213 protein-coding genes, 10 tRNA genes, 1 pseudogene, 5 riboswitches and 2 other annotated features (2 of these 231 running past the window's edge) are annotated in these 230686 nt (G+C 28.3%); of the genes and pseudogenes, 169 read left to right on the top strand and 55 right to left on the bottom strand.

What is annotated here, in order from left to right:
* From ARA19_RS16345 to proC, 9 genes and pseudogenes are all read left to right on the top strand, one after another.
* Positions 1-165, top strand: the 3' portion of a protein-coding gene (locus tag ARA19_RS16345) for a single-stranded DNA-binding protein (RefSeq protein WP_055071979.1). It extends 282 nt beyond the left edge of the window; the window shows 165 of its 447 coding nt (coding positions 283-447); the start codon falls outside the window, past its left edge; the stop codon is at positions 163-165.
* A gap of 26 nt (positions 166-191) precedes the next feature.
* Positions 192-434 (top strand): 30S ribosomal protein S18, encoded by a 243-nt coding sequence (rpsR, locus tag ARA19_RS16340; RefSeq protein ID WP_055071978.1) that lies wholly within the window; start codon positions 192-194, stop codon positions 432-434.
* Between the two features lie 124 nt (positions 435-558).
* Complete coding sequence (locus ARA19_RS16335) at positions 559-876, top strand: MazG-like family protein (protein ID WP_055071977.1); 318 nt, start codon at positions 559-561, stop codon at positions 874-876.
* A gap of 25 nt (positions 877-901) precedes the next feature.
* Positions 902-1893: pseudogene (locus ARA19_RS18335) on the top strand (DUF2232 domain-containing protein).
* Between the two features lie 38 nt (positions 1894-1931).
* Entirely contained in the window at positions 1932-3893 is a 1962-nt protein-coding gene (locus ARA19_RS16320; protein ID WP_055071974.1) for a DHH family phosphoesterase, read from the top strand.
* Between the two features lie 2 nt (positions 3894-3895).
* On the top strand, positions 3896-4342 hold the full coding sequence (gene rplI, locus ARA19_RS16315; RefSeq protein ID WP_055071973.1) for a 50S ribosomal protein L9: 447 nt from the start codon (positions 3896-3898) through the stop codon (positions 4340-4342).
* Positions 4343-4356: 14 nt separating this feature from the next.
* Positions 4357-6255 (top strand): Lon family ATP-dependent protease, encoded by a 1899-nt coding sequence (lonC, locus tag ARA19_RS16310; RefSeq protein ID WP_055071972.1) that lies wholly within the window; start codon positions 4357-4359, stop codon positions 6253-6255.
* Between the two features lie 222 nt (positions 6256-6477).
* Positions 6478-7812, top strand: a complete 1335-nt coding sequence (locus ARA19_RS16305) for a replicative DNA helicase (protein ID WP_055071971.1) — start codon at positions 6478-6480, stop codon at positions 7810-7812.
* A 105-nt stretch (positions 7813-7917) separates the two neighbouring features.
* Positions 7918-8727 (top strand): pyrroline-5-carboxylate reductase, encoded by an 810-nt coding sequence (gene proC, locus ARA19_RS16300; protein ID WP_055071970.1) that lies wholly within the window; start codon positions 7918-7920, stop codon positions 8725-8727.
* Between the two features lie 170 nt (positions 8728-8897).
* On the opposite strand, the gene sdaAA is transcribed toward proC, so the two are convergent.
* From sdaAA to ARA19_RS16285, 3 genes are all read right to left on the bottom strand, one after another.
* A complete protein-coding gene (gene sdaAA / locus ARA19_RS16295) occupies positions 8898-9773 on the bottom strand; it encodes an L-serine ammonia-lyase, iron-sulfur-dependent, subunit alpha (protein WP_055071969.1) in 876 nt (291 codons plus the stop codon).
* 2 nt (positions 9774-9775) lie between these two features.
* Positions 9776-10459, bottom strand: coding sequence for an L-serine ammonia-lyase, iron-sulfur-dependent subunit beta (sdaAB, locus tag ARA19_RS16290; RefSeq protein ID WP_055071968.1), 684 nt, complete (start codon positions 10457-10459; stop codon positions 9776-9778).
* Between the two features lie 170 nt (positions 10460-10629).
* Entirely contained in the window at positions 10630-12111 is a 1482-nt protein-coding gene (locus tag ARA19_RS16285; RefSeq protein ID WP_055071967.1) for an APC family permease, read from the bottom strand.
* A gap of 807 nt (positions 12112-12918) precedes the next feature.
* Between ARA19_RS16285 and ARA19_RS16280 the strand changes: the two genes are divergently transcribed.
* Together ARA19_RS16280 and ARA19_RS16275 are read left to right on the top strand one after the other, a co-directional pair.
* Positions 12919-14784 (top strand): pyridoxal-dependent decarboxylase, encoded by a 1866-nt coding sequence (locus ARA19_RS16280; RefSeq protein ID WP_055071966.1) that lies wholly within the window; start codon positions 12919-12921, stop codon positions 14782-14784.
* Positions 14785-14970: 186 nt separating this feature from the next.
* Positions 14971-15567, top strand: a complete 597-nt coding sequence (locus tag ARA19_RS16275; RefSeq protein ID WP_055071965.1) for a hypothetical protein — start codon at positions 14971-14973, stop codon at positions 15565-15567.
* Positions 15568-15773: 206 nt separating this feature from the next.
* Here ARA19_RS16275 and ARA19_RS16270 read toward each other — a convergent pair whose 3' ends face one another.
* Positions 15774-16373, bottom strand: a complete 600-nt coding sequence (locus ARA19_RS16270; RefSeq protein WP_055071964.1) for a superoxide dismutase — start codon at positions 16371-16373, stop codon at positions 15774-15776.
* A 128-nt stretch (positions 16374-16501) separates the two neighbouring features.
* Between ARA19_RS16270 and ARA19_RS16265 the strand changes: the two genes are divergently transcribed.
* From ARA19_RS16265 to ARA19_RS16210, 12 genes are all read left to right on the top strand, one after another.
* Positions 16502-17785, top strand: a complete 1284-nt coding sequence (locus tag ARA19_RS16265) for an adenylosuccinate synthase (RefSeq protein ID WP_055071963.1) — start codon at positions 16502-16504, stop codon at positions 17783-17785.
* A 574-nt stretch (positions 17786-18359) separates the two neighbouring features.
* Positions 18360-18662, top strand: coding sequence for an urease subunit gamma (locus ARA19_RS16260; protein WP_055071962.1), 303 nt, complete (start codon positions 18360-18362; stop codon positions 18660-18662).
* A 16-nt stretch (positions 18663-18678) separates the two neighbouring features.
* The gene (gene ureB / locus ARA19_RS16255; protein WP_055071961.1) at positions 18679-19002 is read left to right on the top strand and encodes an urease subunit beta; all 324 of its coding nucleotides are present in this window, start codon (positions 18679-18681) and stop codon (positions 19000-19002) included.
* Entirely contained in the window at positions 19002-20717 is a 1716-nt protein-coding gene (gene ureC, locus ARA19_RS16250) for an urease subunit alpha (RefSeq protein ID WP_055071960.1), read from the top strand. The genes ureB and ureC (ARA19_RS16250) overlap by 1 nt, the downstream gene beginning before the upstream one ends.
* 25 nt (positions 20718-20742) lie before the next feature.
* The gene (locus tag ARA19_RS16245; RefSeq protein ID WP_055071959.1) at positions 20743-21237 is read left to right on the top strand and encodes an urease accessory protein UreE; all 495 of its coding nucleotides are present in this window, start codon (positions 20743-20745) and stop codon (positions 21235-21237) included.
* A gap of 119 nt (positions 21238-21356) precedes the next feature.
* The gene (ureG, locus tag ARA19_RS16240) at positions 21357-21968 is read left to right on the top strand and encodes an urease accessory protein UreG (RefSeq protein WP_055071958.1); all 612 of its coding nucleotides are present in this window, start codon (positions 21357-21359) and stop codon (positions 21966-21968) included.
* Positions 21969-21981: 13 nt separating this feature from the next.
* On the top strand, positions 21982-22815 hold the full coding sequence (locus ARA19_RS16235; protein ID WP_055072136.1) for an urease accessory protein UreD: 834 nt from the start codon (positions 21982-21984) through the stop codon (positions 22813-22815).
* Between the two features lie 304 nt (positions 22816-23119).
* Entirely contained in the window at positions 23120-23632 is a 513-nt protein-coding gene (locus ARA19_RS16230) for an AmiS/UreI family transporter (RefSeq protein WP_055071957.1), read from the top strand.
* A 220-nt stretch (positions 23633-23852) separates the two neighbouring features.
* Positions 23853-24320, top strand: coding sequence for an NUDIX hydrolase (locus ARA19_RS16225; RefSeq protein WP_055071956.1), 468 nt, complete (start codon positions 23853-23855; stop codon positions 24318-24320).
* Positions 24321-24428: 108 nt separating this feature from the next.
* Positions 24429-24611 carry a DUF1858 domain-containing protein gene (locus tag ARA19_RS16220; protein ID WP_055071955.1) on the top strand — a complete coding sequence of 61 codons (183 nt, stop codon included), beginning with the start codon at positions 24429-24431 and terminating at the stop codon, positions 24609-24611.
* Positions 24612-24821: 210 nt separating this feature from the next.
* Complete coding sequence (locus tag ARA19_RS16215) at positions 24822-25364, top strand: ferritin family protein (protein WP_055071954.1); 543 nt, start codon at positions 24822-24824, stop codon at positions 25362-25364.
* Between the two features lie 165 nt (positions 25365-25529).
* Positions 25530-26291, top strand: coding sequence for an acyl-[acyl-carrier-protein] thioesterase (locus tag ARA19_RS16210; protein ID WP_055071953.1), 762 nt, complete (start codon positions 25530-25532; stop codon positions 26289-26291).
* Between the two features lie 69 nt (positions 26292-26360).
* On the opposite strand, the gene ARA19_RS16205 is transcribed toward ARA19_RS16210, so the two are convergent.
* Complete coding sequence (locus tag ARA19_RS16205) at positions 26361-27608, bottom strand: BaiN/RdsA family NAD(P)/FAD-dependent oxidoreductase (protein ID WP_055071952.1); 1248 nt, start codon at positions 27606-27608, stop codon at positions 26361-26363.
* Between the two features lie 215 nt (positions 27609-27823).
* Here ARA19_RS16205 and ARA19_RS16200 point away from each other — a divergent pair, with 215 nt between their 5' ends.
* From ARA19_RS16200 to ARA19_RS16150, 11 genes are all read left to right on the top strand, one after another.
* On the top strand, positions 27824-28399 hold the full coding sequence (locus tag ARA19_RS16200) for a hypothetical protein (RefSeq protein ID WP_147574415.1): 576 nt from the start codon (positions 27824-27826) through the stop codon (positions 28397-28399).
* 188 nt (positions 28400-28587) lie between these two features.
* Positions 28588-28662, top strand: a tRNA-Glu gene (locus tag ARA19_RS16195).
* A gap of 4 nt (positions 28663-28666) precedes the next feature.
* Positions 28667-28742: transfer RNA gene (locus ARA19_RS16190), tRNA-Val, on the top strand.
* A gap of 6 nt (positions 28743-28748) precedes the next feature.
* A tRNA-Asp gene (locus ARA19_RS16185) sits at positions 28749-28826 on the top strand.
* Between the two features lie 5 nt (positions 28827-28831).
* A tRNA-Glu gene (locus ARA19_RS16180) sits at positions 28832-28906 on the top strand.
* Between the two features lie 17 nt (positions 28907-28923).
* Positions 28924-28999: transfer RNA gene (locus tag ARA19_RS16175), tRNA-Val, on the top strand.
* A 7-nt stretch (positions 29000-29006) separates the two neighbouring features.
* Positions 29007-29084, top strand: a tRNA-Asp gene (locus tag ARA19_RS16170).
* Positions 29085-29090: 6 nt separating this feature from the next.
* Positions 29091-29166: transfer RNA gene (locus ARA19_RS16165), tRNA-Thr, on the top strand.
* 29 nt (positions 29167-29195) lie between these two features.
* Positions 29196-29270 (top strand) — tRNA-Glu (locus tag ARA19_RS16160).
* Between the two features lie 5 nt (positions 29271-29275).
* Positions 29276-29351: transfer RNA gene (locus ARA19_RS16155), tRNA-Val, on the top strand.
* 5 nt (positions 29352-29356) lie between these two features.
* Positions 29357-29434 (top strand) — tRNA-Asp (locus ARA19_RS16150).
* Positions 29435-29538: 104 nt separating this feature from the next.
* Here ARA19_RS16150 and ARA19_RS16145 read toward each other — a convergent pair.
* The 5 genes from ARA19_RS16145 to ARA19_RS16125 form a co-directional block, all read right to left on the bottom strand.
* On the bottom strand, positions 29539-30540 hold the full coding sequence (locus tag ARA19_RS16145; RefSeq protein WP_055071950.1) for an ATP-binding protein: 1002 nt from the start codon (positions 30538-30540) through the stop codon (positions 29539-29541).
* Positions 30540-31535, bottom strand: a complete 996-nt coding sequence (locus tag ARA19_RS16140) for a DnaD domain protein (RefSeq protein WP_055071949.1) — start codon at positions 31533-31535, stop codon at positions 30540-30542. Before ARA19_RS16140 ends, ARA19_RS16145 begins: the two co-directional genes overlap by 1 nt.
* Positions 31536-31706: 171 nt before the next feature.
* Positions 31707-32903 carry a S8 family serine peptidase gene (locus ARA19_RS16135; RefSeq protein WP_055071948.1) on the bottom strand — a complete coding sequence of 399 codons (1197 nt, stop codon included), beginning with the start codon at positions 32901-32903 and terminating at the stop codon, positions 31707-31709.
* Positions 32904-33054: 151 nt separating this feature from the next.
* Positions 33055-33534 carry a dUTP diphosphatase gene (locus ARA19_RS16130; RefSeq protein WP_055071947.1) on the bottom strand — a complete coding sequence of 160 codons (480 nt, stop codon included), beginning with the start codon at positions 33532-33534 and terminating at the stop codon, positions 33055-33057.
* A 170-nt stretch (positions 33535-33704) separates the two neighbouring features.
* A complete protein-coding gene (locus ARA19_RS16125; protein WP_055071946.1) occupies positions 33705-34238 on the bottom strand; it encodes a hypothetical protein in 534 nt (177 codons plus the stop codon).
* 362 nt (positions 34239-34600) lie between these two features.
* On the opposite strand from ARA19_RS16125, the gene ARA19_RS16120 reads away from it, so the two are divergent.
* From ARA19_RS16120 to ARA19_RS16110, 4 genes are all read left to right on the top strand, one after another.
* Positions 34601-35857 carry a UDP-N-acetylglucosamine 1-carboxyvinyltransferase gene (locus ARA19_RS16120; protein ID WP_055071945.1) on the top strand — a complete coding sequence of 419 codons (1257 nt, stop codon included), beginning with the start codon at positions 34601-34603 and terminating at the stop codon, positions 35855-35857.
* Between the two features lie 24 nt (positions 35858-35881).
* The gene (locus ARA19_RS16115) at positions 35882-36673 is read left to right on the top strand and encodes an MBL fold metallo-hydrolase (protein ID WP_055071944.1); all 792 of its coding nucleotides are present in this window, start codon (positions 35882-35884) and stop codon (positions 36671-36673) included.
* Positions 36674-36715: 42 nt separating this feature from the next.
* Entirely contained in the window at positions 36716-36871 is a 156-nt protein-coding gene (locus tag ARA19_RS17230) for a CxxH/CxxC protein (protein ID WP_084764544.1), read from the top strand.
* A 76-nt stretch (positions 36872-36947) separates the two neighbouring features.
* The gene (locus ARA19_RS16110; RefSeq protein WP_055071943.1) at positions 36948-37442 is read left to right on the top strand and encodes an SEC-C metal-binding domain-containing protein; all 495 of its coding nucleotides are present in this window, start codon (positions 36948-36950) and stop codon (positions 37440-37442) included.
* Positions 37443-37554: 112 nt separating this feature from the next.
* Here ARA19_RS16110 and ARA19_RS16105 read toward each other — a convergent pair whose 3' ends face one another.
* The 5 genes from ARA19_RS16105 to ARA19_RS16080 all read right to left on the bottom strand — a co-directional run bounded on the left by ARA19_RS16105 (position 37555) and on the right by ARA19_RS16080 (position 41284).
* Positions 37555-38046 carry an urease accessory protein UreE gene (locus tag ARA19_RS16105; protein WP_084764541.1) on the bottom strand — a complete coding sequence of 164 codons (492 nt, stop codon included), beginning with the start codon at positions 38044-38046 and terminating at the stop codon, positions 37555-37557.
* A 19-nt stretch (positions 38047-38065) separates the two neighbouring features.
* Positions 38066-39781: an urease subunit alpha gene (gene ureC / locus ARA19_RS16100; RefSeq protein ID WP_055071942.1), complete on the bottom strand. Its 1716-nt coding sequence runs from the start codon at positions 39779-39781 to the stop codon at positions 38066-38068.
* Positions 39781-40104, bottom strand: coding sequence for an urease subunit beta (locus ARA19_RS16095; protein WP_055071941.1), 324 nt, complete (start codon positions 40102-40104; stop codon positions 39781-39783). Before ARA19_RS16095 ends, ureC (ARA19_RS16100) begins: the two co-directional genes overlap by 1 nt.
* A 17-nt stretch (positions 40105-40121) precedes the next feature.
* Entirely contained in the window at positions 40122-40424 is a 303-nt protein-coding gene (locus ARA19_RS16090; protein WP_055071940.1) for an urease subunit gamma, read from the bottom strand.
* A gap of 494 nt (positions 40425-40918) precedes the next feature.
* Positions 40919-41284, bottom strand: a complete 366-nt coding sequence (locus tag ARA19_RS16080; protein WP_055071938.1) for a hypothetical protein — start codon at positions 41282-41284, stop codon at positions 40919-40921.
* Between the two features lie 492 nt (positions 41285-41776).
* Here ARA19_RS16080 and ARA19_RS16075 point away from each other — a divergent pair, with 492 nt between their 5' ends.
* The 11 genes from ARA19_RS16075 (at position 41777) to ARA19_RS16030 (ending at position 52865) form a co-directional block, all read left to right on the top strand.
* Entirely contained in the window at positions 41777-42283 is a 507-nt protein-coding gene (locus tag ARA19_RS16075; protein ID WP_055071937.1) for a hypothetical protein, read from the top strand.
* Positions 42284-42432: 149 nt separating this feature from the next.
* On the top strand, positions 42433-42912 hold the full coding sequence (gene rlmH, locus ARA19_RS16070) for a 23S rRNA (pseudouridine(1915)-N(3))-methyltransferase RlmH (protein WP_055071936.1): 480 nt from the start codon (positions 42433-42435) through the stop codon (positions 42910-42912).
* 727 nt (positions 42913-43639) lie between these two features.
* On the top strand, positions 43640-44020 hold the full coding sequence (locus tag ARA19_RS18215; protein WP_341382729.1) for an ATP-binding cassette domain-containing protein: 381 nt from the start codon (positions 43640-43642) through the stop codon (positions 44018-44020).
* A 29-nt stretch (positions 44021-44049) separates the two neighbouring features.
* Complete coding sequence (locus tag ARA19_RS18210) at positions 44050-44358, top strand: AAA family ATPase (protein WP_341382728.1); 309 nt, start codon at positions 44050-44052, stop codon at positions 44356-44358.
* Positions 44348-45946, top strand: a complete 1599-nt coding sequence (locus ARA19_RS16060) for a hypothetical protein (RefSeq protein WP_055071935.1) — start codon at positions 44348-44350, stop codon at positions 45944-45946. The genes ARA19_RS18210 and ARA19_RS16060 overlap by 11 nt, the downstream gene beginning before the upstream one ends.
* Before the next feature lie 528 nt (positions 45947-46474).
* On the top strand, positions 46475-47227 hold the full coding sequence (locus ARA19_RS16055; protein ID WP_055071934.1) for a creatininase: 753 nt from the start codon (positions 46475-46477) through the stop codon (positions 47225-47227).
* 260 nt (positions 47228-47487) lie between these two features.
* Positions 47488-48918: a potassium/proton antiporter gene (locus ARA19_RS16050; RefSeq protein WP_055071933.1), complete on the top strand. Its 1431-nt coding sequence runs from the start codon at positions 47488-47490 to the stop codon at positions 48916-48918.
* 362 nt (positions 48919-49280) lie between these two features.
* Positions 49281-49910 carry a class I SAM-dependent methyltransferase gene (locus ARA19_RS16045; RefSeq protein ID WP_055071932.1) on the top strand — a complete coding sequence of 210 codons (630 nt, stop codon included), beginning with the start codon at positions 49281-49283 and terminating at the stop codon, positions 49908-49910.
* A 318-nt stretch (positions 49911-50228) separates the two neighbouring features.
* Entirely contained in the window at positions 50229-51101 is an 873-nt protein-coding gene (locus ARA19_RS16040) for a cation diffusion facilitator family transporter (protein ID WP_055071931.1), read from the top strand.
* A gap of 69 nt (positions 51102-51170) precedes the next feature.
* Complete coding sequence (locus ARA19_RS16035) at positions 51171-51473, top strand: hypothetical protein (RefSeq protein WP_055071930.1); 303 nt, start codon at positions 51171-51173, stop codon at positions 51471-51473.
* 423 nt (positions 51474-51896) lie between these two features.
* Positions 51897-52865: a BRO-N domain-containing protein gene (locus ARA19_RS16030; RefSeq protein ID WP_055071929.1), complete on the top strand. Its 969-nt coding sequence runs from the start codon at positions 51897-51899 to the stop codon at positions 52863-52865.
* Positions 52866-52999: 134 nt separating this feature from the next.
* On the opposite strand, the gene ARA19_RS16025 is transcribed toward ARA19_RS16030, so the two are convergent.
* From ARA19_RS16025 to ARA19_RS16005, 5 genes are all read right to left on the bottom strand, one after another.
* Positions 53000-54112, bottom strand: coding sequence for a hypothetical protein (locus ARA19_RS16025; protein WP_055071928.1), 1113 nt, complete (start codon positions 54110-54112; stop codon positions 53000-53002).
* A gap of 113 nt (positions 54113-54225) precedes the next feature.
* Positions 54226-55608 carry an ArsB/NhaD family transporter gene (locus tag ARA19_RS16020; protein ID WP_207643346.1) on the bottom strand — a complete coding sequence of 461 codons (1383 nt, stop codon included), beginning with the start codon at positions 55606-55608 and terminating at the stop codon, positions 54226-54228.
* Positions 55609-55825: 217 nt separating this feature from the next.
* Positions 55826-56005: a hypothetical protein gene (locus ARA19_RS16015; protein WP_055071926.1), complete on the bottom strand. Its 180-nt coding sequence runs from the start codon at positions 56003-56005 to the stop codon at positions 55826-55828.
* A gap of 17 nt (positions 56006-56022) precedes the next feature.
* On the bottom strand, positions 56023-56487 hold the full coding sequence (locus ARA19_RS16010; RefSeq protein WP_055071925.1) for a hypothetical protein: 465 nt from the start codon (positions 56485-56487) through the stop codon (positions 56023-56025).
* Positions 56488-56950: 463 nt separating this feature from the next.
* Positions 56951-57130, bottom strand: coding sequence for a hypothetical protein (locus ARA19_RS16005; protein WP_055071924.1), 180 nt, complete (start codon positions 57128-57130; stop codon positions 56951-56953).
* A gap of 310 nt (positions 57131-57440) precedes the next feature.
* On the opposite strand from ARA19_RS16005, the gene ARA19_RS16000 reads away from it, so the two are divergent.
* Together ARA19_RS16000 and ARA19_RS15995 are read left to right on the top strand one after the other, a co-directional pair.
* Positions 57441-58073: a cysteine hydrolase family protein gene (locus ARA19_RS16000; protein ID WP_055071923.1), complete on the top strand. Its 633-nt coding sequence runs from the start codon at positions 57441-57443 to the stop codon at positions 58071-58073.
* A gap of 502 nt (positions 58074-58575) precedes the next feature.
* The gene (locus tag ARA19_RS15995) at positions 58576-59631 is read left to right on the top strand and encodes a hypothetical protein (RefSeq protein ID WP_055071922.1); all 1056 of its coding nucleotides are present in this window, start codon (positions 58576-58578) and stop codon (positions 59629-59631) included.
* 308 nt (positions 59632-59939) lie between these two features.
* Here ARA19_RS15995 and ARA19_RS15990 read toward each other — a convergent pair whose 3' ends face one another.
* Positions 59940-60356, bottom strand: coding sequence for a MarR family winged helix-turn-helix transcriptional regulator (locus ARA19_RS15990; RefSeq protein ID WP_055071921.1), 417 nt, complete (start codon positions 60354-60356; stop codon positions 59940-59942).
* A gap of 21 nt (positions 60357-60377) precedes the next feature.
* On the bottom strand, positions 60378-61547 hold the full coding sequence (locus tag ARA19_RS15985) for an MFS transporter (RefSeq protein WP_055071920.1): 1170 nt from the start codon (positions 61545-61547) through the stop codon (positions 60378-60380).
* A 176-nt stretch (positions 61548-61723) separates the two neighbouring features.
* On the opposite strand from ARA19_RS15985, the gene ARA19_RS15980 reads away from it, so the two are divergent.
* The 7 genes from ARA19_RS15980 to ARA19_RS15955 all read left to right on the top strand — a co-directional run bounded on the left by ARA19_RS15980 (position 61724) and on the right by ARA19_RS15955 (position 67893).
* Positions 61724-62059: a hypothetical protein gene (locus ARA19_RS15980; protein ID WP_055071919.1), complete on the top strand. Its 336-nt coding sequence runs from the start codon at positions 61724-61726 to the stop codon at positions 62057-62059.
* Between the two features lie 121 nt (positions 62060-62180).
* Positions 62181-62396, top strand: coding sequence for a sigma factor (locus ARA19_RS18030; RefSeq protein WP_242862437.1), 216 nt, complete (start codon positions 62181-62183; stop codon positions 62394-62396).
* Positions 62397-62399: 3 nt separating this feature from the next.
* Positions 62400-62723: a sigma-70 family RNA polymerase sigma factor gene (locus ARA19_RS18025; RefSeq protein ID WP_242862436.1), complete on the top strand. Its 324-nt coding sequence runs from the start codon at positions 62400-62402 to the stop codon at positions 62721-62723.
* Positions 62724-62729: 6 nt separating this feature from the next.
* Complete coding sequence (locus ARA19_RS15970; protein ID WP_055071918.1) at positions 62730-64049, top strand: DUF4179 domain-containing protein; 1320 nt, start codon at positions 62730-62732, stop codon at positions 64047-64049.
* 166 nt (positions 64050-64215) lie between these two features.
* Positions 64216-64328: riboswitch (SAM riboswitch) on the top strand.
* Positions 64329-64484: 156 nt separating this feature from the next.
* Positions 64485-65936: an amino acid permease gene (locus ARA19_RS15965; protein WP_242862435.1), complete on the top strand. Its 1452-nt coding sequence runs from the start codon at positions 64485-64487 to the stop codon at positions 65934-65936.
* 173 nt (positions 65937-66109) lie between these two features.
* Complete coding sequence (locus ARA19_RS15960; protein ID WP_055071917.1) at positions 66110-66832, top strand: MBL fold metallo-hydrolase; 723 nt, start codon at positions 66110-66112, stop codon at positions 66830-66832.
* A 209-nt stretch (positions 66833-67041) separates the two neighbouring features.
* On the top strand, positions 67042-67893 hold the full coding sequence (locus ARA19_RS15955; RefSeq protein WP_242862434.1) for a leucine-rich repeat domain-containing protein: 852 nt from the start codon (positions 67042-67044) through the stop codon (positions 67891-67893).
* Between the two features lie 32 nt (positions 67894-67925).
* Here ARA19_RS15955 and ARA19_RS15950 read toward each other — a convergent pair whose 3' ends face one another.
* Positions 67926-68768: a YitT family protein gene (locus ARA19_RS15950; RefSeq protein WP_055071916.1), complete on the bottom strand. Its 843-nt coding sequence runs from the start codon at positions 68766-68768 to the stop codon at positions 67926-67928.
* Positions 68769-69047: 279 nt separating this feature from the next.
* Between ARA19_RS15950 and ARA19_RS15945 the strand changes: the two genes are divergently transcribed.
* The 16 genes from ARA19_RS15945 to ARA19_RS15875 all read left to right on the top strand — a co-directional run bounded on the left by ARA19_RS15945 (position 69048) and on the right by ARA19_RS15875 (position 81532).
* Positions 69048-69464, top strand: a complete 417-nt coding sequence (locus ARA19_RS15945; protein ID WP_055071915.1) for a sigma factor-like helix-turn-helix DNA-binding protein — start codon at positions 69048-69050, stop codon at positions 69462-69464.
* 157 nt (positions 69465-69621) lie between these two features.
* Positions 69622-70239 (top strand): hypothetical protein, encoded by a 618-nt coding sequence (locus tag ARA19_RS15940; protein WP_242862433.1) that lies wholly within the window; start codon positions 69622-69624, stop codon positions 70237-70239.
* Positions 70240-70306: 67 nt separating this feature from the next.
* Positions 70307-70594 carry a hypothetical protein gene (locus ARA19_RS15935; RefSeq protein ID WP_055071914.1) on the top strand — a complete coding sequence of 96 codons (288 nt, stop codon included), beginning with the start codon at positions 70307-70309 and terminating at the stop codon, positions 70592-70594.
* Between the two features lie 38 nt (positions 70595-70632).
* The gene (locus ARA19_RS15930) at positions 70633-70914 is read left to right on the top strand and encodes a hypothetical protein (RefSeq protein ID WP_242862432.1); all 282 of its coding nucleotides are present in this window, start codon (positions 70633-70635) and stop codon (positions 70912-70914) included.
* A gap of 50 nt (positions 70915-70964) precedes the next feature.
* The gene (locus tag ARA19_RS15925) at positions 70965-71165 is read left to right on the top strand and encodes a BhlA/UviB family holin-like peptide (RefSeq protein WP_055071912.1); all 201 of its coding nucleotides are present in this window, start codon (positions 70965-70967) and stop codon (positions 71163-71165) included.
* A gap of 230 nt (positions 71166-71395) precedes the next feature.
* The gene (locus ARA19_RS15920; RefSeq protein WP_055071911.1) at positions 71396-72001 is read left to right on the top strand and encodes a hypothetical protein; all 606 of its coding nucleotides are present in this window, start codon (positions 71396-71398) and stop codon (positions 71999-72001) included.
* Between the two features lie 65 nt (positions 72002-72066).
* Positions 72067-74145, top strand: coding sequence for a hypothetical protein (locus ARA19_RS15915; protein WP_055071910.1), 2079 nt, complete (start codon positions 72067-72069; stop codon positions 74143-74145).
* 13 nt (positions 74146-74158) lie between these two features.
* A complete protein-coding gene (locus tag ARA19_RS15910; protein WP_055071909.1) occupies positions 74159-75025 on the top strand; it encodes a phage distal tail protein in 867 nt (288 codons plus the stop codon).
* Positions 75022-76197, top strand: a complete 1176-nt coding sequence (locus ARA19_RS15905; protein WP_055071908.1) for a siphovirus ReqiPepy6 Gp37-like family protein — start codon at positions 75022-75024, stop codon at positions 76195-76197. Before ARA19_RS15910 ends, ARA19_RS15905 begins: the two co-directional genes overlap by 4 nt.
* A 2-nt stretch (positions 76198-76199) precedes the next feature.
* Positions 76200-77999, top strand: coding sequence for a hypothetical protein (locus ARA19_RS15900; protein ID WP_055071907.1), 1800 nt, complete (start codon positions 76200-76202; stop codon positions 77997-77999).
* A 20-nt stretch (positions 78000-78019) separates the two neighbouring features.
* Positions 78020-78472: a hypothetical protein gene (locus ARA19_RS15895; RefSeq protein ID WP_055071906.1), complete on the top strand. Its 453-nt coding sequence runs from the start codon at positions 78020-78022 to the stop codon at positions 78470-78472.
* Between the two features lie 27 nt (positions 78473-78499).
* Positions 78500-78661: an XkdX family protein gene (locus ARA19_RS17225; protein WP_084764535.1), complete on the top strand. Its 162-nt coding sequence runs from the start codon at positions 78500-78502 to the stop codon at positions 78659-78661.
* Positions 78662-78732: 71 nt separating this feature from the next.
* Positions 78733-79614, top strand: coding sequence for a glycoside hydrolase family protein (locus ARA19_RS15890; RefSeq protein ID WP_055071905.1), 882 nt, complete (start codon positions 78733-78735; stop codon positions 79612-79614).
* Positions 79615-79637: 23 nt separating this feature from the next.
* Positions 79638-80024 (top strand): hypothetical protein, encoded by a 387-nt coding sequence (locus ARA19_RS15885; protein WP_055071904.1) that lies wholly within the window; start codon positions 79638-79640, stop codon positions 80022-80024.
* A 106-nt stretch (positions 80025-80130) separates the two neighbouring features.
* Entirely contained in the window at positions 80131-80610 is a 480-nt protein-coding gene (locus ARA19_RS15880; RefSeq protein ID WP_055071903.1) for a sigma-70 family RNA polymerase sigma factor, read from the top strand.
* A 298-nt stretch (positions 80611-80908) separates the two neighbouring features.
* Positions 80909-81532, top strand: coding sequence for a DUF975 family protein (locus ARA19_RS15875; protein ID WP_055071902.1), 624 nt, complete (start codon positions 80909-80911; stop codon positions 81530-81532).
* 65 nt (positions 81533-81597) lie between these two features.
* Here the strand turns inward: ARA19_RS15875 and ARA19_RS15870 are convergent, their stop codons facing one another.
* A complete protein-coding gene (locus tag ARA19_RS15870) occupies positions 81598-82788 on the bottom strand; it encodes a coenzyme F420-0:L-glutamate ligase (RefSeq protein WP_055071901.1) in 1191 nt (396 codons plus the stop codon).
* Positions 82789-82895: 107 nt separating this feature from the next.
* Between ARA19_RS15870 and ARA19_RS15865 the strand changes: the two genes are divergently transcribed.
* Together ARA19_RS15865 and ARA19_RS15860 are read left to right on the top strand one after the other, a co-directional pair.
* The gene (locus ARA19_RS15865; protein ID WP_055071900.1) at positions 82896-83780 is read left to right on the top strand and encodes a LysR family transcriptional regulator; all 885 of its coding nucleotides are present in this window, start codon (positions 82896-82898) and stop codon (positions 83778-83780) included.
* A gap of 153 nt (positions 83781-83933) precedes the next feature.
* Positions 83934-84911, top strand: coding sequence for a diaminopimelate dehydrogenase (locus tag ARA19_RS15860; protein ID WP_055071899.1), 978 nt, complete (start codon positions 83934-83936; stop codon positions 84909-84911).
* Positions 84912-85034: 123 nt separating this feature from the next.
* On the opposite strand, the gene ARA19_RS15855 is transcribed toward ARA19_RS15860, so the two are convergent.
* The gene (locus tag ARA19_RS15855) at positions 85035-85877 is read right to left on the bottom strand and encodes a patatin-like phospholipase family protein (protein WP_055071898.1); all 843 of its coding nucleotides are present in this window, start codon (positions 85875-85877) and stop codon (positions 85035-85037) included.
* A 386-nt stretch (positions 85878-86263) separates the two neighbouring features.
* On the opposite strand from ARA19_RS15855, the gene ARA19_RS15850 reads away from it, so the two are divergent.
* The 4 genes from ARA19_RS15850 to ARA19_RS15835 all read left to right on the top strand — a co-directional run bounded on the left by ARA19_RS15850 (position 86264) and on the right by ARA19_RS15835 (position 93791).
* Positions 86264-87454 (top strand): cation:proton antiporter, encoded by a 1191-nt coding sequence (locus tag ARA19_RS15850; protein WP_055071897.1) that lies wholly within the window; start codon positions 86264-86266, stop codon positions 87452-87454.
* Positions 87455-87963: 509 nt separating this feature from the next.
* Positions 87964-89142, top strand: a complete 1179-nt coding sequence (locus tag ARA19_RS15845; protein WP_055071896.1) for a cation:proton antiporter — start codon at positions 87964-87966, stop codon at positions 89140-89142.
* Positions 89143-89499: 357 nt separating this feature from the next.
* On the top strand, positions 89500-91608 hold the full coding sequence (locus ARA19_RS15840; RefSeq protein ID WP_207643345.1) for a YhgE/Pip domain-containing protein: 2109 nt from the start codon (positions 89500-89502) through the stop codon (positions 91606-91608).
* A 26-nt stretch (positions 91609-91634) separates the two neighbouring features.
* Positions 91635-93791, top strand: coding sequence for a YhgE/Pip domain-containing protein (locus ARA19_RS15835; RefSeq protein WP_055071894.1), 2157 nt, complete (start codon positions 91635-91637; stop codon positions 93789-93791).
* Positions 93792-93853: 62 nt separating this feature from the next.
* Here the strand turns inward: ARA19_RS15835 and ARA19_RS15830 are convergent, their stop codons facing one another.
* Together ARA19_RS15830 and ARA19_RS15825 are read right to left on the bottom strand one after the other, a co-directional pair.
* Positions 93854-95263 (bottom strand): DHA2 family efflux MFS transporter permease subunit, encoded by a 1410-nt coding sequence (locus tag ARA19_RS15830; protein WP_055071893.1) that lies wholly within the window; start codon positions 95261-95263, stop codon positions 93854-93856.
* Between the two features lie 293 nt (positions 95264-95556).
* Positions 95557-96234, bottom strand: coding sequence for a hypothetical protein (locus ARA19_RS15825; RefSeq protein ID WP_055071892.1), 678 nt, complete (start codon positions 96232-96234; stop codon positions 95557-95559).
* 251 nt (positions 96235-96485) lie between these two features.
* Positions 96486-96584, top strand: a riboswitch (SAM riboswitch).
* Between the two features lie 153 nt (positions 96585-96737).
* Between ARA19_RS15825 and metF the strand changes: the two genes are divergently transcribed.
* The 10 genes from metF (at position 96738) to ARA19_RS15775 (ending at position 108058) form a co-directional block, all read left to right on the top strand.
* Positions 96738-97625, top strand: coding sequence for a methylenetetrahydrofolate reductase [NAD(P)H] (gene metF, locus ARA19_RS15820; RefSeq protein ID WP_055071891.1), 888 nt, complete (start codon positions 96738-96740; stop codon positions 97623-97625).
* A gap of 12 nt (positions 97626-97637) precedes the next feature.
* Positions 97638-98084: an S-ribosylhomocysteine lyase gene (locus ARA19_RS15815; protein ID WP_055071890.1), complete on the top strand. Its 447-nt coding sequence runs from the start codon at positions 97638-97640 to the stop codon at positions 98082-98084.
* A 103-nt stretch (positions 98085-98187) separates the two neighbouring features.
* A complete protein-coding gene (locus tag ARA19_RS15810; RefSeq protein WP_055071889.1) occupies positions 98188-98862 on the top strand; it encodes a hypothetical protein in 675 nt (224 codons plus the stop codon).
* Complete coding sequence (locus ARA19_RS15805) at positions 98852-101224, top strand: homocysteine S-methyltransferase family protein (RefSeq protein ID WP_055071888.1); 2373 nt, start codon at positions 98852-98854, stop codon at positions 101222-101224. Before ARA19_RS15810 ends, ARA19_RS15805 begins: the two co-directional genes overlap by 11 nt.
* Before the next feature lie 67 nt (positions 101225-101291).
* Complete coding sequence (locus ARA19_RS15800) at positions 101292-102548, top strand: hypothetical protein (protein ID WP_055071887.1); 1257 nt, start codon at positions 101292-101294, stop codon at positions 102546-102548.
* A 465-nt stretch (positions 102549-103013) separates the two neighbouring features.
* Complete coding sequence (locus ARA19_RS15795; protein WP_055071886.1) at positions 103014-104093, top strand: hypothetical protein; 1080 nt, start codon at positions 103014-103016, stop codon at positions 104091-104093.
* A gap of 143 nt (positions 104094-104236) precedes the next feature.
* Positions 104237-105589, top strand: a complete 1353-nt coding sequence (locus ARA19_RS15790; RefSeq protein WP_147574414.1) for a sodium-dependent transporter — start codon at positions 104237-104239, stop codon at positions 105587-105589.
* A gap of 198 nt (positions 105590-105787) precedes the next feature.
* Positions 105788-107083, top strand: a complete 1296-nt coding sequence (locus ARA19_RS15785) for a homoserine dehydrogenase (protein ID WP_055071884.1) — start codon at positions 105788-105790, stop codon at positions 107081-107083.
* 179 nt (positions 107084-107262) lie between these two features.
* On the top strand, positions 107263-107682 hold the full coding sequence (locus tag ARA19_RS15780; RefSeq protein WP_055071883.1) for a hypothetical protein: 420 nt from the start codon (positions 107263-107265) through the stop codon (positions 107680-107682).
* Positions 107683-107797: 115 nt separating this feature from the next.
* Entirely contained in the window at positions 107798-108058 is a 261-nt protein-coding gene (locus ARA19_RS15775) for a hypothetical protein (RefSeq protein WP_055071882.1), read from the top strand.
* A 158-nt stretch (positions 108059-108216) separates the two neighbouring features.
* Here ARA19_RS15775 and ARA19_RS15770 read toward each other — a convergent pair whose 3' ends face one another.
* On the bottom strand, positions 108217-109584 hold the full coding sequence (locus ARA19_RS15770; protein ID WP_055071881.1) for a YjiH family protein: 1368 nt from the start codon (positions 109582-109584) through the stop codon (positions 108217-108219).
* Positions 109585-110011: 427 nt separating this feature from the next.
* Between ARA19_RS15770 and hcp the strand changes: the two genes are divergently transcribed.
* A complete protein-coding gene (gene hcp / locus ARA19_RS15765; protein ID WP_197276614.1) occupies positions 110012-111646 on the top strand; it encodes a hydroxylamine reductase in 1635 nt (544 codons plus the stop codon).
* 330 nt (positions 111647-111976) lie between these two features.
* Here the strand turns inward: hcp and ARA19_RS15760 are convergent, their stop codons facing one another.
* Complete coding sequence (locus ARA19_RS15760) at positions 111977-113269, bottom strand: NCS2 family permease (RefSeq protein ID WP_055071879.1); 1293 nt, start codon at positions 113267-113269, stop codon at positions 111977-111979.
* Between the two features lie 161 nt (positions 113270-113430).
* On the opposite strand from ARA19_RS15760, the gene ARA19_RS15755 reads away from it, so the two are divergent.
* The 4 genes from ARA19_RS15755 to ARA19_RS15740 all read left to right on the top strand — a co-directional run bounded on the left by ARA19_RS15755 (position 113431) and on the right by ARA19_RS15740 (position 117465).
* Positions 113431-114207, top strand: coding sequence for an SDR family NAD(P)-dependent oxidoreductase (locus ARA19_RS15755; RefSeq protein WP_055071878.1), 777 nt, complete (start codon positions 113431-113433; stop codon positions 114205-114207).
* Between the two features lie 80 nt (positions 114208-114287).
* Complete coding sequence (locus ARA19_RS15750) at positions 114288-115160, top strand: SDR family oxidoreductase (protein ID WP_055071877.1); 873 nt, start codon at positions 114288-114290, stop codon at positions 115158-115160.
* A 245-nt stretch (positions 115161-115405) separates the two neighbouring features.
* Complete coding sequence (gene proB / locus ARA19_RS15745; RefSeq protein WP_055071876.1) at positions 115406-116221, top strand: glutamate 5-kinase; 816 nt, start codon at positions 115406-115408, stop codon at positions 116219-116221.
* Positions 116221-117465 carry a glutamate-5-semialdehyde dehydrogenase gene (locus ARA19_RS15740; protein WP_055071875.1) on the top strand — a complete coding sequence of 415 codons (1245 nt, stop codon included), beginning with the start codon at positions 116221-116223 and terminating at the stop codon, positions 117463-117465. The genes proB and ARA19_RS15740 overlap by 1 nt, the downstream gene beginning before the upstream one ends.
* A gap of 374 nt (positions 117466-117839) precedes the next feature.
* On the opposite strand, the gene ARA19_RS15735 is transcribed toward ARA19_RS15740, so the two are convergent.
* A complete protein-coding gene (locus ARA19_RS15735; protein WP_055071874.1) occupies positions 117840-118037 on the bottom strand; it encodes a hypothetical protein in 198 nt (65 codons plus the stop codon).
* Positions 118038-118342: 305 nt separating this feature from the next.
* On the opposite strand from ARA19_RS15735, the gene ARA19_RS15730 reads away from it, so the two are divergent.
* From ARA19_RS15730 to ARA19_RS15680, 11 genes are all read left to right on the top strand, one after another.
* Entirely contained in the window at positions 118343-119077 is a 735-nt protein-coding gene (locus ARA19_RS15730; protein ID WP_055071873.1) for an ABC transporter ATP-binding protein, read from the top strand.
* On the top strand, positions 119070-120260 hold the full coding sequence (locus ARA19_RS15725; RefSeq protein ID WP_055071872.1) for an ABC transporter permease: 1191 nt from the start codon (positions 119070-119072) through the stop codon (positions 120258-120260). Before ARA19_RS15730 ends, ARA19_RS15725 begins: the two co-directional genes overlap by 8 nt.
* 192 nt (positions 120261-120452) lie before the next feature.
* The gene (locus tag ARA19_RS15720) at positions 120453-121160 is read left to right on the top strand and encodes a DUF3784 domain-containing protein (RefSeq protein WP_055071871.1); all 708 of its coding nucleotides are present in this window, start codon (positions 120453-120455) and stop codon (positions 121158-121160) included.
* 179 nt (positions 121161-121339) lie between these two features.
* On the top strand, positions 121340-124084 hold the full coding sequence (locus ARA19_RS15715; RefSeq protein ID WP_055071870.1) for a sigma-54-dependent transcriptional regulator: 2745 nt from the start codon (positions 121340-121342) through the stop codon (positions 124082-124084).
* A gap of 218 nt (positions 124085-124302) precedes the next feature.
* The gene (locus tag ARA19_RS15710) at positions 124303-124608 is read left to right on the top strand and encodes a PTS sugar transporter subunit IIB (protein WP_055071869.1); all 306 of its coding nucleotides are present in this window, start codon (positions 124303-124305) and stop codon (positions 124606-124608) included.
* Positions 124609-124735: 127 nt separating this feature from the next.
* Complete coding sequence (locus ARA19_RS15705) at positions 124736-125041, top strand: PTS lactose/cellobiose transporter subunit IIA (protein WP_055071868.1); 306 nt, start codon at positions 124736-124738, stop codon at positions 125039-125041.
* Between the two features lie 115 nt (positions 125042-125156).
* Positions 125157-126047, top strand: coding sequence for an N-acetylglucosamine kinase (locus tag ARA19_RS15700; RefSeq protein ID WP_055071867.1), 891 nt, complete (start codon positions 125157-125159; stop codon positions 126045-126047).
* A gap of 21 nt (positions 126048-126068) precedes the next feature.
* Positions 126069-127157: a DUF871 domain-containing protein gene (locus ARA19_RS15695; protein WP_055071866.1), complete on the top strand. Its 1089-nt coding sequence runs from the start codon at positions 126069-126071 to the stop codon at positions 127155-127157.
* Positions 127158-127721: 564 nt separating this feature from the next.
* On the top strand, positions 127722-129056 hold the full coding sequence (locus ARA19_RS15690; protein ID WP_055071865.1) for a 6-phospho-beta-glucosidase: 1335 nt from the start codon (positions 127722-127724) through the stop codon (positions 129054-129056).
* A gap of 107 nt (positions 129057-129163) precedes the next feature.
* Positions 129164-130453 carry a PTS sugar transporter subunit IIC gene (locus ARA19_RS15685; RefSeq protein WP_055071864.1) on the top strand — a complete coding sequence of 430 codons (1290 nt, stop codon included), beginning with the start codon at positions 129164-129166 and terminating at the stop codon, positions 130451-130453.
* A 340-nt stretch (positions 130454-130793) separates the two neighbouring features.
* Positions 130794-131171: a DUF5412 family protein gene (locus ARA19_RS15680; protein WP_197276613.1), complete on the top strand. Its 378-nt coding sequence runs from the start codon at positions 130794-130796 to the stop codon at positions 131169-131171.
* Between the two features lie 86 nt (positions 131172-131257).
* Here ARA19_RS15680 and ARA19_RS17900 read toward each other — a convergent pair whose 3' ends face one another.
* Positions 131258-131575 (bottom strand): hypothetical protein, encoded by a 318-nt coding sequence (locus ARA19_RS17900; RefSeq protein WP_147574412.1) that lies wholly within the window; start codon positions 131573-131575, stop codon positions 131258-131260.
* Between the two features lie 911 nt (positions 131576-132486).
* On the opposite strand from ARA19_RS17900, the gene ARA19_RS18160 reads away from it, so the two are divergent.
* From ARA19_RS18160 to ARA19_RS15630, 10 genes are all read left to right on the top strand, one after another.
* Positions 132487-132612 (top strand): hypothetical protein, encoded by a 126-nt coding sequence (locus tag ARA19_RS18160; protein ID WP_278321704.1) that lies wholly within the window; start codon positions 132487-132489, stop codon positions 132610-132612.
* A gap of 1364 nt (positions 132613-133976) precedes the next feature.
* Complete coding sequence (locus ARA19_RS15665; RefSeq protein ID WP_055071860.1) at positions 133977-135278, top strand: PTS sugar transporter subunit IIC; 1302 nt, start codon at positions 133977-133979, stop codon at positions 135276-135278.
* Positions 135279-135419: 141 nt separating this feature from the next.
* Positions 135420-136031: a DNA-3-methyladenine glycosylase gene (locus ARA19_RS15660; protein WP_055071859.1), complete on the top strand. Its 612-nt coding sequence runs from the start codon at positions 135420-135422 to the stop codon at positions 136029-136031.
* 95 nt (positions 136032-136126) lie between these two features.
* The gene (locus ARA19_RS17675) at positions 136127-136285 is read left to right on the top strand and encodes a hypothetical protein (RefSeq protein WP_157452258.1); all 159 of its coding nucleotides are present in this window, start codon (positions 136127-136129) and stop codon (positions 136283-136285) included.
* A 178-nt stretch (positions 136286-136463) separates the two neighbouring features.
* Entirely contained in the window at positions 136464-136913 is a 450-nt protein-coding gene (locus ARA19_RS15655; RefSeq protein ID WP_055071858.1) for a C-GCAxxG-C-C family protein, read from the top strand.
* Positions 136914-137487: 574 nt separating this feature from the next.
* Positions 137488-138537 (top strand): glutamine-hydrolyzing carbamoyl-phosphate synthase small subunit, encoded by a 1050-nt coding sequence (gene carA, locus ARA19_RS15650; RefSeq protein WP_055071857.1) that lies wholly within the window; start codon positions 137488-137490, stop codon positions 138535-138537.
* A 12-nt stretch (positions 138538-138549) separates the two neighbouring features.
* The gene (carB, locus tag ARA19_RS15645; RefSeq protein ID WP_055071856.1) at positions 138550-141759 is read left to right on the top strand and encodes a carbamoyl-phosphate synthase large subunit; all 3210 of its coding nucleotides are present in this window, start codon (positions 138550-138552) and stop codon (positions 141757-141759) included.
* Between the two features lie 201 nt (positions 141760-141960).
* Positions 141961-142944, top strand: coding sequence for an ornithine carbamoyltransferase (gene argF, locus ARA19_RS15640; RefSeq protein WP_055071855.1), 984 nt, complete (start codon positions 141961-141963; stop codon positions 142942-142944).
* Between the two features lie 262 nt (positions 142945-143206).
* The gene (locus tag ARA19_RS15635; protein ID WP_055071854.1) at positions 143207-143818 is read left to right on the top strand and encodes a VanZ family protein; all 612 of its coding nucleotides are present in this window, start codon (positions 143207-143209) and stop codon (positions 143816-143818) included.
* 84 nt (positions 143819-143902) lie between these two features.
* Positions 143903-144169 (top strand): hypothetical protein, encoded by a 267-nt coding sequence (locus ARA19_RS15630; RefSeq protein WP_055071853.1) that lies wholly within the window; start codon positions 143903-143905, stop codon positions 144167-144169.
* A 298-nt stretch (positions 144170-144467) separates the two neighbouring features.
* Here ARA19_RS15630 and ARA19_RS15625 read toward each other — a convergent pair whose 3' ends face one another.
* Both ARA19_RS15625 and ARA19_RS15620 read right to left on the bottom strand, forming a co-directional pair.
* Positions 144468-145580, bottom strand: a complete 1113-nt coding sequence (locus ARA19_RS15625; RefSeq protein ID WP_055071852.1) for an HD-GYP domain-containing protein — start codon at positions 145578-145580, stop codon at positions 144468-144470.
* Between the two features lie 99 nt (positions 145581-145679).
* Positions 145680-147581, bottom strand: a complete 1902-nt coding sequence (locus tag ARA19_RS15620) for a type I glutamate--ammonia ligase (protein ID WP_055071851.1) — start codon at positions 147579-147581, stop codon at positions 145680-145682.
* 410 nt (positions 147582-147991) lie between these two features.
* Here ARA19_RS15620 and murI point away from each other — a divergent pair, with 410 nt between their 5' ends.
* The 7 genes from murI (at position 147992) to ARA19_RS15585 (ending at position 154519) form a co-directional block, all read left to right on the top strand.
* Positions 147992-148780 carry a glutamate racemase gene (murI, locus tag ARA19_RS15615; RefSeq protein ID WP_055071850.1) on the top strand — a complete coding sequence of 263 codons (789 nt, stop codon included), beginning with the start codon at positions 147992-147994 and terminating at the stop codon, positions 148778-148780.
* Positions 148781-148976: 196 nt separating this feature from the next.
* Complete coding sequence (locus ARA19_RS15610; RefSeq protein ID WP_055071849.1) at positions 148977-149243, top strand: STAS-like domain-containing protein; 267 nt, start codon at positions 148977-148979, stop codon at positions 149241-149243.
* 225 nt (positions 149244-149468) lie between these two features.
* Complete coding sequence (locus tag ARA19_RS15605) at positions 149469-149981, top strand: peptidylprolyl isomerase (RefSeq protein WP_055071848.1); 513 nt, start codon at positions 149469-149471, stop codon at positions 149979-149981.
* Between the two features lie 157 nt (positions 149982-150138).
* Positions 150139-150525 (top strand): DUF3783 domain-containing protein, encoded by a 387-nt coding sequence (locus tag ARA19_RS15600; protein ID WP_055071847.1) that lies wholly within the window; start codon positions 150139-150141, stop codon positions 150523-150525.
* Positions 150512-151201 (top strand): helix-turn-helix domain-containing protein, encoded by a 690-nt coding sequence (locus tag ARA19_RS15595; protein ID WP_055071846.1) that lies wholly within the window; start codon positions 150512-150514, stop codon positions 151199-151201. The genes ARA19_RS15600 and ARA19_RS15595 overlap by 14 nt, the downstream gene beginning before the upstream one ends.
* 229 nt (positions 151202-151430) lie before the next feature.
* Positions 151431-153101 carry a S8 family serine peptidase gene (locus ARA19_RS15590; protein ID WP_055071845.1) on the top strand — a complete coding sequence of 557 codons (1671 nt, stop codon included), beginning with the start codon at positions 151431-151433 and terminating at the stop codon, positions 153099-153101.
* A gap of 95 nt (positions 153102-153196) precedes the next feature.
* Positions 153197-154519 carry a peptidoglycan-binding domain-containing protein gene (locus tag ARA19_RS15585; RefSeq protein ID WP_055071844.1) on the top strand — a complete coding sequence of 441 codons (1323 nt, stop codon included), beginning with the start codon at positions 153197-153199 and terminating at the stop codon, positions 154517-154519.
* Positions 154520-154884: 365 nt separating this feature from the next.
* Here the strand turns inward: ARA19_RS15585 and ARA19_RS15580 are convergent, their stop codons facing one another.
* The gene (locus ARA19_RS15580; protein WP_055071843.1) at positions 154885-155931 is read right to left on the bottom strand and encodes a YkvI family membrane protein; all 1047 of its coding nucleotides are present in this window, start codon (positions 155929-155931) and stop codon (positions 154885-154887) included.
* Between the two features lie 427 nt (positions 155932-156358).
* On the opposite strand from ARA19_RS15580, the gene mnmL reads away from it, so the two are divergent.
* The 5 genes from mnmL (at position 156359) to ARA19_RS15555 (ending at position 161261) form a co-directional block, all read left to right on the top strand.
* The gene (gene mnmL / locus ARA19_RS15575) at positions 156359-157294 is read left to right on the top strand and encodes a tRNA modification radical SAM protein MnmL/YtqA (RefSeq protein WP_055071842.1); all 936 of its coding nucleotides are present in this window, start codon (positions 156359-156361) and stop codon (positions 157292-157294) included.
* Positions 157295-157321: 27 nt separating this feature from the next.
* Positions 157322-158047, top strand: coding sequence for a 2-phosphosulfolactate phosphatase (locus tag ARA19_RS15570; RefSeq protein ID WP_055071841.1), 726 nt, complete (start codon positions 157322-157324; stop codon positions 158045-158047).
* 146 nt (positions 158048-158193) lie between these two features.
* Positions 158194-158607 (top strand): hypothetical protein, encoded by a 414-nt coding sequence (locus ARA19_RS15565; protein WP_055071840.1) that lies wholly within the window; start codon positions 158194-158196, stop codon positions 158605-158607.
* Between the two features lie 152 nt (positions 158608-158759).
* Complete coding sequence (locus ARA19_RS15560) at positions 158760-160517, top strand: helicase-related protein (protein WP_055071839.1); 1758 nt, start codon at positions 158760-158762, stop codon at positions 160515-160517.
* Between the two features lie 216 nt (positions 160518-160733).
* Positions 160734-161261 carry a hypothetical protein gene (locus ARA19_RS15555; RefSeq protein ID WP_055071838.1) on the top strand — a complete coding sequence of 176 codons (528 nt, stop codon included), beginning with the start codon at positions 160734-160736 and terminating at the stop codon, positions 161259-161261.
* A 70-nt stretch (positions 161262-161331) separates the two neighbouring features.
* Here the strand turns inward: ARA19_RS15555 and ARA19_RS15550 are convergent, their stop codons facing one another.
* Positions 161332-162507 (bottom strand): class I SAM-dependent rRNA methyltransferase, encoded by a 1176-nt coding sequence (locus ARA19_RS15550; protein ID WP_055071837.1) that lies wholly within the window; start codon positions 162505-162507, stop codon positions 161332-161334.
* Positions 162508-162681: 174 nt separating this feature from the next.
* On the bottom strand, positions 162682-163377 hold the full coding sequence (locus ARA19_RS15545) for a TrkA C-terminal domain-containing protein (protein WP_055071836.1): 696 nt from the start codon (positions 163375-163377) through the stop codon (positions 162682-162684).
* A gap of 189 nt (positions 163378-163566) precedes the next feature.
* On the opposite strand from ARA19_RS15545, the gene ARA19_RS15540 reads away from it, so the two are divergent.
* The 4 genes from ARA19_RS15540 (at position 163567) to thiT (ending at position 167548) form a co-directional block, all read left to right on the top strand.
* On the top strand, positions 163567-165495 hold the full coding sequence (locus ARA19_RS15540; protein WP_055071835.1) for an ABC-F family ATP-binding cassette domain-containing protein: 1929 nt from the start codon (positions 163567-163569) through the stop codon (positions 165493-165495).
* 418 nt (positions 165496-165913) lie between these two features.
* Positions 165914-166240 carry a hypothetical protein gene (locus ARA19_RS15535; protein WP_055071834.1) on the top strand — a complete coding sequence of 109 codons (327 nt, stop codon included), beginning with the start codon at positions 165914-165916 and terminating at the stop codon, positions 166238-166240.
* Positions 166192-166533, top strand: coding sequence for a DUF1643 domain-containing protein (locus ARA19_RS15530; RefSeq protein ID WP_055071833.1), 342 nt, complete (start codon positions 166192-166194; stop codon positions 166531-166533). The genes ARA19_RS15535 and ARA19_RS15530 overlap by 49 nt, the downstream gene beginning before the upstream one ends.
* 191 nt (positions 166534-166724) lie before the next feature.
* Positions 166725-166831, top strand: a riboswitch (TPP riboswitch).
* A gap of 123 nt (positions 166832-166954) precedes the next feature.
* Positions 166955-167548: an energy-coupled thiamine transporter ThiT gene (gene thiT / locus ARA19_RS15525; RefSeq protein WP_055071832.1), complete on the top strand. Its 594-nt coding sequence runs from the start codon at positions 166955-166957 to the stop codon at positions 167546-167548.
* 137 nt (positions 167549-167685) lie between these two features.
* Here thiT and ARA19_RS15520 read toward each other — a convergent pair whose 3' ends face one another.
* The 4 genes from ARA19_RS15520 to ARA19_RS15505 form a co-directional block, all read right to left on the bottom strand.
* Positions 167686-168018, bottom strand: a complete 333-nt coding sequence (locus ARA19_RS15520) for a hypothetical protein (RefSeq protein WP_055071831.1) — start codon at positions 168016-168018, stop codon at positions 167686-167688.
* 12 nt (positions 168019-168030) lie between these two features.
* Positions 168031-168456, bottom strand: a complete 426-nt coding sequence (locus tag ARA19_RS15515) for a hypothetical protein (RefSeq protein ID WP_055071830.1) — start codon at positions 168454-168456, stop codon at positions 168031-168033.
* A gap of 277 nt (positions 168457-168733) precedes the next feature.
* The gene (locus ARA19_RS15510; RefSeq protein WP_055071829.1) at positions 168734-168952 is read right to left on the bottom strand and encodes a (2Fe-2S)-binding protein; all 219 of its coding nucleotides are present in this window, start codon (positions 168950-168952) and stop codon (positions 168734-168736) included.
* Positions 168953-169191: 239 nt separating this feature from the next.
* A complete protein-coding gene (locus ARA19_RS15505) occupies positions 169192-170169 on the bottom strand; it encodes a TDT family transporter (RefSeq protein WP_055071828.1) in 978 nt (325 codons plus the stop codon).
* A 315-nt stretch (positions 170170-170484) separates the two neighbouring features.
* Positions 170485-170729 (top strand) — a binding site (T-box leader).
* 116 nt (positions 170730-170845) lie between these two features.
* Between ARA19_RS15505 and ileS the strand changes: the two genes are divergently transcribed.
* Positions 170846-173956, top strand: a complete 3111-nt coding sequence (gene ileS, locus ARA19_RS15500) for an isoleucine--tRNA ligase (protein WP_055071827.1) — start codon at positions 170846-170848, stop codon at positions 173954-173956.
* A 74-nt stretch (positions 173957-174030) separates the two neighbouring features.
* On the opposite strand, the gene ARA19_RS15495 is transcribed toward ileS, so the two are convergent.
* Positions 174031-174357 (bottom strand): rhodanese-like domain-containing protein, encoded by a 327-nt coding sequence (locus ARA19_RS15495; protein WP_423230612.1) that lies wholly within the window; start codon positions 174355-174357, stop codon positions 174031-174033.
* A gap of 658 nt (positions 174358-175015) precedes the next feature.
* Between ARA19_RS15495 and ARA19_RS15490 the strand changes: the two genes are divergently transcribed.
* From ARA19_RS15490 to ARA19_RS15480, 3 genes are all read left to right on the top strand, one after another.
* On the top strand, positions 175016-176011 hold the full coding sequence (locus tag ARA19_RS15490; RefSeq protein WP_055071825.1) for a LacI family DNA-binding transcriptional regulator: 996 nt from the start codon (positions 175016-175018) through the stop codon (positions 176009-176011).
* Between the two features lie 200 nt (positions 176012-176211).
* Entirely contained in the window at positions 176212-176925 is a 714-nt protein-coding gene (locus ARA19_RS15485; protein WP_055071824.1) for a hypothetical protein, read from the top strand.
* A gap of 115 nt (positions 176926-177040) precedes the next feature.
* Complete coding sequence (locus ARA19_RS15480; protein ID WP_055071823.1) at positions 177041-178405, top strand: MATE family efflux transporter; 1365 nt, start codon at positions 177041-177043, stop codon at positions 178403-178405.
* A gap of 105 nt (positions 178406-178510) precedes the next feature.
* Here the strand turns inward: ARA19_RS15480 and ARA19_RS15475 are convergent, their stop codons facing one another.
* On the bottom strand, positions 178511-178696 hold the full coding sequence (locus ARA19_RS15475) for a hypothetical protein (protein WP_055071822.1): 186 nt from the start codon (positions 178694-178696) through the stop codon (positions 178511-178513).
* A gap of 123 nt (positions 178697-178819) precedes the next feature.
* On the opposite strand from ARA19_RS15475, the gene ARA19_RS15470 reads away from it, so the two are divergent.
* Both ARA19_RS15470 and ARA19_RS15465 read left to right on the top strand, forming a co-directional pair.
* The gene (locus tag ARA19_RS15470; RefSeq protein WP_055071821.1) at positions 178820-179395 is read left to right on the top strand and encodes a nucleoside recognition domain-containing protein; all 576 of its coding nucleotides are present in this window, start codon (positions 178820-178822) and stop codon (positions 179393-179395) included.
* Positions 179396-179405: 10 nt separating this feature from the next.
* Positions 179406-179930, top strand: a complete 525-nt coding sequence (locus ARA19_RS15465; RefSeq protein WP_055071820.1) for a spore maturation protein — start codon at positions 179406-179408, stop codon at positions 179928-179930.
* Positions 179931-179985: 55 nt separating this feature from the next.
* On the opposite strand, the gene gad is transcribed toward ARA19_RS15465, so the two are convergent.
* Complete coding sequence (gene gad, locus ARA19_RS15460; protein WP_055071819.1) at positions 179986-181374, bottom strand: glutamate decarboxylase; 1389 nt, start codon at positions 181372-181374, stop codon at positions 179986-179988.
* A 727-nt stretch (positions 181375-182101) separates the two neighbouring features.
* Here gad and adhE point away from each other — a divergent pair.
* Positions 182102-184708: a bifunctional acetaldehyde-CoA/alcohol dehydrogenase gene (gene adhE / locus ARA19_RS15455; protein WP_055071818.1), complete on the top strand. Its 2607-nt coding sequence runs from the start codon at positions 182102-182104 to the stop codon at positions 184706-184708.
* A 167-nt stretch (positions 184709-184875) separates the two neighbouring features.
* Positions 184876-186117, top strand: coding sequence for an aminopeptidase P family protein (locus ARA19_RS15450; RefSeq protein ID WP_055071817.1), 1242 nt, complete (start codon positions 184876-184878; stop codon positions 186115-186117).
* Positions 186118-186172: 55 nt separating this feature from the next.
* Here the strand turns inward: ARA19_RS15450 and ARA19_RS15445 are convergent, their stop codons facing one another.
* Positions 186173-186430: a hypothetical protein gene (locus ARA19_RS15445; RefSeq protein WP_147574409.1), complete on the bottom strand. Its 258-nt coding sequence runs from the start codon at positions 186428-186430 to the stop codon at positions 186173-186175.
* A gap of 220 nt (positions 186431-186650) precedes the next feature.
* Here ARA19_RS15445 and ARA19_RS15440 point away from each other — a divergent pair, with 220 nt between their 5' ends.
* From ARA19_RS15440 to ARA19_RS15425, 4 genes are all read left to right on the top strand, one after another.
* Positions 186651-187712 (top strand): ABC transporter permease, encoded by a 1062-nt coding sequence (locus tag ARA19_RS15440; RefSeq protein ID WP_055071815.1) that lies wholly within the window; start codon positions 186651-186653, stop codon positions 187710-187712.
* Positions 187713-187714: 2 nt separating this feature from the next.
* On the top strand, positions 187715-189007 hold the full coding sequence (locus tag ARA19_RS15435) for an FtsX-like permease family protein (protein WP_055071814.1): 1293 nt from the start codon (positions 187715-187717) through the stop codon (positions 189005-189007).
* 13 nt (positions 189008-189020) lie between these two features.
* Positions 189021-189725, top strand: coding sequence for an ABC transporter ATP-binding protein (locus tag ARA19_RS15430; RefSeq protein ID WP_055071813.1), 705 nt, complete (start codon positions 189021-189023; stop codon positions 189723-189725).
* 100 nt (positions 189726-189825) lie between these two features.
* A riboswitch (Lysine riboswitch) is annotated at positions 189826-189999 on the top strand.
* A 119-nt stretch (positions 190000-190118) separates the two neighbouring features.
* Positions 190119-191882, top strand: a complete 1764-nt coding sequence (locus tag ARA19_RS15425; RefSeq protein ID WP_055071812.1) for a Na+/H+ antiporter NhaC family protein — start codon at positions 190119-190121, stop codon at positions 191880-191882.
* 69 nt (positions 191883-191951) lie between these two features.
* Here ARA19_RS15425 and ARA19_RS18205 read toward each other — a convergent pair whose 3' ends face one another.
* The 4 genes from ARA19_RS18205 to ARA19_RS15400 form a co-directional block, all read right to left on the bottom strand.
* Positions 191952-192131: a P-loop NTPase family protein gene (locus ARA19_RS18205; RefSeq protein WP_341382714.1), complete on the bottom strand. Its 180-nt coding sequence runs from the start codon at positions 192129-192131 to the stop codon at positions 191952-191954.
* 4 nt (positions 192132-192135) lie between these two features.
* Entirely contained in the window at positions 192136-192603 is a 468-nt protein-coding gene (locus ARA19_RS15420) for an ATP-binding cassette domain-containing protein (protein WP_341382713.1), read from the bottom strand.
* Between the two features lie 785 nt (positions 192604-193388).
* Positions 193389-194102, bottom strand: a complete 714-nt coding sequence (locus ARA19_RS15410) for a hypothetical protein (protein ID WP_055071810.1) — start codon at positions 194100-194102, stop codon at positions 193389-193391.
* Positions 194103-195121: 1019 nt separating this feature from the next.
* Positions 195122-195619 carry an FUSC family protein gene (locus ARA19_RS15400; protein ID WP_055071808.1) on the bottom strand — a complete coding sequence of 166 codons (498 nt, stop codon included), beginning with the start codon at positions 195617-195619 and terminating at the stop codon, positions 195122-195124.
* Positions 195620-196018: 399 nt separating this feature from the next.
* Here ARA19_RS15400 and ARA19_RS15395 point away from each other — a divergent pair, with 399 nt between their 5' ends.
* The 3 genes from ARA19_RS15395 (at position 196019) to metG (ARA19_RS15385) (ending at position 201206) form a co-directional block, all read left to right on the top strand.
* Positions 196019-197149, top strand: a complete 1131-nt coding sequence (locus ARA19_RS15395) for a hypothetical protein (RefSeq protein ID WP_055071807.1) — start codon at positions 196019-196021, stop codon at positions 197147-197149.
* A 27-nt stretch (positions 197150-197176) separates the two neighbouring features.
* Positions 197177-197445, top strand: a binding site (T-box leader).
* Between the two features lie 61 nt (positions 197446-197506).
* Positions 197507-199441, top strand: coding sequence for a methionine--tRNA ligase (metG, locus tag ARA19_RS15390; RefSeq protein ID WP_055071806.1), 1935 nt, complete (start codon positions 197507-197509; stop codon positions 199439-199441).
* 139 nt (positions 199442-199580) lie between these two features.
* Positions 199581-201206, top strand: a complete 1626-nt coding sequence (gene metG, locus ARA19_RS15385) for a methionine--tRNA ligase (protein WP_055071805.1) — start codon at positions 199581-199583, stop codon at positions 201204-201206.
* 451 nt (positions 201207-201657) lie between these two features.
* Here the strand turns inward: metG (ARA19_RS15385) and ARA19_RS15380 are convergent, their stop codons facing one another.
* Positions 201658-202332, bottom strand: coding sequence for a Crp/Fnr family transcriptional regulator (locus ARA19_RS15380; RefSeq protein ID WP_242862431.1), 675 nt, complete (start codon positions 202330-202332; stop codon positions 201658-201660).
* Positions 202333-202527: 195 nt separating this feature from the next.
* Between ARA19_RS15380 and ARA19_RS15375 the strand changes: the two genes are divergently transcribed.
* The 12 genes from ARA19_RS15375 to ARA19_RS15320 all read left to right on the top strand — a co-directional run bounded on the left by ARA19_RS15375 (position 202528) and on the right by ARA19_RS15320 (position 214037).
* Positions 202528-204039 (top strand): DUF445 family protein, encoded by a 1512-nt coding sequence (locus ARA19_RS15375; RefSeq protein ID WP_055071804.1) that lies wholly within the window; start codon positions 202528-202530, stop codon positions 204037-204039.
* A gap of 23 nt (positions 204040-204062) precedes the next feature.
* On the top strand, positions 204063-204839 hold the full coding sequence (locus ARA19_RS15370) for a TatD family hydrolase (protein ID WP_055071803.1): 777 nt from the start codon (positions 204063-204065) through the stop codon (positions 204837-204839).
* 569 nt (positions 204840-205408) lie between these two features.
* A complete protein-coding gene (locus ARA19_RS15365) occupies positions 205409-206491 on the top strand; it encodes a 3D domain-containing protein (protein WP_084764530.1) in 1083 nt (360 codons plus the stop codon).
* Between the two features lie 187 nt (positions 206492-206678).
* A complete protein-coding gene (gene rnmV, locus ARA19_RS15360; RefSeq protein WP_055071802.1) occupies positions 206679-207230 on the top strand; it encodes a ribonuclease M5 in 552 nt (183 codons plus the stop codon).
* A 10-nt stretch (positions 207231-207240) separates the two neighbouring features.
* Positions 207241-208092, top strand: coding sequence for a 16S rRNA (adenine(1518)-N(6)/adenine(1519)-N(6))-dimethyltransferase RsmA (gene rsmA, locus ARA19_RS15355; protein WP_055071801.1), 852 nt, complete (start codon positions 207241-207243; stop codon positions 208090-208092).
* Between the two features lie 294 nt (positions 208093-208386).
* The gene (locus ARA19_RS15350) at positions 208387-209895 is read left to right on the top strand and encodes a hypothetical protein (RefSeq protein WP_055071800.1); all 1509 of its coding nucleotides are present in this window, start codon (positions 208387-208389) and stop codon (positions 209893-209895) included.
* Between the two features lie 200 nt (positions 209896-210095).
* The gene (locus tag ARA19_RS15345; RefSeq protein ID WP_055071799.1) at positions 210096-210626 is read left to right on the top strand and encodes a hypothetical protein; all 531 of its coding nucleotides are present in this window, start codon (positions 210096-210098) and stop codon (positions 210624-210626) included.
* Between the two features lie 110 nt (positions 210627-210736).
* The gene (locus ARA19_RS15340; protein WP_055071798.1) at positions 210737-211495 is read left to right on the top strand and encodes a prolipoprotein diacylglyceryl transferase; all 759 of its coding nucleotides are present in this window, start codon (positions 210737-210739) and stop codon (positions 211493-211495) included.
* Between the two features lie 3 nt (positions 211496-211498).
* Entirely contained in the window at positions 211499-212323 is an 825-nt protein-coding gene (locus ARA19_RS15335) for a YhfM domain-containing protein (protein ID WP_055071797.1), read from the top strand.
* Positions 212324-212335: 12 nt separating this feature from the next.
* Positions 212336-213193, top strand: a complete 858-nt coding sequence (locus tag ARA19_RS15330; protein WP_055071796.1) for an Mrp/NBP35 family ATP-binding protein — start codon at positions 212336-212338, stop codon at positions 213191-213193.
* Between the two features lie 246 nt (positions 213194-213439).
* Positions 213440-213628: a ferredoxin gene (locus tag ARA19_RS15325; protein ID WP_055071795.1), complete on the top strand. Its 189-nt coding sequence runs from the start codon at positions 213440-213442 to the stop codon at positions 213626-213628.
* A gap of 217 nt (positions 213629-213845) precedes the next feature.
* On the top strand, positions 213846-214037 hold the full coding sequence (locus ARA19_RS15320; protein WP_055071794.1) for a ferredoxin: 192 nt from the start codon (positions 213846-213848) through the stop codon (positions 214035-214037).
* Between the two features lie 64 nt (positions 214038-214101).
* Here the strand turns inward: ARA19_RS15320 and ARA19_RS15315 are convergent, their stop codons facing one another.
* The 3 genes from ARA19_RS15315 to ARA19_RS15305 form a co-directional block, all read right to left on the bottom strand.
* A complete protein-coding gene (locus tag ARA19_RS15315) occupies positions 214102-214530 on the bottom strand; it encodes a PadR family transcriptional regulator (protein ID WP_055071793.1) in 429 nt (142 codons plus the stop codon).
* Between the two features lie 17 nt (positions 214531-214547).
* Positions 214548-215393 carry a DegV family protein gene (locus ARA19_RS15310; protein WP_055071792.1) on the bottom strand — a complete coding sequence of 282 codons (846 nt, stop codon included), beginning with the start codon at positions 215391-215393 and terminating at the stop codon, positions 214548-214550.
* A 184-nt stretch (positions 215394-215577) separates the two neighbouring features.
* Positions 215578-216312, bottom strand: a complete 735-nt coding sequence (locus tag ARA19_RS15305; protein WP_055071791.1) for a sulfite exporter TauE/SafE family protein — start codon at positions 216310-216312, stop codon at positions 215578-215580.
* Positions 216313-216613: 301 nt separating this feature from the next.
* On the opposite strand from ARA19_RS15305, the gene nrdD reads away from it, so the two are divergent.
* From nrdD to ARA19_RS17660, 8 genes are all read left to right on the top strand, one after another.
* Complete coding sequence (nrdD, locus tag ARA19_RS15300) at positions 216614-218731, top strand: anaerobic ribonucleoside-triphosphate reductase (RefSeq protein WP_055071790.1); 2118 nt, start codon at positions 216614-216616, stop codon at positions 218729-218731.
* Positions 218732-218928: 197 nt separating this feature from the next.
* Positions 218929-219028, top strand: a riboswitch (purine riboswitch).
* 95 nt (positions 219029-219123) lie between these two features.
* Positions 219124-220116, top strand: a complete 993-nt coding sequence (gene add / locus ARA19_RS15295) for an adenosine deaminase (protein WP_055071789.1) — start codon at positions 219124-219126, stop codon at positions 220114-220116.
* Positions 220117-220231: 115 nt separating this feature from the next.
* Positions 220232-221605: a methyl-accepting chemotaxis protein gene (locus ARA19_RS15290; RefSeq protein ID WP_055071788.1), complete on the top strand. Its 1374-nt coding sequence runs from the start codon at positions 220232-220234 to the stop codon at positions 221603-221605.
* Positions 221606-221920: 315 nt separating this feature from the next.
* Complete coding sequence (gene nifV, locus ARA19_RS15285; RefSeq protein ID WP_423230611.1) at positions 221921-223060, top strand: homocitrate synthase; 1140 nt, start codon at positions 221921-221923, stop codon at positions 223058-223060.
* A gap of 59 nt (positions 223061-223119) precedes the next feature.
* Positions 223120-225039: an aconitate hydratase gene (locus ARA19_RS15280; protein ID WP_055071786.1), complete on the top strand. Its 1920-nt coding sequence runs from the start codon at positions 223120-223122 to the stop codon at positions 225037-225039.
* Between the two features lie 638 nt (positions 225040-225677).
* Complete coding sequence (locus ARA19_RS17670) at positions 225678-225845, top strand: hypothetical protein (RefSeq protein WP_157452257.1); 168 nt, start codon at positions 225678-225680, stop codon at positions 225843-225845.
* Positions 225846-225921: 76 nt separating this feature from the next.
* Positions 225922-226095 carry a hypothetical protein gene (locus ARA19_RS17665; protein ID WP_157452256.1) on the top strand — a complete coding sequence of 58 codons (174 nt, stop codon included), beginning with the start codon at positions 225922-225924 and terminating at the stop codon, positions 226093-226095.
* 76 nt (positions 226096-226171) lie between these two features.
* On the top strand, positions 226172-226336 hold the full coding sequence (locus ARA19_RS17660; RefSeq protein WP_157452255.1) for a hypothetical protein: 165 nt from the start codon (positions 226172-226174) through the stop codon (positions 226334-226336).
* Between the two features lie 37 nt (positions 226337-226373).
* On the opposite strand, the gene ARA19_RS15275 is transcribed toward ARA19_RS17660, so the two are convergent.
* From ARA19_RS15275 to ARA19_RS15265, 3 genes are read right to left on the bottom strand one after another with little or no spacing between them, the layout of a single operon-like run.
* Positions 226374-227024, bottom strand: a complete 651-nt coding sequence (locus ARA19_RS15275; protein WP_055071785.1) for an ABC-2 transporter permease — start codon at positions 227022-227024, stop codon at positions 226374-226376.
* Positions 227024-227881 carry an ABC transporter ATP-binding protein gene (locus tag ARA19_RS15270; protein ID WP_055071784.1) on the bottom strand — a complete coding sequence of 286 codons (858 nt, stop codon included), beginning with the start codon at positions 227879-227881 and terminating at the stop codon, positions 227024-227026. The genes ARA19_RS15275 and ARA19_RS15270 overlap by 1 nt, the downstream gene beginning before the upstream one ends.
* Before the next feature lie 2 nt (positions 227882-227883).
* Positions 227884-228258: a GntR family transcriptional regulator gene (locus ARA19_RS15265; protein WP_055071783.1), complete on the bottom strand. Its 375-nt coding sequence runs from the start codon at positions 228256-228258 to the stop codon at positions 227884-227886.
* A gap of 353 nt (positions 228259-228611) precedes the next feature.
* On the opposite strand from ARA19_RS15265, the gene nrdG reads away from it, so the two are divergent.
* Together nrdG and ARA19_RS15255 are read left to right on the top strand one after the other, a co-directional pair.
* Entirely contained in the window at positions 228612-229118 is a 507-nt protein-coding gene (nrdG, locus tag ARA19_RS15260; RefSeq protein WP_055071782.1) for an anaerobic ribonucleoside-triphosphate reductase activating protein, read from the top strand.
* A gap of 216 nt (positions 229119-229334) precedes the next feature.
* Positions 229335-230686, top strand: the 5' portion of a protein-coding gene (locus ARA19_RS15255) for a leucyl aminopeptidase (protein WP_055071781.1). The gene runs 121 nt beyond the window's last position; 1352 of the gene's 1473 nt are visible here — the first part of the coding sequence; its start codon is at positions 229335-229337; its stop codon lies beyond the right edge, outside the window.

Here is a 230686-nt window from a genome sequence, read left to right as displayed (position 1 = left end):
AATTTTGAATTCATTTCTGGTGATGGAGGAGCTTCTAGAGGTGCAAATTCATTCGGTATGGATAACAACATGGGTGGAAATGCTTTTGATACACCAGATAGTTCATTTAGCCACAATTCAAACGATGATATGATGCCAATAGATGATGGAGACATTCCGTTCTAATTCAAAAAAGTAAGGAGGTAGGAAAAATGAGCAGAGAAATGAGAAGAGGAAAACCAAGAAGAGCAAGAAGAAAAGTTTGTTCTTTCTGTGTAGAAAAATCTACTAACATAGATTACAAAGATGTACCAAAATTAAAGAAGTACATCACTGAAAGAGGTAAAATATTACCAAGAAGAATTTCAGGAACTTGTGCTAAGCACCAAAGAGAGTTAACTGAAGCTATAAAGAGATCAAGAAACATAGCATTATTACCATTTACAACTGAGTAAAATGCTTTTTAGAGCCCCTAACATTAGTTAGGGGTTTTTTATTTAAATAAAAAGCTTTTTGTTGCATAAATATATGAAAAAAACTAAAATTAATATATAGAGAATGGGGAGATAGGGGGATTTTATGAGAAAAGATGATTTTAATATAATGGGTAATATTAAGGCTATAGAAGAATTAAAGGCACAACTACTTTGTATAATAGGAGAATTATTTAGCATATTAACTAAAGGGGCATCAGCAACAAAGGATGCTATAGTAGATTGTATTGGGTCAATAATAATAGTTTTATATGTATTAGCTGAGAAACTTGGCTATAGTTCTATGGAAGTTGATGAGAGTGTTAAAAAAAGTTTGAAAATGGCCATAATAGAAGATGATGTTTTAGAAAAAGACGGGGGAAGCCTTAGTAAGTTATTAAGACACTTTAAAAATAGATATTAAAATATAAATAAACATAGGAGGAACAATGAAAGATAGCACAGGAGCAAGGGCTATAACTGATTCAGCAGTATTAATAGCATTAACATTTGTAATTATGTTAATAGGTAATTTCTTGGGTTTTACTATATTAATGGTAGCTATAGCATTTATCCCGTTGGCATTAATTTATGTTAAGCATAATTTAAAGTTGTGGGCTGTTGGAAGTATAGCCTCAGCAATATTACTTAGTTTATTTACGGGTATAATTAATGGAGTTGTTTCGGCGATTCCTGTTGTGATATTAAGTTTTGCTTATGGTCATTCTATTAAAAAAAATAGAAGTAGTGGAAGTACATTTTGTATGTTAATAATAGGGAGTTTAATATCCTTGATTATAAGTATAAGTATATATATATGATTCTTAATATAAGTCTAACAACTTTTATACAAAAATATATTATAGATTTATATAAACCGATGATGGCAGAATCAGCAAAATTATTAGGTGATAAAGCTAATAATATTAATCAATTGAGTAGTTTTTTTACTATGAAAAATATTTTAATAATAATGCCAACAGTACTTATTATATATGCATTTATAATGGCTTTAGTAAGTATTATTATAGCTAATAATATTTTAAAAAGATTAAATTTTAAAGTAAATCAAATAGAGTCTTTTAGTAGATGGTATATACATCCCATAGTTGCATTAATATTAGTAATAGTAAGTATATTTGGAATAATATTAGCTCAGAATGGGTTAAATATAGGAAATAGCATTATTTTTTCTTCCATGATGTTACTTTTTGTTATTTATTCTATGGAAGGGTTAAGTCTGATTTATTTCTTAATAGAAAAAAATTCTCCACTTGGGAATTTAAGAGCTATACCAGTTATGCTGGTTATAATCATGATGTTTACTGGGGCAATAGGAGTATTATTTATGGGGATATTAGGACTGATTGACTTGATAATGGATACAAGAGGCATAAATAAGAATAGTTTAATGAAAATAATAATGGAAAAGGTTGAATAACTATTGTTATTAAAAGTGGAGTTTTAGAGGAGAAATTTATGTTTTCAAAAATTAAAAGTAAATCGCCAATATATATAATTACTTCCATAGTGATTTTAATACTTATTCTTTTAGGATATAAGAATGATTGGATATTATTTGTTATAGTATCAGTGGCGTACATTATCCTTTTGACTTTAATAGTATGTTATACCAATTGTAATTTTAAGGACTTTAAAAGAGATACAATTTCTATGTCTAAAAACTTAGAAGAAGGTATTAAGGATAATGTTTTAAATTTTGTTTATCCTGCTTGTATTATAAGTGATACTGGAGAAATTAGATGGGTTAATGAAAGGTTTAAACAGGAATTTGCTAATAGTGATATAATAGGTGAAAATCTAAAGTATATTTTAAAAGAGATTAACTTAGAGACTATAATAAAGGGAAAAAAAAATACAAGTCAAAATTTAAAAATAAAAAAATCTATATATGAGGTTTATGGTAAAAAAATTTATTGTAGTGATAAAGACCAAAAAATCTATATATTAGTGAATTTTAATAAAATAATACCAGCTAATAAAGTAACTAAACAAAGCGTTGTTTTAATAGAAGTAGATAATTTAGAGGAAGTTATAATAGATATAGAGCAGGAAAATAGACCTATGTTTTTAGCTGAAATTGAAAAAAATATAAACAAATATGCTGATTCATTAGGTGCAATGATAGCAAAGTATGATGATAATAAATACGTATTATCAGTATTAGATTCTGTAATAGATAAAGAAATAAGTAGAAAGTTTGATATATTAGATAAATTCAGGGAAATTGATTTTTACAATAAGGTATCAGTCACATTAAGTGTTGGAGTTGGTAGGTATGGTGGAAATCCACAAGAAAACCAAATGTATGCATTTAAAGCCTTAGAATTGGCTCTTGGGCGAGGTGGTGACCAAGTTGTTATAAAAACAGACAAGGAATTTCAAATCTTTGGAGGGAATGCAAGAGAAAAAGAAAAACGTACAAGAGTTAAAGCAAGGGTAATAGCTCATGCTTTAAAGGATTTAATATATGAAAGTGATTCTGTATTTATAGTTGGTCATAAAAAAACAGATATGGATTGTTTTGGAGCTGCTCTAGGATTATCAGCTACTGTAAGAGCTTTAGGAAAAGATTGCAAAATAGTTCTTGAAGATAATACCAAAACAGTAGATAATTTTATTAAAGACTTAACTGAATTGCAAGATTATAATGATATTATAAGTGATTTTAAAGAAGCTAAGAAAGTTATAACAAATAAATCTCTTATAATAGTAGTTGATGTTCATAACGAAAGTTATATCTCAAATTTTGAATTTTTGAGGAATTGTGATAGAGTAGTTATAATAGATCATCACAGAATATCCACTGATTATATTAAAGGTGCATTATTAAACTATATAGAGGTTTATGCATCATCTACATCAGAACTAATAACAGAAATGATACAGTATATGCTTGAAAAACCTATGCTTAAAAGGATTGAAGCAGAAGCTTTACTTGCTGGAATTTGTTTAGATACAAAGAATTTTACTTATAAAACCGGAGTTAGAACTTTTGAAGCAGCAGCTTTTCTAAGAAAATTAGGTGCTGATACTGTAGAAGTAAAAAAAATATTTGATAATGATTTGGGAAGCTATTTGATGAAGGCAGAAGTAATTAAATCTGCAAAAGTTGTTAATGGAATAGCTATAGCTAAGTGCCCAGAAGAAATTACTGATACGGCTTTAGCTGCTCAAGGAGCAGATGAGTTGTTAACTATAAGCGGAATAAGTTGTTCTTTTGTTTTTGTAAAATCAGGAGAAGATATATATTTGAGTTCTAGATCTCTCGGAGAAATAAATGTTCAAGTGATAATGGAGAGATTAGGCGGCGGTGGTCATATGACCATGGCTGGAACTAGATTTCATAATATTTCAATGGATAAAGCTATTGAAATGTTGGAAGATGTTTTAAAGGAATATTTAAAGGAAGGTGAATAATAATGAAGGTTATATTATTAAAAGATGTTAAAGGATTAGGTAAAAAAGGAGATATTGTTAATCCATCAGATGGATATGCAAGAAACTTTTTATTCCCTAAAAAGTTAGCTCAGGAAGCTACAGATAACAACGTTCACGTTTTAAATGTTAAAAAAGAAAATGAAAGAAGACAAAAATTAGCTGAAATAGAGGCTGCTCAAAAATTAGCAGCAGAATTAAAAGATAAAGTCATAAAAATAGAAGGTAAAGCTGGAGAAAATGGAAAGTTATTCGGAGCTATAACAAGCAAAGACGTAGCAGAACTTATAGAAAAACAATTTAATGTAAAAATAGATAAAAAGAAAATAACAATGGATACAATAAAAGTAGCAGGAACATATATAATAGACGTTAAGTTATACCCTGAAGTATCAACAAAAATGAAAGTAATGGTTGTTCCTGTAGCATAAGGGGGATTATAAATTTGAAGACTATAGATAAAAATAAAGCTATACAATATTTGATGGAAGATGGTCTTAGTCTAGGAGAACAAGTAGATGTCCTTTTTGATGTAGCAGCAAAAATGCTAGATGAGGGAGCTATTAGAGCTAGAACTATAAGATTTAAACTTCAAAAATATGTAGATTCAGAAAATGCTTATGAAAAGTTATATGCACTAAATGTAATAGTTTCAGAAGGCAAAGGAATAAAAACTGTTCCAACAGAAGATGAAGTAGAAAAAGTTTTAGAAGAGACTTGTGCTTTTATGTCTGGAGAACTTGCTAAGAGATATTTAAAGAAAAAAATAACCGGTGAAGTTAACAGAGCTCTTGAAGAAAAGCAAGAAAAGTACATGGATGAAATGAGACTTGAAATAATAAAGAAAAAGAAAGGACCTGAAAATGCAGGGACTTTAAAGAAATTAGAAGATTTAGAAGCTTTAGATAATAGAGTGCCAAATAAAAATATCATGTCATTATTAAGACCTGATATTTTTAAAGAAATTGTAGGGCAAGAAAGAGCAATTAAATCATTAATTTCAAAATTAGTATCACCATATCCACAACATATAATTCTTTACGGACCTCCAGGGGTTGGTAAAACAACTGCTGCTAGAATAGCTTTAGAAGAAGCTAAAAAAATAAAGCAATCAGCATTTGATGATGATTCAAAATTTGTTGAGGTTGATGGAACTACTTTAAGATGGGATCCAAGAGAAATATCTAACCCACTATTAGGATCAGTTCATGATCCTATTTATCAAGGCAGTAAAAGAGACCTTGCAGAAATAGGAGTTCCAGAACCAAAAACAGGATTAGTTACAGAGGCACATGGTGGAATCTTATTCATAGATGAAATTGGAGAATTAGATTCATTCTTACAAAATAAATTATTAAAAGTTTTAGAAGATAAAAGAGTAGAATTTTCATCATCTTATTATGATCCAGATGATAAGAATGTTCCCAAATATATAAAATATTTATTTGATAATGGAGCACCAGCAGACTTCGTATTAATAGGTGCAACAACAAGAAGTCCTGGAGAAATAAACCCAGCTCTTAGATCAAGATGTACAGAGGTTTATTTTGAACCTTTAAATGCAGCTGACATTGAAAAAATAGTTACAAATGCAGCTAAAAAATTAGGTGCAATACTAGAAAAAGGTGTAAATGAGCTTATAGCTAGATACACAATAGAAGGTAGAAAAGCTGTAAATATCTTAGCTGATGCTTACGGACAAGCACTTCTAAGAAGCAAGAGTGCAGAACCTAAAAGAGTAAAAGTAATGCTTAAAGATGTTGAAGAAGTTCTAAGTGTGGGTAGATTCATACCATACGAAAGAGCAGAAGAACTAGATGGAAGAGAAATCGGAAAGGTTTCAGGTTTAGGTGTTGCTGGTTTCTTAGGTTCAACTTTAGAAATAGAAGCTGTTACATTTAAAGCTAAAAAACCTGGGTCAGGACATATAAGATTTAATGATACAGCTGGGTCAATGGCAAAAGACTCAGTATTTAATGCTGCTTCAGTTATTAGAAGAGTAACTGATAAAGATATAAAAGATTATGATATTCACGTAAACGTAGTTGGAGGAGGAAAAATAGATGGTCCTTCAGCTGGTGCAGCAATAACACTTTGTATTATAAGTGCTTTATTAGAAAAGCCTATAAGACAAGACTTAGCTGTAACAGGAGAGATATCTTTAAGAGGGCATATTAAACCTGTTGGTGGAATATTTGAAAAAATATATGGAGCTAAGAGAAAAGGTATAAAAATCGTTACAGTACCAAAGGATAACGAAAGAGAAATACCTAGAAATCTTAAAGATATAGAAGTAAAAGCAATAAGTGACATAAATGAGTTATTAGACATTGCATTTAACTAATACCACAAATTTTAATTTGGCTGGTAGAAATTACTCAGCGAGCGAATGCGAGTCGAGTTTTATGCTAAAAAGGGTACACATTTGGTGTACTCTTTTGTTTTAATATTTTATAATAATGATATAATATAAAGTGAGACTAAATTTAGATGGAGTATTACTCCATCTAAATTTTTAATTCGGTATTAGACTAGTAATTTGGTGAGATTTGGAGGGAGAAAGAGTTTGGATGCACCTGTAATGAAAAGTTTACCTCAAAGCATAGAGGCTGAGCAGGCTATTTTAGGGGCTATGATGATAGATAGAACAGCTATAGCAAAAGCAGCAGAGGCCCTATCTTATGAGGATTTTTATAGAGATTCACATAAGACCATATTTAAAAGTATAGTAGAGATGTTTCAGAGAGATGAAGCGGTAGACCAAGTTACTCTAACGGAGTACTTAAAATCTAGCGACAGATTAGAAAAATCAGGTGGAATAAGTTACATAAATGAGATAGTAGAAGGTGTTTTAACTTCAGCAAATGTTAAGGAATATATAAAAATAGTTGCTGATAAATCAACATTAAGAAAGCTTATAAAATCATCAACAGAAATAATTGAGAATTGTTATAATAATCAAGAAAATGTATCTGGTGTAATAGATGGAGCTGAAAAGAAAATATTTGATATATCAGAAACAAAAAATTCTGGAGAGTTTGAACATATAAGTGATGTATTAGAAAGAGGGCTTTCAGATATTGAGAGACTTTATAATAATAAAGGTGAAATAACTGGTGTAGGTTCTGGGTTTACAGATTTAGATGAAAAAACTTCAGGGTTCCAACCAGGAGACATGGTTCTTATAGCTGCTAGACCATCAATGGGAAAAACAACTTTTGCTTTAAATATAGCAGAACATGCAGCTTTAAAAGAAGGTAAAAGTGTTGTTATATTTTCTTTAGAGATGTCAAAGGAACAATTGGCATATAAATTACTTTGTTCTCAAGCTAGTGTAGATATGCTTGCTTTAAGAACAGGTCAATTAGAAGATAAGGATTGGGAAAATATAGCCAAGGCGGCAGGTCCATTATCATCAGCAAAAATATATATAGATGATACTGCTGGTGTATCAATAATGGAAATGAGGTCTAAGTGTAGAAAATTAAAAATAGAATATGGAATAGACCTAATTTTAATAGACTATCTTCAACTTATGAGTGGTAGCGGTGAAGAAAGTAGACAACAAGAGGTTTCAGAAATATCAAGAAATATCAAAGCAATAGCAAAGGAAATGAAATGTCCAGTAATAGCATTATCACAGTTATCTCGTGCACCTGAGCAAAGAGCTGATCATAGACCTATGCTTTCTGACTTAAGAGAATCTGGTTCTATAGAGCAAGATGCTGACCTTGTTATGTTTTTATATAGAGATGAATACTATAATAAAGAAACAGAGGATAAAAATATAGGTGAATGCATTATAGCTAAGCAAAGAAACGGTCCAGTTGGAACTGTTAAACTAGCATGGCTTGGTCAATATAGTAGATTCGGTAATCTTGATTTATCGGATATTGAATAAATTAGCTTATAGATTTGAAATAAAACAAAATAAAAATTAAAATAAAACAAAGAATTTTATAAAATTCTTTGTTTTATTTAAAGGCTTGATAAAGGAGTGAAGGTGTTGGAAAGAATTATTGGTTTTATTGGTTGTGGAAATATGGGAACAGCTATGCTTTCAGGAATGATTTCTTCAAATAAGTTTTCACCTGAAAATATAATATGTTCAGCTAAAAGTGATGAAAGTAAAAATAAATTAAGAGAAAAATTTAATGTTAATATAGGTAATAATATAGAAGTAGCTGAGAAAAGTGATATTTTAGTATTAGCTATTAAGCCTAACTTATATAAAAAAGTAATAAAAGAAATAAGAGAAAACATAAAACAAAATACAATTATAGTTATAATTGCAGCTGGAATTACTATTCATGATGTAGAAAGTTGGTTTAGTATTGAGAATTTAAAAATAACAAGAGCTATGCCAAATACACCAGCCTTAGTAGGAGAAGCTATGACAGCTTTATGTGCTAATGAAAATGTAACTTTAGAAGAACTTGAAGAGATAAAAGAAATCTTTAATAGTTTTGGAAAAGTTGAAGAGATAAATGAAGAAAACTTCCATGGATTCATAGCTTTATGTGGATCATCACCTGCTTATGCTTATATGATAATAGAAGCAATGGGAGAAGCAGCAATTAGATTTGGAATTCCAGCAAATAAAGCATATAATTTAGCAGCACAATCATTGTTAGGTTCAGCTAAGATGGTATTAGAATCTAATGAGCATCCAGCTATGTTGAGAGATAAAGTTTGTTCACCTGGAGGAACAACTATAGAAGCTGTTACAAAGCTAGAAGAAGAAGGTTTAAGAAAAGCAATAATAAATGCTATGAAAACTTGTGAAGAAAAATCTAAAAAAATGAGTAAAAAGTAATTGACATTGGTTATCAATTAGAATATAATAAAGACATAGAGACAGATAATCATTATCAATGATTACTTTTGAACAAATTATAAAACACATGACACATGAACAAGCAAAGAAAACAAACTCCTAAAAAGATAAGGCTGAATCTATATTAATAGATTCCAGCCTTATTTTTGTTATTTACCAAAAACTTTTTCTTTAAATTCTAATCCTGTTTTTGTTACAGCAAGACCACCTAAAGCAGTTTCTCTTAGGGATTCTGGTAAAGTTTTACCTACCTTATACATTGCTTCTACAACATCATCAAATGGTATGTAACTAATAACTCCAGCCATTACTAAATCAGCAGTACTTAAAGCACTTACAGCACCAGCAAAGTTTCTTTTTACACAAGGAACTTCAACTATTCCAGCAACAGGGTCACATACTAATCCTAATATGTTTTTTATTACTATGGCAGCAGCGTGTAAGCACATTTCATTAGTTCCACCCATAAGAAATACAGTTGCAGCAGAAGCCATGGCAGAAGCTGCACCACATTCAGCTTGACATCCACCTTCTGCTCCAGCAAAGGTAGCATTTTGACCAATTATCATTCCGACAGCAGAGGAAACAAGAAGTCCTTTAATCATTTCTTCATCAGAAAGATTTAATTTTTCACCAACTGTAGTTATTACAGCAGGAAGAATTCCACAGGAACCAGCCGTAGGACAAGCTACTATTTTTCCCATTGTTGCATTAAGTTCTGAACAAGACATAGCTCTTGCTATAGCTTTAACTATTGTATCACCACAAAGAGTATTTCCTTTTTCTAAATATTTACCAACCTTATAAGCGTTACCACCTGTAAGACCACTAAGGCAGATAACTTCCTTTTCAACTCCAACAGTTACGCTTTCCTTCATAACATCTAGAACTTTTCTCATGTTTTCTATAACATCTTCTCTAGATAGTTTATTATTTTCTATTTCATAATTTATTGCAAAATCAGCTAAACTCCAATGATTTTTAGCACAAATTTCAAGTAAATCAGCACCATTTTTAGCAAACATCTTTATACCTCCTTGGATTCTGGGCTTATTAAGATAGCTTTATAAACTGATGGAACAGCACGAATTTCATCTAAAGCTTCCTTAGGTAAATTATTATCTAATTCAAATAACATACTAGCGGTTTGTCCTTTTTGAACTCTATAAACTTTAAGAGTTGCAATGTTTATATTATGCTCATAGATAATATTTGTTATTGCAGAGATAGAACCTGGGATATCTTTATTAGATATTATTAGTGTAGGATATTGCCCTGTAAAGTCTACACTGCATCCAGCAACTTCTGTGATTTTAATTGCACCACCACCAATGGAAGAGCCCATTACTTCAATAATATCAGAATCAGTAGTATTCATAAGAAATTTAACTGTATTAGGATGAACATCATCTCCTAAATCAGTTTCTACAAATTCAACTTCTAAACCTTTATTTTTAGATATTTCAAAAGAATTTCTTAGGTTATGGTCAGAAGGCTCCATACCTAAAATACCTGCAATTAACGCTTTATCAGTACCATGGCCTTTATAAGTTTTAGCAAAAGAACCATGAAGGAGAAAAGTTACCTTTTTTATAGGCTTACCACATATGGTAGAGGCCACTTTACCAAGTCTTGCAGCAGCTGCTGTATGGGAACTTGAAGGTCCTATCATTATAGGTCCTATAACATCAAAAACTCCATATCTATTCATAAAATCATCTCCTTTATTACAATAATTCAATTGAATTATAAGAACATAGTAATTTATTTTCTCCTATTAAGCAATAAAGATTACATTATTTTTTTATGTTTTTATTAAATATTATTAAAAAAAGAGACTAAATTCATAAATTTGAATTTAGTCTCTAAAATAGAATAAATTTAGTTAGCTTTTGTAGTTTCAGCAACTGTTTCAGCTGGTGTTTTTATACCATGAGATTTTTTATATGAACTATACCATGAATAGCATACAAATGGTATACAAGCTATAATAATAAAGCTTATTACTAGTATAATTTCATAAGTTTTTGATTGACTAGCTGTTAAACCTTGTGGTGGAACAAATGAAATACATAAAGCCATTAAAGTAACTATTAATCCAACAACTGAAACAATAGTTTTTCCTGCTTTACCACCTGGGATATTATAAGAACTCTTTAATTCAGTATGTTTATATACTTTTTTCAAATAAGCACAGAAGAATATAATATAACCCATTAAGAATGTTACAGTTGTCAATGACATAGCAGTTAAGAAGGACATATTACCGCCACCAGTACCACCACCAAATGTTAATAAAGCGAACCAGAATGAAACAATAAGAGCATGAATTACTATTAATCTAACTGGCACATTATTTTTATTAACTTTTGTTAAGTATTTTGGTAAATAGCCTTCTTGAGCACATCTAAGCATACCAAAGGAAGGACCAACAACCCAAGCACTAAGTTCAGCACATACACCAACTGCCATTAATAAAGCAAGAATTCTAATATACCAAGTGGATGTTGAGAATAAAGCACATACAGTAGAATATGTTTGGATAATACCAGAACTTAAGTTAATATGAGCTTCTGGTATAACCATTGCTATAGTAAGACCACCAAGAGTATTTAAAACTATAGCAAGGACTACTAGCATAAACATACTTAGTGGATAATCCCTATTTGGATTTTCCATTTCATGAACATGGGTAGCTGATGCCTCAACTCCTATATAGGAGAGGACGAAAGTAACAAATACAACTAATGTATTAAATTTTGAGAAATCTGGTATTAAAGCAGCACCACTAAGTGTAGTGTGAATTGGATGACCAGTGGCTACATACCATATACCAAGAAGTATTAAGCAAATAGCAGGTATTAAGATACCAGCTATAAAACCAACTTTAGTAATAATTGCTGTATTTTTTGTTCCTCCAAATTGAGAGAAAACTATAATCCAGAAAATAACTACCATACAAACAAATTTAATTAAAGGATTTGTTGATAGTGCTGGGAACCCAAATAAATAAGCTAATGCACCTATAACGTAGTACATCATTGCTGAGAAACCTATTGATGTTGCAAACCATTGATAGAATACATGGGCAAAACCAAGTTTATTACTATTCAAGGATCTACTAGACCAAGTGAAAACTCCTCCTTCCTCCCAACCTGGTGTTGTAGCCATCTCTGCTGCACATAATGCAACTGGTAGGAAAAATAGTATACCTGCAAATATTAAGAAGAATACTAGTGAAAAACCTGATGTTGCAAATGTTGGGAATTCATAGGCAGCTAAAACCATTGAAGCTGTCATTGAGAAGAATCCCATAAGAGTTAACTTACCAGTTTTTTCTCCTTGTTCTTTTGAATTAGCCATAAGACATAACTCCTTTCGTAATTATAATTTAATTATAATAACTCCTAAGCTATGTTCATTTAGATGCTAAATCACAAATTGTTTATCTTCATTGAACTATTTAATTTTAAAAGTTAATTAAGTAGATTTAGAATCTAAATTAACACAGTAAAGTGGTTTATATGTAAATTATAGGAGTATAAGATAAACTTTACAAATTGGTGAAGTTGATTAAGTTCTGATAAATTTTTAACGAAAAATTAAAAATAGATATAATTAAAGGGGTTTATATTCAAAATAAATAAAAAAGTAAAACAAAGATTCAAATTTAATATTTTTTTCTCTTTATTGAAAAAACTCTCAAAAATTAAGAAATTAAGGAATATCACTAGGTTTATTTGAAAAACATTATTGTGCATTAATCAAGAAAAATGCAGTGAAAAAGCTAATTATCTTTAAATTAGATAGTAATATATAATATTGGAATAATATCAATTATTTATAATATATTGGTTAATAACTTATATAAGTGAAAATTACTTTAAATTTTATAAAATATGTATTAACTGTTAAAAATGTATTATTTATAACAATTTGCTTTAGAAATAGTAAAGTATTTTAAATGGAAGTATATTTTTTTTTATTATGTGAATGTATATATATATTTTTTTTGACAATTTAATTTTAAAGAGATTTGTTTTTAAAATTTTAAAGTAATATGATTAAGCCATAGAGTTGCTTTAAGATATTCTAGAGTTTTTATTTAAAAGATTATATTAAAGGAGCTTTATGGATTTTATGGTATTCATAATGTTAGGAGTGATTAAAATGAGCAAACAAGATGTAAGCTTAGAGGCTATGTTTATAGGGCCAAAATCAGAAAATAAAGAGTTATTTAAAAGTAATCTTTTAAGAATGTTTGATGATCATGCTGAATGGAGAAAAAATTATCATCCAGAGGATGGAAAAGTTATAACATTAAGAGATAAAGAATCTACTGAGTATAAAGAAAGTGTTGAAAGATTAGAAAATACTTTAGATGAACTTTCATCAAGATTAAGAAGTAAAATGATGCCTTGGCATTCACCAAGATATATAGGACATATGTGTTCAGAAACATTAATGCCTTCATTATTAGGATACTTTGCAGCAACATTATATAACGGAAATAATGTTGCTTATGAAGCAGGTCCAGCTACTTCAGATTTAGAGGCTGAAGTTGGAGATGACATGTGTAGATTAATGGGATATAAAATAGGAGAAAGTTGGGGACATATTTCTGCAGATGGTTCTATAGCTAACTATGAAGCTTTATGGTATGCAAGAAATGTTAAATCAATTCCATTAGCTATTAAAGAAGTTATACCAGAAGAAGTTGAAGGAAGATCCGAATGGGAACTTTTAAATATGTCTCTTCCAGAAATGTTAGATATATTAGATAGACATATGGATAAAATGGATGAGATAAAAAATCATTCAATTAGAGCTAAACATGATAAAATGGGTAAATTAGGTAAGATTATAGTACCTCAAACTAAACACTACTCATGGATTAAGGCAACTGATTTAATAGGTGTTGGTTCAGATAATATAATATCAATCCCAGTAGATAATAATTATAGAATGGATACAGATATATTAAAAGCTGAAATAGATAAATTAGTAGAACAACATATACCTATAATGGCAGTTATATCAGTCATTGGTACAACTGAAGAAGGAGCTATAGATAGAGTTCATAAAGTGATTGAAATGAAAAAAGAATATTCTAAGAAAGGTATTAACTTCTATTATCATATAGATGCAGCTTATGGTGGATATGGAAGAGCTATCTTCTTAGATGAAAACTTTAATTTCATACCAAAAGATAAATTACATGATGAATTTATAAAACATGGAGTATTTAAAAATCCTAATTTCTATTGGCCTAATGATGAAGTTTATGAAGGATTTAAAGCTTTATCAGAAGCTGATAGTATTACAATGGACCCTCATAAAATGGGTTATGTTCCATATCAAGCAGGTGGTATAGTAATCAAAGATAAAAGAATGAGAAATATAGTTTCTTATTATGCAAGTTATGTATTCCCAAAAACAAATGCAGCACCAGAATTATTAGGAGCATTTATTTTAGCTGGTTCAAAGCCAGGAGCAGCTGCAGCTGCAGTTTGGGCAGCACATAGAACACTACCTCTTAATATAACAGGTTACGGTAAGTTATTAGGAGCAAGTATAGAAGGTTCTCATAATTTATATAGAAAAATAAAAGAAATTAAAGAATATAAAGTTGGAGATAAAATCATAGAGCTTCATACTTTAACTGAACCTGATTTCAATATGGTTGATTTTATTGTTAACTTTAAAGGAAATAAAAATCTTGATGTATTAAATAAATTAACAGAAGAATTTTATAATAAAAAAGTTAGAGCTTCAGATGAACCATATAAAAGTGATTTAATGATATCACATACTGAATTTAATCATGCTGACTATGGAGATGCACCAAAAGATTTAGTATTAAGATGTGGAATGCCAGAATCAGAATGGGAAAGAGTTCACAATGTAGTAGTATTAAGATCTTGTGTATTATCACCTTTCTTAAATAGACCAGAAGTTTTTGAATATTATTCAAAAGAGATGGACAAGAGTATGGTTAAATTATTAGGAGAAGTTATAAAAGATATTGAATTTTAATATTTAGTAGTTAGAGGGGATCTATCAAAATTACAAGACCGTGTAATATTAAGGGTGTTTTGATACTCCTCTTTTTTAGAATATATAATTAATTAAAATTTCTTTAAAATAATATAATTGGAATCAATAATATTACTTTAAAAAGATTTTAGTAAGAAAATTGAATGAAAAAGGGGATAGAATATAATGCATAATAATGAGATTATAATTACTAATATAATATTGATGATTATAGCAATAATACTATTCGCTATTGGATACAAAGAAAAAAGAGCATTAGCAGTGAAATATGAAAAAAGTAAAGAAAAGGATTATTATAAATTAACTTTAGAAAGAGGAAAAACTAAATTTATTATTATAGATACTTTATTTGCTAAATTTATACCAGCAATAATATTTTTAGAAGTAATATTTACATATATTTTAGGAGTAAATAGAGCAAGTATAGATTCTTTAATAATAAAAATAATAGTAGTAATAATATCTGGTTTTATTTATGGAGAATTTCAATGGAATTTTATGAATAATTTATATAATAAGAATATGGGCGCTTTTAGAAGTATGAGATTTATAGGATATTACTTAATATTTAATGGATTATTCTTTTGGGGAGTTATTATAGCTACAGCGCTATGTTACTACCCTCATGAAGCACTTGTTCCAGCAGTAATGCAATATGTAGCTTGGTTATTTGCTGGATTATTCTACGGATATGTAGATTGGAATAAAAACAGACTTAAGTATGCAAATTATTTAAAAATGCATAAAGTAAGAGTAAGATAGGTGCTGTATCAAATCAGCACCTTAATTTATATTACTTTTATAAATGTATTTTTTATCTGCCGAGATAGCTATATAGGTACAAAATGCTGTGACCATTGAACTAGTATTAGAGCTTCTTTGCGTAGGTGAGTGGTCACAAATGGTGAACCTATATAGCTAGATAAGGATGTATCTGTAATTTGATACATCCTCTTATTGTTAAAAAATTAGCTCCACTTAGAAGCTTCTTTTTTTACTCTTTCATTAATAACATCCCAGTTTAAGTTAGGTAGGATTTTATCAAGGTAAGCTCCTCTATCAGAACCATAATCCATAAAGTAAGCATGTTCATAAACGTCGATTACAATAATAGGAGTTGCACCCCAAACAGCACCATAATCATGTAAATCAGCTCCAATAACTCTAAGGCTTTGAGTTAGGCAATCTAAAGCAACAATAGCCCATCCTCTAACACTTAAAGCTACTTCTTTTAAATAAGCAATCATTTCATCTTTGTCTTTGAAGCAACCACTAATAAGTTTATTTAATTCTTCGCTAGGTTCCCCTTTAGGATCACAAATATTTTCAAAGTATAATTCATGTAATTTTACTCCATTTAGAGCATAAGTTTCACCTAATTTTTGATTTCTCATTTCACTAAAAGTAGGATTTGAACCTTTAAAGTCTTCAGGATTCTTAGATAATTGAGAGATTTCATTAACTTTAGTAACATAACCTTTATATAATTTGAAATGAGCATCAAGTTGTTTTTCACTAAGTCCGTTTATAGATTGAAAATTAAATTTTTTTGTTGTAAGTTCTTTCATTTGTTTTTCTCCTTATATAATATAATTCTTTATAATTTTATGCAGAAGTTAAAATTTTATTATAAATAGATAGATTTTGAATAATACTAAGGAAAATAATAAATTTTACTTTGAGGAGGATTTTAGGAATGTCATCATTTGTTGTAGTAGGTGCACAATGGGGAGATGAAGGAAAAGGAAAAATGACAGATTATTTAGCAGAAAATGCAGATGTTATTGTCAGATTTCAAGGTGGGAATAATGCAGGGCATACTGTAGAGGTAGGAGAGAAGCAATACAAATTGCACTTAATTCCTTCTGGAATACTATATGAAGATAAATTAAATGTAATAGGAAATGGAGTAGTTGTAGACCCAAGAGCTCTATTTAAAGAAATTGATTATTTAAAGGATTTAGGAGTAGATGTAACTCCGAAAAAATTAATAATAAGCGATAGAGCTCATATTATAATGCCTTATCATATAGAAATTGATAAATTAAGTGAAAAAATGAAGGGAAGCCATAGTATTGGAACTACCTTTAAGGGAATTGGTCCATGTTATACAGATAAATTTGAGAGAATAGGTATAAGAGTTTGTGATTTAATAGATAATAAAATTTTTGAGGAAAAGCTTAGAAGAAACTTAGAGATAAAAAATAAATATATAAAGGAAGTGTTAAATGGAGAAGAATTAAAATTTGAGGAAATATTTGATCAATATAATAACTTCTCAAAAAGATTAGAGCCTTTTGTTAAAGATACATCTGTAGAAATATTTAAAAATATAAAAAATGAGAAAAATATATTATTTGAAGGGGCTCAAGGAATGTTATTAGATATAGACTATGGAACATATCCTTATGTGACATCATCAAATACAACATCCTGTGGTGTTGCAAGTGGTGTAGGAATAGGACCAAATTTAATTGATGAGGTTCTAGGAATAGCTAAGGCTTATACAACGAGAGTTGGCAAAGGGCCTTTTCCTACAGAATTAAATGATGAAATAGGAGAATGGATAAGGGAAAAAGGTCATGAATATGGGGTAACAACAGGAAGGTCTAGACGTTGTGGGTGGTTAGATACTGTAATATTAAAAAAATCAGCAAGGGTTAATGGTTTAACTTCTTTTACTATTACTAAAATAGATACTTTAGCTGGATTAGACAAGGTTAAACTTTGCATTGCCTATGAATTAGATGGAGAAAAAATAGATTATTTTCCGGCAAGTTTAGAAAAGTTAGCTAGATGTAAGCCAATTTATGAAGAATTTGATGGATGGAGTGAAGAAATAGAAAAAATAAGTGATTATAAAGATATTCCTGAGAATGCTAAGAAGTATATAAGGAGAATTGAGGAGTTAACTGAAACAAAAGTTTCTATAATATCTGTAGGACCGAAGAGAAGTCAAACAATAAGAATAAATTATTAATAAAAATACAATTCTAATTTAATTACATATTATATTTAATTAGATAAATTTAAGAAAAAATTATAATAATCAGTAAGAATTCAATAATATTTACCAAGAAAAAATATGGAAAATGAATATTATAGGCAGTATCAGTGTAAAGAATGTTAATATAATTTTAAGTTTATTAACATTCTTATCAAATAGTAAAATTTATTGTTTATTTATTAGAAAAGGAATTAATTTTATTAAATATACAAAAAAAAGACTTTTTATTGAAAAAACTTGAAGAAAATAAAAGGATAAATAATGAATTTTAATAATCACTTTGTTTGACATATAAGAACGAAAAGTTTAAATTGTAATTAGATATTGAACTTCGATATTGATTTTAATAAGTTTAATAAATTTAAATTTTGTTGCGTTGATGTGCACAAAATTAGTTAAGTTTAGACTTAATATTTTGGACAACCTATAAATAAATTTTAAAATTTATTTAAACAAATCAGTGCAATATATTGAAATAGTTAATTAATGGTAATAACTTTTATAAATGTTATTATAAAATTTCTTAATATAAAGGAGGAATTAGTAAATGAGATTATCAATGAAAGAACAAGAAAAGCTAATGATAGTTGTAGCAGCTGATGTTGCTAGAAGAAGATTAGCTAAAGGAATCAAATTAAACTACCCTGAATCAGTAGCACTTATTACAGATGCAATAATGGAAGGTGCTAGAGAAGGTAAAAGAGTTGAACAATTAATGGATGAATGCAGAAAAATCTTAAAAAGAGATGAAGTTATGGAAGGAATTCCAGAAATGATTCATGCAATTCAAGTTGAATGTACTTTCCCAGATGGTACTAAACTTGTAACTGTTCATGACCCTATTCAATAATAAGGAGGTTTGAATTATGATACCAGGAGAATACAAATTAGCAGAAGAAGCAATACAATACAATGCAGGTAGAGAAGCAATCGAGCTTAAAGTTACTAACACAGGAGATAGACCAGTTCAAGTAGGATCACATTTCCACTTCCCAGAAGTAAACAAAGCTTTACAATTTGATAGAGAAGCAGCTTTTGGTAAGAGATTAGATATACCAGCTGGAACAGCTGTAAGATTCGAGCCAGGTGATGAGAAAATAGTTAAATTAATAGACATCGCTGGAGTAAGAAGAGTATACGGATTAAACAATCAAGTAGATGGATTCCTAGATGAAGGAGGTAGAAAGTAATGAGCTTTGAAATAGATAGAAAACATTATTCAGATTTATTTGGACCTACTGCAGGAGATAGTATAAGACTTGCAGATACAGGTTTATTCTTAAAAATAGAAAAAGACTTAACAGTTTACGGAGACGAATGTAAATTCGGTGGTGGTAAATCTTTAAGAGACGGTATGGGTCAAAACTCAATCGAAACTAGAAAGAACCCTAAAGTAGTTGACTTAATAATCACAGGAGCTACTATAGTAGACTACACTGGAATTTACAAAGCTGATATCGGTATAAAAGACGGAAAAATAGCTGCTATCGGTAAAGGTGGTAACCCACACGGAATGGATAACGTTGACTTTATAGTTGGTGTTAGTACAGAAGCTTTAGCAGGAGAAGGATGCATAGTAACTGCTGGTGGTATTGATACACACGTTCACTTTATCAGCCCAGATTTAGCAGAAGTTGCATTACACGGTGGTATCACAACTGTTATAGGTGGAGGTACTGGTCCTAACGATGGTACTAACGCAACAACTTGTACTCCAGGTGAATGGAACATACATAGAATGTTAGAAGCATTCGAAGGACTTCCAGTAAACGTTGGTATCTTAGGAAAAGGTAGCGGAGCTAACGTAGAAGTTAACGCTGAGCAAATCAGAGCTGGTGCTTGTGGATTAAAAATTCACGAAGACTGGGGTGCTACTAGATCAGCTATAGATTATTCATTAGCTGCTGCTGACGAATATGATGTTCAAGTTGCAATCCATACAGATACATTAAACGAAGGTGGATTCGTTGAAAATACAATAGAAGCTATTAAAGGAAGAGTTATTCATACATTCCATACAGAAGGAGCTGGTGGTGGACACGCACCTGATATCTTAAAAATGGCTTCACACTTAAACGTATTACCAGCATCAACAAACCCAACAAAACCATATACAGTTAATACAATAGCTGAGCACTTAGATATGCTTATGGTTTGTCACCACTTAGATGCTAAAGTTCCAGAAGATATAGCATTCGCTGACTCAAGAATAAGAAAACAAACTATCGCTGCTGAAGATATTCTTCACGACATGGGTGTATTCAGTATCATGAGTTCAGATACAATGGCTATGGGAAGAATCGGAGAAGTTATAGCTAGAACATGGCAAACAGCTGGAAAAATGAAAGAACAAAGAGGAATCATGGAAGGTGACTCAGAGTACAACGATAACAACAGAATCAAGAGATATGTTGCTAAGTACACAATCAACCCAGCTATCGCTCACGGTGTATCAGAATTCATAGGATCAGTTGAAGTTGGTAAAATGGCTGACTTAGTAGTTTGGGATCCAGCATTCTTCGGTGTTAAACCTAAGATAGTAATCAAAGGTGGTATGATTAACCTTTCAGTTATGGGAGAAGCTAACGCTTCAATACCAACTTGTCAACCAGAATTATTAAGAAATATGTACGGTGCTTATGGTAAAGCTATCGGAACAACTTGTGCTACATTCGTATCACAATATGCTTACGACCATGACATAAAAGGACAATTAGGATTAGAGAGAATAGTTCTTCCAGTAAGAGGAATCAGAAACTTAACTAAGAAAGACATGAAACTTAACGATCAAATGCCTGAATTAGAAGTAGATCCACAAACTTACGATGTTACAGTTGATGGAAAACTTATAGACTGTGAACCAGCTGAAGTTTTACCAATGGCTCAAAGATACTTCTTATTCTAATCGATAAGTATTTGGAGGAATATAAATGGTTTTAAATAAGTTATTTGGAAATATAAAAGAATTAAATAGTATAAATCATCACCATGATGAAGTAGAGCATCATCATCACCATGATGATATAAATCAATATCATATTGAAACTGTAGTCCTTGATAAACCAATGGAATGCAACGGTTTAAAGGTTGTTTCTGACCATAATCATGAATATGAAATTTCTATCGAAGGAAAAATATTAAAAGATGGTGATATTATTCTAAAAGATGGGCATAATATAGTTGTAGTAACTATAGCAACTGATGAAGTTTTAGTTATTGAGCCTAAGAGTATGATAGAAATGGGTCAAGTAGCTCATTCACTTGGAAATAGACATTTACCTGCTCAATTTAAGCATGGAAAGATGTTATTACAATGTGATAGTAGAATAGAAGAAATATTGAAAGCAAGCAATATAGAATATTCAAAAGAAAAGGTGAGCTTAGATAAGCCTTTTAGAAATATTGATACTGGACATATACATTAATTAATTCTAAAATGACTTATTTTAAAATCTTGTGGTTTATCTAAAAGAGAGGGGCTCTCCCTCTCAAGATAAACTTACATAAATCAGCAAAATATTTTTTAAATATGGAGGTACTTGTTATGAGACCAGTAGTAATTGGTGTTGGAGGACCTGTTGGAGCAGGTAAAACTCTTTTAATAGAAAGATTAACAAGACAAATGGCAAGTGATTATGAACTTGCAGTAATAACAAATGATATTTATACAAAAGAAGATGCTAAATTCATGGTTAAAAACTCAGTTTTAGATGAAGACAGAATAGTTGGAGTTGAAACTGGTGGATGTCCACACACAGCAATCAGAGAAGATGCTTCAATGAACTTTGCTGCTGTAGAGGAATTAAAACATAAATTTGATAACTTAGATATCATATTTGTAGAAAGTGGTGGAGATAACTTAGCTGCTACATTCAGTCCAGATTTAGTTGATTTCTCAATATACATAATAGACGTTGCTCAAGGTGAAAAAATACCTAGAAAAGCAGGTCAAGGAATGATCAAAAGTGATTTATTCATAATAAACAAAATAGATTTAGCACCATATGTTGGAGCAAACTTAGAAGTTATGAAACAAGATACTTTAACATTTAGAGGACAAAAAGAATTTATATTCACTAACCTTAAAACAGATGAAGGAATAAACTCTGTTATAAAATGGATAAAAGAAAAATGTTTATTAGAGGGAATTTCATAAGATGATTAATGATATGAAAAGTAAAATAGCAGGTGATACTGAGCTTGTTTTAGAGAACTTACCTAATGGAACAGTTGCAACTACAAGTCAATTTGTAGGAGCTTCTAAAATATCTCCAGCTATATATCTAGGAAGAGAAAAAACACCATGTTATTTCTTATTACACCTAGGTGGTGGATATGTTGAAGGTGAAGTTTATAAAAACTCAATCACATTAAAAAAAGATGCTAAAGTAATAATAACTACTCAAGCGCCTACAAAGGTTTATAAATGTGAAAAAAATAAAGAAGCATCATATCAACAAACTACTATAAAAATGGAAGAAAATTCAGTTTTAGAGTATATTTCAGATAGTGTTATTCTTTATAAAAATGCTGTTTATAACCAAGATACAACAATCTATATGGATAAAAACTCAACTTTAATATACACTGATGGAATAACATCAGGATGGTCACCAGATGGAGCTAAATTCCAATATGAGGCCGTTAGAATGAGAAATAAAATATATGTAGATAATAAACTTCTTTTACTTGATAACTTACAATTAAATCCAAGGGAGTATGATGTAACTGAACTAGGATTACTAGAAGGATACGTTAACTTTGGAACAATGGTTGTTGTTGATAGTAGAATAACAGAAGAAGATGTTGAAAAAGCAAGAGAACTTATTAATGCTTTAGAACTAGATGTTAAATTTGGAGTATCTTCTTTAGAATCTAATGGATTTATAATAAGAGTTTTAGGAAATTTAACTCAAGAAATTCAAAAAGCTATAGATGAAGTACATTATCACTTAAGAGAAAAGTTATTTGGACTAGGTCCAATAAATATACGTAAATATTAATAATTGATATTTACATAAGACTAGCTAATTTATAACCATATTTTTTCAATATAGTTATATTAGATAAATAAAAATACAAATGAAAAATATGACTGCAATTAATTTGCTGAGATTCAGATTAGCTATAGAAGATAATATCGATTTATATAAGATCCTTAATCAACTTATCTTATATAAGAGCTACATAAACCGTAGATGATAAAACTTTATGGAAATTATAACTAAATTTTATACACAAAAGATAAATATAACTAATGTGATATTAGTATTTTAGGTAGTCATATTAAAACGAGGAGGTTTTAATATGTTAGGAGAAGCTTTACTATACGTAGGGATTACACTTTTCAGTAACGGTGTCAGCAGATTACAAAAAGTAGATTCAAAATCAGCTGCTGTCATGAACTTATTTAATGGTGGACTTTCACTATTCTTAAACTTTATTACTGCAGGATACGCTTTATATTCAGGTGGCGGAATTTCAAGTTACTATTCATCAGCTACTGGATTACTATTTGGTTTCACATACCTTTATGTAGGTATCAATGGAATATTTGATTTAGATACAAGACCATATGGTTGGTATAGCTTATTCGTTGCTGTTAACTCAATTCCAGCTGGTATATTATGCTGGGACGGTGGTCATGGTTGGAAAATGGCAGTTATCTGGTGGTTATGGGGAGTTCTATGGTTCACTGGATGGGTTGAATGTGTTGCTAAGAAAAACCTTGGCTCATTCGTTGGTTGGTTAGGAGTATTCGAGGGTATCGTAACAGCTTGGATACCAGGATTCTTAATGTTAACAAACCACTGGCACTAAGATAAAGATAATAAGACTGTATATAGAAAAGGCATTAGGCCAATCTATATATGGTCTTTTTTTATAGCTTAAACATGTTAATTTCACATAATAACAGCTTTAATTTGGTATAATAAGATTGTGAATTAAATGAATCATAAGGCTTAATTGCAATAGAAATAGTAGTTTTAAGAGTATGCAATTAAGTTGCGTAGGAGAAATAAAGGAGTAGTAGGATAAGATGGGCTATATAATAAATTTAAGAAAAGAATTAAAAAACTCAAATAGACCCTTAATAATGACTTCTGCAGGGGTTTTAATATTTGATGAGAATAATAAATTAATATTACAAAGAAGAAGTGATAATAAAATGTGGGGAATTCCAGGAGGGTCAATGGAGCCTGGTGAAACCTTTGAAGAAGTAGCTATAAGAGAAGCTCAGGAAGAAATTAATCTTAAGGTGAAGAATTTAAAGCTATTTGATGTTTTTTCAGGGGAGCAATGTCATTATACTTATCCTAATGGAGATGAAATTTACAATGCTTCGGTTATATATATTTGCAATGAATATGAAGGAGAGATAAAAGGGGATTCTATAGAAACTATAGATGTTCAAAGTTTTTCTAAAAATGAATTACCATCAATGGACAAAATAAATCCACCAGATAGAATAGTAATAAGTAAAGCAAAAAAAGAAATTAAGTTTTAATTTCTATTGTAGTAGGAGAAGACTTATTTCCTACTATTTTAGTTGAAATTAAAGGTTTACTTTAGTATAATTATCTTAATACATACAATCATTAAGGAGTTGAAAAATATGATAACTAAAGATATGACAATTGGAGAAATAATAAGCAAAGATAACAGCAAAGCTATAGTATTAATGGAAATGGGTATGGGTTGCGTAGGATGTCCATCATCAGCAGGAGAAACTGTAGAAGAAGCAGCTATGGTACACGGTTTAAATTTAGAAACTTTATTAGAGGCTTTAAATAAATAATTGACTTATGTCTTGGACTTAAAAGGAACTTTATCAGTAGATGATACAGTCCCTTTTAAGTTTTTTTTATGTAAAAAAATTTTAAAAAAATTATCGGAAAACTATTGCTAAATAATAATTATTATTATATAATAAACACATAAGGTTAATAAACAACGAGATTTAAATAAATAAATTGAATAAATGAGATATTTTTAGGAGGATTAAATTATGAAAAAATTTGTTTGTACAGTATGTGGATATGTTTATGAAGGAGAAGCTGCACCAGCTAAATGTCCAGTTTGTGGAGTAGGTGCTGATAAATTCATGGAACAAAGTGGAGAAATGGTATACGCTGATGAGCATAGAGTTGGAGTTGCTAAAGACGTAGATCCAAGAATAATCGAAGGATTACAAGCTAACTTTATGGGAGAATGTACAGAAGTAGGTATGTACTTAGCAATGTCAAGACAAGCTGATAGAGAAGGATATCCAGAAGTAGCAGAAGCTTATAAAAGAATAGCTTTCGAAGAAGCAGAACATGCAGCTAAATTTGCTGAAATGTTAGGAGAAGTTGTAGAAGCTGATACAAAAGCTAACTTACAAGCTAGAGTAAATGCTGAACACGGTGCTTGCCAAGGTAAAAAAGATTTAGCTACATTAGCTAAAGAATTAAACTTAGATGCAATACATGACACAGTTCATGAAATGTGTAAAGACGAAGCTAGACACGGAAAAGCTTTCGCAGGATTATTAAACAGATACTTCCAATAATATAAAAGCCCCTTGGGGCTTTTTTTGTTTTAAAAAGAAAAAAATAGGCGTAAGAAAATTTTAAAGATTATTTTTTATATCATAACTTTTAACTTTTTCCTAATAAATAGTATGTTTTCGTATTATAATATTTATTGTGAATAATTAACTAAAGAGGAGATTGTTATGGATAAGATAAAAAATGATTTTTATAAAAAAAATTATGAAATTATGTTTTGTGATATAGACGAAGACTATAAATGTAGGGTAACTTCTATAATGAACTTTTTTACTGATGTTTCTTTAGGACATGGAGAAGCTGGAGGATTAAATTTTTTAGAAGAAACTGCTAATGGAATAGCTCAAGTTTACTTAGACTGTTCTGTTAAAATTAATAGATATCCAATGTATAGAGAAAAGTTAGAAATTACTACTTGGGTAGAAAGTATGCAGAAATTTTATGCTACTAGAATTTATGTAGTAAAAGACAGTAAGGGAGAAGTAGTTATAGAAGGTAAAGCTTTAGCTGTAACTATAGATATGAATAAGAGAAGATTATGCAAAATACCTGATAGATATTATGAAATTTATTGTGTAGAGAAAAAAGCTTTTGAGAAACCTAAGAGAGTAATTATTGATCAAATTAGCCCTATAGAAGCTGAGAAGATATTTAAAATAAGAAATACCGATACAGATAGTAATAAACATGTTAATAATGTTAGGTACATAGAATGGGCTTTAAATACCCTTGATAATGAAGTGTTAGAAGGTTATGAAATAGAAGAAATAAAAATAAAATTTGAAAAAGAAATGCAAAAGGAATTTGATGTAAAGATAAATGCAGCATTAACTGAAATAGAAAATGGATATAGATCTGTTTATAATTTCTATAATCATTTAGAGGAAGAAGTTAATGTTATGGAATTTAAATGGAGAAAAAGAAAATAAAAATTAGAATAAAAAAGACTATAAAGAAACTTTATTTTAATAAACTTCTTATAGTCTTTTTAATTTATTTTACTTTTGAGAACAGCTTAGAGCAGCAACATAACCAGAGCTCCAAGCCCATTGAAGGTTAAATCCACCACAATCTCCATCTACATCTAAAACTTCTCCACAGAAGTATAGGTTTTCTTGTATTTTTGATTCTAATGTTTCTGAATTTATGTCTGTAGTATCTATACCACCAACTGTAACTTGAGCAGCACCAAAACCATTTCCATCAATACATTTGAATTCCCAGTGTTTGAATAGTTTAAATAACTGAGCTTTTTCTTTCCAAGTTAAATCATAACAAGGTTTTTGAAGATCCTTTATGCCAGCTTCTTTTAAGATTATAGGAATAAGTTTTTTATTGATTACTCCTACTAAGGAATCAATAACTTTTCTGTGTCCTAATATGGCAAAGTGACCTTCAAGGAAATTTTCAATTTCTTCTTGTGTTTTACCTGGTGATAGGTCTACCACTACTTTAACATCGTGTCCTGCTACAGCTCTTCTAGCTGCTTCTCTAGAAATTTGAAGTATAGGGGGACCAGATATTCCATAGTTAGTAAATAGTATTTCTCCAAACTCTTTTCTTAAAGATCCCCCGTCACTAACAACTTCAGCAAAGCCATCAAATTTTATTCCTGATAAGGCTTTTAGTGAAGGATGTTCTAATTTTAGCTGTACAATAGCTGGACTTTGTTTAATTAATTTATGTCCAAGTTTTTCAGCTAAATGGTATCCTGAGCCATCTGAACCAGTTGGAACAGCTGATCTACCTCCAGTAGCTATTATTAATTTAGAACAGCTTATAGGCTCCATATCTTGATTTTTAGTATATAAAAGATATTTTCCTTTTTTCTTTTCGATTTTAGATACTTTAAAAGAATTATATAAAGGTACACCTCTATCTTCTAAGGCAAATCTAAAAATATCCACAACTGAAGATGCTTGAAGAGATTGTGGATAATTTCTTCCTTTAGTAAGCTCTATTATAGGTAATCCAAGGTTTAAAAAGAAAGCTTTTGTATCTTCTACAGAAAACTTATTAAGTGTCTTGCAGTAAAAACCATCATTAGTGCTATGATAGTTTAAAAAGGGAAATGAAATTAATGAATTAGTTATATTACATCTTCCATTTCCTGTAGTTAATATTTTCTTTCCAATTCTATCATTACCTTCTACTAAAGCAACATCTAAACCAAAATCTTTAGCTGCTGTAGCAGCCATAAGCCCAGAAGCACCTCCACCTAAAACAATTAATTCATGATATATCATAAAAAAAGCACTCCTTTTAATTTTCAAAATAAAATGTGATTAATATAGATTTTATCATAAGAAAGAATAATTGAGAAACTTAAGAAAAATCAATATAAGTTATATTTAGGATATATAAATTGTTATAAAAATTAAGGAGATTTTTGGAGTTAATAGAATTAAGATTTTTTATAATAAAAAAGTTTTTTACAAATAATAAATTTGAGGTGATAGCTATGAAGGCAACAATAAAAAGTGAAAACAGTGAGATTAAAGGACATGAGTATAAAGTTAAAAGAATAAATTATGATAAAGTAGTTATTAACTTAGGAAGAGCAGGAAAACTAAAGGAAATACCTATAAATGAAGTAGAATTAAGTGGAGAAAATAAAGTAGAAGATATAATATTAGAAAACAAAGATTTATTAAAAATAAAAATACTTAGAGGAATGCCACAGAAGTTTTACGAGCTATTAACAGAAGAAATAGAAAAAATTACAAAAGAAGATTTGAAGTCAATAAATATATTAATTGATGAAAATAGAATAGTGGGAAGAAGAAATATGTGGGAAAAAGAATGTTATTTGATGATTAATAATAAGTATCCTATACATCTTACAGTTAATGGTAAAAAATTTAAAAATAAAGATTTTTATTTTAATATTCAAGAAGTAGAAAAAGAAAAATTTTTAGAATTATCTAATTTTGAGATGGAAAAAATAAAAAATAAAATGAAATTATATGGAGAAAATTTAAAAGAAGTTAGAAAAATTAAATATAATATTTTGAAAATGGATAAAATAAATATATAAAATTATCTTTAAATAATGAGTAAATATCACGGTTTTTATAAAAGCTGTCAAAAAAAATAAAAAAAATACAAAAAAACTGTTGACACTTTTAAAGAATTTCTGTATTATAGTCTATGTTAAGTCGTGAACGACGGAACAAATAAAAAAAGAAAAGTTTAAACCATTGAATATGTGGAAGTAAGCTATGAGGCCCCTTGGTCAAGCGGTTAAGACACCACCCTTTCACGGTGGTAACAGGGGTTCGATTCCCCTAGGGGTCACCAACAAGGTCGCATAGCTCAGCTGGGAGAGCACCTGCCTTACAAGCAGGGGGTCACAGGTTCGATCCCTGTTGCGACCACCACATATTGGCTCAGTAGCTCAGCTTGGTTAGAGTGCCGGCCTGTCACGCCGGAGGTCGAGGGTTCGAGCCCCTTCTGAGTCGCCATTTATGGCCCCTTGGTCAAGCGGTTAAGACACCACCCTTTCACGGTGGTAACAGGGGTTCGATTCCCCTAGGGGTCACCATTTAAACTTTTCAATGAGGTCGCATAGCTCAGCTGGGAGAGCACCTGCCTTACAAGCAGGGGGTCACAGGTTCGATCCCTGTTGCGACCACCAAATATTCGGCTCAGTAGCTCAGCTTGGTTAGAGTGCCGGCCTGTCACGCCGGAGGTCGAGGGTTCGAGCCCCTTCTGAGTCGCCATATTATGCTGACATGGCTCAATTGGCAGAGCAGCTGACTTGTAATCAGCAGGTTATCGGTTCGATTCCGATTGTCAGCTCCATTTTAAATTTAATATTTAAAAACCAGTAAGGCCCCTTGGTCAAGCGGTTAAGACACCACCCTTTCACGGTGGTAACAGGGGTTCGATTCCCCTAGGGGTCACCAAATTAGGTCGCATAGCTCAGCTGGGAGAGCACCTGCCTTACAAGCAGGGGGTCACAGGTTCGATCCCTGTTGCGACCACCATATTTGGCTCAGTAGCTCAGCTTGGTTAGAGTGCCGGCCTGTCACGCCGGAGGTCGAGGGTTCGAGCCCCTTCTGAGTCGCCAAAGTCTTCAATATTTGAAGACTTTTTTTATGTTTAAAATAAAAAACTTAGAAAAATCTATCATTGATATAACTATCTAAAATTAAGAATAAAAAAGAACACAAATTAATGTGTTCTTTTTTTTCTTTTTGATTCAACTCTAATATCATCACCAAAAAATTTTATAGGTGTAAAGTTACCTAGTAATCTAGAACTAATACGTTCATCATAATTTTCTTTAATTCTATTCAATGAAAAATTAGTTGAAATAAGCATTTTTTTATTGTTTAATAATTTTTTATTTAAAAACGTGAAAAACTCTGTAACATTATAATCAGATATTAATTCAGTTCCTAAATCATCTATTATAAGTAAGTCACAATCGTATAAAAGAGCCTCTAAATCTTTTAAAGTAGAACTTTTATCTTTACTAAAACGTAATTCATTAAGTGTTTTTAGTAGCTCATCAGCAGTTCTATAAACAACTAAAAAACCATTATCCATTAAGTATTTAGCTATACAATGGGAGAAAAATGATTTTCCAGTTCCAGAATTACCAAAAAATAATAGATTCATATTATTGTTATGAAAGTTATTAAGATAGGAGTTTTGAATTCTATCGTAATTTCTTTGCATATTTTCATAAGGGGACATAGGTTCCCCCTCTATAGCTACTTTTCTAAACTTATCAAGATCAAAATTATTAAAATTATTTGATTGTAATAGTTTTTCTATATTAGATTTTTTATAATATATGTTAATAAGATTTTTATTATAACAAGTACATTTGTTTATGCCTACATAGCCAGTGTCTTTACACTTATCACACTTATAATTAAGATTTAAATAGAACATGTTATAACCATTAGCAACTAAAGTCTCATACTTTTGTTCTCTAAGGCTTTCTATTCTATCCTTAATTTTTAATATTTCTTTATCCTTATCAGGAGAATTTTTCATTACTGTTAATGATAATTTTACTGATAGTCTACCTATTTCATTATCCATCTTAATTATTTCAGGGTGATTCTCTTCAATTTCTTTTTTTCTTTTGTGTAAGTTATCTTTTTCAGTTTTACGAATATTTTCGTAATAATCCATTAACTCACTTTTATAGCTTTTAATCATTAATCATCCCACCCCAACAATTCATCTTCTATTGCATCATAATCAATATCTCTTTGATCGTAGTTAGAAAATCTAAGAGTTTTAACTGCTTTAGTAGATTGCTGTTTGAAATTATTTTGCTTATTAAAATTACTTTGTTTTTGAATGTCTTTAGATTGAATATCTTCTAGAGATTTATATCCAGCTTCATTCCATTTTCTTAAGATACCATCTATATACTTAAAATCGGCTCTGTTTAAACGTTCTGAACAGATTTTACAAGCTCTTAATATGATTTCTGTAGAAAAATTATAGTCAAGAAGCCATTTCTCAATCATATCTTGTTGTGGTTTCATTATATCTGTATTTTTTATTCCTAAGTAATTAAGAACCTCTCTTATTTTTACCCACTTATCTTCGGTATTAGCTATTTGTCTATTTGCTTCTTCAATAGTTTTAATTCCTGAATCATGCCAAGCAAGGGCAACTTTTTCTATGTAGCTAGCACTTTTTTTATTTTTAGATACACAATATTCTATAAGGAAAAGAATTAATTCAAGAGAGAATCCAAGTTCTGTTTCCCAAGATAGATAAGTAATCATTTCCTTTGAAGATAAAGTCCTTCCAAGTAAAATTTCAATTTCTTTTAGCATTTCTTTTGTATTTTTATTATCTAAAGCACTTAATAAATCTAATTTTTCGCCTTTTGGGTCATAGTTTTCAGCTAAATTAACAAATTCTATATTGAAGTTGTTCATTTTATCAATAGGAATTAATTTTATGACACCCTCATCGTTCCAATATTTTAATGCATTATTTATTTCAGATTCTAGTAAATTAAGTTTAGCAGCAAGAATTGATGAACTTATTCCAGGTTCACCACTAATACTACATTTAAGTAAAAGTATATATACCTTTACAAATTCACCTCTAGCCTTGGTCATATATTTTTCTATAAATATGTTACTAATAGGCGTAAAATCAAGGCCTGAGTTTTTTAACAAAAAAGCACTCATAATATTTGCTACCTTTCTTAAAATTATATAAGTTTAAAAACCGTCTTTAACCATTATATCAAAGAGATTTTTAACACTCAACAAACATTATTATGTGAAATAAGGAAAAATTTATCAATTTAATTTAAAGAAATATAGGGTTGTTATTTGGTCAACCCTATATTGATTTTATTATTTTAAAAATTCTTCTAGGTTCAAGGTTCCTTTTCCGATATGATTAAAATCTAGACCATCAATTTCTTGGGAACATAGTTCGATTTTAGATTTTACATCATTGAAATTGTACTCTGGATACTTTTCTAATAATAAAGCACAAAGTCCGCAAAGATAAGTAGAGGAAACCGAAGTTCCTGATAATGTTTTATAATTATCTTTTAATTTATGTGGATAGAGCTTAATAGAATTTCTTTCTGATATATAATTAGGGTCAGTATTGGCACAAATAATATTACTACAACAAAAAGAAACTAAAGGAGCAATTTTTTTTGAACCACAGGATGAAAAGCTATAAGCGCTAGGAGAGTTAGACATATTTTCTAAGCCTCCAACTAGAATACTATTATTATTTAGAGCTAACCCTGAAATGCTATTATAGGAATTGCTATTGCTACCAACAGGCATTATAGGGATTGAACCCAAAGAAATTAACATGGATAAAAGTTCATTAAAATAATCTATATGTTTCAAATTGGTAGAGAAATTTTCAAATGGAAGTAAAAGTAATTTTATTATAGTTCCATTTTGAATTTGAGTAATTATAGAATCAAGGGTATAGAAAATATCAGATAAATATGCCCGACCTAGCTTATTGAACACCTTATAAATTATAAGATTAGCATTTTCAGCAATTCCTTTATAAAGAAATCGTGAGCTTATTCCACTGCCACAAAGAAGAGACGCTAAGGCTGTGCCATGACCATTATCATCATAGGGATACTTATATTCATTTACTAAGTCATGAAATTCTGCAATTTTATTTTGAGGAGATATTAAATCGGGATGAGGAAATGCTCCACTATCTAATAGTGCTATAGAAATTCCTTTACCTGTTAATGAAGAATATTGTCTGAAGCTTGCTTTGTTTGCTGTAGTTAAACTTAAGCCGCACAAAAAGCAATATTCATCAAGAGAAATAAATTTAATATCTGGATATTCTATTAATCTTTTAATTGCAAAAGGACTAAGTTCTGCAGAGACTAATCCGATAGAATTTATATTATTTATTAAGACTCCTTTAAGCCTTTTTATAATATCATCAATAAGTATATTTTTATTTTTTAATTCAATAATTACTCTATAGGATGTAAGGAGATCTTTTTTTAATAGTAAATTAAGGTCTCTAGAAAGTTTTTTTTCACTGAAAAACATGGTTTAAAACTCCTATAGTACTTTCTATATATTATATGAATTGAGTTTTTTTTGTGATATAAAATGAAAGTTAATAAGGGATGAGTTTTTAGATAAGTTTCAAAATATGGATTTAATTAAGTTAAATAAAATTTTTGAAGTAGCTCCATTTTTAAGATAGAGCTACTTCAAAAATATCCTTATTAAAAAATGTTTCTTTAATAACATCTAAAGATAGTCCTAGACTAAAACCTAAGGCAAAGAAATCCTCTAGTAACGTGGAGTAATGATCTTCAGATGGTGAGGTACGTAGGTCATTGATATCTACAAATAAGTTTAAAAATTGGTCGCTTAAACAAAGAGAGCTTTTTTCTATAGCTATTTCATCAATATCAGTATAGCTTCTATCTAAACCAATAGTGAAAATGTGATTTAAACAATTAATATACTTCTTTAAAATAATATCTTTTGATGGTGACGATTTTACATCATCCCAGTAAACAAAGCATTTAGTTTCATTGGCTAATTCACTTATGTTAACCTGAAGAGCAAGATGCATTCTAGCAGTTACTTTATAATCATCTAAATTTTGATCTATTAAGATCCTTTCATTTAATTGTTTTTGATAAGTAAAAAAGTAGTCCAACTTCATTTAGTAGATCCCCCTATCTAAATTTTAAGAATAAGTTCTTTAACTATTTTAAACAATATTAAGCAAAATTTAAAGTGGAGAAAACGACTACAAAAAAATAAATACCAAATATTAAGAAAAATATAATAAAAAGGTCTATCAAAAATTAATAATGTTTGATAGACCAAATTTTAATAATTACGCAAAATATAACTTTTAATAATTGTTTCTTTTTTATTTGAGATTTTCCAGAGCTCTACTCTATCTATTTTTAAAGTTTCAAATTGATGAGTTCCTCTGAAAATTATATTATTATTGAAATCTTTCTTGAAATCCCTAAACATAAAAGAATTATTTATTGAAATAGAAAGTTGATTATGTTCATCTTTAACATTAAAACCATGTAGTTTTAACATATCGCTTAATGATCTAGATATTTTTTTTATATAACCTTTATTTTCAATTTTTAAATTAAGGTTTTTAGGTGAATTTTCGTAACAAAATATATCACCTGTTAGTTCAACTTTAAACTTTTTATAAGGTTTAAACATTTTAATTAAAACTTCATCTAGCTTTTCTATATTGGGACTATCAAAAGTTTTTAAAACAATATGTGAATAAACCTGTTGCCTAGGTAATCTATATTTTCTTGATAAATCACGTTTTATAGGAGCAATTTGTTCATTTGAATTGTTATCAAATAATGCTACTAAGTAATATTTCATTTTTAAACCTCACTTAAATCAAACTTTAAATACCATTTATTATTAAATTATAACATATTAACAATCTATAAAACAAATTAAAGATGTTAAAGAAAATATAAAAAAAATTTTTGTTTCTATTTTTTAATTTAACAAAAATTGTTCCATATACCTATTAAAAAATTGCTTTTAATATTGACCTATTATTGTTATAATGGTATACATGGGTGGTTATGAAAAAATATTGTAATCACTATAAATATACTTTAAAATAAAAAGGATATTTATAAAAAAACGACATTTAAGAATAAAAAAGAAATAATTGGAAAATGATATATATAGGAACTATTTTATAAAATTTATAGATAGTAAGGGTGAAATGGATGGAAAGATTAATCGTTAGAGGAGGCAATGCTCTTAATGGGCTTGTAGAAATAAATGGAGCAAAAAATGCAGCTGTAGCAATCCTACCAGCTGCTATCTTAGCGAGCAAAGGAAAATGTGTAATAGACAATGTACCAGATATAGAAGATATACATTGTCATGAGAGAATCTTAGGAAGTTTAGGAGTTAAGGTATCAAAGTTAGGTGCTAATACACTAGAAATAGATTCAGAAAACTTAAATAATACAGATGCATGTACAGAAGACGTAAGAAGAATGAGAGCATCTTACTATTTCATAGGTTCACTTTTAGCTAGATTTAAAAAAGCAAGAGTAGAATTACCTGGAGGATGCCCTATTGGAGAGAGACCAATAGACCAACATATAAAAGGATTTGAAGCATTAGGAGCTAATGTTGAAATCACAAATGGTGCTGTTGTAGTTGAAGCTGAAAAATTAGTAGGAGCTAATATTTTCTTTGATGTAGTAAGTGTAGGAGCAACTATCAACGTTATGATAGCTGCTACATTAGCAGAAGGAACTACTATATTAGAAAATGTTGCTAGAGAGCCACATGTAGTTGACGTAGCTAATTTCTTAAATACAATGGGTGCTAACATTAAAGGAGCAGGTACAGATGTAATAAGAATACAAGGTGTTAAAGAACTTGTAGGATGTAATTATAGCGTTGTTCCAGATCAAATAGAAGCAGGAACATTTATGATAGCTGCTGCAGCAACAAGAGGAGATGTAACATTAACAAATGTTATTCCTAAGCATTTAGAATCAATAAGTGCTAAACTTTTAGAAATGGGAGTTAAAATAGAAGAAGGTGACGATACTGTTAGAGTATATGTTGATGGACCTTTAAATGGTGTCAATATAAAAACTGCACCATACCCTGGATTCCCAACAGATGTTCAACAACCAATGTCAGCACTTTTAACTACTGTACCAGGAAAAAGTACTATAGTTGAAAGCATTTGGGAAACAAGACAAAAGCACGCTATTGAGTTAATAAAAATGGGTGCAAATATAGAAGTTGAAGGAACAATAGCACACATAACAGGTGTTGAAAAATTAAAAGGAGCTTCTGTAGTAGCTACTGACTTAAGAGCTGGAGCAGCAATGGTTATAGCTGGTTTAGTGGCTGAAGGCGAAACAGAAATAAGAGATATAGAACACATAGATAGAGGATATCCTCATATTGAAGATAAATTCAATAAATTAGGTGCTCAAATAGAAAGAAGACATTAATTAGTATATTGGGGTTGAGAAGGCATGATTTTTTGTTCATTATACAGTGGGAGTAGTGGAAACAGCATACTAGTTGGATCAGAAAATAATAGAGTCCTAATTGATGCTGGACTGTCAGGAAAAAAGATAATAGAAGCCTTAGATGTAATAGGAGAAAATCCAAAGTTAATAAAAGGTATATTCATTACACATGAACATATAGACCATATTAAAGGTGCTGGAATAATTTCAAGGAAATTTGATATTCCTATTTATGCAAATGAGCTAACTTGGGAGGCAATGGAAAAGAGCCTAGGAAAGATAAGCGAAAAAAATATAAAGGTTATAGGAAAAAGATCATTAGTTACAATTGATGATTTAGAAATACAAGCATTTAATACTCCACATGATTCAATATCATCTATGGGGTATACAGTAAGAACGGAAGGAAAGAGTGCAAGTATAGTAACCGATATAGGAACATTTACTGAGGAAATAAGACAAAATGTTGTAGATTCAGAAATAATTTTATTAGAGGCAAATCATGATGTGGAAATGTTAAAGTTTGGACCTTACCCTTATGATTTAAAAAGAAGGGTATTAAGCGAAAGAGGTCATTTATGTAATGAAGATTGTGGTAATGCCATAGTAGAACTAATGAAGGACAATAGTTTTAAAAATATAATTTTAGGGCATTTAAGCAACACTAATAATGTTCCAGAATTAGCACATAAGTCAGTAAGCAATATATTAGATGCTAAAGGGATAGTTTTGGATAAAGATTTAAAACTTACTGTAGCACAGCGTAATAATCCAAGTAACTTTATTAGAATTTAAAATGGACTTAATGTATTTATCATCTAGGAGGGAAATACATATATGGAATCAAGTGAAATAGTTTTTTCTTGCTTAGAACATGTAGACATAGCTATGGAAGAAATAATAAATGAATATGAAAAGTCACCTGACCTTGTAGAGAATAACACTGAAAAATGTAGTTATTGTGATAAAACTTCAAAATATGAAGTTAAATAATTAAGTAAAATATTGAAAATATAGAATTATATTATTATAATCAAATTAAGATTTTTTTGAGAGAGGAAGATAAAAGATGAGTTTATATAAGCAATGGACAGATATGGTAGTTGATTATGTTAGAACTAAAGGTGAAGATGCGTTTTGGAACGAGTATAGTGATATAGAAACAAGAATATACACAGATTTACTAGCTTCAAAAGAAGTTAAGAAAACTACAATAGAAGAATTAGCAAAAGAGTATAATGCAAGTGTAGAATTTATTATGGGATTTGTTGATGGAATCAATGATAGTTTAAAATCAGAATATGATTTAGAAAAAGTAGAAGCTAATACTGAATTAGCTTTAGATATTGATTTTGAAAAATTATACTTCAATATGTTAGATGCTAAAGCAGATTATTTATATAATTTACCTCAATGGGATGGAATATTCTCAGCAGAGAAGAGAGCTGAAATTGAAGTAGCATATAAAAAATCAAAAACTATCGTTAAAGAACCTAAAGTAGGTAGAAATGACGCATGTCCATGCGGAAGCGGTAAAAAATACAAAAAGTGTTGTGGAAAATAATCTATAAATATTAATATAAAAGAGATGTATGAGTTTCATACATCTCTTTTTAATTTAACTTATTCTAAATATATTAGAGGCCATGTTTTAAATAAGTTTATAGAACAAGTTTTTAGTGAATGTGACCAGTATCAATACTTCTAAAAGGTTTATCTAAACTCACCTTTTCTTTTGAATATTCTATATTGCTTGATTTCAGTATTTCTTCTATTCTGCTATCACATTGTAATAACATCTTTCCGTGCTTAAATTGAGCAGGTAAATGCCTATTACCAAGTGAATGAGCTATTTCACCCATCTCTAACATACTCTTAGGTTCAATGACTAAAACCTCATCAGTAGCTATGGATACCACTACTAAGTTATGCCCATCCTTTAATATTATATCTCCATCTTTTAATTCTCTATTAGGAATAGATATTTCATATTCATGGTTATGATCAGAAGTAACCTTTAAATTATTGCATTCCATTGGTTTATCAAGGACTACAGTTTCAATATGATAATGATTTATATCACCATGATTATGATGATCTCTATGGTCATGGTGATGATTTATGTTACCTAATTCTTTTATATTTCCAAAAAACTTATTTAAAATCATTTTAAACCTCCAAATTTAATTAGAATAAATAGTATCTTTGAGCCATTGGTAGAACATCAGCAGGATCACAAGTAATAAGCTTACCATTAACTGTAACATCATAAGTTTGTGGATCTACTTCTAATTCAGGCATTTGATCATTAAATTTCATATCTTTCTTAGTTAAGTTTCTGATGCCTCTTACAGGAAGAACTATTCTCTCTAATCCTAATTGTCCTTTTATGTCATGGTCGTAAGCATATTGTGATACAAATGAAATACAAGTTGATCCAATAGCTTTACCATAAGCACCAAACATATTTCTTAATAATTCTGGTTGACAAGTTGGTATTGAAGCATTAGCTTCTCCCATAACTGAAAGGTTAATCATACCACCTTTGATTACTATCTTAGGTTTAACGCCAAAGAATGCTGGATCCCAAAGTACTAAGTCAGCAATTTTACCAACTTCAACTGATCCGATATATTCTGATACACCATGAGCGATAGCTGGGTTGATTGTGTACTTAGAAACATATCTCTTGATTCTGTTGTTATCGTTGTATTCTGAGTCACCTTCCATGATTCCTCTTTGTTCTTTCATTTTACAAGCTGTTTGCCATGTTCTAGCTATAACTTCTCCGATTCTTCCCATAGCCATTGTATCTGAACTCATGATACTGAATATACCCATGTCATGAAGAATATCTTCAGCAGCGATAGTTTGTTTTCTTATTCTTGAGTCAGCGAATGCTATATCTTCTGGAACCTTTGAGTCTAAGTGGTGACAAACCATAAGCATATCTAAGTGCTCAGCTATTGTGTTAACTGTGTATGGTTTTGTTGGGTTTGTTGATGCTGGTAATACGTTTAAGTGTGAAGCCATTTTTAAGATATCAGGTGCGTGACCACCACCAGCTCCTTCAGTATGGAATGTATGAATAACTCTTCCTTTAATAGCATCAATTGTATCTTCAACGAATCCACCTTCGTTTAATGTATCTGTATGGATTGCAACTTGAACATCATATTCGTCAGCAGCAGCTAATGAATAATTTATAGCTGATCTAGTAGCACCCCAGTCTTCATGAACTTTTAATCCACAAGCACCAGCTCTGATTTGCTCAGCGTTAACTTCTACACTAGCTCCACTACCTTTTCCTAATATACCAACGTTTATTGGAAGACATTCAAAGGATTCTAACATTCTATGTATGTTCCATTCACCTGGAGTACAAGTTGTTGCATTAGTACCATCGTTAGGACCAGTACCTCCACCTATAACAGTTGTAATACCTCCATGTAGAGCTGTTTCAACTAAGTCTGGGCTGATGTAGTGAACGTGTGTATCAATACCACCAGCAGTTAATATACAACCTTCTCCTGCTAAAGCTTCTGTACTAACACCAACTACAAAATCAATATCATCCATTCCATGTGGGTTACCACCTTTACCGATAGCAGCTATTTTGCCATCTTTTATACCAATATCAGCTTTATAAATTCCAGTGTAGTCTACTATAGTAGCTCCTGTGATTATTAAGTCAACTACTTTAGGGTTCTTTCTAGTTTCGATTGAGTTTTGCCCCATACCATCTCTTAAAGATTTACCACCACCGAATTTACATTCATCGCCGTAAACTGTTAGGTCTTTTTCTATTTTTAAGAATAAACCTGTATCTGCAAGTCTTATACTATCTCCTGCAGTAGGTCCAAATAAATCTGAATAATGTTTTCTATCTATTTCAAAGCTCATTATCTTTTGCCCCCTTCATCTAGGAATCCATCTACTTTATTATTAAGTCCGTAAACTCTTCTTACTCCACCAATGTCTATTAAATGAACTACTTTTTCATCACCTGGTTCGAATCTTACAGCTGTTCCAGCTGGTATGTCTAATCTCTTACCATAAGAAGCATCTCTGTCAAAATCTAAAGCTTTATTAACTTCATAAAAGTGAAAATGAGATCCAACTTGAACTGGTCTATCGCCTGTATTTTTTACTTTTAAATCTGTGGCTTCTCTGCCTGCATTGTATTGTATTGCTTTTTGTGATAATTTGTATTCTCCTGGTATCATAACTTAAGCCTCCTTAATTAGTGAATAGGATCATGAACAGTTACAAGTTTAGTACCATCTGGGAAAGTACATTCAACTTGAATTGCATGAATCATTTCTGGAATTCCTTCCATAACTTCATCTCTTTTTAAGATTTTTCTGCATTCATCCATTAAAGTTTCAACAGTTTTACCCTCTCTAGCACCTTCCATGATTGCATCTGTAATAAGTGCTACTGATTCAGGATAGTTTAATTTGATTCCTTTAGCTAATCTCCTTCTAGCAACATCAGCTGCTACAACTATCATTAGCTTTTCTTGTTCTTTCATTGATAGTCTCATAGTAGTATCTCCTTTGTATAAAAAGTTCTAATAATAATTAAGATATTATTACTTGGGTTTGGTTCATAGGGAGCCAATAAAGTATAAATATTGACATAACCCTAGAGTGATTAGATTGAAATTTACTGTTTATGAATTAAGTTTAATTTATAATAGTATTCACACAATAATATTTGTTTTTTCTATGGAATATATTCATTGTAATGAAAGAAAAATAGATTTTTTATATAAAAAAAGAGGATGTATCAAATTACAGATACATCCTTTCTGCCTTTTATCTAGCTATATAAGTTCACCATTTGTGACCACTCACCTACGTAAAGAAGCTCTAATATTTTTTCTACAACAGTTTCTAAAATTTCCGAACTCACTTTGTTCAAACAGTGAAAATTTTTTCATGAAACTATTGTTCCAAAATAAAGAGCTTCTAATACTAGTTCAATGGTCACAGCATTTTGTACCTATATAGCTATCTCGGCATATAAAAAAATATATTAAATAGTATGAGTGTGTTTATGTTCTTCACAACCACAATGGCAACTTTGTGCATGATTGCTTAAATCATGATGATGGTGAAGTGACTGATGACTATGTTTATGTTCCTCACATCCACAGTGACAGCTTTGAGCATGTTCACTAGAATCGTGGTGATGATGTAAGGTATCATGACTATGTTTATGCTCTTCACAACCACAATGGCAAGTTTGACTATGTTCACTTACTTCATGGTGGTGGTGAGTTTCTGTATGAGTGTGCTTATGTTCATCACATCCACAATGACAAACCTCAGCACTATGTTTATGTTCATCACAACCGCAATTGCAATTTTCATGAGTATGATTCAATTTCTTTGTTTCCATAACTAATACACTCCTTATGTATAAAATTATTTCCTTTGCATGACTATAGGATAAAATAAGTTTTCTATATTATCAATTAGAGTAATTTAATATTTTATCAACTGATAAAATGTTAAATAATAATAAAGATAAGAAAAATAAAGTTTTTTTAATGAAGTAATAGAATAAAGGTATTATTTTTTAATTTAATATAAAAATAGAACTTTTTTTAATAAATTATTTAATAAATATAATTAAAAATAAACTTTTAATTGATAATAATCTATCATTTAGATAAATTAATATTAGATAAAAATTAAATTGAATTATTAAATTTAGAAAAATAATTATTAAAAGAAGATAATATACAATCAATTGAGAAAATATCAATTGATAATAATTTATTGATATTAATTAATGGAGAAATAATTCAGTTGATGTAATATTATTTAAATATTATAATAGTTAAAATAATAGAGGATTAATTTAAGTAGAAACTTAGGAGGAATTTTCGTGGGTGAAAATGAAGGTAAGGAAAAACTAAATAACCAAGAGGAAGTAAGTAATCAAGAAGAAGTAAAGAAAGAAAATGCAGATTTGAGAAAGGCGAGTCCATTAGTAATAAAGATTATAGTAATAGGAGCCTTTTTCTTAATAGCAATACTTGTTACTATGCATTTTTGGGCAAAACCAACTACAGGAACAGATGCACAAAAAAGAGTACAAACTGAAGCAGCAACAATTTATAGTGCAGCTCAGGCAAATGTTAATGCTGGAACTTTAGTAACAAATAATCAAATTGTAACAACTGAAGAATTTCCAGAGTTACCTGTAACCATAGCAGTTAGTGCACTATTCCAAGCTGGGCAAATTCAAAGTCAAAGTGATGCTTCTGTATTAACAGGTGGAGGAGTAGATCCAACAATGTCACAATTACAAACTATAATAAATACTCCAGCTTATAAATTGCAAGTGAATTCTTTAGGGGATTTAACAGCTATACCAGATTCATCAAATTAAAGAACAGTAAAAAAGCTCTATAAATCAAAATTTGTTATAATAAAATTCTAAAAGAGTTTTGTTATAACATTTGATTTTAGGGCTTATATTTTTAGTGAATTATAAGAATTTTATTAATAATAGAGAACAGATGAAATGAGGATAGAATAATGAATATAACAGTAGTTTCTGTAGGAAAATTAAAAGAAAAGTACTTAAAGGATGCCATAAATGAGTATTCAAAAAGATTAACTAGATACTGCAAATTAAACATAATAGAACTTCCAGATGAAAAAACACCAGATAATGCTTCAGAAAAGGAAGAACAATTAATAAAAGAAAAAGAAGGACAGCTAATACTATCAAAAATTAAAGAAAACTCCTATGTAATAGCTATGGATTTAAAGGGAAAAGAAATAACATCAGAAGAATTTTCAAAACACTTAGAGAACTGTGGAGTACTAGGAAATTCAAATATAGTGTTTGTAATAGGCGGAAGTCTTGGACTTTCACAAGAAGTAATAAAAAGAGCAAACTATAAACTTTGCTTCTCAAAAATGACATTTCCACACCAATTATTTAGAGTAATGCTTTTAGAACAAATATATAGAGCTTTTAGAATAAGTAACAATGAACCGTATCATAAGTAAGCCTCCAAATTTTTGATTTGGTCAGGAGAACTTACACCTACGAATGAATGTGAGTAGCGTGTTTCCTGTTTCCTTTAAATAAATAAGGTTTTTAGTCTTAGACATTGATATGATTTGTCTAAGACTATTTTTATAGGTAAAAATACTAGGAAGAAAGTTAAGTAATAGACAAATAGGTATTATCTTCTCATCAATAGGTACTAAGTATGTTTCATAGAATTACCATAATGTAAGTAATATAAAATAAAGTTTACACGATACACCAGAGTTTTATTTAGATATTATAATAAAATGCACAATCATTGAAGGAAGAAAGGCGATTTAAATTATAATGGTTAACTTATTTGAAAATAGAGTTATGGCAATGTTGATGCCAAGTATATGTTTTATTATGAGTATAGTAAGCCTTTCTATCTATTGGGGTGGTGCAATATTGACTCGAAATTTCAATAAGATGGATAAGATAATATTATTTTCAATTTTTTTTAATTAATAATACACAACTCATTTACATAATAATATAAATACGTTAAAATAAGTAAAATAAAAGAAGATGAAATGTAGGAATATATATCCTATAATGATAAAACTTACTGGAGGAAACGAAGCATTAGGTGATTATGGTGTTGGTATAGTAATAGTAATCGATCTTGCATGGCTTTGGTACTAAGAATTTAGACCAGTAGAAAAACTTGTTTAAAGGATTGATAAGGGGAGGTAATATAGAATGCTATACATTAATAATTTTAGTAAGTCTTATGATAGTAAAAATAAAGCAGTTGATAATTTGAATTTGCATGTTAACAAAGGTGAAATTTTTGGTTTTATTGGACATAATGGTGCAGGAAAGAGTACAACCATTAAGTCTATTACAGGAATAATAGATTTTGAAGAAGGAGATATTAGTATTTCTGGAAAATCAATAAAATATAATCCTTATGAATGTAAAAAAAGAATGGCGTATATACCTGATAACCCCAATTTATATGAATATTTAACTGCTATCGATTATTTACACTTTGTAGGAAATGTATATGGAATGGATTTTATAGATTGCAGTAATCAAGTAAAGAAATATGCTGAAGTTTTTGAGATTGAAAAAAACTAAACAGCACAATTTCTTCTTTTTCACATGGTATGAAACAAAAAGTGGCTATTATTGCAGCTTTAATACATAGACCCGAGCTACTTGTAATGGATGAGCCTTTTGTAGGATTAGATCCTAGGGCAGCTTTTAGTTTAAAAACTATTATGAAAGAAATGTGCAAGGAAGGAAGCACAATATTTTTCTCATCTCATGTTCTAGAAGTAGTGGAAAAGATTTGCACTAAGGTGGGAATGATTAATAAGGGAAGACTAGTGAAGTGTGGAAGGGTAGATGAGTTAACTAAGGAACTATCATTAGAAAATATATTTATGGAGGAGCTTAATAGAGATGAAAAATAGTATAAGATTTAATCTCTTGAAAATGAATCTATTAAATCAATTTAAAATACAAGAATACTTTCATGGTGAAGGAAAGGTTAAAAAGCAAAGAAGAAATACGCTACTAATAGCTTTCATAGTAATATTTGCTGTTATGAGTTATAGTTGTGGATTTGCTTATGGGTTAAAAGAGCTTGGATTTGGAAGGAAAATTCCATTAATAGCTTTTACTATTTCAGGATTAGTAGTATTTATTGAAAGTATATTTAAAATAAATACTACTTTATATGGTGGGAAAGATTATGATATACTTATGTCATTTCCTATAAAAGTAAAAGATGTTGTTTTTAGCAAGACGGATATGATAGTTATTATGGATACATTTTTATGTGCAATTATTATGATACCCATGGGAATTATTTATTCTACTATGACATATAACAAAATAATATTCTGGATTATATGGATAATAGGTTTAGCGGCAATTTCATTAATATTTGTTTGTACTGCCAATATTGTTTCTTTAATAGTAAGTTCAGTAGTTACAAAAATGAAAATTTCAGAAAAGGCTTATATACTTGTTATGACTGGATTAATACTTATCATAATGTGTGCTTCTATGATATATGTAAATATGAACTTACATGGAAGTAGCATTAATGAAATTGTAGATTCAATTTCAAATCTTATATTAAAGTATATACCTGGAGCAAATATATTTAATTTAGCAGTACGTAGAGAAAATATATTAGTTGTTTTAATTATAACAGCAATAATATGCATAATATATCATGTTTGTGCTATTGTTATAGCTAAAGTATATGTAAAAAATGCTTTTATATTTAGACAGTCAAATGTAAAAGTAAATGATATAAATGAAATGAAATATTCAAGTGGTAGTATTTTGGGGAGTTTATATAGAAAAGAAATAAAGCATTATTTTTTCATACCTATTTATGTATTTAATAGTGGTATTGGAGCTACACTTGCAGTGATTTTTTCAATAATTATTGCTTTTGGGGGAGTAGACAATATTGAAACTTTAGTTAGAAATTTAAATATTGATGTTAATAATATTATTATGAGATGTGGAAATTACATAATAGTTTTACTTATATCATTATCATGTACAACTTATGCTTCCATATCTTTGGAAGGAGATACTGCATGGATAATGAAAAGTATTCCTATTACAGGGAATATTATTATTAAGTCTAAGATGCTTGTTAATTTAACTATAACAATTCCAGCAGCAATAATATCATCATTAATTTTCTCTTTAAGTTATAATCTATCTTTTTCAAGAATTATTATTAATATAATTACTCAACTTATTTTTGCTTTGTTTGTTGCAGAATGGGGTATATTTGTAAATTTAAGAAATATAAACTTTGAATGGACAAATGAAGTACAAGTTATTAAGGAGGGAATTACAGTAATCGTTGGAATAATTGGAGGATTTACTTTATCAGCTATAGTTTTAACACTTATATATTTATCTCAAGATTTAAGTTATATATTTGTGAGTATTATCATTAATTTAGTTATAATAGGTATTCTTAGAGTTATGCATATTAATAATATAAAAAATATTGAGGAAATATTATAATTAATATGTGAAACATTTATGTATACTCCTTGCTGTTGTTTTGTGTGGAAACTTAATTATAATAAGGCTTTATCATAAATGTTTTTTATTTTATCAAACTGTAAAATTATTCAAGTATTGTTGTACTATTATAGAAAAGAATTATTAGAGGGAAGATAAATTGAGAGACATATTAAGAGACACTAAATTTAAACTTTAGAATGATTAAGAATAAAGCTAGACAAGATAGTAATCTATTTTATCTAGCTTATTTCATATAATGTTGAATTTAAGAGTAAAAAGAGTTTATAAAGGAGATATATTCATATTATTCAAAAATTAAAATTAGGGAAAATAGAATTGAAAAGAGTAATTTAGAAAAAACGCACTTGAAATTGTTACGGAGAACTGTACCATAAATAGATAAAATTTTTATATGTGTTATACAAAATTAAAATTAGTAAAAATAATTAAACAGAGTGTATAATCATTATGTAATTGAATTGTGATAGTATTAATTAATATTGAATTTGTTAAGGAGGAATATTGATGACTTTAATGCAGGATATGACATGGTATGAATTTAATGAAAGAAAGGATAAAGATATAGTAATATTACCTGTGGGATCTGTAGAGCAACATGGACCTCACTTACCACTTTATACAGATACAATAATATCAGAGGGATTTTCTAAGCTTTTAGCAGATAAAGTAAATGGAATAGTGATGCCACCTATAAATTATGGATATAAATCTCAACCTACATCTGGAGGAGGGCCATTATTTCCAGGTACAATAGATTTAAATGGAACAACACTAATAGCATTAGTAAAAGATATTATAGAAGAATTGATAAGAGATGGTGTTAAAAAGATAGTTTTAATAAATTCTCACTTTGAAAATCAAGCATTTTTACTAGAAGCAATAGACTTAGTAAGTAGAACTATGCCTAAAGGAACAAAAATTATAATGATGAGTTGGTGGGATTTAATAACTCAAAAAACTATTGATAAAGTTTTTGATGAAGTTGAATTCCCAGGGTGGGCGTTAGAACATGCTGCTATTACAGAAACATCTTTAATTTTAACTTTTAAACCAGAAGCTGTTCATATGGAAAGATTAATAGATGAAAAAATAGAAGAAGTTCCAAATTATCAAGTATATCCAATACCAACTAATTTAGTACCAAAGTCAGGACTTTTATCAATAGGTAGAACTAGTTCTAAAGAAAAGGGTGATTTAATAGTTGAAGAAGCTTTAGAAGGAATGATAAAAATAATTAACAAGGAGTTTGGAATGTAAATTAAGTAAATAAAATAATAGATATATGTTAATTAATAATATAAATAGAGATTTTTATATAACTTATTATGTATTATGGTGAAATTGTTGGTGTTTATATAATTAAATAATATATTCTGAAAATTTTAAAGTAGAGTAATAAACTAGATGAAGTATGTTACCTCATCTAGTTTATTTTTTTGGATCAATAAAGTGTAAGTTTTAATATTATTAAGTAAGAAATATATATAGATGTATAAAAAAATAAAAGGGGGGATTATATGACGGAATTAATGATAATTAGTGGTTTAGTATTAATTATTTGTATAACTTCTACTAAAGTATTATATAAGTTTGGTGTGCCAATACTTCTTATCTTTATTGCTTTAGGAATGCTATTTGGTTCTGATGGATTAGTGGGAATTTATTTTGATAACTATGAATTAACTAGTCAATTATGTTCTATAGCCTTAGTCTTTATCATGTTCTATGGGGGGTTCGGAACCAATTGGAAGATGGCTAAGCCAGTAGCGATTCCATCTATATTGATGTCTTCCTTGGGAGTAATAGTTACAGCTGGACTTACAGGTTTGTTTTGCAATTTAGTGTTAAAGACAACCTTATTAGAGGGGCTTTTAATAGGAGCAGTGGTTGCATCTACTGATGCTGCATCAGTATTTGCAATTTTAAGAGCTCAAAAGTTAAATTTAAAAGGTTCATTAGCATCACTTTTAGAGGTTGAAAGTGGGAGTAATGATCCAATTGCTTATATGATGACTCTCACAATATTGACTATAATAAAAAATTCGGGAGAATTAAGTTTAGGCACAATCATTCCTATGATATTCATACAAGTCATCTTTGGATTAGTTGTAGGCTTTTTACTTGCAAAGGGAGCAGTATATATTCTTAGATATTCAAACTTTGAAATAGAGGGATTTTACACAATATTTGTAATAGCAGTTGCAATACTTTCATATTCATTTAGTGAACTTTTAGGTGGAAATGGATATTTGAGTGTATACATTGCAGGAATAATAATAGGGAATAGTAAAATACCTCATAAAAAAGGTATATTTCACTTTTTTGATGGAATTTCTTGGGTTATGCAAATAGCTTTATTTTTTATGTTAGGACTTCTATCTTTTCCATCAGAGTTACCACACGTCACAGGAATGGCAATATCCATATCCATATTTATGATATTAGTTGCAAGGCCACTAGCTACATTTATAATACTTAGTCCATTTAAATTCACTATAAAGGAAAAAATATTTATATCTTGGGTTGGTCTTAGAGGAGCTGCATCAGTTGTTTTTGCAATACTTGCATCTACCTATGGGGTTTCTATAGAAAATGATATATTTCATATAATATTTTTTATAGCTTTATTTTCAGTTTCAATACAAGGAACTCTTATACCTAAAATTGCAAACTTATTAAACTTAGTTGATAGTGAAGAGAAGAGTTCAGTACTAAAAACATTTACTGATTATACTGGAGAAATTAATACTGATTTACTAGAAGTAAATATAACAAAGGAGAGTAAATGGGTAAATAAAACTATTATGGATGCAAATATTCCCGAGGAAATACTTATTGTAATGATAAAACGAAAAAATAATATATTAGTTCCTAAGGGCTCAACTACTATAAAGGAGGGAGATATTTTAGTTTTAAGTGGTAAAGATATAGAATATTTAATTAGATAATTTATATTTTTATTAGAATCTCATGAAAGTCATAAATTAGATTTTCATGAGATTCTTTATTAAGGAATTGCAGGTGCAAAGTTAAGTGATTTAAGTTTTTATTTAAAGAAAAATTAAATTTTAAAAAAGACAATGATATTATAAATTCAAAGTTAATAGAGAGATATAGCTATGTGTGACTATATAGGGAGATATTTTTTAAATATAAAAAGGTATAATATGGATTTGAACTTTTGGAAATTATATCATTACGGAGTATAATTATATTATGATAAAAATAAGCACATCATAAATAGGAGTTAATAAGAACTTTAGAAAGCCAAAACTTAAATAAGTAATATAAGAATTATGGAGGATTAATTATGTCTGAAAAAATAGATTTTGATTTTATAAAAAATGCAGCATATCCAGAAGGAGAACAAGGAAGTGAGATTCTAAGTCACATGAATGAAAGTCATTATGGACTTACTAAATGGGGCTTTGAACATATGGAATTTGGAAAAAACATTCTTGATATAGGATGTGGCGGAGGAGCAGCTATTGAAAGACTTGCAGCTATGTATCCTAATTCACTAATGTACGGATGTGATGTTTCACCTGTATCTATTGAATGCACACGTGAAAGAAATAAAGAACTTATTGAAAAAGGTAAATTAAAATTAGAACAATGTGGAGTTTCAAATTTAAACTTCCCAAGTGATGCCTTTGATTCTGTATATTCTATTGAAAGCCTTTATTTTTGGCCTAATCAACAAGAAGATTTAAAGGAAGTATTTCGTGTACTAAAAATTGGTGGTAAATTTATGACTGCATTAGAAATGGTCGGTGGAAATATGAGCGAAAGAAGTAGTGCCATTGCTGAACATTTAAACATGAATTGTCCTACCCCAGAACAATTAAAAGAATTACTTGAAAATGCTGGTTTCTCAGATATTAATATAGATCATAATGAAGAAGAAGGATGGCTTTGTGCTACTGCTATGAAAATATAACTTAAATAATAGTATAAAGGTGTTAAGATTATAGCTATAATTCATAGAATTAGCAAGTAAGCATTATTAAAATAATAAAAATAAAAAAGTCTTAATCTAAATTAGAGGTTGAGGCTTTTTTTATTTTTATATAAATAGTAGTACTACAATATTTAGCTATGATATAAAATAATGATTTAATATGTAAAGCATTATTTTTTTTATTAAAAATAGTGAATTCTGAGGAAAAACATTATATAATTTGAATAAATCAATGGATTGATTAAAAAACATAAATTATTAAATCATTAAATCATTAAAACAAAGGAGAAATAAATTATGACTAAACATAACAGAAAGGATAGGGTAGCTTCTTTATCAGTAGCATCTAATGCAATACTTATAATTTTAAAGCTTGTAGCAGGTGTTTTAAGTGGATCAATAAGTGTTATATCAGAGGCAATACATTCATCTATAGATTTAGTAGCATCTATAGTAGCATTTCTTTCAGTAAAAATATCTTCTAGACCTGCTGATGAATTACATCCATATGGATACGGAAAAATAGAAAATATATCTGGATTAATAGAAGGATCATTAGTTTTAGTAGCATCAATAATTATTATACTAGAAGCTATTAGAAGAATTTTTGTCCCTACTCCAATCCAAAATGGTGAGATAGCTATAATAGTGATGCTTGTTGCAGCTTTTGTTAACTTTGTTGTATCAAGAATATTACATAAGGTTGGAACAGAAGAAGATTCAATGGCACTTAAAGCAGATGCTGTTCATTTAAAAACTGATGTATATATTTCATTAGGTGTTGGATTAGGAATCATTCTTATAAAATTAACTGGAATACATATTTTAGACCCTATAATTGCTATTATAGTTGCTTGTCTGATAATTAGAGAAGCCTTAGAAGTAATTGAAGAGAATTTTGGTGAAATAATTGATAAAAGATTAGATGATGAAGAGGAAGAAGAAATAAAAAGTATCATAGAAGGATATAAAAATTATTTTATAGATTACCATAAATTAAAAACTAGAAAATCAGGAGATATGAAACATGTAGATTTTCATATTAGAGTCAATCCAGAAATGACAGTTAAAGAAGCTCATGATATTATAGGACATATTAAAAAAGAGATGAGTGAAAAACTTGAAAATGTAAGGGTTACAGTACATATAGATCCAGCTCAAACATTATAATAAAAGGGTAGTTCAAATTAATTGATATGTTATAATTAAAATAAAATTTATTATAATGGAGTAATAGTTATGACTTTAGAGAAAAAGTTTGATGAAGACCTTATTAAAAAGTGTGAAATAGCACAAAAACAATATGGATATAATCCAACAAAGTTTTTACAAACAGTAGCAAAGTTTGGAGGAGTAAAAACAGCTAAGGAAATTATCCGTAAGGGAAGAATTTCTGACGGGTTTGATAAATTACAACAAGCAAATCGTATAGACCTAACAATGGAAGCTACTGTTATTGATACAAAGTATGGTGAACTTTTTACTGATGATGAAGTAAATAGTTGCTATGATTTACTTTGTGAATATGGATATTACAAATAAAAAAGTCTTAATCCTTAATTGGATTAAGACTTTTTTTATGTCATTAATATTCTTTAAAAGGTTTTTAAGGTTTTCTATATTAATTATTTTTTCATTACATTTAGAACTATCTAAGCATATATTAACTTAAATTAAAATTAATTAGTATATTTGAGAGAATTTAAGTAAAAACTAGTTTTAAATAAAGCCTAGGATTTTATAAGGTGTTGCTGCACCTATAAATTCAATAGATACCGAACTATCTAAGGAACCATAAAATCGAAGACTTCTTTTGTAGTATAGCCAATAAACTATAATTTATTCAATTGTAATTTATTTATAGGTAATAATTTTAGAAGTACTTTTAATTTTAAGATATTAATCTCTCCAAAGTCCCTTAGATTTAATTAGGGATTTTGGAGAGATTTTTTAGGAGTGATTTAAATGAAAAATACAAATGTACAAAAATTTAATGGAGAGGAAGTTCATAGTTTCCTTTGGAATGGAAGGTTATGTTGGATAGGTATAGAGGTAGCTTCTATGCTTGGATATGAAAATCCATCTAAGATAGTGAATTACTTTATTAATTCAGGTAATTTTCTTGAAGGAATAGACTATGAAGTACTAACTAGAGAGGAGTTAAAGGAATTTAAAATAATGCTTTTTAGTAATGGAATAAGTAGATATAAGCAATCACCTAAATTAGTTTTATTTTATGAAAATGCTTTATTAGACTTCTTAAAGTATAGGAATAAGTTAAGTGATTTAGAAATTAAAGAGTTTATGGGTGAAAATGAAGATGATAATGTTAACCCTAATATTTTAATGAGAGAATTTAATGGAAATAATATTTATACTTTTATATGGAAAGGTAAACCTTGTTGGATAGCCACTGATATTGCAAAGGCTTTTGGATATATAGACCCGTCAAGAACAATCAATAATTGTATAAAGTCAGAACGTTTTGAGAAAGAATTTGAATATGAAATATTAGAAGGCAATAATCTTAGGGTATTTAAAGATATTGTAGGAGATACAATATCTAATAAAGAGCGTGTAGCAAGGTTAACTATTTTTTATGAAGATGGTCTTTATGGTTTTCTTCAATATTCAGAAAAACCTATAGGAATTGAATTTAGAAAATGGCTTAGAAGAGAGGTATTGCCTAGCTTAAGAAAGAATAAGTATTATTCACTTGATGAGGTGAAGGATGAAGAAGTGGACTTATCCTGTGGAGAAAATTTAAGTTCAAAGCCTGTGGATAACTTATTAAAAGTTCAAGAAGCAGATAAAATGTTAGAAATAATTAAGACCATAGACAGTATAGTTAGAAGTAATAATGAAAATAAGTTAAGTGATTTAAAAGAAATATTAGAAATGATTTTTATTAATGAGGAAAGTGGAATATTTTAATTGTGGATAACTTAAAGGTGGAGATATGGAGAGTAAATACCTCCACCTTTTAGTAAAATTAATTAAAATACAATATCATGAACTAAAGGTGAGGAATAAGTCCTTATTATAAGACATAGCCAGTGGATAAGTATTTAATAAAAATTAGTGATGTATTTTTTATTTATAAAGAGTATTATATTACTTTCAAGTTTCAAAGCAATTACTTCCTTGAAGTCTAAAACAACTACTCCAGTGATAATGCCAAATCCATTAATTATAGTCGAAATAGTAGTGCCTTTAAAATTTTTTTCTATTAAATCAGAAATTAGATTCTCCTTTGAATTAACTATTGATACTTTGTCTGATTTAGAAAGTTGTTTTTCTTCTGAATTAGGTATTGGCAATTCTTTTAATTTAGGTTTTGATACTTCTTTTAAAATTATTTCTTTTTCATTAGAATTACTTTCATTGGCATTACTTTCAGTAATATTACTTTTATTTACATTGCTATTAATAAGCTCTATTTCAGTGGAAGGGATAGAAAAGTTTTCATTATATTCAAAATCAATATTACTACAATCAATATTGTCATAATTAATTTCATCATAATCAGTTTCGTTATAATTATTTTCATTATATTCAAAAGTAATATCATTAATATTAAAAGGAATGTCATTAATATCAATATAATCAATAAGAATACTATTAATATCAATTATAGGCATATATTTATTTGAATATATATAATTATAAGAACGATATTTTGGATCACTAGATAATTTAGTTACTAATTGTTCTTCTTCATTTGCGGCTATGTTATAAATATTATTATCTTTAATTTTATCATATGTTTTTATTGCTTCATTCTTTTGAAAAGCTTTATTCTTCTTAAGTACATTATTATTTGTAAATGTATTTTGATTATTAGTTGATGCTCTATTTAAATGGCAGTTAATAGAGCGAGGTGAACAATTAATATTTCCATATCTATTTGGAGGAATGTAATTAGGTATAATTTCATGATTATAATATTTCAATTTATTCATAGTTTGATTTTGGATATTAGCATTTATATTTTGAGTTTTTGAGCTTTCTGGGAAAGGGTTATTTAATAAAACGGAGTTATTTTGTGAAAATGTAGAGGAATTATTGAAACCATGAAAATTATGAAATTCTGAATTATTACGTAGTAAGAAATAAATAGGTATAAGTGGAATACCTCTCGGTAAACAACAACTTAATAAAAGTACTATTAAAATATCCATGCTTTCACCTTACTCAATTAATATATTTAATAAGCGTAGATATCTCTACGCTTATCATCACTTGATTATTATAAACATATAATAATATATTTATTTTTTATTAATTTTGTTACTTATAGAGCCATGTATATGGAAATATATATAGCACTACCTAGTAATATAATTAAAGAAAATGGTATTGAAAAAGCTGCATATTCTTTTAAGTTATAAATATTCATAATATTATTTTTTTCTTCATCGGATACCTTACGATGATATAAATATCTATTAACTTCACTAAGCATTATAGGGCCTCCTGTGGCTGACCAAGGTAACATACTACTTCCAGCAAGAATTCCTAAAGCTAATGGAACGAAAACAAAGTTACTTCCGATTATAGGAATTAATTGTGCACACATTGGTAAGATAGTTGCAGCAGCAGGACCAGCTGATAGGAAGGTTGCAATTAGAAATGAACAGAACAATATGCAAAGAAGAATTAAAATCTTATTATCGCCTGTAAATGAAAGTAGATAATTTACTGCTGTTTTTAATACTCCATAATGCTCTAATACTCCAGAGATCATAAAGAGTGATGAAATAAACACCAATGAATCTGTTACATCAAGGGAGTTTAGTATATCACCAGGATTACCTGATACAAAAATCAATGTAAATCCAATAAAGAACATACATACATAAGAAATAGAGAGATTTATAAAAGGAGCAATGCAAACACCAACAATAAAGAGACCAAACACTATTAATGGCCAATAAAGTCTTTTGAATTTTGATTTTGGAATAATGGCTTTAATATGTGGAGGTGGTTCATGTGGTGGAGGTGGTGTTGGAGCATCCTCATCCTCTGGTAAAGGTGGAAGTGGTGCTAGAGGAGTAGCCTTCAAAATTAAGCTTTTCTCTTTGTTCTTTGTATTATGCTTAAATTTAAATAATTTTATTTTATTTAAATATTTATACCAAAGGAATAAATAAAGTATTAGTAATCCTTCAAATACAGCACATGGTATAAAAAGTTTATTTAGAAAATCAAAAAGTGTAAAGTCTGAATACAAGGTAATAATTACTGCGGGAGTATCAGCCCATGGCAGAGGACAACCACCTATATTTGAAGCTATTAAACAAGCTACTAAAATTGGTGTCACAGGGAATTTAAATTGTCTTACAATGGTTAATACTATAAATGTGAATATAAGAATAACACTTAAGTTGTTCATGAATAAAGATGTAACATACATAACAAGCGGTAGAACAACTATTATAAATGTTTTGCTTCCCTTAGATAATTTTAATAATTTATTTCCTATAGCCTCTAAAAAACCATTATTCTCAAATATTTTCGAGAATAATGCTAAGGCTAAAATCAATAAGACTATTTCTAATGGGAAACTCTTAAATACATCCACGAAGGTGTAACCTTCAAATAAAGTTGTATACATCAACAAGGCGCCAACACCTAAAATTGATATAGCAGTACGATATTTAACTGAAAACACCATTAAAATATAGATGACTAAAATAATGAGAATTGGAATCATAAAATTTGCCTACCTTTCAATATTTTTATTCCATATATTTTTATAAAATATATGTTCAAAATAAGTGTTCAGGGAAAAATATAAAACAATATAAAATTGAAAAGTAGAAAATAAATCTTAAAAGATTTATTTAAAGGACTGTAAATCAGATTTACAGTCCTTTATATATGGAAATTTATTAAAAGAAAAATGCAATAAGATTTTCAGCTATATTAATTATTTTTCCATCTTCTGCCTTTAGAGAAATAATTCCTTCTTTTTCACTAGTGATAACCTTACCTGTTATTACTATTGGTAAACCTGTAATTGCAACAGTAATTGTAGCACCTTTAAAATCATTTGTTAATAAATCATACATTATTAATCACCTCTAATTTATTTATCTTTTTTGTGTTTATCATCTTTATTGTCTTTATCTTTTTTATTATCATCTTTTTTGTGGTCGTCTTTATTGTCTTTATCTTTTTTATCATCATCTTTCTTGTTGTCATCTTTTTCGTCTTTGTCTTTCTTATTGTCATCTTTCTTATTGTCATCTTTATTGTCTTTATCTTTTTTACCATCATCCTTTTTGCTATCATCTTTATTGTCTTTGTCTTTTTTATTATCATCATTATTTGATGAATCATGTTTAGGGCCATGAGGATCTGGTCCCTTTAAGTCTTTTAATGGAGCAAAACCTTCTTTTAAACTTGATAATTCATTGAATGATTCCATTTTACCGAGTTCTTTTAATGGAAGAGAAATATCTTTCAATGAAGAAAGTTCTTTAAATGCACTGTTGGGACCTGCTGTTAGTTCTTTTAAAGGTTTTCCCGCACTTTTTAAATCTTCAAACATTTATTAAAACCTCCTGTTTAATACATAGATTATGAGTTATTTAAATTTACACATAAGAAAATAGCCATATAATAAACTAATCAAAGTGGATCTTTAAGTAAATTTATAAATCTTCGATTTAGTTACTTAAGTTTATCCAATAGAAATTAGTAAATTTAACTAAATCTTAATGAAAGTTATTTAGAAAATTAGGAATATCAAAAAAGTTATAGAATTTACTTACTAAATAAATTTTTATAATAATAGGCTACAATATAAAATGAAACTTAGCATAAAGTGAATTAATATTATTCATACATAAGAGCATAACAATATTTATCTTCAGGTGCTATTTAATGTTAAAATTACATTAAGTATCTAGAAGTATAATGTTATTTATATCTTACTTAGATGAAATTAAGGAGAGTTCAAGTAGGTAGCCATTATCAAAGTAGCCTATAATTTCTCTAATATTTAATAGTGTTTAGAAAAAGAATGCTATAAGTTCATTTGAGATATGAACAATTTTTCCATCCTTTAATTTAAGAGTTACTGTGTCATCACCATTACTTTTTAAAACTTCACCAGTTATTGTTATAGGTAATCCTGTAATACCTAATGTTATAGGTGCACCTTGGTAATTATTTGTTATTAAACTAGCCATGATATAGCCTCCTTTTAACATAATTAAATTGCTTACAATATATGATATAAATTTATACAATAAAATGTTCCGGAATAAGACAAAATAACCAGATACAAATGCTGAAATTTAATAAAAAATATATGATTCAGAAGAAAAATAATATAAAGAATAAATTCGAGTAGAATAAAATTTATTACATGGGTTAGTTACTTTAAAGTGCCTAATTGTGAGTTAATTACTTTAGAATTATTATAAATACATAAGGTAAAACAAGTTATTAAATAACAAAAAGTAAAATCGAAAGATTAAAAAGTAAGGGGATGTAAGTATGAACTTTAATAAAAAAGATACAGCTATAGTACTAGTTGATCCACAAAATGAATTTTTACATGAGATGGGAGCAGGATACCCATTAGCAAAGGATGTTTTGGAGGAAAATAATACTATAAAAAATATAGAAGATTTACTTAAGGCATCAAAAGAGAATGGATATAAGGTATTTGTATCACCACATTATTATTATCCACATGACCATAAGTGGGAATTTGAATCAAAGGGTGAAAAGATGATGCACTCATTAAAAATGTTTGAGAGGAAAGGACCATCTGAAGCAGTAGATAAAAACTCAAGAGCTGATATATATGAATTATTTAAGCCATATATAGAAGATGATGAAACTGTAATAGCTAGTCCACATAAGATATTTGGACCACAAACAAATGATTTAGTATTACAATTAAGGAAACAAAAAATAGATAAGGTGATTCTTGGTGGAATGAATTCAAACATTTGTATTGAATCACATATGAGAGACTTAGTAGAACAGGGATTTGAGGTATATATTGCAAAGGATGCAACTGGAGCACCAGGGGTGGATGCTTATAAAGCTGCAGAAATAAATTTTGATATGCTATCAAGTGGTTCACTAAAAACAAATGATATTATAAGAAACTTAAGATAAATAATAAATTAAATAAGTAAAAGTTAAGTTAGTTAAGTATGTGTTAGTAAAAATAAGTTGAAAAATAAAAGACCGTTGTATAAGAAATTAAAAGTATAGATTAATTTAAAAATGAAGTAATAAATGCTTCCCTAATATTATCCTAATAACAAAATCGAGATAGATATGCAATAAAAATATATGTTAAATTCAAAGCAACAATAGAGTTTCTCACTTCTCTATTGTTGCTTTACTTTATCTAAATTAATATGATTTTTACACAAAGAGTACTGTTAAATAAGTTAATTAGAAAGATCAAAACTTAATTTAAATATATTATGTAAATATATGGAAAATAAATTAAATATGTGTTACAATATTTGGAAATAAACCTAGGGTTAATTTAAGTAAAGTTTTAACTTTAGATATATTTTAGTGAAGATTATTTAGGGGCTGTGTTTGTGTTTGAGAAGATTGAGCGCAGTACTAGTTATCAGAGAAAAGTTTTGTTCGGAGGGGAAAAATGAGAGTTAGGGAGCTTAATTTTTATGGCTCATTAAGCTCTAAGATAATATTAGAGGATGAGTTTAAATGTTATTTAGAAGTTGATTATAAAGATTCTAAGAGTATTTATGTTTACCATAAGGAAATAGAGAAACTTACGGAGTTCACTTCTACTAGTGATATGAGATATAATTTTTTCGTTGATGAACACAGGAAAAATATCTATGAATACTACATAAAAAATAGCTTTTTAATAGTAAGAGAGGTTAGTTTATATGATCCTATAGAAATATTTAAATATAATCTTGGGAGAGGAAGTAAGTTAATAGATTTATTTGCAATAGATAATTATATTTTTGTAAGATATAAAAATAATAAGGATTTCACAAAGGGATTTATTTATTCTGTAGAAGAAACTTTAACTTTTGAGATTAATGATAGGGTATTTCTAGAAACTGTAGGGAAAAGAGTATTTTTCAAACAAGATGATATTGCTTATATGGTAGTTGATGAAAGTTACTATAGTCCTAAGGAAATTATCGATTTAAGGAATAGTTATGGAGAAACTGAACTTACAAGAAATGATATTGTATTATATGACATAAATGATTTAGTTCAATCTGTTATTGAAGGGGAAAAAATAAAGAAAAATTTGCTTATAGATTCTCATGGGAGAGAATATGTAACTTTACTTGGAATTTATGATAATAAAATAGTAGTTTTTCATAAAGGAGTAAAAAATAAATTAATATATTTTTCTATAGATGATAATATTGCTTTTAGAACAGTTAATAAAGAAATAGATGATTTGGTATCAAAGGGTGATTTACTTCTTATATCTAAAAATAAAAATAAGAAAGAAGTTATAAATACTGATAATAATACTATTTATTCTTACAAAGAAATAGAGAAAGATGAAGATATTAAAATTAGAGCTTTTATGGAAGAAAGAATATTAGTTTACAGTAATAATAGTTCTAAAGGACATAAAAATATAAATTTACATGATATATTTACTGGTAATATTAAGAGTTTCAACTGTGATTTTTTAATGATAGATAAAGAGTTAGTGTAGAAAGAAATAAAAATATAAAAAAAATTTATTTTATGATAAAGTTTTCATAAACATGGTCGATAATAAATTTGGGTATGGTATAAAAGCTTGTTGAGAATAGGATATTGTCTAAGGCTTAATTGAGAATTAATTATAAAAAGACAGACTATTGGGGTATAATAGGCTGTTTTTTTATTGGGAAAAATAATATATAGAAAATTTATTCTGTTAAAAGATAAAGAGGATGTATCAAAATTGTAGATACATCCTCTTTATACAATTAAACTCTTTATTAATATTACCTTAAAAATTTTACTGTATAATAAGGTTTAATTATGAGTTAATTTATCTAGTGTTTCCTCAAAGGCTGATAAGATATCTTTATCTACATCTTTACCTAAGGTGGTATACCAATCTTCAAGGATTTCATTAATTATTTTTATATAAGGCTTTCCTTTCTCAGTTAAATAAACATTGAAATTTCTCTTATCTTTTTCATTTTTAACTCTTTTTATCAAATCCTTTTTCTCTAAGGATTGAGCTATTCGAGTGGTAGCGGCTTTATCTACACAGGTATTTTTAACAATAATATCTTGAAGTGCACCATCGTTATTTACTAATTGCTTTAAGTATGAGAATTCAGAACTTGTGATTTCTAATTCAGCAACTCGTTCATTAACGAAGGCATGATATTGCTTTCTAAAAAGGGCCATGTTGTTTACTAAAGTTAAAGCGTTATTATTCAATGTGAATCACCTTCTTAAATTTTATATAATTAAGTCTTCCTTTAATGCAGTATATATTGAACAGATTAATGCAATTAATGCAATTATTACAGCAGCGTAGAAATTGCCTGTAGAATTTTTCATTCCTATGATATTGGCTATACTTTGAAGTATCATAGGTGAAACAAATTCTCCTAAATATAATCCAGTAGTTATTATTAATATAGCTAGGGATGTATGAGTTTTATGAACTATATTTGAAGCAAATAACATTGTGTATGGAATTATAGATCCAAAGCCATATCCACCAAGAATTATTCCAAGCCCAATAGTAAATAAATTATTTCCATATCCTGCAAGAGCAAAACCTATAGCCATTAATATAAATATTAACATAGAATAATATTTTTTTAGTACTTTTATAAATTTTCCAAATAGTAAGGCACTAACTAATGATGAAAGTGTGCTAAGTGAAACTAGGCTAGCCGCAACTGAATCTCCACCTAGATTTTTAGCTTTTATTAAGAAGTCCATGTTAGTAGGAACAGCATAAAATGCTACAAGTGCTAAAAATACTAAGAATGAATATTTAAATACTGATTTATTTAATTTAATTTCCTTAGTAGTATTATGTAAGTTATGTTTTTCTGAAGTATCATTTACTTTTTTCTTAGAAGGTAGATAGAAAATTACTATAAGTAAAACTACTGCAACTGATAAGTAAATTAAGAATGAAACTCTCCAACCTATATTTGCAAGAACCCCAACGATTAAAGTGGAAACAATCCCACCTAAGTTTGTTGAAGCTGTTGAAAATCCCATGAATTTAGCTCTTTCTTTTCCTTCAAAGTATTCTCCAATAAGAACAAGAGACATTGGTGCAGTGATTCCAAGACCTAAACCAAGGATACCTCTAGTTATAAGTAAAGTGTATATATCAGGTGCTATAGCTGAGCATATTCCACCTATTAAGAATAATAATAATCCTATTATGATTAAAAGTTTATCTGACATATATTTTAAAAAGTTAGTGTTTAATAAACTAACTGGTATACATATAAGTGCTGGTAATGTTATTACTAACTTTACTAAAACAGGTGATGCAGATAAAAAATGATTTTGAATCCCAGTTAAAGCAGGAGCCATTGCAGCTGTTGCAATAAGGGATAAAAATGAAATTGATAGTATTGCTATTTTTTCTAAAGCTTTCATTAAGATTTCTCCTTTGTCAAATTAGTTGACTTATCAACTAAAAATAATATAACATTAGATAGTTGATATGTCAACTATTAAATTTAAACTTTATTTAACATAAGTTTATATAGAGTTCTTTATTTTATAAGATAATAAAAATATGGATAATTTTACAATTGATTGGGGGGATTAGAGTGTTTTCAATGGAATTATTGGTGCAAGAAAGTAATAAAGGTGAAATAGGGGAAATGTTAAGGGATTCCATGGGAAAAGATGATAAAATACTTACTGTAATTAGTGGGGAAGAAGGTAAGGATTTTAAGGCTACGTTGGATAAATTTAAAATAAAGAATAATGCTATTTATACAATAGAAAGAAAAATGGTTGAAATAGAGAGATTAGAAAAAGAACTTATGGAAGATGATGAAATAACACATTTTGCAGCAGTGATAAATGGAGAAGTTGATAATCTTCCATTAATGAGACTAGCTAAGAGATATGATAAGATTTTAGTAAATATAGAACAATAAACAATAAAAAAACTTGTAGGTGTAGAACTTACAAGTTTTTTTATTTTAGTGAAATAAATTTAAAGTTAATTTCGAATATATATATGAAAGTACTTTCAAGAGAATTGAGGAGGGGGACAGTATGGCTAAAGACCTAGGATTTATTAAGGAATTAAAGAAGAAAGACCCTAAAGCCTTAGATTATTTAGTTGATAATTATTCAAATCTTATATTTAAAATAGCTAATGGAATTTTAAATGATAGAGAATTAAGTAAAGAGTGTGTTAATGACGTTATATTAAAAATATGGAACAACTCAAAATCCTTTAATAGAGAAGAAAATAAATTTAATTTATAGGTAATGGCAATTAGTAAATATACAGCTATTGATATGTTAAGAAAGGAAAAGAAGCACTATGGAAATGAAGAACTAGATAGTGCAAAAATAACTTATAGTCATAATATAGAAGAAAAAATAATAAATAATGAGGCTATAGAAGGAGTACGGAATCAAATAAATAAAATGAGTGCTGTAGATAAAGAGATATTCTTAAAAAAATTTTTTGAAGAAAAGAGCAGTAAGGAAGTTGCAGAAGAATTAGGGGTAACAGAAAAGTTCATTAATCTTAGAATTTTTAGAGGAAGAAAAAAATTAAAAGAGGGTTTTAGTAATGAGAGGAGTTAGGGAGTTATGGATATAAATAAAATTAATGAGAATTTAGATAATTTTAATATAGATGAACTAGAGCTTTCAGAAGATAATTTATGTGAAATAGAAATAGAAGCAATAAGAAAAGAGGTAAAAAGTAAAATTAAAAAGCCAAGAAAAAGAGGAAAAATAGTTGCAGCTTCAACAGCTATAATAATAACAGGAACTATGTTCACACCAGCTGTAGCAAAGAACTTGCCATTTATAAGTGATATATATAAGGAGTTAGGTTTCTTTGATGGTTACGAAGAGTATACGAAGTATATAGGTGAAAGTAAGAGTGAGAATGGTTATAAAGTGACTATTGATAATATAAGTACTAATGGAGCTAATTTATTAGTAGGAATAAGAGTGGAGAGTGAAAAAGAAGAAATTAAAAATAAATATATAAATTGTTTTACTGAGTTAATAAATAAACCTAAATCTGGTAGTGTAAGTGCTGCATCAAGCTTTTCTTATATAGATAACAAAACAGTAATAATAACTCATAGTATTAATTTATCTGATATAAATCAAATTTCAAGTAATAAAGGAATAAAGCTTGTTATATCAATGTTAGATGAGGTTTCAAATAATAATTTAATGAATGTTTCATTTGATTTAAATGTAGATTTTAAAGGAGCACTTAGTAAATTAAAAGTAATTAATGTAAGAAAAAAATTAAATGATAATATATATATTTATTCATTGAAAGGAACTGTGAAGGGAAGTAATTTAAAAGTAAAGGATACATTAATTTATAATGATAGCAATCCAAATTATATGATAGATCATAAGTATTATTTAAATGTTGATGGAGTAATTCATAAGGTTGATATTAATAATAACTCTAGCTTTGATGATGGTATTGGTAGTTTTAATTTTCCTTACTTAACAGCAGAGGAAATAAAGAGTGCGAAGAGTATAGAATTAATAGTTGCAGAAGCTAAAAGATTTGGAGCAGAAGAGGAACTTGTTGAATTTGAAGAGAGTAGAAAAGGGAGCTTAATTTATCCTAGTAAATTAAAAACAAAGAATGGATTAGAAGGTGAGTTCTATAATGTTGAAATTCATGATAATAAAATAAGATTGCATTTTAAGAGTAATTTTGAAGCTTTAGGAACATTAGGAAATATGACTTTATGGACAGGTGATGAAGAAAAGGAAACTTTAATACAAAATATAGGTATTATAAAAAAAGATGAAAATGGTTATATTCTTGAATTTAATAATGTTGATTTAAATAAGAAAAGTAGGTTGATTACTTATGACAGCAATTTAGATTTAGATAATGTTAAAACAGAAACTATAAAAATAAAATAGTTAATATTTAGGGATTAACTAAGGGATATAAATTTAGTCAAGTGAATAAGGAATAATTAAATATGAATAAAACTTTAAAAAAATATTGATAATTTGTTGATAAATGTAGTATAATGATGACAATCGAATAATATTTAATTCTGTCTGAGTCATTTCAGATAGAAATCTTTTATCAAGAACGGTGGAGGGACTGGCCCTGTGAAACCTGGCAACAACCGATATTTATATAGTCGGAACTGTGCTAAATCCTGCAAGAATTTTATTCTTGGAAGATGAGAGATATAGAGTTTATGAATGTAAATTTGAACGCCAAATTCAAAATTTCAAGACTGTTTCTTATTCTTCTGCGAATAAGAAGTGGTCTTTTTTTATTTGCATAGGAGAAAAATGTACAAGCTATATAGTGAGGAAAAAACAAAAGAGGAGGATAAAAATTTGAAAAAAGGAACAAAAAAACTTACTATGTTTGGATTTTTATTTCTTACTGGTTCAGTATTAGTAGAAATATACGAGTATCCAACCTTCGCAACTAGTGGATTCAGTGCTATATTTTATTTACTAGCAGGAGGCTTTTTATGGTTCTTACCTATAGTTTTAGCAGCTGCTGAAATGGCAACTGTAGACGGATGGGGAGATGGTGGAGTATTTTCTTGGACAGGAAATACTTTAGGTGAAAAGTGGGGATTTGCTCACATATTCTTTCAATTTATGGTCTTTACTATTGGGGCTATAACAATGATTTATTTTATTATAGGTGCTTTGGCTTATGTAACAGGATGGACAGCCTTAAATAATGATCCACTTATTAAGTTTATAGCAGTTTTAGTTATTTTCTGGGCAATAACAGCAGTTCAATTAACTGGTGTAAAAAATACTGCTTTAATAGCTAAAGTTGGATTTATAGGTGGAGTTCTTATACCGGGAGCTATTTTATTTATTTTAGCAGGATTATATATTGCAAAAGGTTTTCCTGTACATGTTGTAATAAGCTCAAAAACTTTTGTACCTGATTTTTCAAAAACAAGTACATTAGTAGTATTAGTTTCATTTATGCTTTCTTATATGGGAGTTGAAGTTTCAGCAACCCATGTTAAGGATATGGAAAATCCAAAAAGAGATTATCCTATAGCAGTAATAATATTATTAATTTTAGCTATTGTTTTAAATACAGTTGGGGCTTTATCAGTGGCAGCAGTAGTACCACAATCAGAATTAAGTCTTAGTGAAGGTGTATTCCAAACATTTTCAGGATTACTTGGACATTTTGGACATTACCAATGGCTTGTTAACATAATAGCACTTTTACTTGCAATGGGTTCAATTGCAGAGGTAAGTTCATGGATTATAGGACCATCAAGAGGATTATCTGTGGCTGGTGAAAGAGGAATATTTCCTAAAAAATTAGCTGAAAGAAATAAAAATGACGTTGCTCCTTATCTTTTAATAATTCAAGGAATTATAGTAAGTGTATGGGCAGCAGTATTAACTTTCGGAGGAGGAAGTTCAAATACTTCATTCTTCATGGCAATGACACTAACTGTTATAGTATATCTTGCAGCATACTTCTTATTTTTATTAGGTTACATAACTTTAGTAATAAAGCATGGCAATTTAAAAAGAAGTTATGAAATACCAGGTGGAAAAATAGTAAAATTAACAGCAGCAATTATAGCCTTAATATTCACAGTAGTTGCATTCTTTATATCATTTTTACCACCAACAGGATTACCAAAACAAAATGTAGAAAGTTACACAATTCTTTTAGTAGTTTGTTTCCTAGTTATAATGGTTCTTCCATTTGTAATTTACTCAATTAGTAAAGTAAGGGGAACAATAGTGGAGGAAAAAGATTCAACAAAAGAAGAGTTAGTAGAACATTTAAATTAATATAATAGGAGGATGTATCAAGTTACGGATACATCCTCTTTGTTTTTTATCTAGCTATATAGCTATCTCGGCAGATAAAAGTAATATAATAAATTCAGCAAAAAAGATAATTTTTAATTTATTATTTTGATAAGATATAATAAAAGTGAACAAAAGAAAAGGAGAAGGTTATTATGAGTAATTTAAACGTAAAAATATTAGAAGCTACATCAAGTGCATTTGGTAGAGAAATGACTGTTTGCCCAGTTCTTATTTATGATGAAGAAAAAGCAGTTTTAATAGATTCAGGTCTTCCAGGTCAATTTGAGGCATTAAAGTCAGAAGTAGAAAAATATATAGATATTAATAAATTAAAAGCTTTAGTTATAACTCATCATGATATAGACCATGTTGGTGCTGCTAGAGAATTTAAAGAACTTTTAGGAAATGATTTTAAAATATATTCAACTGATGTAGAAGCAGACTATATTTCAGGAGAAAAGACTCCATTAAAGCTTGCTAAATTAATAGAAAATGAAGCTAATTTAGATGAGGCTGGAAAAGGTAGATTAAAATTCTTCAAAAAAGGTTTTGATAGTTCTTATGTTAAAGTTGATGAAACTTTTAAAGCTGGTGATAGACTACCAATATTTAATGAAGTTGAAACTTTGGACATGCCAGGGCATACTTTAGGACATATATGTATATATGCAAGAGAACAAAAAACTTTAATAACAGGTGATGCCGTATCTTTAGAAGATGGAAAATTAATTAGAGTTAGAGATGGTGCTCATTATAATCCAGAACAAGCTAAAAATTCATTAGAAGAATTAAGAGGTTTAGATATAGAAAAAGTTCTTTGCTATCACGGTGGAGAATATGTTGGAAAAGTAGATGTTGATGAATTAAAGAAATAATATCAATAAATAAAAAATAAATTTCTTATTACATCTAAGTTAATTATAAGTTTGGAATTTTTAAAAGTTATCCACAATTATTTTTATTAAAATTATCTGTGGATAACTTTTTTTATTTAGAGTTGTGGATAATTTTCGATAATTAATGTTGTGGGTAACTTTTTGAATTATTAATTGTGGATTATTATAATTAAAATGAGGTGATGTATTTGAAATTAGATTATAGAAATAAAATGTTAAAGAAAATTCCAAAAGAATTATTTAAACATAAGTTTATTGAAGAGATAAGTTTTTTTAGAAATGATGTGGAAGAAATACCAGAGGAATTTTTCAACATTACTAGTATAGAGAACCTTAATTTATCTGTCAATAAAATAAAGGAAATTCCTAAGGATATAATAAAACTTAAAAAATTAAAAATTTTAGACTTAGGTTATAATAAAATAGAATTTTTACCTAAAGAGATTTTTGAGTTAGAGGAATTAAGTGAATATTTAAATCTTCATGGAAATAATATAGTTACTATTCCTAAAGAAATAAAAAACTTAAAGAAATTAAGATACTTAAATTTAAGTGAAAATAGAATAAGTAAATTGCCTTTAGAAATTGGACATTTAAAATCTTTAGTTGAACTAAGAGTAAATTCTAATAAGCTAAATGAAATCCCAACAATTTTAGGGGAGCTTTCTGATTTAAGAGAATTACATTTTAAAGAGAATAATATATCTTATATTCCTAGTAAATTATGCAATTTAAATAAGTTAAGAGTTTTAGATATTAGTGATAACAATTTAAAAGAAATACCAAAGGAATTTGAAAACTTACAATCCTTGAGAAGAATAAATTTAAAAAATAATGAATTAAGAGAAATACCTAAAGAAATTGGAGAGATTAAAGGACTTTTAGAAATTGATTTAAGAGGGAATGATATTATCACTTTACCAAAAGAAATACTTAATATCGAAGGTTTAGAAAAGCTAGATTTAAGATGGAATATTAATTTAGAAGCTGATGAAATATTGAGTGAATTAGATAAAAGAGGGTGTATAGTCTATAAATAAATTATACACCCTCCAACTTATTTTAGTGAAACTTATTCTATTATACTAGCGAAACCTTCCCCTAGAACCTCATTAGTTGTGCTAACTGTTATAAAGGCATTTGGGTCATTTTCCTTCATAAATTTTTTTAACATTATAAATTGTCTTCTATCTAAAATAGTTAATATAACGTCATTTTCTTCTTTAGTATATCCACCTTCCCCTTTTAAAATAGTACATCCTCTGTCAATATCCTTTGTTATATAATCAACAACTAAGTCTTTTTTCTTAGTGAATATAAGTAGTTTTTTGCATGATTTAGCTCCATTTATGAATTTATCAATAAAGTTTCCTGTTAAGTAAACACTTAAAAGTCCAAACAAACCAAGTTCTATACCAAAAGTATACATAGCTAAAAGAATAACTACTGAATCAGAAATAAACATTCCCTTTCCTATGTCTATGTGAGCATATTTATTTAAAAGTTTAGCTGTAATACTTGTACCACCTGTTGATGCACCTTGAGAAAAGATAATTGAAGAACCAAGGGCTAAAAGTGCACTTCCGAATATTGAGGCTAATATTAAATTGTTAGTTACAGCATTGGGAGCACCAATTTTCTCAATAATAGAAAGGATTCCAGATAAGCTAAAAGCAGCATAGATACTTTTAACTCCAAAATTTCCTCCTATAAATATAAATGCTATGGCAAATAATATTGCATTGCAAATAAACATGATTATTCCAGGTTCAAGACCAAGTAAATTATTTAAAACAAGAGCTAAACCAGAAACACCACCACTTGCTATATTATTTGGAAAAAAGAAAAATTCAAAAGCTATAACAACTAATAATACTCCTAAAGTAATTATTCCATACTCTTTAAGTCTTTTCATAAAAGTTCCCCCTAACTATTTTATTTTTACGTAGCATTAATAATTTAAAACACAATATATTTTTAATTGTTAAAGATTGGTTGTCAACTGTGATTGGATAAAATTAATATAATTAACATATTATTTAATTTTTTTAAGATTTTGAAGTAGTTTAATAAAAAGGAATTTAAATTAATATTGATATATGAAAAATTATTTTTTAGGTTTAAAAAAGGTTGTGAGTAAGTCTTTAAGTATATAGAGAGTTTTTTATTTTAACATCAAAAGAGGAGAGATATTATGAAAGCAAGTGAATTATTAAAAGAATACAAAAAGAACCAAATTAAAATTAAAAATATAGAAATAGAGATAGAAATTTTTAAAGAAGAAGATGGATTAAAAGCTGTTGAATATAAGGATAACTTATCTACAGCTGGAGGAAATAAAAGTATAGTAGAAAACATAGTGATTAATAATAATTTAAAGATAGAAGCTTTAGAAAAGAAAAAAAGTATATTAGAAAAAAAACAAAGCAAGATATTTAATGTAATAAAAATTCTAAGTGAAGATGAAAGAAAAATTATAGAGTTAAGGTATTTTGATGATTTTCCATATACTTGGTATCTAATTGCAGAGAGATTAAATATGAGCTATGGAGCTGCAAGAGGAATATATATGAGGTCATTAAAAAAGATAGATGCAATTATAAATTGTTAGTTGGATTATAGAAAACAATTTGAGAACAAAAAGTAAACAAAAGAAAGACAGAATATGAATAAAGTCTTGAGTTAAGATAATATCAAGCTAATTAATCATTAGCAAATAAAAATTAATTTTCTAAAGAAATTAGAAAATACCAAGGAGGAAATTTAATATGAGTACAGTAGCAAAAGGATCATCAACAGCCGCAGGAATTTTAGCAAATGGACAACCATTTGGTAGCTCTTTAGCTAATTCAGGAAAGGGTGAAATATTATTAGGAGGTGGAGAAGTATACATTATGCCAGTAGGTGATTTAACAGCTCTACCAGATGACTCTGAAATTGAGGTGGCAGAATATAATGTAGGATACTGCACAGGAGGATTTAAAATAACTTATAAACCAAAACAAACTAGTGTTTATAATCAATACAATCAATTAGTTAGAACATTTACAACACAAGAAGATTTTACAGCACAAACAGGTATATTAACATGGAATGTAGATAACATAGCTAGTTTAAGTAATGCAGAAATAATAGAAAGTAATTCTGAGAAAAGAGTTGTATTCACAGGAAGTGGAGACTTAGAGGTTGTAATATTAAGATTTGTTTACACAAAACCAGATGGAAATAAAATAAGATTTACAATGGTAGGTCAAGGTGGACAAGGATTCAGCATGGACTTTACAGATAAAGCAACATCTATAAATGCAGAAATAACAGGAATTCAGTACTTCAATAAATTCTTAGCTGAATTCAGAGAAGAAGTTTCTTCAACACCAGCAAATTAAAATATTTTTAAAGACACTATTTAAGAAATAGTGTCTTTTTTACTAAAAGAAAGAAGAGGTAATTAATATGAGTAATTCAATAAATTTAGATAATTTTTGTAAGGATTCAATTATAACAATAAAAAATGTGGCATATAACATTCCACCAATTTCATATAAGATAGCAATTAAGTTTGGAAAAATAAAAGAGAATAATTTAGAAGAAGTAATAGAGCTAATTACAGAATACTTAAATACAAATAGAGAAAATATAAAATTTACTGTTGAAGAAATAGAAGCAACATTATCAATGAAACAAATTGCAGAGCTTATGAAATTTATAGTTAATGGAGTAGCAGATATAGAAAAAAACTAAGAATCCCAATTCCAGAAGGTGAAATAGGTTCATTAATAATGAAGAAATATTTTGATGTGGAAGATTGGGAATTAGAAGAAAAGTATTCTGTAATAACTAGTAATATTAAAAGTATTAAGGATTATACTGGACTAAATTTTACAGAAATATCAGAACTACCATACTATTTATTTTGTGTATACAAACGTGATAGTTGGATATATTTATTAAAACAAAGCGAAGATGGTAGGAAATTCTTAAAAGAGTTAAGAGATCTAATGCAAGCTGATCCAGATTATGATGCTTTAAGAAAAGTTGTTAAGCAAGAGCAGGTGAATTAAGGTTAAAATTTATCTTAATATGATTAATAAACTATGCAAGGGGGAATGATATGGATTCAGCTATTTTAAAAATGATAATAAGCCAAGGTATATTTGCTATATTATTTTGTTACTTATTAATATATGTACTAAAACAAAATAGCATAAGAGAAGAAAATTATCAAAATATAATAGACAAGCTTACATCAACTTTACCTGTAATAAAAGAAGAGTTAGAAGAGATAAAAAACAAATTAGTTAATTTAAAGTGATTTAAATATTTAACAATTTTAATATTTAATTTAATACTATTTAATTATTTATTCGATTGCAGAGTTTAATAATATTATTATCATAAGAAAAATAAAGTAAAATTATTTAATTACAATATAAACAAGTAATATGGTAAATAATAGTCAACGTATCTTACTTTTAAAAATATTTCCTATATATAATAATGTTAATAAAAATATTAAATTATATAGGATTGGAGTTTAAGTTGGTGGATAATAAAGAAGTAAATCAAATAGATAAAACAATAGCGGAAATAAAGGAAAAAAATACAAGATTAGAATCTAATAAAATTAAAGATCAAGAAGAGATTTTACTAAATAAGATGCTTGATGAAGAAATAAAAAAAATAAATAATAAAATAAAAAATTCAAAACCTAAATGGATTTTAGAGAATTTTGATGAATTTGTATGTAAAAAATTTGATAATAATAAAGATAAGGTTATAATAGAAGTAAAAATTTTGAAGAGGAAAGATGCTTTTAAATTAGGTGCTTTATTAAAAAAGTTAAGAGGTAAAAACTTAGATAATACTAGTAAAATTAAAATAGTTTGGAGTGATAATTCTAATTATTGGTCATATAAGAATTACCTTGATGAGGATAAAGTTATAGAATTGTTAAAAGGGTGGGTATTTTATTATAATACTAAAATAAGATATGAAAAGATTAAGTTTAATCAAAGTGGATATAATAAAATTATCTATTTTATGGTAAATATAGCAGTTAAACTATTATATATTGTATTAATATTAGTAGTTTTATTAGGTATGATTAAAGTTTTTATAATTGTACAAGGACTTATGTCTTTGATTTAAAGTAGGTAATATAGTAGAAAGAGATTACAGAATAAGTAATTTCTTTTTTTATAGGAGGTGTAGAAATGAATGATGAGGTAGGAGTAGTTGATGAGATAATTAATGATATAAGTAGTAACATTGGTGATATACAATACCTTACGTATACTTTCCTTCCAACAATGTGTAATTATTTAAAAAATATTAATAATAATGTGGATGCTTTAGCGAATCAAATAGTAACGACTAATAAAGTAGAAGAGTGGTTGTTACATGCAGAAAGCAAAGATCCTTATGGAAGTATAATAACATCACTAAGTGAATTAGTAGCAGTTATAGGGGGAATATCTACAATCATTGCTGCTTCCGTGGGAGGAAAAAGATTCTTATCTAAGCTATTAGGTAAGGAAAGTGATGATGAAGATAATAAAAAAATAGAATGTCATTGTGAATGTCATTGTGATTGCTCTGGTGGAGGTAATCCTGGTGGTGAAGATGATGAAGATGATGAAGATAATGAGATTCCTAATGCTTCAAGTGGCGGAGGAGGTAAATTAAGCGAGACAATAGATGAAACTGTAAATTCTCTTGATTCAGCAATGTTAGCAACAAGGGAATTTGCTAATACTTTTGATGGTACTTTACTTAAGGTTTATCTTTATGCAAAAGGAGTGGCTCCTAAAATAGGTGAGACAATTAGTACTCCAATAATAAAAAGTTTATCATCAGTTGAAGTTGCATTAGCGAAATTTAATAAAGATTCAGAGGTTCAATTTAATAAATTTGCTATTAATGCAAATAGTCAAAATGGAAAAATATTAGAAGGATATGTTCTTTTAAATAAGAATATTCTTAATAATGCTACAAAGTTTAATAAAGAATTTATAAAGACTAATAATAGTTTTTATTCAAAATTAGATAAAGATCTAAAAACTCAGTCAGGTGGAGTTATAGCTATTATAAACAAAGGAAACAATGAAATATTACAAGGAAATAACCTTTTAAATAAAGGGATTCTTAATAATAATGTAAAATTCAATAAGGAACTTTTAAAGAATTATAATAGCTTTTATTCAAAGTTAGGTAAAGATTTAGAAGTACAATCAAATGGTATTGTAGCTATTATAGAAAAGGGAAATGGAAAAGTACTATCAGACAATAATATTTTAAATAAAGATTTATTTAATAATACTGCCAAGTCTAATAAAAATATTTTAGGTAATTATAATAGTTTTTATTCAGATTTAGAAAAAAGTACTAGTAAAGGATTAAGTGAAATACCTTTAATCTTTAAATCAATGGAAAATACTTTAGATTCAATAGTTTCCAAAGGTGGAAAAAACCTAAATTCAGCTAATTCAGGTGCATTAGATTTGTTTAATAGAAATACTAAATCTAAACTTAATGATATAATTTCTGATTGGAGAAGTAGAACTAAGACTATTTATGAAATTGCAAATGGACTTGGTAAGAATATAGTTAGAGAATCTTCAAGGTCTATGTCAACAACTTTAGGAACAATAAAAAGAGGATTAAATAGTATAAAGGCATCAATTAGTTCTAACGGAAGTGCTATAAATGGAATAGTTAATGATACTGGAAATAATTCAGTAAGAAGTGTTAATGGAAGTACAGGAAGTATTTCTAATCTTATTGGATCATTTAAAAATTCAGCATTAGGTATAATTGGAGGATTAGCAACTGGAATAACAGGTATTATATCATCAAATTCACCAAGCTGGGTTAGTAGCTTCTCTAGTGGGTTGAATTCTATATCAAATGATGTAGGATCATGGGTATCTGGAATAGAAAATACATTTGATAGAGTTTCAAGCTATATAGGTAGAGTTCTTAGTGGAATCACAGAAAGATCAGATGGAGCAAAAAATTTACTTAATGAAAAAACTATAGAGGCGAATATGCTAGGCTCAGGTGACCGTGATATTGGCATTGGTGATGCTCTGTTTGCAGTTGCTACTATTAATAATACACTAGAATCTACTTGGGATCATAGTAGATTAAGGAAAGGTTCTTCAGCAATATTTGGAGGAAGTAGCGATAAGGGAGTTAATGTGGTTATTAATAGTCCTAAAGCATTAAATCCATTTGAAGTTAGAAGACAGTTAGAACAAACAAGCCGTAATATGGCAAATGGTTTTTATTAGGAGGTGAGAGGTTTTGGAGGTTTTATTGAAAAATCTTAATACTAATGAATTTATAGAATTTGATAATATAAATTATATTTTAAATCAAATAGTTACAGATAACTGTGATACACAACATTCAACAAGTAAAACAATAAAACAAATTGGTGAATATATTACTTCTACTAATGTAAATAGTAGGAGTATTTCTATTATAGGATATATTTTTGCAAATTCTGATTTAGATATGGCTAGCAAGAGAGAAAAGTTGCTTAATATAACTAGCCCATTTAGTGAAGTTCAATTAGTAGTGAATAATAAATATCAAATAAAAGGGAAATGTGATGGATTAGTAAAATGGGCAATAGGATATGATAATAATAATAGTATGTTTGTAAAGTTTATGATAAATATTTTATGTCCAGGGACACTATGGCATAATTTAAATCCTACTGTCGTTACTTCAAATTCCTATATAGATGAATTTAAATTTAAACTATCTATCCCTGAAGAGCAAGGAATGATTTTTGCTGAAAGAGTAAATAATACAATAAGTAGTATTTATAATCAATGTAACGTCGAAGTCCCTATGATTATAACCTTAACAGCACTTAAGGAAATTAGTGGAATAAAAATAACTAATTTAACAACAGGTCAATTCTTTAGCATAGATATAAAAATGAAAGCAGAAGATACTTTGGTGATAAATTCAGAATTTGGTAATAAGTCTGTCCTTTTAAATGGAGAAAATGTAATAGGAACAGTTGATATATTAAATTCAACTTGGCTTATGTTAAATCCAGGTTTAAATGAATTTACTTATGAGTGTAATGAGGGGAATAAATATGGATTTGATGCTCAAATAGAGTATTATGAGTCATATTGGGGGATTGTACTATGATGTGTAATTTAAAAAACTTTTTTTTAACAGTATGGGATACGAACTTTAATGCATTAGGAATTGTAGATAATATAATATCATTACAATGGACTAAACAGTTAAATGAACCAGGAAACTTTACACTGTCAATTCCTCTTAATAGTAAAAATTTATCACTTTTTAAAATTGGAAATTTAGTAACAAAAAGTAGCTTATCAAAAGATGGAGATCTATTAGAACCTTTTGTTATAACTTATGTAAATTTATCAATAGATGATGAAGGAGTTCAAACTCTTCAAATACAAGGTGTAAGTTTACTTAATTGGTTTTCTCAAAGAATTATATCTAATATAGATAAAGATGTAGTAAGTGGAAAAGTATTTGATATTATTAAAGAAATTATATCAAAACAGTGTATAAATCCAGAAGATAGTAACAGAATAATACCTAATTTATCTATCTTAGAAAATGGAAGTTTATTAGAGGAAACAACATATACAATAACAAAATATTCTTCTCTTTTAGACAGTATATCATCAATATGTCAAGCTCATTATTATGGAATAGAAATATTGATGAATTTAAAACAAAAGAATTATATAGTAAATGTTTTTAAAGGTGAGGATAAATCCATAGGGATTTCAGACTCACCTATTATATTTAGTGAAAATTTAAATAATATACTTTCAAATAGTTATATAGAAAGTTCAGTTAATTATAAAAATACAGCATATGTTTATGGAACTATAGATAATAAAAACAATGCAAATGGAGAAAATAAAGAATCAATTATAGAATATCCCATAGATAGTAGCTTTGTGGGATTAAATAGATATGAAACATCAATAGATTGTTCTAATCCAGAGATAAATGGCAAAAAGATAACTTTAACAAATAGTAATTTTGGACAAATTTCAGAAGCTTTAGGATATGAGGTATTAAGTTTAAGTCAAGAAATTAAAAGTTTTTCCGGTAGCTTAAATATAAGATCTAATTTAACTTATGGAAGTGATTTTAAAGTTGGAGATATTGTTACCTGCTTGAATAAGGATTGGGATTTAAACATGAATAGTTTAATTGTTGCAGTAAGTGAAGAGTATTCAGTTAATGGCTTAAATATAGTTATAACTTTTGGGTACCCTTTACCATCTATAATTAAAAAAATAAATTCAGTATATATGAGGAGGCTATAAATATGGCAGAATTAAGTAGTTTTTTTAATGCTATAAAAGAAGAAAATGGAACTTACGATAGGGTATATGATGCTAGTGATTGGGCAGAATATTTTGCGAGTTTTATAGGAAATGGCGTATTTGCAAATCCAGCTAATAGTTTACAAGTACAAGCTGGTACAGGATTAAGTGTTATTGTGAATTCAGGAAAGGCATGGATTAATGGATATTATTATAATAATATTGAGCCTTTAACATTAACTTTAGCAGCATCAAATACATCTTATTCAAGAATAGATAGAGTAGTATGTGAACTAAACTTAAATACAAGAAATATAAAAACTTATATATTAACAGGAACTTTTAGTGCAAATCCAGTAGCACCAGCTATTGAAAATGGAAATAATGTATATCAGTTATCATTAGCTGAAATAAAGATAATGCCTAATGCTATTAATATATCACAAAGTTCAATATTAGATACTAGAGCAAATAATGAAGTATGTGGCTTTGTTGCTGGGGTCATAGATCAAATAGATACTACTGGATTATTTAATCAATTCACATCAGCTTTTGATAATTGGTTTGCATCTGTAAAGGCTGATTATAGTAATGCAGACCTTACCAAACTTTTATCAGAAATAAATTCTATAAAAAATAATTCAGGTAATTATTTAACTGCGAGTTCATCTCCGACAATAAGTGGACAATGGACTTTTTCTAATAATGTGAATATGACTAATAATAATGGCCAAATTACCTTTGAGAATAATGCTGGAAATGGTATTGAATTAGGAACTAATGGAAATACATTTTTTATGGCTAATATGAATACTGGAAACGATTTAATAGGTATGGTGCCATCAAATACTTCTGGAAGTATTGGTAGTGTAAATATTTATGGAGATGTAAGTATGAGCAATCCAGTGACTGTAAGTGATTATTTAGAATTTGCATTGAATTCTAGTACAAATCCTACAGCTGGGATTGAAATAAACAGTTCAAAAGAATTTATTATATATAATAATAATACTAACAATAGTATTTTAGGATTTACGCCAGTTACATCAGGGACAGATACATTAAATATATATGGAAACTTAGACATACAATCTAATGTAACTATGAACGATGAAGTAACTATAGATGGAGAACTTCTTGTAAATGATAATATAGAATTTGCATTAAATTCAAGTACAAATCCTACAGTTGGCATGGAGATAAATGGTTCAAATGAATTTGTTATATATAATACAAATACAAATAATAACCTTTTAGGATTTACACCAGTTACATCAGGTGAAGATACTCTTAATATTTATGGAAATGTAGTGACTGGATATATAAAATCAAATAATATTGATGTCGTTGATACTATATCAACAACAGCAATAGATATTAATGAATGTTTAAGAGTAAAAGGTCAAAATTTTATGAATACAGCAGTAAATCAAAGTGGAACTTCTTACACAACATCAGGAGAACCAATACAATATGTTGTAAATGGATGGTATTGTAGCCCGTATTTATTAACAGAAACAACAGCAACTGATTGTGGTTTCTTTGGAGTAATAGGTGTAAATCTTACTAATGAAAATGGAATAACAGTAACAGAAGATATTACTATTGATTTAAATGGATCTCCATTTGCTAATGCACACTTAAGGACAGCTATGGGGGTTAATGTTCCTTTTATTCAAGTACAAGCAACAACAACACCATTTTATATAAGTAAGATAAATGACTCATCAATTACTATAAGTATGGATAGTTCTAGTGAGTACTTAACCGAAACTTATGTTAGATTAATAATTACAAACTAATAGAAAGGAATATAATCAATATGAAAAATTTAGTTTTATACAATAGTAAATTAGAAATAAAATCATTATTAGCAGATTTTAATGGAGATTTAAGCGGTGGAGTATTTAATAATGAATTAAAGTATATAGAAGTAACTGATGAACTATTTAATAATTTAGTTAAGGAATTTAAAAAATTAATATTATTCAAAAGTAATCCAATAGAAGGGCAAGTATTAACAATAAAAGATTTTGTATTTAAAGAGAGACCAGCACAACCACCAAGACCATTAACTAAAGAACAAATGATTGGAAGAGTACTTTGTGAGTTACAATTACAATCGCAAATAAGTAATAATAAACAAACTGCATTAAGTAATTTAGTAGATAATATGGCTAGTGAAAATAAAAAATTAAAAGAGCAAAATAGCATTTTATTAAAGGAAATTCAAGCTCTTGGACAAGTTGTAACATCAATGGAATTAAAAAAATAATAAGAATTTATTTAGGAGGAAATAATTATGAATTTTGAAACATGGAAAGAATTTTATCAATGGGGAATGGCTACAAAAGAACAATTAGTAGAAGCAGTTAGTGAAGGGTTATTAACTTCAGAACAATATAAAGAAATTGTAGGAGAACCTTTAGTAACTAATACTGAAGCATTTAGAAAGTTTTTTTAAGTAGTAAATAAAAAGATTAAAGGAGCTATTGTAAATTTACAATAGCTCTTAATTTATTAGGAGGAAAATATATGAATAGAATAATTTGTACTAAATTATTAAAAGAGAAAAATGGGAAAATAGATATTAAATCAATATTAAATTTAATACCTAATGATATAGAAATTTTTCTTTTTAAAAATAATTATGGGATTTGGCTTCAAACTGTACCATTAAATGAAGAATTATATGATGCTTGTAAGAAGTTATTAGGTGATTTAGTTTATGAGAATGAAAATGGTGAAAATAATAGAAGTAATATATCTGACAGATTTGGATATATAATAAGTGAAATTGGTTTGAATGTAAGAAAAAATGATAGTGTATATTCTGATATTATATCAGTTTTAGATTTTGGTCAAAGATTTAAAATTATTGATGAAGTAGGAGAATGGTATAAAATTTCATCTCCTGAAATTGGATATATAAGTAAACAATATACAAATATTGAAACAAAAGAAATAAATCAAGTATCAAATGAGTTAATTAAGTTTACAGCTTCTTGGGAAGGTTTTTCATCAGTACCTTATAAAGATGCAGGAGGAAATTGGACAGTTGGCTTTGGGGATTGTACATATAATACTAAACCTGCACCAGTAACATTAGAAGAAGCTATGAGTGACTTGGAAAATACATTAAATTCTTTAGCAAAAGAGGTATTTTTAATAACTAAAGATTTAAATTTAACACAGTATCAATTTGATAGTCTTGTTGACTTTTCATATAATTTAGGGATAAATGCGTTAAAGAGAAGTGATTTATTACAAAATATTATTGAGTGTTTAGATAATAATATAATAATTAATGATTTTACAGCGTGGAGTTATTGTGATGGAAAAAAATTATGGGGTTTAGAAAGACGAAGATTAGCAGAAGCTAATATGTTTTTATATAGGAAATATATAAATAATTAATAGATTGGAGGTAAATTGAAATTATGGATTTTTATTTGACAATTTTATTAATAACTTTTATTATTTTTATTTGTATAATTTTCTTAATATATAATTTAAGTGCTACAGCTAAAAATATTCCATCCTTAAAATATATAGATAAAAAATTTGAAGAAATATTGAGTATAAGTGATAATATATCTAAAAAAGTAGATCCAAGTAGTGATGTATCTAAAATATTAGATGTGATAACTACAACAATAAATATTCTTAAAAATGATAATATTAATGAAGAAAATTTTGTTAATAGAAAGTATGACGTGATTGTAGCAATACTTGAAGCTATGGATATAGTAGTAGATAATAATGTTGCAAAAATTATAATAAATAAAATTGAGAAAGATATAAAAATAACTAGAGCGAATGGATAATGCATCCATGAAAAATATGTAAAATGAAAAATAAGCTATATTCATGAGTTTATCATGGATATAGCTTATTTTTATTTATAGTAATTTAAAGGAAGGTGGATATATTATGAAAAATGATACAATCAGAGGATTAATTAAATTAATAAGAAATAATGATTATTATAGTTTTCAAAAATTATTATCAAAGTATAGGGATATATTAAAGGGATATTCTTTTTTTATTCCTGCAAGTGATAGCTATGAAGAATTAGAATCTTATTTTTGTGAATTAATTTTAAAATTAAATTTAGATAATTTTGAAAATGATAAAGCAATAAGATCTTATATTAATATTTCACTAAAAAGATTTATGTGGAGAAGAAGTAATTATTATGTTAAAAACAATATATTTAAGGAATTACAGAAAAATAACTTACAAGTAGAAACAATTGATGAAAATTTGATGTTTTATGATATTATAAGAAATTTAGATGAGAAAAGTAAAAAGCTCATTACATTAAGATACAAAAGTGATATGACTTATAAAAAAATTTCGAATTTATATGGAGAATCACCACAAAATATAAAAAAAAAGTTAAAAAAATAGAGAAAATAATATTAAAAAATATAGAAATAAAGAAATAAAGTTAATACCTAAATATTATTAAAGAAAGTCCCAATAATACAGGATACTTAGTAAAAGTAGAAATTAAAAATAAATGATTAAAAAAGTATAGTATCAAATTTAGGATTAATAGAATAGTTTATATTAGATTATGCTTTTTTAAGACATAGAGGTTATGTATTGTCAGAAAAAGTCGAACGAAATTTATTGAGTTATTTATTACTATATTATATATTATAATTAACAATTAAAAATAATAATTAATAAGGGGTTTGATTTTATGGTATCACGAAGAGAGTTGAAATCAAGGGCAAAGATTCAACTTAATAATAATTTATGGGTATGTATAGGAGTAACTTTATTTTTTATTTTATTATCTGGATTAGAAAGTTTTCTAAATATAAAATATCCTGATACTGCAGTTTATACAGGTTATAATATTTTTATTATACTTACCAGTGGAGCATTCTCAATTGGATTATGTAGATTTTTAATTAATGTAGCTAATAAATATAATCCTAAGTTTACAAATTTATTTTCAGGATTTAATATTTATTTAAAAACTTTAGGTTTATATATTTTAATATCACTTTTAACAGTTATAGGAATGGTATTATTAATAATTCCAGGTATTATAATAGCTTATGGTTTATCTATGGCACCATATATTTTGGCTGATGATAATAATAAAGGAGTAATAGAAGTTTTAAAAGAAAGTTGGGCAATGATGAAAGGTCATAAGTTTGAGTACTTTGTATTGGATATTAGTTTTGTATTATGGTATTTATTAGGAATTATAACCTTTGGATTAGCTTATATATGGATTATACCTTATGTAAATTTAACACAAGCAAATTATTATTTAGAGTTAAAAAATAATTATAAAAAAGAAATATTAGAATAATATATAGGGCTTAAAAAAAGGGATGTATCTGTAATTTTGATACATCCCCTTGTTATTTATATTAATTATTTAGTGTAGTTATCGAAGTATCCTTTGATATATATCATAGGAGTTCCTTTATCTCCACTTCCAGATGTTAAATCAGATAAAGAACCGATTAAATCTGTAAGTCTTCTTGGAGTAGTTCCTTGAGCTTCCATAGCTCCAACAAGGTCATCCTCTTTGTTTTTGATATATTCAGAGATTGCATTTTGAAGCTCTTCTCCTCTTAAATCAGCGAAGTTATTATCAGCTAAGTATTTAAGCTTAACTTCGTTTGGAGTACCATCAAGACCTTTAGTGTATCCAGGTGAAACAACTGGGTCAGCAAGTTCCCATATCTTTCCTACTGGATCTTTAAATGCTCCATCTCCATAAACCATTACTTCAACAGTTTTTCCTGTTTTCTCTTTTATTGAAGCTTGAATTCTTTCAACTAAAGCTTGTGAATCTCTTGGGAAAAGTTTAACACTTTCTTCAGTTGATTTGTTTGAACCTAATAGACCGTAATCTGCATTGTATCCGCTACCATCTATTGATTTTGATAATATATCATCAAGGCTGTAGATTTTTTCTCCGCCATTGTTCTTTAATATTTTTTTAGTTCTGAATCTTGTATGTATATCACAAGTAAGAACATTCTTAGTATAGTCTAAGATTGTTTTGGGATTGTTTGAGAAGATAACTTCACATTCAACACCATACTCTTCGATTAATGATTTGTAGTAATCTACATAATCAATTCCTGTGAATCTATGTTTTTTGTAACCAAAATGCTTACGGAAGTCAGCTTCAGTTAAAACATCACTCCAAGGATTTATTCCTTTTTCATCTAATTCTTCTATATCAACTAAGTGGTTACCAACTTCATCAGATGGATAGCTAAGCATTAAAACTATTTTTTTAGCTCCTTTTGCAATACCACGAAGACAGATAGCAAATCTGTTACGGCTTAATATTGGGAAAATAACACCTATAGTATCATCACCGAATTTTTCATTAATATCCTTAGCTATATTGTCTATTGTTGCATAGTTACCTTGAGCACGAGCAACGATAGATTCAGTGATAGTTAAGATATCTCTATCTTCAATTTTAAACCCTTCAACTTCAGCGGCTCTTAAAAGAGTGCTAGTTGCGATTTCGTCAATTTTATCTCCTTCATTTATAATAGGACAACGTAATCCTCTAACAACAGTTCCAACTACTCTTTCCACTATAATCTCTCCTTAAAATTCAAATAATAATTACATATATACTTTAATACAAATATATGGTATAAGTAAAATAAATAGATTATATATTAGATATAAGGAGGACTTATATGATAGGAAAACTGGACCTCTATAAGGTTTTTTATGAAGTGGGTAAGGAAAAAAGTTTTTCAAAGGCTGCTAAATCTTTATATATGACACAACCAGCAGTAAGTCAATCTATAATGCAATTAGAGCAAGAAATAGATACTAAGCTTTTTATTAGAACACCAAGGGGAGCTGAATTAACAAAGGAAGGTGCAATTTTATATGAATATATTTTTTCTGCCATGAATTTAATAAATACGGGAGAAGAAAAAATATATGAGGCAAGAAATTTAATAATGGGAGAATTAAAAATAGGTGTAGGAGATACTATATCTAGATATTTTCTTTTAAAGTACTTGGAAAAGTTTAATAAGTTATATCCAAATATAAAATTAAAGATAATTAATAGCACCACTTTGCAACTTTGTAATATATTAAAATCAGGGAAATTAGATATAGCTATTTGTAACTTTCCTATTGATGATAATGATTTAGTGATGAAAGAAACTATGGAAATAGAAGATATCTTTGTTTGTGGTGATAAATATAAAGAAAACTTTAAGGAAAAAATAGATTTTAGTGATTTGATGGATTATCCTTTAATTTTATTAGAAAGAGAGTCAAATTCAAGAAGATATGTTGAAAAACATATATTGTCTAAGGGAATAAAAATAACAGCAGAAATAGAGTTAGGTTCCCATGACTTATTACTAGAGTTTGCAAAAATTAACCTAGGAATAGCTTGTGTTATAAAGGAATTTTCACAGGACTACTTAAAAACAGGTCTATTACATGAGATAGAAACTAAAGAAAAAATCCCAAAAAGAAGTATTGGTTATTGCTATTTAAAGAATCTTTCATTATCTCCAGCAGCAAAAAAATTTATTGAAGTTTTAGAGGAAGAATAGGGTTATAAGGGAGAATACTAAACTTAAAATAAGTTTAAGTTAATAAATAATTGATTTTAAAGAATAATTTTTATTGCCCTAATAAAGTTGAAATTATATAATTTATATATAACCTATGGAAATAAAATACTTAATATGATAGGGGGCTTTTTTATGGAAAACAAAATAAGAATAGGGATAGTTGGTTATGGAAACTTAGGTAGAGGTGTTCTTAAATCTGTAGCTCAAAATCCAGATATGTCTGTTGAAGCAATATTCACAAGAAGAAATAACGTAGAAGTTGAAGGCTTTGGACCTGCAACAAATATTTCTGAAATTGAGAAGTTCAAAGATAAAATTGATGTAATGATACTTTGTGGTGGTTCTGCAACAGATTTACCAAAACAAGGACCAGAAATTTCTAAGTATTTTAATACTGTTGATAGCTTTGATACTCATGCAAAAATACCAGAATACTTCGAAGCTGTTGATAAATCAGCAAAAGAATCAGGAAAGCTTTCAATAATATCAGTAGGCTGGGATCCAGGTTTATTCTCATTAAACAGAGTATATGCTGAATCAATACTTCCAGAAGGAAAGACTTATACTTTCTGGGGCAAAGGCGTTAGCCAAGGACATTCAGATGCTATAAGAAGAGTTGAAGGTGTTAAAAATGGTGTTCAATACACAGTTCCAAAAGAAGAAGCTTTAGAAAAAGTAAGAACAGGTGCAAATCCAGAGTTAACTACAAGAGAAAAACACTTAAGAGTTTGTTATGTAGTTTTAGATGAAGGAGCAGATAAAGAAAAAGTTGCTAATGAAATAAAAACTATGCCAAACTACTTTGATGAATATGATACAGTTGTGAATTTCATATCAGAAGAAGAATTCAACAAAGAGCATAGAGCAATGCCTCATGGTGGATTTGTAATTAGATCAGGAAAAACAGGAGCAGGAAACAACGAAAAAATAGAGTTTTCTCTTCAATTAGATAGTAATCCAGAATTTACATCATCTGTTTTAACAGCTTATGCAAGAGCTATTTATAGAATGGCTAAAGAAGGAAGAAAAGGTGCTATTACTGTATTTGATGTAGCTCCATCATACCTTTCAACTAAAAGTGCAAGTGAATTAAGAAAAGAATTACTTTAAGATTTAACTTTATTCCTAATGATACTAAATAGAGTTAAATAATATTTAAATAAAAGCTAAATTGATTAAACTATCATAGTTATTAAAGGGTAGTTTTAAATCAATTTAGCTTTTTTAGTTACACTATTCAAAAAGTTTTTTTATTTCATCTAATTTTTCAAGTCCTAGTTTATATCCTTCTTCATAGGAATATTGAAGTCTTGAAACATTTTTTTCAAAACTCTCTACAACTTGTTCCTCTGTAGGTCTAAGAATAATTGCCTTACCTTGTCTTTCAAGTTCTTCACAGAAAGCAACTGTTTCATTATAAAGTTCATGTCTGTTAAGAAATCCACCAACAAGATTAGGATATCTTCTTTTCATGACTCTAGATGCCCAAACATTTTTTTTCTTTAAATCAAGTTTGAAACCTTTTGGTCTAGTAAGAAGTATTAAATGTTTTTCATTACCATCAGCTATGGCTTTTCTTATAGGAATAGGGTCACAAATTCCACCATCAAAGTACTTTTGACCATTAACTACAATTGGTGGGAAGAATATAGGAATAGCACAGGTTGCTCTTAACATTTGACACTTGTCATCTAAGTCTTTTCCATCAAGGTATTCAGTTTTTCCTGTATCTGCATTGGTGACACCAACAAGAACCTTACCCTCATATTCTCTATAAGTCTTCATATCAAATAAGTTTATTTTATTTGGAACTTCATCAAATATAAAATCAAGTCCAAATAAGCTTTTGCACTTAAAATAGTTTCTCCATCCTAAATATCTGTGGTCGTTTCTGTATTGCTCTAAGATAGTTAGGTTTCTTCTTTTTTGTTTAGATATGTATGAGACACCATTAGTAATTCCTGCTGAGACACCAATACAATATGGGAACATTACATCATTGTCCATTAGAGCATCTAATATTCCAGCTGAAAAAATTGGTCTAAAGGTTCCTCCTTCTAATATTAAGCTTGGCACGTTACATCATCCTTTAACTTTAGTTTAGTAAATTATTATCTAAAAGTGAGAATTTTATTCAAAAATAACAGGAAATATTAAAAAAAATTCTTAACAAATTACCTGCCAAAATTCAATGAACTTTTTTAGATACATGAATATTTTAACATAACTTAATAATTGTTTTAAATTTCATTAATTATATTTAAAAGTGTTTAAGCAAGGCAATATATAAGGAACAACTTGATTTTAATTAAACATAAAAGGAAAAAATGTTAACAAAATCAAGTGAGAGTTAGTAAAAAGTTTACTATTTATAAATATATAGTACAAAAAAAGGAGTTAATATAATAATAACATCATAAAGAAAAACGGGGAATTTTGACAAAAATCAAGGGGGAGTATGAATGTCTTACAAATTTTTAATGGATATAGCCCTAATTTTATTAAGTACTAAATTATTCGGAATTATATCAAAGAAGTTTAATATGCCACAGGTTGTTGGTGCTTTAGTGGCCGGAATAGTTTTAGGACCATCAATGCTTAACTTAATTCAAGAAACAGGTTTTATCCATGATTTATCAGCTTTGGGTGTTATAGTATTAATGTTTGCAGCTGGTTTAGAAACAGATATAAAAGAATTAAAGAAAACTGGGGTTGCATCTATAATTATAGCTATTTTAGGTGTTGCTATACCTCTGGCTGGAGGGTTTATAGTTGCAAATGCTTTCCATGTGGGAGTAGGAAATAATAAACTTTTACAATATATATTTATAGGTGTTATTTTAACAGCTACATCAGTTAGTATTACAGTTGAAACTTTAAAGGAATTAGGAAAATTAAGTACTAAAGCAGGAAACACAATATTAGGAGCAGCTCTTATTGATGATATATTAGGGATTATAGCCTTAACATTAATAACTAGTTTAGCTGATCCAACAGTTAAAATAAGCATGGTTTTAATTAAGATATTAGCTTTCTTTGTTTTAGCGGGAGGATTTGGATATGTATGTCACAAATTATTTGAAAAATGGGTGTGTAGAACTCCAAATGATAGAAGACGTTATGTTTTAGCTGCTTTTGTAATTTGCTTAGTTTTAGCATATGTTGCAGAAGAATTCTTTGGGGTTGCAGATATAACAGGGGCTTTTATAGCAGGTCTTATAGTATCTAATACAGTAAAAACAGAGTATATCAATGAGAGGTTTGAAACATTATCATATATGCTTTTATCACCTGTTTTCTTTGCAAGTATAGGTTTAAAAGTTTCATTTGCTTCTATGAATGGGTCACTTTGGTTATTTACTATAGTAATAACTATCGTAGCAATTTTAACTAAGATAATTGGTTGTGGAATAGGAGCTAAACTATGTAAGTATACCAATAAAGAATCATTACAAATAGGTTCAGGAATGGTGTCTAGAGGAGAAGTAGCTTTAATAGTAGCAAGTAAAGGTATTGCAGTTGGATTAATGACAAATTCATTACTTCCACCATTAGTTATATGTGTTGTAATAACAACAGTAATAACACCAGTATTATTAAAAGTTGCTTTTGCAGAAAGAAAAGAAAAAGAAGGTAATGAAAGTTTTGCTTAGAAAAAAGCTTAAGTTAATATATTTATAAAAAGTAGAGGATGTATCAAATTATAGATACATCCTTTCTATTTCTCTGCCTTTTATCTAGATATATAGGTTCATCATTGGTGGTCACTCACCTACGTAAAGAAGCTCTAATATTTTTTTACAACAGTTTATAAAATTTCCAAACTCACTTTGTTCAAACAATGGAATTTTTTTACGAAACTATTGTTCAAAAATAAAGAGCTTCTAATACTAGTTCAATGGTCACAGCATTTTGTACCTATATAGCTATCTCGGCAGATAAAAATAATATAAATTAAGGTGCTGAGTTGATACAGTACCTATTTTTTTGATACTTTTAAATTTAAGTAATTCTAAGCAATGATAAGTATATAACAAATATTTGATGTAAAATAATGGTAAATGGATTGTGGTGAGTATATTAATGATATTTTGAACTTTGAGGAAGAAATATTATAGATATATAATTACATCTATAGGAGAATAAGAAGGGGGGAATTTAGGTGTTAACACATAAATTTTTATTTGATATAGCTATAATACTATTAAGTACAAAGCTATTAGGACTTGTAACAAAGAGAGTTCATTTACCTCAAGTTGTAGGAGCTTTAGTAGCGGGAATTGTTTTAGGACCAGCAATGCTAGATGTTTTGCATGAAACTGATTTTTTACAACAATTATCTTCTTTAGGTGTTATAGTTCTTATGTTTACAGCAGGTCTTGAAACAGATATAAAAGAATTAAAAAAGACTGGAGTAGCATCATTTATTATAGCTTTAATGGGGGTAATTGTACCTTTAATAGGTGGTTTTTTATTAGCTATGTTATTTAATAAAGGTTCATCAACTGAAGTAATACTTCAAAACATATTTATTGGGGTAATTTTAACAGCAACATCAGTAAGTATAACAGTGGAAACTCTAAAGGAATTAGGTAAGCTTACTACAAAGGCTGGAAATACAATTTTAGGTGCAGCGTTAATAGATGATATTTTAGGAATTATAGCATTAACTTTAATTACTAGTTGTGCAGATTCATCTATAAGCATAGGAATTGTAATTCTTAAAATAGTATTATTTTTCATTTTTGCTGCTGTATTAGGAATCTTATTACATTATTTATTTGGCAAGTGGGTAAAAAGATATGATGAAGATAGAAGAAGGTTTGTAATAATATCTTTTGTAATATGTTTATTACTTTCTTTTATAGCTGAAGAGTTTTTTGGAGTTGCTGATATAACAGGAGCTTTTATAGCAGGATTAATAATATCAAATACAGAAAAAACAGGTTATATTAATTCAAGGTTTGAGACTCTATCTTATATAATGTTATCACCTATATTTTTTGCTAGTGTGGGAGTTAAGGTGGAACTTGGAAGTATGACAACAGAAATGATAATATTCACTTTAATATTAATAGTGGTAGCTATAGTAACCAAGATAATAGGATGTGGGTTAGGAGCTAAACTTTGTAAATATAACAATAAGGAAGCTTTACAAATAGGTGTAGGAATGATTTCAAGAGGTGAAGTAGCATTAATAGTAGCAAGTAAAGGGATTGCAATTGGGTTAATGTTAGATAAATTTTTAGCACCTGTAGTTTTGGTAGTTGTTGTAACCACAGTTATAACACCTATATTATTAAAATTAATTTTCAAGGAACAGAAAATAAGAACAAATTAAAAATAAAATTTTAACAAAATCAAAAAAGTTAAAAAATTTTTTTTATAAAAATTTCTTTATTTAAAGGATAAATTGTTATTAAAAGTAGTGTTTTAGTGATGGTTTAATTTTAGTAAAGAAATTTTTTTAAATAATGAAAAGAAACCTTAAAACCAAAGTATGAATATTAAATAAAATAGTTTAATTGTAAACTATTTTTTGTTAATATAAAAGATGGATAATTACTTCTTTTAAGGCAAAAACTAAATAAAAAGTAGAAGTTACATAATAAAAATGATTAGATGTTTTTCTTTGAAATATGGAGGTGAATAACTTATGAAAAATGCTTTGAAGGTCTTTCGAAGGGACCTTAAAGGTATGATTAAGAACCCTATAGCTATTTTAATGATAGCAGGAATATGCATAATTCCATCTTTATATGCATGGGTCAATATTAAAGCAGCTTGGGATCCTTATACAAATACACAACAAGTACCCGTAGCCGTAGTAAATACAGATCAAGGTGCTACTATAGCAGGAAAACAAATAAATGTAGGGGACAATATAGTTGCACAATTGAAGACCAATAAGAACTTAAATTGGCAATTTGTTAGTCCAGAACAAGCTAAAATAGGATTGGCATCGGGTGAATATTTTGCAGAACTCGAAATACCGTCGAACTTTTCATCAAATTTAGCAACATTAACAAGTGATAATCCAGTGAAACCAGAACTTATATATAAAGTAAATACAAAACTTGGTCCTGTTGCTAACAAGATAACAGAGGTAGCCCAACAGAATTTATTAGGTCAAATAAAAAGTAGTGTAATGTCTACTATTAGCCAACAATTATTTACTGTCTTAAATACTTTTGGGGAGAAAGCTGCTAAGAATAAGAATGAAATTATAGCATTAAAAGAAGGTATTATAAACTTAAATACTAATATGGGAACTGTTACTACAGCTTTAAATAATGTTGGAAGTAGTTCACAAAGTTTAACTTCATACTTAAACACAATTAAAAGTACATTACCAGAGTTAACTAGTGGACTTAATCAAGTTCAAAGTAATACAAGTAACATAGCTTCTATTGCATCAAGTACTAAAAACTTAATGAATACATCCTTAAATAATGTTCAATTAAATTTAACTCAAGCTCAAGGAATATTAAATAATGTTAGTAATTTACTTGGACAATTAAAAGGAAATGTAGATACAGCCCAAGCGACTTCATTATTAAATAGAATATCATCTGATATAGATTCAATGAATAACGGAGTATCAGCTAATATAAACTTCTTAAATAGTGTTAGCCAAAGTACTGGCAATACATCCGTAGCAGGATTAGTAAATCAATTAAAGGATGTTCAAGGTGCATTAAATCATGAAAAAGCTGTTGTAAGTGATGCGCAAAATAGTGTATCTAAAGGTGGAGCTTTAGCATCATCAACTTTAGGTTCATTACAAAGTGCAACATCCAATGCATCAAATAATATAGGTGCTGCAATTAGCAACTATAACAATAATGTAAAAGGTAACTTAAACACTATAAGCAATGGTTTAATATCTGCTACAAACGATGCAACACAATTAATAAGCCAAACTCAAGGTTTAGGTCAAAAAATAGAAAATGTTATAAGTACAGCAAGTCAGGGTAGTCAATTAGCAGGAAGTACAGCCACTCAATTAAGTAATGACTTAAGTCAATATAAAGATTTAATAAGTCAATTAAGTAATAAGTTATCAGCTTTAAGTGATAATGATATAAATCAAATGATAAGTGTTTTACAAGGTAATCCAATGTTAATGGGAGATTTCATATCTTCACCATTTAATTTTAAACAAGAATCAATCTATCCAGTTGCAAACTATGGTTCAGGTATGACACCAGTTTATAGTGTTCTTGCTTTTTGGGTTGGAGTGTTATTATTAACATCACTTCTTAAAACTGAGTCAGCTTACTTTGAAGGTATTGAAAGAATGACAAGTAGAGAGAAGTATTTTGGAAAAATGCTAACATTTGTATTCCTTGGTTTTATTCAATCATTAATAATAGCCTTAGGAGATAAATTCTTATTAGGGGTGCAAACTGTAAATTTACCTTTATTTATGGGAATATCAGTACTAACAGGTATAGTATTTTCAATAATAATCTTTACAATAGTTTCTCTATTTAGAACTATGGGGAAAGCTGTTTGTATAGTATTAATGGTTGTTCAATTATCAGGAACAGGTGGAACTTATCCAATACAAGCATTACCTAAGATATTTAGAATGCTAAAACCTTTCTTACCATTTCCTTATGGAATTGAGGGAATGAGGGAAGCTATAGGTGGACCTTATTGGCCAAATACAATTAATGATATAGTAATTTTAACAATATTTGGAATAGTATTTGCACTATTAGGATACTTCTTGAAGCCACGTACAGAAGGTTTCTTTACTAAATTTGAAGAGAAATTTGAAGAATCTGGTATAGCAGAATAGGCTAAGAGAAGTGAGGTGAAGAACATATGAAAATATTTAAGATATATAAGAAAAATCTTAAAAATATACTGAAAAATCCAGCAGCTTTAGTTGTAGTTTTAGGACTTTGTATAATTCCTTCACTTTATGCTTGGATTACTTTAAAGGCTAACTGGAATCCCTATGTTGATACAGGGAATGTTCCAGTAGCTGTAGTAAATGAAGATAAAGGAACTATTATAAATAACCAAATAGTTAATGTTGGTGATCAAATCGTAGATCAACTTAAGCAAAATAAAGATATCAAATGGACTTTTGTTGGTGAGGCAGTTGCAAATCAAGGATTAAAATCAGGAGAATACTATGCAGTAATAGTAATACCTAGTGATTTCTCATCAGATTTAGCAACATTATCTACTGGAACACCAGTAAAACCTGATATAATATATAAAGTTAATGAGAAAACCAATGCTATAGCTACAAAAATAACTGATATAGCAGCCAGTCAATTACAACAACAAATCAAGGAAAGTTTTGTTAAGAGTGTAAATGAAGCTATTATAAAAAAGGCAAATGTTGTTGGTGGAGAAATAAAGAAAAATGAGCCAATGATATTACAATTAAAAGATGTTATAGCATCTACTAATAATAGTATTGGTAAAATAGAGCAAAACATAAATGGAGCTACAGTTAATGTAAATGAATTAAGTAGTTATTTAAGTAATATTCAAAATAATTTACCTACAATAACTAATGCCATAGACTCATTACAACAAGTAACAGGAGCAAGTCAGGCGCTTATTCAATCAACTAAAAATACTGTTAGTAATGCTAATAATAATATAAACAGTAATATAAGTCAGATGGAAAATACCAATACTCAGCTTCAAGGCTTTATAAGTAGTTTAAAGGAACTTAATGCTACAGCAAGTAATAATGAATCTACAATTCAACTTGTAAATAATGCTTTAGGAGCTAATGAGAAACTTTCAGGAACTGTTAATTCAACTATAAGTTTATTACAAGGACTTAATAATATGTTGCAAAATAATGCATTAAGTGGACTTATAGGACAATTAAATCAAACTCAAAATCAATTAAATGAGCAAAGAACAGAACTTAATACATTAAAAACTAACTTGGCTAATAAAGCACCAGCTGAGAAAATCGAAGGTGTATTAAACAATATAAGTAATGTTAGTAATGGATTAACTTCTGATATAACAGGTTTTGCAAATAATTTTACTACTAATGGTTCAGCAACAGTTAATGGTTTAAGTAATAACTTAAACTTAACATTAAATAATGTAAATAGCATTTTAGAATCAAGTAGAGCCATTGTTCCACAACTTAAAGCATTAACTAATTTAGGTATCTCAGCAGGAAATTTAACTACTGAAAAAACACAAGAATTAAGTAAGAAATTAAATAGCTTTAAGGGAACTTTATCAGAGTTGCAAGATAAAACTAAGGGATTAAATAGTGAGGCATTAAACAACTTAGTTACTGTATTAGAAAAGAATCCAAATGATATTTCATCATTTTTATCTTCACCAGTTTCTATAAAAGTTGAAGAGCTTTATGGAATGTCTGTTTTTGGAATTGGTCTTGCACCATTCTATACAGTATTATCAATATGGGTTGGAGCATTACTTTTAACATCACTATTAAAAGTAGGAGATCCAGAGGAAGAGGATGGAACTAAGAAAACTTTAATGGAAATTCACTTTGGTAAGATGTTACTGTTCTTGACTATAAACTTTATACAGGCAACAATAGTAACCTTAGGAGATGTTTTCTTACTAGGCATATCACCTTATAGTATTTGGATGCTTTTAGGCTTTGCATGGCTTTCAGGAATAACCTTTACGGTAATAATATTTACTTTAGTTTCCTTAATGGGTAATATGGGAAAAGCACTTTGTATAGTAATAATGGTAATGCAAGTTGCAGGTACTGGTGCAATATACCCAATACAAGTAAATCCTGAAATATTCCAAAAATTATATTATGTATGGCCATTTACCTATGCTATAGATGCTTTTAGAGAATCTATTGGAGGACCTGATGTACCTAGAGTTATCCATGATTTTAAAATATTACTTATTTATTTAGTTGTATTCTTTATTTTAGGATTCTTACAAATTGTTATGCATAAGAGAACAGAGAAAATGGAAGAATTATTTAAAGAATCAGGATTATAAAATAAATAAAAAAAGATTGTCTCAAGATGGAATAATTCCAAACTTGATGACAATCTTTTTTTTTAGTCTGTTACTTTAATTTCTTTTTTCTTTACAGTAAAGAATGCTATGATTAAGCCTATAAGAGCTAGTGCTCCAGCACATCCAAAGGAGAAGTTCATTCCATGAATCATTGCTTTTTCTGGATTAAGAATTCCTGAGTGAAGTGCAGACTTACTCATTGCAGTTACAAGTATTGATGTACCTATAGCACCAGCTATTTGTCTCATGGTATTATTAACTGCATTACCATGTGAATATAATCTTCTTTCTAATGTATTTAATCCTGATGTTGTTAAAGGCATCATAAACATTGAAAGTCCAAACAATCTTAATGCATACATGGCGATTATGTAGGAAACAGATGTATCAGGTGTTAGGAATGAAAATGCAAAAGTTCCTACTGTAAAACAAATTAAACCTATTAAAGATAATAATCTTGAACCAATTTTATCAAATAAATAACCTGTTACTGGATTCATTACACCCATTATAATTGCTCCAGGCATAAGTGCTAAACCAGCATCTAAAGCTGAGTAAGATCTTGCATCTTGAAGATACATAGGAATTATTAATTCTGAAGAAATCATACCAGCATAAACTATCATAATTATTATTGTAGAACAAGTGAAAACTCTACTTCTAAATACACTTAGATTAAGCATAGGGTCTTCCATTGTTAATTGTCTCCAAACAAATATTATAAGAGCAATTACCCCAACAATCATAGGTATGTATACATCAGTGCTTCCCCAGCTATGGTTTCCAGCATTACTAAAACCAAGAAGTAGTCCACCGAACCCAGCGGTAGATGTAATTAATGAAAGTATATCTAGTGAAACTTTCTTAGAATCAGTAACATTCTTTAGTAAGAAGTAAGCTAGTATTAAATCTATTATTGCTAATGGTAATGTAATGTAGAATAAGTATCTCCAAGGATAATAATTTATTATCCAACCTGATAAAGTAGGTCCTATAGCAGGGGCGAAGGAAATAACTATACCAAAGATACCCATAGCAAGTCCTCTTTTCTCAATAGGGAAAATTATAAGAAATACTGTTTGCATAAGAGGAATAATTATTCCAGCACCAGCGGCTTGAATAAGTCTTGCAGCTAATAAAAACTCAAAATTATTAGCAAAAGCACCAATAATTGTTCCGATAGTAAATAAGCCCATTGATATAAAGAATAATGTTCTTGTTCTAAATCTATCTATTAGAAAAGCTGTACAAGGAATCATTATTCCTAAGACTAACATATAGCCTGTACTTAACCATTGAGCAGTAGATACACTTATATGTAAATCTTTCATAATGTCAGGAATAGCTACATTCATAAATGTACTATTCAAAAATGCTACAAAAGCCCCAAAAAGAAAAACTCCTGCTATAATTGGAGCTTTGAAGGCTTTATTGGTGGTAGTAGTACTCATAAAGTCACCTCATTTTAATTTTTTCTTTTGTACTTATAAAATTATTTATTAAAAAATAATTGAGAACTAATAAGTTTCATAATAAAACTTATAAGTTTTATTAAAAACTAATAAGTTTTATTGTGTAAAACAATTATAGAACTTCCTATAATTTAAAGTCAAATGCAGGGAATTACAGGTATTATTTAAAAAATCATAAATAAGTTGTTATATCCTTAATAAATAATGTAAATATTGCTTAATCATTTAAATATAATGTATAAAAGGTTAAAGAATGAATAATGAGTAACTTATTACTCATTATTTTCATTAGAATTATTAGGGTCTAAATAATCTATAGGTTGTGGTATAAAAACTTTTTGATTTTGAAGCAAAATAATATTAAAAGAGATTATGATTTTATAAATTGTTTCATCTTTATGTTTAACTCTAACTTTTTTTTCAAAGAGGTTTATTTCTTCTATTTTCCAAGAGATTTTTGTAGATTTTGTATCTCTGAATAGAGGAATTCGTTTAAAATCTTTTTTATTAGGGTGTTCTTCATCAAAGGAGAATTTAGGGTAAGTATTATAGTTTATATCCACCAATGTTCTAAATGGGATATTTATAGTATTATTTTGAAATCTATTATTAAAAGATAAAATCTCTACATGTTTAGACAAATAGCCTTCTACTAATAACTTGTAGGAGTCATTTAAGAAGGTTAATTTGTTTAATTTAATATTATTTTTTAAGGTTTTTATGGACTTTATTGGGGATTTATATTTTAATTCGCAATTTATATCAATTTGAAAATCAGATAAAACTATAGGAAATATGCCAATAATAGGTCCACTTCTACCAATGGGAGTTTTATACTTAATTATGCTTTCATTTAGTTTATTAGTTACATCAAGGTTTGTTAATGTATCTATAGGGACTTCACCTTGAAGTTCTATGTTTTTAGCAAGGTCAAGGTTATTTTCATTCATATAATTAGGCCTCCTTTATAAACTAAGACTTAATTCACATAGAGCTTTGATTTTAGATGAATTTTAGTGGACATTATCTAGGGATATGTGCCTATTTATCTCTATCTTATAGAAATTTTAGTATTACAGACACTAGTCATCAGATTAAAATTCATTATTTTATATTATTCAAAGAATGAGTAGATAGTAACTAAGTAATAAAAATTAAAACATATATTTACAATTATTGGATAAAAATGTATAATATATTTATCTTATCATGAGTGGTGGAGGGACTGGCCCAATGAAACCCAGCAACCAATAGATTTTCTATGGGTGCTAATTCCTGCGGATTTTCTGAGAGATAGGATATTTTTAGTAGTTAATGAGGATATATCAAGTTCTAGATTAATCCTAAAAATAACCTTTTTTCAAAGTTGAGAAGTTGTTTTTAGAAATTAAGTAGTACTTGATATATTCTCATTTTTTTTATTGGGGTAAAGAAAAAATAAAAGGGGGTTAATATGTATATAAAAGATTTATTTAAAGAAAATAATTTAGTGTTTTCATTTGAAATATTTCCACCAAAATCAACATCATCTATAGAGGTTGTCTATAAAACCTTAGAAGAATTAAGGGATTTAAATCCTGATTTTATAAGTGTAACCTATGGTGCAGGTGGTAATATAAATGAAAATAGAACGGGACATATATCAAATATAATAAAGAATAATTATGATATTGAACCAATGGCACATCTAACATCAATAGGTTCAAAGAAAGAAGATATAGAAAGTATTTTAATAAATTTAAAGAATAAGGGAGTAAAAAATATTTTAGCTTTAAGAGGAGATATACCAGAGCAAGGAGCAAAGGTTGGAGATTATAATCATGCTTCAGATTTAATAAAGCATATAAAAGAATTTGGAGGATTTGATATTTCGGCAGCATGTTATCCAGAGGGGCACCATAAAGGAGAAAGTTTGGAGGAAAACTTAATTTATCTAAAAGAAAAAGTTAATGCAGGAGCAGAACATTTAGTATCTCAATTGTTTTTTAGTAATAATTACTTTTATAATTTTTTAGATAAGGCAAGGGGAAAGGGTATTAATGTACCTGTAGAGGCAGGAATAATGCCTGTGGTGAATAAAAAACAAATAGAAAGAATAGTATCTCTTTGTGGGGCTACTTTTCCAGAAAAATTTATGAAAATAGTAAATAGATATGAACATGATAAGATTGCTTTAAGAGATGCAGGAATTGCATATGCTGTAGAGCAAATAGTTGATTTAATATCTACAGGGGTTGATGGAATCCATCTTTACACAATGAATAATTCTTATGTTGCTAGAAGAATTAGTGAAAGCATTCAATCAATAATAAGTTCTGTTAATAATAAAAGAGTTGTATAGGGGGAAGGAAAAATGAAGAAAGTAGAAAGTTTTGAATTAGATCATAGAAAGGTGAAAGCACCATATGTAAGAAAGTGTTGTACTTTAGGAGGAGTTAAAGGAGATAAGGTAAGTAAGTTTGATTTAAGATTTTTACAACCAAATTTAGAGAGCTTTGGAACTGCGGCAATGCATGGTTTAGAACACTTATTAGCTACAGAATTAAGGAACTTTTTAGATGATGTTATAGATTTATCTCCAATGGGATGTAGAACAGGATTTTACTTGATTCTTTGGGGAGATAGAAGTACAACAGAAGTAAGAGAAGCTTTAGAAAAGGCATTGAATGTAGTTTTAGAAGCTGAAGAAATACCAGCAGCTAATGAGATTCAATGTGGGAACTATAAGGATTTATCATTATTCGGAGCTAAGGAATATACAAAAAAAGTTTTAAAAGAAGGATTTACTTTATTTAATTAATAGTAGTTTTGGTTGTATCAATAGTAAATTAGGATTAGCCTATAATTTTGATGCAACCTATTTTAATATAAAAGGGAAGTTAATTTTAAGGAAGTGATGGAGGGTGAGTTTTAATATAGATAAGAATGAGGTTCTTAGATATATGGCATATAAAGGGCAGGAAATAGATGAGGATTTAAATAAAAAGATAGATAAGTGTATAGATATAATTATGAGAGATGCTAAGCCAAGGTATACTATAGGGGAATATAGTATTGAAAATATAGATGAGGGAATATTAGTTTCAAAAAGTACTTTTATTTTAAGAGGGAAAGATATAAAAAAACATTTAAAGGGATGCAGTAAAATTATTTTATTAGCAGCCACTTTAGGTAATAACATAGATAAAATTATAAAGTTAAATGAGAGATTGAGCCTAGAAGATGGAATAATCTTAGATGCTTGTGCAACAACTTTAATTGAGTCATTTTGTGATAGCATTGAAAAAGAAATTTCAGAAAAAAAGAGTAAAGAGGGAAAGTCTATTACTTTTAGATATAGTCCAGGGTATGGTGATTTACCAATAGAGTGCCAAAGAGATTTTATATCTGTGGTTGAAGGGAGTAGAAAAATAGGTTTATGTTCAACAAGTAATAACATTTTAATACCTAGAAAGTCAGTAACAGCTATAATAGGTGTATATGATGAAATAAAGGAACATAAAAAAAGAAGTTGTGAAAATTGTAGTAATTATGAGAATTGTTTGTATAGAAGAAAGGGTGTTAGTTGTGGGGATTAAAGAATTAATAGGAAAAGAATTAATAATTTTTGATGGAGCTATGGGGACTATGTTACAAAAGAAAGGGCTTAAATTAGGACAATGCCCAGAAATTTTTAATATAGAGAATCCAGAAGTAATAAAATCCATTCATCAAGGGTACATAGAAGCAGGGGCGAGAGTTATAACAACTAATACCTTTGGTGCAAATGAAAAAAAGCTAAGAAATACAAGTTATTCTGTGGAAGAAATTATAAAAGCTGCAGTGACTATAGCTAAGGATGCTATTGGAGAAAGAGAAGCTTATGTTGCTTTAGATATTGGACCTATAGGTGAACTTTTAGAACCAATGGGAACATTAAGTTTTGATGAAGCCTATGAGATATTTAAGAGACAGGTTTTAGTTGGATTAGAAAATGGAGTAGATCTTATTTTACTAGAAACAATGACAGATTTATACGAGTTGAAGGCAGCTGTTTTAGCTGTTAAAGAAAATTGTGATTTACCTGTTTTTGCTACAATGACCTTTGAAAGTAATGAAAGAACATTTACAGGATGTATTCCAGAAGCAATGGTATTGACCTTAGAGGGTTTAGGAGTAGATGCTTTAGGAGTTAACTGTTCTTTAGGACCAAAGGAATTACTTCCTATAGTAGAAAGAATAACAAAAGTATCTAGTTTACCTGTAATGGTTCAAGCTAATGCAGGGTTGCCTAAAATTAGGAATGGAGAAACTGTTTTTGATATTAGTACTAAGGACTTTGCAGATGGAGCCGAGACTTTCTTTAATTTAGGTACTTCCATAATAGGTGGATGTTGTGGAACGACCTTTGATTATATTAGGGAGGTAAAGGAAAGACTTAATAATAGAAGTCTAGTAAAAAGAACAATAGAATATAGAGCAAGTATATGTTCTGATTCAAAGGTAGTTTATATAGATGGAGTAAGAGTTGTTGGTGAAAGAATAAATCCAACGGGAAAAAAAATGTTTAAAGAAGCTTTAATAAAAGGAGATATGGATTATATATTAAAACAAGCTATAACCCAAGTAGAAGGAGGAGCAGAAATTTTAGATGTTAATGTTGGAATACCTCAAATAAATGAAGAAGAGGTTATGGTTAGGACAATAAAGGAAATTCAATCAGTTATAGATACTCCTCTTCAAATAGATTCTACTAATAAGAAAGTTATAGAAAAAGCACTTAGATATTATAACGGAAAACCTATAGTTAATTCTGTTAATGGTGAAGATAAAGTTTTAGATGAAGTGCTTCCTATAGTAAAAAAATATGGAGCAGCAGTTATAGGACTTACACTAGATAAAGGAGGAATTCCACCAAAGGCAGAAGAAAGAGTAGCTATTGCAGAAAAAATAATAAAAAGAGCTGAGAGTTATGGAATAAAGAGAGAAGATATATTTATAGATTGTTTAGTGCTAACAGCTTCAGCACAGCAAAAAGAAGTAAAAGAAACCTTAAAAGCAGTTACTTTAGTAAAGGAAAAATTTAAGGTTAAAACCTTATTGGGGGTTTCTAATATTTCTTTTGGATTGCCAAATAGAGCATTAATAAATGAAAGTTTCCTTGCTTTAGCATTAGGGGCTGGATTAGATTTGCCTATAATGAATCCAAATTCAGAAGGAATGATGGATGTAATAAGAGCTTATAGAGTTTTAAATAATGAAGATGTTGGAGCTGAAAAGTATATAGAGGCTTATGCTATAGAAAAAAGCGACAATGAACCTAAAAAGGACGGTAATGAGGTTACAGATTTGAAAGTTATGGTTATAAAAGGTCTTAAGGAGGATATAAGAGAAGCTACAAAGCAATTATTAAAAAATACAGATGAATTATCTATAGTTAATAATTATCTAATTCCAGCATTAGATGAAGTAGGCTATAAATATGAAAAAGAAATAATATTTTTACCACAATTAATAAGATCAGCTGAAACTGTTAAAGTTGCCTTTGAAGTCTTAAAAGAAAGTCTTAGCAAAAAGAATGTTGAAAAAATAAGTAAGGGGAAAATAGTTTTAGCTACGGTTAAAGGAGATATCCATGATATAGGTAAAAATATAGTAAAGGTAATTTTAGAAAATTACGGTTATGAGGTTATTGACTTAGGAAAAGATGTCCCTATAGAGAGAATTTTAGAAATAGCCAAAACTGAAAAACCTAAATTAGTTGGTCTTAGTGCGTTGATGACAACAACTCTGAAAAGTATGGAAGAAACTATAAAAGCTATTAGAAATGAAGCAATAGACACTAAAATAATGGTAGGTGGTGCTGTTTTAACTCCAGAGTATGCTGAAATAATAGGAGCTGATTATTATTCTAAGGATGCAAAGGAGGCTGTAAATATTGCCAAGGAAATATTTAAATAATAAATAAAGTTTCATTTTAAGGAGGCTTATCATATACTATACTAAATTAATTGTATAGAGGTAATTTATGAATGGCGTAGAGCTTATGAACTTTGTCAACGACTTTCTTCCACGGAACTCTAAGGTAGTTAATGTTGATGTTGAGAAGAGTGGCTTTAGAGGTGAAGAAGTAGAAAATGTAATCGTAGAGTATATTTTTCGTTCGGGAGAATATACCATGATTTTAGAAAATGAAAATGGAGAGTGGTATATTAAGGAGATATTTGATTCCTTTGGTGGGAGACCTTGCGAAATGAGAACAGAAATAAGAGATGCCTTGGAGGAAGAAATAGAAGAGGCAACCAGAGGTGAAAAGAAGATGTTGAAGGCAACAACTCCTATAAATGTGACATCCAATACGGGAGCAGTAGCGCCTATAAATGTGACATCTAATATGAATCAAGCACCTCATATGAATACGACAGCTCCTTTTAAGACTCCTGTTAAAGTAGTTCCAAAGGAAGAATTAATAGGAAGTAACAAGGGTGCACAAGAAGGCTATACAGGAATGACAGGAGATAAAGTTTTAGAATGTATTGATGGTAATGTTACAGGACGAGGAAGAATAGAAAAGGTCTGTGTTGTTGAAAGAGATAGTAAAAAGGATGGGAAAACTGTAAAGGAACTATACTTAACTATAAGAGCTATAAACGGAACATTTAAAGATGAAGTGAAGCTTAGCAGATTTGGTTATGATCCTAATATAGGACTCTTTGATTTAACTGCAAATGGAGTTCAGGATATATTAATTTCAATGCAATCAGGAGAAAGTGGAGGCTTCTATATTTATTATGCTTATTCATATATTGATAATAAACTAACTAAAATTTTTGATTCATTACAATTTAATAGAGATGTTAATTATAACGTGGAATATTTAGATAATTATGCTGTTAGAGTAAGTGGCGGAGTAATGAATTATGAATATTTTGTTGATATAAGGCAGAGAGATATTTTATATTTAAATAAATTATATGACGGATGTAAGTTAAGAAAGCCAACTAAAGGCTCAGTAAGTGGCATAGTAAACTTATATCCAATATCAATAAATAATAATAGAATATTCCAATTGCATTTTATAAGTCATATTTTAGGTGTAGCAGATGATGACCAAGTGGCAGGATTGGTATATGTAATAGGATGGGATAATGATAAGAATAAGTTCGCAATTCTTGAACAAAGGGTAGTAATAAGAGGTGATGGACCTCCAGATAATTATGGGCTAGATAAAGTTAATCCTAAGTTTACTGTAATACCTAGTTATATTCCAAAAATAAATCAATAATAAAATTTAGGAGGATGTATCAAATTACAGATACATCCTTTCTGCCTTTTATCTAGCTATATAGGTTCATCATTTGTGACCACTCACTTACGTAAAGAAGCTCTAATATTTTTTCTACAACAGTTTCTAAAATTTCCAAACTCACTTTGTTCAAACAGTGGAAATTTTTTCACGAAACTATTGTTCAAAAATAAAGAGCTTCTAATACTAGTTCAATGGTCACAGCATTTTGTACCTATATAGCTATCTCGGCAGATGAAAAAAATATATTTGTGAAAGTAATATAAATTAAGGTGCTGATTTGATACATCCTCTTGTTTTTAATTTAATAAAATAAAATTACACAAAATTAATTTGGAACATATAATATATAGAATTAATACTTATTTTGAGGGTTATTATTTAATGGATAACATACAATTAAAGAATTTAGTTTTGAATTTTTTACCTAGGAATTCGAGTATAATGAGCATAAAGCAAAGAGATGAAGGCTATAGATCTGAGGAGATTATTATAAATTATACCTTTAATTCTAGGGATTATACAATGATACTTGGTTTAGATGGTAATGAATGGTACGTAAAGGAAGTTTGTGATGAAATATTAGATAATCCTATAATGACAAGTAGAAACAATTTTGCTGTGGTTAATAGACAAGATTTATTTGGAGGCAAGGAAATACAAACAAAGAAAAAGCCCATAGAGATAGAAGGAACAAAGGTAGATTGGGAAAAGGTTCCTAAAACTAATAGTGATAGTAATAAAAAAGAGAAGGGGTATTTAGGAAGTGTAGTAGGAAGTGGTCTTGGAACAGTTTTAGCAAATAAAGATATTGTTTTAGGATGTGCTGAAGGGAATATTACATCCTTAGAAAAGAGTTCTAAGATATGTATAATTGCAGAACAATATGAAAAGGGAAATCAATTAGCACAGGAATTATTTTTAACAATAGAAGACGTTGATGGAAATTTTAAAGCAAAAACTAAATTAGATATCAACTATGGATTTGAACCTAAAATTGGATTATACGATTTCACAGGAAATGGATATTTTGATATATTAATATCTATGAGATCAGGTGGAAGTGGAGGATATTATTTTTATTATATATATAGTTATATAGATAGAGAGCTTAAGAAAATTTTTGATTGGCAAGAGTTTAATAACAAGTTAAAATTTGATGTTACCTATTTAGATAATCAAAGGGTTAAGGTGGTTGTGGGAATATTAAATTCAGAATTTATATTAGATATATCTAATAAGGAACAAGCATATTTAGATAGTTTATATGACAAAAATGGAAAGTTAAAAGCACCAGTAAAGGGCTCTGTAAGTGGCATTGTTAATTTATATCCTGTTAGTATAAATAATGATAGAAAATTTGAGCTGCATATAATATGTAATATAATAGGTGTAGTAAATCAAGATATTTTAGGTGGTATAATATTTATAGAAAAATGGGGCAAAATGAAGTTCGAATCAGTGGTAGATTGGGCTCTTTTATTTGGACCAGAACAGCTTGGATTGTCTAAAATAATTAGGTAATATTTTCATAGTGTATAAAGAATTATTTAGTAATAGTTGATATATATTTTTAATAAATATATATTAACTATTTTTATGTTCCTATTGTAAATTATAAGTTAATTAGTATATAATTAGAAAATAAAACTTAAGAGGTAGGTGAATTGATGGGGGAAAGAGAAAAGTTTTCTTCTAGTATTGCAGTGTTTTTAGCAACTTTAAGTTCTGCTGTAGGTTTAGGGAATATATGGATGTTTCCTTATATAACAGGTGAAAATGGTGGAGCAGCATTTATTGTTACATATTCTATTTGTGTATTAATTATAGGGATTCCTGTATTATTAGGAGAATTTATAATAGGTAGAGGAACTAGAAAGAATGTCTATGGAGCTATAAAGTCCTTAACAAATAAGAAAATTTTTAAGTCTATAGGTGTTCTTGGAATAATATCAACATCATTTATATTGTTTTTTTACACTGTAGTGGCAGGTTGGGTTTATTCTTATGTATTTAAAGCTATAAAGGGAACTTTTATAGGAATGGATGCTAGTTCTGTTGCTTCTATTTTTAAGGAAACAAGCACAGGAATTATATCACCATTATTGTGGCAACTAATAGCTATATTAGTGGTTTGTGGAGTATTAGCGTTTGGTATCAAGAGTGGAATAGAAAAAATGACAAAGATTTTAATGCCTGTACTAATAGGCTTATTAATATTTTGTGCAATTAGGAGTTTGTTTTTACCTGGTGCTTTTGCTGGAGTAGAATTTTTACTTAAACCTGATTTTTCAAAAATAAATTTAACTGTAATTTTATCTGCTTTAGGATTAGCATTTTTTAAACTTTGCATAGGAACAGGTACAATGATAACTTATAGTAGTTATTATACAGATGATAATAATTTACCTACAACAGGATTAAAGGTAGCATTAGCTGATACAGGAGTATCTTTAATAGCAGGATTAGCTATATTTCCAGCCGTATTTTCTTTTGGACTTGAACCAACAAGTGGTCCAGGGTTATTATTTGAAACTATACCATTAATTTTTTCAGAGATTCCGGGAGGCAGTATATTAACAGTAATATTCTTTTTATTAACTGCTATGGCAGCAACTATGGCAATGTTATCTTTATTTGAGGTTTTAACAGCAGCTTTAACTGAAGAATTAAAGTTAAATAGGAAATTTGCTCAAGTAATTAATATAATAGTTGTAATGGGATTTGGTTCTTTAGCAGCTTTATCTGCCCATCCAGAAGGGGTACTGAGCCATATTAAGATAATGGGATTAGGATTTTTTGATTTTTATGATAAGGCAACATCATTATTTATATTGCCCATAAACGGATTGTTGGTTGCTATTTTAGTTGGATATTTTATAAATAAAAATTTAATAGTGGAACAAATAACTAATAAAGGTCTTATAAAAAATGAAGGGTTATGTAATATATTAATCTTTAATTTAAAATATATAGCACCTATTTTAATAATGATAGTTTTTATAGGATCCTTATTTTAGGTAATAATTGATTATTAGGAATTGAGGAGAAAAATTCAGAAAGAAGAATTTTTTAATTAATTCCTTTTTTTTATTAATTGTAAGTGTAAATATATGGAAAAATATTAATTTAGAATATATAATAGAATTATTATAATTAGATTAAGGTTGAATATAATTTTAATATTTTGGGGTAGTAATTTAAAAGGGGGATTTATGATGAAGAAAGTAAAAATTGCATTATTGGGATTGGGCAATGTTGGTACAGGTGTGTGGAAAATATTCCAGATGAATAAGGATGAAATTGAAAAGCGTTCTGGTTATGAAGTTAAGATTAGTAAAATATTAGTTAGAGATAAGAAGAAAAACAGAGGTTTAGATATACCAGAAGAATTAATAACAACAAATTTTAAGGATATATTAGAGGATGATGAAATAAAGGTTGTTGTTGAGGTAATGGGAGGTATCGAACCTGCTAAATCTTATATTTTAAGTGCTATAAAAAATAAAAAACATATAGTTACAGCTAATAAAATGCTTTTAGCTACAAGAGGAGATGAATTATTCAAAGAAGCAGATGAGAATGGAGTAATGTTTAGATATGAGGCTAGTGTTGCTGGAGGGATTCCTATAATAAATGGAATAAATGAAAGTTTAACAGCTAATAAAATAGAAAATTTATATGGAATAGTAAATGGAACAACAAATTATATTTTAAGTAAAATGGATTTAGAGAAAGTTAATTTTAAAACTGCATTAAAAGAAGCACAAGTAAAAGGATATGCAGAGGCAGATCCTACATCAGATGTGGATGGATATGACAGCCAATATAAGTTAGCTATTTTAGCTGCCTTATCTTTTGGAACACAGGTCGATGTGAGTAATGTTTATAGAGAAGGCATAACCAATATATCATCTTTAGATATAGAATATGCTAGGGAACTTGGATACAAAATAAAATTATTAGCTATAGTGAAAAACCATGATAATAAGTTAGAACTTAGAGTACATCCTACAATGGTACCAGAGGAACATCCTTTAGGGGCAGTTTATGATTCCTTTAATGCTATTTTCTTAAAAGGAAATGCTGTAGGAGAATTAATGTTTTATGGAAGAGGTGCTGGTGATTTACCAACAGGTAGTGCTGTTGTTAGTGATATTATTGCTATTATTAAAGAAGATGTTGAAGGGGAAAATAAAATACCTGTAGTTAAAAATAACTTATGGAAAAAAGAATTTAAGGAGATGAGTGAAGTTACATGTAGATATTATATAAGAGCTACAGTAATTGACGAACCGGGAGTTTTAGGAGAAATAACAAAAGTTTTCGGAGAAAATAAAGTTAGTTTACGCTCAGTTATTCAAAGAGGAAGGAGACACTCAGGACAGTATGTAACACTAGTATTTGAAACATATCTAACTAAAGAAACAAATATAATAAGCTCTATTGATAGTTTGTATGAATTAAAGTCTGTAAACAAAATAGATAATCTAATAAGAATAGAAGAATTTTAAATAATTATTATAGGTGGTATATGGAAGTTTAGATAGTTAAGGTTATTAACTATGTAATTTTCATATATCATTTTATTATTTTTTATAAAAATATAGATGTTTTATAGATGAGTATAGTATTTTAACTTGAAAACTTCAAATACTATAGTTGAAAAAATATATGGAAAGGAAAATATGTTATGAAAAAATCTGCATATCTATTAGGGTTATTTGGATCAATTATTTTATTTTTCATAATTTTATCATCTTTAGTTTTAAATTATAGCTATAACGTAATTATATTTAATTTTATATTTTTAATCGAGCTTATATTAATAATAATTTATTTAGTATTGCTAAATAAAAGATATTGGAGAAAAGCTGATGAGAACGAAGGAAATAGAAGTTGGCTCAAAGCTATGACAATTTGTCTAATTCTAATATTACCATTTAATCTATTTTGGGCTATATTTAGTTTTGATAATATGGGGAAATCATTAATAGATTTTATTAAAGTATTATTTAGAAGTTTACCTAATTATGTTGTTATAATTCCATTGATTTTATCCTTATATTTAATAAATAAGACTAATAAAAAGCCTAGATGGAAAGCACAATAATATTAAATAAATTTTATTGACTATTGAAATATATGATGATATATTATTAGATAATTTAATCTAAATTACATAAATTTTATATTTTAATTAGTCATTTACTAAGGAGGAAATCAATATGTTTGGAAGAGATGGATTTTTTGAAGAAATGGAAATGGATGAAGTACGTAGAGAAGAATTAGAAATGGAAGAAATGCGTAGACGTGAGTTAGAAATGGATGAAATGCGTAGAAGAGAAATGGAATTTGAAAGAGAAGAAGCTTATCAAGAAGAAATAGTAGATGAAGAGCTTATGGAAGATGAAATTTTAGAAGATAGAATGCTTAGAAGAGAAGAAGATGAGCTTTTTGAAGATGAAATAATTGACGACATATTTTAAGATATTCTAATTATAGGATAGCTTAATAAAAAATAAAAAAGAGTATTTCAAAGTGGAATTTTTATTCCTACCTTGAAATACTTCTTTTATTCTAAAGGAGACACTTTCCTTAAAAGATTTTTTATTTTGAAAAATATTTAGTATAAAATAATGTGCCATTAAAATAGCAAATGTGCAACTATAGCTATTATAGGCAAAGTTATTAATGTTCTTTGAAGGAAGATTATAAAAAGTTCTTTAAAATTAATAGGAATTTTTGAACCAAGTAATATGCTTCCTACTTCAGACATGTAGATAAGTTGAGTTACTGATACACATGCAACAACAAACTTAGTCATATCATTTGCTACATTAGAAATCATCACTGATGGTAAAAACATATCAGCAAAACCAACTAATATTGTTTGAGCAGCAGCAGTAGCTTCTGGAACTCCAAGTAATGAGAAAATCGGAATAAATGGTATTCCTAGTATTTTAAAAATAGGTGTATATTCAGCTAAAATTAAAGCAGTTGTACCCATTGCCATAACTACAGGAATTACCCCAAGCCACATATCTAATACATTTTTAACTCCTTCTGTTAATAAAGGTAGAAGCCCTTTATTAGTTAAAGCTTTTTCAGTAGCTAGTTCTACACCATAAGAAAATGGTGTATGACCTTTTGGAATTTCATCTGAATTATTTTTTTCTTGATTATTGTAGTTTTTTTCAGATTTATTTTTTAGAGGTCCAATTTTAGGTAATATTATTGCTGCAATTATGCTAGCTAAAGTAACTGTTAGATAAAAAGGGATGAACATGTGTTGCAATCCAACTTGAGCTATTATTATGAAGGTAAAGGTTATGGAAACAGCGGAGAAATTTGTTCCGATAGTACAAGCTTCTTTTTCAGAGTAAAACCCTTCTTCATATTGTCTTGATGTAAGTAAAACTCCAATTGTTCCATCTCCAATCCAAGATGTTATACAGTCTACGGAAGCTCTTCCAGGCAATCCGAACAAAGGTCTCATAACTTTTGTAAGCATAGCTCCACAAAATTCTAATAGTCCAAAGTTTAAAAGTAAAGGAAGTAATAATCCTGCAAATAAAAAAACTCCAAATAGAGATGGTAGTAAATCACCTAAAATTAATCCACCAGTATTTTCACTTAATATAAAGTTAGGCCCAACTTCAAAATATGTAAGAACAACGAAGAATGCACCAAGTAGTCTTACTGAAAACCACAAAGGGCTTATATTAAATAAAGAATTCAAGTAGCTATTTTTCATGATGAAGTTAGGTTTAAATAGCTTAGTTATTAATGAGAGTATTACAGTTGTAGAAATTAGTATAGTAATTATTAATGGTAATTGATTAGCTAATATTTCATTAACTTTACTAGAAACGAAAGCAACAGGAATTGTCATGCCATCTGCTGTGTTTATAGGAACCATGAATAATAGAATACCTATTAATGATGGAATAATAAATTTTAATATCTGAACAAAAGAAAATTTCTTTGTCACTGATTGATTTTTTACATCCATAAAATTTTCCCCCCTAAAATTATTTTAAAGATATAACATAATTATACAAATATAATTTAATTTAATCAATAATAAAATGCATAAAAATTTATTAAATTTGTATAAATATTCGATATAAATATGATATTTAAATAAAATATAATATTGTGTATGCATATTTATTTAATTTGTTATATATGTAATTAGCTATAAATGTGAAAAAGGATATTAGAAAATAGAAGTTATAATTTGAATTTTAATAGAATTAATAAAATAAAAAATATAATCTGTAACAATTGTTACGGAATTATAAATATGGATTTACTATAATAAGAATTGTAAAGGGGATAGAAAATATTCCCTAAGCTAAAAAGAATATCGGAAATTAAATTATATATAAAACTTTGAATAAAATAAATTTTAGGAGGATTTTAACATGGATAATAAAATGTTCTGTTTCCAATGTCAAGAGACAGCAGGAAATAAAGGATGTACAATTAAAGGTGTATGTGGTAAAACATCAGATTTAGCAGGGCTTCAAGATCTTTTAATATATGCTTGTAAAGGTTTATCAGTAGTAAGCACTGAAGCTAGAAAAGTAGGAATAGTTGATGCTAAAGTAGATAAATTCATAATAGAATCATTATTTGCTACAATAACTAACGCTAACTTTGACAATGAAGTTTTTGTAGCTAGAGTAAACGAAGCATTAGAGTTAAGAGAAGCTTTAAAGAAAGAAGTTTTAGCTAAAGGTGGAGATTTATCAAAATTACCTGAAGCTGCTACATGGACATGCTCTTCAAGAGAAGAAATGGAAGAAAAAGCTCCTAAAGTAGGTGTTCTTTCAACTGAAAACGAAGATGTTAGAAGTTTAAGAGAACTTATAATCTATGGTCTTAAAGGATTATCAGCATACCTTAAACATGCACTACAATTAGGATACATAAGTGAAGAAATCAACGGATTTATGCAAGTTGCTTTAGCTAAAACATTAGATGATAGTTTATCAGCAGATGAATTAGTTGCTTTAGCTTTAGAAACAGGTAAATTTGGTGTTGATGGTATGGCATTATTAGATAAAGCTAATACAGAAAGCTATGGTCACCCAGAAATGACTAAAGTTAATATCGGAGTTAGAAATAACCCAGGTATCTTAATAAGTGGACATGACTTAAAAGACATGGAACAACTATTAGAGCAAACAAAAGGAACTGGAGTAGACGTATATACTCATAGTGAAATGTTACCAGCTAACTACTATCCAGCATTCAAAAAGTATGATCACTTTGTAGGAAACTACGGAAATGCTTGGTGGAAACAAACAACAGAATTTGAAAGCTTTAATGGACCAATATTAATGACTACAAACTGTTTAGTACCACCTAAAGATAGCTACAAAGATAGAGTTTACACAACTGGAGCAGTTGGATTTACTGGATTAACTCACATAGAACAAGATGAAAATGGACACAAAGATTTCTCAGCAATAATTGAACATGCTAAGAAATGTGCAGCTCCAACAGAAATAGAAAAAGGAGAAATCATCGGTGGATTTGCTCATAATCAAGTACTTGCTTTAGCAGACCAAGTTGTAGATGCTGTTAAATCAGGAGCTATTAAGAACTTCTTCGTAATGGCAGGTTGTGACGGAAGAGCTAAATCAAGAAACTACTACACTGAATTCGCTGAAAGATTACCTAAAGATGCAGTTATATTAACAGCTGGATGTGCTAAATACAAATATAACAAGTTAAACTTAGGTGATATAAACGGAATTCCAAGAGTTTTAGATGCAGGACAATGTAATGATTCATACTCATTAGTAGTAATAGCATTAAAATTAGCAGAAGTATTTGGATGTGAAACTGTAAATGATCTTCCATTACACTACAACATAGCTTGGTATGAGCAAAAAGCTGTAATAGTATTATTATCATTATTACACTTAGGTGTTAAAAACATTCACTTAGGACCAACATTACCAGCATTCTTATCACCAAACGTAGCTAAAGTTTTAGTTGAAAACTTTGGAATAGCTGGAATCACTGATGTTGATTCAGATATGAAAATATTCTTAGACTAATAAGAATCTGTGGATAAAAAATAGAAAAATAAAATGGGGATATATCAATAATTTTGATATATCCCTTTTATCTTTTAGCTAGCTATATAGGTTCGCCATTTGTGACTGCTCACCTACGTAAAGAAGCTCTAATATTTCTTCTACAATAGTTACTAAAATTTCCAAACTCACTTTGTTCGAACAGTGGAAATTTCTTTACGCAACTTTTGATCAGAAATAAAGAGCTTCTAATTACTAGTTCAATAGTCACAGCATTTCGTACCTATAATAGCTATCTCAACAGAATGGTAATACAAAAATATGGGGTAATTTGATATACCACATATTTTTTTACATATGCATTGCAGTAAGAATGAAGTATATTAAAAATATTCCTGCTATTACGTAGGTTGGAATACTAACATCCTTTCCTTTTTTAGCTGCTATTTTAACTATAGGATAAATTATAAATCCAAAAGCCATTCCATCAACTATACTAAATGTAAAAGGTATTAAAATCATTATAATAAATGCAGGGAAGCATTCAGTAAAATCTTCAAAGTTTATATCTTTTATATGTGACATCATTAATGAACCTATTATTATTAGAATAGGTGCTATTGCTGCATTTGGTATTATTGTTAACACAGGTATAAAGAATAAAGATAGTAATATACATATTGATGTTACAATAGATGTTAATCCTGTTTTCCCACCAGATACTATACCCGCTTGACCTTCTACTGTAGATACAGTTGGACTTGTTCCTAATAAACTACAAACTATTGTTGATAGTGCAACTGCATTAAGTGCTTTTTGTATTTTTTCAGGTTGATTTAATAATCCACCAACTTGACTATGTAATAAACCTATATTTTCAAATATTAAAACTAATCCTAATGAAAATGCTGCCACCCAAAAGTTTGGATTTAAAAATTGATCAAAACTTAAGGAGAAAAATAAATCTTTGTAGCTAGCAAAATCAGGAAGTGCAAAAACTGAACCTGAAAATTTAATAGTTCCAAAAATTAGAGATAGAACTGTTCCAAATATTATAGATATTAAGAAGTTACCAGGAACATTTTTTACAAATAGGATAACTGTAAGAACCAATGTTGCTAGGAAAATTAATATATGAATATTAGTTATGTTTCCTAACTTAACAAGGGTAGATCTATCAGATACAATTAATCCTGACTTTTGTAACCCTAAAAAGGTAATAAACAATCCAATTCCAACTGTTATTGCACTTTTAAGTGATAGTGGAATGGCATCAGTTATTAATTTAGATAATGGTGTTAGTGCTACTATAGTAAATAATACTCCAGCAACTAGTACTGCTCCTAATGCTTGTGAGAATGATAATCCCATGGTTTGAATAACAGTGTAAGTAAATAAAGCATTTATACCCATTCCAGGCATTGTAATAAGTGGTGTATTACTTAAAAAAGCCACTAATAAACATCCAACTACAGAAGCTAAAACCGTAGCTATTATTAATGGTTGCATTTCCTTTCCACCGTCACTTAAGATGCTAGAATTAACAGCTACAATATAAATTGAAGCAAAAAATGACGTTAATCCTGCCATTAGTTCGATTTTAAATGTTGATTTGTGTTCTTTTAATTTAAAAAATTTTTCCATCCTTTCATGAACCTCATTTGTAAAGCTCCCTCACCCACCCACGTCAAGAGACGCAATGGTATTATATCATAAAAACTAATAAGTAAAAATTAAAAATTTTGAGAAGATGAGTATTTATTTATATAATATATGTATTAATTGGAATTTGAGGAGTCTATGCAATGAGTAAATATGTTTTGATTACAGGGGCAACTAGTGGAATAGGTCTAGAATTTTCTAAAGTTTATTATAAAAATGGTTATAACTTAATATTAGTTGGGAGAAATGAAGAAAAACTAAAAGAATTAAAAAGCAATTTTACTAAGGTGCAAGTACATACATTTTCTTTAGATTTAAGTATTTTAGATAATGTTGATGTTCTTTTAAAGAACATAAGGGAAAGAAAGTTAGATGTGGATATTTTGATAAATAATGCTGGGGCAGGATTTAATGGTGCATTTTTAGAAATAAGCTGGGAAAAGCATAGTAACATAATTGATTTAAACATAAAGTCTTTAAGTAAGCTGACCTATGGAATTTTAGAAATGATGAAGAGTAGAGGTTGTGGAAAAATATTAAATGTTGCATCTACTGGAGCTTATCAACCAGGACCATTTATAGGTGTTTATTATGCAACTAAAGCTTATGTATTATCATTTTCAGCAGCATTAAGAGAAGAAGTTAAGGACTATGGCGTAAATGTATCATGTTTATGTCCAGGGGCAACTAAAACTGAGTTTAGTAAGAGAGCTGGTAAGGGAGATTTAAATGTAGCTATGAGTGCAAAGGTAGTGGCTGAAGTGGGGTTTAAGGGATTAAATAAAAATAAGGCTATAATAATTCCAGGAATAATGAATAAGGTGGCAATAATTTTATCAAAAATTATACCAACAGTCGTAAATTCTAAAATAGTAAAGAAGATTCAAAAAAAGGCTATGGAATTAAAAGAAATTAAATAAAAATAAAATTTATTTAATTATATAGGGGAATAATAAAAAGGAAACTTAATTATTTGGAATTTTTAAGGAGGATTATTTTTATGAAAAAAGATCATTTATTCCCTGACGAGTTACCAAAACAACATCAAAATAGGCAACCGGGGTTAGAAAGAGAGATGAATCCATTACCTATTTATGAATTAGATGAATACGTAAATGAAGGTAAAAGACTAAAGAATAAGGTAGCAATTATAACTGGAGGAGACAGTGGAATTGGAAGAGCTGTAGCACTTGCCTATGTTAGAGAAGGTGCAAAGGTTGTTATAGTTTATTATGATGAACATGAAGATGCTAATGATACTAAAAAATTAATTGAAGAAAGAGGGGGACAATGTTTATTGTTATCTGGAGATTTAGGAGACCCAGAGTTTTGTGAGTCTGTAGTTAAGAAAACCATAGAAAAGTTTTCTAAAATAGATATATTAATTAATAATGCAGCAATGCAATTTGTTTGTGATGATATTGAAGAAGTTAGTGATGAGCAATTCGAGAGAACTTTTAAAAGTAATTTCTTTAGTGCATTTTATTTAACTAAAAGAGCTGTTAAGTATATGGAATGTGGTTCTTGTATAATCAATACAACATCTATAGTTTCTTATAGAGGACATGAACAATTAATAGACTATGCAGCTACTAAAGGAGCTTTATCAACATTTACAAGGTCTTTAGCAAAAGGACTAGCAAAAAGGGGAATAAGAGTAAATGCTGTAGCACCAGGTCCAATATGGACACCTTTGATTCCATCATCTTTTGAAGGGAAGGATGTAAGTAACTTTGGTCAAAGTACAGCTATAGGAAGAGCTGGTCAACCGGTAGAACTTGCAGAAAGTTATGTTTTTCTTGCTTCTAATGGAGCGTCCTTTATAACAGGAGAAGCTATACATGTAAATGGAGGAGAATTTATTAATACTTAAAATATTATTTTCATATAATTTTAAATTCTAACTTTTAATTTTTTAAATATTAATTGTATAATGTAGGTAGTAATTAAAGTATGATGGTTTGTTATAAACTGAAACTTAATTTAGATAGAGTTTTGACTTTAGTTAAATTTTAGTGGAAGTTATCTAGGGATGTGTATCTATTTATCTTCAAGCCTATAAGGATTGGAAGATTATAGATACTACTCATCAGACAAAATTAAAGGAGATTTATTGTAATGAGAAGGAATTTGAAGGATGTAAAGAGAATTGTTGTTAAGGTTGGTACATCTACTTTAACTCATAGTAATGGGAATATCAATTTAAGAAGGATAGAGAAACTAGCTAGAGTTCTTTCTGATATTCAAAATATGGGGAAAGAAGTTATTTTAGTTTCTTCAGGAGCTATTGGAGTTGGATGTAGTAGATTAGGACTTAAGGAGAGACCAGATACCATAAGAGGAAAACAAGCAGCAGCTGCTGTTGGTCAATGTCATCTTATGAATATCTATAGTAAGTTTTTTGCAGAGTATGGTCATGTGGTTGCTCAAGTATTATTAACAAGAGATGTTATTGAAGATGATAGAATGAGGAACAATGTTTGCAATACTTTTCATACTTTATTAGAACAAGGAATTATACCTATTGTTAATGAAAATGACACTGTATCTATAGATGAAATTGAGAACATATGTAATTTTGGAGATAATGATAATCTTTCAGCTATAGTTTCTATATTAGTTGAAAGTGATTTATTAATAATTCTATCAGATATAGATGGATTCTATGATGGTGACCCAAGAAAAGATAAAAATAGTAAACTAATAAAAGAAATTTCAGAAATAAATGATGAAATTAAAAGTTGTGCTGGAGGAGCTGGTTCATCTTTAGGAACTGGTGGGATGATTACTAAAATAACAGCTGCTGAAAGAGTAACAAACAATGGTATTTCTATGATTCTTGCAAATGGTGAGTATCCAGAAATATTAGAAAAGATATTAGTTGATGGAGAAGAAATAGGAACTTTATTTTTAGGTAAAAGGGGAGAAGCGTAATGAGTGAATTAATTAAAAAAGGAGAGCTTGGAAAAAAAGCTGCTTATATTCTTGGAAATTCAAGTTCAAAGGAAAAAAATAAAGCTTTAGAAAACATTGCTTCAAAATTAGTTGAAAAATATGAAATAATATTAGCTGCTAATAAAATTGATACAGATTTAGCTAAAGAAAATGGAATTTCAGAATCACTTTTAGATAGACTTACTTTAACTGAAGAGAGAATAAGGTCTATGGCAAAGGGGGTTTCTGATATTGTTAAACTTGATGATCCTGTTGGGGAAGTTACATCTATGAAACTTATGGAAAATGGATTGAAGATAGGAAAGCAAAGAGTTCCTATAGGAACTATAGGAATAATATATGAAGCTAGACCTAATGTAACTGCTGATGCAGCAGCACTTTGTTTAAAAACAGGAAACGCTGTTATTTTAAGAGGAGGAAAAGAGGCTTTTAATTCTAATATTAAAATAGTAGAAATTATACAAGAAGCTCTTGAAGAATCTGGACTTCCTAAAGCATCAGTGCAAATACTTGAGGATACATCAAGAGAAACAGCTACTGCCTTTATGAAATTAAATAAATATTTAGATTTATTAATTCCAAGAGGTGGAGCGGGACTTATTAGAGCCGTAGTTGAAAATGCTACAGTACCAGTAATTGAAACAGGAACAGGAAATTGTCACATTTATATAGATTCAGAGGCAGATTTAGAAATGGGAAAGAATATAATCATAAATGCCAAAACATCTAGACCTGGTGTATGTAACGCAGCAGAAAGTCTTTTAGTTCATAAAAATGTAGCAGAAGAATTTTTACCTATGGCTTTAGAAGCTTTAAGGGATAAGTCAGTGGAAATAAGAGGATGTACTGAAACTAAAAAAATAGTACCATGGGTTGACGCTGCAACAGAAGAGGACTTTTATACAGAGTTCTTAGATTATATCCTTTCAGTGAAGGTTATTAATAGCCTAGAAGAAGCAATTGAACATATTAATGAGCATGGAACTAAGCATTCAGAGGCAATAGTAACAACTAATTACTTTAATTCAGAGGAATTTTTAAAGAAAGTTGATGCAGCTGCTGTTTATGTTAATGCTTCCACAAGATTTACTGATGGTGGGGAATTTGGCTTTGGAGCAGAAATAGGTATAAGCACTCAAAAACTTCATGCTAGAGGTCCTATGGGATTAAAAGAATTAACTAGTAGTAAATATATAATTTACGGAAATGGACAAATAAGATAAAGACAAAGAGGATGTATCAAATTATAGATGCGTCCTTTCTGCCTTTTATCTAGCTATATAGGTTCATCATTTGTGACCACTCACCTACGTAAAGAAGCTCTAATATTTTTTCTACAATAGTTTCTAAAATTTCCAAACTCACTTTGTTCAAACAGTGGAAATTTTTTACGAAACTATTGTTCAAAAATAAAGAGCTTCTAGTACTAGTTCAATGGTCACAGCATTTTGTACCTATATAGCTATCTCGGCAGATGAAAAAAAGCAATATAAAACAAAGTGTGCCAACTTGATACATCCTTCTTATTTTTTATAAGGCACAGAAACTGAGAACTGATTTAGATTTTACCTCTTAAAAAAGTAGTAAGGGTATTTAATTACTTTGCAAGTTTTTCTAAGTCTTCAATGAAGAATTTAATATACTGGGATTGACCAGATATTTTTGCAGCTTCTAAAGATTTATCAATAGGTGACATAGAGTTATTTTCATGTTTTAATTCTTCAAGTTCTCTTCTTTTTAATTCAAGCATAGCCTCATAGTGTTTTAATAAATTTTCTACATTTTTATCGAACATAATAATAAAACCTCCAATTACAAAATAAAATAAATGTAAATTTAAGGAAATGATATAATAAAAATGAATAAATTTCAATAGGAAATCAAATAAATATTCAATTAATTTACAAAATTACATTTAACAGTTGTATTTATTAAGAAAATAAGTTATATTTACTAATAAATGGATAAAATAGATTATATCTCATGAAAGCATTATAATAAAGAAGACTATATATTTTATATTAAAAAATAGCTTTAGATGATTATAGAAGTAGTATATTAAATCTTATTTTAAAATTGGTATAAATAAAGGAGGATAAAATGTTACTTGAGGTAAAAAATTTAACAAAGAAGTTTAAAGACTTTACTGCAGTTAATGACATTAGCTTTCACGTAAATGAAGGAGAAATATTAGGGCTTCTTGGTGAAAATGGTGCTGGAAAGACAACTGCATTAAGAATGATTGCGACAATGCTTAAACCAACAGCAGGTGAAGCTATAGTTAATGGATATAATATAAATAAAAGTCCAGAAGAAGTAAGAAGAAACATTGGAATTTTATTTGGGGGAGAAGTTGGAATTTATGATAGACTTACGGCAAGAGAAAATATAATGTATTTTGCTCAACTTGGAGGTTTATCAAAAAGCGAAGCTAAGGCAAATATAGATAAGTTAATAAAGGACTTTTCTATGGAGGAATATATAGATAAGCCAGCAGGAAAATTCTCAAGAGGAATGAAACAAAAGGTTTCAATTGCAAGGTCTATAGTGCATGATCCAAAGGTTATGCTATTTGATGAACCGAGTACAGGACTAGATGTTTCAGCAACAAGGTCTGTTCAAAAATTTATTTTAAATTGTAAAGCTCAAAATAAAGCTGTAATATTATCAAGTCATAGTATGTATGAAGTAGAAAAGTTATGTGATAGAGTGGCTATAATTCACAAAGGAAATATAGTTGAAGTTGGAACTATAGCAGAACTTAAAGAAAAATATAATAATAATGATTTAGAAGAAATTTTTGTTCAATTAATAGGTGGTGATAAAGATGAATAGTATGACTTGGATAGTCTTTAAAAAGGAAATGTCAGATTTACTTAGGGATAGAAAATCATTTTTATCAGCAGTAGTACTACCAATAATTCTTATCCCAGCAATAATGTTTATTATAGGAACAGCTCTTTCTAGAAATCAACAAGATGTTACATCAAAACTTAATATAGCTATAGTTGGAGAGCAAAATACAGGGCTTGAAAATATGCTTAAAGCTAATCCTAATGTAAATATAATACCAGTACAAAATCCAAAGGAAGCTTTGAATAATGAAGAGATTTATCTTTATATAGATATTCCAAATAATTTTGAAAGTACTGTAAATAGTCAAGAAGGCAGTTCAAAAATAAAAATATACTTTGATAATACTAGCCAAAAATCATCAATTGCTATGGGTAGTATAGAAAATTTAATTAATGAATATAATACGGATGTTGTTTCTAAAAGACTTAAAAATATGGATGTTAAAGAGTCAATGTTAAAACCAGTAACTGTAGAATCTATGGGAATTGGTGCGCAAAATGAGGCAGCAGCAAAATCAATTCAAATGATTTCTATGTTACTTCCTATGTTTGTTCTAATTTATGCTGCACAAGGTGGAATAGCAGCAGCAACAGATTTAGGTGCTGGAGAAAAAGAAAGAGGTTCTCTTGAACCATTGTTAAGTACTAGAGCAAGTAGAAGTTCTATTTTAATTGGTAAACTTGGTGCAATAACAGTAATGGGAATACTATCAACTATATCTGGACTCGCCGGAGTCATAATTGCTTTCTTTGTTCCAAATAGTATGATGAGACTAAACGGAGGTATGGCGTTAGAGTGGGGAGCTGTAGGAGTTATAGCTATTTTATCAATTTTAATAACTCTAAGCTTTAGTGCACTTCAACTTGCCATAAGTGTATATGCGAAGTCATTTAAGGAAGCACAAACTTATTTAGGATTTGTACTATTTGCTCCAATGATAATATCATATGTTTCAATGGCTGTAGATACAAAGGGAGCAGCATCAATATTGTTTAATATTCCTATATTTAATGATGTACTTCTGATGAAAGAAGTAATAGTGGGGATATACAATCCAGTTCATATGGCACTAACCTTTGGTTGGTCAATAGTATATATTGTTTTAGCAGTGTTACTTGCTAGATATATGTTCAACAAGGAAAGTGTTTTATTTAGAAGTTAAAATTAAATTTTGTATTAAGAAGACTTGATTTTAGATTTGATCTAGAATTAAGTCTTTTTTTCTTTAATAAAGAATACAAATAGTTGTATATATTTTTTAAGATAATAAAAATAATTATAAAAAGAGTTAATTAATACTTGATTTATATTAAGAAAAATATTACAATGTAAGTGTGGGTTAAGGGGGATTTTTATGAGTGGTGTTTTTATTTTTTTCATGGGTATTTTATTTTTTGGGTTGGGAATTGCTATAGGAAAATTTAAATGTTATTGGCTTATTTTGGGGTATAATACTGCCAGTGACGAAGAAAAGGAAAAGGTTGATATTAAGGGACTTGCTCGGATTATATCTTTTTTATTATATGGAATAGGCTGTGCTATTATTGTTTCTGCTTTACTTGAGCCTTATTTTCCGAAGGTTATTTCTTTAGTAGGTATTTTTATACCTGTACTTACAATAGGAACTGTCATCTACTGTCAGAGGTTTGATAGTAATAAAAAAAGCAAAGGTGAAAAATTAGGGTTAGCTGTGATTTTAGCTATACCTGTACTTATTTTCATTGTAGTTTTGGCAGCTTCTACTGAGAAGAATAAGGTTGAAGTAACGCAGGAGAGAGTAGCTATTGAGGGGTTTTATGGTATAAATCTTAATAATGAGGAAATTAAATCCGTAGATTTGGTAGATAGAATGCCACCTGTTATTAGAAGAGAAAATGGAAGTGCTATAGGGAAATATAAGAAGGGAATATTTATAACTAAGAATAATGAAAGAATCCATTTATATTTAGAAAAAGACTATGGACCTTACTTAAAGATAGTATCTACAAAAGGGGATATTTATATGAATTTTAAAGGAAAAAATGAAATTTTTGATATATATAATGGAATAAAAAATAGATAATATAAACATTATTATTGCAATATTATGGTTTATTTGATAAATTAATTTAATATTAACAATTTATTTGCCTATTTATTATTTATGATAAATAGGTATTTTACTTTGTAAAAGAGGTAATTAAATATTGTATAATAATAATTAGTAAAAGAAATTTTTTTTATTACTTGGAGGAGCTTTAGATGAGCAAGATAGACGATATACTAAAAGCAGCCATTGAACTTGAAGAAAAGCAAGAGAAAGGGATAACTGCAAGTGAACTTAGTGATTATATGGGACTTGATAGAGCCAATATCAGTAGGTACTTAAATAAGTTATATGCAGATGGAAAGGTAGATAAAAAAGAGGGGCGCCCAGTTATTTATAATGTAAAAAGAGCAAAATTAAAGATTGAAAAAGAAGAAGTTTTAACTACCAATAAAATTGATAAATTAATAAAGGAAAGTTCATTAGATGAATTAGTAGGGGCACATTCATCTTTACAGGTGCCTATACAACAAGCTAAGGCAGCTATATTATATCCTCCAACAGGGCTACATACAATAATTTTAGGTGAAACAGGTGTAGGAAAGTCAATGTTTGCAGAAGCTATGTATAGCTTTGCTAAAGAGTCTCAAATATTAGATGAAAAAGCACCTTTTGTAAGATTCAATTGTGCGGACTATGCTGATAATCCACAGCTTGTTATAGCTCAAATTTTCGGTGTGAAAAAAGGAGCTTTTACAGGGGCAGATGCAGATAGGGATGGATTATTAAAAAAAGCAGATGGAGGAATCTTATTTTTAGATGAAATACACAGATTATCTCCTCAAGGACAAGAAATGTTATTTACTTTTATAGATAAGGGATTTTTTAGACCTTTAGGGGAAACCGAAAAACAAATCAGTGTAAAGCTTCAAATAATAGCAGCTACAACTGAAGACCCTAAATCCTATTTACTTAAGACATTTACAAGAAGAATTCCTATGACTATAATTCTTCCACCTCTTAGAGAAAGAAGCTTGAAAGAAAGATATGAGCTTTTAGCAGAATTTATAAGAGCGGAATCTTTAAGACTTGGAGAAAGTATATATTTCAATAAAAATTCTTTAATTTCATTTTTATTATATGATTGTACAAATAATATAGGACAATTAAAAAGTGATTTACAATTATGTTGTGCAAAGGCATTTCTAAACTATAAATCTAATTTGAAAAATATAATAATTGTTGAGCAACATGATCTTCAGGGTAGAATAAAAAAAGGAATAATGAAGCTTAAAGATTACAGAGCTGAATTAGACGTCTTATTTAATAATTTAGATGATATAATTTGTTTTTCCTATAAAGATGAAACAAAGAAAAAGAATTTAGAAATAGAAAGTAATATAAATAATTCAGAAAATGATTATTTTTACTCAGTTATCGAAAACAAAATTGATGAATTAAAAAAACAAGGACTACAAGATAATGAAATAAGTGATATTTTAAATCTTGATATAGAAGGATATTTTAGAAAATATATAAGTAGTTTAAAAGGAAGTTTTAGAAAAGAAGAGATATCTAAGATAGTAAATGAAAAGATTATAAATATTGTAGAAAGTTCTTTAGCTTATGCATCTAAGAGATTAAATAGAGAGTTTGATGAAAAAGTTTATTTTGGACTAGCTCTCCATCTTCAAGGAAGTATAGAAAGAATAATGAATGGAAGAAAAATTTATCATCCTAAGTTAAATGCTATAAAAACTAACTATAGTGATGAATTCATGGTAGCAATGGAGATAGCTAGAATTATAGAAAAGAAATTTGGGGTAGAAATATCACTAGATGAAATTGGTTATATAACTATGTTCCTAGCAACAAATCCAAATAAGCTATATAAGGAAGATGATAGTAAGGTTGGAGTGTTAGTAATAATGCACGGTAGAGCTACAGCCACAAGTATGGTTGAGGTTGCAAACACTTTAATTGGTGAAGATGATTGGGTTAAAGCCTTAGATATGCCTTTAACTATGAAGGCTGAAGTGATGTATGATGCTGTTAAAGAAAAGGTTGAGGAAATAGATGAAGGTAAGGGTGTAATAATCCTTGCTGATATGGGGTCCTTAGTAAATTTTGGGGATATGATAAAAGAAGAAACAGGAATAAATACTAGAACTGTAGATATGGTTAGTACTTTAGCAGTTATTGAAGCTGGTAGAAAGGCTCTAAATGGAAGAGATATTAATTCTATATATAATTCATGTATTGAAATAAATAGATATGGTTTAAAAAATAGTAATACTACTGCATATAAGAATAAAAAGCTAGCTATAGTAACAACATGTTTTACAGGTGAAGGATCAGCGGAAAAATTAAAGCAATTAATAGAAGAAAAAATAGATAAGGAAGATTTCATAGAAGTCATTCCTATGAATATAATAGATAAAGATGAATTCTATAGAAATTTAGAGAAGTTAAAGGAACAATATTCTATATTATCTATAGTAGGAACTGTTAATCTGTATACAGAAAATATTCCGTTTATTTCAGCGGCTGAGATATTCACAAAAGAGGGACAAGATAAATTAAATAATTTAATTAACAGAGAAATTAATTACTTGAATATAGGTGATTCACTAAAAAGTCAAATCAAATCAATAAATTGTCATGATTTAATAAACGATTGTAGAACGGCTTTATATAATATAGAAAGTGATTTGGGAATAAGTATAGCTGAAGATGTTAAGCTAGGAATTATAATGCATTTTTGTTTCTTAATAGATAAGCTTAAAAAGGGAGGAAAAGAAACAACTTTTAATGGACTTAATGAATATAGAGATAGAAATAGTAAGGAATTTATAATGATAAGAAAAGCTTTAAAGATATTAGAGGTCAATTATGAAATTCATATAGCTGATAATGACTTAGCTTATATTGTAAAGATGATTAAAAATAATATTATGTAGTAATTAAAACTGTGTACTAAAAAGGTAGTGTGTATTTTTTAACACACTACCTTTTTATATTTTTACTACGGGAAAATGGGGAAAATACTAGGTTTAGTAATAATAATGTGTAAAAAAAACTTGGCATGGTTATTGCTATAATATATAGCATAAGAAAAATAAAAGAAAAATATTAAATTGATAAATTTAATTTATGTACCATACAGGAGGAATTAATTATGAAAAAGATATTATTAGTTTGTTCAGCAGGAATGTCAACAAGTTTATTAGTAACTAAAATGGAAGCAGCTGCAAAAGCTAAAGGTATAGAAGTTTCAATAGAAGCAGTAGCAGAAGCTGATGCTAAAAATAAAATAGATGATGTAGATGTTTTATTATTAGGACCACAAGTTAGATTCTTATTAAAAAAATTCCAAGACTTAACAGCAGGAAAAGGACTTCCAGTAGAAGTTATTGATACTGTAGCTTATGGAACTATGAATGGTGAAAAAGTTCTTAACAGAGCATTAGAATTAATAGGTTAATATTAAAGTTAGTTTAAAAATAAATAATATAAGGAAATTCACTTGAATTTCCTTATATTTAAATTTTATATATTAAATAAATGTGTGTAATGCCTAAAATTAGGGAGTTTAGAGGAGTGAAAGATACATGGAAGAAATGATAATGAATCTTATAATACATAGTGGAGAAGCTAGAAGTTACGCTATGGAAGCTATGCAATTAGCTAAAGCTGGAAGTTTTGCAGAAGCAAAAGAATTAGTAGAAAAAGCTGCAACACAATTAGGTGAAGCCCATCATTCTCAAACAGCTCTTATTCAAAAAGAAGCTGGCGGAGATAAAGTAGAAGTTTCACTATTATTAGTACATGCTCAAGATCACTTAATGACATCAATGGTTGTTAAAGATTTAGCAGCTGAAATAATAGACTTACATGAAAAGTTAGCTTCAAAATAATTTTTCCTTCATAGAGGGCTGTACCAAATAGGTGTTGGTGCGGCCTGTATGTATATAAGGGGTATTGGTTGATAATAGATTAAATGATGAATTTTAATGAAAGTGGGTGAATAATATGCATTATATTATAGGTGTAGACGGTGGTGGAACAAAAACAGAAGCAGTGGCTTACGATTTAGAGGGAAATGCTTTAGATAAATCACTAACTGGATTTGCTAATTTAATTAACGGAAAAGAAGAGGCATTAAATAATATAGTAGATGCTATTAAGGGATTAACTAATAAATATGGATTAGAAAATTTAAAGGGACTATATTTAGGAATCGCAGGGGCCGAAACGGGAAATAATATTGACATTATAAAAGAAGAAATAAATAAAAAAATTGGAACTACACCTGTAGTTGTTAATGATGGGGAACTCGCTTTAAGAGCTATGCTAAAAGGTGAAGATGGAATATTAACTATAGCGGGAACAGGTTCTATAGCTTTTGGTATTAAAGAAAATAAATCAACAAGATGTGGTGGTTGGGGCCATATGCTTGGTGATGAAGGTAGTGGATATAAACTATCAATTGAAGCTATTAAAAATATGATTTATGAATATGATAATTCTTTAGAAAAGTCAAAATTAACTATAAAGTTAATGGAAAAGCTTAATATAAAAGAAGTTGATGAAATTATAGATTTTGTTTATTCATCTTCTAAAGATAAGATTGCTGTAGGGGCGCCTATAGTATCAATGTTAGCTGAGGAAGGGGATACTTTAGCTAAGAAAATATTAGAGGATGAAGCAAAAGCTTTAGCTAAGACTACGGAAAATGTTTATAAGAAATTAGGATTTGAAAAATGTTCTATAGGACTTGTTGGCGGAGTTGTAAGAAAAAGTAGAATATTTAGAGAGGCTTTTGAAAAAGCGTTATCTGAAAATATAAATGTTATTTCATTTATAGATGATAATGTTTCAGCTGCTAAGGGTGCTTATTATATGTATAAAAAAACTATTTAATTGAAGAGTGAGGTAAAGATTATGAGAAGATTAGGTATTTCAGTTTATCCAAATCACAAACCAATAAATGAGATTGTTGATTATATTCATTTAGCAGGAAAATATGGTTTTAAGAGAATTTTCACTTGTCTTTTATCAGCAGAGGATAAAACTGTTGAAGAAATAGTTGAAGAATTTAAGGTTATGCTTAATGCTGCTAAGGAAGAAGGAATGGAAGTTATTGCAGATTTAGATCCAACAGTATTTAAAAGATTAAATGCTTCAATTCATGATCTAAAGTTATTTGCTGATATGGGGTTAAGTGGAATAAGATTAGATATGGGATTTAGTGGACATGAAGAAGCAATAATGACATATAACAAATATGGATTAAAAATAGAGCTTAATGTAAGTAATGGAACTAAGTATTTAGATAATATACTTTCATATCAACCAAATAAAGAAAATTTATATGGTTGTCATAACTTCTATCCACATATTTATACTGGATTATCCTATGAGCATTTCATAAAATGCTCAAAGCAATTTAAAGATTTAGGCATAAGAACAGCTGCTTTTGTTAATTCACCATCAGCAGACCATGGTCCATGGCCAGTATCAGAAGGTTTATGTACTTTAGAAGAACACAGAAATCTTCCTATAGTGGTACAAGCTAAACATTTATTTGCTACAGGATTAATAGATGATGTTATAATAGCAAATGCTTTTGCTTCAGAAGAAGAATTAAAAGCTTTAAGTGAATTAAATAAAGAAATGATAACATTAAATGTAGAAATATATGATGAAGCTTCAGAAATAGAAAAGAAAATTATATTAGAAGAACATCACTTTAATAGAGGAGATGTTTCAGAATATATGATAAGAAGTACTCAAAGTAGAGTTAAATACAAAGGAACACCATTCCCTCCTAAAAATACTAGGGATATAAAAAGAGGAGATATATTAATTGATTCAGATTTATATACTAGATATGCAGGAGAACTACAAGTTGCTATTAAGGATATGAAGAATTATGGTAAGACAAGCGTAGTAGGAAGAATTGTTGAAGAAGAAATATTCTTATTAGATTATATTGAACCATGGATGAGTTTTGGTTTTGAGAAAAAATAAGTAAAGCTTAATTTAGGTGAAATTTAAGTGAGTTAAAAGAGGATGTATCAAATTACAGATACATCCTCTTTGTATTTTATCTAGCTATATAGGTTCATCATTTGTGACCACTCACTTACGTAAGGGAGCTCTAATATTTTTTTCTACAATAGTTTCTAAAATTTCCAAACTCACGTTAAGGGGCTGATTTATACAGCCCCTTATTTTTTGCTTAATTACTCATTACACACTTAAGTTTATTAATAAATTGTATCCTAAGTATGGTAATAATGAACAAAATATTATTAATATTTCCATCAGGTAAATAAAATGAATTACAAATTAATTGATTTAATAAAATATACTTATTTTTATTGATTATTTTTTAATATAAAGAGCGATAAATTGACAAATTACACAGAAATGCACGAAAAAAATGTCGAAGTGTGTAAGTTGTGAACTGTGTATAAAGTTAGTTATATAGCCAATTATAATAAATTTATATCTAAAATTAATTTTGGCATGGTTATTGCTATATATATTTGCATAAGAATTAAAGAAAAAGTGTAGAGAGGTGAAAAGCAAATGAGTAAGGGAATTAAAATAGTAACGATTGGCGGAGGCTCAAGCTACACTCCAGAGTTAGTTGAAGGATTTATAAAAAGATACGGTGAATTACCAGTAAGAGAATTATGGCTTGTTGATATAGAAGAGGGAAAAGAAAAATTAGATATAGTAGGAAATCTTGCTAAGAGAATGGTTGAAAAAGCAGGATTACCTATGGAAGTTCATTTAACTTTAGATAGAAGAGAAGCTTTAAAGGATGCGGACTTTGTAACTACTCAAATGAGAGTTGGTCTTTTAGATGCAAGAATAAAAGATGAAAGAATTCCTTTAAGTCATGGGGTTATAGGACAAGAAACTAATGGTGCTGGTGGAATGTTTAAAGCATTAAGAACAATACCAGTAATCTTAGATATTGATAAAGATATGAGTGAACTTTGTCCCGATGCTTGGTTAATAAACTTTACTAATCCAGCAGGAATGGTCACTGAAGCTTTAATGAGATATGGTACTAGAAAAAATGGTAAGTATATAGGACTATGTAATGTTCCAATAGGAATGGAGATGGCAGCATCAAAAGTTTTAAATGTGGAACATAAAGATTTAGAAATGACATTTGCTGGATTAAATCATATGGTATTTGGAACTAAGGTTTCAGTTAAGGGTAAAGATAGAACCGATGAATTAATAGAAGCTTTAGCGAAAGGGGAAGTTGGACAAATAGTTAAGAATATTTCAGACTTTTCTTGGAATGCAGAGTTTATAAGAGGGTTAGGTGTAATGCCTTGTCCATACCATAAGTATTATTTCCAAAGAGATAAGATGCTTGATGAAGAACTTAAAGAATTTTCAAAGGGGCAAACAAGGGCTGAAGTAGTTAAAGGTGTAGAAAAGGATTTATTTGATTTATATAAAGATTCGAATTTAGCAATTAAGCCACCTCAATTAGAGAAAAGGGGAGGAGCTTATTATAGTGATGCAGCTTGTAGATTAATAACTTCTATCTATAATGATAAAAGAGATATTCAACCTGTAGATACTATAAACAATGGAGCTATTAAGGGGATTGATAATGATTCAGCTGTAGAAGTTTCTTGTGTAATCACAAAGGATGGACCAAAACCAGTTGAAATAGGTGAATTACCAATAGCAGTTAGAGGATTAATCCAAGAGATTAAAACTTTTGAAAGATTAGTTATTGAAGCTGCGGTAGAAGGAAATTATGAAAAAGCAGTTCTTGCTTTAACAGTAAATCCATTAGTAGCATCAGATGCTTTAGCTAAGACTTTAGTAGATGAATTATTAGAAGCTCATAAGGATTATTTACCACAATTCAAAGAGTATTTTAGTAAATAGACTAGTTTATTAGTTAAAAAATTTAGTTCATAGGCAAAAAATGCCTATGAACACTAAATTTTTAACTTTGGAATGATAAGAAAACGTTTTACAAGGGGGAGAAAAAAATGAATAGATTTTTAGAATTCATGGAAAAGTACTTTGTTCCTGTGGCAGCTAAAATAGGCGGTCAAAGACATTTAGTTGCAATTCGTGATGGCTTCGTTACAATAAGTCCATTAATAATGGCAGGATCATTTGCAGTATTAATAAATAACTTAGGCTTTAAATGGTATCAAAATATGATGAATGCCATGTTGCCTTCAAATTGGAAAGACTTTGGAGGAAACATATATAATGGTTCCTTTGCAATATTAGCAATATTAGCATCATGTACAATAGCTTACCATTTAGCTAAAGGCTATGAAAAAGATGGTTTAGCAGCAGCTATGTTATCCTTAGGTTCAACAATGCTACTTTACACACCTAATGCAGATGGTTCAATACCAAACACTTACTTAGGTGGTTCAGGATTATTTGTATCTATTATAGTTGCTTTAATAGTAACAGAATTATTTGTTAAATTATCTGGAAATTCAAAATTAGTTGTAAAAATGCCTGAAGGAGTACCTCCAGCAGTATCAAAATCATTTGCAGCTTTAATACCTTCAATTATAATATTAGCAATAGTTGCTTTTGCTAAATTATTATTTGGTTATGTTGGAATTCATAACATACATGAAGCTTTATTTAATGCTATACAAGCACCATTACAAGGTGTTGTAGGAAGTTTTTATGGATTAATAATATTAATCATTGTACAACAATTATTATGGTTCTTTGGATTACATGGTTCAAATATATTAGCACCAATTATAAGTGCAGTATTATTACCATTAACTGAAGCTAATACAGCAGCAGTACAAGCTGGTATGACTCCAGAGCATATAGTAAACAGCCAATTCTTAGATTCATTTGTTAATATGGGTGGATCAGGAACTACAATTGCTTTAATTATTGCAATTTTATTAGTTGGTAGAAAGAGTAAAACTCAAATGGCTATTGCAAAGATTGGTGGAGCAGCATCTTGCTTCAATATAAATGAGCCAATAATATTTGGTATGCCACTTGTATTAAATCCAATATACTTAATACCTTTTGTATTAGCACCAGTAGTTTCAGGAACAATAGCTTATGTATTAACTTTAATAGGATTTATGCCTAAGGTTACAATACTAACAGCTTGGACAATGCCTCCAGTATTAGGAGCATTCCTATCAACTAACTCAATAAGAGGAGCTTTAGTTGCAATATTATGTATAGTTGTATCAGTAGCTATTTACATGCCTTTTGTAAGAATGGCAACAAACCAAGAGTTAAAATTAGAAGCTGAACAAGAAGAAAATTCAATAGCTTAATAAATATAAAAAGTCCTAGATTTTAAATCTAGGGCTTTTTTATATTTAATTTTATTTGTTATGTAAAAAATAGAGTATTTGATATTAAGTTTTCTTTTTAATTATATAATATGATTTTATATTATGTGGTTATATGTTTGTGTACATTAAGTTTACATAGTGGAAGAAAATACGTTTTAAATAGAAAATATAGGAATGATTCAATGAGATAATAAATTTTAGTTGAGGTCATAAAGTGAGCATACTATTAAAAAAGAATTCTTTTAAAATATAACATTAATTTAATTGTATATTAATTGTATTTAATAAGTTAGCGTTTTAATATTATAGCTGGTAATTAATTTACATAAGGAGTAATTATGAAAAGAAAAAATATGTATTAATTATAGTTTTAATAATCTGTCTTATACCAGCTATGTACATTCTGATATATAAATCTAATTCTATTAGAAATATACCAACGGGAGAATTAATATCTCAAGTTCATTCACCCAATAAAGATTATAAAGTTAATTTATACTTAATTGGGGGAAATGCAACAGTTGATTTTGCCATAAGAGGAGAATTAGTTAATAAATTAGGAATTAAAAAGAATATTTATTGGTCTTATCATGAAAAAGATTCTAATGTAAGATGGATAAATGATAAAACTATTGTAATAAACGACAAGGAATTAAATATTAAAAATGAAGTTTATGATTGGCGTTTAGTAGATTAAATGAGAGAAATATGATTTAGACCTAATTAATAAAAGAGCCATATAGAAGATATAGCTTGTTTATCTATATGGTTCTTTTTCTTGATTTAGAATTGGATTGTTATAGTGTTCCATGAGTCTATCATAGGATTTACACAATAATCAACTATAACAGAATTGTTATCCAACCATTTTACTGAATATGAGTGTTCAGCAAATGGCTGAAAGTAATTATCTGCTATTGTTACCGATTTCGTATCGTAGTATTTAATAATAAACTTATATTTTAGCTCATAAAAAGATATAGGCACAGAGGAATCTTTTCTTCCTTCTGATACTACCAAAGTTCTATTTTTATTTGGTGATGAAAATTTATAATAAGTTTCACCAGCAAAAAGAAAATTATAAGTAAAAATACTTAACAATGAGAATAGAATACTGAAGGGAATATATATTTTTTTTATATATTTTAATTTTGTATAATCAAAAAATAATATTGGCAAAACAAAGATTAAAATATAGATTATACACTTTACAAGATTAGGGTTAATATTATAAATTAGTATGTTAATACTAAATATATTGGAGATAAGTAAAAAAGTTATAAGTATTAACCATAATATTTTTAATTTAGATTTTTTATCAAGAGTATTCATTTTACCTCCTTACTTCATATTAATAGATAATTCAATGATAATATATGGTTGAGTCTAAAGAACAATTAAATAGTATCATTTTAAATAGATATTCAATTGTAGTAAGACAGAGCCATTCTTTATTCAAAATATGTCTACTATTTTTTATATTAATATCAAAATACATTAAAGAGGTTTTATATTCAATTTATATTTATTACTGTCTTACTATTCGGCAAATATTGTATAGTATAGTTTTTTTTTGATTTTATAGGTATTTTGGAGTTTAAAAAATTTTTTTCTTACAACACTATTTACTATTCGAAAGTCTAAACCATTTACTTCTAATACAATAAATTTACTGCCACGAAATCCGTGCTCTATGCGATAAGTAACTGATTCACTCTGAATAGTTGGTATATTATTAGTTTTTACATAATTAAAATCTTTAAAATAATCACTAGGAAATATAAAGTAAGATATAAATATAAGGATGAAAGCTATTAAAATAGATTTTATTATATCAGTGAAAGAGCCTTTTTTTATATAAATCTTTTTTTGAGCTTTTCATTTATTCCCTCCTTAGTATTCAATATATTTTAATTATAATAGTGTTATATGTATAAATTTTCAATAATGTATTAAATTTACTAGAAAGCATAAGTTAATTTAATATGGATCTGATGAACATTATAATATACATGAATATTTTAAAAATTAATAAGATCAATAATAAAATAATTGATGCGATTATATCTGAGATATATGGAACTATAAGAGTTAAAAGACCTAATGAAAAAAGTAGTGTAAATAAGGACGTACTATAAAAAATTATGTTCTTTTTTATTTTAATAGAATTTTTCTTATGTTTTATGGAGCTTATAAATGTAGATAACTCTGATTTGTTATTAAAGTAGAGTTTGGGTATGAAAAAGTTTTTAAACAAAATATTTTTCTTATTATAAAAATAAATATTTTTCTTTAGTACTTGGACATTGTTTATATTAGTTAGTTTATTAGTAGTTTGAAAGCTATCATTGGATATTATTATATTATTGTTATCTATGCTTAATGAAAAGCTATTATCTGGATTTCTTAGTTCTATATATTTTTTTTGAAATTTTATAAAGATAAAATAAATTATTAAAGACATTACAGATGAAGTTAATAGTATTGATGATAGAAGTTCATTAAAGGAATTTTGGTCAAATAAATTAAAGTTTATATAAATTGAATATAAAAATGGTATAAGAATCACTAAAAGTATATAGGAATATTTAGAATCCATAATTATATTTTCATTGTAATAAGTAAATTTTTTTCTTTTGTTATTGTTCATATTAGACTTAATTGTATTAATAAAAAAATTCCTAGCTTCATCATTTTCAAATGCATTTATAGGAAGCAATATTTTATATAAAAAGTCTGTGCTCATAAAAATATATTTATCTCTTACAATTAAATTAGTTATATTATGAAATTGTAATTCAATAGTAGTATCATTTTCAGTTACCTTTATTGAGTTATTTAATAGTAATAATTCAACTTGTGAAGAAGAGTCATCAAATTTATCAATAAATTTTAAGGTCATATATTTTATTTTTTTAGCTTGAAAAAGTTAGAGTATTCAAGATCAAATTCTTTTTTAGTAATTGTATATGTTATTTTCATAAATCCCCCTTATATGTAGTACTAATAATAAAATTATCATAATTATGTGTATAACTATATAAGAAAAAATAAAGTATTAATTAATAATTATGACTAAAGTATCTAAAATTAATTAATGAAAAGGGACATTGTGTTAAGTTAGTGTAGCTATTTTTATGTGCTATAAGGTAATTTTACACAGATTACATAGTAAATGTGTAAAAGCTGTAAATATAAGACTGAGTTGTTTAATGGCTTTTCACATATTTTAAAGAAATTTCATAATTGGCATAACAATTGCTAATAAATAATAGTGTAGAAATTCAATTAAATAATGTTTAACTGAAAAGGTTTTTATAAAAGAGTATATCTATATTTGATTGTTTTTATTAACAATTAAATATAAGAAAAGAAGTAGTATCATAAAAAATCTTTTAAGCAATTATAATAAACATATTTAAAAATAATAACATATGCAGATTAATCGGTGTAAGAAACGAGAGAAAAGACTACTTCTTAAAAAAAAGAGGGAGGATTACAAATGAAAAAGTTCATTGGCTTTATGGAAAAATATTTTATTCCAGTTGCCGCTAAAATTGGTGGAGAAAAACACTTAGCTGCTATACGTGATGGTTTTATTGCTATAATTCCAATAATTATGGCTGGTGCCTTTGCAATCTTAATTAACAACTTAGCTATTCCAGGTTACCAACCATTAATGGAGCATATATTCGGTAAGGATTGGAAGAGTTGGGGATCAGCAGTATGGAATGGCTCTTATGCTATAATGAGTTTACTTGTAGCATTTACTATTGCTTATAACTTAACTAAATCAAGAGGAAAAGATGGATTAGCTGGTGGTCTTGTATCTGTTGCGACATTTATAATTTTCTTTGGCGATTTAGCAAAAAATACACAATTCTTTGGAACAGATGGATTATTATTAGCTATTATTCTTGCACTTATAGTTGGGGATGCTATGGCATATCTTCTTGGGAATCCAAAGCTTGTATTTAAAATGCCAGAGGGGGTACCTCCTGCAGTTGCAAAATCATTTGCATCTTTATTCCCATCAATTATAATTTTAGGGATTTCAGGTCTTGTACAAGCTATATACCAACATTATATTCATGTAACTATACCTCAACTTGTAATGACTAGTATACAAACACCTTTACAAGGGGTAGTTGGTAGTTTACCTGGAGTATTGGTTTTAATATTTGTTATTCAAATATTATGGTTCTTTGGATTACATGGTTCAAATATGATGTTACCAGTTGTTCAAGGGGTGTTATTCCCATTAACAATAGATAATATGAATAGAGTAAAAGATGGGTTACCACCAATATATATTGTAAATGACCAATTCCTAAATTCCTTTGTCTTCTTTGGAGGAGCTGGAGCGACTATTTGCTTAATTGTTGCGATACTTATAGTAAATAGAACAAGGAAAAGGAAGAGTGAAGTTCAGTTAACTCTTGCAAAACTGGCAGGAGTACCTGGTCTCTTTAATATAAATGAACCAATAATCTTTGGTTTACCAATATGTCTTGATGCAATATACTTAATACCATTTATCTGTATACCATTATTTAATGCAGTTGTTGCTTACTTTGCATTAGCATGGCACTTTGTACCTTTAGTTCAATTAGAGGTTACTTGGACAATGCCACCAATAATAAGTGGTTGGTTAGCTACTAACTCATGGCGTGGTGCTTTATTATCAATAATATTATTAGTTATAGATATTATTATATACATTCCATTTGTAATGGTAGCTGCAGACAGAGATGTAAAAGCTCAAGATGAAGCTATAGAAGCTGCAAAAGCTCAAGAAGAGTAATTTAAAAGAAGCCTATTCTTAGGCTTCTTTTTTTATAAAAATAAATAAAATTATGTTTGATTTTTACTTACAAAACTACTAAAATTATTTTTAACACATAATTTAAATAAACTTAAAATTTATATATTAGGCGGTGTTTCAATGAGAATAGAAAGAGAGTTTTTCAATAGAGATGCTAGAATAGTAGCAAAAGATCTATTGGGAAAAGTCTTAGTGAGAAAAACAGAGGGCAAAGAAATAAAGGGTATAATAGTAGAAACAGAGGCTTATATAGGTTCTATAGATAAAGCTAGTCATGCCTATGGTGGAAGGAAAACAAAAAGGACTGAAACTTTATATTATGAAGCTGGAACGGCTTATGTTTATTTTATTTATGGAATGCATAATTGTTTCAATGTTATAACAAATAAATCAGGCGTTGCAGAAGGGGTATTAATTAGAGCTTTAGAGCCTTTAAATGATTTTGAGTATCTAAGTCAAAGAAGGTTTGAAAAAAGCTATACAGAGCTAAATAATGCTCAAAAAAGGGGATTAACCAATGGACCTGCAAAGCTTACAAAGGCTTTTAATATAACAATGGAAGAAAATAAGTTAGATATGCTAAGTAGCGATGAATTATACATAGCTGATTTTGATTATAAAGTAGGAGAAGTAGTTGAAACTACAAGAATAGGAATAGATTATGCAGAGGAAGCAAAGGATTTCCTTTGGAGGTATTATATTAAAGGTAATAAATATGTTTCTAAAAAATAGCCCTAGGGCTATTTTTTTTGTTAACGGTTAATATCACAACTAAAAAGAACTTTGAATATAATAAATTATTATATGGTTTAAATGGAGAGATTTTTATGAGTAATGTTATTACTGTAATTTCTTTAGGTGCTGGAGCTATTTTAATTGTTTTAGTTATTGCAGGAACTGTGAGGCTTGTTAGAAAGACTAAAGAATATAATCCTGACCATGATTTAGATGATATAGAAAAATTTTTGGACGAAGATGAAGATTAATAAAGTAAAGATTATTTAAAGGATTTTATTAAACACCTAGGTTATTAGATAAATATTATTTATTGATTTCTGTAGTATTAAAGGTATATACTGTACTTATGGAGAAGATTGGACTTAGATGAAATTTTGGCATTCATCTAAGTTTTTACTTTTAGAAAGTGATTTACTAAGGAGGTTTATGATGAGTAAAGTAGATGTAAATGAAGTAATTGCAATAGCTGAAAAATACTATAGAGATGGAGATTTCTTCTGTTCAGAGGCAGTTGTTAAAACTATAAAAGACGCTTATGGATTAGATTTTTCTGATGATGTAATAAAAATGGCATCAGGTTTTCCAATTGGTATAGGTAGATCAGGTTGTCTTTGTGGAGCTGTATCAGGAGGAGTAATGGCTTTAGGTATGGTTTCAGGAAGAAAAGAAGGTAAGGACCCAAGAGTTCAAGATACTTTAAAATATAGTGCCGAATTACATGATAGATTTAAAGAAAGTAGAAAAAGTACATGCTGTAGAGTTTTAACTAGAAAATTCGATATGGGATGTGGAGAACATAAGGAGCAATGTATATCAATAACTGGTGAGGTTGCTGGTATAGTTGCAGATATAATAAATAGAGAAAATTTAGCGTAATAATTGTAAATTAATAAAAATTTAATTGACAAATTTCTCGCTATATATGATAATTAAAATTGCTTCAATAGGACAATGAAGTAGGTAAATAGGTTGAAATTGCTTAAAGCCCCTAATAGAGATATTAGGGGCTTTAAGTATTTTTTGGTTCTTTTTTGGAAAGTATGAAGAAGTTGGTTTTGTATAATTATAAAAAAATTAACTGAAATTAGGATAAATTCAAAAAGTTTTTTTCTTGTAATAAGGCTAAATTTGAAAAAGCATATTGACTATTTAACGATTTTAAATTACAATTTGAAATAAGAATTTAGTAAAAATACACTTTAAATTGGTCCCGTGAGGCCAGAAAGAGGTATAGATATGAATAAGGATTTATTAAACAACAATATTACATTTAAAAATAGAATAGCTTTGGATTTTAACGTATTCCAATTTTATATATAAAGGTAATAGAGGATTAGACTAATGATTTAATCCTCCTATTACCTTTTGTTTTATTAAAATTCGTTATAATCATTTGGAATGAGACCCTTAAAGTGTTTTTTACTAGCTATATATTAGGAGGTCTAAGGTGATGAAAGCAAAGCTTATATTAGAAAATGGTACTATATTTGAAGGGAAGGCCTTTGGATATATTAAAGAAACTGTAGGAGAAGTAGTATTCAATACATCAATGACAGGATACGAAGAAATTCTTACAGACCCATCTTATTATGGACAAATCGTAACATTAACTTACCCATTAGTAGGGAACTATGGAATAAACCTTGAGGATATGGAATCAAACTCTCCAAAGGTTAAAGGATTTATAGTTAGAGAAAAATGTGAATACCCAAATAACTTCAGATGCGAGTTAGAACTTGAAAATTATTTAAAGCAAAATAAGATAATTGGATTAGAGGGTATAGATACAAGAGCATTAACTAAAATCTTAAGAAATAGTGGAACTATGAAAGGTGTTATATCAGTAGAGGCTAATACATTAAGTGATGTAGAGGCTAAAATATCAAGTTTTTCAAACAATACAGCTGTTGCAGAGGTTTCAACAAAGGAAAAATACGACCTTGTTGGAACAGGAAAACATATAGCAATTATGGATTTTGGTATTAAAACAAATATTATAAAAAACTTTTCAAAAAGAGGATGTAAAGTAACAGTGTTCCCATATAACAGTAGTGCAGAAGAAGTTCTATCAATTAATCCAGATTTAGTGTTTTTATCAAATGGTCCTGGAGACCCAGAGGACTTAAGTGAAGTAATAGAGCAAATAAAACTTATTGTAGGTAAAAAACCTTTAGTAGGAATATGTCTTGGACATCAATTATTAGCCCTTGCTTTAGGTGGACAAACTTCTAAATTAAAGTTTGGTCATAGAGGAGGAAATCATCCAGTTAAGGATTTAATAAATGATAGAGTGCATATAACAGCTCAAAACCATGGTTATTATGTTTCAAGAATACCAGAGGGAATGGAAATTACCCATATTAATATGAATGATAATACTGTAGAAGGAATGAGACACACTGCATTACCAATATTTTCAGTTCAATATCATCCAGAAGCATGTCCTGGTCCTAAGGATAGCGAATATATTTTTGATGAATTCATGAAGTATGCATTATAGGAGGAAAAGTTTATGCCATTAAATAAAGATATCAAAAAAGTTTTAGTTATAGGTTCAGGTCCAATAGTTATAGGACAAGCAGCAGAGTTTGATTATTCAGGAACACAAGCTTGTCAATCTCTTAAAGAAGAAGGAATAGAAGTTGTTTTAATAAATTCAAATCCAGCAACAATAATGACTGATAAAGAGATAGCAGACAAAATATATTTAGAACCTCTTACAGTAGAATATGTTGAGAAGGTAATTGCTAAGGAAAGACCAGATTCACTTTTAGCAGGGATGGGTGGACAAACTGGATTAAACTTAGCAGTAGAATTATATGATCATGGTATATTAGACAAATATAATGTAAAAGTTATTGGTACTTCAATTGAATCTATAAAAGAGGGTGAGGATAGAGAGCTATTCAGAAATATGATGAATAGAATCAACGAACCTGTTATAGAAAGTGAAATAATAACTGAATTTGAAGCAGGATTAGAGTTTGCTAAGAAAATCGGATACCCTGTAATAGTAAGACCAGCTTATACATTAGGTGGAACTGGTGGTGGAATAGCTAATAATGAGGATGAGTTAAAAATAATATTAGCTTCAGGTCTACAATTAAGTACTATTGGTCAAGTTCTTTTAGAAAAGAGTGTTAAGGGTTGGAAAGAAGTAGAATATGAAGTTATGAGAGATTCTAAAGGAAACTGCATAACTGTATGTAACATGGAAAATATAGACCCAGTAGGAATCCACACTGGTGATTCTATAGTTGTTGCACCAAGCCAAACTTTATCAGATAAAGAATACCAAATGCTTAGAACAGCATCAATAAATATAATAAATGCTGTAGGGATTGAAGGTGGATGTAATGTTCAATTTGCTTTAAATCCAAATTCCTTTGAGTATGCAGTAATAGAAATAAATCCAAGAGTTTCTCGTTCATCAGCATTAGCATCAAAGGCTACAGGATATCCTATAGCTAAGGTGGCAGCTAAAATAGCTCTAGGTTATGGTTTAGATGAAATATTAAACTCAGTAACTAAGAAAACTTATGCTTGTTTTGAACCATCATTAGATTATGTAGTTGTAAAAATACCAAAATGGCCATTTGATAAATTCCAAGCTGCTGATAGAGCTTTAGGAACTAAGATGATGGCAACAGGTGAAATAATGTCTATAGGTTCAAACTTTGAGGCTGCTTTCTTAAAGGGTATAAGATCATTAGAAATTGGTAAGTATTCTTTAGAGCATAAAAAGATGAAAAAACTATCAATGTTAGAACTAAGAGAGAAAGTTATAGTTCCTGATGATGAAAGAATATTTGCTGTAGCTGAAATGCTTAGAAGAGGCTATAGAATAGATATGGTTTCAAGAATAACAGGAATAGATGTATTCTTCTTAGATAAAATTAATGGCATAGTAAAAGAAGAAGAGGAACTAGCAAGTAAGAGCATAGAAAACCTAACTAAGGATTGGTTATATAGATTAAAGAAAAAAGGTTTCTCAGATAAGGCAATTGGAGATTTATTAAAGGTTAGTGCAGAGGAAATTTATAAGTTAAGAAATATATGGAACGTTAAAGCTGTTTATAAAATGGTTGATACTTGTGCAGGAGAGTTTGATGCAGTATCACCATACTATTATTCAACTTATGATGAGTATGATGAAGTTGAAGTTAGTGATAAGAAAAAGGTTATAGTTATAGGTTCAGGTCCAATAAGAATAGGACAAGGAATTGAGTTTGATTATGCTTCAGTTCACTGTGTAAAATCTTTAAGAGAACAAGGAATTGAAACTATAATCATAAATAACAACCCAGAAACAGTAAGTACAGATTTTAATACATCAGATAAGCTTTATTTTGAACCACTAACAGAAGAAGATGTTTTAAATATAATTGAAAAGGAAAATCCAGATGGAGTTATTCTTCAATTTGGTGGTCAAACAGCTATAAAATTAGCTAAATTCTTAAAAGAAAAGAATATAAAAACTTTAGGAACTACATCAGACCAAATAGATTTAGCTGAGGATAGAGAACAATTTGATGAGCTTTTAGAGGAGCTTGGAATTGCTAGACCTAAAGGTAAAGGTGTTTGGAATGTAGAAGAGGGATTAAAAGAGGGACTTAAACTTGGATTCCCTGTACTTGTTAGACCTTCTTTCGTATTAGGCGGACAAGGTATGGAAGTAACTCATGATGAAGAGGAATTAAGACACTACTTAAGTAATGCCTTTGAAAAAGATAGTAAAAACCCAATATTAATTGATAAATACTTAATGGGTAGAGAAATAGAGGTTGATGCTATTTCAGATGGAGAAAGTGTATTAATACCGGGAATAATGGAACACTTAGAAAGAGCTGGAGTTCACTCAGGAGATAGTATAACTATGTATCCTGCTCAAAATATATCAGATAAAATAAAGAAAGATATATTAGAATACACAGAGAAATTAGCTTTAGCTATAGGAATAAAAGGAATGATAAATATTCAGTTCATAGAGTTTGAAGGAAACTTATATGTAATAGAAGTTAATCCAAGAGCTTCAAGAACGGTACCTTATATTTCTAAGGTGAGTAATGTTCCTATAGTTGATATTGCAACTAGAATAATGCTTGGAGAAAAATTAAAAGATTTAGGTTATGGTACAGGAGTATACAAAGAACCTGAAATGGTATCAGTTAAAGTACCTGTATTCTCAACACAAAAGCTTCCAAGAGTTGAGGTAAGTTTAGGACCAGAAATGAAATCAACAGGAGAAGTTTTAGGTGTAGGTAAAAATGTACATGAAGCTTTATATAAAGGATTTATAGCAGCTGGAATGTTCACAAGTAAAGGTAAGAAAATTCTAGCTACAGTAAATGACCACCAAAAAGATGAATTTATTGAAATTGCCAAAGGACTTTCAGAGCTTGGATATAACTTTGTATCAACAAAGGGAACAGCTGAGAAGTTAAAAGAAGTTGGAATAGAGGCAGAAGTAGTTAGAAGAATAAATGAAGAAAATCCAAATATATTAGATGTTGTAACTAAGAAGGAAGTAGACTTAGTAGTAAACACTCCAACAAAGGGAAATGACTCAAAGAGAGATGGTTTCCATATAAGAAGAGCGGCTGTAGAAAGAAATATTGGAGTAATAACAGCTTTAGATACTTTAAAAGCATTAGTAGATGTACAAAAAGCTGGAGTTCATGAATTAGACTTAGAAGTTTTTGATTTAGACCAAGTAAAATAATTTAGTAGATAGAAAAGGATGTATCAAATTGCAGATACATCCTTTCTGCCTTTTCTTTGCCTTTTATCTAGCTATATAGGTTTGTCATTTTGAATTGTATGAAAAAATCATTGATAAAAAGTTGTTCCAAAATTTGTAAAATGATATAATTAAGGGATATTATAAATTGAGATTTAATTTAAATAAAAGGGGGGTCTTTTTATGAATTTAAGGGGAAAAAGTTTTCTTTCTTTAATGGACTTTAATAGGGAGGAAATACGTTATTTATTAGATTTAGCACATGAATTAAAGGAGAAGAAGAAAAAGAGGATTTTGGGGAATTCTCTTGAGGGGAAGAATATTGTTTTGTTATTTGATAAAACATCCACTAGAACTAGATGTGCTTTTGAGGTGGCAGCTTTAGATGAAGGAGCTCATGTAACTTATTTAACTAACTCACAAATGGGGAAAAAGGAATCCATAGAGGATACAGCTAAAGTTCTTGGTAGAATGTATGATGGTATTGAATATAGGGGATTTAGCCAAGAATTAGTAGAGAATTTAGCTAAATATTCAGGAGTACCAGTTTGGAATGGTCTTACTGATATTGACCATCCTACACAGGTTTTAGCTGATTTTATGACTATAGAAGAAAAAATTAATAAACCTCTAGAGGAAGTTAAATTTGTTTTTGTTGGTGATATAAGAAATAATATGAGTTATGCCCTTATGTATGGAGCTGCTAAGATGGGAATGGAATTTGTAGCTTTAGGACCTAAAAAATTAACTTTAGATAATGATATATTAGAAAGGGTTAAGGAAGAGTGTAATAAGTCAGGCGGAAAAATTATTATAACTGATGATATTGAAAGTATAAAAGGAGCAGATGTTATTTATACTGATGTTTGGGTATCTATGGGGGAAGAAGAGAAAATTTTAGAAAGAGTAGAACTTTTAAAAGATTATAAAATAACTGATGAAATATTAAGAAAAACAGAAAATAAAGATGTTTTATTTATGCATTGTCTCCCAGCTTTCCACGACTTTACAACAGAAACTGCAAAAAATGCTAGAGATAACTTAAATATTGATATAAGAGAAGTGGAAGATGCTGTGTTTAGAAGTAGAAATTCAGTAGTATTTGATGAAGCAGAGAATAGAATGCATAGTATAAAGGCTATTATGGTCGCTACTTTAAAGAATTAATTTTTAACATTAAAAAAAATGAAATATACAAATAAGTATTTCTTAATTATTTTTAAAATCAATAAATAATAGGATATGAGAAAAAGTATAGAAATGTAAAAACGACAATTTGTCTAAAAATATGTTAAAAACTATGTCAAAAGACATAGTTTTTTTTTGAATTAAAATTTGAATAAAAAGACAAAAAAAACCAATTATTTTTTACAATAAATGGTAGAATTATAACAAGAAATAAATTATGTAAAGTTAAGAGGAAGAAAAAATGAGTAGTAATGGAAGGTTTAATAACTTTTGGGTAATAATTTTTTCTATTATGGTAGGCTATTTAGCTTATTACTTTGTAGGATCAGATATTTTACCAAGTAGGATACCTGAAGGAAATTTTAGAGATGTATTAAGTATATTCATAATGATTTCTTTTATGATTTTCATATATTTAGTCTTAAATTTCTTATTAGAAAATAAATTACCTGATTTTTTTTATTATGTAATATGGTTTTATTATTTCTTACTTTTATTTGTCTTAAATTTTTGCTTACAAAGAGATATTAATGGGTTTAATCTCAATCCTTTTAAGACAGTAAATAAGAGCTTTTTTGAATTTTTTCTCTTTTTAATAAAGAATATGGTTTTATTTATTCCAATAGGATTCTTGTTAAAAAGCGAAGAAATATTAAGAACTTTAATAATAGTCTTATTACTCGAGCTATCTGTTGAATTGTCACAATATGTTTTAAAAGTAGGTATATTTGACATAAATGAAATATTTTTTAATGTTATAGGAATTTACCTAGGCTACTTTACCTTTAAAAAAGAAAAGAAAAAAAGAAAGTATAAAAAGAGAAAGAAAAAAGCAGCTACAGATTTAACTTAAAAAAGAAAAATAAATTGAAATAATGTAATAAAATTAGAAAAACATAATATATTTATTATGTAGATTAGTAAGGAGGGTTTGGCTATGAGAACTGTATTATTGAAAATAACTTATAGTGTTGATGAAAATTTAAGAAAGTATAGAGCAGAAAATAAAGAAAAATATACAAAGATAGATTCTTCAAAATATGTTCTATGGGGAGGAACATATAAAAGAAGATGTGCATCGCTTATATTACAAGCTAATAGTTATGAAGATGCAGAACGATTAGCTTATAACAATCCTTTTATGGGAAGTAAATTATATTCATGTGAAATATTCAATAAGGGTGAACATAAAATATGCTCATAAAGATAATGGGAATGAATTAAGTTAAGTCTTAGTTTATATTTAGATATATATTTTATCTGCCGAGATAGCTATATAGGTACAGAATGTAGTGACCATTTAACTAGTAATTAGAAGCTCTTCATTTCTGATCAAAAGTTGCTAAAATTTCCATTGTTTGAGTGAAACGAGTTTGGAAATTTTAGCAACTGCCAGAGAAGAAATGTTAGAGCTTCTTTACGTAGGTGAGCGGTCACAAATGGTGAACCTATATAGCTAGCTAAAAGGCAGAGAGAAAATATATATTTATTTTTTTCACAGTTTAATTAAAATCAAAAGATGAAATAACTATTGAAAGTTCTTTAGATAAGTCTAATACTTTTCCTACTTTGTTCTTTTCGAAACTTTCAATTATTTCTAAGTATGGTCTTAGAGGATAGTATTGATGAAGTTTCTTTACTTTTGCAACGTCACCATTGCTAAGTTTAACATGAGAACCTTTAGGATACGGTATTAAAACTTTAGAGAATATTTGGGTTACTTCAAAATCAAACATTGAATCAGCTTTTGATAATATAAATTCAAAGGCTTCATTAGGACACATAGCCCTTTTATAAGGTCTATCTGATGTAAGGGCATCATATACATCTGCCACGGCTACAATTTTTGCTAGAAGATTTATATCATCACCCTTTATACCACGGGGATAACCAGTACCATCAACTTTTTCATGATGTTGTAAAATAACAATTTTACAGTTAGCATTTATACTATTATTGCTATGTATATAATCATATCCAGCTTTGGGGTGTTTTTTTATAGCTTCAAATTCCACATCTGTTAGTTTTTCAGGTTTTTTTATAATATCTTTTCCAACAAATATTTTCCCAATATCATGTAATAAAGCTCCTATACATAAGTCGATGAGCTTTTTTTTAGATAATTTAAAGCCAACACCAATAACCATAGAAATAATGGCTACATTAACAGAGTGCTGATAAGTATAGGCATCCATTGTTTTTATATCAACAAGTCCTATCATAAGATTTTTGTTAGATATAATGTTTTCATAAAGTTCTTCAGCTAATTCTTCTAATGAGTGTAGATAATTTTCTTTTTCTTTGAGAAGTTTGTATTTATTTTTTGAATTATTAGCCAATGCAGGATCTGATGAAATTTTATGAAAGGTAGTAAAAACATCTTTAACTAATAATATTGATTTTTGTTTCAATTCTGGAGAAATAATCTCATCAATTTCTTTTTGAGTGTAATTGTCAGAAATATAAAGAGAGTAAATATTTATAGCTTTAATTCTATTAATTAAAGAGTTAGTAAGTTTAGCACCACACCTTAATAAAATTCTTCCATCTGAATCATAGATTGTTTTAGCTAAATAACATCCTTCTCGAACACATTCAATTGGAACTAGACGCATTGATAACCTCTCTTAAAAATAAATTAAGAGACTAAATCAAAATAAGTAATAAGCTTTTAATAATTAGCTGGTACCTTGATTCAGTCTCTTTGGTTTAGATTATATATCTAATAAATTTCTCTTATAGTCAATATATAATTCTCTTAATTCTTCCATTTTAGAATTAAGTTCTATTTGAAGTTCAGAAGCTAAAGTATAATTTTCTATCTCAATAGCATCTTTTATTCTAGTAAATAAACTCTTTGATGACATAGAATCTTTCATTATATGAAGTCTTAAATCTTGTATCTTCTTCCAATTAGAAATATCTAAGTCTAAAGATTTTTCTAAGCAATGAATTTCTTTGAATGATTTTATTTCTTTTGCGTAACCAGGTATTATTCTATAGACAATTTCAGTTGTCCATCTTTTTAAAACAGATATTTTAAAACTGTTAATTAATTTATCGTTTAAAACACCATCATTCTTTAATATTTTTGTTCTAAAATCTTCATCTAGAGCTTTTATATTTTCATAAACAGTAGCAGGAGCTTTTCCGAAGAATATTTCTCTTTCTTCTTCAGAGAAACATTCATATACGTTTTCTTCTGAACGGTAGCATCTGCTATCTTCTAAATAAGTAGCTTTTTCACCAGCTTCTTTAGAGATTTCTTTTAATAAAGCATCCTTAGAAACTTTGTTATTTACTACGTATCTAATACCATCAAGCATTGCTAGGTAACTTACAGCGATACAAAGATAAGTATTAGTAAATGGATTTGGAGCTCTAAGCTCAAAACGAGTAGCTAATGGGTTTTGAGTATCTCTAATTAATCCAATAAGTATAGTTCTATTTCTTGATGGAATTTCAGGGCTTTGTCCAAGAGACGTAACTATACATATAGGAGCCTCGAAACCAGGTCTTAATCTTTTTAATGAGTCGTTAGTTGATGAAATGAATGGATTCATTATTTCATAGTTCTTTAACATACCCATTAAAGCACCATATCCTAAATTACTTAAGAAATGATTTTTATCATTAGTATTAAATAGGTTTACTCTTTTTCCGTTTTTAAGTTTCATAGCTATTCCTAAGTGAGTGTGCTCTCCACTACCAGCAACACCACTAATAGGTTTTGCAAGGAACGTAACTTCAAGTCCATGTCTTCTGAATGTCTCTTTTATAAGTGTTCTTATAAATAATTCATTATCAGCAGCTTGTAAAGCAGATGAATATTTCCAGTCTATTTCTAATTGTTCCATTATATGATTGAAGTGTCCTGTAGAATCTAATTTTGCTTTAACTCCTCCAACTTCCTTATGTCCCATTTCAGGTTCAAAACCGTAGTTTTCCATAAGAATAAGAGTTTCTTCCATTGCAGATCTTACATTTCCTTTTGTTCTTGTCCAGTACTGTTCTTGAAGTACTTCGGAAGTTGTAAGTTCTTCAATATGAGCTTTATCATTTGGAGTTTTTACCCAGAATTCTAATTCTGTTGCAGCTGTTAGAGATATTTCTTCTACATCTTCAACTTTAATTCCATAGTCAGAAAGAATTTCAGGATTATTGGATAAAATTTTTGAGATTTCTTCTTCCATTAATGTTATAGCATTTTTTAGGATTCTTCTAGAATCAACAGGGGTATCATTGTGTATTAAGAAACAAGGTATTCTAACTGTACCAATAGGCTTAGAATTTATAGGATCTAAAAGATCGTAGTTGTAATCTACAAACCAACATGAGTTTGTATCAGCTACCATATCAACCTTACCGTCATTAAGAGTTGCTATTCCTGGTAAGACAACAGAAGAGCCATCAGTTTGAATTGCAGTACCATATAAGAAATTGTCTATATCTCTTAGGAACATATTAACAGGGATTCTTTCATCTGTATCATTACCAGCTAAATCTATACCGACAAGTGATACAAATCTTATTTCTGGGTGTTTATTGAAAATATTTATTAAGTCTTCTTCTTTATGAAACTTTTTAGGTATGGTAAAAAGTAAATCATTATTCATAATTTTTTAGATAGTGCTATAATATTAATGATATTTAATTTTTAGCTAATTTATATACTTCTAAAACATACCTAAGGCAATTAATTGATTAAAAGATTAATTTAATGGTAATTAATTTAATAGTATTATAATAGAAGCTAAAGCAATAGCATTATCTATATTCACATCCTTCCAATAATAGAATTAAAACGAATATTTTGCAAATATATTACAGTTAGGTTCGTTCGTTTAATAATTAAAAAAATTCTACCATAAGGGATAATGATAGTCAATAACTGAATAGGATTACATTTATATGAGTTTCTTGTTTTTAAATTACTGTCAAAGTAAGATGTTTGGTAAGTTTAATAGTTATTGAAGTTTTAATGATTTTTATTTTTTTTAGTATATGTAGTAAGGAGCATTGCGATATGGAAAGAAAAGAAATAAGTACAGAAAGTCCAATTGGTTTTTTTGATTCAGGAGTTGGAGGAATAAGTGTACTTAAAGAAGCAATAAAGGTTATGCCTAATGAAAATTATATATATTTTGGTGATTCAAAAAATGCACCATATGGAGTGAAAAGTACAGAGGAAATAGCTAAACTTTCATTTGATATAGTAGAAAATTTATTAGATAAGGGGGTAAAGGGAATTGTAGTGGCATGTAACACAGCAACATCTGCTGCTGTAGCAAAACTTAGAATTGCTTATCCTGATTTACCTATAGTTGGTATAGAACCAGCTTTAAAACCTGCTGTTGAATCAAAAAAAAATGGAAAGATAATAATAATGGCAACTCCAGTAACTTTAGCAGAGGGAAAATTCAATAGGCTTGTACAAAGATTAGGTGGAAGACGAGAAGATGATATAGTTCCACTTCCTTGTCCAGGATTAATGGAATTTGTGGAAAGAGGAGAAGTAGAAGGTGAAGCCTTAGAATTATATCTTAAAGAAAGGTTAAATGAATATAAGGATGAGGAGATTAGCAGCATAGTATTAGGATGTACACATTATCCTTTTGTAAAAGAAACAATAAAAAAGGTAGTAGGAAATAATGTTAATATTATAGATGGAAGTTTAGGTACATCAAAGGAAATAAGAAGAAGGTTAGAAGAAAAGAATCTTTTAAATAAGAGTGATAAAAGAGGAACTGTAGAAATATATAATTCACTTAATAATAAAATGATTAATTTATGTAAAGAGTTATTAGAGAAGTAGGACTGTGATTATACAGTCTTACTTTTATTTTTATACTGAAATACATTAAATTTACTAAATAGCAAATAAAGAAATAAAAAATATAAAAAAACTTTGTTAAATTATTGACAAAATTAAAGTAGATTGATATTATAGTATTAGAGAGAGAATATTCAGAAAATTTAAAAATATAGTGGTCAATAGGAGGGTGTATAATATGCTAATAAAGGTTAAAGACTTTTTAGGTGATAATTTTAATGTAGAAGATGCTATTGTCTTAAGAGATTTTATAACTAAGCACCTAGAAGAAAATGTAGAGCTAGACTTTGAAGGGTTAAGTAGAGTTTCTACAACTTTTTTAACTTGTTTATTTAATGATTTAATAAATAAAGTTGGAAGAGATACTGTTATTACAAAAATTGGTGTTAAAAATTTATCAAATATAAATGATTATTCAAGAGTAGTTAAAGGAACAACTTTTTAATAGTCCTTATTAATTAGATACAGAAGACGAGGGAGTATTAGAAAGGAATAGTAAGCATGTTTATTCTAGTTATAAGGCAGAGTATTGTTTAAGTTAATTCAATACTCTGTTTTTATATTGTTTAAAAAATTAGTATTATATATTTCTATCATTATGAAAATAATATATAATATCACTTAGGGAAATATTATTAAATTATTTTATACTCGGAAGGAGAATAGAGTTATGAAACCAATAGTTACAATAGAATTAAGCAATGGAGGAACTATAAAGGCAGAATTATATCCTGAAATAGCCCCAAATACTGTAGCAAACTTTGTTAGCTTAATAAAAAAAGGATTTTATGATGGAAAGATATTTCATAGAGTAATACCTGGATTCATGATTCAAGGAGGATGCCCTGAAGGAACAGGTATGGGTGGCCCTGGCTATACAATAAAGGGAGAGTTCAATGCTAATGGATTTAGAAATGATTTAAAACATACAAAAGGTGTTTTATCAATGGCTAGAACAATGGTTAGAGATTCAGCAGGAAGTCAGTTCTTCATAATGGTTGAAAATTCACCACATTTAGATGGAGAATATGCAGCTTTTGGTAAAGTAATTGAAGGAATGGAATATGCTGATAAAATTGCTTTAACTAAAAGAAATAGAATGGATAAACCAGTTGAAGATCAAGTTATGTTAAAAGTAACTGTTGAAAATGCAGAGGATATCCCAGAAGTAGTAAAAATGTAGTAAAAAATAAAATAAGACTTGATTCAGAGGCAAATTTTAAATTGCCGCTGAATTCTTAGTCTAATTATTACGAAGTGTTAGCTAATGTAATACTTCCATTTTTTTTAGTGGAAGTATTATAGTGGTTATCCAAAGGAGAAAAGTAGGAGGTGAGAATATGGTAAATGAGAAGAAAGTATTAGTTTATGGATTAGATGCAGAAGAAATGGCTAAAATGAAAAAATCTAATATAAAATTACTTCCAGTGAATGAAACTATGCTAAATATGAAAGTTTTTGATATATTAGCAGAAAAAAATGAGGTGGGAGAACCTAATGATAGATTCAAAGGTGAAAAAATATTAGTTTTCAATGCTATTCCAGATATGCAATTAAAATTATTAATAGACTTAACTAAAAGAGTTATAAAGAAAAAACCAATTTTAGCTGTTGTAACAGAAACTTCAATAGAATGGAGTTTTGAACAATTAGTTGAACATTTAGTAGAGGAAAGAGAATGGCATAAATCTAATAAGAAAGGAACTTTCACACATGAGCAAAAATAGAGTGGGAGAACGTATAAAAGAGGCTAGAGAAAGTCAAAAAATTACTCAAAAAGCCTTAGCAAAAAAGCTAGGGGTTGCAGAGAAATTTATAAATGATGTTGAGCTTGGAAGAAAAATAATAAATGAGAGCTTAATCTCTAAAATCTCAAAGGTTTTAAATGTAGATTTAAATGATGTTAGTATGTTGGGTACTGATGAAGAATTAGCTAAAGAAAAAGCTCTAATTAGAGAACAAGAAGCTAAGAGACCTACAAAGCCAAATACAGAGGTTAATGAAGTTTGGAATCAAGCTTTTGGTTCAGTTCTTAAAAATGTTCCAATATATGATTATAATTTATCTAAAGTTCTAGGTCATAAACAACTTCCTATGAGTTCAAATAAAATAGATGGTCATAGTCATGATAAGGTCTTTTATTTAAAAATTGAAGAAAATGATATGACTGGTTTTAGAATAGAAAAAAATGATTTAGCTTTATGTTATAGCATAAAAGAAATCGAAAACAATACAATTGCTTTAGTAGAATTTAATAATAAAAGAGTTATAAGACAAATAAAAAAATTAGATAATACTAAAGTATTATTAATAAGCAATGGAGGTTCAATGAGAACTGAAACTGCAAACATAAAAGAAATAAAACCTATAGGAACATTATATAGAATAGAATTTTCAATTTAACACTTAAAGAGATTTATCTGATGATTTTGATAAATCTCTTTTTTTATCCACAATAAATAAAGTGAAAAGTTATCCACAATTATTAATTAATATTTTTTCTGTGGATAACTTTTATTTTTTTGCGTTGTGGATAATAATAAAGAAAATTTTTGTGGATTATTTCGAATATAAATATATAAGAATAACTTTAAGTAATATTTAAGGGGAGATTATTATAGAATCTTTAGATTTGTATTTAAGGATTTTAAAAAATCACATTAACAATAATAGCATAAATAAAGAGGTAATAGAAGATATTTTTGCTGAAGTTATAATTATTTTCACAGAATCTCCTAAAGAGATAAGCACGGAATTAGATAGAATAAATGCAAAGTTTTTAGATTTATATGAAGGGTTTGCTATAGTAACTATTAAAATTAGAGATATAGAAAAGTTAAAAGATATTAATAGTATTGAAGCTATAGAACCACCTAAATCATTATTTTATAGAATAGAAAATGGTAGAAATAATAGTATTCACTATGAAGAAGAATTTGAAAAGATTGAAAATGAATATGAGGATAATAAGTATAATTTGAATGGAAATGGAGTTTTGATTGGTTTTGTTGATAGTGGAATAGATTTTACCCATCCAGCTTTTAAAAATTTTAATAATAAAACAAGAATTAAAAATATTTATAATATAGTTGAAAATAAAGTTTATGATGAAGATTATATTAATAGAGCTTTATTAAAGGAAAATCCATTTGAGTTTTTAGATGAAAGAGATTTAATAGGTCATGGAACTAATGTAGCTTCAGTTGCAAGTGCAGGTGGTCTAATACCTAGGGAATTTTATGGAGTTGCAAGTGAAAGTACTATCTTGATGGCTAAAGTGGGCAAGGAGGGCGTTTTTTATAATAGTTGGCAGGTTCAAATTATGAAAGGAATAAAATTTTTAGTGCATAGAGCCAAAGAACTAAAGATGCCCTTAGTTATAAATTTAAGTTTGAATAGTAATAGTGCTGATTTTTTAAATGAATATTTAAATAGAATAGGGAGTTTAAATAATATAACTATAGTTTCTTCTGTCGGAAACAATGGAAATAGAGAAAAACACTTTAGAGGATTGTTTTCAAGTAATCATAAAATATGTTGGAATGTAGCAGTAGGAGAACAGGGAATATTAATGACTTTAATAAAAGGGAGAAAAGATAATGTAGATATAAAAATAAATTTTCCTAAAGGAAATTTTATTAAATTTAATAGTAAAAATGATTATAAGTGTTTTTTCGTAGATGAAGTAAAAATAGCGGTATATAGGGAGTTTCATCAATTTGATAAAGAATTAGAATATGTAAAAATATTTTTTGAAAGTAAAGAGGAATATATAAGTGATGGGACTTGGAGTATAGAATTCTTTAGTAGAGAACTATTTAAGGATGAATTTGATTTATGGTTCCCTATTTCTAGGAGTATAAATGAAGAAACTAGATTTTTTAATGGAACTAGAGAAGATACCATAGTTTCTCCTGCTGTAAGTCAAGGAGTTATTGCAGTAGGGAGTTGTGGAGAAGATTATGTTCTATCTGACTTTTCTAGTATTGGAAGGGAGATGGAGTATTCTGAAGTTAAGCCTAATATTATTTCAAAGGGAGAAAGCAGATTAGTAGCTTCAGGAAATTGGTTTACTTACAAATCAGGAACTTCTTTATCAGCAGCAGAGGTATCTGGAATTGCAGCACTTCTTATGGAGTGGGGCATTGTTAGAGGGCATGATAGGGACCTTTATGGAAGTAAGTTAAAATATTATATTCAATTAGGTGCAATTAGAAGTAAGTTTACTAAATATCCAAATATTGAACAAGGATATGGAGTTATCTCATTTCAAGAAACTATGAGGCTTCTTGAAAATATCTAAACTACACTTAATTTATTGGAATTAAGTGTAGTTTATCACATAGAATTACTATATTCATATAATATTGTAGTAAAAATTTTTCAAGGAGAATTTTAATGGCTGGGGAAGGAAAGTTGAAATTTCAATGCTTACTTGGAAATACAGCACAACCCATATATAGAGCAAAGATTAGAGTTAGTCAATTTGATAAACAAGGAAATTATGCAACTAATTATGAAGGAATATATAGTAATAATATAGGGATGACAGATGAAATAATTTTAGAAACACCGTTAATATCAGCTAGTGAAGACCCTGAATTAATACCTTATTATACCTATAATATTGAAGTTAGTAAGCCTGGATTTAGACCTTTAGTAATAGAAGGAATTCAGGTTTTTCCAGATAGAGTTGCCTTTCAACAATGTAGACTTCAATATGATCCTGATGGTTTAGAAGGACCTGAGGTAATAAAAATATTACCACATAGACAAGTTGGGGATTTTCCAAAGAAAATACCGGAGGCTCCAATTAAAACTTTGAATGCAGATGGAACATTCTCAGTATTAAGTGATGTATTAGTTCCAGAAGTAATTACAGTTCATGCAGGAGTACCTAATGATAAAACTGCTAAAAATCATACTGTTAGTTTTAGAGATTATATAAAAAATGTTGCTTCTTGTGAAATATATCCAACATGGACTGAAAGTACATTAAGGGCAAATATAAATTGTATTGTTTCTTTTACTTTAAATAGGATTTATACAGAGTGGTATACAGGAAGAGGAAAGAATTTTAATATAACAAGTTCCACTGCTTATGATCAAGCTTTTAGTTTTGGAAGAAATATTTCTACGAATATTGGTGCCATTGTTGATGAACTATTTGATACTTTTATACAAGTTAAAGGCCAAACACAACCTCTTTTAGCACAGTATTGTAATGGAACTACTGTTACCTGTCCAGGATGGTTAAGTCAATGGGGAAGTCAATATTTAGGACAGCAAGGTTATTCAGCTCCTGAGATATTAAGGAAGTATTATGGAGATACTATAAATTTAAAAATGGCACCACAAGTAAAGGGAGATCCTAAATCATTTCCTGGAGTTCCTTTAACTCTAGGCATGAAAGGTCCTAATGTTGCAAAAAAACAAGATCAACTAAATAAAATCTCCAAAAGTTATCCTAAAATTCCTAAGTTAATTGTTGATGGAAATTTTGGACCTAAGACAGCAGATGCAGTAAAGACTTATCAGAGTATTTTTAATTTGCCTCAGACAGGTGTAATAGATAGAACAACTTGGTATTCTATGTCTAATATTTATAATGCTGTGTTGAAACTAGCAGAATTAATTATACCGGGTAGAGGAGAAAGACTTACATTTTATCCACCAGTAGTAAATGAGAAGTATAATAATGTTCCTCATATCAAATGGTAAAAGAATTAAGTCACAGTTTAGGGATGTATCAAATCAGCATCTGAATTAAGTCTACATTTATAAATGTATTTTTTTCATCTGCCGAGATAGCTATATAGGTACAAAATGCTGTGACCATTGAACTAGTATTAGAAGCTCTTTATTTTTGAACAATAGTTGCGTAAAAAAATTTCCACTGTTTGAACAAAGTGAGTTTGGAAATTTTAGAAACTGTTGTAGAAAAAATATTAGAGCTTCTTTACGTAGGTGAGTGGTCATAAATGATGAACCTATATAGCTAGATAAAAGACAGAAAGGAGGTATCTGTAATTTGATACATCCCCTTTTATATTTAAGTAACTATATAGAGTCTCAAATTATCTAAATTATTTGCAATTTTTAAAGAAGTATCGTAGACATTGAAATACAAATAGTAAGCTCATTAGTCCAAAGAAAGGATAGAGAACTTCTATTAAGTTTGAAAAACCTATTTGAGAAATAGGTAAAGCTATAGCCATAACTAAAAATATTCCTGTTTTAAACTTTATATTAAAGACTTGTTTTAAAGTTTGACTTATGGAGAAAATATCAGATACTTCTGTAGAAAACATTTCAGCTAAAATAATAACCATAAGTAAGAGTTGAACAGGTTTTCCAAATCTATTAGCAATATATAATAATGGAATTTCATATTCATATATATATGGCTGATTAGCTGTAAGCATAAGATTTATAGCAATACAAATTAAAGTTAATATAGTGGCACCAAGGGCTATACCTTTAAGCATAGTTTTTTTACTTTTGTATTTTGTACTAATGGGAACAATTACACCACTACAGCATAAAATGTTATACCCAGCATAGAGTATTGTAGAAATAACCCAACCATTTTCTTTTTTAGGTGGAATTGATAAAAGGTTGCTTATGTTTAAGGAATTGCCTGAAAAAAATATATAAAGTAAAGTTATTATAATGATTGTAATAGTTAATGCTGGAACTATTACAGCATTTATTTCAACAAGTCCATTGGTTTCTCTAAAAAGTATGAGAATTGCTATAAATGCCATAATTAAGGTACCAACTATTTTAGGAATTCCAAAAAATTGATTAATTAAAGCACCACTACCAGCTAAAATAATAGAAGCACTAGAAACTAGATATAGTGTAGTTATTAAACCTATAAATTTCCCTAAAAAAGGGCTAACGGTGGACATCATTTCACCATAGGAATGTAGGTTATTTTCTATACTAATTTTTGATATTACAGAACATAGTAGAATATAAAATAAGCCAGTAAAAATTATTCCGAATACACTTCTTAAGCCATAAACAGTGAAAAATTGAGTAATTTCCTTTCCAGAAGCAAGACCAGCCCCAACTATTGTTCCTATGAAGATAGTGGCTATTTGAAATACTTGTTTAATATCTTTCAAGTTAATTCGTTACCAAAACTTATGATAAATCAAAGATTTTATTTTTGTTTTTCTATGATGCTCTATCTTAGATTTAAGTTATTATTGCAATGTTCTTAACTTTTTTGGTAACTTCCCCCTTTCCTTTTTTATTTTATGTTTTCTTGAACATTGCACTTAAAGTTCTTTTGAACCTTAATTATTTATACAAAGGGAAGATTATGTTTATTCATAAAAGGATGAAAATATATTATAATATTTCATAGTTAGTAGTGGAGATTAGAAAATTAAAAATTGTAAATAGATATAAACTAAAGCTTAATTCTCGAAGACGCTAGTTATGAGATAAGTTTAAAAGATGATTTAAATATAACTTTTATTAGAGAAGAGATTGCAATACAGATTTATATATTAATTAAAGATACGAATAATGAAAGGATGAGATTACATGGAAACTAAAACAAGATGGGGAGAAAAACGATATAATAGTTTAAATTATTTCCTGAGAAATAAATTTGGTGAAAAAACTTTTAAAATAAGTTTAGATGGAGGATTTACTTGCCCTAATAGGGATGGAAAGGTTGCTAAAGGTGGATGTACTTTCTGTAGTTCAAGTGGTTCAGGGGATTATGCTGGAGAAAGAGTTCAACCTATTGGAGAACAATTTGATAATATAAAAATAATGATGAATAAAAAGTGGAAGACAGGAAAATATATAGCTTATTTCCAAGCTTATACTAATACTTATGCCCCTGTTGAAGTTCTTAGAGAAAAATATGAAGAGGCTATAGCTAAAGAGGGAGTTGTTGCTTTAGCTATTGGAACAAGACCAGATTGTATTAATGAAGAAGTTTTAGATTTATTAGAAGAAATGAATAAAAAGGTTTATGTTTGGATTGAACTAGGTCTACAAACTATACATAATGACACAGCAAGAAGCTTTAATAGAGGATATGATTTAGAGGTATTTGATAAGGCTATGGAAGGACTTAAATCTAGAAATATAGATACAGTTGTCCATTGTATATTTGGATTGCCAGGAGAAACTAAAGAACAAATGCTTGAAACTGTTGATTATGTAGCTAGATCAGGAGCACAAGGAATAAAGTTTCATCTATTACATTTAATGAAGCATACAAGAATGGTAAAGGACTATGAAGAGGGAAGACTTAAGTTCTTAACACAAGAAGAATATATAGATTTAGTTTGTGAAGGCATAGCAAGAGTACCACAAGATATGGTTGTACATAGATTAACAGGAGATGCTCCAAGAAATCTATTAATAGGACCTATGTGGAGCTTAAAAAAATGGGAAGTTTTAAATGCTATAGATAAAGCGCTTGAAGATAATGATATATATCAGGGAAAAAACTTTAGTTACTAAATCTTAGGTAAAAATGGAGGTGGTTTTATGAAGATTGATGTTATTGTTTCAGCAGATTATATAAAGGAGTCTTTATTAGAGAATAAAGTTGTTGTAGTTATTGATGTTTTGAGGGCAACATCTGTTATTACAACTGCTTTATGCAATGGAGCTGAAGAGGTAATTCCTGTTCTTACCGTTGAGGAGGCTTTTGAAAAGAAAAAAGAACTTCTTTCTTTAGGAAAGGAAGTTATTTTAGGTGGAGAGAGACAAGCTCTAAAAATAGAGGGCTTTGATTTTACCAATTCACCTTTAGAATACAAAGCAGAAAAAGTTAAAAATAAATCTATTGTACTTAGCACAACTAATGGAACTAGAGCATTAAATAGCTGTAATAGTGGTGAGGTTGTGTTAATTGCCTCTTTTTTAAATGGGAAAGCCATTGCTAAGGAACTTGTAAGACTTAATAAGGATATTGTTATTGTAAATTCAGGGACTAATGGTGAATTTTCAATGGATGATTTTATTTGTGGTGGTTATATCATAAGTGAAGTAGTTAAAGAAGTTACATGTGATTTATCAGATATTAGTAAAGTTTCTAAAAGCTTTTATGAAAGTAATAAAAATTTAAGAAATGTGTTAAAGGATGCAAAGCATTATGAAGTTCTAAAAGCTTTGAGTTTAGAAGAGGATATCGAACATTGTTTAAGTCAAAATATTTATAATATTATTTTAAAATATGAAAATGGAATTATAAAAAAAATGCAAAATTAATAAATTGGAATAATTTGTTGAAAATTATATTTCTTTAATAGAAATATAATTATATAATTAAAATTAGGAAAATGAATTAAAAGTTAAATAGAACAATTAATTTTTGATTTAGGGCTGACTATAAATTTATTAAATGGGGTGTTTTTTTGTTTTTAAATGAGTTGAATAGAGAAGAAGCTATTGCATTTATGCATTTAATTTCTGAATTTGTCATGGCAGATGAAGAGGTTAATATTGAGGAGAAAAAACTTATTGATAAGTTTTTCAAGGAAATGAATATAGAAGATGAGCTGGATGTTTTAACATTAGATGAAGCTTTAGATGAATTAAAAAAGAGTAGTCAGAGAATTAGAAATATAGTTTATTTTGAACTTATAAGATTAGGTCTTGTAGATTCTGATTATAGAATAAGTGAGGTAGAATTTTTAGAGGATATATCAGGAGATTTAGGCATAACTAGAATTCAAAAAATAAAATATGCAAATTATTTCTATAAATATTCTGAAGATGAGTTTTTAGATCATGAAGATGCTATGAATGAAGCGAATTTATTATTTTAGAATAAATCAGCAATTATAAAAGGAAAAAGTATAATGTAGTTGAATATAATTAGCTATAAGTTTGTTAAGAATATTAATAAATCTATAGCTAATTTTTTATTTAAATAAAGAAAAAAATCATAGAAATTTTACCATAGAGAGGATGAGATAGATTGAAGAGAAATGCAGCACAAAGAGAATTTAAAAAATTACAAGGGCAACTTAAGAAAATTGAAGAAATAGTCTATAATTCAAAAATTAATTCTTTTTTTGAACATGAGTTAACTTTAAGAAAAAAGGTAGAGTTACTTAATGAAATGGAAAGAGAAGGGTTTAAAAATTTTTCTGAAGTAAGAACAGCCTATACTGGTCTTTTAGAGTATGTTTCTAGAGCTTTATTAGAGGATTATAACAAAAAGAATAACAGTAATTTTACTTTTGAAGAAGTTATAGGTGAAAATTTTAAAAAGCTAGTTAATTCAGGGATAATAACTATTTTAACTAAACAACATATACCAAAACTTATAGCTAATGAATTCGAAAGAGCTTTTCCTAAAAATCCCAAAGATGAATATATAAAGGCAAGACAAATAAAGAGAAAGTTTTACTTGCATTTAGGTGATACTAATACAGGAAAAACTTATAATGCTATGGATGCACTTAGAAAAGCAAAGAGTGGAATGTATTTATCTCCATTAAGAATATTGGCTTTAGAAAACTTTGAGAAATTAAATAATTTAGGTGTGCCATGTAATTTAGCTACTGGTGAAGAAGAAATAATAAAAGAAGGTGCTAATCATACTAGTTGTACAATCGAAAAAGCTAATATAAAGAAAATATGTGATGTAGCAGTTATAGACGAAATACAAATAATAAATGATAACCAAAGAGGTGATGCATGGAGTAGAGCTCTTTTAGGAATGCCAGCCTTTGAAATTCATGTATGTGGTGCTATGAGTAGTAAAAATCTTTTAATAAAGATACTAGAGGATATTGGAGAGGAATATGAAATAAAGGAATATGAAAGAAATACACCTTTAATAGTTGAAGAAAAGAACTTTACGATTAATGATGTAAAAGAAGGGGATGCTTTAGTTCTATTTTCTAAAAAAAGAGTTTTAGAACTTGCACAGACATATTCAAAAAATGGAGTTAAATCAAGTTTAATATATGGAGATTTACCTCCAGAAGTTAGAAAAAAACAATATGAACAGTTTTTAAGTAAAGAAAGTAAAATACTTATAAGTACAGATGCTATTGGAATGGGAGTTAATTTGCCTATTAGAAGAATAATTTTTATGAATACTAGAAAATTTGATGGAGAAGAGGTAAGAGATTTAACTTCTCAGGAAGTAAAACAAATAGCAGGAAGAGCTGGAAGAAAAGGAATATATAACGAGGGCTTTGTTGCTACAGTTACAGGAAATCAAAACTTTGTAAAGAATAAAATAGAAAATAAGGATGATGATATAACATCAGCAGTTGTAGGACCATCAGATGCTATATTAACAATTAAAGGCTTATCACTTAAAGAAAAATTAGCTTTATGGAAAGAAAGAAAAGAAGCATTAGAATACTATAGAAAAATGGATATAACTGATTATTTAATAATATTAGATAGAATAAAAAAATATAAATTGAGAGAAGAAGACCAGTGGGATTTATTAAAAGTAGCTTTTGATATAACAAAAGATGCTTTAATGGAAACTTTCTTAAATTATGTGGATGAGGTATTTATTTTAAATTATAAAACATTAACAAAGCCTCAATGTTTTACAGGAGCTTTAGATGAATTAGAACTTTACTATCAGAAGGTAAATATGTACTATTCATTTTCTAAGTTGTTTAATTTAACTCTTGATATGGAGTGGGTTACCACAGAAAGATTAAGAGTAAGTGAAGAAATAAACAATATTTTAATATTAATGTAAACAAAAATTGAACTTTCTAATTTATAGGAAAAAAAATGATATAATCGAGTTAAATTAAAGAATATGTATAAAAAGGTACGGACATTTACTTGAAAAACATATAAGAAACTAAGATAAAGAATAGTATTTCTATAAGAGGAAAGTCTAAAAAAGATGGGAGACTATAAAAGTACTTATTAAGTAGAATACTAATAATCAATTAACTAAGGAGGTAACATGTATAAAGATATTAAAGAGAGAAACCAAAGAAAAAAATTAAATAAAATTGCGAGAAAAAGTAAAACAAAACCAACAGGAAAAGTTGGAATAACAGTTAGAAATACTGATATTTTAAAAATAGACTATAAAGATATGTTTATATTAACTTTAGCAATGATTCCTTTCTTTACAGCTTTAAATTGCATATTAGGAATTAGAACTTTTGATATTAAAGTTTTAAATGAAATGAGTTATACATTTACATTATCTCCTGTAGTATCAGCTTTTATAGTGATACCAACAGCGTATTTAGTTTTGTTTTATCTAAAAAATAAGGATGCAGTTAATAGAAAAAGCTTTTTAAAGGTTGGAATTGGAACAGCTATGTTAGTACTTATTCTTTCAGAGATAAGAAGATATTTAAGTACTTTAGTGTTATTTAGCATCCCAGGTTATTTTGTTGTAATATTAATTGCTTTAGTTATAGTTGTTTATTATCTTGTTAAGATAAACAAGGTTTTTAAATTTAATAGAATATTAGATTAGAATGTATTTAAATAATAAAAAGAGAGAAGTATCAAAATTAAAAGATACATCTCTCTTCTTTTATTATCTATTAAAACACTTGGAATATAAAGAATTTTAAGTAATAAGATTCATCTGAATTCCAAAGTATTGGATGATCAGAACTTTGAGTTCTACATTCTATTTGTCTTAAAGTTCTTCTAGCATCATGAGCAGCCTCAGCAACTGTCTTTTTTAATAATTCTTCAGTCATATAATGAGAACATGAACAAGTTGCAAAGTATCCACCTTTTTTAACCATTTTTAATCCTCTTAGGTTAATTTCTTTATAGCCTCTAATAGCAGAATTTACTGTATTTCTAGATTTAGTGAAAGCTGGTGGATCTAGTATTACAACATCAAATTCTCTTCCTTCTCTAGACCAATCTCCAAGAACATTGAAAGCATTATGACATTCAAATTTAACTACATCTTCAAGTCCGTTAAGTTCAGCATTTTTAGTAGCACAATTTACAGCATGTTCTGAAACATCTATACCAAGAACAGATTTAGCACCTGCTATTCCTGCATTTAGGGCAAATGAGCCAGTATGAGTAAAGCAATCTAAGACGTCTTTATCTTTACAGATTCTATGAATTGCAGCTCTATTTTCTTTTTGGTCTAAGAAGAAACCTGTTTTTTGACCATTTTCTAAGTCAACTATATATTTAACTCCATTTTCAATAATTTCTACGTTAGTGTCAAAAGGTTCGCTAAGGAATCCTTTTACTTGTTCTAAACCTTCAATTTCTCGTGTTTTTATGTCACTTCTTTCATAGATACCTTTAGCATTATATTCTTTAAGAAGTATATCAACAATTATATCTCTATATTTATCCATTCCTAGAGTTGAAATTTGGATAACGTAATAATCTTCAAATTTATCAATTGTTAATCCAGGAAGAAAATCAGCTTCTCCAAAAATGAATCTGCAAGATGAAGTATCTATAACAGTTTTTCTATATTCAAAGGCATCTTTAAACCTTTTAAGGAAGAAATCTCTATCTATTTCTTCATTTATATCTCTAGTCATAATTCTTATAGTTATTTTACTTTGGTCATTTATATAACCTTTTCCTATAAAGTATCCTTTATGGTTATAAACTTCAACTATATCACCATTTTCATAGTCGCCATCATATTCATTTATTTCATCAATATATATCCATGGTCTTCCTTGTTCAGCTCTTTTGTTCTTTCCTTTATGTAAGTAAAATTTACTAGACATAAAAACCTCCTTTAAGTATGGGTTATAACTTTTTATATGTAATTTAAATTAAAAAAATCTTATTAATTTTAAAGCAAATCCCGTAATTTCAAATCATTATTAAGTATAACATATAATAAAAAGTTTAATTATTAAATTTGAATATTGAAAATAATATTATAATCAATAAGATTTTTATTTTTTCCCTGAAACATGACGGAATAATTTATTTATGTTTTTTATATTTCCATAAACTGTTATTTTATCTGATTTAGAAAACACATAGTCTATTGATGGGAAATTAATTAATTTATCTCCTTTATCTATGTTTAGAACCTGAATTTCGTGATCTTTTAATTTGCTTTCTAAAATTGTTTTGCCAATAAGGTCGCTAGAACCACTAAGGTAAATATCAAATATTCCATACCCTTTTTTACTAGAGATATTTATAAGTATTCTATCATCAAAATAAGCACCAAAACGGCGTGAGCTTTTTATTAACCTTTCTAAATAACTTTCCATTCTTTCTAATAATGATGATTTTTGAAAAACATAAACTATGATTATAAAAGCAACTATAGAACCTAGAGTAAAACTTACAGATTCTTTATTTAAAACCATTGTAGATAATATTTTAATTAAGAAAGATATAATAGTTGCTGTACTAGCATAACTAAAAATCATTAGCCAAGCAGCTAATTTCCTCCTTACTGGATGTTGCGTTATAATTTCACTTTCTTTAGTTGTAAATCCTGTTGATGTAAGTAAAGAGATAACTTGGAATCTAGCTTTTTCTATAGGCATTCCAGTAAGTCTAAACAGTATGGTAAAGAAATCAACTATAATCAAGAAAAATGTTATAAATAAAAGAAATGTTAACACTAATACCATGATTAGTAACCTCCTCTTTAGTCAATTATTTTCATTTGTTTAACTTATTATACACTAAATACGAGGTATTTTGAGAATTAGGATAGTTGGAATTTTATAAATATAATCATTGCCGAATTGACTTTGTTTAAATTACGCTATCTATGTTATTATTTAAGTATGTAAATTGATAGTGAAGGATGGATTTTTGTGAATTTAATTACTTTAGAAAATATAAGTAAAAGTTTTTCAGAGAAAGTTTTAATAGATAATATATCTTTAGGGATAAATGATGGTGAAAAAATAGGGATAATAGGAGTTAATGGTGCTGGAAAGTCTACATTTTTAAAAGTTCTTGCAGGAATTGATGAGCCAGATTCAGGAAGTATAATAAAAGGGAATAGAGTAAGAATAGAATATTTATCTCAAAGTCCAGATTACGATGAAAATGCTACTGTAATAGAACAAGTTTTTAAGGGAAATTCAGAAGAGATGAAGGTTCTTGGGGAATACGAGGAAGCACTTGAAAGAATAAATTTAGAACCAAACAATGAAGAATTACATAATAGATTAATGAATTTACAGGTAAAGGTTGATGCTTTAAATCTATGGGATTTAGAAAGTGAAGCTAAAATGGTTCTTACAAAGTTAGGAGTAAGTGATTTTACAGCTAAAGTTAAGAATTTATCTGGAGGACAAAGAAAAAGAATAGCTTTAGCTTCAGCTCTTATAAAGCCATGTGAACTTTTAATATTAGATGAGCCTACTAACCATCTTGATAATGAAACTATATCATGGCTTGAGGAATATTTAAATAATAGAAAAGGCTCCCTTGTTATGATTACCCATGATAGATATTTCCTAGATAGAGTTACAAACAGAATTCTAGAAATAGATAGAGGAAGAATGTTTAGTTATGAAGGAAATTACTCTATGTTTCTTGAAAAGAAAATGGAAAGAATAGAAATGGAGAGGTCTTCAGAAGCAAAAAGACAAAATCTTTTAAGAAAAGAATTAGCTTGGGTTAGAAGAGGGGCAAAAGCTAGATCAACTAAACAAAAAGCTAGATTAGATAGATTTCATGAATTATCAGAACAGGAAAGTTTTAAGGAATATGAAAATATTGAAATATCCCTTGCTGGAACAAGATTAGGGAAAAAGGTAATAGAATTTCATAACATCTCAAAGAGCTTTGGTGATAAAAAAATTATAGAGAACTTTGAATATACTATGGTTAGAAATGATAGAATAGGTATCGTTGGAGACAATGGAGTAGGTAAATCAACATTAATAAAAATGATTGAAGGAAAGATAACTCCAGATAGTGGTGAAATAGTTAAAGGGGAAACTGTTAAAATAGGATGTTTCTCACAGGATAGTGATGAAATGGACTATAATATGAGAGCTATAGATTATATAAAAGAAGTTGCTGAATATGTTCCGACTGCGACAGGTGAAAGAATAACCGCATCTCAAATGTGTGAAAAGTTTTTATTTGATGGAACAATGCAATATACCTTAATAGGTAAGTTATCAGGTGGTGAAAGAAGAAGACTTCAATTACTGAGAGTTTTAATGTCAGCGCCTAATGTTCTTTTATTAGATGAGCCTACAAATGATTTAGATATTGAAACATTAAAAATATTAGAGGATTATCTTGATGACTTTGGAGGAGCTGTTATAACAGTTTCCCATGATAGATACTTCTTAGATAGAGTTTGTAGAAGAATCTTTGCTTATGAAGGTAATGGAAAAGTTAGAGAGTACACAGGTAATTATAGTGATTACTTAATTTTCTTAGAAGCTAATAAAATTGAAAAAACAAATAACACTGAAGTTGTAGAAAAGCCTAAGAAAGAAACTGAAAAAACTTCAGGAAAAAACAATGAAAAGAAATTAAAGTTTTCTTATAAAGAACAATTAGAATTTGATAGCATTGAAGACGAAATAGGAAAAATAGAAGAAAAGTTAGAAAAACTAGAAGTAGCAATGGGTGAAAATGCCTCTGACTATTCAAAACTTCAAGAAATCATAGAAGAAAAAGAAAAAACAGAAAAAGAATTAGAATTTAAATATGAAAGATGGGAATATTTAAATCAACTAGCAGAAGAAATAGAAAATAATAAGAAAAATAAATAAGGAACTTAACTTTTAAATTTATAATATACAATTGTAAAATGTATTTTTTATCTGCCGAGATGGTTATATAGGTACAAAATGCAGTGACTATTGAACTAGTAATTAGAAGCTCTTCATTTCTGATAAAAAGTTGCGTTAAGAAATTTCCACTGTGTGAACGAAGTGAGTTTGGAAATTTTAGCAACTGTTATAGAAGAAATGCTAGAGCTTCTTTACGTAGGTGAGTAGTCACAAATGATGAACCTATATAGCCAGATAAAAGGCAGTGAAAAATATATTTATTTTAAATTAAATTAGAGAGATGGAACGATTAGGATTTTTATTTCATATAAGATATAGTAAAAAACTAGAATACATTTCAAGTAACATAAATATGTATTTTAGTAAAAGTACAAAACTATAAAAAGAGGTAACTAATATGCAAAAAATAAAATATCCTAAGTTTATAAATATAAAAGAGATAGAGAAAATAGAAGATATAGAGAATCAGCGTTTATTTAAATTAACATTACCACTTAAAAATTCAGGTGAGAAAAGGGTTTTGGTTATAACTAGGGCTCCTAAGATAAGTGAATATAATGGTGAGAATTCAATGACAATTAGAATTATAAAGTATATAAAACGGAATATGGATGAATATTTTAAAGATATAGGATTTATTGATATAGTCTTTCTTTTTCCTATTACAGAGTTTGATTGTTCAACTTTGGAAACAGCTTTAGCTATGAAGGGGAAAAATTCATAGTTGGAAATGATGGGTTTTTCTATGAGTGTAATATAATAAAAAATGATGAGGTTATATTTCAAGCTATGATAGAAAGTAATTATATAGTATTAGCATGGGGAGAGCCTCCAAGGGGAGTTAAATCAATTTATGATGAAAGAATAAAATATTTATTAAAGGGTTATAAACTTATAAAAATTAACACAGAAGACATTAAGGATATGTATGTTGTTGGACCTTTAACTACCTATGGGTATCCAAAGCATTGTCTTGCATGGAGAGAAAGTGATGAATTAGTGCCTTTTGATATTTAGGTTATACCTAATGAGCATAAGATTTTTTAAATGAAGTATAAAACTCTTACAGAGAAGGTCTTAGAGACTTTACTTAAATTTTTTAGAATATAAACTAAGATTATTTTAAAGTAAAGAAGAACAAGGGCAGAAATAAAAAAGTATGAAAACTTGTAGAAATTTACTTTAAATAGATGTATAATTTAATAGGAATATTTGGCTAGGGGTGTCATTTTGACTGAGAGATAGATGTATGAATCTATTAACCCTCATACCTGATCTGGGTAATACCAGCGTAGGAAAGCATTATAAAGATGAGAGATCTAGCTGTATTCTATAAAGAATACAGCTTTTTATTTTACAACTGGAATTTAATTCAGGTAAATAAGGCTCCTTAGACAAAGTTTCAAAATTAATAAATATAATAAAGGGGAGTTTTACAATGGTATATGTAGTAGGGATTATAAGTATTTTACTAATGATATGGTATGTTCTAGTCATAAGAAAATACAAATTTACCACAAAATCAATTACAAGAATAGGTGTAACAGTTGCTGTAGCATTTGTTTTACATTTAATAGTTCTATTTAGATTGCCTCAAGGAGGAACTATAAATTTATTTGCTTTTCTTCCAATTATGTTGCTTGGAGCAATGTTTGGAAAAGAGGAAGGACTTACAGCAGGTTTAATATTTGGAGCTTTAGAGCTTATAAATGATTCTTTTGTTATAAATCCGATTCAATTTTTACTAGACTATAGTCTTGCAGCGATGCCATTAGGGTTAACTGGGATTTTTGGCAATGATAAAAAGTATAAATTGGTTTTAGGTGCTATATTAGCTATAGCTTTAAATATTTTATCACATACAGTATCAGGTGCTGTTTTCTTTGGGGAATATGCTCCTCCTGGTATGAATGTATGGCTTTATTCAATAATATATAACTTAACTACATCAGGAATCGATGGATTAATGAATATAATAGCACTTGCAGTATTTCCAATGAGTGCAATTATGAAAATTTCAAAAAGTAAATAAATGATAAGGAGGATATATCTATAAATTGGATATATCCTCCTTTACATTTGAGAGACTAGATATATAAGTTTAACATTTATGAGCATTTACTTGTGTAAAGAAGCTTTAATATTTCCCTTATTTGATTTGATAAACTATCATCTCCAACCATTATTACCATTTTGGATAATATCAGTTAATCTATCTATATCTTTATTAAGTTCTCTTATTTTGCATAAGGCATTTTTTAATTGTACTTGGCTACTATTAATTCTATAGGCCATAGCAGATAAATTTGTTGGCTGAGGAGGAATTTGAGCTGTTGACATAGCAATTAATTCCTTTTCAATAGCATCAAAGTTAAGCAATGAATTATCTATCATTTCTGTAGTAAAGCTTATTTTATCAGCTATGTGATCTATATTATTAGCAACATTTCTATTAGTACCATTCCAACTCATATATTGAGTTTGTTCATTGTTGTTAAACATAGAATCTCCTCCTTAGTTTTGAATTTTATCTGTTAATTTATCAATAGTGTTAGTGGCTACATCTATTCTATCTGTTAATTCATCTATTTGATCGGTATACTTATCAACATCTTTAATATTTTTTTGAACTTCTAATTGATTGTCTATGGAAGTAGAAACCTTGGAAGCTATTTCTTGAGTTATTGAGCCTAGTAGAACTTGAACATGGTCAGGAGCATTTTGTGCTACTTGATCCATTACTCTGTTTAAAAGTGGTTCAATTTGTTGAAGAGTTTTTATAGAATTAGACAATTCTCTTCCACATGAATTTAATTCAGCATCTATTTTATCACAAACCCTGTCTATTTCTGATTGAGTTATTTGATCTATATTTCTTAATACTTTGTCAATTTCATTTCCTAAAACACGAGCGCCTCTTTTACTAACTAATAATGCCATAATAATCCCCTTCCTTATGTAAAAAATCAGTTTGTTTAAAGTTAATTATAGCATAGATAGTTGTGTAATATTGGTTATTATACAGTTATTTAACTTTAATTTATTAATGTTTAATATTTGGATAAAAATAATTCATATAATTCTAAGTTTAAAAATAATTTAAAATAACAAAAAAAAGAAAGGTGAGGGCACCTTTCTTTTTTATATGTTTAGATTTTTAATAGGGAGATACAAAATGTAAATTAAGATTTAATTTTCATTTTATAATAGTAAATATCTAATTTCGAGCTTTTTCAATAAGCTCTTCAATTTTATATTTACATCTAGTACCTTTACAGGAACCTGTTCCGGCACCAGTACTTTGTCTTACCTCATCATAGGTGGTAGCACCATCTGATATAGCATCTTTAATTTTCTTCCTTGAGATTGCTTTACATAAGCAAACTTTAGTGATTTTATCAAGTACTTCTTGATTTAGATTGTTGTTATTTTCCATACATATATGTCTCCTTAAAATGAACTTGAATTTGTTTATGGATAGTTTTTTCTTAATTCATTTTAATATTCAGAAAACTATGTATTTAATAAAGGGAAATGGAATTAATTTGTTATGAGTTAATTATAAGATAACAGATAAAAAAAGTCAACATTAAAATATAAAAAATATTAAAAAATATTTTTTACTATAGAATAATAGCTATTGATTAGGAAACCAATAGCTGTTAGATAAAGGAATTAAGCCTCTTTTAATGCTGTAATAAACATTTTTATAAAGTTTAATAAAATAAATAATATTATAGTAGTTGCAACTACTATTTCAAAATGACCTACAAATTTTATTATAGTTGATGCTGTATATAGATTTTTTCCAGCTAAAAATTCACTGAATTTGTAAATCGCTAAAACACTTATAGCAAGTGGGAAAGTAAAAGTTGCAAAGTTAGGTTTGAATTTATATATTGATAGTTTAAATGCAAAATAATAAACAATTAAAACATTAAATATAGAAGCAAAACCTAAAAAGATTACAAAGTATAAGTTTGCAGTTTTAAACATTGTAATTACTCCTGCAAGTGCTAAGCTGCCAGGAGCTGCAATTATGGCACAAGTTGCTATTTTATCCTTATCTACTTTATTAGTAAATATTTTATAAAGCATAACAGGCCATAATATTAGAAAGGCTGTTGTTCCAAAAAGAACCATGAATTTAGCTAATTTATCATAGCCCATTCCTTTACTAGCTAAGCTTCCTGTAATTAAACCAACATATACAACAAACCAACTTGGAATAACTTCAGAAAAATTACGATTCTTTAATCTAAAGAATGTATAAGATATTATTAAGCTAAAGTGTAGTATTGCTGCAAAAAGCCATAAGGCACTAGCAAGTTTTGGAGAACTTTTTTGAAAAAATGAAGCTATTAAGAATAAAGACATGTCAATAGTAGGATAAAAGCTTCCTACCACTGGATTTTTAAGTTCTGCTCCTATTTTTTTAGGAAATAAAGCTAATCTTAAAACCATTAAACTAATCACTATAATAGCTAAAACAATTGATATTGGCTTTAAAAAAGTAACTTTATTAATAGCCCATGCATTGCTAACTGTAATAAGTCCTAAAACAGTTCCGCAAATTCCTATAGGATAATTCTCTAATTTATCGAGATATTTCTTCATAGGATGATTTTCTATTTTGTTTAGATGTTTTTCCAATATTTCTACCCCCTTAGATTATTGAAAAATAGGTTTTATATGTATATAAATAAAGTGTATTTTCTCTGAGTTAAGTCTCAGTTTGTTACACTATAATTTACTGTATATTAAATTAATAATACTACAAGATAATTCTACTATGTTATAATTTTAACATATGTGATATAAATCACAGAGTAGTATATAGACTGTTACTATAGGGTAAACAATATATAAATAATTTCCATTTTTAAATTTATTAATAAATGAAAAAAACATTTTTTTAGTTATTGATTAAATAAAATCAATAGTATAAAATAAAAGAAGATTTAAATTTAAAAAACTATGAGTAGGAAAAGTACTTAAGATCATCTTTTTCAGAGAGTAGCTGTTTGGTGCAAAGCTATAAAGAACCTTAAAGAAAATCACCTATGAGTTGGAAGGCTGAAAGATTTTTCAATTAAGCTAACCCGTTTGCCAGCGTTAATGGATAGAGTATGTAAGTACTTGAAAATTTAAGCCTTGATGTTTTAGGGCTTTAAACCTTAGGTGGTATAGCGAATTTCAACTTCGTCCTTTTGGGATGGAGTTTTTTTATTTTCTCTAAAAGTTTAGAGAAGAGTAAATATAGAGTTCCTTGTAATAGGATTTAGATTGAAGTAAAAAATAATTTCATAGTATGAAAGGAGAAAAATTAATGTACAAAAAAGTTGAACTTACTAGCGGATTCGTTGGTATGGAAAAAGAAATTGCTAATCTTTGGAATAGCAGAAATGTAATTAGAAAAAACTTTGACTTAAACCAAGATGGTGAATATTTCACTTTCTATGACGGACCTCCAACAGCAAATGGTAGACCTCACGTTGGACATATCTTAACAAGGGTTATGAAAGATATAATCCCAAGATATAAAGTTATGAAGGGTTATAAAGTTATAAGAAAAGCAGGATGGGATACTCACGGTCTTCCAGTTGAACTTGAAATTGAGAAAAAATTAGGTATTTCAGGTAAAGAACAAATAGAAGAATACGGTGTAGAAAAGTTTGTTCAAGAATGTAAAGATAGCGTATTTACTTATGTAAGTATGTGGGAAAAAATGACTGAACAAATAGGTTATTGGGTTGATATGGATGATCCATATGTAACATACCATAACTCATATATTGAATCAGTATGGTGGGCTTTAAAACAAATGTGGGATAAAGACTTACTATACAAAGGTCACAAGGTTATGCCTTACTGCCCAAGATGTGGAACAGCATTATCATCACACGAAGTTTCACAAGGATATAAAGATGTTAAAGACTTAACTGCTATAGCTAAATTCAAAGTTAAAGGTGAAGAAAATAAATATATCTTAGCTTGGACAACAACTCCTTGGACATTACCTTCAAACGTAGCTTTATGTATAAATAAAGCATACACTTATGTTGAAGCTAAAGTTGGAGAAGAAACTTTAATTCTTGCTAAAGACTTAGTAGAAAAAGTTTTAGGAGAAGAAGCTGAAATAGTTAGAGAATTTAACGGTTCAGAATTACTTGGAACTAAATATGAGCAATTATTACCATTCCATGCTCCAACTGAAGGAAAAGCTTTCGAAGTTGTTCATGGTGATTACGTAACCTTAACAGATGGTACTGGTATAGTTCATATAGCACCTGCTTACGGTGAAGATGATAACTTAATCGGTAAGAAAAATGGTTTAGCATTCATAAACTTAGTTGATACTCAAGGAAGATTCGTAGACGAAGTTACTCCATGGGCTGGAAAGTTAGTTAAGAAATGTGACCAAGAAATAGTAGATTACTTAAAAGAAAGAAATCTATTATTAAAAGCTGAAAAGCATACTCACTCATATCCACACTGTTGGAGATGTGACACACCACTTCTTTACTATCCAAGAGCAAGCTGGTTTGTTGCTATGAGTACTTTAAGAGATAATCTTCTAGAGAACAATAATAAAATAAACTGGTTACCAGACAACATAAGAACAGGTAGATTCGGTAAGTTCTTAGAAAATGTTATTGACTGGGGAATCTCAAGAGATAGATACTGGGGAACTCCACTTCCAATCTGGGAATGTGAATGTGGTCACAGAGATTGTGTTGGAAGCATAGAAGAATTAAAAACTAAGGGTGTAAATGTACCAGAAGATATAGAATTACACAAACCTTATATAGATAATGTTCATTTAACTTGTGAAAAATGTGGAAAGGAAATGACAAGAGTTAAAGAAGTTATTGACTGTTGGTTCGATTCAGGATCAATGCCATTTGCTCAACTTCACTACCCATTTGAAAATAAAGAATTATTTGAACAAAACTATCCAGCTCAATTTATATCAGAAGCTGTTGACCAAACAAGAGGATGGTTCTACACATTATTAGCAATTTCAACTGCTATATTTGATAGAAATCCATTTGAAAACTGTATAGTTTTAGGTCACGTTCTTGATAAGAAGGGCTTAAAAATGTCAAAATCTAAGGGTAATGTAGTTGATCCATTTGATGTATTAAATTCAGTAGGAGCAGATGCTACAAGATGGCACTTCTATACTGCTAGTGCACCATGGTTACCAACTAGATTCTCAGTAGATGATGTTGCAGAAGCACAAAGAAAGTTCTTAGGAACTCTATGGAATGTTTACTCATTCTACGTTCTTTATGCTGATATAGATAACTTCAATCCATATGATTACAAAGATTTCGTATCAGAAAATGTTATGGATAAATGGATGTTATCAAAACTTAATACTTTAATTAAGGATGTTGATGCATCACTTGAAACTTATGATATAACTAAAGCTGCTCTTATGATAGAAGACTTTACAGATGAGTTATCAAACTGGTATGTAAGAAGAAATAGAGCTAGATATTGGTCAGAAGAATTAACTGATGATAAGATAGGTGCTTATGTAACACTTCATAAAGTATTAGTTACTTTATCAAAAGTTGCTGCTCCATTTGTACCATTTATCACAGAAGAAATATACCAAAACTTAGTTGTTGGATTAGATAAGGATGCTGAAGAAAGTATTCACTTATGCAAATGGCCAACAATTGATGAAAATGCTATTAACCCAGAACTTGAAAGAGAAATGGATTTAGCATATAAAATAGTTAAACTTGGTAGAAGTGCAAGAAATGCTGCTAACATCAAGAATAGACAGCCACTTTCAAAATTATCAATTTCAACTACAGCTCTTCCAGAGTACTACGGTGCAATCATAAGAGATGAGTTAAATGTTAAAGAAGTTGAATTTGGTGCTGACGTTTCTAAGTATGTTAACTTTGAAATCAAGCCTAACTTACCTGTTTTAGGTAAAGCTTATGGAAAGTTAATACCAGGAATAAGAAAAGAAATAGCTGCTAGAAATCAAATGGAATTAGCTCAAAAAATTAGTGCTGGAAATGTTGAAGTAATCAATGTTGATGGAACTGAAATAGAGTTAAATTCAGAAAGTATCTTAGTAACAATGCAAGGATTAGAAGGATTTGCATTTGCTGGTGAAGGTTCAATAGGTGTTGTTTTAGATGAAACAATAACTGAAGAATTAAAAGAAGAAGGATACGTTAGAGAAATGATTTCTAAAATCCAAAATGCAAGAAAAGAAAGTGGATTTGAAGTTGCAGACAAAATAAATCTTTATGTATCAGGAAATGAAATGCTTGAAGGAGTAATCAAGAAATTCGAAGATACAATTAAGAAAGAAACATTAACAGAAGAAGTTAGATACAATAATGAAGCTTCAATGACTGAAGTAACAATTAATGGTAAAAAACTTCAAATGGCTGTTGAAAAAAGATAAGAATTAATTTAACAACAAGAAATATAAAAAAAGCTAGAGAAGTATTGCTTCTTTAGCTTTTTTTTATGTAGAAATTACTTTTCAATTAATTCACTAGAATTTCTATAGTTTTTGAATTTAGAAAAACCACCTTCAAGGTGATATAAGTCAGAGAAACCGTTGTTTTCAAGGATTTCTGAAGCTTGAACACTTCTAAAACCTTTTTCACAGTAAACTAATACTGGTTTATCTTCATATTCTATTATGTCATCATCACTTATAGCTAATTTAGCTAAAGGTAGTGAGTAAGCTCCTTTTATATGGCTTTCTTCAAATTCTTCTTTTGTTCTAACATCTAATATAAATAAATCTTTTTCAGATTTTATAAGTTCACAAACTTCATTTAATTCTAAGTTTTTCAAACTTAGCACCTCCATTTAAAAGTAAAATTAATTTTAAAAATATTTATTATGTTAATTGTAACATTAAAAAAATTTTTGTGTTAAAAGTATTTCGATTTAGAAGAAAAAAGATAATTAATTATATACAAAGGAAGAGCCATTTAAGCAGATTTGAATAATTTTTTGAAGTAATAGGGAAGGGATAAAGATTATATATTTTAGGTTATTTAAAGGAGTAAAGTATTATAGAGATTAACAAGGAGAGAAGAGCAAAAAGTAATTGTTAAAATTATTTTATTATGATAAAAAGCATTATATAGGTGAAAACTTATTGAAAAAGTCATATTAATTTCATATAATTAATTTAAGATAGATAAGGTAAAGTGTTGAGTTTATTACATTTATGGTTATTGAACAGCAAAATAAGATTTAATTCAGTTGTGGTTTTTAAGTGAAATTTTTAAATAATTGATTTGTTTAAAAAATTTACTTATGTAAGCAAGTCTTTATAATCTACTGCTGAATTTTATTTTTTTAAGTTTAATAATAAAGTATGTAATTTGGAAGAAAGCAAAGCCAAGTAAATATATACTTGTAATTAAGTAAAATTATCTAGTGATAGCACAAGTAATATTTTTGTATTATCTGATAAAATAAAGATTGTAGGAGATGGTAAGAGATGGCGACTTCAATTAAAGACGTTGCTAAAGAAGCAGGGGTTTCAATAGCAACGGTATCAAGAGTACTTAATGATATAGACGTTGTAAATGAAGAAACTAAAAAAAAGGTTTTAGAAGCTATAGAAAAATTAGGATATAGACCTAATATAGTAGCAAGAAGTTTAAAAACTCAAAGAACTAGAACTATAGGAGTAGTTGTACCTGATATATCAAGTCAATTATATCCTGAAATAGTTAGAGGTGCTGAGGATGTTGCAAACATATACAAATATAATGTAATGCTTTGTAATTCAGATTTTGATTTAGAGAAAGAAAAAGAGTATTTAAGAGTACTTAAGGAAAAAATGGTTGATGGTGTAATTTATATGAGTTCATCACTAGAAGAAGATACTTTAAATCTTATAAATGAGTTAGATATAAAGACAATTCTTGTTGAAACAAGTGATAAAGAAGGAGCACTACCAAGTGTTACAATAGATAATGTTAAAGCTAGTTATGATGCCACAAAGTATGTTATAGATAAGGGAAGAAAAAATATTGCATTTATAGGAATTGAAAAAGGTGAAAAAAATGCTTGGGGAATGAGATTTGAAGGTTATGAAAAGGCTTTAAAAGATAATAATTTAGAGTACAAAAAATCTATGTGTTACTTTAAAAACTTAAAACATAAAAGTGGTTATGAAGGAATTAAAGAAATCCTAAATAGAGGAGAAAAAGTAGACGGAGTTGTTTGTGCTTCAGATGAGATAGCTATGGGAGTAATCAATGCACTAAGAGAAGAGGGCCTTAGAGTTCCAGAAGATGTTTCAGTTATTGGATTTAATAACATTGAATTATCTAAGAACTTCTACCCAAGAATAACAACTATAGCACAACCAATGTATGATATGGGTTCAGTTGCTATGAGAATGTTAATAAAATTATTAGGCAATCAAGAACTTGATAAGGGATACTTTGAATTACCTTATGAACTTATAGAAAGAGAAAGTTGCTAAATTTTTAGTAATAAATAGAGTTAATTAAACTAGAAAAAGGAATGCTTTTTCTAGTTTTTTTTTGAGTATATTAATAAATGGCAAATTAATTGCTAATAAATTGAAACTAAAGCTAATTTTATAAATTAATTTGATATTATATAAGTAAGAAATTATGAAGAATTAAAATCAAATGAAAAGGTTATTAAGGGGGCGTTAAGATGAAAAATGTAAAGACAGCTAATTTAATGAATAGGTGTTTACAGGGGAAGATGTCGATTAAAGAGCATTTTAGTGTAGTTTTTAATTTATTTAAGACCAATTTAAAGGATATTTTTACAATAGGATTTTTATTTGCTTTACCTATAGCTTTAATGACAATGATAGGCTTTAGGGGGATAATAGGTAATTTGATTAATATATTCTGTACAGCAATTTCTATGGCTGCTATTACTATTTTAATTGATAGAAGGGCAAAAGGTGAAGATATAGGGTGGAAAGATGCTATTAAAAAGACTTTCAATAATCCAATGTTAGCTATAAGTGCATTTTTAATGCAAAGTTTATTAATAAATGTTGTAACTATGTTTGGTGGTGGATTTATAGCTACGCTTTTTGGGAGTCTCGTAATGTTAAATATACAATTTGCTGTGTTATCAGGTATGGACATGATTGGAAGTACAAAAGCAAGCTTTAGCATTGTTTCAAAAAATCTAGTTGATGTTTTAATAAAAAATATATTATTAAACTTTGTCATTTCTCTTCCAACAGCTTTAGTAATGTCTTTAATTACTAGGTTAACAGGAGTAAAGCAATTAAATCAAGGTTCTTTTGCTATTGTTTTATTAGTGTCAGGAATACTTACAACAATAAGTGTAATAGCGTCAGTGGTATTTTATTATAATTTACCTACTGTGAACAATACTAGGGCATAGTAAAATTAAAAAGTTTGGTATTTAAATTAGGACTATATTAAAAAAGAATATGGTTCTAATTTTTTTTATAATAAACTTAGTGTATAACACACTAGAAAAAAAAGGGGGACAAGTTATGGATAAACAAAAGGAGCTTGGGGAAGGTTCCGTTATAAAATTACTTACAAAATATTCAGTACCAGCTATTATAGCTATGATGGTTAATTCTCTTTATACAATTATTGATAGGATGTTTATAGGCCGTATTCCAGGTGTAGGTTCAATAGCTATGAGTGGAGTTGGTATAACTATGCCAATTGTCTATATTGTTTTAGGTTTAGGAATGTTAGTTGGAGTTGGGACAGCAGCATCTATATCAATTAAATTAGGTCAGGGGAAAAAGAAGGTTGCTGAAAAGTTATTAGGAAATGCTTTGACTTTATCTTTAATTATTAGTGTTATAGTTACTATTTTAGGAATTATGTTTTCAAAGAATATTTTATTATTATTTGGTGCAAGTAGCAGTGTCATAGGCTATGCTGACCAATTTATAAAAATCATATTAATTGGAACTGTATTTAATTTAGTTGGTTTTTCATTAAATCAAAGTATTAGGTCAGATGGAAGTCCTAAGGTAGCTATGACAACAATGCTTATAGGATGTGGATTAAACATAGCTTTAGATCCATTATTTATATTTGTTTTTAAATGGGGAATACAAGGTGCTGCATTGGCAACAATTTTATCTCAAGCTGTATCAGCAGTATGTGTATTATATTATTTTACAAAGGGTTCATCAAATTTAAAAATAAAAAAGGAAACTTTAAAATTAGAAAAGCCTTTAGTACTTGGTATATTTGCTATAGGAATGGCACCATGTGCTATGCAAATGGCAGCAAGTCTTGTTCAAGTTGTATCTAACAGAGCTTTAATAACTTATGGTGGAGATTTAGCAGCTGGAGTTATGGCTATAATATCATCAGTAGGAATGATATTTTTGATGCCTATCTTTGGAATGAATCAAGGTTCACAGCCTATAATTGGTTATAATTATGGAGCAAAAAAATATAAAAGAGTAAAGCAAACACTTATTTATGCAATTATAGCAGCTACTATTGTAGTAGCAGTTGGAGGAATATTAATTCAGCTATTCCCAGACATAGCTATAAAAATGTTTAATGACGACCCAAAGTTAATAGAAATAGGAGTAAGTGGTATAAAAATATATCTAGCAATGCTTCCTATAATAGGGTTCCAAGCAATAAGCACAAACTATTTCCAAGCTGTTGGGAAAGCAAAGACATCAATGTTTTTAAGTCTTTTAAGACAAGTTATATTATTGATTCCATTGTTAATAATATTACCAAAGTATTTTGGATTAACAGGTGTATGGCTTGCAGGACCAACTTCAGATTTACTTTCATCAATAATAACAGCAATTTTTATAACAAGAGAAATGAATTTATTAGAAGGTGTAGAAAAGGAGGAATTAGTAGCTTAATAAAAATAAAGGTGATGTGTCTTAACTAAAGATACATCACCTTTTTTCTATATAATTGAATGTAATAATAAAGTGAGAAAAATTCCTCATTTTAAATTTTCAATTCTATATTATTCCTTCTTCTTTTAGTACTAATTCTAATTCCTTTACTTTTTCAGTTAGAGATACAAACTTTTCCTTAAGTAAATCAGTTGATACATTTTCATTATCAATGCTACTTTCTAGGTCTTCAATTGTTTTAATAGCATCATCTATATCTGCTTGAGCTAGCTTTAATTTGTTTTCGTCCATCTTTTAATCTCCTTTGATAGTTAAACTTAAATTAAATTACTATTTTATTTTATGTTATCACTACTAATTAGAGAGTGCAAGGCATATATTATACAAAAAGAAAACATGTTAAGGAGATTTAAAATGATAAATTACATATGGTTTGGAATTATAGTGATTGGTGTAATAGTCGGGCTCTTTACAGGACAAGGTCCTACTATATCAAATGGAATTATGGCATCAGCAGAAGGCACAACAAAATTCATAATTTCCTTGGTCGGAATGATGTGTTTTTGGTGTGGAGTAATGAAAATAGCAGAAAAAAGTGGATTAACTTCAAAATTAGCTAAGGTGCTGAAACCTATATTGAAGCTTCTTTTCAAGGATGCAGGAAAGAGTGACGAAGCTTTAGGGGCTATTGTTATGAATTTAACTGCAAATATGTTTGGATTAGCTAATGCGGCAACCCCCTTTGGAATAAAAGCAATGGAGGAACTAGATAAGATAAATAATGAAAAGGGAAGAGCATCTAATGATATGGCTTTATTTCTAGTGATGAATGCTGCATGTATTCAATTTATTCCATCAACAATTATAGCAATAAGAGCTGCAGCAGGATCAAGTACTCCAGCATCTATAGTACCAGCAGCTATAATATCAACTGCTGTAGCAGCACTTTCTGGAATAATAATATGTAAAATACTACAAAAATATTTTTAGGAGAGGAAATATGAATTATATTACTAACAGTTTAATACCAATAATATTAGTTATTATAGTTTTTTATGGAATGATAAAGGGAAAAAAGGTTTATGAATGGTTTTTAGAGGGAGCGAAAGAAGGGTTATCTGTTTGTATGAGAATATTTCCATCTCTATTGGCTATGTTAGTTGCTGTAAGAATACTTAGAGATTCTAATGTATTAGGATATATAAATAACTTTTTAGAACCTATTGTTGGATTAATAGGGTTACCAGCACAATTAGTTCCATTAGTTTTAATAAAGCCTTTGTCTGGAAGTGGAGCTTTAGGAATATTTACAGATATACTAAATACAGTAGGACCTGACACTAGAACTGGGTTAATTGCTTCTGTTTTAATGGGAACTACAGAAACTATTTTTTATACCATAACAATTTATTTTGGAGCAGTGGGAATAAAAAAAATAAGACATACTCTTTGGACTGCAATAATGGCTGATATGATTGCTTTGATAATGGCAATAACAATGGTAGGAGTTTTCTTTAATAAATAAAAAACTGCCTCAAAGTGAGAGTAATTTCACTTTGAGGCAGTATTCTACTTAATAATTAATGTGTAAAACCAAATGCTCCAGTTCTTTCTCTTTTATTGCTTAATTCATCAACGGCAGTTTTAAAATCTGATAAAAATGATTCAGCAAGGTTTTTACCCATATCAGCTCTACAAACTATACGTTGTATTAAAGTTTCTTCAAGATTAGCTGGAAGTGGGTAAGCAGGTACTTGCCATCCTCTCATTAATAATCTGTCAGCTAAATCATATAGAGTCCAATTTACATTGGCATCATCTTTTAGTTTATAACAAACTATAGGAAGATTTTCTCCATCATTATATATTTCAAACAAGTCTAATTTTTCAATTTCTCTAGATAAAAACATTGCAACATCCTTGGTTCTTTCATGAATTCTTTTATATCCATTAAATCCAAAACGAACAAAGTTATAATATTGACCAATGATTTGACTAGCAGATCTAGAGAAGTTTATAGCTATGGTTGGTAGTTTACCACCTAGATAACTAACTTCAAATATTAATTCTTCAGGTAGGAATTTTCTATCTCTCCAAATTACCCAACCTATTCCTGGATAAACTAGTCCATATTTATGACCAGATGTACTTATTGAAATAACATTATTTAATCTGAAATCCCAAGGTAATTCAGGGTTAACAAATGGAGTAAATAATCCACCTGAAGCAGCATCTATATGAAGGTATAATTTTTGCTCATGAGTTTTATTAAATTCTTCACAGATTTTATCTAAGGCTTCTATATCGTCAAATTTCCCAGTATAAGTTATTCCAAGAAGTCCTACTATACCTATAGTATAATCATCTACATAATCTAAAACATGTTCAGTATCTATACACATATTGTCTTTAGTCATAGGAATTTCTCTTAATTCAATATCTAGATAAACACAAAGTTTTTCCCAACAAACTTGAAAACCAGAAGTTATTATTAAATTAGGTTTTTGTTTTGTTAAATCAAGACCTAATTTTTCAGCTCTATGTCTCCAAGCAAATTTCATTGCCATTCCTCCAAGCATACAAGCTTCGGAAGAGCCTACAGTAGAAGTACCTATGTAATTTTCAGATTTATTAGCATTCCACAAGTCAGCAACTATATCTACACATCTTTGTTCAATAGCAGCAGTTTGTGCATATTCAGATTTATCTATGGCATTTTTATCGAAAGTTTCTGACATTATTTTTGTAGCTTCATCTTCCATATAAGTTTGACAGAAGGTAGCTAGATTTAATCTAGAATTTCCTTCATTTAATAGCTCATCCTTTATTAATCTATAGGCTATTTGAGGATTCATAGAATCATTATTTAGTTTTTCTTTAGGTAATGAAATATCACTTTCAAAGCTCCCGAATATAGGTGTTGATGATATATTTTTGATTTCAATTTCTAAATTATCTTCTGTAAACATAAAAATTCCTCCTAAAAGTAAGTTTGTTTCAAAATATTTTTAAAACTTAGAGAAAGAGCTAGAATTAAAGCGTTTCTCTCTAGGGGTAATTTAATTAATAGGAAAAGTCAATATAGGCTTCCTCTAGTAATTAAACTTGAATTATTAGTTAGATGTATTAAAAGTAAAATATATTTTAAATTATATAATTATAAAAAACTTTTACAAATTGATTTAAATAGTAAAATATAAGAAAAATAAATTTAAAGTATAAAAGTTATTAACTTATAGGCAGAATCATTATGATTTTATTTGAGAAATAATGAATAAAAAATTATATAAAGAATATAGGTAAAAGATTGCTAAGGAAAGTTCTAGCGTTTGTTAATTAAGTATAAAAATATAAATAAATATTTAACAAATAAGAAGGTAGATATAATCACAAGGAAAAGGTTTTCTTAATTTTTTTTAAATAAATAAAAAAGAATAAGTTACGTATTATGTTACGAAAAACAAAAAAATATAAATATTCTGAAAATTCGACAAAATATAATTGACCTTAAATAAAAAAGTATGTTAAAATATTATCAAAGATTAAATTAATTTTAATAAAAAAAGAATTTATGACAATTAAATTTGTTACTTAGCAAAATTATTATTGCATTTTATAGAATAAATTTTAAGAAAGGGGTTATATTTTTGATATTTCTATAATATTAAATTTATAACTAAAAAGGTGGTATTTTTTATGACGGTGAAAAAAGTTACAAATATAGAAGAATTAAATGCAAAATTTGAAGAAGTAAGAGCAGCTCAAAAAGAATTTGCTACCTTTACTCAAGAGCAAGTTGATAAAATATTTAAAGCAGCAGCTATGGCAGCAAACCAAGCTAGAATTACTTTAGCTAAACAAGCAGTAGCTGAATCAGGAATGGGTATTGTTGAGGATAAAATCATCAAGAACCAATTTGCATCAGAATATATATACAATAAGTATAAAGATGAGAAAACTTGTGGAGTTATAGAAAAGGATGAAGCTTTTGGCTTAACAAAAATAGCTGAACCAATAGGGGTTGTAGCAGCTATAGTACCAACTACAAATCCAACTTCAACAGCTATATTTAAAGCTTTAATATCTCTTAAAACAAGAAACGGAATAATCTTCTCACCACACCCAAGAGCAAAAGGAGCTACAATAGCAGCAGCTAAGGTTGTTTTAGATGCAGCAGTAGCAGCAGGTGCTCCAAAGGGAATTATCGGATGGATAGATGAGCCATCAATAGAATTATCACAAATAGTAATGGCAGAAGCTGATATTATATTAGCAACTGGTGGACCAGGAATGGTTAAAGCTGCATACTCATCAGGAAAACCAGCAATCGGTGTTGGAGCAGGTAATACACCAGCTATATTTGATTCAAGCTGTGACGTAAAAATGGCTGTAAGTTCAGTTTTATTATCAAAAACTTTTGATAACGGAGTAATCTGTGCTTCAGAGCAATCAATATTAGTAGATGAGTCAATTTATAACGAAGTTAGAAAAGAATTAGAATATAGAGGAGCTTACATTTTAAAACCAGCAGAAGTTGAAAAAGTAAGAAAAACTATTTTAATAAACGGTGCTTTAAATGCTAAAATAGTTGGACAACCAGCTCATAAAATAGCTGAATTAGCTGGAGTAAAAGTTCCTGTAACTGCTAAAGTTTTAGTAGGAGAAGTTACTTCAGTAGAATTAGAAGAAGAATTCTCACATGAAAAATTATCACCAGTTTTAGCTATGTACAAAACTAAGAACTTTGATGAAGCTTTAAGAAAAGCTGAAAGATTAGTAGAATTAGGTGGATATGGACATACTTCAGTTTTATATGTAGATACAAGACAGTGTCCAGAAAAGGTTGCTAAATTTAGTGCAGCAATGAAAACAGGAAGAACATTAATAAACACTCCATCAACTCAAGGTGGTATAGGTGATTTATATAACTTTAAATTAGCTCCATCATTAACACTTGGATGCGGATCATGGGGAGGAAACTCAGTTTCAGAAAACGTTGGTCCAAAACATCTTATAAACATCAAGAGTGTTGCTGAGAGGAGAGAAAATATGCTTTGGTTTAGAGTTCCAGAAAAAGTTTACTTCAAGTACGGTTCATTAGGAGTAGGTTTAAAAGATCTTAAAGAAGAAGGTAGAAAGAAAGCATTTATCGTAACTGATAGCGTTTTAGCATCATTAGGATATGTAGATAAAATAACTAAGACTTTAGATGAAATAGGAATGGATTATAGAATATTCAGTTCTGTAACACCAGACCCAACATTATCAGTAGCTAAAAAAGGTGCTGAATTAATGAGAGAGTACGAACCAGATGCTATAATAGCACTAGGTGGTGGATCACCAATGGATGCTGCTAAGATTATGTGGGTTATGTACGAGCATCCAGAAGTTGAATTTGAAGATTTAGCAATGAACTTCGTTGACATAAGAAAGAGAATATACAAATTCCCTAAAATGGGAGAAAAGGCTACATTAGTATGTGTGTCAACATCAGCAGGTACTGGTTCAGAGGTAACACCTTTTGCAATCATAACTGATGATGCAATAAACAAAAAGTATCCATTAGCAGATTATGAGTTACTTCCAAAAATGGCTATCATTGATGCTGAATTAATGATGAACATGCCAAAAGGATTAACTGCTGCATCAGGAGTTGACGTATTAACTCATGCAATAGAAGCTTATGTATCAGTAATGGCTACTGATATGACAAATGGTATGGCTTTAGAAGCTATAAAAACAGTATTTGAATACTTACCAAGAGCTTATGAAAACGGAACAACTGATGTTGAAGCTAGAGAAAAAATGGCTCATGCATCAACAATGGCTGGTATAGCATTTGCAAATGCATTCCTAGGAGTATGTCACTCAATGGCACATAAATTAGGATCAAACCATCATGTTATTCATGGTATGGCTAACGCTATGTTATTAAACCATACAATTAGATTCAATGCTACTGATACACCAACTAAACAAGCTGCATTCTCACAATATAAATATCCAAACGCTAAGAGAAGATATGCTCATATAGCTGAATATATTGGATTAAAAGGTAAGAATGATGATGAATTAGTAGATGCATTAATGAAAGCAATTTCTGAATTAAATGCAAGAGTTAATATACCAAAATCAATAGCTGAATATGGTGTAAGTAAAGAAGCATTCTATGCTTCATTAGATAAAATGGCTGAGGATGCATTTGATGACCAATGTACAGGTGCAAACCCAAGATACCCATTAATAAGTGAAGTTAAACAAATGTACATCAATGCATTTGAAGGAACAGTTAAAAAATTCTAATAAGAATTATAAAAAGTTCTAATGAAGAATCCCAAGCTTAGGCTTGGGGTTTTTTTATTAAAAATAATAATTTTCATCATAATATGCTTACTTAGAAGTTAAAGGAGTTTCTTTACTATTGTTGTGATATAATTAGTAGTAATAACACAGATTAGGAGGAAATGTCTATGGATAATAAAGTATTCAAAGGTAATAGAAAAAGATTTATTGACATGATAGAGGATAATTCAATTGCAGTATTTTTAGCTGGGGAGGCTAAGTTTAAGAGTGCTGATGAAAAGTATCCTTTTACACCTAATAGAAACTTTTATTACTTAACAGGTATAGATGAAGAAAAAGACATTCTTTTAATGTCAAAGATAAATGGTGAAGTGGATGTTAAATTATTCATTCAAGAACCTGATGAATTTATGGCTAAGTGGGTTGGGGCAACTTACACTGATGAAGAAGCAGAAGAGTTATCTGCTATAGAAAATATAGATTATTTAGGTTCATTTGATGTTGAATTAAATAGATTATTAACATCAGGAGATGTTGAAAATATTTATTTAGATTTAGAGAGAAGAGCATATAATGAGGAAGATAGACCTGCTCAAAAATTTGCTAGAAATATAAGTAAGAGATATTTAAATATAAATATTAAAGATGCTTATGGATTAGTTTCAGAATTAAGACTTGTTAAATCTAAAGAAGAAATTGCTGAAATGCAAAAAGCTATGGATATAACAAAGGATGCTGTAGAATATTTAATGACTAACTGTAAAGCTGGAATAACAGAAGGTGCTTTAGAGGCTTATTATGACTTCTATATAAAGCAACAAGGTGTTAAGGATAGAGCCTTTAATACTATAGCAGCAGCTGGTAAAAATGCAGCTATACTTCATTATGTAGAAAATAATTGTGAGCTTAAAGATGGAGAATTAATTCTTTTTGATTTAGGAGCACAATGGAATTATTATAATGCAGATATATCAAGAACATTCCCTATAAATGGTAAGTTTTCAAAAAGACAAAGAGAAGTTTATGAGGAAGTTTTAAAGGTGAATGAAGCAGTTATAGAAGCTATAAAGCCAGGAGTAATGGTAAAAGACCTTAATGATTTAGCTAATGACATGTTAGGAGAAGCTTGTGTTAGACTTGGATTAATAGAAGACAAATCAGAATTTAGAAAATATTATTTCCACTCAATAGGACATAGCTTAGGTTTAGATACACATGATGTTGGAAAAAGAAATGTAGAATTAAAACCAGGAATGGTTTGGACTGTAGAACCAGGTTTATATATTGAAGAAGAAGGCATTGGTATAAGAATAGAAGATGATGTTTTAGTAACTGAAACAGGAAGAGAAGTATTAACTAAAGATGCTATTAAGTCTGTAGAAGATATTGAAAAGTTCATGAAAAGATAATAAGTTTATAAAAAAAGGCTGTTTTTAACAGCCTTTTTTATATTTAGAAATAAAATTATTGAACACTTGAGTGAGAATTTCTTGTTCCTATAGTAGGTGTTCCATAATTAGTTACTGTGATACCTAATTCTCTATTAGTGGTATAATATGAATTTGCTACTTTACTACCTGAATCATATGAAGAACCAGCTTTACTTTCAACAAGTTTTATATTGCTATTTGCTGAAGAACGTCCATTTACAGCTTTCATGTTTCCGCTTAAAGAAGATGATGAAGCCATTGAATAAAAAGAACCATTTCTAGCTCCTACCAACTTATTAACAGGTCTAGCTTGAGTTATAGCAGGAAAAGCTAATAAAGGTGATGCTATAATTTTTTTAGATTTTACATTTAAAAAACGCCTTTCATAATAAATTATTTCATTTACATTTTAATATTAAATATTTATATAAAAATATAAAACGTTAAATAAATGTAATAATATAGAAAAAATGTAATAAAAATAATAAAATATTATGTAAGGGGGGGAAGAAATGAAAAAAAGAAAATCCATAATAATTTTTTTTATAATATCTTATACTATAACAATTTTAACTTTTTCAGTAGGAATTTCAGCTATAAACTCACAAAAGTTAAAAATTAAAAAGGGAAGTGCAGAATATAATAGAAGTATTGTCTTTGAGGTTAAAGAAAATGTAGAAGATATAAAGGAAATAAATTCGGAAGATATTATTGCTATATTGGAAAAAAACAATATTTCTACAATATTAAAAAGATATAAAGATGATGGAATAGCAGTAGAAACATATTTAACAATTAATGGTGAATTTTATAAAGAAGATATGAAAAATGGTGAATATTTTACAAGGGAAGATTTTAAATCAAATAAAAATAAAGCTGTTTTTTCTAATACTTTTATAGGCGAAAAAGCTATTGATTTAGTAAAAGATAATGGAGAAATAGAAACAATTAAATTTACTAATGCAGAAATCTCTTATGAGAAGGAAGCTAAAATGACTATACCAGTGGCTATGTTTAAAAGGTTTAAGGGCGGTATAAATTTTAATGATATGGGCTTACAACTTATAATTAACGGAGAAAAGGTAGAGTTAGAAAAAACAATAAATGAAATAAAGAGTTATATTGAAACAAATAATAAAAATCATACTGTTTCTGTATACGATTATATGACATTTGATAGGGATGAAGAATGGGGGGCGCTTGTAAGAACTACAATATTAATAATTTTTGTAACTTTAATAAATTCAATAGGAATAGCTTATTTATGGATTGAGAGTAGAAAAAAAGAAATAGTTCTAAGAAAGGTAGTAGGAGCTTTAAATTTTGATGTAACAAAAATATTTTTTCTTGAATTATTTAAAATAGCTATTATATCAATGTTTACCGCTATAGTATCACAATTTATAATTTCATTTTTAACTGGTGGATATATTTTAGATATGAATATAAAAATGAGTTTTATAAATATAATAGCATCTTTTGTAATAACTATAGGAACAACTTTAATAACATCAATACCATTTCTTATTTATCTAATGAAGATACAACCAGTAGAAATGCTTAGGGAGGAATAGTGATGTTTAGTGGAATAAAAAGAGTGAAAAAAATGGGAGCAATAGCCTTTTTAATGATAGTACAACTAAGTATTGGACTAACTATGATAAATACAAGTGGTAAGTTGTTTGAGGAATCGCAAACTAGAAAAAAGGGAATTGATGATTTATTTAATGTGGAAAATTCGCTTATGTTTAGAATAGTTCCATCAGTGGGATTGGAAAAAGGAAATTTATTTAGAGCATGGTTAGATGGCAATAAGGCAGAAAGTGTTTTTAATGAAATGAAGGAATTAGGATTAATAAGTAAAAAATTAGTTTATGCACCAGTGCCTAATGTACTTGGAATAGATGAACTAATAGAAAAAATACCTAATAAATATAAAAATTTATCAAAAATACAAAAAGAGGATTATACAAGTAATATTTTAATAAATAAAGAATTTTATAAACATTATGATTTGAAAATAAGTAGCGGAAGAAATTTTAAAGATAGTGACTTTGATTTGGATTATAAAACCACTAATATACCGATTTTATTAGGTAAAGATTTTGAAGGAATATTCGAATTAGGAAAAGTATTTCCGTGGAAGGATATTTCAAATGTTGATGAAGAAAGTTCAAAAAAGAGCGTAGAAGATACTAAATTAGAAGAAGATACTGTAAATTTTGAAGTAGTTGGTTTTTTAGAGAGAAATGCCATACCAACCACAACATTACCAAATCAACAATTTGCAACAAGTATAATTTATAGTGATATTATAGCGATTATTCCAACAGTTAAAGATTTTATTTATTTTACAGATGGAAGAGGTATGGCAGGAACAGGAGTAATTCTTGAATATCCAAAGGGAACAGATGTGAAAAATTTAGAAGAGACATTACAAAAAAAGCTAAGAGCTTATGATTTAAAAGGTGATGAAATAAGTTTAGGAGCAAAAAATTTAATTACAGAAACTTACGATAGAGATGTAAAATCTTCAATAGCACTTGGAGTATTATTGCTTGTACTTTCTATGGTTGGTACAAGTTGTATAATCTTAGGGCAACTAAATAAAAGAAAAAGAGAGTTTGGAATTAAAATTGCCATGGGAGCAACTTTAAAAGATATAAGCAGAGATATAATTATTGAGGTTTTATGTATAGTAATAGCAGCTTCAATTATTTCATTATTTTTAAATTTAAAGGTTGGCATAGGAATAAATATATTAATACTAAACTTATGCTTAGTTACAGTAATGACTATATTAATATCGATTTTTCCTGTAAGAGAGATAAAGAAAATGAATGTTGTAGAGTTAGTAAAAGAAAATTAATGGGGGAGTTTTTATGGAAGTTATAAAGCTTATTGATATAGGAAAAACTTATGGTAAAGGGACTGATGCGGAGACTATTGCTTTAAAAAAGATTAATTTGACTATAAATGAAGGTGATTTTATTTCTATAATGGGGCCATCTGGTTCTGGAAAGTCAACATTATTAAATATTTTAGGGTGTATAGATAATCCAACTGAAGGAAAGTATTATCTAAATAATAAGGAAGTTAGTTTATTAAAAGGAAAAGAGCTTGCAATAATAAGAAATGAGGAAATTGGTTTTGTATTTCAAAATTTTAATTTATTATATGATTATAATTTAATAGATAATATTTCTTTACCATTATCATATTCAAAAAAGAAATTACCTAAAGTAAAAACTGCAATTGATATGTTAGATAAATTAGGTCTCGGAGCACATAAATTAAAAACACCAGATAAACTTTCAGGAGGACAAAAGCAAAGAGTGGCGATAGGTAGAGCTTTAATAAATAATCCAAAGATAATTTTAGCTGATGAACCAACAGGAGCTTTAGATAGAAAAACAGGAATGGAAGTAATGGAAATGCTGAAAAATATAAATAGTGAAGGGAAAACAGTCATAATAATAACTCATGATTATAATATTGCAAAACAATGTAATAAAATAATAAAAATAGAAGATGGAAATTTGAGTAAGACTGAAGAGATAATAGGAAATAGTATTCCAAACATTTAAAATAATAAGAGTAAAATTAATAATAAAGTGTAAACAATATATAACATATATTGTAAAATGAGTATAAAAAGTATATTATATATTAATATAAAGTGAATAGTTGAGAGGTAGAGGCGCAATTTATTAAAAGTATCTTAGTGGAGTTAAGCACTATGAAGCTAAGTGAAAGGAATAGTTGCCGAAGTTATAGAAATAATGCTTTAAGGGTTCTATAGCTGGGGGTGTATATAATATATGCATCACTGTCACAATTTTGTGGAGAGCTATCATCAAGGTGTATTTTAGTATTTTTATATTAATTTAAATTTGATTTTTCAGCCTTAGGTGATTTTTGCCTAGGGCTTTTTATTTACCTCTAAATTAATTCACCAATAATATTTAGGGGGATTTTTTATGAAAAAAAGATTTAGTGTTTTTCTATGTGTATTAATTTTTGGAACTTTATTTCTTTCAACTCAAGCTTTGGCAAGTCAAGAAGTTGCAACTATAAATGCAAGTAAATTTGGTTTTTGGACAGTACTGCCACCTCTTGTTTCTATAGTCTTAGCTTTTGTTACTAAAAATGTAGTAGTATCTTTATTTATTGGAGCTATGGTTGGATGTGTAATGCTTTATATTACCGATAGTAATATTTTAATAGCTCTTATTCAAGGATTTATGGATTTTGTTTCAAGAGCTTTAAATTCTTTAGCTGATCCATGGAATGCTGGAATCATTCTTCAGGTTCTTGTTATTGGAGGAATTATTCATTTAGTAGGTAAGATGGGAGGGGCGAAGGCTGTAGCAGAGGCTCTTGCTAAAAAAGCAAAATCAGTTAAAAGTGTTCAGTTAACTACATTTTTACTAGGTATTGCAGTGTTTTTTGATGATTATGCCAATGCTTTAATTGTTGGACCTATAATGAGACCAGTGGCTGATAAAATGAAAATTTCAAGGGAAAAGCTAGCCTTTGTTATTGATGCTACAGCAGCTCCCATAGCAGGTCTTGCCATTATATCAACTTGGATAGGACTAGAAGTTGGATTAATAGGAGATGCTTTTAATAGTATTGGTCAAAGTGTTGACGCTTTTGGTGTATTTCTTCAAACTATACCTTTTAGATTTTATAATATTTTAATTTTAGCTTTTATAATAATTTCAGCATTAACCCTTAGGGAATTTGGACCAATGTACAAAGCAGAGCAAAATGCTAGAAAAGGAGTTATACATTCTGGAGAAAATAATAAAAGTAAGGTTTATACAGAAGAACTTAATGAAATGATGGATGAACTTGAACCAAAGGAAGGTGTTAAATTAAGCTGTTGGAATGCAATTATACCAATAGGTTCATTAATTATTTTTTCTTTAATTGCCTTTTATTATAGTGGATATTCTTCAATTATGGTTGGGGAAGATGAAGCTTTAAAGGCTATAGTAACTAATTCACCTTTTGGGTTTCAAGCTATTCAGCAAACATTTTCTAATGCTGATGCATCTATAGCTTTATTTCAGTCAGCATTAATTTCAAGTATAATCACCATTGTTTTAGCAGTGTTCAAAAAGATATTCACAGTTTCTGAAGCAATTGAAACTTGGATAGAAGGAATGAAAGGACTTTTAATAACTGGAGTAATATTAATACTTGCATGGTCACTAAGTTCAGTAATTAAAGAACTTGGAACAGCAAAGTATTTAGTAGGTATACTTTCAGGTACAGTTCCTGCTTTTATTCTGCCATCATTAATATTTATTTTAGGTTCGATTATAGCTTTTGCAACAGGAACAGCTTATGGTACTATGGGAATTCTAATGCCTCTTGCAATTCCTCTTGCTTATACTATTTCAAGTGGGGATATGAACCTTGTTATAGTATCAACATCAGCAGTATTAACAGGGGCGATATTTGGAGACCATTGTTCTCCTATTTCAGATACAACCATACTTTCTTCAACAGGAGCAGGTTGTGATCATATAGAGCATGTAAGAACACAAATATGGTATTCAATATTTGTTGGAATAATAGCAATTTTATTTGGTTATATACCAGCAGGACTTGGGCTAAGTCCATTTATATCAATTCCTATAGCAATAGTAGCTATGATAGTATTTATGCTTACATTTGGGAAAAAGGTATTGGTAGAAGAAACGGTGAATTCATCGCATAGAACTATTGTATAATAAAAGTAATTGAAAATAACTATAGCTATTAAATATAATTTAAAAAGCTATAGTTATTTTTTTAGACTTTTAGATTTTTTGTGTTCTTATTGTCGATAGTCTACAATTATCCAATTTAAATACTGTATCACATAGCAAATCAATATCATCTTTGTTGTGACTTGTTATTAATATTATTTTACCTTTACTTTTTAAGCTTAATAAAATATTTCTTATATTATCTACGCTTTCGGAATCTAAACCATTCATAGGTTCATCTAAATAGTATTATATCAGGATCTTCCATTAAAGCTGCTGCAATTCCAGCTTTCTGCTTCATGCCAAGAGAAAAGTTTTTTACCTTTTTATTATCATTAGGATTTAGTCCTACTAGTTTTAAATACTCTTTTATTGTAATTTCATCAATTAAATTATTTATACTGGCTAATAATTTAAGGTTATCGAGAGCTGAATATTGAGGAAGTAACCCAGCTTGATCAAATAATACTCCAATGTTTTCTTTAAATTCACCATTAGCTTTTTTATTATTTATAAGTACTTCACCTTCACTTGGAAAAATAAGACCACTTAATATTTTTATTAGTACACTTTTTCCAGAACCATTAGTACCAATTAATCCATAGATTTTTTTTTCTTCTAATTTAAGGTTTATATTATTTAAAATAGTAGAATCTTTAAATACTTTAGATACATTTTTTAATTCTATAGTTTTTTTAGTCATATATACAATCTCCTTTAATTATCAATTCTTCTAAAGATTTTTTACTTATCAATTTGAATAAGATTAGTACTAATACAATTAGTATTATAAAACCATATATATATTGGTATATAAAATTGTTAGATTGACTTATATTAAGTATATTTCCAGTACCTAATATAGAAAAAATTTGTATAAATTTCATTTTACTAAATAATAGTTCATTTGAAAAAATATAAAAAGCAAGAGTAATTATTAAAGATTTTTTAACATCTTTTAATTTAAGTCTTAAGCAACAACTAATTAAGGCAGTATTGATTAAGTTTAAACTATTTAATATAAATAAGTTTAAGAATAAGTTATTTATATTAATAGTAGATATATTAATTAATTTAAATAAGTAATTTGTATGTTCCTTACCTAGTATTATTAATGAAAGAGCAAGTATTGTTAGAGTAAAAATAAGAGAAACTTTTAATAGTATAAGAAGTAAACTAAATTTTATAGTAGTTAGGTTTCTTATTTTTAAGCAAAAGTAATTTAAAAAATGGAAAAAATTACAAATAAATACATCAGAAAAACATAAGAAAAATCCAATGTAAAAATAATAAGACATTTTAACTGCAAAGTCATTTTTATATATTCCTACAAAGGGAAATATATAATTTATATTATTTTTTTCATGAATACTTTTAATTAAAAATATAAAAAACAAACAACCTAAGATATAAAATATTATGTTTTTTATCTTCAGTGCAGACTTCAAATTAAATCTAATAATATTGAATAATTTCATGTCATCCCCCTTATAAAAAATCTTTTTTATTTTTAAGAGTATCTAAAGATAATAACAATAATGCAGTTGTTAATATCCAATAAAATATGGAGAATAACCCGTTTATCTGGTCAAATCTAGGCAAAACATTTGCGAAAAAGAAAAATCTATACATTGTTCTAGGATATAATTCTACCAAAGTACTATCTATGATTAATGGAATAATAGATAAAACAAGTGTGATATTATGGTTATTTACTAAAAGATATATAATTAAATAAATAATATTTATATTAAATAAATAGATAATTAAAAATAGTATATATTTAATTAATGTAACAAGTTCATTTAAGTTTAATGAAAAACTTTTATAATTATTAAAGTTTAAAATAGATACTACAATTAAACATAATATATATGTAAGAACAAAAATTAAGATATTTTTGAATATAAATATTAAATTATATTGAAACCACTTAGTTCTACTATTTGTTCTAATAATTACTTGTTTATTAAAATTAAGTTCCTTATTATATTTAAAAAAATATAATAAGGATAAAAAAGGTAGAGCAAATAAAAGAAAAATAGGCTCATCTAAAACTCCTAGAATAAATGCTATTAAATCCATATCAGAATTATTAATAAACAAAAATAAATCTAGACCAGCAATTGAGATTATTATAAGTAAAGTTAATATAATAATCTTAATTTTATTTTCTATTTTAAATATCAATTTATTAAACATATTCCCTCCTTTTTTTTAGGATTATTATAAATGAAATTGAAAATATAATAATCAGAAGTAAACCATATAATAATCTTGGAAATATAGGCATAGTAGGAATTAAGCTAATATCTCCAACAACTTGAAAGTGTAAAAAGTAAAATGGAGCTTTATTAATATTTGCTAAGCCTATATATATAAGAAAAGGAGTCAATAGAGTAATCATTCTATTTTTTATAAAAGTAGATATTAGTAAACAAAATAATGCAATAAATATTCCAAAAAGCGTTACAAAAAGTATTTGGATAAAAGTATATAAAATAGGATTAGTCATATATAAAGATTCTAAGGTAAAATTTATAGATGAATAACTATTTATACCTACACCAAATATTAGAAGCAAAAAAATATATACAGTTGTTAAAGGAAGAAAAACAATTATAGCTGCATTTATAGATACAACAATTAATTTGATTATTGAATATTTTAAAACAGATATTTTTTTTAAAATGTATTTTAAAATATTACTATCTAATTCTTGAGAATAAGATAATGAAAAAGGTATACACACTAATATTGGTAAAAAAATTAGTAGACGTGCATTTCCCTCATCCGTAAATACTGATTGAAATATTATGTTAGCACCTTGATCAAGAGGAATTGATTTGCTAAATAAAATATATATAAATGGGATTAAAAGTAATATAAAACAAAAAAGTAACGAAAAGAGCATATTTTTAGAAAATATTGAACGTTTTAATTCATAAAAAAAATAGGTATTTCTTTTTTTGTATTTTTTATACATAAACTCTCCTTTAAAATGTTATATTATAATAGATTTGAATGATAAATTATTTTGTTGTTCTATCTAATTATAATATTGAATGTAATAAAAATACTTATTTTAATTAAATTGTAAGAAAAAAGTAAGAATAAAGATAAAAAACAAGGAAGTTTTAATGGTTAATATTGAGAAAAGAAACAATGAGATGATAGAAATGATAAATTTTAATAAATATAAATAGGGCTGTTTTTCAGCCCTATTTATATTTATCCTCTTTTTTATAAGGAAATATATATCTATTAATTAAAACCGCAATTACTATTCCTATTAAGGTTTCTATAATTCTTGTTATGGTATAAGTGTAGCTTGGAATATCTCTTACAACTACAGTATTAGCAAATAAAACTATGCAAGCTATATTTATAGCACCAGGTTTTTTGAAAATATTACAACAGTATATAACAGCTATGCATAATAAGGAAACTACTATTGCTGAAAAAAGTGGATTATCATATTTAATTAATATAAATGTTTCAAGAACTCCAGCAATACCACCTATACAAGTTCCAATCATTCTATTTTTACCAGCAACAATTGAATTTTCATAGGAATCTTGCATACATATAACAGCAGCTATACAAGCAAAAAATGGTGATTCAGAACCGAAAACTCTAAAGATTACTATACATAGAAATACTGCAAAAGCTGTTTTTAGATTTCTAGCACCTATTTTGGGTAAAGATATTTTCTCCATAATTAAACCTCATTATTAAATATATTAAATTAGAAGTACTTATAAAATATTATTAATGTTATTTAGATATTAAAACTAAAATTTTATTTCATAGTGTACTAAGTTATAGCTTAAATGAACCTTGTCAATAATATAACCAAAACTAAACTTCAAATAGAATTTTGACTCTAATTGAATTTTAGTGATTGTTATTTAGAGAACTATGTCTGTTTATCTCTAGCTTATAGAATTTTAAAGTATTACAGACCTTAGTTATTAGAGAAATATTATATCATACTAATTAATAAAGTAATGTTAATCAATTAAAAGTTTAAAAAATTGTAATTTTATTAGAAGGAATTTGAAATTAAAAAGTGGTAAAATTATCAATAATTATATAATTTATTGGGAGGGGTAAATTTGTTTTATGCAGGAGAAGCAGCTAATAATGATTATATGCTCTATAGAATAAAGGATAATGTTAAGGGAAATTTAGAGTATTATTATCATGCAAATATGATACTAACAGTATTCGCTGTAGGAGCATTCTCTCTTTATATAACTACGGGAGTTTCTAGAGGGGTGTTCTTGCTATTAGATTTGTTTTTAATTTTTAAGTGTTGCAAGAAATTTCTTAAAGTGAGAAAAATGAAAGAGAATCTAGGAGATATTGAGGGAAACTTAAAATATATAAAAAGCCTACTGATATTTGATACTGTTGTATTAGTAGAGGCTACAATTAGATATTTTTTAGATTTAAATATAGCAATTATAGATTATCTTTGGATAGGTGCAATTGCTTATTGTTCAGTATTAATTGGATATAGGGTTATAAAGTCACTTAATAAGAAGAGAATTTATTCAGCTATTTCAGAGAATCGTTATGAAGAAGTTATTTTATTGAAAAGAAAAAAAGAAAAGATTTTTACAGTGGTAACTTTATTCTTAGTAGTTCTTTTGATATTAATAAAGTTAATGAATGTAGTAAAGGGTGGAGGATTTATAGCTGTAATGACCTTTGTATATTCAATAATATTATTATTTAATATTGATATGAGTTCAGAGGTATCTATTGAACATGGACTTTTAATAAAAGGTGATATAAACAAAATAGACAGAGAGATACCTACAGTAGATTATGAGGAAGAGGAAATTTCAGAGAAATATAGCACTGATTCTAAAGTAAATAATGTAAATAATAGTACTAGTTTTATAGAAGAGGATATAGAAAAAACTCAAAGTTTTCATAAAGTAACTAATAATAAAAATGAGGATTTAGATAAAACTGCATCCTTTAGTTATGCTGAGATAATAGAAGATTTAGATGAGGAAGAGAAAGAAGAGCCTATAAAAAGTAGACTTGAGAGAAATAGAAGTAAGAATAATAACTTTTTTACTTCTATAGAAAATATAGAATATGAAAAATACTTAGATAAGGTAAAAAAAACAAGGGAAAAAGGAAAAAATATTTCTAATAAGAGTAAAGAGGTAAAAAATAAATTAAGTGAAAAATTAAAAGCAATAAGAAAAAGAATTGACAGAAATAATTAAATAAGAATATAATAAAAAAATAGTGATAATAATGCTATGAAGAGAAGAGTAGTAAAATGTTTTTAACTAAAAGAGAGCTGGGAGAGGTGAAAGCCAGTGTTAAAAGTTTTATGAAGATGGCCTCGGAGCATATTTCCTGAGAGTTTTTTAGGGAAATACGGTAGCAACCGTTATCTTGCAAAGTAGAAGAAAATCTTTATATATTTACCTTTTTAAATTTTACTTCTACTTACAGAGTAGGCTTTGGTGACAAAGTCTAAAATTAGAGTGGTAACGCGTAAGTAAACGCCTCTATGGGATTTTCCATAGAGGCTTTTTTTATGTTTAAAAATTAGCAATTAACTAGGAGGAAAGAAAATGAGTAAGAAGTTTTATATTACAACACCTATTTATTATCCATCAGCTAAGTTGCATATAGGTAATACTTATACAACAGTGGCAGCTGATGCTTTAGCAAGATTTAAAAGATTAACAGGGCATGATGTAATGTTCTTAACTGGAACTGATGAACATGGTCAAAAGATACAAAGAAAAGCAGAAGAAAAAGGCGTAACTCCAATAGAGTATGTTGATGAAATAGTTGCAGGTATCAAAGAACTTTGGGATATGATGGACATAAAATATGATAAATTCATAAGAACAACTGAAGATTATCATGTAAAAGCTGTTCAAGATATCTTTAAAAGACTATATGATCAAGGAGATATATATAAGAGTTCATATGAAGGATTATATTGTACACCATGTGAATCATTCTGGACTGAAAGCCAACTTGTAAATGGTAATTGTCCTGATTGTGGAAGACCAGTTGAAAAGGCTGAAGAAGAGGCTTACTTCTTCAAAATGAGTAAATATGCTGATAGATTAATAGAGTATATTGAAAGTCATCCAGATTTCATACAACCAGAATCAAGAAAAAATGAAATGTTAAATAACTTCTTAAGACCAGGGCTTCAAGATTTATGTGTTTCAAGAACTAGTTTCAATTGGGGAGTTCCAGTAACTTTCGATACAGACCATGTAATTTACGTTTGGATAGATGCTTTATCAAACTATATTACTGCTTTAGGTTACGGTAGTGAAAATGATGAGTTATTCAAAAAATATTGGCCAGCAGATGTACACTTAATAGGAAAAGATATTTTAAGATTCCATACAATTTATTGGCCAATTATGCTTATGGCTTTAGGTCAAGAACTACCTAAACAAGTATTTGGACACGGTTGGTTACTAGTTGACGGTGGAAAAATGTCAAAATCAAAAGGTAATGTTGTAGACCCAGTAGTATTAGTTAATGAATTTGGAGTAGACCCAGTTAGATACTACTTATTAAGAGAAATACCATTTGGTTCAGATGGATTATTCAATAATGAAATATTCATAAAGAAAACAAATTCAGATTTAGCTAATGATCTTGGTAACTTATTATCTAGAACAATAGCTATGGTAGAGAAATACTTTGGTGGAGTAATTCAAGCTCCTACAGCTAAAGAAACTATTGATGAAGAGTTAATAAGCTTAGCTTTAGAAACTCCAGTAAAAGTAGAAAAAGCTATTGAAAATTTAAAAATACCAGAAGCTTTAGGATACATTTGGGAACTTATAGGTAGAGCCAATAAATATATAGATGAAACTATGCCTTGGGTACTAGCTAAAGATGAAGCTAAAAAAGAAAGATTAGGTACAGTTCTTTATAACTTATTAGAATCATTAAGAATAGCTTCAGTTTTAGTATCATCATTCTTACCTTCAACAAGTGAGAAAATAAATGAACAATTAAACACAAAAAATACTACATGGGAAAGTGTTAAATCATTTGATGGAACAGTAGCTGGAGAAAAGGTTAATAAAGGTGAAGTTATATTCCCAAGAATAGATGTTGAAGCTAAATTAGCTGAACTTGAAGCTTTAAAAGCAAAAGCAGCAGCAGAAGTTAATAATGAGTTAGCTGTAAATCCAATAAAAGAAGAAATAACTATAGAAGATTTTGAAAAAATAGACTTAAGAGTAGTTAAAGTTTTAGAATGTGAACCAGTTAAAAAGGCTAAGAAATTATTAAAATTAAAGGTTGATTTAGGTGGAGAAACAAGACAGGTTATTTCAGGTATAGCTATGCATTATAAACCAGAAGATTTAGTTGGAAAAAATGTAGTTTTAGTAGCTAATTTAAAACCAGCTAAGTTAAGAGGGGAAATATCAGAAGGAATGATACTAGCAGCAGCACCTTCAGATGATTCAGAACTTATATTAGTAAATCCAGGAGACTTAAAAACTGGAAGTCAAGTTAGATAAAAAAATTGTGGATAACTTTTAAATTTTTTAGTTGTGGATAACTTTTAAAAAGACAGCAAGATTATTCTTTACTATGGAATGATTAGCTGTCTTTTTATAATAAACTAAGAAATAAACAAATATTGAGAGGAGGAGAAAAATGAAAATTATAGTTGGAAATGCATGGCCTTATGCTAATGGTTCTCTTCATATTGGGAGAGTTTCTTCTTGGATTCCAGGTGATGTTATAGCAAGGTATCATAGACTTAGAGGCGATGATGTTATTTTTGTGTCTGGATCTGATTGTCATGGAACACCTATTTTGAATAAAGCTAAAGAAATGGACAAAAGCCCAAAGGCTGTAAGTTCTTATTTTCATAGAGAGTTTAAACGTACTTTTGAAGGTTTGAATTTTTCTTTTGATATTTTCTCAAAAACAGATAATGAATGGCATACTAAAAAGGTTCAGGAGTTTATTTTAAAACTTTATGATAATGGCTTTATTTATGGTAAGGATGTTGAGGAATATTACTGTCCTAAATGTAGAGAGGTTATTGGAGATAGGTCTATAAGGGGAATTTGTCCTCATTGTAGTAAAATTACTACTGGTGAACAATGTGATAATTGCTCTAAACTTATTGAACCAGAACAACTTTCTAATAAAGCTTGTATTAATTGTGGAAGTGTTCCTATTCTTAGAGCTAATAAACAATTATTTTTTAAATTATCTGCTTTTGAGGATTATATTAATTCACTTGTAGAAAAAGATTTAGGATGGAGAAAAAATGCTATTGAATTAACTAAGAAGTATGTTGATGAAGGGCTTAGAGACAGGACTTTATCTAGAGATATTGATTGGGGAATTGAAGTACCTATTGAAGGTTTTAAAGATAAAAAAATATATGTGTGGATAGAAGCTATTTTATCATATCTAACTTCAACTATGGATTACTTAGGAGATAATAATGAAATTAATAAATATTGGAATAGTGAAGATAGTAGAGTTTATTTAGTTCATGGAAAAGAAAATATCCCCTTTCACAGCATCATATTACCATCTATTTTAAGGGGAATAGGTTATGATAAAACAAACTTTAGAATTTTGTCATCTGAGTATATGAGTTTAGAAGGAAAGAAGTTTTCAAGTAATAGAAATTGGGTTATTTGGGCTAATTATTTATCAGACAATTATAGTGAAGACCTTATAAGGTATTATTTATTGAAGTATGGACCTGAAAAAAGAAATACTAATTTTAGTTGGAAGGATTTTATTAAAGTAAATAACAATGAACTTTTAGGTATATATGGGAATTTTATAAATAGAATTTTGACTTTTGTTAATAAATATTATAAAGGGAACTTTGTTATAAATGAAGTTAATAAAGATATTCTTGAAAGTGTAAAAGAGGCTTATAATTTCATAGGTAATGAGATTGAACTCGGAAATATGAATTCTGCATTAAAAAGAATTTTAGATATTGTGGAATTAGGAAATGAATATTTTGATAGTAATAAACCATGGCTACTTATAAGGAATAATCCAGAAAAGGCTGAAGAAGTCATAGGAGGTTGTTTATATATAGTTATTAATTTCTGTAATTTATTAGAGCCGTTTATGCCAAGAGGAACAGAAAAATTAAGAAAGATGTTAAATATCTCAGAAAAGTATTGGGAACCACTTACTAAGAAAGAAATATCCTTAGAAATTATAGATTTTCTTTTTGAAAGAATTCCAATAAGTAGAGTTAAGGAAGAGTTAAAAGTATTAAAAGACAAAAGAAAATAAAATTAAAAACCAAAAGAGGCATCTAGAATTTCCGTTGTTCTAGATGCCTCTTGGTGAAAAGAAACATACCTTGAAATAAGTTTAAGGGGGACAAATTCCAAGGATGCTTAATTTAAGGGGTAAAATTAAATTAGTGTTTTAGCTACGTTACAAGTATTAATATACAGTACTAATATGTCAATTATGTGACAAATATAAAATTTATATTAATAATTTTTGTAGAAAGAATTAGAAAAACCAAAAAGCCTAGGACTTCCGTTGTCCTAGGCTCTCTACTTGGTGAAAAGAAACATACCTTGAAATTAGTGTAAGGGGGACGAATTTCAAGGACGTTTAATTTAAGGGGTAAAATTAAATTAGTGTTTTAGCTACGTTACAAGTATTAATATACAGCAACAATATGTCAATTATGTGACAAATATAGAATTTATATTAAAATTTTGAACAAATTTTAAACAAATTCTTCTAATCTTTCAATGTCCTTTATTATAATTTCTTTTCTATTATAGTCAATAAGCCCTTCTTCTTTCATTTTTATTAATTCTCTAGATAATGAAGGTCTTTGAACACCAAGTTTTTCAGCCCATTCTTTTTTTGTCATATGTGTTTCTATAATTGGATTTCTAGTTTGATTATATTTATATATTAAGAAATGTGCAATCATTTCTCTAAGGGATTTCATACTAACTTGTTTTAATTTAGAGCTTAAAACAAGAGCTTTATTAGAAAATAATCTTAAGATTTCACGTAAGAAATCTACATTTTCAGTACATAATTTAAATATGTAATCTTTGTTTATATGTACAACAGTACAATCTTCCTTAGCCACAACAGACATAGGATATTCGCTTCTATCACCAAATAGTAAGTTTTCACCAAAGATATTACCAGTTTCTAAGGATGATACTATAAGAATATTTCCATTTGAGTCAAGTTTTTGAATTTCAACCTTACCGCTTAAAATAACACTTAAATGTTCACAATGTTCCTCTTCAATAAATAATACATCATTAGCCTTATAAGATTTAATTGAATATCTTCTAGAATTTTTTAATTGCTTTAAATCATCATCAGAAAATCCAGAAAATAACTTAGCTTTTTTTAAATCATTAAAGTCTATAGTCATAAAGTCACCGCCTTAATAAAAATATTATAAATATGGTAATACAGAGTTTAATTATATACAATAGTAAGTATAAATAAAACATATCATACTAAAAGAAAAAGAGATTATCTTTTAGTATGATATAGTTTTTGATAAAATAATGTAAAATGAAAGCTAATTTTGAGCATTTTACTTAAAATGAAAGGAAGTGTACTAATGCAATATATAATAGGGGTAATTGTAGGTGCTATAATAGGGTATTTTACAAATTGGTTAGCTATAAAAATGCTATTTAGACCTCATACTGAAAAAAGAATTTTAGGAATAAAAGTACCTTTTACACCGGGACTTATACCTAAAGAGAAAGATAGAATTGCAAGAAATGTTTCTGAATCAGTTGGTGAACACCTTTTAAATAGAGAAAGTATAGGAAGGGCTTTAAAAGACCCTGAGGTGAAAGTAAAAGTAAAAGAAGCTCTTGCAGGAAAAGTAGATAGTCTTTTATTAGCTAAAGGAACTTTAAAAGAAAGAATTAATGATTTATTTGGAGAAAAATCTAATGATATAATTTCTTTTGGTGAAAATAAAGCAAAAGAAAAAGTAGTAAAAGTTATTAAAGAAAAGACTGCAGAAAAAGTAATATCAAAATTTATTTTTAATGAAGTGAAAAATCAACTTTCTGAGAACCCTAAGTATTTAATAAACTTTGTGGAGAATATTAATAGTAAGAAACTATCAGAAGGAATAATTAAATTAATTCCTAAGGATGAACTTTATATAATAATAGAAAATATTATTAAGGATAAGTTAGGAGAATTAGAGGAAGAGAACAAACTTATAGGAGATATAGTTCCAGAGGGAGTATTCCAAGCAGTTGATAATTATATAATAAATCATAAAGAAGAAATATGCTTAGAAATATGTAAAACCTTAAGAAAAGAAGAGGTAAGCTATAGAATAAAAGAAAAAATAGAAGAAAATTTATTCCGTGGTTTAAAAGGTATAGTAACAATGTTTTTAAGTGTAGATTTAGTTTATGACAAAATGATTGGAGCCTTAGAATCTTATTTAGATGATGAAAAAAATCAAAGAATTGTTTGTAGTTGTATAAGCAACTATATTAATAGCATAGGTGAAGTTAAGGTTGAATCTTTTGTTGAAAATATGCCTGGAGATTTGAATAGTAAAGTATCTAAATTAATAGGAGATAAAGGTACAGAATTTATTTTAAATCCAGATAGTATAGATAAAATAAAGAAATTAATGATTTCTTATATAAGTAGTTTTGAAAGTTATAGCTCTTTAATTAAATCAATGGATGAAGACTATGAAGAGAAATTAGAGAATAAACTTGATTTATTTATAAATAAAATAGTTTATAGTGAGAGAGTAGAAACTCTAATAAATAATTCTATTAGTAATATAAAAGAAGAAATTTTAAATTATGATATTGATGGAGAGAAATCTAAAGTAGTTAAAGATTTCATTGAAAGTATTATTGATAAGAATTATGATAAAATTGTAGATAAGGAGATACCAAATGTTTTAGAGGTAGTAAATATACCTAAAATAGTGGAAGATCAGATAAATTCTTTTGATGTTGATTATGGAGAAAAACTAATTGTTGAAATAGCTAATAAAGAACTTAAAGCAATAACATGGCTTGGAGCTTTATTAGGAGGGGTTTTAGGAATATTATCACCTATAATAGGTAGTATTAAATTCTAAGATAAACATAAGGAGAAAGTAATATGGGAAAATATAAAATATTCGATTCACATGCTCATTACGATTCAGAACAGTATGATAATGATAGAGAAGCTGTTATTAAAGAGATGAAAGATAATGGTGTAATCTATATTATGAATTGTGGAGCTGATATTAAAAGTTCAGAAAAAGCTGTAGAATTAACAAAAGAACACGAGATGTTCTTTGGAGCTGTTGGAATACATCCAACTGAAGCTTTTGATGTAACAGATGAAAGTATAAATAGAATAAGGGAATTAGCTGAGAATGATAAAATAAAGGCTATTGGAGAAATAGGTTTAGATTATTATTGGCCTGAGAATCCATCAAGTAGTGATCAAAAAATAGCTTTTAGAAGACAAATGGCACTTGCTGACGAATTAGGATTACCTGTAATAATACATGATAGAGATGCACATAATGATACTTTAGAAATAATAAAGGATTTTCCAAATGTAAAAGGAGTTGTTCATTGTTTTTCAGGGTCAGTAGAATTTGCTAAAGAATGTGTTAAAAGAGGTTATTATATAGGAATAACAGGTGTAATAACTTTCAATAATGCAAAAAAAATAATAAAGGTTTGCGAGGAAGTTTCTTTAGATAAAATTTTAGTAGAAACAGATGCTCCTTATATGGCACCTGTACCTATGAGAGGAAAAAGAAATCAATCTAATTATATTGAGTACGTAATAGAAAAAATAGCAGAGGTAAAAGGAATTACTCCAGAAGAAGTTAGTAAGGTAACTATAGATAATGCTAAAAGGTTATTCAATATAGATTAAAAAAATAACCAAAAATTTCAAGTGGATATATGATGCTAAAATAGCATATATAGCCACTTTAACTTTATAGAGAAATTTAGTAAAGAGTTTTTATAGAAGAAAAGAAAATATAAAATTAAAAAAAATACGTATAGTTTTAACCAAGTTGTAATATTTATGTAATAAGTAGGTAAAGTTCAATTTGGTTATAGTTAAATCTATAAATTAAAACTTAACTCAATAAACTTTTACTTTAATTATATTTTTATTAGTTACTTTAATTGAAAGTGAGAAATAAAAGTTTTGATTTTAAGGAGTTAAAATGAGTTATAGTTAGATTTATCTAAAGTTTTTAGGGAAGATATCACAATGATAAAAAGGAAGATATTGTATATCGAATTACTTAGATAATTTAAAGTTGAACTGAGCTAAGATAATATTTAGCTCAGTTTTTTTCTTTCCCAATATGAATTTGGGTTTACCTTTACCTAAAAAAGTTACAAAAAAAATTTTTTTGTAACTAATTTGACATTTTTAAAAAAGTAGTTTATAATTCAATAAAAGGTGAGATTTGCCAAAGGAGGAATAAAATGATTAAGAGAGTGAAGACATATCTTAAGGAGAAAAGCTTCTTTGACAGTCCAAAAAAGAAGGTAACAGCATTTTTAGCAGGAGCAGCATTAGTTTGTGTGGCTTATATTGGGACATCCTATAAGGTTGTAACAATAAATGTAGATGGAAAAGAGATGAAAGCTACAACACTAAAGTGGACTGTCCAAGGTGTATTAGAGCAGAATAACATAGTTCTAGCACCGAAGGATAAGATAGAACCATCATTAGAGGAAAGCTTAAAAAGAGGGGATTCCATAAATATAAAAAAGGCAAAAGAAGTAATTTTATTAGTAGATGGTAAGGAAAGAAAAATTCAAACACCTGAAACATCCATTGAAGCAATGTTGAAATCAGAAAAAATAGCAATAAATAGTACTGATAGAGTTAGCCCTCAGAAAGATGCAGAAATAAAATCGGGGTTAAAAGTAGAAATAGTAAGAGTAGAAGAAAAATTAGTTACTAGCAAAGAAGCCATTGAATTTGAAACTGAGACTAAGGAGAACAGCAACTTAGAAAGTGGTACAAAAAAAGTTGTTCAAAAAGGTGAAAATGGTGAAAAAGAAATTGTAACTAAAATAGTCTACGAGAATGGAAAGGAATTTAGTAAAAAAGTAGTTTCGGAAAAGGTAGTAAAAGAACCAAAATCTCAAATAATTGAGAAAGGAACTAAAAAGAAAGTTGTTGTTACAACAACTAAAGCTAATACTTCAAGTAGTAATTCATCAAAAGGAAATTCATCTAGTAATAGTTCAAATGGTTCAGGAAGTTCAGGAAATTTAAATTATAAGAGAAAATTAGTAATGGAAGCTACAGCTTATTCAGGCGATGGAATAACAGCAACAGGTACAAAGCCTGTTAGAAATCCGGGGGGATATAGTACGATTGCAGTTGACCCAAGAGTTATTCCTTTAGGTACAAAGGTTTATATTGAAGGCTATGGATATGCTATAGCAGCAGATACAGGTGGAGCTATAAAAAATAATATAATTGATCTATTTATGAATAGTGCTTCAGAGTGTAGGACTTGGGGAAGAAGAAATGTAACTTTATATATTCTTTAGGACAAGCCTGCTTTAAATTAGTGGTTGTATTAATATAAGATTTTAGTGGTCTTATATTGATATGACCACTTATTTTTTGAGGGAAGTAAAAGTTACTTAGCTTGATTATAAGGGATATTAGAATTAAAATAGTAAAAGAGACGAAAGAGAATTTAGCTTAGATATACTAAGAAAGGGAGTTTTTAATGTGATTAAGGAAGTTATAGTAGTTGAGGGTAGAGATGACGTAACTGCTGTTAAAAGAGCTGTAGATGCCGAAATAATCGCAGTAGGTGGCTTTGGAATAAATGGTAAGGTTATTGAAAGAATTAAAGAAGCTCAGAAGAGAAAAGGTGTTATAGTACTAACTGATCCAGATTTTGCTGGTGAAAAAATTAGAAATATAATAAGAAAAAGAGTTCCAGATGTAAAACATGCTTATATAGCAAGAGTTGATGGAACTAGAGCTAAAGATGGAAATATAGGTGTTGAGAATGCGTCACCTGAGGTTATTATAAGAGCTTTAGAAGAAGCAAAGATAACTTTAGAAGAAAAAAGAGAGGAATTTATATTTGCAGATTTAGTTTATTTTAAATTAGCAGCAGATCCAAAGGCAAAGCAAAGAAGAGAGCTTTTAGGAAAAGAGTTATCAATAGGTTATGGAAATGCAAATCAGCTTTTAAGTAGATTGAATAATTATGGAATATCAAAAGATGAATTTGTAAAAGCTATTGAAAAGGTAGAAAATTTAATTAATTAGGAGAACTTAAATGAGTAATGAAGTAAAAGATATTAAAACTAGGGATTTGGTTGAGAAATATAATTTTAAATTTTCAAAGAGTTTAGGACAAAACTTTTTAACAGACCATTCTGTTCTAACAGATATCGTTAATGGAGCAGATGTAAATGAAGAAGACTTAGTAATAGAAATAGGTCCAGGGGTAGGTACTTTAACAGCTCAAATATTAAAGAGAGCTAAAAGAGTAGTTGCTATAGAATTAGATAATGACCTAATTCCAATACTTATGGAGGAACTTGGGGATAATCAAAAATTTCAATTAATACATAAAGATGCTTTAAAGGTTGATTTTAATGAAATAATAGGGAATGAAAAGAGTGTAAAGTTAGTTGCAAATTTACCTTATTATGTTACAACTCCAATAATAGCAAGACTTTTAAAAGAAAATTATAAATTTAAATCTTTAACAATAATGATTCAGAAGGAAGTTGCAGAGAGAATAAATGCTGAACCAAATTGTAAAGAATATGGTGCTTTATCATTACTTGTTCAATATTATTGTAATACAAGTATAGTGAGAAATGTACCAGCATCATGCTTTATGCCTAGACCTAAGGTTGATTCTATAGTTATAAGATTAGATAGATTAGATGAACCAAAGGTTAAAGTAAAAGATGAAAAGTTATTTTTTGATATTATAAGAAACTCTTTTAACATGAGAAGAAAAACATTATGGAATTCAACAAAGTCATTAGGGCTTCCAAAAGAAGAGTTAGAAAATGCTTATGAAAAGGCTGGAATAGATCCAAAGAGAAGAGGCGAAACTCTAAGTATTCAAGAATTTGCAGCATTAGCTAATGAAATAAAGGATATTATAAAATAAAAAATATAAATTTCAAAGCTTCAGCAATTACTTTAAAGGTATTGTTGAAGCTTCTTTGTTTATCATAGCTAGAGATTGTAATACTCTTATCTTGTATAAGAGTAGGAGATAAATAGCCTCACGCTTCTAGATAATGTCTACTAAGCATTCAGGTGGAGTCAAAACTCTACCTGAATTAAGTCTGCGTTTGTGAAAATAAAATTATAAATTTTAAAAAAATTTATAAGCATATTCTGAATAGTAGCATATACTCATATAATATAGTAAATAAAATAAAAGCGGAGGTAGAATACATTGGCACACGGTAAATTATATAGAAGTTTTATAATTTTACAGGAAGATGAAAAGGGACATTCCATAGCTAATGACAAGCCTTTATCAGGATATGCTAAGGTTGAAGTAAGAAATGACAGATGTAAGGTTGCTTTTTATGCTCAAAACCTTAAAAAAGATTATGGTAAATGCAGTATGATGTTAATATGCAATAAGAAAGACACAGAGGTATTACTAGACTTAGGAACTATGAACATAACCCCTCAGGGAAAGGCGGAAATCAGTATTGAATTTGATGCAAATAACATAGGTAATAGTGGAGTAAGTTATGATAAGGTCGTTGGAGCTTCTTTATGCAAAAAAGATACTGGAAATTTAAAATCATTAATGTGTGGTTTTTTAAATGGCGAAAAGCCAACAAGTAATTGGAAGAGTTATAAAAAGCTTATTTGTGTTAAGCCAGAAGATAAAGTTAGTGAAGTTAAGCAAATGAAAGAGGTACCAACTATGCCTAAGGAGAAAAAAGAAGCTCCTGTAACAAAAAAGGTAGCACCTGTAACAGAAAAAGTAATGCCTATAACTGAAAATGTGGAGAAAGCTAAGGTGAGTACGGACAAAAAGACTGAATGTGGATGTGTTAAGTCAAGAAGTAAATATGATGAATATGAGAACTATATAGATAATAGCGATATTGAAGAGGGAAAAATAGTAGTAGAGGATGTTTCAGAAGAAGAGAAGAGGGAAAGTGACACTAAATTAGAAAAGAAGGGGAAAGAAAGTGAGAGTAGCATAGAGAAAGAGGAAAGAGAAGAGGCAGAAAGTGAAAACGAGGAAAGTAAGAAATCTGAAAGTGAAAAAAGGGCAAGTTTAGAAAAAGAAGAAAGGGAAGAAGTAAAAGAGAAAGAACAGAAGGAAGATAGAGAAAAAATAAGAAAAGAAACAAGAGAAGAAACAAGAGAAGAAAGTGAAGAGAAAGAAGAAACAAAAGAAGAAGGAGAAAAGGAAAATGATGAATATGCTAATTATAAGAGCTATGAGAGAAGAAGATATTCTAATTCAGAGGAAGGTCAAATAGGGAAATATACCTATCAAGAAGATGATGATGATTTTACTTTAAGAGGAACTCTTGGAGAATTTTTTGAGGCTGTAGTTGATTCTTTAGAGCAAACTAGGTGTACAAATGAAATAAGAAAGTGTAAGTGGTATAAGGTTCCTGTTAAATCCTTTGATAGTATGTGTAATATAGTTGACTACAATAAATATACAGCTTTATATTATCCTATGACTAATTATTATCCATATATCTCAAAACATGGGCACTTCGTAGTAGGATTAAAATGTGATAAGTATGGAAATGTTAAATATTTAGTTTATGGAATCAAAGGAAGTAAGGAGAAAGGGCAACAACCTTATGATGGAAAAACTGGCTTTGTAACTTGGGCACCATCTCCAGAGTTAGGAAAAGATATGGGATATTGGTTAATGTTCTATGACTTCAAAAATAATATTGTTGTAGTTCCAAGTAAATAGAATTATAGATAAATTTGTAGAGAGTTTTTGGTTGTTAGTTAGATTAAAGGACTGTATTTATACAGTTCTTTATTTTTTATAAATAAGCATAAAAAGTAAAGATTTCAAATATATTTATTAAGAATTAATTATTATGTTGCAAAGAAGGTGAGGAATTGAATAGAAAACAACTGGGGGTAACTAGCATTTTAATATGTCTTATGATGGTTATGGTTGTAGGAGAAAAATTTTTTAATGGGAAAATAAAAGATGTAGCATTGATTAGTAATAATATTGAAAGTATGTTAACCTATAAGGCATTGGAGGGTCAAATAACATATGAATTACCTGATAATTGGGCTTGTAAGGAAATTTCATATCCAGGTGAATATATAGCGTACAATAATAAATTTTATGGAGAAGAGATGGGGATAAATGGAGATGTACAAATAATAAAAACATCTTCTTCATTGGATGACATAGTGAGTTCTGATATTAACATATTAAAAGAAGCTAATATAAAAGATGTTAAGAGTTTAGACGATAAAATAGGGGATAAAACAGTTAAAAAGGTTGTATATGAAGAAAAGACATCTATAGGGAGAGTTTATGAAACAAAAACTTATTATGCAAAGCTAAATGAAGAAGAGGCTATATTAAAAGTTTCTTTTTCTTCAGGGAAGGATAAGTATAAAGAGAATTATGAAACAATATATAGAATCGTTTTAGATAGTTTTCAAAGAAGGGCATAAAAGGTTTGATTTAAGAAAATATAAGTATTATAATTTAATTTGGGATAGAGAGAAGCTAAAAGAGGCTTCTCTTTATTAATATAAAGATAGTTTATAAGCAGGAGGTGTCCATGAAACCAATCCTTTTTGACATTTTAGGATTTAAAGTTTATGGTTATGGATTCATGATAGCCATAGGAATATTACTTGCTATAATGCTTTTTATTAGAAAGATGAAAAGTAAAGGATACGACGAAGATAAAGCTTATAATATGATTTTTATAAGTATAATTTCAGGAGTTTTAGGAGGCAAAATTCTTTATATACTAACGAATTTTAAATATACAATTAAAAATCCAAAGGAAATTATAGAGAATTTTGGTTACGGTTTTGTAATTTATGGAGCCATAATAGCAGGTATATTAGTAGTATATCTTTATTGTCGAAAAGAGAAGTGGAATGCTCTTGAAATATTTGATTTTATAGCACCAGCAGTTGCCTTAGGTCAAGGATTTGGAAGAATAGGATGCTTATTAGCAGGATGTTGTTATGGAGGAGTAACTAATGGACCATTATATTTGGTATTTCCAGAAGGGTCATTAGCTCCAGCAGGATTACATCTTCATCCTACACAATTGTATTCTGCTATATTTGATTTTCTACTGGCAATATTTTTACTATGGTATGGGAAAAATAGAGCAAGAGTAAAGGGCGAAGTTTTTTCATTATATTTAATTATATATAGTATAGGAAGGATATTAGTTGAATTTTTGAGAAATGATCCAAGAGGTGAGGTTGGAATTTTGAGTACATCTCAATTTATATCAATCTTTATATTAATAGGTGGAACTATTATATTAAAACAAAGACAGAGAAAAAGGGAGAACTAAGCAGTGAGTATAAAAAAGATTTTATTCCCAGTTATAGTTATAATAATTATTATAGCAGCCTTTTTTGGTTTTACCTACAAAAATCAAATTGCTATTAAACTTGGTTTAAAGAATAATTATTTTAACTTTTTCACTCAAAATAGGGTTAGTGAGGTTTCAATACAAAGTGTAAGAGATCCTAGTTTTAAAATCCTTGTAACTCAACCAAGTGAGATTCAAAACATCTATAAGATGTTATCATCAGCAAAAGTAGTTAAAGAAAAAAGCACTCTTTCACCAGACTATATTGTAACAATTTCAGAGGGGACAGAAAGTCAAACATATGATTATGTTGTTGATGGTGATAATGGTAACTTCTATAGAGGGAATGAATATTTTCATTTATCAAGAAGGTTAGATACAAGCATTATACAGAATTTAACTTTTATACAACAACCTAGAGACTTTAATGTGATTTATTATGATTCAATATTAGATGTTTTAAAGAAAGCAGAACCAACATTAACAGCTGATAAGCGTACTGTTGGAGTAAACTTAGCTAATGATTATTTATGTAATAAGTTTTTATTATCAGCTGATATAAATGATTTTCTATTAAGTGCTAGAAAAATAGTTCCAAATATTCAATTAGTAAATCATAATTCTAGTGATTTTGATATTGTTGTTAATGTTAAGTGTTATGGATTTAATACAAAAGTATTTAAAACAGTAATAACTATAAATGATCAACAAGATAATACTGAAAAGGCATATTATGTTCAAGGAAACTATGATCAAGGCTGGGATATTAAAGTATATGATCAAATGCCACAATCTTGGAATAGCTAGGAGGAATAGACTATGGGAAATTGTTCAAATTGTCCAAGTAAAGGAAGTTGTAGTTCAGTAAATGAGAATGGTGAAGGAAAGTGTCCATCAGATGTATTTACAAAATTACAACCTAAGTATGGAAATATAAAAAATATAATTGGAGTAATAAGTGGAAAAGGTGGTGTTGGAAAATCTACTGTAACAGGGATTTTAGCAACACAACTAGCAGAGCAAGGATATAAAGTTGGCGTATTAGATGCAGATATAACAGGACCATCAATGCCAAGATTCTTTGGAATACATGAAGAAAGAGCAATTATGACTCCTGTTGAAGACAATCAAAATGTGAAATTTGAGCCAGTATTAAGTAAGACTGGAATAAAGGTAATGTCTATAAATCTTGTGAATGAAATAGAAGAAGAACCTGTTATTTGGAGAGGTCCAGTTATAATAGGTGTTCTTAACCAATTATATCAACAAACTAATTGGGGAGAACTAGATTATTTATTAATAGATATGCCACCAGGAACAGGTGATGTAACATTAACAGTTATGCAAAGTTATCCTGTAAAAGAATTAGTAGTTGTATCAACACCACAAGATATGGTTTCAATGATAGTTAAGAAGCTAGTAATCATGGCAGAAAAAGTTGGAGTTAAAGTAAGAGGTGTTGTAGAAAACATGGCTTACATAGAATGTGATTGTGGAAATAAAATGAAAGTATTTAGTAAGAAATCATCAGAGGAACATGCTGAATATTTAGGATTACCATTAATTGCAGAGTTACCAATAGATTTGGAGTTAACAGAAGCTTTAGAAAATGGTAAGGCAGAAGAATACTCTCTTGAAAGTCCATTATATTCAATGGTGTTTAGTGCGCTTTATTAATAAAATTTTATAAAGAAAAGTTAATTTAAAGTAACTAAATTTAAAGAGGTGGGGATGTATGAAATTATAGATACATCCCCACTATTTTTTTAAAATTAACTATATAGATTTATTATTTTGTATTACAAGTAAATACAATGGAGATAAAGAACTAATAATAAAGAAAGATAAATACATATTTTTTTATCAAGATGTTTATACTAAGTTAGAAGTTTTACATATATTTTCTAGAAAAGAGGTGCTTTTATGAGAGCAGTTGTAGATAAGGATACTTGTATTGGATGTGAATTATGTGTATCAATATGTCCAGGAGTATTTAGCATGGATGGTGAAGGCAAATCAGATGCAACAACAGATATACCAGCAGAAATGGAAGATGATACAAGAGAAGCTGGTGAACAATGCCCAGTAGATGCAATACATGTAACTGAATAATGGCATAGTCTAATATTATAAGTATAAAATAGCAATGGTATAGTAAAATATTATTGCTATTTTTTTTAGATATTGATATAATTCAATTATTCAAAGTATTTAATAAATGATTTAGTTAGTGGTATTTTTTTAGAAATGGAAAATTTTATAAATCTATTTAAGATTATATAGTAAGACAAAAAAGTTTTACTAGAATCATTCTAAGGAGGAATTACTAATGAAAGCAATGGTAGATAAAGACACTTGTATTGGATGTGAATTATGCACATCAGTATGTCCAGGAGTATTCAGTATGGGAGAAGATGGAAAATCAGAAGCTATAACAAGTGATGTTCCAGCAGACATGCATTCAGATGCAAGAGATGCAGCAGAACAATGTCCAGTAGGTGCAATAAGTATAGAAGAATAATTAATAAGGGCTATATCAATTAGGTTGATATAGCCCTATTTTTATCTGAATTAAGTTTCAGTTATTAGTTATATAAATCATCAAAAATTATAGTAAAAACCTCAAGGGAATTCTCCATTTGTGGTTTAAGTAAAGTTTTTTTCTCTTCTAATTCTTTTAATCCAACATCAGTTATTGTATATATTTTTTGAAATTTTTTAATAGGATCATCCCAGTGTCCTTCAATAAGCTGAGATTTTTCTAATTTTTTTAATAAAGGATATATACCTCCAGTACTAGGAAGCCATAGTCCTTTTGTTTTATAGCCTATTTTTTTTGAAATGTCATTACCGTTGGTAGGACCTAGGCTAAGAATGTATAATACATATATTTGTAATAAGCCTTTAGTAAAAACTTGAGTTACTGAATTACTTTCTTTTTTTACTTTCTTATAATTTTTTATTTCTCTTTTATATTTCTCATATAATTCTTTTTCTTCAGCATTTATATACATAGTCAGCCTCTCTTAAGTTAAAATTCTTTTAATAATGAAAAACCTATTAATTTAGGTCCTGTATGAACTCCTACAGCAGCACCTATATGTTCTATACTTATTTTCTTTACATTAGGATGAGTTTTTAGATTTTCGTATATTGCTGTCGCTTCTTCTAAGGCATCACCTTGAAGTATATGGAGTTCGCAAGGAGATTCATCAATGATTTTTTTTGCAATATCTGAAATACCTTTTAAAGCTTTTTTTCGACCCCTAGCTTTAGCTGCTGTGACATAAGAACCTTCTTCATCAACAGTTATTATAGGTTTCAAATTAAGCATATCTCCTATTGTACCTGCAACTCTTCCTATTCTTCCACCAGCTTTTAAATATTCTAAAGTATTTACTGTAAAATATCCATAAGTATTTTCTCTAATTTTAGGAAGTAGGGCAACTATTTCATCAAAATTCTTTCCTTCTTTAATTAAATCACAACACTTTACAGTCATAAGACCTAGAGGATGGCCAACTGTTTTACTATCAAATAAGTGATATTTAAATTTTGTTCTTTCTTCTAGTTGTAGTCTTACAGCATTAAATGTTCCTGATAAAGCTTGAGACATAAATACACCTATTACATGGGTGTAACCTTCATTTTCAAGTTTATCAAAGAGTGTATTTATATATTCACTACAAGGTAATGATGTAGTGGGAATTTCATTTTCAAAGTTATCGTAAATTTCTTGTGGTGTAATGTTAACGTAGTCTAAATATTCTCTATCTTTATATATAATCCTTAATGGTAATGAAAAGATACCGTATTTCTCTCTATCCTCTGTACTTAAATCACAGGAGCTATCTGTTATGATTGCTATTTTCTGCATAAATTTATCCCCCTATTCAATATTTACCCATATTTAGTTATATTTATAACTAAATTATATAATACAGTAATAAACTATATCAATAGTGATAATGTTTATAATCCTTTAATTTTTATGAATAGAAATTAATAAATAAAGAAAAAATTACTTTCAAAAAAAGATGAAAGTAATTTTTTAATATATTTTATTTAATGAAACTGAATATAAAGGGGGTTACTTCTTTTAAGAATATACCTAGTAATATTAAGTTAAATATTATTGAAATTGATTTATTACTAGCTGTTTTATTAAAGTATGTCCCTATTCTAGAGCCTATTAATGCTCCTGGTATCATGTAAAAAGCATAATGAATATCTGTAAAACCTCTTAAATAATAGCTACTAACGGTGACTATGCTACTTATGAATACTAAATACATGGTTGTGGCAGCAGCTTCTTTTTGATTTAGGTTATAAAAGATTAATAAAACAGGAATTAAAATTATACCTCCACCAATACCAAAAAGTCCAGAAATAACACCAATGAATAATCCTATAATAGGTTTAGTTATGGTTGGGAGCTTAAGAGAATTTAAATTGTTTTTTAAAACTACCATTACCATAAGGATAACTATTAAGCATATAAAAAATATCTTAAACATAGGTATTGTAATAGTACTATTTAAAAAGACTCCTAAGGAGGCACCAGGGATTATTCCTATTGCCATAAGAATTGCAGTTTTAAAGTTTCCTTGCTTTCTTCTTAAATAAATATATGTAGATAATAGGGACATAAAAAACATTGTTAAGTCAGTATTTATAGAAATAAGTTCTTTAGGTATACCTAAAGAAAGTAGGCAAGGTATAATCATTAAATCCCCACCAAGACCAACAAAACTCCCTATAGAACAAGCTACTAATGCTATTAAAAAGTAAATCATAAAGAACTCCTCTTAAGTATAAAAAAATAAATGCAAATCATTTGCAATAACTTAAATTTTAGATTAATGAGTTAATTATGTCAAATTATTATAATTTTCTATAAAAGTAAAAAAATACATAAAATGTTTTTTGTCAACCTAAGATAAATGGAATAATTGTTTAAATTCAAGAGGAATTAAGATATAAATTTAGTTTTTAAAAAAAGGAGGAAAATTTAAAATTAGTAATTACTCTTTTATTGAGCTATAATTGATAAATGGTAAATGTGATACAAGATATTGTATAGATGGAGGGAACAAAATGCTATATGTTGTGAAAAGGGATGGAAGAGAAGTTAAGTTTAATTCAGAAAAAATAGCTAATGCCATCAAAAGGTCATCTCAAGAGCTAGGGAAAGAATTTAAACTAAGCGAAATTTTAGAAATAACTCAAAAAGTAATTTGTTATATAGAGGAAACACAAAAAGAAAAAATATCAGTTGAAGAAATCCAAAATTTCGTTGAGAAAGGATTAAAAGATACTGGATATAGAGATATAGCAGTTAATTATGCTAATTATAGAAATGAACGTACAAGGGTAAGAGAAATAAAATCAGATTTAATGAAAGCTATAGGAAAAATAGGTGTTGAAACTGATAGAGATAATGCTAACGTAGGAAATAATTTTTCATCAAAATTATTAAGAATTGCTTCAGAATCAAATAAGTGGCACAATCTAGCTAATATGCCAAAGCACTTAGCGAAGTGTCATGAAAATGGAGATATATATTTTCATGATTTAGATTCTTATAATTTAACTACTAATTGTCTTCATATACCAACAAGAGAGATTTTAGAAAGAGGCTTTAATACTGGTTATGGAACAATAAATAAGCCAAGAAGAATAGAGACTGCAGCAGAGTTATCATGTATACTTCTTCAAGCAACACAGAATGATATGTTTGGAGGACAATCTCATGCTGATTATGATAATGATTTATCTGTTTTTGTAGAGCCGACAAGAGAGGAAATTAGAGTTGAGTATGAAGAGTTAGGAATATCAGATGAAAAATTAGAAGAGTTAGTAGAGAAAAAATTAAGAGAAAGAATACACCAAGCTATGCAAGGTGTTATATATAATCTAAATACAATGCATTCAAGAGCAGGTTCACAAGTTCCATTTTCATCTATTAATTTAGGTATACCAACTAATAGCGATGCAGCTTTAGTTTGTGAAATATTCCTTGAAGAGTTTGAAAAGGGATTAGGAAAGGGAGAGCAACCTATTTTCCCAAATATAATATTTAGAGTTAAAGAAGGGGTTAATAGAGAAGAATCAGATCCTTATTACTATTTATATAAATTAGCTTGTAGAGTAGCTTCAAGAAGAATGAATCCTACTTTTATGAATATAGATGCTGACTTTAATAAATATTATTATGACCAAGGTTATATGCCTGCAACAATGGGATGTAGAACATATCTTATGAAAAATATTAATGGGGAACCTGGATGCAAAGGTAGGGGAAATATAGCTCCAGCTACTATTAACTTACCTAGAATAGGAATATTAGCTAAAGGAAATAAAGAAGAGTTCTTCAGTTTATTACAGGATAGACTAAGCACAACTAGAGAATCCTTATTACACAGATATTCAGTATTGAAAAATCTTAAGGTGAAGGATTTACCATTTGTTGCTGGTCAAGGTCTTATGAAAGGTTCAGAAGGGTTAGGTCCTGATGATAGTATAGAGAATATTTTAAAACAAGGAACATGGGGAATTGGATTTATTGGTCTTGCAGAAGCGCTAATAGCTTTAACAGGAAAACATCATGGGGAAGATAAAGAAGTGAGAGCATTAGGTATTGAAATAATTCAATATATAAGAGCTTATTGTGATAGATGTACTGAAGAAGATAGATTGAATTGGAGCTGTTATGCAACACCAGCAGAAGGTTTATCAGGTAAATTTATAAAACAAGATAAGAAAGCCTTTGGAGTTATAAAAGGAGTTACAGATAAGGATTATTATACTAATAGTTTTCATATTCCTGTTAATTATCCAATATCAATAAAAGATAAAATTGATATTGAAGCACCTTATCATAATTTATGTAATGCAGGACATATAAGTTATATAGAAGTTGATGATACTCCTAGTGGAGAAGTTATAATGGATATATTAAATTATGCGTACAAGAATACTAATATAAGTTATATGGGGGTAAATTTCCATATAAGATATTGTAAGAATTGTGGAACACAATTACATCAAAAAGAAATGAAATGTACAGAATGTGGTTCAACAGATATACAAGGAGTATCAAGGGTTACCGGTTATTTAAGTCTTGATGAAAGATTTGGACCAGGAAAGTATGAGGAAAGAGCAGATAGAATTTCTCATAGTGGAAGTCATGAAAAAAGTTATAAAAATGTATAATATATTATAGAATGCATAAAATATAAAGGGGAAAAAGACCAATAAAGTTATTGGGCTTAATCCTTTTAGGGCTACATGGGGACACAACCATGTAGCTTTATTATATATACATACAAAATATGGTGAAATTGAGAATGTTAATTATTAAATAAATTAAAAAATATATTGATTTATTAAAAAAAGATGATAAAATATAAATAATAAAAAATTAGGAACTTCGTATAATCCCTATAATATGGTTAGGGAGTCTCTACCAAGAACCAATAATTCTTGATTACGAAGGAAATAAGAATGGCTTTGTTTTTGTTTCCTTCGTAATCAAGAATTTTTTTTTATAAAGAAATAGTTAAAAGAATTTTTAATAGCATTTAGAAAGAATTTAGGAGGAAATTATGGATTATAGAAAATTACCAAAAGTAGAATTACATTGTCATTTAGATGGTTCTTTAAGAACAGAAACAGTTATAGAACTTGCAAAGGAAGAAAATATTGATTTATCAGGAAAAACTTACGAAGAAGTTAAGGAATTATTAGTTGTACCAGAAGATTGTCCATCATTAGATATATACTTAAAAAGATTTGATTTACCTTTAAAGTTAATGCAAAATGAAAAAAACTTAAAAAGAATAGCATTTGAATTAATAGAAGATGTTAGCAAGGAAAATGTGAAGTATATAGAAGTTAGATTTGCACCATTATTGCATAATAGACAAGGATTAAATATAAAACAAATAATAAATGCTGTATTAGAGGGGCTTAAAGATGGAGAAGAAAAGTTTGGTGTTAAAAGTGGACTAATATTAAGTCTTTTAAGACATCATCCTGTTGACTCAGTGTATGAGGTTTTTGAAGAGGGAAAAGAATTCTTAGGAAAAGGTGTTGTAGCAGTAGACCTTGCTGGAGCTGAATTAGAAGGTTTTGTACCACAATATGAGGAAGCTTTTAAAAAGGCAAGAGATATGGGATATAGAGTTACAATTCATGCTGGAGAAACAGGTTATAGCTGTAATGTTATAGATGCTATAAAGCTTTTAGGTGCAGAAAGAATAGGACATGCAGTAGCTATAAAGGATGATGAAGTTGCTTATAATCTTGTAAAGGAAAATAATATAACTTTAGAAATGTGCCCAAAAAGTAATTTACAAACAAAGGCTGTAGATTCTTATAAAAATCACCCAGCTAAAAAGTTTTTAAATGATGGCTTAAAGGTAAATTTAAGTACTGATAATAGAACTGTATCTAATTTAGATTTAACAGAAGAGTGTGAAAGTATAAATAAAGTTTCAGGATTAAGTTTAGAAGAATTTAAACAAATCTATTTAAATAGTGTAGAAGGTGCTTTTTGTAATGATGAAACAAAGGCATGGCTTAGAAAGCAAATATAATAAAAAGTAAAATGTAAATAAAAATCTCCTTTTATTAACAAAAGAAAAATAAAGGTAAATTTTATTAAATTTATCAATTGTTTAAACGAAGTTAATAAATGGGAGGTTTTTTATTATGAGTAAAAAAAGAAATTTGAAATCCATGCTTATTACAGAGGTTATATTACCTATAATATCTATTTTTTTAATAATGTTAGTAGCATTAAATTATTTTTTAAGACCAATTTTGAGTAAAGATATGAACGATTTAGATTTAGCTGCTATTACTAGTTCATCATTAAATACAAAGGTAACATCTTTGATAGATAGTTATGTTGCTAATGCTACTCAATTTAGAAATATATTTATTATTATTATGATTATCTCAGTTATATTGATAACTGTATTATTAGTGTGGGTAGCTAATAATTTAGTAAAAAGAATAAAGTTTTTAGAAGAAAATATATCAAGTTTAGAAAGTGGAAACTTTATTGAAGTAGAGAATTCTATTGAAAGTAGTAAAAGTGATGAAATTAGTGAGGTTTATAACTCTATAGAAAAAACTAAAGATGGATTAAGAGGGATTATGTCAAATATTAAATTATTATCTGAAGAAGTTGATTCAAAGTCAAAATATTTAAATGACACTTCAGAGAATATGTTAAATAGTGTAAGCAGTATAAGTAAAGCTATGAGTGATGCTTCAACAGGAAATATAGCTCAAAGTGAGCAGATTTTAGAGGTAGTAAATCTCTTTAATAGATTTGGAAATAAATCAAAGTATATCAATGAAAATATATCTAATATACATAGTACTTCGGTAGAAATAGGAGAAAGTGCTAAAGTAAGTAATAAAGATATGGAAAGACTTATTAAATCTATGAATAGATTTAATGATAATTTTGAGAATTTTGTAAAGTCTATTGAAATAATGGAGGATAAAATAAAATCTGTAAATGAAATTACAGAAGTTATTAATAATATTTCAGAGCAGACTAATTTACTAGCATTAAATGCTGCTATTGAAGCTGCTAGAGCTGGAGAAGCAGGAAGAGGGTTTTCAGTTGTAGCTGAAGAAATAAGAAAACTTGCAGAACAAAGTAGAAATTCTTCAGAGGAAATAACAAAAGTTGTTGAAAACGTATTGAATGAAAATGAAGATGTAGTTAATAATGTTAGTGCTATGAGTAAAGAACTTAAGGAACAACAAAGTAATGCAACTGATGCTATAGGATCATTTAAATATATATCAGGAAAAATAGATGACATAATACCTTCATTAAAGGTATTAAATGCAGATTTTAATGAAATGCACAAAGAAGAAGAACAAATACATGTTAATTTAGAGCAAGTAAGTGCTTTTTCAGAGGAAATGTCGGCAACTACTGAAGAAGTTGCTATGTCATCTGATGAATTAATAAATTTAAGTAAGGAAGTAGAAAGCGTTTCAAGAGAACTAGATTTACTTATAAATAAATTAAATGAGGACGTTAAACAATTTAAAATTTAAACAGCAAGTTAAATAGTAATTTTAAAGAGGATGTATCAAATAATAGATACATCCTCTTTGCTTTTTATCTAGTTATATAGCTTTATCATTTGTGATCACTAACTTACGTAAAGAAGCTCTAATATTTTTTCTATTATAAAAGTAATACAAAAGATGTTGATTTGATACAGTACCTTTTGTATTTTAGTTATTTATATAAATTTACACTTAAACTCAGTAAATTTTATATAACTATTACCTATAAAATTTTTAAATAGATTATAATTACAAAATATGGTAAAATTTATAATAAAAGACATATAGGGGGTTATAATAATGGAAAACATATTGGGGAATAGAAAAATTTCTATTGTAGATACAACCTTAAGGGATGGAGAACAAACAGCAGGTGTGGTATTTGCAAATCATGAAAAAGTAACAATAGCACAAATGCTTAGTGAAATAGGGGTAGATCAATTAGAAGTTGGTATACCAGCTATGGGTGGAGATGAAAAAGATGTAATTGAACAAATATGCAAAAAAAATTTAAAAAGCAGTATAATGGCATGGAATAGAGCGGTTATAGGAGATATAGAAAAATCAATTTCATGTGGAGTTGATGCTGTTGCAATATCTATTTCTGTTTCAGACATTCATATTAAGCATAAGCTTAGAACATCTAGAGAATGGGTTTTAGAGAATATGATAAAATCTGTTGAATTTGCTAAAAGAAATGGTATGTATATTTCTGTAAATGGAGAGGATGCTTCAAGGGCAGATAAAGAATTTTTAGTTACATTTATAGAAGAGTCTAAAAAAGCAGGAGCAGATAGATTTAGATATTGTGATACAGTTGGAGTTATGGAACCTTTTAGATTAAGAGATACAATAAAATATTTATATGATAAAACTAATTTTGATATAGAAATGCATACGCATAATGATTTTGGTATGGCAACAGCTAATGCATTAGCTGGTGTTATGGGAGGAGCAAATCATATAGGAGTTACTGTGAATGGATTAGGAGAAAGAGCTGGAAATGCAGCCTTAGAAGAAGTTATAATGGCTCTTAAGTATGTCCATGGTGTAGATTTAAATTTTAATACAAATATGTTTAAGGAAATATGTGAATATGTATCAGCTGCCTCAGGAAGAAAACTACCAGCATGGAAGGCTATTGTTGGTGAAAATATGTTTAGACATGAATCAGGAATACATGCAGATGGAGCAATAAAGGACCCTAAAAATTATGAAGCTTTTGACCCAAGTGAAATAGGATTACAAAGACAAATAGTTATAGGAAAACACTCAGGAAAGGCTGCTATAATAAATAAATTTAGTGAATATAATATAAGTTTAACAGATGAAATGGCAGCAAAAATATTAGAAGAAGTAAGAGCACTTTCTGTAAAATTGAAGAGAACTTTATTTGATAAAGAATTAGCACAAATATATAAAGAATTAAATAATTATTAGGGGCAATTAAAAATGATTATTTATATTAAGTATAGAAATAGGTAAATTTGGGGGTTTTTATGGGAAGTAATTTAGTTTATAAGATTTTAAAAAAACATTTAGTTAATGGAGAACTTAAGGCGGGAGAATCTATTGGAATTAAAATAGATCAAACTTTAACTCAGGATTCTACAGGAACTATGGCTTATTTACAACTTGAAGCTATGGATATTGATAGAGTTAAAACTAAGAGAAGTGTTGCTTTTGTAGATCACAATATGTTACAACAAGGCTTTGAAAATGCTGATGACCATAAGTATATAGAAACTGTAGCCTCTAAGCATGGTATTTATTTTTCAAAGCCTGGAAATGGAATTTGTCATCAAGTATTTTTAGAAAGATTTTCAACACCTGGGGACACTTTAGTTGGATCTGATAGTCATACTCCAACTGCTGGTGGAGTTGGAATGCTTGCTATGGGGGCAGGAGGTCTTGATGTTGCTTTAGCTATGGCAGGTAAGGAATATTATATAAAAGCACCAGAGGTAGTTAAGGTTAATTTAACTGGAAAACTTAATAAAATGGTATCTTCAAAGGATATTATCTTAGAAGTATTAAGAAGAATTACTGTTAAGGGTGGTGTTGGCAGAGTTTTTGAGTATTGCGGTGAAGGAGTTAAAGAACTTTCAGTTCCACAAAGAGCAACTATAACTAATATGGGAGCAGAACTAGGAGCTACAACATCAATATTTCCAAGTGATGAAAGAACTTTAGAGTTTTTTAAGGCACAAGGAAGAGCAGAGGATTATATAGAGCTTAAGGCTGATGAGGATGCTAATTATGATTTAGAAATTACAATAGATTTAAATGAACTAGAGCCACTTGCAGCAAAACCTCATAGTCCAGATAATGTTGAAGAAGTTAATAAAATAGGAAAGATAAAAGTTGATCAAATTGCCATAGGAAGTTGTACAAATTCTTCCTATGAAGATTTAATGAAAGTTGCTAAAATTCTTAAAGGTAAAAAGGTTCATAAAGATATAAGCCTAGTTATTGCCCCAGGGTCAAGACAAGTTATGGAGATGATAGCTAGGAATGGAGCTTTAGCTGACATTATAAGTTCAGGAGCAAGAATATTAGAAAATGGATGTGGACCTTGCATAGGTATGGGACAATCACCTAAAACAAATGCTGTTTCATTAAGAACATTTAATAGAAATTTCTATGGAAGAAGTGGAACTTTATCAGCAAAGGTTTATTTAGTAAGTCCAGAAACAGCTGCAGTAAGTGCTATAAGTGGAGTTTTAACTGATCCTAGAGATTATGAAGTTGATTTTTCAGATATACATGTAGATAAATTTATTATTGACGATAGTATGATAATAAAACCAGCTAGTATTAATGAAGATGTTGAAATTGTAAGAGGACCAAATATTAAACCATTTCCTCTTAATGTGCCTTTAGGAAAATCTTTAGAGGGTAAAGTGGTTTTAAAAGCTGAAGATAATATTACTACAGACCATATAATGCCATCTAATGCTAAGTTATTGCCTTATAGAAGTAATATACCTTATTTAGCTAATTATTGTTTTAGTACAATAGATGAGGAGTTTCCTAAGAGAGCCATAGATAATGGCGGTGGATTTATTGTAGGAGGAGAGAATTACGGTCAAGGTTCAAGTAGAGAACATGCAGCTCTAGCACCACTTTATTTAGGAATAAGAGCAGTTTTAGTTAAATCTTTTGCTAGAATTCATAAGGCAAATTTAATTAATAGTGGTATAGTACCAATGACCTTTGAGAATCCAAAGGACTACGAAAAAATAGAACCTATGGACAGTTTAACTTTTGATAATATATATGAAGAGATAGATAAGGGAATTTTAACAGCAAAAAATATAAGTAAAAACTATACATTTAAAGTTAAAGTAGAATTATCAGAAAAAGATATTGAAATAATTAAAGCTGGAGGAACATTAAATTATAATAAAGGTATGTAGTTTAATAAGTAAGAGGATGTATCGAATTACAGATATGTCCTTTTTACTTTTTATTTAGCTATTAGATAAATTAAAGTACTGATTTCATACAGATTCTTTTATTAGGAAACTTTATCTATTTAATTTTTGATTAGAAGTGAAGTTTTAATATTTTTTTATTATAGTTGTTAGTTTTAAAAAGAAGAAAAATATGAAAATTGCAAGTTTTAAAATTGAATTATTCATATTAGGATAAAAGAAAATATGAATATATAGAGTTATGAATTTATAAAAATGCTATTTTTTATACATTATATTCAATAAAATGGAATTAATTTAAAGAAAAATCCATATTTAAAAATTAAATTTTACTATTAAATGTATTTAATATGTATAAAATATTAACTAAAATGTGAATTGATTTACAAATAATAAGATTAATGAATTAAGTGTAAATGAAAGATGATATTCTTTACACAACATTAACCCACAAATAATTAATTTGATGATATACTAAGATTGTAGCAAGGAACAAAAGCTAAAAATAATAAATTAATAAAAATTAGCTTTAAAAATTAAAATTTAATTATTGTAAAAATGTAGTTTAAATAGAGTAACTTATAAGATAAATTAAAAAAAGGAAACAGGAGGAAGAAAGTATGATAGGAAGAAGAAGTTTAACAGGTGAAAGATGTCCAGTATCAGGAATATGGAGATCAGAAGGACATGGAAAAACAGCAGTGGTAAGAAAGCAAGGAGAAATAATGCCATCACATAGAAGTAAGGAAGTAAGTTGGAGAATGATTCAACATTTACCTAAGAAATAATGAATTATTAAAATGATAAAAAATTCAGTTTAAATATAATAAGATAAAGTTAAAAAAGAAACAGGAGGAAGAAAATATGATAGGAAGAAGAAGTTTAACAGGTGAAAGATGCCCAGTATCAGGAATATGGAGATCAGAAGGACATGGAAAAACAGCGGTGGTAAGAAAGCAAGGGGAAATAATGCCATCACATAGAAATAAGGAAGTAAGCTGGAGAATGATTCAACACTTACCTAAAAAGTTAAAATAGTAGAATATTAATATGGGGAAAAATTTTTAATAGTTATAGTAAACGTTTAAAAATAAATGAGCAGGAGGAAGAAAGAATGATAGGAAAGAATATATTAACAGGAGATATTTGTCCAGTATCAGGAATATGGAGAACAGAAGAACATGGAAAGACAGCTGTTGCATTAAAACAAGGGGAAGTAATGCCTACATACAGAAATAGAGATGTTTCATGGACTATGATACAGCATCTCCCGAGATAAATTTAATCTAAAAAGAGACCTAATAAAGGTCTCTTTTTTAGTTTAATATTTCTTTTTTCTTCATTATTGTTTTACTTATAAAGAATGAAGCAAAGAATAATAATATTGAAGCTAAAGAAGCAATTATAGCTAGATTATTTATATTAATTGAAATATCTTTAGGCAGATTAGTCATTAAGGAACTAGCACTAAAAGCCATAGCAAGCATAATTATTGTAAAGATAGCGGATAAATTTTTGTAAGTAAATTTTATAATAGCAGGGATTATTATGCCAACCATACATAAACATAGACTTATTCCAAATAAGAAAGTTGTTTTAAATGATAATAAAGATGGTTCTCCTATGGATAAACCTAGAGAGGTACATAGAGTGTTCCCTATAAAGCTACCTATAGAAATTATTAATACTATGATTAATATTGATACTAAAGAAAAAATATATTTAGAAATAATGTATTCCTTCTTGCTTACAGGTAGTGAATAGGTTAAATAGTTACCTCTTGAAGCTTCATCCATATAGAATGAATTAATGACTATTATCAGAGTTAGCATGTAATAGGAAATAGGTACGAACTTAGGAATAAATAAACTGTAAGCAATAGCCATAATTATTATTAATAAATATCTTGGATGAAGAATATTAATTGCTAAAAATTCTTTTTTTACTAAATTAATAATGTTATTCATTAATTGTTCCCCCTTGTATAATAGAACATAATATGATCTAAAGTTGCTTTTTCATAGTTAGCTTCATCACCAAAAAAGTTATATGCATTTTTAAAGTCAGAGCATAATCCTTCAAAGCCAAAGCTATTTTTACTTATAGAAATAAATAATTTTTCACTTTCTACATTTAATAAGTGTAAAGGTCCTTTAACAAGTCTATGGCTTTCTAAAAGGTTGTCTTTTTCGCCTTTTAAAATTATTTTTCCTTTATCAATAAAATATATAAAGTCTGCGGATTTTTCTAAATCACTAGTTATATGAGTTGAATAAAAAATTGATAAGTCTCCATTTTGCATATTATCATTGAGTATTTCTAAAAGCTCATTTCTTATAACAGGATCTAGATTTGCTGTAGGTTCATCCATTATAAGAAGTTTAGGTTTGTGACTAAGGGCAATAACTAATTCAAATTGTTTTTTCATTCCTTGAGATAAATCCTTAAATTTTTTATTTTCATCTAAATTAAATTTTTTTATATAGTTTTTATAAATATTATCATCCCAATTTTTATAAAATGGAGAAATAATTTTTTTTATTGTTTTTAATTTAGAATCTATAGGAAATCCAGAATCAATTCCTATATAAGCAATTTGTTGTTTAATTTCAATTTCATTGTTTAACATTTCTTTATTCCAAAGAGTTATTTCACCACTACTAGGAATTAACATATTCATAATTAGTTTTATTGTTGTTGTTTTACCAGAACCATTTTTCCCAATGAATCCTGTAATATAGCCTTCTTTAACTTCTAAATTATCAATATTTAAGTTGAAGTTTCCTAAAGATTTTTGTATATTATTTAATTTTACCGCATTCATTTTTAGTCCTCCTCATAAATAATTTTTAAAATTTCTACACACTCATCTAAAGATAGATTTATAGATTTAGCTATTTTTATAGCGTTTGTTAGATTATCTTCAAATTTTGAAATTCCAAGTTCTCTTAATCTAGAGCTGTTTTTATTTGCTACAAAAGAACCTTTTCCGGCAATGGTTTCTATTAGTCCATCCTTTTCAAGTTCTTCATAAGCTTTTTTGGTTGTTATAATACTTACTTTAAGCTCTTTAGCTAAAAATCTTATAGAAGGTAAAGCTTCACCAGTAGTAATAGTACCTTTTAGAATGGAACTTTCTATTTGATTTTTTATTTGCTCATAAAGAGGAACTGAGGAAGTATTTGAAATAATTATATTCATGAACCTAGTCTCCTTTATTTACGGACTGTTATTAACTGTATATAAACAGTATATACAGTTTATAGTTAAATAGTACAATTATAGGATTAAAATGTAAATAAAAATCGTTCGACAAATTTTTTTTATAATTTGGAGTTTATTTTTTAATAATATATAATCTGATTATGGAAGTAGAAGAAAGTAGAAAGTATAAAATAGATATAAATTTTTTTAGGAAAGAGATTAAATTTAGGGAATAGTAAGTTATTGGTAATTACATCCTTGTATTTAATGAAATAAAATAATATATAATATAAGTATGGTTGTTTTGAGACAGCCATATTTTTTTAGGATTTTTAATGGAGGAGTTTTACATGAAGAAGGTTAGGTTATCTGGAATAGCTTATGAAAGTTTGGTTAATGGACCAGGACTTAGGAGGGTTTTCTTTACTCAAGGATGTAAGCATAATTGTAAAGGATGTTTTAATCCAGAAACACATGATTTTGAAGGTGGAGAGGAATTTGATATAGATTCTTTAATAGAGGATGTGAAAAATAATCCTATGATAAAAGGTGTTACCTTTAGTGGTGGTGATCCTTTAGAACAGGGTGAAAGTTTTGCTTATATGGCAAAAAGATTTAAAGAAATAGGATTAAATATTTGGGTATTTACAGGTTATAAGTTTGAATATATATTAGAGAACTTAGATAAAATATCTGGGTGGAGAGAGTTAATTGAAAATATAGATATATTAGTTGATGGAAGATTTGAAGAAGCTTTAAAGAATGATAATCTTAAATTTAAAGGATCATCAAATCAAAGAATAATAGATGTAAAAAGCAGTTTAATGGAAAAGAAAGTGAATTTACTTGAATTTTAGTAGAAGATAATTTCATATATAGATTAGAGTATTATGTGATGAATAATAAAAAATTAATAGAATTTTAAAAAATGTATCTAAGGTTACTTACAATTATATAAAAAAGTGTTAAAATAATAATTAGTAGAGTAATTTACTCTGAAATGATTTGAATAATAATGATTAATTTTAAATATTTAATTATATTTAAGAAATACTTAATATAGAGGTGATTTTATGATAAAAGTAACTATAAATAAAAAAGCTTGCAGAGAGGTAGATACTATAATATTTCCATTCTTTGAAGGCAATTTAAGTATACCTAATGAAGAAGTTAATAACACATTAAAAAGATTAGAAGAAAGAGATCAATTCAAAGGTGCTTTTGGAACAACTTTCAATAGTACAAGAACAAAAGATGGTCGTGTTCAAGATATAGTTTTCTTAGGGCTTGGAAAAGAAGATGGGTTAACTGTAGATAAAGTAAGAAAAGCTTTTGGTAAAGTTATTAAGAACCTAGAAACTTTAAAGAGTAGTGAAGTATTTGTAGGATTACCATATTTAGAAAAATTTGAAATGGCAGGATTCGTAAAAGGAGCTACAGAAGGTTTAATATTAGGTGCATATAAATTTGATAAATACAGTACAGAAGAAAAAAAGGCTAAGGATTTAATAGTAGATTTAGGTGGACATAGATGCAATGTTGAGTTAGATCAATTTGAAGCAGTAGTTGAAGAAGCAGTTATGCTTTCAGAAGGAACTATTATAGCAAGAGATTTAGTTAATGAACCTGCAAATATAATGATTCCATCTTTATTAGCTGATGAAGCTGTTAAACTTGGAAAAGAGTTTGGTTTTGAAGTTGAAGTTAAAGACTTAAAAGAAATCGAAGAATTAGGAATGGAAGCTTTCTTAAATGTAGCTAAGGGATCAATAAATGAGCCTAAGTTAATAGTTATGAGACACTTTGGAGAGCCAGATAACAAAGATAAGAGATTAGCTTTAGTTGGTAAAGGATTAACTTTTGATACTGGTGGATACTCATTAAAACCAAGTACTTCAATGGATACAATGAAATCTGATATGGGTGGTGCTGCTGCTGTAATTGGAGCTATGTGCTTAATTGCTCAAAAGAATATTAAGAAAAATGTTGTAGCTGTAGTTGCTGCTTGTGAAAATGCTATATCAGGTGCTTCATATAAACCAGGAGATATAATAGGATCAATGGGTGGAAAAAATATAGAAGTACTTAATACAGATGCAGAAGGAAGATTAACTTTAGTTGATGCTGTAACTTATGCAATAAGAAAAGAAGGAGCTAGTGAAGTTGTTGATATAGCTACTTTAACAGGTGCAGCTTTAGTTGCTTTAGGAACAACAGCAACAGGAGTCGTTACAAATAATGATGAGTTTTACAATGATTTAGAGAAAGCTTCTTCATTAACTGGAGAAAAGGTTTGGAAATTACCTGCTTTTGAAGAATACAAAAAACTTATAAAATCAGATATTGCAGACCTTAAAAATGTTGGTGGCAGACATGCTGGAACAATAACTGCAGGTTTATTTATTGGTGAGTTTGTTGAAGATAA

This window comes from Clostridium massiliamazoniense (assembly GCF_001403635.1).
Classification (GTDB): Bacteria; Bacillota; Clostridia; order Clostridiales; family Clostridiaceae; genus Sarcina; species Sarcina massiliamazoniense.
Note: the sequence above shows the minus strand (reverse complement) of the source record. Positions and strands in the feature narration are given on the sequence as shown.

Bases quoted from the DNA above. Each gene is read 5' to 3' on its own strand.
- rpsR (WP_055071978.1), top strand. From the start codon at position 192: ATGAGCAGAGAAATGAGAAGAGGAAAACCAAGAAGAGCAAGAAGAAAA.
- ARA19_RS16335 (WP_055071977.1), top strand. From the start codon at position 559: ATGAGAAAAGATGATTTTAATATAATGGGTAATATTAAGGCTATAGAA.
- ARA19_RS16320 (WP_055071974.1), top strand. From the start codon at position 1,932: ATGTTTTCAAAAATTAAAAGTAAATCGCCAATATATATAATTACTTCC.
- rplI (WP_055071973.1), top strand. From the start codon at position 3,896: ATGAAGGTTATATTATTAAAAGATGTTAAAGGATTAGGTAAAAAAGGA.
- sdaAA (WP_055071969.1), bottom strand. From the start codon at position 9,773: ATGTTTGCTAAAAATGGTGCTGATTTACTTGAAATTTGTGCTAAAAAT.
- sdaAB (WP_055071968.1), bottom strand. From the start codon at position 10,459: ATGAATAGATATGGAGTTTTTGATGTTATAGGACCTATAATGATAGGA.
- ARA19_RS16285 (WP_055071967.1), bottom strand. From the start codon at position 12,111: ATGGCTAATTCAAAAGAACAAGGAGAAAAAACTGGTAAGTTAACTCTT.
- ARA19_RS16280 (WP_055071966.1), top strand. From the start codon at position 12,919: ATGAGCAAACAAGATGTAAGCTTAGAGGCTATGTTTATAGGGCCAAAA.
- ARA19_RS16275 (WP_055071965.1), top strand. From the start codon at position 14,971: ATGCATAATAATGAGATTATAATTACTAATATAATATTGATGATTATA.
- ARA19_RS16270 (WP_055071964.1), bottom strand. From the start codon at position 16,373: ATGAAAGAACTTACAACAAAAAAATTTAATTTTCAATCTATAAACGGA.
- ARA19_RS16265 (WP_055071963.1), top strand. From the start codon at position 16,502: ATGTCATCATTTGTTGTAGTAGGTGCACAATGGGGAGATGAAGGAAAA.
- ARA19_RS16260 (WP_055071962.1), top strand. From the start codon at position 18,360: ATGAGATTATCAATGAAAGAACAAGAAAAGCTAATGATAGTTGTAGCA.
- ureB (WP_055071961.1), top strand. From the start codon at position 18,679: ATGATACCAGGAGAATACAAATTAGCAGAAGAAGCAATACAATACAAT.
- ureC (WP_055071960.1), top strand. From the start codon at position 19,002: ATGAGCTTTGAAATAGATAGAAAACATTATTCAGATTTATTTGGACCT.
- ARA19_RS16245 (WP_055071959.1), top strand. From the start codon at position 20,743: ATGGTTTTAAATAAGTTATTTGGAAATATAAAAGAATTAAATAGTATA.
- ureG (WP_055071958.1), top strand. From the start codon at position 21,357: ATGAGACCAGTAGTAATTGGTGTTGGAGGACCTGTTGGAGCAGGTAAA.
- ARA19_RS16235 (WP_055072136.1), top strand. From the start codon at position 21,982: ATGAAAAGTAAAATAGCAGGTGATACTGAGCTTGTTTTAGAGAACTTA.
- ARA19_RS16230 (WP_055071957.1), top strand. From the start codon at position 23,120: ATGTTAGGAGAAGCTTTACTATACGTAGGGATTACACTTTTCAGTAAC.
- ARA19_RS16225 (WP_055071956.1), top strand. From the start codon at position 23,853: ATGGGCTATATAATAAATTTAAGAAAAGAATTAAAAAACTCAAATAGA.
- ARA19_RS16220 (WP_055071955.1), top strand. From the start codon at position 24,429: ATGATAACTAAAGATATGACAATTGGAGAAATAATAAGCAAAGATAAC.
- ARA19_RS16215 (WP_055071954.1), top strand. From the start codon at position 24,822: ATGAAAAAATTTGTTTGTACAGTATGTGGATATGTTTATGAAGGAGAA.
- ARA19_RS16210 (WP_055071953.1), top strand. From the start codon at position 25,530: ATGGATAAGATAAAAAATGATTTTTATAAAAAAAATTATGAAATTATG.
- ARA19_RS16205 (WP_055071952.1), bottom strand. From the start codon at position 27,608: ATGATATATCATGAATTAATTGTTTTAGGTGGAGGTGCTTCTGGGCTT.
- ARA19_RS16200 (WP_147574415.1), top strand. From the start codon at position 27,824: ATGAAGGCAACAATAAAAAGTGAAAACAGTGAGATTAAAGGACATGAG.
- ARA19_RS16145 (WP_055071950.1), bottom strand. From the start codon at position 30,540: ATGATTAAAAGCTATAAAAGTGAGTTAATGGATTATTACGAAAATATT.
- ARA19_RS16140 (WP_055071949.1), bottom strand. From the start codon at position 31,535: ATGAGTGCTTTTTTGTTAAAAAACTCAGGCCTTGATTTTACGCCTATT.
- ARA19_RS16135 (WP_055071948.1), bottom strand. From the start codon at position 32,903: ATGTTTTTCAGTGAAAAAAAACTTTCTAGAGACCTTAATTTACTATTA.
- ARA19_RS16130 (WP_055071947.1), bottom strand. From the start codon at position 33,534: ATGAAGTTGGACTACTTTTTTACTTATCAAAAACAATTAAATGAAAGG.
- ARA19_RS16125 (WP_055071946.1), bottom strand. From the start codon at position 34,238: ATGAAATATTACTTAGTAGCATTATTTGATAACAATTCAAATGAACAA.
- ARA19_RS16120 (WP_055071945.1), top strand. From the start codon at position 34,601: ATGGAAAGATTAATCGTTAGAGGAGGCAATGCTCTTAATGGGCTTGTA.
- ARA19_RS16115 (WP_055071944.1), top strand. From the start codon at position 35,882: ATGATTTTTTGTTCATTATACAGTGGGAGTAGTGGAAACAGCATACTA.
- ARA19_RS17230 (WP_084764544.1), top strand. From the start codon at position 36,716: ATGGAATCAAGTGAAATAGTTTTTTCTTGCTTAGAACATGTAGACATA.
- ARA19_RS16110 (WP_055071943.1), top strand. From the start codon at position 36,948: ATGAGTTTATATAAGCAATGGACAGATATGGTAGTTGATTATGTTAGA.
- ARA19_RS16105 (WP_084764541.1), bottom strand. From the start codon at position 38,046: ATGATTTTAAATAAGTTTTTTGGAAATATAAAAGAATTAGGTAACATA.
- ureC (WP_055071942.1), bottom strand. From the start codon at position 39,781: ATGAGCTTTGAAATAGATAGAAAACATTATTCAGATTTATTTGGACCT.
- ARA19_RS16095 (WP_055071941.1), bottom strand. From the start codon at position 40,104: ATGATACCAGGAGAATACAAATTATCACAAAAAGCAATACAATACAAT.
- ARA19_RS16090 (WP_055071940.1), bottom strand. From the start codon at position 40,424: ATGAGACTATCAATGAAAGAACAAGAAAAGCTAATGATAGTTGTAGCA.
- ARA19_RS16080 (WP_055071938.1), bottom strand. From the start codon at position 41,284: ATGGAAACAAAGAAATTGAATCATACTCATGAAAATTGCAATTGCGGT.
- rlmH (WP_055071936.1), top strand. From the start codon at position 42,433: ATGAATATAACAGTAGTTTCTGTAGGAAAATTAAAAGAAAAGTACTTA.
- ARA19_RS18215 (WP_341382729.1), top strand. From the start codon at position 43,640: ATGCTATACATTAATAATTTTAGTAAGTCTTATGATAGTAAAAATAAA.
- ARA19_RS18210 (WP_341382728.1), top strand. From the start codon at position 44,050: ATGAAACAAAAAGTGGCTATTATTGCAGCTTTAATACATAGACCCGAG.
- ARA19_RS16060 (WP_055071935.1), top strand. From the start codon at position 44,348: ATGAAAAATAGTATAAGATTTAATCTCTTGAAAATGAATCTATTAAAT.
- ARA19_RS16055 (WP_055071934.1), top strand. From the start codon at position 46,475: ATGACTTTAATGCAGGATATGACATGGTATGAATTTAATGAAAGAAAG.
- ARA19_RS16050 (WP_055071933.1), top strand. From the start codon at position 47,488: ATGACGGAATTAATGATAATTAGTGGTTTAGTATTAATTATTTGTATA.
- ARA19_RS16045 (WP_055071932.1), top strand. From the start codon at position 49,281: ATGTCTGAAAAAATAGATTTTGATTTTATAAAAAATGCAGCATATCCA.
- ARA19_RS16040 (WP_055071931.1), top strand. From the start codon at position 50,229: ATGACTAAACATAACAGAAAGGATAGGGTAGCTTCTTTATCAGTAGCA.
- ARA19_RS16035 (WP_055071930.1), top strand. From the start codon at position 51,171: ATGACTTTAGAGAAAAAGTTTGATGAAGACCTTATTAAAAAGTGTGAA.
- ARA19_RS16030 (WP_055071929.1), top strand. From the start codon at position 51,897: ATGAAAAATACAAATGTACAAAAATTTAATGGAGAGGAAGTTCATAGT.
- ARA19_RS16025 (WP_055071928.1), bottom strand. From the start codon at position 54,112: ATGGATATTTTAATAGTACTTTTATTAAGTTGTTGTTTACCGAGAGGT.
- ARA19_RS16020 (WP_207643346.1), bottom strand. From the start codon at position 55,608: ATGGTGTTTTCAGTTAAATATCGTACTGCTATATCAATTTTAGGTGTT.
- ARA19_RS16015 (WP_055071926.1), bottom strand. From the start codon at position 56,005: ATGTATGATTTATTAACAAATGATTTTAAAGGTGCTACAATTACTGTT.
- ARA19_RS16010 (WP_055071925.1), bottom strand. From the start codon at position 56,487: ATGTTTGAAGATTTAAAAAGTGCGGGAAAACCTTTAAAAGAACTAACA.
- ARA19_RS16005 (WP_055071924.1), bottom strand. From the start codon at position 57,130: ATGGCTAGTTTAATAACAAATAATTACCAAGGTGCACCTATAACATTA.
- ARA19_RS16000 (WP_055071923.1), top strand. From the start codon at position 57,441: ATGAACTTTAATAAAAAAGATACAGCTATAGTACTAGTTGATCCACAA.
- ARA19_RS15995 (WP_055071922.1), top strand. From the start codon at position 58,576: ATGAGAGTTAGGGAGCTTAATTTTTATGGCTCATTAAGCTCTAAGATA.
- ARA19_RS15985 (WP_055071920.1), bottom strand. From the start codon at position 61,547: ATGAAAGCTTTAGAAAAAATAGCAATACTATCAATTTCATTTTTATCC.
- ARA19_RS18030 (WP_242862437.1), top strand. From the start codon at position 62,181: ATGGCTAAAGACCTAGGATTTATTAAGGAATTAAAGAAGAAAGACCCT.
- ARA19_RS18025 (WP_242862436.1), top strand. From the start codon at position 62,400: ATGGCAATTAGTAAATATACAGCTATTGATATGTTAAGAAAGGAAAAG.
- ARA19_RS15970 (WP_055071918.1), top strand. From the start codon at position 62,730: ATGGATATAAATAAAATTAATGAGAATTTAGATAATTTTAATATAGAT.
- ARA19_RS15960 (WP_055071917.1), top strand. From the start codon at position 66,110: ATGAGTAATTTAAACGTAAAAATATTAGAAGCTACATCAAGTGCATTT.
- ARA19_RS15950 (WP_055071916.1), bottom strand. From the start codon at position 68,768: ATGAAAAGACTTAAAGAGTATGGAATAATTACTTTAGGAGTATTATTA.
- ARA19_RS15945 (WP_055071915.1), top strand. From the start codon at position 69,048: ATGAAAGCAAGTGAATTATTAAAAGAATACAAAAAGAACCAAATTAAA.
- ARA19_RS15940 (WP_242862433.1), top strand. From the start codon at position 69,622: ATGAGTACAGTAGCAAAAGGATCATCAACAGCCGCAGGAATTTTAGCA.
- ARA19_RS15935 (WP_055071914.1), top strand. From the start codon at position 70,307: ATGAGTAATTCAATAAATTTAGATAATTTTTGTAAGGATTCAATTATA.
- ARA19_RS15930 (WP_242862432.1), top strand. From the start codon at position 70,633: ATGAAGAAATATTTTGATGTGGAAGATTGGGAATTAGAAGAAAAGTAT.
- ARA19_RS15925 (WP_055071912.1), top strand. From the start codon at position 70,965: ATGGATTCAGCTATTTTAAAAATGATAATAAGCCAAGGTATATTTGCT.
- ARA19_RS15915 (WP_055071910.1), top strand. From the start codon at position 72,067: ATGAATGATGAGGTAGGAGTAGTTGATGAGATAATTAATGATATAAGT.
- ARA19_RS15905 (WP_055071908.1), top strand. From the start codon at position 75,022: ATGATGTGTAATTTAAAAAACTTTTTTTTAACAGTATGGGATACGAAC.
- ARA19_RS15900 (WP_055071907.1), top strand. From the start codon at position 76,200: ATGGCAGAATTAAGTAGTTTTTTTAATGCTATAAAAGAAGAAAATGGA.
- ARA19_RS15895 (WP_055071906.1), top strand. From the start codon at position 78,020: ATGAAAAATTTAGTTTTATACAATAGTAAATTAGAAATAAAATCATTA.
- ARA19_RS17225 (WP_084764535.1), top strand. From the start codon at position 78,500: ATGAATTTTGAAACATGGAAAGAATTTTATCAATGGGGAATGGCTACA.
- ARA19_RS15890 (WP_055071905.1), top strand. From the start codon at position 78,733: ATGAATAGAATAATTTGTACTAAATTATTAAAAGAGAAAAATGGGAAA.
- ARA19_RS15885 (WP_055071904.1), top strand. From the start codon at position 79,638: ATGGATTTTTATTTGACAATTTTATTAATAACTTTTATTATTTTTATT.
- ARA19_RS15880 (WP_055071903.1), top strand. From the start codon at position 80,131: ATGAAAAATGATACAATCAGAGGATTAATTAAATTAATAAGAAATAAT.
- ARA19_RS15875 (WP_055071902.1), top strand. From the start codon at position 80,909: ATGGTATCACGAAGAGAGTTGAAATCAAGGGCAAAGATTCAACTTAAT.
- ARA19_RS15865 (WP_055071900.1), top strand. From the start codon at position 82,896: ATGATAGGAAAACTGGACCTCTATAAGGTTTTTTATGAAGTGGGTAAG.
- ARA19_RS15860 (WP_055071899.1), top strand. From the start codon at position 83,934: ATGGAAAACAAAATAAGAATAGGGATAGTTGGTTATGGAAACTTAGGT.
- ARA19_RS15850 (WP_055071897.1), top strand. From the start codon at position 86,264: ATGTCTTACAAATTTTTAATGGATATAGCCCTAATTTTATTAAGTACT.
- ARA19_RS15840 (WP_207643345.1), top strand. From the start codon at position 89,500: ATGATTAAGAACCCTATAGCTATTTTAATGATAGCAGGAATATGCATA.
- ARA19_RS15835 (WP_055071894.1), top strand. From the start codon at position 91,635: ATGAAAATATTTAAGATATATAAGAAAAATCTTAAAAATATACTGAAA.
- ARA19_RS15830 (WP_055071893.1), bottom strand. From the start codon at position 95,263: ATGAGTACTACTACCACCAATAAAGCCTTCAAAGCTCCAATTATAGCA.
- ARA19_RS15825 (WP_055071892.1), bottom strand. From the start codon at position 96,234: ATGAATGAAAATAACCTTGACCTTGCTAAAAACATAGAACTTCAAGGT.
- metF (WP_055071891.1), top strand. From the start codon at position 96,738: ATGTATATAAAAGATTTATTTAAAGAAAATAATTTAGTGTTTTCATTT.
- ARA19_RS15815 (WP_055071890.1), top strand. From the start codon at position 97,638: ATGAAGAAAGTAGAAAGTTTTGAATTAGATCATAGAAAGGTGAAAGCA.
- ARA19_RS15800 (WP_055071887.1), top strand. From the start codon at position 101,292: ATGAATGGCGTAGAGCTTATGAACTTTGTCAACGACTTTCTTCCACGG.
- ARA19_RS15795 (WP_055071886.1), top strand. From the start codon at position 103,014: ATGAGCATAAAGCAAAGAGATGAAGGCTATAGATCTGAGGAGATTATT.
- ARA19_RS15785 (WP_055071884.1), top strand. From the start codon at position 105,788: ATGAAGAAAGTAAAAATTGCATTATTGGGATTGGGCAATGTTGGTACA.
- ARA19_RS15780 (WP_055071883.1), top strand. From the start codon at position 107,263: ATGAAAAAATCTGCATATCTATTAGGGTTATTTGGATCAATTATTTTA.
- ARA19_RS15775 (WP_055071882.1), top strand. From the start codon at position 107,798: ATGTTTGGAAGAGATGGATTTTTTGAAGAAATGGAAATGGATGAAGTA.
- ARA19_RS15770 (WP_055071881.1), bottom strand. From the start codon at position 109,584: ATGGATGTAAAAAATCAATCAGTGACAAAGAAATTTTCTTTTGTTCAG.
- hcp (WP_197276614.1), top strand. From the start codon at position 110,012: ATGTTCTGTTTCCAATGTCAAGAGACAGCAGGAAATAAAGGATGTACA.
- ARA19_RS15760 (WP_055071879.1), bottom strand. From the start codon at position 113,269: ATGGAAAAATTTTTTAAATTAAAAGAACACAAATCAACATTTAAAATC.
- ARA19_RS15755 (WP_055071878.1), top strand. From the start codon at position 113,431: ATGAGTAAATATGTTTTGATTACAGGGGCAACTAGTGGAATAGGTCTA.
- ARA19_RS15750 (WP_055071877.1), top strand. From the start codon at position 114,288: ATGAAAAAAGATCATTTATTCCCTGACGAGTTACCAAAACAACATCAA.
- proB (WP_055071876.1), top strand. From the start codon at position 115,406: ATGAGAAGGAATTTGAAGGATGTAAAGAGAATTGTTGTTAAGGTTGGT.
- ARA19_RS15740 (WP_055071875.1), top strand. From the start codon at position 116,221: ATGAGTGAATTAATTAAAAAAGGAGAGCTTGGAAAAAAAGCTGCTTAT.
- ARA19_RS15735 (WP_055071874.1), bottom strand. From the start codon at position 118,037: ATGTTCGATAAAAATGTAGAAAATTTATTAAAACACTATGAGGCTATG.
- ARA19_RS15730 (WP_055071873.1), top strand. From the start codon at position 118,343: ATGTTACTTGAGGTAAAAAATTTAACAAAGAAGTTTAAAGACTTTACT.
- ARA19_RS15725 (WP_055071872.1), top strand. From the start codon at position 119,070: ATGAATAGTATGACTTGGATAGTCTTTAAAAAGGAAATGTCAGATTTA.
- ARA19_RS15720 (WP_055071871.1), top strand. From the start codon at position 120,453: ATGAGTGGTGTTTTTATTTTTTTCATGGGTATTTTATTTTTTGGGTTG.
- ARA19_RS15715 (WP_055071870.1), top strand. From the start codon at position 121,340: ATGAGCAAGATAGACGATATACTAAAAGCAGCCATTGAACTTGAAGAA.
- ARA19_RS15710 (WP_055071869.1), top strand. From the start codon at position 124,303: ATGAAAAAGATATTATTAGTTTGTTCAGCAGGAATGTCAACAAGTTTA.
- ARA19_RS15705 (WP_055071868.1), top strand. From the start codon at position 124,736: ATGGAAGAAATGATAATGAATCTTATAATACATAGTGGAGAAGCTAGA.
- ARA19_RS15700 (WP_055071867.1), top strand. From the start codon at position 125,157: ATGCATTATATTATAGGTGTAGACGGTGGTGGAACAAAAACAGAAGCA.
- ARA19_RS15695 (WP_055071866.1), top strand. From the start codon at position 126,069: ATGAGAAGATTAGGTATTTCAGTTTATCCAAATCACAAACCAATAAAT.
- ARA19_RS15690 (WP_055071865.1), top strand. From the start codon at position 127,722: ATGAGTAAGGGAATTAAAATAGTAACGATTGGCGGAGGCTCAAGCTAC.
- ARA19_RS15685 (WP_055071864.1), top strand. From the start codon at position 129,164: ATGAATAGATTTTTAGAATTCATGGAAAAGTACTTTGTTCCTGTGGCA.
- ARA19_RS18160 (WP_278321704.1), top strand. From the start codon at position 132,487: ATGAATATTTTAAAAATTAATAAGATCAATAATAAAATAATTGATGCG.
- ARA19_RS15665 (WP_055071860.1), top strand. From the start codon at position 133,977: ATGAAAAAGTTCATTGGCTTTATGGAAAAATATTTTATTCCAGTTGCC.
- ARA19_RS15660 (WP_055071859.1), top strand. From the start codon at position 135,420: ATGAGAATAGAAAGAGAGTTTTTCAATAGAGATGCTAGAATAGTAGCA.
- ARA19_RS17675 (WP_157452258.1), top strand. From the start codon at position 136,127: ATGAGTAATGTTATTACTGTAATTTCTTTAGGTGCTGGAGCTATTTTA.
- ARA19_RS15655 (WP_055071858.1), top strand. From the start codon at position 136,464: ATGATGAGTAAAGTAGATGTAAATGAAGTAATTGCAATAGCTGAAAAA.
- carA (WP_055071857.1), top strand. From the start codon at position 137,488: ATGAAAGCAAAGCTTATATTAGAAAATGGTACTATATTTGAAGGGAAG.
- carB (WP_055071856.1), top strand. From the start codon at position 138,550: ATGCCATTAAATAAAGATATCAAAAAAGTTTTAGTTATAGGTTCAGGT.
- argF (WP_055071855.1), top strand. From the start codon at position 141,961: ATGAATTTAAGGGGAAAAAGTTTTCTTTCTTTAATGGACTTTAATAGG.
- ARA19_RS15635 (WP_055071854.1), top strand. From the start codon at position 143,207: ATGAGTAGTAATGGAAGGTTTAATAACTTTTGGGTAATAATTTTTTCT.
- ARA19_RS15630 (WP_055071853.1), top strand. From the start codon at position 143,903: ATGAGAACTGTATTATTGAAAATAACTTATAGTGTTGATGAAAATTTA.
- ARA19_RS15625 (WP_055071852.1), bottom strand. From the start codon at position 145,580: ATGCGTCTAGTTCCAATTGAATGTGTTCGAGAAGGATGTTATTTAGCT.
- ARA19_RS15620 (WP_055071851.1), bottom strand. From the start codon at position 147,581: ATGAATAATGATTTACTTTTTACCATACCTAAAAAGTTTCATAAAGAA.
- murI (WP_055071850.1), top strand. From the start codon at position 147,992: ATGGAAAGAAAAGAAATAAGTACAGAAAGTCCAATTGGTTTTTTTGAT.
- ARA19_RS15610 (WP_055071849.1), top strand. From the start codon at position 148,977: ATGCTAATAAAGGTTAAAGACTTTTTAGGTGATAATTTTAATGTAGAA.
- ARA19_RS15605 (WP_055071848.1), top strand. From the start codon at position 149,469: ATGAAACCAATAGTTACAATAGAATTAAGCAATGGAGGAACTATAAAG.
- ARA19_RS15600 (WP_055071847.1), top strand. From the start codon at position 150,139: ATGGTAAATGAGAAGAAAGTATTAGTTTATGGATTAGATGCAGAAGAA.
- ARA19_RS15595 (WP_055071846.1), top strand. From the start codon at position 150,512: ATGAGCAAAAATAGAGTGGGAGAACGTATAAAAGAGGCTAGAGAAAGT.
- ARA19_RS15585 (WP_055071844.1), top strand. From the start codon at position 153,197: ATGGCTGGGGAAGGAAAGTTGAAATTTCAATGCTTACTTGGAAATACA.
- mnmL (WP_055071842.1), top strand. From the start codon at position 156,359: ATGGAAACTAAAACAAGATGGGGAGAAAAACGATATAATAGTTTAAAT.
- ARA19_RS15570 (WP_055071841.1), top strand. From the start codon at position 157,322: ATGAAGATTGATGTTATTGTTTCAGCAGATTATATAAAGGAGTCTTTA.
- ARA19_RS15555 (WP_055071838.1), top strand. From the start codon at position 160,734: ATGTATAAAGATATTAAAGAGAGAAACCAAAGAAAAAAATTAAATAAA.
- ARA19_RS15550 (WP_055071837.1), bottom strand. From the start codon at position 162,507: ATGTCTAGTAAATTTTACTTACATAAAGGAAAGAACAAAAGAGCTGAA.
- ARA19_RS15545 (WP_055071836.1), bottom strand. From the start codon at position 163,377: ATGGTATTAGTGTTAACATTTCTTTTATTTATAACATTTTTCTTGATT.
- ARA19_RS15535 (WP_055071834.1), top strand. From the start codon at position 165,914: ATGCAAAAAATAAAATATCCTAAGTTTATAAATATAAAAGAGATAGAG.
- thiT (WP_055071832.1), top strand. From the start codon at position 166,955: ATGGTATATGTAGTAGGGATTATAAGTATTTTACTAATGATATGGTAT.
- ARA19_RS15520 (WP_055071831.1), bottom strand. From the start codon at position 168,018: ATGTTTAACAACAATGAACAAACTCAATATATGAGTTGGAATGGTACT.
- ARA19_RS15515 (WP_055071830.1), bottom strand. From the start codon at position 168,456: ATGGCATTATTAGTTAGTAAAAGAGGCGCTCGTGTTTTAGGAAATGAA.
- ARA19_RS15510 (WP_055071829.1), bottom strand. From the start codon at position 168,952: ATGGAAAATAACAACAATCTAAATCAAGAAGTACTTGATAAAATCACT.
- ileS (WP_055071827.1), top strand. From the start codon at position 170,846: ATGTACAAAAAAGTTGAACTTACTAGCGGATTCGTTGGTATGGAAAAA.
- ARA19_RS15490 (WP_055071825.1), top strand. From the start codon at position 175,016: ATGGCGACTTCAATTAAAGACGTTGCTAAAGAAGCAGGGGTTTCAATA.
- ARA19_RS15485 (WP_055071824.1), top strand. From the start codon at position 176,212: ATGAAAAATGTAAAGACAGCTAATTTAATGAATAGGTGTTTACAGGGG.
- ARA19_RS15480 (WP_055071823.1), top strand. From the start codon at position 177,041: ATGGATAAACAAAAGGAGCTTGGGGAAGGTTCCGTTATAAAATTACTT.
- ARA19_RS15475 (WP_055071822.1), bottom strand. From the start codon at position 178,696: ATGGACGAAAACAAATTAAAGCTAGCTCAAGCAGATATAGATGATGCT.
- ARA19_RS15470 (WP_055071821.1), top strand. From the start codon at position 178,820: ATGATAAATTACATATGGTTTGGAATTATAGTGATTGGTGTAATAGTC.
- ARA19_RS15465 (WP_055071820.1), top strand. From the start codon at position 179,406: ATGAATTATATTACTAACAGTTTAATACCAATAATATTAGTTATTATA.
- gad (WP_055071819.1), bottom strand. From the start codon at position 181,374: ATGTTTACAGAAGATAATTTAGAAATTGAAATCAAAAATATATCATCA.
- adhE (WP_055071818.1), top strand. From the start codon at position 182,102: ATGACGGTGAAAAAAGTTACAAATATAGAAGAATTAAATGCAAAATTT.
- ARA19_RS15450 (WP_055071817.1), top strand. From the start codon at position 184,876: ATGGATAATAAAGTATTCAAAGGTAATAGAAAAAGATTTATTGACATG.
- ARA19_RS15440 (WP_055071815.1), top strand. From the start codon at position 186,651: ATGAAAAAAAGAAAATCCATAATAATTTTTTTTATAATATCTTATACT.
- ARA19_RS15435 (WP_055071814.1), top strand. From the start codon at position 187,715: ATGTTTAGTGGAATAAAAAGAGTGAAAAAAATGGGAGCAATAGCCTTT.
- ARA19_RS15430 (WP_055071813.1), top strand. From the start codon at position 189,021: ATGGAAGTTATAAAGCTTATTGATATAGGAAAAACTTATGGTAAAGGG.
- ARA19_RS15425 (WP_055071812.1), top strand. From the start codon at position 190,119: ATGAAAAAAAGATTTAGTGTTTTTCTATGTGTATTAATTTTTGGAACT.
- ARA19_RS18205 (WP_341382714.1), bottom strand. From the start codon at position 192,131: ATGAATGGTTTAGATTCCGAAAGCGTAGATAATATAAGAAATATTTTA.
- ARA19_RS15420 (WP_341382713.1), bottom strand. From the start codon at position 192,603: ATGACTAAAAAAACTATAGAATTAAAAAATGTATCTAAAGTATTTAAA.
- ARA19_RS15410 (WP_055071810.1), bottom strand. From the start codon at position 194,102: ATGTTTAATAAATTGATATTTAAAATAGAAAATAAAATTAAGATTATT.
- ARA19_RS15400 (WP_055071808.1), bottom strand. From the start codon at position 195,619: ATGGAGAAAATATCTTTACCCAAAATAGGTGCTAGAAATCTAAAAACA.
- metG (WP_055071806.1), top strand. From the start codon at position 197,507: ATGAGTAAGAAGTTTTATATTACAACACCTATTTATTATCCATCAGCT.
- metG (WP_055071805.1), top strand. From the start codon at position 199,581: ATGAAAATTATAGTTGGAAATGCATGGCCTTATGCTAATGGTTCTCTT.
- ARA19_RS15380 (WP_242862431.1), bottom strand. From the start codon at position 202,332: ATGACTATAGACTTTAATGATTTAAAAAAAGCTAAGTTATTTTCTGGA.
- ARA19_RS15375 (WP_055071804.1), top strand. From the start codon at position 202,528: ATGCAATATATAATAGGGGTAATTGTAGGTGCTATAATAGGGTATTTT.
- ARA19_RS15370 (WP_055071803.1), top strand. From the start codon at position 204,063: ATGGGAAAATATAAAATATTCGATTCACATGCTCATTACGATTCAGAA.
- ARA19_RS15365 (WP_084764530.1), top strand. From the start codon at position 205,409: ATGATTAAGAGAGTGAAGACATATCTTAAGGAGAAAAGCTTCTTTGAC.
- rsmA (WP_055071801.1), top strand. From the start codon at position 207,241: ATGAGTAATGAAGTAAAAGATATTAAAACTAGGGATTTGGTTGAGAAA.
- ARA19_RS15345 (WP_055071799.1), top strand. From the start codon at position 210,096: ATGATGGTTATGGTTGTAGGAGAAAAATTTTTTAATGGGAAAATAAAA.
- ARA19_RS15340 (WP_055071798.1), top strand. From the start codon at position 210,737: ATGAAACCAATCCTTTTTGACATTTTAGGATTTAAAGTTTATGGTTAT.
- ARA19_RS15330 (WP_055071796.1), top strand. From the start codon at position 212,336: ATGGGAAATTGTTCAAATTGTCCAAGTAAAGGAAGTTGTAGTTCAGTA.
- ARA19_RS15325 (WP_055071795.1), top strand. From the start codon at position 213,440: ATGAGAGCAGTTGTAGATAAGGATACTTGTATTGGATGTGAATTATGT.
- ARA19_RS15320 (WP_055071794.1), top strand. From the start codon at position 213,846: ATGAAAGCAATGGTAGATAAAGACACTTGTATTGGATGTGAATTATGC.
- ARA19_RS15315 (WP_055071793.1), bottom strand. From the start codon at position 214,530: ATGTATATAAATGCTGAAGAAAAAGAATTATATGAGAAATATAAAAGA.
- ARA19_RS15310 (WP_055071792.1), bottom strand. From the start codon at position 215,393: ATGCAGAAAATAGCAATCATAACAGATAGCTCCTGTGATTTAAGTACA.
- ARA19_RS15305 (WP_055071791.1), bottom strand. From the start codon at position 216,312: ATGATTTACTTTTTAATAGCATTAGTAGCTTGTTCTATAGGGAGTTTT.
- nrdD (WP_055071790.1), top strand. From the start codon at position 216,614: ATGCTATATGTTGTGAAAAGGGATGGAAGAGAAGTTAAGTTTAATTCA.
- add (WP_055071789.1), top strand. From the start codon at position 219,124: ATGGATTATAGAAAATTACCAAAAGTAGAATTACATTGTCATTTAGAT.
- ARA19_RS15290 (WP_055071788.1), top strand. From the start codon at position 220,232: ATGAGTAAAAAAAGAAATTTGAAATCCATGCTTATTACAGAGGTTATA.
- nifV (WP_423230611.1), top strand. From the start codon at position 221,921: ATGGAAAACATATTGGGGAATAGAAAAATTTCTATTGTAGATACAACC.
- ARA19_RS15280 (WP_055071786.1), top strand. From the start codon at position 223,120: ATGGGAAGTAATTTAGTTTATAAGATTTTAAAAAAACATTTAGTTAAT.
- ARA19_RS17670 (WP_157452257.1), top strand. From the start codon at position 225,678: ATGATAGGAAGAAGAAGTTTAACAGGTGAAAGATGTCCAGTATCAGGA.
- ARA19_RS17665 (WP_157452256.1), top strand. From the start codon at position 225,922: ATGATAGGAAGAAGAAGTTTAACAGGTGAAAGATGCCCAGTATCAGGA.
- ARA19_RS17660 (WP_157452255.1), top strand. From the start codon at position 226,172: ATGATAGGAAAGAATATATTAACAGGAGATATTTGTCCAGTATCAGGA.
- ARA19_RS15275 (WP_055071785.1), bottom strand. From the start codon at position 227,024: ATGAATAACATTATTAATTTAGTAAAAAAAGAATTTTTAGCAATTAAT.
- ARA19_RS15270 (WP_055071784.1), bottom strand. From the start codon at position 227,881: ATGAATGCGGTAAAATTAAATAATATACAAAAATCTTTAGGAAACTTC.
- ARA19_RS15265 (WP_055071783.1), bottom strand. From the start codon at position 228,258: ATGAATATAATTATTTCAAATACTTCCTCAGTTCCTCTTTATGAGCAA.
- nrdG (WP_055071782.1), top strand. From the start codon at position 228,612: ATGAAGAAGGTTAGGTTATCTGGAATAGCTTATGAAAGTTTGGTTAAT.